Source organism: Paenibacillus sp. sptzw28 (assembly GCF_019550795.1).
Taxonomy (GTDB): Bacteria; Bacillota; Bacilli; order Paenibacillales; family Paenibacillaceae; genus Paenibacillus_Z.
Genome location: NZ_CP080545.1, coordinates 610247 through 817500, shown reverse-complemented (window position 1 = coordinate 817500; position 207254 = coordinate 610247). Strand labels below are relative to the sequence as shown.

Here is a 207254-nt window from a genome sequence, read left to right as displayed (position 1 = left end):
GATGAGAAATGCGTGATTCGGCCTATCGTCTGCGGCCTGCAGCCAAGCTTGTTCGTGCAGAACAGGTGCGCGCCTTTCAGCTCGAGCAGTGTACCGCAGGCAGGGCAAACAGTCGGAAAAACGATTTCCTGTCCCGTCTCCTCGTCGGCTTTGCCGAGGATCTCCGGTATGACATCATTGGAACGGCGGATAAAGACACGAGTTCCCAGCGCATTCTTCAGGTTTTTTCGTTCAATGTCGCCCATATTATTAAGTGTGCAGTTCTGCACGGTGACTCCGGCAAGGTCAACAGGCTCAACCCGAGCTACCGGCGTTATTTTGCCCGTTCGGCCGACTTCCCATGAGACTGATTCCAATACAGTAGTCGTTTCTTCGGCTTCGAATTTAAAAGCAACCGACCAGCGCGGGAACTTGTCCGTATAGCCAAGCGCCTCGCGAGTGCGCATGTCGGTCAGCTTGACCACCGCGCCGTCGATCAGGTAATCGAGCTCGCCTCGGATTGCGGCTATCCGATGCAGCTCCTCCTGTACATCTTCAATTGAATTCCAGTACGTGGCGTACGGATTCACTTTAAACCTGTTTGCACGGAGAAATTCAAGCATCTCCATATGATTGTCGAAAGAGACGCCCTCCGCGTAACCGATATTATAGAAATACGCGGTCAGCTTCCGTTCCGCCGTAATACGGGGATTTTGGTTGCGAAGCGCGCCGGCTGCTGCGTTACGGGCATTTTTCAGAGGTTCGGCAGCTGTCCGGTTATAAGCCTCAAGAACCGACAGGTTCATGAGCCCTTCGCCCTGCACCTCGATAATGCCTCCGGTAAAAGGTATGGTGAGCGGGATTGATTTGATTGTCTTTACCTGCGCCAAAATACCTTCGCCGACCACACCGTTGCCTCGGGTCGACGCCTGAACAAGCCGGCCCAAATCATACGTCAGATTAAGTGTAAGTCCATCGAATTTCAGTTCCACTACGTAGGTCGGATCCGGAAGAGGGTCGGTGCCCGGATTTTTTGCATTAAAGTCGGCAATAACCCTTCGAACGCGCGTATTCCAAGCGAGCAGATCCTCCTGATTCTGCGCTTTGTCCAAACTCCACAGCCGCGCCCGGTGGCGGTGCGGATCGAAGCCTTTCAAGATGTCGCCGCCTACCCGAAGTGTCGGGGATTCAGGCAGCACATAACCGGTCTGCTGTTCGAGCCGGACGAGCTCGTCATACAGCTCATCGTATTCTTTATCGCTGATCGTCGGCTGATCCAATGTGTAATAATGGTGATTATAGTGCTCGATCTGTTCAGAGAGCTCGCGCATACGCGCCAGCTTCTGCTGCTCTGCGCTGCTTCCCGGTTCCATTGCGGTTGTCATCGGGCGATCCTTCCTCTCTCGCTGCTGCCGGCAGACGCAGGAATCTGCGGTGCGGCTGCAGCTGTTAATTATATTTTCGTAATCGGCGCGAAGCTCGCAAGCAGTTTTTTTACCCCTACCGGGGCTGGAAACGCTATTTGCAGTTCTTTGTCGTTGCCGCTGCCGCGTACGGCGACTACCGTACCGACGCCCCATTTACCGTGGGATACTTTATCGCCGGCCGCAAAATCGCCTGGCACTTCGCCGCCGGAGGCGGCACCTGCGGCGCGGGCAGCGTCGAGCGGCGTACTGACCCTCACGCCGCCGCGGCTGCTTTCCGCCGCGCCGCCGATTCCCGGGCGGCCTGCGCTCCCGCCGCGGAACCCGAACCCGGCCCCGCCGGCTCCCGCGGCTCCGCCATAGCGGCCGCCGGCTTGCCGCATTGCCTCCCGGCCGAAGGAGGAAGCTTCCTCCTTCACTTCGCCGGGCACTTCCCCCAGAAAGCGCGAAGGCATATTCGCGCTTGTCCGCCCGAACAGCGTACGCATCCGCGCGCAGGTCAAGTAGAGACGCTCTTCTGCGCGTGTGATGCCGACATACGCCAATCGGCGCTCTTCTTCCAGCTCCTCGTTGTCCATGAGCGTGCGGCTGTGGGGGAATACGCCTTCCTCCATCCCGATAATAAACACTACCGGGAATTCGAGGCCTTTTGCGCTATGCATTGTCATAAGAACGATGGCATCCTTGACGCCGCCCTCCGGCTCGGCCTTATCCATCGAATCAATATCCGCGATAAGCGCCAGATCCGTAAGGAACGAGACGAGCGACTTGTCCTCGTTACGCTTCTCAAAGTCCTGCGTCACCGACAGGAACTCTTCGATATTCTCGAGTCGAGCCTTCGACTCGAGCGTATTCTCACGCACCAGTTCCTCGCGATAGCCGCTCATCTCCAGCACCTTTTCCGTTAATTCGGTGACCGATAAATACTCGACCATCCGGGTCACATTATCGATCATGTCCCTGAATTCCCGGAGGGCAGTACGCGCCCGGCCTGTCACTTCGAGCCAATCCAGCTGCTCCAGCAGCGCGAAGATCGAGATGCCCCGCTGACCCGCTTCCTCCGCCAGACGGGCGACCGTTGTGTCGCCGATGCCTCGCTTGGGAACATTGACGATCCTTGCAAAGCTGATGTCGTCGTCGGGATTGGAGATAAGTCGCAGATAAGCAAGCAGATCCTTGATCTCTTTACGGTCATAGAATCGGATACCGCCTACAATTTGATACGGAATATCGGATTTGATCAGCGTTTCCTCTATTACCCGGGATTGTGCATTCGCCCGGTACAAAATTGCATGATCGGAGAATTTGCGGCCGTTCGAGACATTTTTGCGGATTTCCGAGGTAATGAAGTATCCTTCCTCATGCTCCGAATCTGCTTGATAAACGGTAATCGAGTCGCCTTCGCCGCGGTCGGTCCAGAGCTTCTTGGACTTGCGCCCGGTGTTCTGCTTTATCACTGCATTAGCCGCATTCAGAATATTGGCCGTAGACCGGTAATTCTGCTCCAGCAGAATGGTTCTCGCCTCAGGGTAGTCTCCCTCAAAATTCAAAATATTTGTGATGTCCGCACCGCGCCAGCGGTAAATCGACTGGTCGCTGTCGCCGACGACGCAAATGTTATGGTGTTTATCGGCAAGCATCCGGCAAAGCATATACTGTGCCTTATTCGTGTCCTGATATTCGTCGACATGAATGTAGCGGAATTTATTCTGGTAGAAATTCAATACGTCCGGCTCATCCGTAAACAGCTTGATAGCCATCATAATCAGGTCGTCGAAATCAAGCGAATTGTTGCTCTTCAGCCGCTTCTGATAGGATTTGTACACTTTGGCGACGATTTGGTCGAAGTAATCCCCGATTTTGTTCTCGAACCGCTCGGGGGTGAGGAGTTCGTTCTTCGCGCCGCCGATCGCCGCTTGAACGCTCTTGGGTTCAAATTTCTTTGTATCAATATTAAGATCCTTCATACAATTGCGGATAACGGAAAGCTGATCGGCCGAGTCCAATATGGAAAAGCTGGATGTAAACCCGATCCGGCTGATGTCTTTGCGTAAAATACGGACACACATCGAGTGAAACGTGGATACCCAAATGTCCTGGCCCGAAGGTCCGACGAGCGACGCAACCCTCTGCTGCATTTCGCGTGCCGCTTTATTTGTAAATGTAATAGCGAGAATGCTCCAAGGCGCCACTCGCCGCTTCTCAATAAGGTAAGCGATGCGGTGGGTGAGCACGCGGGTCTTGCCGCTGCCGGCCCCCGCCATAATGAGTAAAGGCCCTTCCGTCGCCTGGACTGCCTCGCGCTGCGGAGGATTCAATTTCTGTACCGCCTGGTCGATGCTCAATTCGTTCGACATAAAAATAACAAGCTCCTTTCAGCTTGCCCCGGAAACCCGAAAACAGAATAATTTTAGGTTGAATCAAGGCTGATGTTCGCATTTGTTCGCCTATCCTCAGGATAGACAACCGTGCGGGCCGTGTCAATCGTTATCGCACAGCCTTTATAAAAGAAAAGCGGCTCTCCGAAAGAACCGTGATGCAGCCGATTCATTTTGGAAAACCACATTCAATTTAATTGGACAGCTTGTACCGCTTGCACCGTTAATAATGCGGCTTCCAAGCAGTCGTATACCGCATTTCCTACAATGACTGTATCCGCCGCCCCAGCCGCTTCCCGGGCTTTCTCAGCGCTGTCGATGCCCCCTCCGTAAAACAGCCTGGCCCCTGTAAGAAGAGACCGAGCCCGCTTCACCAAGCCCATATCGCCAAACGTCCCGCTGTATTCGAGGTAAACAACCGGAAGCCGCATGAGCCGGTCGGCCATAAAAACGTGCGCCGCAATGCTTTCTGCATCATGCTGTGTTCGCGCGTCGGTTACCCTCGCCGCTTCCGATTCCGGATTCAATATCAAATACCCTTCCGCAGACGTGTCCTCCCACGGGATAAAAGAACCGAATTTACGAAGCGCCTGGATCTGCCGGCCGGCCATCCATTCCGCACTCCGGGTGTTCAGCACAAGGGGGATGAAATAGTGATCAAAACCGGGTACCGCTGCGTCCTCGGACGATACTTCAAGGGCACAGGGCACCTCGTAACGCCGGATACGCGACAACAGATCGACCGTATTGTCATACGTAATCCCGCTTGATCCTCCCACGATAACCGCATCCGTCCCCGACATGCATATCGCCTCCAGCGCATCGTCACTGAGTTCTTTATCGGGATCCAGCTTAAAAGCGTGTCTCCAACGGTGAAAAATTACCGGCTGCATAGGCTAAAAAACCTCCGAATATTTACAATTCTAATGATTCAATTCGTTGAAGTACGGCAAATTCATTCGGGTAGAGCATGAGATATTCGGTTAACCCCACCATTCGAAACAGCTTCTCATAATGGGGGGTTACTCCCCATGCAAACGTATGGACGCCCGCTTTGCGTCCCATCCGGGCCAGCCGAATCAGAACCGCCATTCCCCCGCTGTTGATATAAGCTACCTGCGTTAAATCCAGCGCCATAAAGCGGATGCTTGTCCCAAGCCCGCTCTCGCCTTCAAATCCCGCTATCAAATCGTCTTCTGCGGATTTCGTGAGCTCACCGCTCAGCTTCAGCACCATGCCGCTCGGAATTTGCCGCCTTTCCAGCACAAATGGTTGTTTCATCGCCAGGACCTCACTTTCATTGTTCATAGGCCGGTTTGGTTTTACGCAGAAAATACAGCTCCGTATAAAAGCCCCGTTCATCCCGCCCTGTCGCCCAATAATCGGCAAGCGAATCGATAATGAGGAGCCCCCAGCCCCGGGGATCGTCCGATTCGCGCCTCTTCGCCATCTCTTCTTCTTCCTTCGATGCGTTCGGAAAATAACCGCCGCCTTCGTCATAAACCTTGCAAACTGCAAGCCGACTTCCAATTTGTGCCAAAATGGCTACATACGTTGATTGCCTTAATTCATTCCCATGTTCAACGGCGTTAATGATTGCCTCAGCCATCGCGCTTTGGACATCCTCCCGGATATTGGTTTCCGGCCAGCTTTCCTCAATCCATGCGCCAATCTCCTCCGCGATTGCCCGCTCACCCCCAAGCATGCTCGGGATCGACCATTCCCGGGACATGAACTGGTTCTGCAGAAGCTGGGCCGCTTCGGATCTGTCCTTCTCCGGGACATCCAGCTGTGAAAGAGCGCTGCGGTATTTCCCGGCGAGATCGAGTATAACTACCGTCCGATCATCACTGCCCGGGCCTCTTTGCCTGTCCATCCTCTCCAGCCACTCATCGACCAGCGCTGACAAGTCTATATCGGGTCGCCATGTCTTGAGCTCCGCTTCCAGCCCCTCAAAGCTGTACATATTGCCGCTCTGGTCGACCGCCTCTATTAATCCGTCGGTATAGAGCACAAACCGGTCGCACGGCTCAAGCTGCAAATTCACCTCTTCATAAGCCGCTTCAGGATCGAATCCTATCGGCAGCGAGCTGCAGTCGACGACGCGGAAACTGCCGTCTGCCGATACGATATATGGCGAAAGGTGTCCTGCGCTGGCATATTGAATCGTGTCCGTTGTCATGTCGATGACTCCAACGCCAATCGAAACTGAGCCTTCTTCCCCCATCGCCTCGCATAACTGCCGGTTCATTCTGGCCATCACTTCAGAGGGACTGGCGTTTCGTCTGATCTCAGCCCGGAACAGCAGAAGCAGCGCCGACATCAGAAGCGCGGCTGGCATACCTTTGCCCGAAACATCTCCTATCATAACGGCGAATCGGCCCGGGTTAAGTGAAACAACATCGTAAAAATCGCCCCCAACCTCCCGGTACGGCTGACAGCGGGCGGTGATACGATAGGAGCCGATCTTTAAATCGCCCTGGGGCAAAAGCTTCTGCTGTACGTTATAAGCAAGCTTCAATTCGCGTTCCAGTGATTCATACTCACGGTCGACACGGAATTGCAGCTCGTTAAAGGCAACCGCCAGTTCGCCCGCTTCATCGTGAGAAACTACCGGCATTTTACCGCTAAGCTGTTTACGGCCCCCTACCAACCCGCGAATATTACGGATTAACACATGCAGCTCGCCTCTGAACTGGATGGTAATATAACAGAAAAGGATGAATCCCATTATAAAATAAAACAATGCGGTTCCGCCGAACTTGTACGGATCAATCGGCTCGCCCGCCCCTGCAGCAACAAGCGCCATCTGAAATAAATTCAATATCGCCACAAGAAACGTTCCGCCGTAGGTAACGAGAAGCGGATGTACGATCGATGTACGCCCCGCAAAACTTCCCGGCCATGGCTGAAGCTGAGAAATAACAGGCCGCAGCAGCCAGCGCAGGGAGATGAAAATAAAGATCGAAATCGTAATGGAAAGACTTATTTCGCTTGTCATATTGGCTAAAACATTAGCCCACATTGCCGAGGTATGAGTACCCGCTGCATACCGGTCCCCAGGAATAACAAACCCGTTATAAACGATTGAAAAGAGAAAACCGAGAACAATGATGCCGCCCGATATCTCGTATGGTAAATAAAAGAGACGGCTGAGCGCACGGCGAGTGTCACTGTCCGCCGCACTGCTTCCCAGTATGAGAAAGGCCGGTTTCAGTCTCCAAATCGAAATCCATGTCAAAAGTATAGCGATAGCGGCGGATCCGATCATAGTTGCCGGGAGTGTAACCGGCAGAAATTCCTGGAACGTTCCGTTCAATATTAAATGATTCTCCGTATGAAGCAAGAGTATGCCGGCGAGCAGTGAGAACATATAAACGATGAACAATTTCTTGAGCATAGTCCCTCCAATAGAAGGTCCCTGCTTTGGCGGCAGCTGCATCATGTCCATAGAAGCCGCTTAATCTGCTCGTTGGGCTCAGTTCCCAGTTGCTTGACGCACATGCGCTCAAGCCGCCGGTACCACCCAATCGCCTCCGATCTGCGTCCGCGCTCCAGGCAGTGACGGATAATCGTTTCGTAGGCTTCCTCCTGATCGGGGCGGAGCGATATCCACTCACCCAGCCGCTGCTCCGCGCGAGAGTCGTCTTGAATCTCCGCATAGTACATCGCCAGTCTTTTGAGCATAATGGTCTGGCGGTCAAGCATTTGATCGCGAAGCCGGTCCAGCCATTCCGCGTGAGGCAGCTCGGTTCCCAGCTGACCGTAAAGAGGCAGTGCTTCATCATATAAACGGCAGGCTGCTTCCCGGTCGTCCTTCCACAGCTGATCTCCTACACGCGAGAGCGTAATGTAAGTCTCCGCGTCAACATGGCCGACTATATGCTCATCAACCGCGATCACTCCGCGTTTTGCGTATACCGGATCTTCGGACAGTCCCGTCTCTTTCAGCGATTGCCGCAAATCATGGAGCGTTACATAAAGCTGGTTGGACATCTTCGCCGGGTCGCCTTCTCCGAATATACGCTCGATAACCTGCTCGCGATTTGCTTTGTAACCAGGCTGAAGAAGGAGGTAAACAAGCAATTCCCCGGCTTTTCTTCGTTTCCACCGGGGCTCTGCTGCTCTCCCATCCGGTGAGTGGAAGCGGATACCGTCAAACAATTTAATACGCCAATGTGAAGGAACGATAGGCGGGTCCCCTTCTGCAGCCTGGTATGACGCTGGATCTACCGGTATGGGAGCAGTCGGAAGGCCTGAAGTAACTGCAGTCTGGCCGTTCCCGGATATATCCTTGGAAACGTTTTCCTTCCCCTTAACATCGGCAGCTGTATGATCTAACGCCGCTTGCAGCTTAGCCGTCAAGCGCAGCGTTGCAGGCGTCGATACAAGCTTTTGCAATTTCTTCATCGTTTCAAGGGATACAGCGGCTTGCCGGAGATCTTCATCTGCCAGAAACCGTTTAACTTGTGCAGCCGCCTCAAAAATTTGAATTTCGATATCCCCCGCAAGCGGCGGTGCAGGTTTCTCATCTACCTCGCCAAGAAAGACTGCCCTGCATAAATACGAATATCTCGTGGGCAATAAAGAGCATTGCTCGCTGGTTGCCAGCTTGTTATTGAGTATATGGTAAAGTGTTTCTCCATAGGGTTCATCCACTACATTCCTTTTTAACCAGTGAAGCCACAACTGCCACTCCGACTCGGCAATCGAATTCGGATCGAAAAGGAGTCGGTCCAGCAAAACAAATCCTGACCATAGCGGTTTGCTTTCCTGCCTGAACCGTTCCGCAGCCGCAAGAAACAGCGTGTCCGGAGAGGCGTGAGGTTTATAATCCGAAGGTATGCTTCCGTTTGCTGCCGCCCGTGCGATGGCCCATGGCACAAAGCCTCCGCAGCTTTCCGGTGATCGGCTCCACTCTTGATAAAGCAGCGCCATGAAAGTTTGTGATTCCTGGCGGTCACCGACCTGTTCGTACAGAAGACCCAGCATTCCCATCATCGTTAACATCGAAGCTTCGTCTGCTTGTGCGGCGAACCCTTTCAGTGCAGCTTCCAGCAGCTGCTGTGTCTGAGCGAGCCGCCCGTTAAGCATTCCATCCTCACACTCTGCGCGGAGCAGCAGCGGCGATTTCATCCGCACTCTCTCCGGGATCGCAAGAAGCCGATCCATTGAAGGCATTTTACCGTCGAGAATTGACTGCTCCAGATTTAATACTTCTTTTAGCGATGAATCGTTTTGGGTCGTTAGCTTATTTAATCTATCTTCATTATGCATACTCACCACGTTCACCTTTTAACTGCCAAGCGATTCCATGTAAATAAATTGAGCGCTTGCAGTATTAGAGTTAATTAATGCTACTATTCGCCTCAATTCGTCAAATACCTGCCCGGAATTGCCGAGGTTTAGAGAAAGTTGATAAGAGGTTTGCAAAAAGGAGAGTACACCGGAAGCGGGCCTCTCCTTCTATTATTATTTGACCAGCTGGCCCCTTGTAACGCCAAGCTGGTTAATCGCTTTAAGACTGCGCCACACTTGCGTTCCGCTTATGCGACCGGCGATCGCATCTCTGTACAGTGCGATTACTTCATCTACTTTATCGGCCGTCTCCTCAAGAAACTCCACTCGGAAGGACGCGACGCCCAGATCGGCGAACTGCCGTAAATATTCGGCCCCCGACTGCTCGACCGCATTGTATACGGTGTTGCGGCAGCCTTCGTCTACACGTACCGGATGGGACATGCCAATCCGGTCCTGCAGCGAGACCCTGCGTTCCTCGCAAGGACGGCCGCAGTTCGTATAATCGGTGCCTTCGCTTAGAAATGTGCAGTATACGCAGTGCTCCGTGTGGAACATCGGCAGATGCTGGTGGATGACAATCTCCAGCTTCGACGTGTCTGATCTGCGCAGCAGGTCGAGCATCTGCTGAACGTTTAAATCGTATGAAGGCGTAATCAAGCCGCAGCCCGCTTCAGTGAACAGATCCGCCGTCTTATGGTTGGCGACATTAAGCGAGAAATCGCCGATTAATTGCGGGAAAGACTGGTCCCGCCGCTCCGCCCGCGCCCGCAGGTAATAGTAAAGTGCTCCTGTATTGCGCACAAGCACCGCATCAGGCTGTAATTTCAAGATGTTTGCGTGGTAGCCGTTCTCGCCCGGCATATGAATCCGCGGCGTCGCAAGCGCTATAGGCTTCCCGGCACTCCGCGCCAGATCGATGGCGGCGGGAAACTGCTTGATAAACTCGAAATCCGCGTATACCATGTCGACTTCCGAGCGCACTGCCGCCTCCACCTGCGGAAGACTGCGGCAGAGTGCTGTAAGCCTTGCCGGCGCAGCGCCGCCGGCTGCCACACCGCGATCGTTCGCAGTGCCTGCCGGGCCGGTACCCTTGCGCTCCTGAGCAGTGACTTCACCGGCTTGCGCCCTTTCGATGGCGTCCGCGTATACATCGACCGCCCTCTTCACATAAACAGGCGGTTTGGGCCGCTCGCCCGCCAGCTGCTCCACTGCTTCGCGCCGCATACGGTTCAGCTCTCGAATCGGCAAGATCAAATCCCCCTGCAGCTCGGCATCCAGCGCTTCAAGCTGGTACACAGTTCCGCCCAGCCGGCCCAGCTGCTCTTCGAGCAGCGAATGATCCATCGGCCGCTTCTCGGCCTGCTCCAACGTAAGCTCGGATACGACTTCTACCGTAGTCCCCTTCTGCACGTCTGTCCACCACGAGCGCAAAGGCTGGCCGAGAAAGCCGCGCACCTTGATCCGCAGCGGAAAAACGCGGTATGGCTTTTCTGTTTCAAATGTCGCACGCAGCCGTTTGTCGAGCGCCGGATCGCTCGTCTTCCATACGCGATCGCCGACATGAACACGGCGCAAATCGACGTCGCTCCGACCCGGTACAAGCTCCAGAACCGTGCCTTCCTGCGCCTCCCCTTCAAGCTTCATGCCCTGACGGCGCAAGTCGTAGACGCGGCCGCCTTCTTCTTTCTTGGTCGGGTCGCCGGCATCGAAGACAATGCCGTCACCGCGCTTAAGCGGCGCTTCAAGCCGGCACACGACCGCATCCCGCATAACCCGTTCCACTCGTCCTAGGTAGACGCCCCGGCTTTTCGGGAACGTGCCCTCTACCAGCTGTTTATTGTTCGTTCCGCTTAGGAAGCCGTGCGTAAACCCGCGCGAGAAGCTTTGCTGCAGCTCGCGGAGTTCCTCCTTCGAAGGGGCGCGCCGGTCACCGTCGAAGTACCGGTCAATTGCCTTGCGATATTTGCTTACAACATTGGCCACATACTCCGGGCTCTTCAGCCGTCCTTCAATCTTGAAGGAAGTAACTCCCGCCTCGATTAAATCGGGTACAAGCTCGATCGCAGCCAAATCTTTTGGCGAGAGAAGATAGGCAACATCCCCCATCGGTTTCTGCTCTCCATCCACCATGAGGTCGTAGGGCAGTCGGCAAGCCTGCGCGCATTCGCCTCGATTGGCGGAACGGCCGCCCCACATTTCCGATGTAAGGCATTGCCCGGAATACGACACGCAGAGCGCCCCATGCACAAACACTTCCATCGGCAGCTTCGCCTGCTCGCCGATGGTCTTGATTTGCTTCAAGTTATTTTCCCGCCCGAGCACGACACGTTCGATGTCAAAGGGCTTCGTGAATTCAACCGCCTCCGGCGACGTAATTGTCATCTGTGTTGAACCGTGTATCGGAAAATCCGGCGACAGCTCCCTGATCAGCTTCACCAAGCCGAGGTCCTGCACGATAACGGCATCGACTCCGGCATCAATGCATGCTTCTATCAGACGCTTGGCGTCATTCAGTTCATCCTCGAACACCAGTATGTTGAAGGTGAGAAAACCTTTCACCCCATAGCTGTGCAGAAAGGCCATGATCTCCGGGAGCTCGTCCGTCTGAAAATTGTTGGCGCGAGCGCGAGCGTTGAATTTCTCAACGCCAAAAAATACCGCATCCGCTCCGTTCGCCACTGCCGCACGCATGCAATCCCAATCTCCGGCAGGCGCCAGCAGCTCGACATCTTGCCTTTTTAACGTTTCCATTCCTTATTCCGCCATCCTTATCATGTCGTTCATCTATTTGCTCTAAGTGTACCAGAGCGGGGGCTGTGATTCCACCGGCACATAATGTTTAAAAAAAGCCGTCCCTTCGGCACAGGACCGGAGAACCGGCGCAGCTTTACTCATTTAGTTCGAGAATTATAGGATTGAATCGTTTTCCCTATTCGGGCACCTCGTCTTGTCTTTATATGCGAACGCTTTCTTTTTTTGTTGTATTTATATGTCATCTTGTCATTGGCATGGAAGGGTCTTATACTTCATGAACCGCCCATGATATAATACTCTCATCTAGCAGCTTTCAATTTGAGTGGGAGGTATGGGTAAACTATGAAACTCGGTGTATTTTCCGTACTGTTTGCGCAAAAATCGTTCGAGGAGTCACTCGACTACATTGCTTCCAAAGGTCTGGAAGCCATTGAAATCGGCACCGGCGGATACCCGGGGAACGCACATTGCGATCCGGATACGCTGCTTGGCGACGAAAGCAAGCTGAAAGCATTCAAGCAGGCGGTTGACGCGCGGGGTCTTACGATAAGTGCTTTAAGCTGCCATGCAAACCCGCTCCACCCGCAAAAAGCGATCTCCAGCGAGCATGACGCGATCATCCGTAAAACGATCGAGCTAGCCGCCAGACTCGGCGTTCCGGTAGTAAACACGTTCTCCGGCTGCCCCGGCGACCATGAAGACGCCAAATATCCGAATTGGCCGGTCGCTCCCTGGCCGAACGATTATCAGGATATTCTGAAATGGCAGTGGGAAGAGAAGGTCATTCCTTACTGGACTGAAATCGGTAAACTCGCAACTGAACGCAACGTGAAAATCGGCCTTGAGCTGCACGGCGGCTTCTCAGTTCACACACCTGCAACGCTGCTCCGCCTCCGTCAGGCTGCGGGCGACGCCATCGGTGCAAACCTCGATCCGAGTCATATGTGGTGGCAGGGGATCGACCCGGTTCAAGCGATACATATTCTCGGCCGTGCCGGCGCTATCCATCATTTCCACGCGAAGGATACATCCATTGATCCGATAAATGTAAGCAAGCATGGCGTCACCGATATGCAGTCCTACGCTTTAATGCTTGACCGGGCCTGGCAGTTCCGCACCGTAGGCTACGGACACGATATGAAGACGTGGGCGGATATCATTAGCGCGCTCCGTCTTGTCGGTTATGACTACGTTGTGAGCATCGAGCACGAAGACGGTCTGATGTCCGTTGAAGAAGGATTCACAAAGGCCGTGCAAAACCTTCAACAGGTGCTTATCCGCGAGCCGCTTGGCGAGATGTGGTGGGTATAATACATGCAAAACCTCCGGCTTCCGCATAATCATGCGGTACCGGAGGTTTTTTTTATCATTTGGCTCTATTCGGTTACAAATTTCTCAAAGACATGCTCTAGAATGATAAAAGTCTGTTCATGGGTAAGCAGACCGCGCGGTTCGAATTTATTATTCCCAACCCCATTAAGAAGCTGCAAATCTACGGCTCGGTAAACGTACTCTTTGGCCCATGGTGCGATCCGGGCGTCATCGGCAAACGCCGCGCCTCCCGCCGCTAATGAGTTTCCGGCAGCCGCATTATCCCCCATAAGCCGGAGAAGCCTGTCATGCAGCCGGATGAGCATTACTGCCGCCTCTTGTCTCGTTATCGTATTCCATGGAGAAAATTCCGTCTTTGAAGTGCCTTGAATGAGGCCGTTTTTTACGGCTTTAGAAATAGTGGTATCATTAATATCCTTGAACGGAGTCGTCGTCGTCTCAAGCGGTTTGCCCAGGATGTTTTCACACAACTGTACGGCCATCACGGCAAATCCGTATCTGTTCATCGGACTCTGGTAATCTTCATCGAAGAAGCTCCGAATAATCCCGTTGCTTTTGGCCTTATTGTACCCGTCAAGCGCCCACGCGCTCACTTGTCCGCTTGAACCCGGCTTAACCACATTTATATGTACAATCTGCTCATTTTGGAAATAAGATCTGACCACAAGGCGTGTTCGCCCCTCAGCCCGCGCCGTTACGCTGCCGCTCTCATCAACTGCCGCGATCGCCGGGTCATCGGATTCGAAGCTGACCTCAGTATTCGGCTTGCCGGTTGTCGCCAGCCTGAGCTTTTCTCCCGGTTCGAGCTTGAGTTCCTTCGCTCTGACAGTTACTGCGGGAAGCATTGTAAAGAATGTGGTGTCATATGAGATAGCCGCGGAATTTCCGCTCTTGTCGTAAACGCCGCTGATTTGTACCCGAAACGTATCATCCTCTTTGAAGGCATCCAGATTATCAGGCCGGAAAATAATACAAAACGGTATGCCAAAACCGCCGGTTTCCACATTCATAAAACGTCCTTCTTTGTTGACATCCGCTTGATTGATACTCCAAGTTTTATTGTCACTGATCCTTGTCAGCGATACTTGAATCTTATCCGTTCGAGCATTGTCGTATTTATCCGGATTTAGCGAGACCGACCATGCATCCTTCGGCACAAATATTTCGCTGGGAAAATATCCGGCTGAGGGCCATGCAATATAATCATAGTCGACGGCCCCCTCAGCGCGATCCCTGTTGAAGGCATACATGGATGCATACGGGTAAGGATAATCACCTTTTGTTTGAACGAAGCCGAACATGGTTTTCTTCATGGCGGGGTTCAATATCCACCGTCTATGTCCGACTCTGTCAATATTGCTTGTGTCGCTGTCGGACATATATCCGAGCACATTGCTGAACAATGTGGGATCCCCCGCGAACAAATTGCTGGAGCTTGTCCCTTTGTAGCCGAGGGCGAACAGCTCTTCATCCATATCCTTTGGTTTGGCTGGAAAATGAGTCAGTTCATCGTTAACGGCATTAACGAGCGCCGCCGCCTGCTCCTGCTGCCCGAGGCTCCAGTCCGGCTGTATATCGTCAGGCAAGCCTGCCAAATACCGTACAAAGTTAACGGCATTAATACCGTCTGAGATATAATCCACCTTCAGTTTTCCCGGTGAGTAAGGCGGGCTCAGGACCGGGGGCATTTCATATATGTCGCTCTTAGCCATGTAATCGAACCCTATCGCCATTGGCTTGTACTTATTCCAGTTTAGAATAATGTCCTGTTTCGTTCGTGCTGCCGTTGTGGACTGCACCCCGCTCGCAAACGCAGGAGCTGTACCGATAAGGCTTATTACGGCAACGAGCAATATTTTATAGAACAGTTTATAATTGCGAGTCATTTGGACACCCCCTATGTACGTATCGTTTCTCACAAAATGAAACGCCCGCACGAACCAATAGTGCGGGTGCTCTTCGCGTATCGTTCTGACGTCCCCGGCAGGCGGAATTAGTTTCTTTACTCAGAAAGATAAGAAAATTCTAGCAATATCTTATACTTTATTATGCTTTGAAAAAAACCGCCGAAATCTTGAATGAACAAGACCACGACGGCTTATTATGTTTTGCGCTGATGCACGCCGATAAGCTAACCCAGCCACACTTTGCCAATCATAATACTATCCGCAAAGACGAACACAGCAAGAGCCACCGTCGTAAAACCGATCGCAAATACATTTTTTTTCGGACGAGCCATCAAAAGACGAACCCAGCCGATAAAAATAACGATCGTGAACAGCAGCATCATAATATCGAATGGATCAAACTTAGCTAATGTGTTAGCAGCTTCTGCAGCAAGAAACATTGGGGACCTCCTTATTTTCGCACGTAGCCTATTTTATTTAATGTTAGCCTCATCAGGCTCCGGTTGCAAGCGCAAATTGCGAATCGTAACAAGTTTGTCACCAATTGTTCGGCACCCAATTTCATTATAAACATACCGAATGCCTCATATAACAAACTCTTATAGCAGTTGCGCTGCGAGTCATTGTCGGTCACGGTAAAATGTGATACCATTCAGATAGCATATTCATACCTGATTCGTCGGATTTCCAGGATGAACCGATACGAAGCTGTTGCTTCTTCAGTGGGTCCCTCGCATAGGGCCATAAAGGAAGAATCGGATATATAACTTTGAGGAGGAACAAAACAATGGCGTATGAAGCCGTTTGGATGAAAGACCCGTCCAAATTGAATAAATTCGAATTCGTGAAGATTGAGAAGGACGGACTCGATGTTATTCGAACCATAATCGACCAGTATGCAAACGAAGGTTACGACGCGATTACTGAAGACGATATGAACCGTTTCAAATGGGCCGGCGTTTACGAGCAGAAACCTCGCGACGGTCATTTCATGATGCGTGTCCGCATTAACACCGGTATTCTTACGACCGCGCAAGCGCGTGCTCTGGCTTCAATCGCTCGCGACTACGGCCGTGATCTGATCGACGTTACAACACGCCAAGCCGTGCAGTATCACTGGCTGAAGGTAGAGAATCTTCCGGACATATTCTCCCGTTTGGAAGCAGTTGGCCTCTACTCGTATGAAGCTTGCGGCGACTGCCCCCGCACGATCGTCGGCAATCCGCTTGCCGGCATTGATAAGGACGAGCTTATGGATACGCGTGAAATCGTCGAGCAGGTGAATGATTTCTTCCTGATGAACCGGGATTTCTCCAACCTGCCCCGCAAATATAAAATGTCCATCTCTGCCAACATTTATAACAACGCTCATGCAGAGATTAATGACCTTGCATTCACTCCTGCCACAAAGGTAATCGACGGTGAAGAGGTAATCGGCTTTCATGTATACGTGGGCGGCGGCTTGTCGGCGAAGCCTCATCTGGCGAAGGAGCTTGACCTTTTCGTTCGTCCCGAGGACGTGCTGAAAGTAGCGATCGGTGTGACCACGATCTTCCGCGATTTCGGTTACCGCGAGAAGCGTCACCAAGCCCGCTTGAAATTTCTCGTCGCCGATTGGGGGCCGGAGAAGTTCCTCGAGAAGCTGACCGAAATTATCGGTGAAATGCCTTCCAGGGGCGAAAGTAAAATCGTCGGCTGGAACGCGGTATATTATGATGGCGTGTACCCGCAAAAAGAAGAAGGCCTCAACTTCATTGGTCTTAACGTTCCGGTCGGACGGACAAACTCCGATGAGTTCGAACAACTTGCCGACATAGCAGATCAATTCGGCGACGGCACGATCCGTACGACAATGTCGCAAAACCTTATACTTGCCGGCATCCCGGCCGATAAAGTGGAAGAAGCGCTTCAAGCGCCCGTGCTTGAGCGTCTCTCACCGAATGCGAAGCCTTTTATGAGCCGCACCGTATCCTGCACAGGCAACGAGTTCTGTAACCTTGCGGTTGTAGAAACGAAGGAGCGTGCTCGACGTGTCGCTGAATATTTGGATGAGAACGTACAGCTGGACGAAAAAATCCGTATTCACTTCATCGGCTGCCCGAACGCCTGCGGCCAGAAGCATATCGCAGATATCGGCCTTCAAGGCGCTCTTGTAAAAACGCCTGAAGGTATGGTTGATGCATTCGACATCGCTGTCGGCGGTATTCTCGGACCGGAAGCTAAATTCAATACAACGCTCAAAGGCCGTGTGAAAGGCGATGACGTTGGCGGGGTATTGGCAAAGCTGATTTTGTTCTATAAAGAAGGCCGTCAAGCCGGCGAATCTTTCCATCACTACGTGAACCGTGTTGGCGCACCTGCATTCCAGGAAAAATTAAACGAAATACTGGCTGTTTAATAAATCGGCCTTATCCGTCTTATCCTCCGCATGAGGAGTACTCCTCATCGCGGAGGATTTTTTAATGCCATCTCTATATAAATTATAGTGAATGGCTGAATAATTCGCCTACCCTATTCCGTAATATGGAGAGTGGTGCAAATACCTATAGAGGAGGGAAATACGTTGGGGTTTTTCGACAGCTTAATGGGCAATGCGTCCGAATATAATCCAAGTGAAATGCAAAACGAGCTGCAGCCGATTCTGACGGGTAATGAAAGGGTAGAGAAAGCATACAAAATTTTTCGGGATGGCTTCGTCTTCACGAACAAGCGGCTTATTCTCATCGACAAACAGGGGATGACCGGTTCCAAGACGGAAATGATATCTATTCCGTACAAAAGCATAACCCGCTTCTCGCGTGAAAGCGCAGGCACCTTCGATCTCGATGCCGAGCTGAAAATATGGTTGACGGGAACTCATGAGCCTATTGTGAAAAGGTTCAACAAGCAGGTTAACATTAATGAGATTTACGTAGTATTAAGCCATTATATATTAGGATAACGATAAGACGTACAAGGTCGAAAGAATGAATGGATGAAAGAACCCCTCTAACGAACGCTTATCAGGCGTTATAATCAGAGGGGTTCTTCTATTTATATATGTGAGCGCTGATGCGGTTAATCTGCGATGCCAGCGGCGACGGTGTCCTTTGCGTCCTGCTGCGCTATCGTCCGGTCGCGGTCACGCGCGAGGATTGGCTTTAAATAGTGACCGGTATAAGAGCCTTTAACCTTCACGACTTCTTCCGGCGAACCGGTCGCCACAATGGCGCCTCCACCGCTTCCACCTTCAGGGCCGAGGTCGATCAAATAATCTGCAGTCTTGATGACATCAAGATTGTGCTCAATGACAAGGACCGACTCACCGGAGTCAACAAGCCGATGCAGGACAACCAGCAGCCGGTCGATATCGTCGACATGAAGGCCGGTCGTAGGTTCATCTAGAATATATAGTGTTTTGCCGGTGCTCCGGCGATACAGTTCTGCAGCAAGCTTCACACGCTGCGCCTCTCCACCCGAGAGCGTTGTTGCCGGCTGCCCCAGGTCCATATATCCGAGTCCGACGTCGAGCAGAGTCTGCAGCTTGCGATGGATACGGGGATTGTTTTTGAAAAAATCGCAGGCGTCTTCAATTGTCAATTTAAGAACGTCCGCAATGCTTTTTCCCTTATACTTAACGTCAAGCGTCTCCCGGTTATAACGCTTACCCTTGCAAATCTCACAGGGAACATAGACATCCGGCAGGAAGTGCATCTCAATCTTGATGATGCCATCTCCGCGGCAGGCTTCACATCGACCGCCCTTGACATTGAAGCTGAAGCGGCCTTTCTTGTAGCCCCGTACCTTCGATTCATTCGTTGTAGCATAGAGATCCCGAATGTCGTCAAACACGCCGGTGTACGTGGCAGGGTTGGACCGAGGCGTACGCCCTATCGGTGATTGATCGATATCGATTACCTTCTCAATATGCTCTAAACCACGAATTTCCTTATGCGCTCCCGGACGCGTTTTTGCTTTGTTCAAATCTCGGGCAAGCGTTTTATACAAAATTTCATTGACGAGCGTCGACTTACCCGAGCCGGAGACGCCAGTGACCGCTGTAAAGACGCCAAGCGGAATTTTCACGTTTACGCCTCTCAGATTGTTCTCCTTCGCGCCCCGAACTTCCAGCCATTTACCGTTCGGCTCGCGCCTGGCCAGAGGAACCGGAATGAACTTACGGCCGCTTAGGTATGCCCCGGTTAACGATTGCTCGTCTGCCATCACTTCCTGCGGCGTACCTTTAGAAACGACTTGACCGCCATGGATGCCCGCGCCGGGACCGATATCGATAATATAATCGGATGCCAGCATCGTATCTTCATCATGTTCAACGACTATTAACGTATTCCCGAGATTACGCATATGCTCAAGCGTCCTGATGAGTTTATCGTTATCTCTCTGGTGGAGTCCGATACTCGGTTCATCGAGAATGTATAATACGCCCATTAGGCTGGACCCGATTTGTGTAGCCAATCGGATACGCTGCGCTTCGCCGCCCGACAACGTACCGGCTGCTCGGCTGAGCGTCAGATACTCCAGGCCGACGTTAACAAGGAAACCCAGGCGGCTGTTAATCTCCTTGAGGATAAGGTGGGCAATCGTCTTATCCTTCTCGTTCAGCTCCAACGAGTCGAAGAAGCGCTGCGCCTCTCCGATCGACAGAGACGTCACGTGCGCGATGTTCTGACGTCCGATTGTAACGGCAAGGCTCTCTTTGCGCAGCCGGTTTCCCTTACAACTCCCGCATGGTTTCGCGCTCATATACTGTTCGATATGCTCACGGATGCCGTCGGATCCCGTTTCCCTGTATCGGCGTTCCAGATTGCTTACAATACCCTCGAAAGGAACATACGCTTCTTTGGCGTGGCCGAAGTCGTTCTCGTAGCGAAACCGGACACGCTCGCCGCCTGTCCCGTACAACAGCTTCTTCATATGGTCCGCAGAAAATTCGCTTACCGGTACATCCTTCGGGATTCCATAGTGCGCACAAACCGCATCCAAAAATTGCGGATAGTAATTCGATGTGCTTCCTGCCCATGCCTCGAATGCACCTTCTTGGATGGATTTTCCTGTATTTGGTACCAGCAGATCGGCATCGACGATCATTTTCGCGCCGAGACCGTCGCACTCCGGACAAGCCCCATAAGGGCTGTTGAATGAAAACATCCGCGGCGCGAGCTCATCGATGCTGAAACCGCAGACCGGACAGGCGAGATTGGAGCTGAACAGCAGCTCTTCCTTATCCATTACGTCGACGAGTACTTGGCCGTCGGAAAGCTTGAGCGCCGTCTCCAGGGAGTCGGCAAGGCGGCTATGGATATCCTCTTTGACGACAATACGGTCAATAACGACCTCTATGCTGTGTTTTTTGTTTTTCTCAAGTTCAATCTTCTCGCTTAATTCACGTAATTCGCCGTTCACGCGAACACGGACGAAGCCCTGCCTCTGAATATCCGCAAGCAGCTTGTGGTGCTCGCCTTTACGGCCGGAGATGATTGGCGCCAATATTTGCAGCTTGGTCCGCTCCGGGTACTCCATAATCCGGTCAACCATTTGTTCAACGGTCTGGGATGTAATTTCGATCCCGTGCTCGGGACAATGCGGCTTGCCGATGCGAGCGAACAGCAGCCGTAAATAGTCGTAAATTTCTGTTACCGTGCCGACGGTGGAGCGAGGGTTGCGGCTTGTGGTCTTCTGGTCGATGGAAATAGCCGGTGACAGACCTTCGATCGAATCCACATCAGGCTTCTCCATTTGGCCAAGGAACTGCCGCGCATAAGCCGATAGCGATTCCACGTAACGGCGCTGACCCTCGGCATAAATCGTATCAAACGCCAGCGATGACTTCCCCGAACCGCTAAGACCAGTGAGCACGACAAATTTGTCGCGCGGTATGGTGACGTCGATATTTTTTAAGTTGTGGGCTCTAGCCCCTTTTATTACGATTGAATCGCTGGCCACTTTAATTTCTCCTCCTAAAAGTTTTGCAAATGCAAAACTTACTTCGTAAGCATAATCTTAGTTTTGCGAATAAATGCAAGGACGATATGCTTCATATATATCCGGACTGCTTACCATTTGGATTTGGCAAAACAGAAAGGTGCCGATTAGTGCTGGCTCGTCACCCGACTTCCGCCTTCAATTCTAACAGCGCATCACGAAGCTCGGCGGCGCGTTCGAATTGAAGAGTCTTCGCAGCGTCCTTCATCTCCGCTTCCAGGCGCTGGATTAGCGATTGGCGGTCCTTCTTCGACATCTTATCCGCTCCGATGCCGGTTAAATAATCGCTCTTCTGCTCAGCTACCTTCGTCGCTTCGATAATGGCGTGAATTTTTTTGCGAATGGTCTGAGGTGTTACGCCATGCTTCTCGTTGTAAGCTATTTGTATCGTTCGGCGGCGCTCGGTTTCACGAATAGCGAGAGCCATCGAGTCCGTTATTTTATCGCCGTACATGATGACTCGACCATCAGCGTTTCTTGCCGCACGGCCAATCGTCTGAATAAGAGAACGTTCCGAGCGGAGAAATCCTTCCTTATCCGCATCCAATATCGTGACGAGCGATACTTCCGGCAGGTCCAATCCTTCCCGGAGAAGGTTGATTCCTACGAGCACGTGGAACGTTCCAAGCCGAAGATCCCGCAAGATAGCCATTCGCTCCAATGTCTTGATATCGGAATGGAGATAGCGAACCTTGATGCCGACCTCTTTCATATAATCGGTCAGATCCTCGGACATCTTCTTGGTCAGCGTCGTCACTAGGACACGTTCATCCTTAGCTATACGATCGCGGATTTCGCTGAGCAGATCATCAATTTGTCCCTTCGTCGGACGCACTTCGATAATAGGGTCAAGCAGCCCCGTCGGCCGGATAATCTGCTGTACCATATCCGAACAGCGCTCTTGCTCATAAGGACCGGGAGTTGCCGATACAAAGATGATTTGCTTGTTCTTTTCCTCGAACTCCTCGAACTTGAGCGGCCGGTTGTCCATAGCTGATGGCAGCCTGAATCCATGGTCGACCAGCACTTCTTTACGCGCCCGGTCGCCGTTGTACATGGCCCGGATTTGGGGCAGCGTCTGATGGGATTCGTCAATGACAATAAGCATGTCATCCGGAAAGTAATCGAACAGCGTATAAGGCGTTGCGCCCCGTTCGCGGAACGTCAGCGGCCCCGAATAGTTCTCGATGCCTGAGCAAAAGCCCATCTCCTGCATCATCTCCAAATCATAGCGGGTCCTCTGCTCCAGCCGCTGCGCTTCCAGCAGCTTGCCCTGCTCGCGAAGCTCGGCGAGTCGTTCCTCCAGCTCTGCCTCAATATCTTTGAGTGCAACCTTCATTGTGTCTTCATGGGTAACGAAGTGAGATGCCGGAAAAATCGCCACATGGTCGCGTTCGCCGACGATTTCGCCGGTGAGCACATCAATCTCCGTTATCCGTTCGATTTCATCGCCGAACAGTTCCACCCGCATTGCCCGCTCATTATTGGCGACCGGGAAAATTTCCACGATATCGCCTCGGACGCGAAATGTGCCGCGCACAAAGTTAATATCATTGCGCTGGTATTGAATGTCGACAAGCTTATGCAGAATCTGATCTCGCGAACGTTCCATCCCTTTGCGCAAGCTGAGAACCAAGCTCCCGTACTCTTTAGGGGAACCGAGACCGTAAATGCACGATACGCTCGCCACGATGATTACATCACGCCGCTCGAACAGCGAGCTTGTCGCCGAGTGCCGCAGCTTATCGATTTCGTCGTTAATGCTGGAATCCTTCTCGATGTAAGTATCCGACGACGGAATATAGGCTTCCGGCTGATAGTAGTCGTAATAACTGACAAAATAAGAAACGGCATTATTGGGGAAGAACTCCTGAAACTCACTGCAGAGCTGGGCGGCAAGCGTCTTGTTATGCGCTATTACAAGCGTCGGCCGGTTCAGCTTTGCGATTGTATTGGCAATCGTATAGGTCTTTCCGGTACCGGTTGCGCCAAGAAGCGTCTGATGCTTCGCTCCCGCCTTCACGCCTTCCACCAGCTTGCGAATCGCCTCGGGTTGATCGCCCTGCGGCGTATAAGCCGATTGCAGGTCGAATGTTTTCTGCAGCACTTCATTTCGGATCATCTACATTACACCCCAATCCTATTTGATCTATGAAAAGTCCTATTAAAATGTATGCCCAATTTGGCGCATAAAATAGACAATACTTCGTATATATTGAAGTGATCTTAGTTTGGAATCCCATGTGATACAGCCAAACATGCAGCATGGAAAAGCATAAGAATATGTGTTCCCATTTATTATACCGATTTCCATTGTCCGATGCAATCGGAGGTTCTTGACAACGCAAAAAAAAAGCGAATGCCCCGGAATTCGCCGCAAAGCGTTTGTTCCGGGGCTCTTTTTGTTTTGTTGCGTCTTCTCAGTCAGCCTCTGCCTCGAGAATTGGCAGCCTGGCTGTCTAATGCGCATGCCGTTAATTGGAAGTTCTCTGCAAAAAGGCCTATTATTGGAATTCCTGCTTGCTGCCTCCAGTTGGCAGAACAGCTTTTATTAACCTACAGCGTCCTGGACGACGTCTCGCGCTGCCGCGCCGTGCGGGTCCGCATGATAAGGTCTAATAATGAAGCGGCGCCCGATTCCGCATAATAGCCCGCTTTCTCGTCCGGAGCCAATACAACGCCCAGTTGATGGTGTTCACCCGCGTAACGGGCGCGCTGGATAAATTTGACCTGCCCCTCATGATTCAACACCTCAAGCTTGCAAAAAGCCGAGTTGACGTGAAGCGCAGCATAGAGCTCGTCCTTCGTGCGGACGCTCACTCCGTTCACTTTATGCAGTATTTCACCGGCCGATATGCCCATCGCCTCAGCTGGCGAGCCGGGTATAACGGCCAGTACCCGCAGGCCGCTTTCATCGTGCACATAAAACGGACTGTTGGCCGCCTCCCGAAAGAAGCTGACAATAATCAAGGCTTCATGCAGCAGCAGCGCGCAAAGCGCTGCAACAAGCGTAAGCGGCGGCCAAAATACGGCGCCTGCCGCGGCAGCCGCCACAACAAGCCCGTACACAAGCAGACCTTGCGAAGTGCTGCGCACCTTCGCTTTTGGAAGCAGCGTACGTGTCAGCTCCGAAAAACCGATTACCATCGGAAAACCGATCATCGTCCAGCCGCCGCTCCACAGCGAGGCGTCGCCGATAAGCGTCTTCCATGGCAGAGAGGCCTCGGCTGCCCCGCCTGAGACGGCAGGAACAAGCATAAGCATCGGCACCGGCCAGTATCCCTGCAGAGAATATCCGCCAACGAGCTTACCTCGTTTGCCCGCAAGAAACAGCGGACTGGCCAGCCTATCACCCTGCCAGCGCACGAGCAGCGCTTCCGCCAGATGCATTAGTGCAACCAAAAGCAGCAATCCCGGTATATCCAGCCGGTCCAGCGAAGACGCGGCCGTTCCGATCCAACCGGGGCTGCCCGGCAGCGTAGTCCACCCGACTGCCCACTGCAGCACGCCGAGCAGTCCGACGCTATATGCAAAACATAACAAACGGACGCGCACGACGGCCAGCAGCGCCGCCGTCCCCCACATCCAGAGCACCGCTTCGCCCGTTACGGTGACACCGAGAAACAATCCGGCACAGCTCATCAGTACACCGACCAGCAGACCGGCAAGCACCGTTCTTCCAAGCTCCTTCGGCCAAGAGTGGAGACGTACATGAAAGAGTTTGCGCTCAAGCCTGGTCTGCCGCATATATTGAAGCATAATGAGCAGCAGCGAAAGATAATAAAAAGGTGATATTATCAGCTGAACGACAGCTGAACCGGCTTGACTGAGCATTTCCAACGCCGTGTCCAAAGCTTCAACTCCCTTTGTGGTGGATGGTGCCAAGATGTTGTGACCGCCAGCATCATTACAATTGGATAAAAAAATGCGTATCAGGCCCGCATTTTGTTAAGAAAAGCTCCCGGAAGGCGATACAGCATCAACGGGAAGTAACAGTAAAAAAAGAAGGCTGCGCCGCGACAACCTCCGCAGCATCAACCTTCTACATATTCGACACGTCTTCTATAAAATCCTGCCTGAACTCAATGGGCGATACGCAGCTTCTCTTTCACAGCGCTGACCGCATCCGCCAGTTGAGTGTCGTTCTTATCATCCTGGATTTTCTGCACAATTTTCTCTTCAAGCTTTTCCGCCGTTGTTTTATCTACTTTCCCCGTTACCGGCAAAGCGGCCTGCTTTTGAAACGCTTTAACGCTCTTCTCCGTTACTTCGCTGAAATAACCGTCCTTGCGGTCCGTCTCAAACCCGAGAGCTGCGAGCATAATCTGAAGACTTCGAATATCCTCATCGATCATATCGCGAACAAGCGTCTTGGACTTAGATAGGCGGGCAACCGTGTAATAATCGGGAGGCAGTACCTTGATGTCTGGCTCCAAGCCTTTCTCGTTCACCCAATTACCAAGCGGCGTGAGCCACTTTGCTATCGTCATTTTGACCAAGCTGCCGTCGCCCATTACCTTATCGTAGCTTACCTGGACAGTGCCTTTACCGAATGATTGCTCTCCAACGAGCACAGCATGGGCTTCTTCCTTCAATGCTCCGGCCAATACCTCCGATGCGCTTGCGCTGCCTTTGTTGATCAGCACGGCTATCGGATAAGGCTTGCCACCGCCTTTGGATAAGGTTTTCTCGCGGTTGCCGCCGCGGTCCTCCACCTGGACGATCGGCTGGCCCTTGGGTATGAATGTCTGGGCAATCGATACGACAACCGGAAGCACCCCTCCCGGATTGCCCCTTACATCAATAACGAGACCTTTCATTCCCTGCTTCTCCAGCTGCGCCAGCTCTTCCGTAAACCGGTCAGCCGTATTAAGCGAGAATTGGCGAATTTCAATAACCCCGATACCGTCACTGCGCAAATTGGCGTATACCGTCTCGTAATCCACATCGTCACGGATAATAGTCAAATGGATTGGCTTCGAAACCCCTGCCCGCTGGATCTCCAATTTCACTTTCGTTCCTTTGGGCCCGCGGATTTTGGCTACGGCATCATTGAGCTTTAGTCCCTCCAGCTTCTCTTCGTTAGCGGTCAGCAGCACGTCGTTCGGGAGTACCCCCGCCCGCTCCGCCGGCGACCCTTTAATGGCGGACTCGACGGTCACTTTACCGTCTCTCAGCATTACACTGGCTCCGATACCGGTAAAGGATCCTTCGATCGACTCGGAAAATTGCTTGGCCGTGTCTTTTTCCATATATACCGAATATGGATCTCCGAGAGATTCCAACATGCCGTGGATGGCACCGTCGACTACTTTCGCCCTGTCGACATCGCGAAAGTATTTGCTCCCGATCAGCTCCATCACCGTGTTAAGCTTGCCCAGCTCCTTCTTGCTCAGATCCTGCTGAGCGGCCGATTCCGAAGAAGACGCCAGCGAGGCCATTCCGCCGCTCTCGAGTGCAATCCAGCGGTCGGCCACCGTCAACGTAATGAGGACGGACGCCACCATCGTCAGCACAATAAACGCCGCCACTGTACGTCCTTTGAACTGCATGTGATCACCTCTTCTCAGGCTTCCTGTATCCAGATTGCAACCGTCCTAGTATATGACAAGCCGCACCCAATTATTTGCACAATTGGGTACGGCGTCATAAAAGCGGATCATCATCCGCTTAGTATACGGTTATTTTAAAAACGGCAAGGGGTTGACCGGCTTTTCATTCTTTCGCACTTCGAAATGCAGATGGTTCCCGGTCGAGTTGCCGGTACTGCCCACTTCTGCAATCTTCTGTCCACGTTTCACCGTTTGGCCCTTCTCAACATCGATTCCGCCGTCGCGGATATGTCCGTAGACGGTCCATAGCCCGTTACCATGATCGATAATAACACAATTTCCATATCCGTTCCACCACTGGGCAACGATGACGACACCGGACTCAGCCGCATAGATCGAAGTCCCTTTCGGCGCAGCCATGTCGATTCCGGCATGCAGCGTCCGCCTGCCCGTAATCGGATGTATCCGGTAACCGAACGGCGATGAGAGCCTGTATGCCGAGTGAAGCGGCACTGCGAGCTTGCCGCCGGTATAGTAATTTTTACTCGTCTTCTTCTGCTTCTCAAGATCGGATATCTTCTTAGCCAGCTTGATCAGAAGCGCTTCCTGTTCTTCGCTGATTTCTTCGGACTCCTGCGCCTTGTCGTTATACTGGAGAATCATGACTTCCTTCTGGCTTTCTTTATTCTTCAAAAGATCATGGTAATCGTCCAGCTTCGCATACATCGTCTTCACATCGGCAAGCGATTTCTCGATTTCCTTCTTCTTCTGAGCGATCAGCGCCTTATCTTTCTTGTGGCTCTCGAGAATCTCCTGATCCTGGCCAAGAATGGATTTAAGCGAGTCGTACCGGTCGAGAAAATCGCTGAAGCTCGTCGAGCTCATCAGAACATCCAAATACGAAACCACACCGTTCGTATACATCAGCCGAATGCGCGATTGGAGCAGCTTATCACGGCTTTTTATCCTTTTCTCCGCCGCGTCCAGATCCTGCCCGGCTTGCATAAGCTTCTCTTCCGTATCGTCGATTTGCGACTGCACGCTGTTCATTTGAGTGCCTACTTCATTTATCTGCGAAATAATCTCGTTTACCGTTTTGGCCGTCTTTTCCTTCATGGCGAGCGCGTATTCCTTATCCTTGGCCGCCTGGTTACGGTTGTGGGAGGCTGCGCTCATCTGCTGGCGTACCTTCTCAAGCTCTTTGTTGATCTTATCGATCTGCGATGCGGCTTCCCCGCTGAACGGTTGAAAAATGTATACTGCGAATACGGCTGCAGCTAGGATGGCTAGTCCTTTTTTCACGTCTACCTTCACCTACACTTTCAAATATCTTCTTACCGACAAGGTACTGCCCCAAATTCCGATAAGCGTGCCAAGACCGATCAGCAATACCGACACAAGGAGGCCCGCTTCTTGCAAGGTAATGAGCTTTATCATCATCAAACCGAGCTCGAATTGCGATCCTTGTACAAGTTTCGAATAACCCGACAACAGCAGCGCTACGGTTATGACCGAGCCTGATATTCCAATGAGTGCCCCTTCAATAAAAAACGGCCAACGGATAAAGTTATTGGTGGCTCCGACAAGCTTCATGATCCCGATTTCGCGCCGCCTTGCAAGTATCGTCATCTTGATGGTGTTGGAGATGAGGAACATGGCGGTAATCGCAAGACCCGCGACAATAACCAGCCCGATATTGCGCACAGCATTCGTGATTTTGAACAATGATTCTACCGTGCCTTTGCCATATTTGACACTCGTAATGGGACTTGAATTGTCCGTTTTACCGATTGCTTCGATTTTCTTCGCGGCAAAAGCGATTGTCTGCGGCTTGAATACCTCCACCGTAAACGAATCCGGCAGCGGATTGTTTTCCTTGTCGTACCCGTCCAGCAAATCCGCTCCGTCTTGTCCGAGGTTTTTGCGCAGCAGCTCAAGTCCTTGTTCCTTCGAGACATATTCGACCTTGCTTACTTCCGGAATGTTGCCGATCTCGGTTTTGAGCTGATCGATCTGCGCTTTCTCCGTGCCCAGCTGCAAAAAGACGCGGATCTGCACCTGGCTTTCAATTTGGTCGGCCAAATTGTTGACGTTCAGCGCCAGCAGGAGAAATACGCCCAGGATGAACAGCGAAATCACGATGGAGCTGATCGAGGCGAATGTCATCCATCCGTTACGCACCACATTCTTCACACCTTCGCGAAAGTGGCGGAGAATGGTACTAAATTTCATAGCCGTACTCCCCTCTCGCTTCATCGCGCGCAATGATGCCGTTCTCGATGGCGATGACGCGTTTGCGGAGCGTGTTGACGATTTCCCTGTTATGGGTAGCCATAACGATCGTCGTTCCCCGGAAATTAATCTCTTCAAGCAGATTCATAATGCCCCATGATGTCTCGGGATCGAGGTTGCCGGTAGGTTCATCCGCCACGATAACCGCTGGATTGTTGACGATGGCGCGGGCGATAGCCACACGCTGCTGCTCGCCGCCGGACAGCTGCTGGGGGAGACTGTTCTGCTTGTTTTTGAGGCCGATCAGCTCCAGTACCTCCATCGTCCGTTTCCTGATGACCCGGCGCGGCGCCTCGATGACTTCCATCGCGAAAGCGATATTCTCATAGGCCGTGAGCTTCGGAAGAAGCCGGTAATCCTGAAAAATAACGCCGATATTCCGTCTGACAAACGGGATTTTGCGCGGTTTCAGTTTGCCGATATTAAAGCCGTTGACGGAGATTTGCCCCTTCGTGGGAATTTCTTCGCGGTAGATCAGCTTCATGAATGTCGATTTTCCTGCGCCGGACGGACCGACCAAATAAACAAATTCATTGCGGTCTATACAAACGGAAACGCCGCGAAGCGCATGAGTGCCGTCCACGTACGTTTTCCAGACGTCTTGCAATTCGATCACATTATCACATCCTGTTGATAGTCAGCTTTTATTCATTCGACATAAATGCATCAAATCCTCTACCAAAGCCCCGATTTCTGCATTTTTCATAATTTTCATGATGTGTCAAAGCGTCACTTTCGTCCCGGATTTGCATTATTTTCGACAAACGTTCGTGTTTTACGGAAAATGGCCGCTTCGAGGCTGTTCCGTTATTTTTTCGAACTTAAGCGGCTCGTTTGAAAATCCGCAGGAAAAAAGCCGTTTCTATCGCATATACATGTAGGAATCGCAGATCAGAGGTGATTATGGACATGAAACGTTTTCATATCGCATTGATTCTTATCTCAGCAATTATGCTGGCAGGCTCCATCGGTTGGGGTTATGTCTGGATTTACGCAGCGCGCGACACGGTTCCGAAGGGTGTGGCGCTCGTAGTTGGCCCCGATGCAGGGGGAACCGGGACCAGAGGAGAAGTCGTGCTTAGAAACAACGCGGCGATTGACGTCGGCGGCAACAAGATCGATGCTGCATTGAAGGAGCTTGAACAAAAAACCGCAAAGCTCACGAAGCTGCCGCTTACGATTGAGGCAAATTTAGCGGACAGGCAGAAGAAGACATGGACGCTGGGCGAGCTCGGTTTAACTGTGGATACGACAGGTGCGGCTTACGCCCTAAGCGGGCTTCGGGAAGGCAGTGTCTGGGAGAGAGCGAAGTACCGCTGGGAGTTTCCTCAGAAACTCGTTATCCAAGTACGCTGGAACAAAGAGGTTTTTGCAGCGAAAGTACGGGGGCAGTGGGGGTGGATTGACGCCGACAATCCGACTAATGCAGTGCGCTCGATTACTGCGGATGATAAAGTGGTGTATCAGCCTCATGTCGATGCGTTCAGGCTTGATCTCGACAAGCTGTTTGCCAAGGCGCAGCAAATGGTAGAGGCTTCTATCCCTGAAGAATGGGGAGGAGCGGTTGGGGCTCCGGATTCATCCACTGGTGGAGCGGGTAACGGAATAACACTGCCTCTCGCGCTTCGCGTCGTCCATCCCGATGTCACGCTGGAGCAATTGAAGAATGAAGGCATCGAGCGAAAAATAACTTCGTTCACGACGGATTTCAGTACAAGCGGGGCCGGCCGCGCTTATAACGTGAGTATGACCGCAAGAACGTTGAACGACTGGGATCTTGCACCCGGCGAGGTATTCGACTACCGCAAGGTCATTTCGCTGACACGGCAGAAGTACGGCTACCGACAGGCGCCGGTCATTCTTAACGGCGAGCTGGTGCCGGGCATCGGAGGTGGCATCTGCCAAGTTTCCAGCACGCTCTACAATGCGGCGCTGCTCGCGGGTCTTAATATCGTGGAGCGGCGTAACCATTCGCTGCCTGTCTCTTATATGCCGAAAGGCCAGGATGCGACTTTCGCCGAAGGCGCGATCAATTTCCGTTTCAAAAATACGACCGGCAAGCACCTGATTATTCGAACCGTAACCAGCGGCGGCAAGCTCACGATAAAGCTGTTTGGCACGATGCCGCGTGATGTGAGCTACAGGATTGAGTCGAAGACCGTTAAGGTCATCGATCCGCCGGTTAAGGAAGTGCCTTCCTCAGCGGTTCCGGCCGGTGGCCGCTTGCTGCTGACCACAGGCAAGCCGGGTTACATTGTCGAGACTTATCGCACAATGACGAAGGGCGGTAAGACGATTTCGCGCGAGCGGCTTTCGCGCGATACGTATAAGGCGCAGCCGTCCGTTTACGGCGTCGGGCCGGGCCGTCCAGACGGGGATAACCTCAAGGACGATTCTAAAGGCAGCGAGCTGCTCGAGGATGGCGTATCGGAGTAATAGCTTGGAGCCGCCGGATATAGCATTGCAATTCCGGCCGGCAGTAATAAGACAGGAAAAGGCTGCACCTTGGTCTGCTGCCGTTACCGGCAGGACATTTAAGGTGCAGCCTTTTTTGCTGGAACATTCGGGACGTAATCAAGTATATAAGCGCGGCTTCGTCCCTGAGTGCAGCTTATTAGCGGCTGCGCTCGCTGTATTCAGCCGTCCAAACGGAAGTCTGCTCAAGCTCCCGTTCAGCCCGTGCGATCGCTTCCGCCACCTGGACGCGGGCGGTGCCCCCATACACGTTGCGGGCATTCACAACCTGCTCCGGTTGGAGCACATCATAAATACGCTCATCGAACAAATCCGAGAATTGTTTGAACTCATCCAGCGTCAGATCGAGCAAATATTTGTTTTGCTGGATGCAGTACAGAACCGTCTTGCCAATCACTTCGTGCGCTTGACGGAACGGCAGCCCTTTGCCGACAAGGAAATCGGCGATATCCGTGGCGTTGGAGAAATCCTGATTGACCGCTTGGCGCATCCGGTCCTTGTTCACCTTCATCGTGGCTATCATCGGCGCGAACAGTTGAAGGGCTCCCTGCAGCGTCCGAACGGTATCGAACATGCCTTCCTTGTCCTCCTGCATGTCCTTGTTGTACGCCAGCGGCAGCGATTTCAGCACCGTCAGCAGGCCGATCAGGTTGCCGTATACCCGCCCGGTTTTGCCGCGCACAAGCTCGGGGACGTCCGGGTTTTTCTTCTGCGGCATAATGCTGCTGCCCGTGCAGAAGGCATCGTCAAGCTCGACGAAATGGAATTCGGTGCTTGACCACATGATCAGCTCCTCGCTAAGGCGCGACAGGTGCATCATGATTATCGATGCATGAGACAGAAACTCAAGAATAAAATCGCGGTCGCTCACCGCATCGAGGCTGTTCTCATAGACACGGTCAAACTTCAGCTGGCTCGCCACAAAATGGCGGTCGATCGGGAACGTGGTCCCCGCAAGCGCGCCGGCGCCGAGCGGCAGCATGTTGATCCGCTTGTAGCTGTCCTGCAGGCGCTCGGCATCACGCGCAAACATGGACACATACGCCATCATATGATGAGCGAACAAGATTGGCTGCGCCCGCTGCAAATGCGTATACCCCGGCAGAATCGTATCCAGATTCGCTTTCGCCTGCTCCACCAGCGCCGACTGAAGCTTATGCAGCAAATCGACGAATTCCACGACCCGCTTGCGAAGATACAAATGCATATCCGTCGCGACCTGGTCATTTCGGCTGCGCCCGGTATGAAGCTTACCTCCGACCGGCCCTATGTCGTCGATTAGCGTTTTTTCAATGTTCATATGGATATCTTCATCCGAAATCGAAAATTCGATGTCGCCGCGGTGAATGCGCTGCATGACGCGGTATAGGCCGTCCTTGATCTTCTCGACGTCATCGGCAGGCAGTATCCCCTGCTTGCCCAGCATCGTGACATGGGCCAAGCTTCCCTGGATATCCTCCTCGGCAAGCTCCTTGTCAAACATGATCGACGCCGTATATTCCTCTACCAGCTGGTCGGTTTTTTTGGTAAACCGGCCTCCCCATAATTTGCTCACTGACGGTACACTCCTTTTTGCTTATCGCGCTGTTTCGAATGAACGCACGCAGGCCGGGCTATTTTTTAGGCAAATAGCCCGACCCGTGCGCGGCCGTTCCCAGTTGATTATGATTATTGTTTTCGGCTCTGCTCCACACCCGACGATACTTTCAGACGCAGGGCGTTGAGGCGGATAAAGCCCGTAGCGTCGCCTTGATCATACGCCTTGGACGGATCGGCTTCCATCGTCGCGATGTCAGGGTTGTACAAGCTGACAGGGCTTTTCACGCCGGCGCCGATGATATTGCCTTTGTACAGCTTCAGCCGGACAACGCCGCTGACGTTCTTCTGGCTCTCGGTGACGAGCGCCTGCATGGCAAGCCGCTCCGGAGCGAACCAAAAGCCGTTGTACACGAGCGATGCGTACTTCGCGATCAGTGAGTCCCGCAGATGCATCACTTCACGGTCCATCGTGAGCGATTCCATCTTGCGATGCGCGGTGAACAGGATCGAGCCGCCCGGCGTCTCGTATACGCCGCGGCTCTTCATGCCGACAAAGCGGTTCTCCACCATGTCGACTCGGCCGATGCCATGCTTGCCGCCAAGTTCGTTGAGCTTCTCCATAACCGCGAGCGGGCTCAGCGTCTCGCCGTTCACAGCTGTGCAGTTGCCCGCTTCAAACGTCAGCTCGATGTATTCCGGCTTGTCCGGAGCATCCTCCGGGGATACGCTCAGTACGAACATATCCTTGTTCGATTCCGCACTCGGATCGAACCAAGGATCCTCGAGCATGCCGCTTTCAAAGCTGATATGCAGCAGGTTGCGGTCCATCGAATACGGCTTTGCCGCTGATGCCTGGACCGGAATGTTATGCTTCTCGGCGTAAGCGATCATTTCCGCGCGGCCCGGGAACTGTTCGCGGAATTCTTCGCTGCGCCATGGAGCAATCACTTGAATATCCGGAGCGAGGGCCGCCGCCGTCAATTCGAAACGCACCTGATCGTTGCCTTTCCCTGTTGCGCCGTGAGCAATCGCAGTCGCGCCTTCGGCGCGCGCAATGTCCACCATACGCTTCGCGATAAGCGGACGGGCTATCGATGTGCCGAGCAGGTATTGTCCTTCATACAACGCGCCGGCCTGGAACATCGGATAGATAAAGTCCTGCGCGAACTCGTCGCGCAGGTCGTCGATATATACTTTCGATGCGCCGGTCGCCAGCGCCTTGGCCTCCAAGCCGTCGAGTTCGTCCTTCTGGCCGATGTCCGCGGTGAATGCGATGATTTCCGCATCATACGTTTCCTTCAGCCATTTTAAAATAACGGACGTGTCAAGACCGCCCGAGTATGCCAGTACGATTTTTTCCTTCGCCATCGATTCTCTTGCTCCTTGTAAGAAAGATGTCGGCTCAATGCCGCTGAATATATTAGCATAAACGCTGCCATGAAGGCGCGATCGTTACATTATCGCTGCCATTATCGCTTTCTGTGCGTGCAGGCGGTTTTCCGCCTGATCGAAAATGATCGAGTGGTTACCGTCGATGATCCCCTCGCTCACTTCTTCGCCGCGATGCGCAGGCAGGCAGTGCATGAACAGGAAGTCGCTCTTCGCATATTTGACCAGCTCTTCGTTAACCTGATAGTCCGCAAAGGCGATCTCGCGTTCCTTCTGCTCCGCTTCAAAGCCCATGCTCGCCCAGACATCCGTGTAGATGATATCTGCATCGGCAACCGCTTCTTTCGGGTCGCGGCAAATATGGATGCGCGAGCCGGTGACGGACGCGTTATCCTTCGTCAGGCGCACGATTTCCTCATCCGGATCGTAACCTTCAGGCGTCGCTACGGACATGTGCATGCCCAGCTTCGCCGCGCCCATCAGCAGGGAGTGGACCATGTTGTTCCCGTCTCCGATGTAGGCGATTTTCAGCCCCTCGAGGCGGCCTTTATGCTCAAGCACCGTCTGATAATCGGCGAGCGCCTGGCACGGGTGGGATGCATCGGTCAGTCCGTTAATCACCGGTATAGTCGCTCCGCGCGCCAGCTCGATCACGGTACGGTGAGCGAATGTGCGGATCATAATGCCGTCAAGGTAACGGGAAAGCGTCTGCGCCGTATCCGATACCGTTTCGCCGCGGCCGATTTGCAAATCGTTGCGGCTTAAGAACAGAGCATGGCCGCCCAGCTGGTACATGCCCACTTCGAACGACACCCGGGTGCGGGTGGATGATTTTTCAAAAATCATGCCGAGCGTTTTGCCCTGCAGCGGATGGTAGATTTCACCCGCCTTTTGCTTCTTTTTAAGTTCGATGGCAAGGTCGACCAGGTAACGCACTTCCGCCGGCTCATAGTCGGCAAGAGCGATAAAGTCGCGCCCTTTGAGATTCACGGCCAGCTCTTGATTTATTGCTTGCTGCATGGATTGTTCTCCCCTCTCTTACTGGAATTATGCCGTCTCACCGATTACTCCTTAATAATGGAGGCAAGGGTCGCAACCGCTTGGTCGATTTCCTCGCGCGTGACAAGCAGGTTCGGTAACAGACGAATGACGTTCGGCCCCGCACTTACAACCAACAGGCCGCGATTCTGTCCTTCTGCGATTATATTAGCGACGGGCTGAGCACATACGATACCGACCATCAGTCCCTTGCCCCGAATTTCCTGGACCAGGGGATTTCCGGCCAGCTTTTCGCGAAGCTGCCCCATTAAGTATTCGCCGTTCTCTGCTGCGCGTTCCGGCAGCTTCCCGCCAACGATCGTCTCGACGGTCGCCTTCACCACTGCGGCAGCGATCGGTGTGCCGCCGAATGTCGAGCCGTGACTTCCCGGGCTGAACGCCTCTATCAGATGTTCTTTTGCAAGCATTGCGCCTACGGGGAAGCCGCTTCCGAGCGCTTTGGCGAGTGTGAAAATATCGGGCTCGATACCGTAGTGTTCAAATGCGAACAGCTTGCCCGTACGCCCCATTCCCGTCTGAATTTCATCAATAATCAGAAGCAGACCCTGTTCTTTGCAAAGCTTGGCGATGTGGCGGACAAAACCGGGATCGACCGGAATCACGCCTCCTTCGGCCTGAACCATCTCCAGCATGATCGCCGCCGTCTTATCCGAGACAGCCGATTCAAGCGCTTCTATGTCATGCAGCGGAATATAAGTGAAGCCTTCCGGCAGCGGGCCGAAACCTTCCTTGACCTTCTCCTGTCCGGTTGCCGTGAGCGTGGCTAGTGTCCGGCCGTGGAAAGATTGCGCGAATGTAATGATTTCGCAGCGTCCGTTACCCTTTACCTTCTGATGATAACGGCGGGCCAGCTTGATCGCCGCTTCGTTTGCTTCCGCGCCTGAATTGCAGAAGAATACCGCATCCGCACAGCTGTTATCGGTTAACAGCCTCGCCGCTTCCTCCTGGTTCGGAATGTGGAACAGATTCGATACGTGCCAAAGCTCGTCAAGCTGCTTCACCAGTGCTTCCTTCACACCTTGAGGCGCATGGCCCAGATTGGTTACGGCGAGCCCGCACATAAAGTCCAAATATTTATTGCCTTTATCGTCCCAAAGCCAGCTGCCCTCGCCTTTAGCAAGCGCAATCGGATACCTGGCATACGTGGGGAAAAGCGAGCTGCCGCCGCTCACTGCCGTTCCGCTTGACACTGGAGTTCCGTCCGCCACTGCTGCTGCCGCCGTTTTGTTCAAATCGCTCATTACCCGGTTCACCTCTTTTATGGATTGTTTCTATAAGTGCCTGGCTTGCACGATTCGGGTGCCGATGCCGCTCTCAAGAACAGCTTTGCTGAGCACGCCCGGTTCGTCGCCGTTAACAATAATAACCTCGCGTACGCGCCCTTGAATACATTGAATCGCGGCCCGAACCTTAGGGATCATTCCACCGTAAATTTCGCCGCTTGCAATCATTGCTTCAATCTCTTCAATGGTTACCGTAGGCAGCACCCGTTTCTCGCCGCCGACGGTCCCAAGAATGCCCGGGACATCGGTGACCACGATCATCCGCTCGACGCCGAGATGCGATGCGACGGCACCTGCCGCCGTGTCCGCATTAATATTGTATCGTTGACCCGCTTCGTCGATACCGATCGGGGCGATAACCGGTATGTACCCCATACCCATAACACCTTCAATCACCTCGGCATTGACGTCCGTGACATCGCCGACAAAACCGATTTCAGCTGCGTTCGCCACAGGCTTTGCCTTGATGAGCTGTCCGTCGACACCGGAGAGGCCCAGAGATTTTGCGCCGCTCTGCTGGATTTTGCGGACGATCTCCTTATTGATGCGCCCGGCAAGCACCATCTCGACAACATCCAATACTTCATCGCTAGTCTTGCGGAGGCCGTTTACAAACTCGCTCTCGATGCCGAGCTTAGCCAGCGTCTCCGAGATCGCCGGTCCACCGCCATGCACGATGACGGGCTTGACGCCCCGCTCCTGCAGCCCGCGCAGATCGTCAAAAAATGAATCCGGCAGCGCTGCAAGCGTGCTGCCGCCGCACTTCATCACAAACCGCTGTTCCACCATGTTCCCGTCCGTCCCCTTCGTAATAACAATCATCTATAGTCTGCCTAACCGATGCCGCGAGTGTTATACACGTTAAATACCCGCTGCGGGCAGAGTTCGATCAGCTATCAGGTTCGATATGCCGCATTAATACGGACATAATCGTAAGTAAGATCGCAGCCCCAGGCGGTTGCCGCGCCTTCGGCCATATGAAGGTCGACATGAATGACGACCGTGTCGCCTTTCAAATATTCAAGCGCCGCTTCCTCATCAAATGCGACAGGCCGCGATGCCTCAAGCGTTACAATGCCGCCCAGCCGGATATCGACAGTCTCAGGATCAACCGGCTGACCGGCGCGTCCGACTGCCGCGATAATCCGGCCCCAGTTGGCGTCCGCGCCGAATACTGCCGACTTGACGAGCGAGGAGCCGATAACAGTCTTCGCGATAGCCTGGGCCGCTTCATCCGATACCGCCCCGCGAACCTGTACTTCAATTAGCTTGGTCGCGCCTTCGCCGTCGCGGGCGATTGCTTTGGCAAGCACCTCGCATACATATGTGAGGGCATCAGCGAAAGCCGCCCAATCCGGATGGCGTTCATCCAGCTCGCGGTTGCCCGCAAGCCCGCTCGCCATGGCTACAAGCATGTCATTGGTGCTCGTGTCGCCGTCAACCGTAATCATATTAAAAGTGAGGTCCGTCGCCCGGCGCAGCAGCTTCTGCAATGCTTCGCTGCCGATTGCCGCGTCCGTAGTGACGAAGCCCAGCATAGTGGCCATATTGGGATGAATCATGCCCGAGCCTTTGGATGCGCCTGCCACATGAACAAGCCGGCCGTCAACTTCAACGGAAACGCACACTTCTTTCTTGACCAGATCCGTCGTCAGAATCGCCTGGCAGAAATCATCGCCCGCTTCATAAGTTGCCGCAAGCCTCGCCGGAAGCTCGGCAATACCGCTCCGCACGCAGTCCATCTTAAGCAGCTCTCCGATAACGCCTGTGGAGGCTACTGCGACGTGCTCCGCCGGAACGCCGATCGCCTCAGCGAATTTGCCGCGCATTTCATAGGCGTCGGCCTCGCCCTGTTTTCCCGTGCAGGCATTGGCGTTGCCGCTGTTCACGATAACCGCGCGCAGTACTCCGCCTGCGCCGATGCTCTCGCGCGTCACCTGGATCGGCGCTGCCTGGAAGACGTTCGTCGTGTAGACGCCTGCCGCTGCCGCCGGCACGTCACATACAATTGCGCCGAGATCGTGACGCGTTGTTTTTTTCAATCCGCAGTGCAAGCCGCCGGCCTTAAATCCCTTTGGGGTTGTGACCGAGCCGTCCGGCACGACCGTGAAAGCCGCTTCTGATTTCCCCTGTCCCATTGTTCGATCGAGTCTCCTTCAACTGAATTGCAAACTGATTTTACGGATAAACGGGTACGAACCGGAGTCCGAGCGTCTCATCCCAGCCCATCATGAGATTCAAATTCTGCACGGCCTGCCCTGCCGCGCCCTTGACCAGATTGTCGATAACCGACACGATTGTCACGCGTCCGGTCCGTTCGTCGACGGCAAAGCCGATATCACAATAATTCGACCCCCACACTTCCTTCGTAGCAGGCCAGGTGTCCTGCTTGCGAATACGTACGAAAGGGCGTCCTTCATAATAATTGCGGTATAAGGAAATAAAGTCCTCTGCGCTTCGACCGTCTTTGATAGTCGCGTACATCGTGCTCATGATACCCCTGGTCATTGGAACCAAATGCGTTGTAAAAGTGGTTACGACAGGATGGCCGGCTGCGCTTGACAGCACCTGCTCGATTTCCGGTATATGCTGGTGTTTATTGAGCTTATAAGCCTTGAAATTTTCGTTGATTTCGGGATAGTGATAACCAAGGCTTGCACCGCGGCCTGCACCGGATACGCCCGATTTGGCATCGATGATGATCGTAGACGGGTCAATGTATCCCGCTTCGACCGCCGGAACGAGTCCCAGCAGCGTCGCCGTCGGGTAACAGCCCGGGTTCGAAACAAAATCGGCGCCCAATACCGCATCCCCGTAAACCTCGGCAAGTCCGTATACCGCTCGGTCAAGATATTGCTGGTGCGCCGGTTCCTTCTTGTACCAGGTTTCGTACTGCTCGCGCGACCTGAGCCGGTGATCGCCGGATATATCGATGACCTTCAACCCCGCTTCAAGCAGCGAGGGCGAAAGTTTGGCCGCAATGCCGGCCGGTGTCGCTATAAAAACAACATCCGCTTTGCTCTTGATAAGCGCCGGATCGACGTCATCGAGCAAATCGGTGCGAATTTCAGTTAAATGCGGATATCCTTCAGCAATCGGCGCTCCTGCGCTGGACGATGAAATAACCGACGTCACTTCAGCCTGCGGGTGACTTGCGAGCAGCCGGATCAGCTCTACGCCTCCGTATCCGGTCGATCCGATAATCGCTGCTTTCAATTTAGTACTCATGCTATTTCGCTCCCATCCGTCTTACTTCCTAACTATCCATTTTACACGAACCGGCGGACAGAGGAAATAGCCTATGTTTTGTATTATTATACATAGTAATTTATTTAAATACAACGAAAAAATGAAGTTCCGGTTATATCCTTACGGCAGGTTAAACCCTTCGCCAAGCACCTCCGCCGTATCGCTTATGATGACAAAAGCACCCGCGTCCGCCGCACGCACCAGCTGTTTCAGCTTCGACACTTCTCCTCTCCCGACCACTACCATCAGCACAGCTCGCTCTTCTCCCGTAAAACCGCCGCGGCCGTCGAGTCTGGTCAGCCCCCGGTCCAAATCGTGCAGCACCACCTGTGCAATCGCATCCGGACGGTCTGTAATAATAAAGGCCACTTTGGAAATCGATAAGCCCGATTGGACAAAATCGATAGTCTTCGTCGTTACGAATAACCCTACGAGCGCATAAAGCGCATTCTCCGGCGCAATCAGCAAGCCGGCCGCCGCGATAACGAGGCCGTCGAAGCAGGCGACGGCAAGGCCCAGACGGATGCCGGTAAAACGGTGAAGCAGCTGCGCGGCAAGGTCGAGTCCTCCCGTAGAGCCCTGGCCCCGGAACACAAGGCCAAGCCCGGCTCCGACGCCGATCCCCCCATAGATGGCGGCGAGCATCGCGTTGTTCGTCGGCGGGGGCCACTGTGACGTGAGCAAAACAAATAGAGGCAGCACGAATGAGCCAAGCGCCGTCTTGAGTGCGAAACGCTTGCCAAGCAGCCATAGCCCGAGAACAAATAAAGGCACATTGAGCCCCCACTGAGTGAATGCAGGCGGAATGCCGGTAAGCCTGTTCACCAGAATGGATATTCCGGACACGCCGCCGGAGGCGATTCCAAGCGGTACGAGGAAGAGATTGAAGCTCAAAGCGATCAGCAGCGAACCTGACAACAGCAGAAGTACATTAATAGCCGCCCGAGACCGGGGGCCGAGCGGACTTCCGCCTGCCCGTCTGCGGCGCCTGGTGCGTTCCAAGATTGCCGCTTCTCGGGCAGCCTCGCTGTGTTCACTCACCATGTCGTTCTCTCCTTTCCATCCTTCCGCGCTCATAAGATTTCTCCTCGGCTGACGGACCCATACTGAATATAAATATAAAAAAAAGCTCCTACATCTTATCAGTGTAGGAACTCTTTGCCCTGCCTATGCATGCGCTTATCATCTTAGCTATTCATGGCGAATTTGACTGCGCAAATATCCGTCGATGAAGGCATCAAGGTCGCCGTCCATAACCGCTCCGACGTTGCCGGTTTCAACCGCTGTGCGATGATCCTTGACCATGCTGTACGGATGGAATACATACGAGCGGATTTGACTGCCCCATGCGATGTCGGACTGCTCGCCGCGGATTTCCGCCAGATGCTTCTGCTGCTCTTCGATCTTGCGCTCATAAAGCTTGGAACGAAGCATTTGCATTGCACGCTCGCGGTTCTGGATCTGCGAGCGCTGTGTCTGACATGCGACCACGATGCCCGACGGGATATGCGTGATCCGGATGGCCGATTCCGTCTTGTTGACGTGCTGTCCGCCCGCACCGCTAGAGCGGTACGTATCCACCTTGAGGTCCTCGGACCGAATATCGATCTCGATATCGTCGGATATCTCCGGCATAACGTCACAGGAAGCGAATGAAGTGTGCCGGCGCCCGGAGGCATCGAACGGCGAAATTCGAACGAGGCGATGAACGCCTTTCTCAGCCTTCAGATAGCCGTAGGCGTTGTACCCTTTTATCGAAATCGTAACGCTCTTGATGCCCGCTTCATCGCCAGGCAAATAATCAAGCACCTCGACCTTGAAGCCCCGCTTCTCAGCCCAGCGCGTGTACATCCGGTAGAGCATCTGGCCCCAATCCTGAGACTCCGTGCCGCCCGCCCCCGGGTGCAGCTCGAGAATGGCGTTAAGCTTATCGTAAGGCTCGCTGAGCAGCAGCTGCAGCTCGAACTCGTTTACCTTACCAACAAGCTGCGCTACGCTTTTGGCGATTTCGGCCTCAAGCGATTCGTCGTCGCCTTCTTCCTCCGCCAGCTCAAGCATCGTCTCGAGGTCTTCCTTCTCGCCGTTCATTCGCTCATACTGCTCAACGACGGACTTGACTGCATTCAGCTCTGCGATCGTGCTCTGCGCCCTGTCGTTATCGTCCCAGAAATCGGGCGCCGTCATCTTCTCTTCGTAGTTGGCAATCAGCTCTTGCTTGATGTCGAGGTCAAAGAGACCCCCTAAGTTCTTGGAGCCGCTTCGCCACTTCACGCAGGTCTTGCTTGACCGTTATATCTATCATGACTGTCGCTTCACCTCAAAATATAGTTCTGCCCTACCCTATGCGCAGGGCGGCATTATTGACCGTGGCACTGCTTGTATTTCTTGCCGCTTCCGCAAGGGCACGGATCATTACGCCCGACGCGCTCTTCCTTCTTCATCGGACGTTTGACCTGGGGCTCGCTGCTTCCGCCGGTTTCCGTCTGTCCTTTGGCGACTTCCTGACGCTCGAGATTGCTCTCGACATGTGCCTTCATAATATACTTGGTGACTTCCTCCTGAATATGTTCGACCATTTCCTTGAACATTTCGAAGCCTTCAAATTGATATTCGCGCAGTGGATCGGTGCCGCCGTATGCGCGCAAATGAATCCCTTGACGAAGCTGATCCATTGCATCGATATGATCCATCCACTTGCTGTCCACAGCCCGCAGCACAACGACTTTCTCGAATTCGCGCATCGTTTCCATGCCGATCTCTTCCTCGCGCCGGTTATAAAGCTTAAGGACCTGTTCATTCAGGAATTCAATAATTTCCTCTTTCTCTTTGCCCCACAGATCGTCCTTCGTAATCATTCCCTCGTACAGGAATGTGCCCTGGGCATAATCGACGATTTCCTGAAGCTCCCAGTTCTCGGGCACATCGTCGCTTGGACAGTGCGCTTCGACGATCCGATCAATAACCGGATTGATCATCTCAAGCACAATATCGCGAATGTTCTCCGAATAGAGTACTTCCCGGCGCTGCTTGTAGATGATTTCACGCTGCTGGTTCATGACATCGTCATACTGGAGGACAACTTTACGCAGGTCGAAGTTGTTGCCTTCCACGCGTTTCTGAGCCGATTCGATCGCACGCGTGATGAGGCGGCTCTCGATTGGTTGATCCTCCTCAAAACCGAGGCGTTCCATCATACCCATAATGTTTTCCGAACCGAAACGGCGCATCAGCTCATCTTCCAGAGACAAATAAAACTGGGATGAACCAGGGTCGCCTTGACGTCCGGCACGACCGCGCAGCTGATTATCGATCCGGCGGCTCTCATGCCGCTCCGTACCGATAATATGAAGCCCGCCAACGGCCGGAACCTCGCTGCCAAGTATAATGTCAGTACCGCGGCCCGCCATGTTAGTGGCAATCGTGACGGAGCCGGCCTGGCCGGCGCGCGAAATAATTTCCGCTTCCTCGGCATGATATTTGGCGTTAAGCACCTTATGCGTGATGCCGCGTTTCTTCAGCATCTCCGAAAGCCGCTCGGAATTCTCAATAGAGACGGTACCAACCAGAACCGGCTGGTTCTTGCTGTGGCGATCGACAATTTCTTCAACAACCGCTTTAAACTTGCCGGTCTGGGTTTTATAGACTACATCCGCAATATCGTTACGGATCATCTGGCGGTTCGTCGGGACCTGGATTACGTCCAAACCATAGATTTTCTTGAACTCCTCTTCCTCCGTCTTCGCCGTACCGGTCATGCCGGCCAGCTTACGGTACATCCGGAAGTAGTTCTGGAACGTGATCGTTGCGAGCGTCATGCTTTCGTTCTGCACTTTAATCTGCTCTTTGGCTTCGATCGCTTGATGCAGTCCGTCGCTGTAACGTCGGCCGGCCATGAGACGTCCGGTAAACTCATCGACGATGATTACCTCGTCATCCTGAACGACATAATCGACGTCGCGTTTCATAATGGCATGCGCTTTAAGCGCCTGCTGAATGTGATGATTCAGCAGCACGTTCGCATGGTCGAATAAGTTCTCGATACCGAAGGCGCGCTCGGATTTCTCCACGCCTGCATCGGTCAATGTAACAGAGCGCAGCTTCACATCGACCGTGTAATCTTCCTCTTCTTTAAGACGGCTGACAAATCGGTCTGCGGCGAAGTAGAGCTCAGTCGACTTGGCGGCTTGTCCCGATATAATCAGAGGAGTCCGCGCTTCATCGATCAAGATCGAGTCCACTTCATCGATAATGGCAAAATAAAGCGGACGCTGCACCATCTGTTCCTTGTACAGCACCATATTGTCACGCAGGTAGTCGAAGCCGAACTCATTATTGGTGCCGTATGTGATGTCGCATGCGTAAGCCTCCTGCTTCTCCGCATGAGTAAGGCCATGCAGGTTGCAGCCGACTGTCAATCCTAGAAAATTATATAGCTGCCCGAGCTGCTCGCTGTCGCGCATGGCCAAGTAATCATTGACCGTGACGACGTGAACACCCTTGCCGAGCAGCGCATTTAAATAAACCGGCAGCGTGGCTACGAGCGTTTTGCCTTCCCCGGTTTTCATTTCAGATATTTTGCCGTCATGAAGTACCATGCCGCCGATGAGTTGAACGTCATAATGACGTTTATCGAGTACCCGCTTAGAGGCTTCCCGTACAACGGCGAACGCCTCGATGAGCAGATCTTCGAGTTCCTCGCCTTCTTCGATGCGGGCTTTAAACTCGTCCGTCTTACCTCGAAGCGCTTCATCCGACAGCTGTGAAATTTGCGACTCTAAATCATTAATTTGCTCTACGGTGCGCATGAGACGCTTAATTTCCCGTTCGTTGGCATCTCCGAATATTTTTTTTACAAGTCCGAGCATGGTCTTCCCCTTTCGTTGTTACGCCTCTTTGGATAAATTGTAACAGTTTGCGGCACTTCCCGCAATGCGAGTATAGAGTCAACCTCAATATCCATGCCCTTCATCCTTTCATTGGAAAAGGGCAGCGCTCCCGATGGAAGCCTGCCCTTATATAATCTTTTAAGTAAGTAAGATTTCAAGTTTGTTCTATGAGACCGTATTTGCCATCGCTTCGTTTATATACGACATTCACTTCACTGGTTGCCGAGTTTGCAAACATAAAGAACGAATGACCGACCATATTCATTTGGAGGATTGCTTCTTCGACGTCCATCGGTTTAAGCGTAAACCGCTTGGTCCGCACGACTTCCAAGTCATCTTCTTCATCAAGCACCCTCACAGGCGCGCTGTCGTCCTTGAACAAGGTTCTGATACCGCTTTCATTGCGGAACTTTCGGTTCACTTTAGTTTTATGTTTACGGATCTGCCGCTCCAGTTTATCCACGACAAGGTCGATGGAAGCGTACATGTCATCCTTCTTCTCTTCCGCCCTGAGCATAACACCCGGAAGCGGAATGGTTACTTCCACTGCATGCTTGCCTTTGGTGACGGAAAGGGTAACGGTTGTTTCGGAGGTGTTAATCGGTGCTTCAAAATACCTTTCCAGGCGGCTTAATTTCTTCTCGACATAATCGCGCAGGGCGTCTGTCACTTGAATGTGTTGACCTCGAACGTTGTATTTCATGGGGCACTCCTCCTTTACATACTCTTAGTATATCACACCCTCCGCCCCAATCTCAAAAGCATTTTCTGTTTTTTTTGAATTATTTGAAAATTAAATTGTCGATAGAAGGCGGTACCCGGAGAACAATAAAAAGCCCTGGTTTCCCAGGGCTGCTGTGTGCGTGTCTTGGTTAAGCGCGAACCATCTATGGTGTGGCCGCTTAACAGCCAGATGATTACAATTTGATTACGTTGGCAGCTTGTGGACCGCGTGCGCCTTCCACGATGTCGAATTCAACCGATTGGCCTTCCTCGAGCGTTTTGAAACCTTCGGATTGGATTGCGGAGAAATGAACAAATACGTCGCCGCCTTGCTCAGTCTCGATGAATCCATAACCCTTTTCAGCGTTAAACCATTTCACTTTACCTTGCATTCAGAACATTCCCTTCATCTTCAAATAGCTGCGAGATCACAAAGCGTGGCCCACAAAAGGAATATACCACCGTTGTAACACAATTGTCAACGTTAAATTGTAAGCGAATACATTTGCGTCATTACGCCGAACTGTTATTATCAGCCCTAAATGAAGAAGTACAATGCACAACCCTCCTTTTGACAAATCAGTTCATATCTTGCTGCCGCTCGAATGTGATCAAATATTCTGAAAGGCCGCAGGCTGGAGCCTTAATTTGCTGTAGACTGTGATCTTAATTTGTTCGTAAATGGCTATACAAAATGAAGAGACATGACGATATATAAATAATGGCCAACTGTCGGCGTTGACGAAAAATAATTACAAGGGGATGCTACTTAGATGAGTACAACCAAAATGACCACTCTCATACCCCAATACATGAATTCATTTTCATGCATCGGATCCGCATGTGAAGACACCTGCTGCGCAGGTTGGCAGGTTACGATCGATAAATCCACATATAAGAAATATGGCCGAGTGCGCGATAAGGAATTGTCCCCCCTATTAAATAAGAAGGTCAAGAAAAAGAACGTCGACGTAAGCCCCGAAAATTATGCAAGCATGGAACTGGACTCCAAAATGCAGTGCTCTTTTCTCTCCGAACAGAATTTGTGCCGGATACAACAAAAATTAGGTGAGAGTTTCCTCTCACATGTTTGCGCCACCTATCCCAGAACTTCGAATCTGGTAAATAACATACTCGAGACATCCGCAACGATGTCATGCCCGGAAATTGCCCGTCTTGCATTGTTAAACCCCAATAAAATGGAATTTGACATGAAGGAAGAATCGATTCATATACGCAACATGGTCATTAATCGGCTACAAACCGATACCGAAATTAATGATATTAACAAATATTTCTGGGAATTACGCTCTTTTTCTATCGACGTTCTACAAAATCGTACTTATTATTTGTGGGAAAGATTAATTATTTTGGGAGTGTTCTATCAGAAATTGGAGCAATACTTGCAAGACGGAATGCTCGATGAGATTCCACACTTAATTTCAATGTATATGTCGAATTTAGGAGAGGGAAGATTAAAAGAAGGGCTAGACAAATTACCGACCCAATATACATTCCAGTTAAAAGTAATAAAAGAAATTATTGATAAGCATTTTCTTCATACCATTAACAATCAGCGATACTTGGAATGCTTTAACGAAACCCTGCAAGGGCTGCAGTATTCGGATGATTGCGAGTTCGATGAAATTTCGGTTCATTATGATGAAGCCTATAACGATTATTACTTGCCTTTTATTAAAGATCATGAATATATCCTGGAAAATTATTTGGTTAATTACGTTTATAAAAACCTGTTTCCCGTTGCCCGCGGCAACAATTTATTCGAGGAATATGTGATGCTTATTGTACATTATTCTATGATCAAAATGCATCTTATCGGGATGGCCGGTTTTCGAAAAAACGAATTCAAACTGGAGCATGTAATAAAAATGATTCAATCCTATTCCAAGACCATTGAACACAACCCATCCTACTTACAGGCGGTTATTCAATTATTGAATCACAATGGTATAAATACAATGACTCATATGGCTGTATTGATTAAAAATTAGGCTGTTCATATCTCTTGGTCCAGAATGGAGTTCGTCGGAGCTGGAATGAGGTTGTTATATAACTAAAGAAATCGCCTGGTTATGACGATAATAATAGTAATATATCCGCATTCATAATAAGGAGGTTATTGCTTTATGGTCATGAGATTGGCAGGATTAGGCTCAGGACTCGATGTTGACAGTATGGTAGCTAAGCTTATGCAGGCCGAGCGGGCCCCACTGGACAAGCTGAGCCAAAAAAATCAGCAGCTAACGTGGAAGTCACAAGCCTATCGGGATATAAATGTCAAACTGGCGGCTTTTCGCGATTCCTTATCCGCCCTCCGTTTTGGAAGCACTTGGGCAAACACTACTTCAACTTCTTCGGATTCAACGAAGGTAGAAGTTTCGTCCGTCGGGACTGCAGCAGCGGGAACTCACAAAATTATTGTAACAAAATTAGCGCAGGGAGCTTCTACGTCAAGCGGGAACGTGACCAGTTCCGCCTCGCTGAATGGTTCGACGGCACTTACTTCAGGGGCGTCGATCAGTGCAGCCGGCAAGAACAACGTTTTTAGCGTATCCCTCAATGGAACGACCAAGACAGTGACAATAGCAGATGGCAATTATGACAAGGCCGGGCTGGTAAGTGCTATTCAATCGGCTGTGGATCAAAGCTTTGGCGCAAACCAAATTCAAGTCGGTACAAATGGTGACGATACCTTAAATTTTACCCCATTGGGAGATCCCAATTATCTGCCGCAGTTAAAAATCAACACCGTAACCGGATATACGACAGTATCGGATTTAGGTTTTACTGATAATCAATCATTTAAATTCGACAATAGTGCGGTTCTTAGCACACAAGCTTCTAAATTATCCGGCGCATTAACCGCAACCTCCTTTGTCATTAACGGACAGACGATCAATATTACTAATACAGACTCCTTAGACTCCATAATGTCCAAAGTTAATAATTCCGCTGCGGGAGTCAACATGTATTATGATTCCATAACGGACAAGATCAGCGTTACAAGTAAAACTACCGGAGACACTGCAAAAATCATTTATGGTGCAGACGCTTCAACTACCAATTTCCTGAATACATTCCAGTTAAATACCGCTATCACCCAGGGGAGCAACGCACAGGTAAACATTGACGGTGTGGATGGTACTTATGCTTCAAATCAGATTACTTCGAACGGGGTCACTTATACGCTGCGGAACGTGACGGATCCAGTTAATGGCGTGACCGTGAATGTCAATCAGGACACGGATGCGATCTATAATTCAATCTCAGACTTTGTAACGAAATACAATGACCTGCTCGGGAGTATAAATACGAAGTTACGAGAGAGCGTATTTAGAGACTATCAACCTTTAACTGATGAGCAGAAAAAAGCGATGTCCGAAACGGATATAACGAATTGGGAGAATAAAGCGAAAAGCGGATTACTTCATAATGATCAAACACTGGCTCAGCTCCGTAACAGCTTGCGGGGAAGCGCTTATTCAACAATTACTACCCTTCCCAGCAACTTAAACTCGTTATACGATGTTGGAATAACTACTAAGCCTTATATTCTCAATGATTCCGAAAATGCGGGTAAACTTGAAATTGACAGCGCCAGACTCAAAGATGCCATATCCAAGGACCCGCAGGGAGTAATCAAGATTTTCACAAACCAAATGTCCTCGGGCGGCGCCCAATCCGACAAGGGCGTGCTGCAGCAATTCTATGAAAGTGCAAACAATACAATCAGCAGCATCATAAACACAGCCGGCACTGCAAATGATTCGTTTTCCAATGTAACGAATACTCTGGGTAAGCAGGTTTACGACATTAATTATAAAATTGTTGACCTGCAGGACAAGCTCGATCAAAAGGAAAATTATTATTACAGCATGTTTTCTAAAATGGACACCGCAATTGCCAATAGCAATGCGCAGATTTCGTGGCTGCAGGGTCAACTGCAATAATCGGATAAACATAAAACGACCCGTAAACCATACCAGGTAACGGGTCGTTTTATTGGTGTTTGTCTAAAAAATATCCTTCAGCTTGAATATACGTATTTTGATATTTCCCTCTGATAAAACCCGCTCTTTTTAACTCCTTCAAACTATCATTCATTTCTACCTGGAAAGATTCCAGCTTAACTTTAATCTGCTCCTCTAATTCCAGGCAGCCGCTGACAGTTCGCTTTAAATGCCCCGGTAAGGCACTTGTCCATACGCTTGCGATATGATCTCTAAGAACTTGCTGCTGGAGCTGCAGCAGCTCTAACTTCTCAACAGCTCCTTCTTCCTGAAGGTTAAGGAGTAATATTTCTTCCGCGGTCTCTTTTAGTTGATTTAAGCAAGTTTCCAATTGCAGAGTCATAATGTGTTTACCTGCAAGCCTGATTTGACCTGTTTTAAAGCCTGCACCCACGTATCCCTTAATTCTATCAATAAATTGATGCACTCTTGAATATGGTCCTTATTCATACCTATATTTGCTTCCATTAAAGTCTCCTTAATAAAAGCGTAAAGACTGAACAAATTCGCTGACAGCTCGTATTCCATATTCAGCGTGATTTGAAGTTCTTCGACGATATCGATAGCACGTTGTATGTTGGTGTTCTTTGCCTCGAATTCCCGTCTTTCGATATTTATCATGCTTTGTTTCATAAATTTAAGACAACCATTGTAAAGCATTAAGGTGAGTTCCCCGGGATGAGCCGTTGTAGCTTGAGTCTTCATGTATACATTCTGTGCCTGTGTGCTCATTCTTTATTACCTCTTTTCATCAATTATAGCCCCATTGATTTCCTGCAGCTTGTCGAGGAGATCCAACACTTTCTCAGAAGGGAATTCTCTAATAACTTCTTTAGTCTCGGAATTCACTATTTTAATGACTATATCCCCATAAGGCTTATGAACGCTGAATTCGGCATGCTTAGGTGTACCGGAAATCATCTTATTAGCTCGTTCAACCGCTCTCATAACCGCCTTCTCCGATACTGATAGCTCAAAATTTTCTTTATCCGAGATATCAGCAGAGGATTTAATCTGCTTGTCGTTATTGGTCGGTGTTGTTAAAGTGTTTAATTCCGTCGGCTTAACGGAACTGCTATAAAAAACTGGTGGATTTGTAGCACTGATATCCATACACGACTGCCTCCCAATTTAAACTTATAACTATTATATCGTGAGAATTCGGTAATTTTTGAAGAGCAAGGTGATAGTTTTATCAATTTTTCAAATATCTTATTTAAAAAGCCGTTTTCCCTACGAATGTAGAAAAAACGGCTTTTTTTAGTTGTTTTTTAAAACCCCAACTATGCCTGTCTATTATCTTAACGAAGCAATTGCAGAACGCCTTGAGGAGCTTGGTTAGCTTGTGCCAGCATAGCCGTTGCTGCTTGTTGGAGAATGTTAAACTTGGTGTAGGTCATCATTTCTTTCGCCATATCAGTATCGCGGATACGGGATTCGGCAGCTTGCAGGTTCTCTGTTGTTGCTCCCAGGTTGTTGATTGTGTGCTCTAAGGAGTTTTGTTGAGCACCATAAGTTGCGCGCTGCAAGTTCACTTCATCGATTGCTGTTTCGATGTTAGCTGTAGTAGATGCACTTGTTAATGCTTTAGTGTTAGTCAGTACAGCGGCAGCTACAGTTAACTTAGTGCCTTTGTCATCTGTAACGATGTCGGCTGTTGCAGTACCGTCAAGAATTGTTTTGCCGTTGAAGCTTGTGTTGGAGATCGTGTTCGTAATGTTCGTAGCAAGGTTCGTCAATTCAAGGTCGATATTAGCAGTGTCAGCTGCACCGTACGTGCCGTTAGCCTTCTGAACAGTCAGCTCTTTCATGCGAACGAGCATGTCGGAAACTTCGTTCAACGCGCCTTCAGCCGTTTGAATCAAGGAAACGCCGTCTTGGGCATTACGTTGAGCTTGGCCCAAACCGCGAATTTGTCCTCTCATTTTCTCGGAGATTGAAAGACCTGCTGCATCGTCAGCCGCACGGTTGATCCGGAAACCGGAAGACAATTTCTCACTCGATTTACCTTGTTGGGTATTGTTGAAAGTGAGGTTGCGGTGTGCATTCATTGCGTTAAGATTGTGGTTGATAATCATTGATAATTTCCTCCCTGAAAATAAATTTTCCACTTCCCTGTGGAAGAGCTCTCGCTCTTATTAATATTATCGGTTGGAAAGTACCATTATTTAATAGCAGCGTAGACCAAATTAAGTATAATTGTTACTTTTTTTCTGGAATATTTTTTATTTGATTCAGACTTAATTTGGATGCGACCGCTTCTTGATTGGTTTGCTGAACTTCTTCATATACTTCTTTGCGAAAGATGGAAATTTCCTCCGGTGCGCGGATTCCGATTTTTATTTGATCCCCGTCAACGGCTGAAATAAGAATTTCAATGTTATTATTGATGATTATAGATTGTCCTTTTTTACGAGTTAAGATCAGCATTTACTTCCCCCGCTTTCCGCCTTCTCTTCATGAAATAGCGGTTCTTTTGTTCTGTGCTTATATTCCGGAGGGAGTATAATTTGGCGTCCGTCTCCAGTCGTCATATTAATGATGAGCGGTGCCATTAGATTTATGGTTGACTTAATGAATGGCTCCCGCACCGTCATAATAGCAAGAACGGTGACTTCCTCGGACGACTGCAGCTTTAGTTGATGCTTCGTTTTCTCTTCAATTTCGAATTTATATTCAGAATAAAAATAAAACGGATTTGCCACCAAAAAACCTACATTCTCATTTTCCACACTTTGAAGAAAGCCGAACTGACTATTCTCTTCTGCTATTGTAAAAAGGAACTCATTGAAATCTTCAAATCCAAGTACGCTTCCGTTAAACTGAAATACTTTATTATGGAGAAAACCGAGCAAGCTTCCCACCTCCGATTATGTTGACAAAATACATAATGCTATAGCAAGCGCTATAGCATTCGTTCATTTATAATAATCGTAATTACTGACTTGAATGTCGATGGAGTTCATTTGCTTGATATATATGTCGACAACACCCGGGTTGTATTGGATCTCCGGTTTATGCGGAGTGTACTCAATCCGGGCTTGTTGCGGTTCAATGCGTATTTCAGGTTCATGCGGCTCGTAACTGACTTTAACATTATCATAAGCCGGCTGTCCTGTATATTGTAACGTACTATGGTTGTTCATAAAGCGTTCCTTTGCTATCTCTGAAATTGCATTATCCGGATTCGTGATTTGCGCCATCCGGCTGCCCTCCTGGGCCGTTCTCGCAATAGCTTGAAGAACAATACTCTTTGTCTGACTGTATATCATGTTCATCCATTCCAGGTGGTTGCCGTGTCCTAAAGCAGCCCAAGCGGCTGATGAATCAATACGAAGCTCTCCTTGCGGTGACTGAATTTCCATCTTGGCTGAAGGCTGCATGATCGACAGCTCGCCTTTCGGAGAATGAATGTCCTGACTGGCGGAACGGCTTTGAATCCCAAGCTGAGCATATGTCTGATGTATAGAAAGCCGTAATAATTCCATCTGTAATGCCCCGCTTTCGATTCATTACCTTAAGTAGTCCAATAAACTGGGCTGGATCACTTTCGCGCCGACAGATAGCGACGCTTGATAAACGCTTTGCTCTGTTTGCAGCTTCGTAATGGTTTCCGCTATATCGGCATCCTCGGTCTTCGAATCTAACTCCGTCAAATTTATATCCAAGTCTTTAATACGGGAATCTATCAAATCGATGCGGTTGGATCTGGCGCCTACATCGGCCCGTACACCCAAGAAGGTGTCAAATCGGGTCTGCAGCTTTGACATCAAGCCTTGGGCGGTAGTTTGATCGCCGTTATCAAACGATTGCTGAAGCCCTTTGATTACTGCGAATAAGTTGTCAGTGTCGGAAGGCGCTCCGAACACATCATTACCGTTGACATTGACCGGGACTTTAACCCCTGCAGCGAACTGATACACAATTTGCTGATCATCGGTAGATTGCGTGGGTGCCCCAGCTGAAGTATAAGGCTGTTTATCGGTAAATTGCCCGTTGAAAATATATTTGCCGTTCAATTGATCGTTGCCAAGGCTTACTGCTTGCTCATATATTTGGCCGAGCTCCTGGGCGATCGTCTTCATATCTGTTGTTGAGAGCGTGCCGTTCACACCCTGTGTCGTTAACTCATTCGTGCGCTGAAACAGTTCATTAACTTGATTCAGAACCGTATCTGTATGGTCTACGTATGATTTGGCGGCATCGACGTTGCGCTGATACTGATCATTCATCGAAAGCTCGCTCCGGTAACGCAGCGCATAAGTGACGCCGACCGGATCGTCGGAAGGTTTATTGATTTTCTTTCCCGTAGAAAGCTCATTCTGTTGATCCGACATCCTGTTCAAGTTGCGGTTGATGTTCCTCAGTATTTGGGAATGCATCATACTTTGCGTAACCCTAAAAGACATTGAAGCAGCCTCCCCATTAATTAACGGCCGACAGTGCCGGTACCGTTGATCAGTTTATCCAGCATTTCATCGACTGTTGTCATAAATCTTGCAGCGGCACTGTATGCATGTTGGAATTTCACCAGATCAGACATCTCTTCATCCAAAGAGACACCGCTTACGGATTGTCTCTGCCCGTCCACCTGCGCAACCATGTTCTGCTGGTTGTCGAGCTTACGGCTGACGTCGCTCGCCTGTACGCCCATCTGACCCACGATAGATTGAAAATAGTCATCGATCGTGCCATCGGATAAACCGCTCGAACTGGAACCCGCATAAGTGAAAGTCCCACCCTTCAACTGCGACATAAGAATCGCAAGCGTATTATTACCTTTAACCGCAGACTCCGAGCTCCCCGAGCCGGTCGTCCTGAGCGATGTGGCGATCAATCCCGCATCTGATTGGATGGCAGGGTTGAGCCGGATATTCGCTGCTGTTATGGCCGTTCCCGAAGAAACGGTAAAAAACTCGGATCCTGATTTCAGCGGAGTATCGAAGGTATAGCCTAATTGATGAAGCCCGTTGATGCCTTTAACAGTTGTGGTTAAATCCGATGTAAGCGTTCTTGATGGGCCTGTGTAGGTCACACCATTCAGAACCGTTCCTTCCGGCAGCACGGAACCGGCCGGAATGGTAACGGTCACGTCTCCGGTAGCAATTGTATTCGCTACCGTGTCCAGCTGCTTCTGATAATCGCTTACATAAGTTTCTCTGGAGTAAAGCATGCCGTATGCTTCGCCATTATTCAGATCTCCCGATTGAAACGCAGCAGTTAACGCAGCCGCAGATGTAGCGGTAAAGCTCCCACCGGTGACAAGATTGGTTCCGCCCATCGAAATATTGTAGCCTTCCGGCGTATTCGCAACAGTGATATTGACGATTTTGGACAGATTATCGGTTAATAAGTCGCGTTGGTCACGCAGATCGTTTGCATTGTCCCCAAGACTTTCCACACGTTGGATTTCGGCATTCAGACCGGAAATATTCGTCAATATGGAGTTGATTTCATTGGACTTGGTACCGACGTTGGATGTAAGATCAGAGCTCAAATCACTCAGTTGTTTACTCATCTGGTTCAGCGCATCGGTGAGCGCCAGAGCACTCTCCCTTACTACCTTCCGTCCCGTTACGTTCTCCGGGTCTTTACTTAAATCGGACCAGGATTTCCAAAAATTATCCATTACCGTACGCAAACCGCTATCTGACGGTTCGTTCACAATCGCCTGGAGCTTGTCCAGCGTATCGGATTGAACCGTATAACTTCCGAGTGATTTGCTCTCATTCCGGAATTGATCATCTAGAAAGGCCGTCCGAATGCGGGTAATGGATTTTATTTCAACTCCCGTTCCAATTTGGCCGGCTGCCGTCGATTTAGTCAAACCGAGCGGTTCCATTGGTTTGGCAGCGGTCATGCCGACCCTTTGTCGGGAATACCCCTCTGTGTTTGCATTCGAAATGTTATGACCTGCCGTATTCAAAGCGGTCTGTTGCGTGAACAGACTTCGTTTGGCTGTTTCGATCCCGAAAAAAGTGGATGACATTCCTTGACCTCCTGTTAAACTCGAGTATTAAACAGCCCGCTAGGACGCAATCCGTTACCCTTGTTTACTGGATGTTGATAAACAAGATCGTCATAAGGGGTTTCCATTAGAAGATCGATCGAATATTCAATGAACCGCAGCGATTGAGCGATGAGCTGCTGATTCAAGTCATTGACCTTCTTCAGTTCCTCCAGCTTGGCCGATAGCTGCTGCTGAAGTTCCATCAGCTTCAGTTTCTCGTGAGGCTGTGTTGTCGTCCGAATCATATCGCTAAGCTTACCGTTCCTGGTACGGTAACCTAATTTGGAAAAATGGATGTTCGCTTGCGTCGTACGCTGAACTTCCAGCTCTTCCGCACGGTTAAGGAGCTTTCTTTCCTTTAATGTTAGTCCGTTCAACTGCTCCACATCGTTGCAAACGAGCACGGGAGTTTTCTGCTTGGCCGTCTCCAATAACAGTTCATACAGCTCCAGCTGCTGCTGGAGCGTTTCCACAATGGACTCGTTCAACATTACGCTTCACCTGTTCCCATCTCACTTTACTTTAAAAACGGCCAAAGCTTCTCAGCGATTTTGCCGGCGTCGACGTGGTAGGTTCCGGACGCCACTTCCTTCTTCAAATCATTGACGCGGTCCGCTCGTTCTTCTTTCTTCGTTTGGCTGCTGGACAGCATTTCTTGTGCTTCGGCGGAAATATGGACCTGATCGGTCCTTCGTTTGCTGTTTGCAGATGAAGAGCGGGATTCAGTCTGCTTCTGATACGGATTGACGGCACCTATACGCTGCGGTTCATTGATTTTCATACTTTCACCTCTTTTTCGCCCGGTAAGAATACAAGCAAAATTTATCAACGGATTAGTATCACTTATATTCAATAAAAAAAACCGATAACCTTTACAAGTATTATCGGTTTCCTTTTAATAAAATTTTATAGACAGATCATGTCAATGTTGAAAAGGTTCAAGGTTTATCAGTCTTTTTGCCGTTCCTTGATTTGAAACGAACCCGGGGAGGGCCGGCGCTTGTCCGCCTGTTCGCTCGAATTGTTCTTCAGTTGGCCGGTTTCCTTGATCAACCTCGAGCGGCAGCTTTCGCACATCGTGCCTTCGCGTATCGGAATTCCGCATACCTCGCAAGGATAACCTAGATTGGGCGCGCCGACTAGAGAAATCCGGCCTTCACGGATAAATTTTGTAATTAACTTAACGGCAACGCCCGTTTCATCTGATAGCTCCTGCATGGTGGCGCCTTTATTTTTGCGTAAATATTCCGCGCAGCGTGAATATTCCAGATCGATTTCCTTTATACAAGCCGGACAGACGTCCCGAAAATTTTTGGCGTACAATTTTCCGCAGCGTGGACAATTATCGATATTCATGCCCTTTGCCCCTTTCAAGAAACATTTGGATATGCATAATTCTACTTGATTTATCGACAATATTCACCTTTTTTTTCGAAACATAGGTCATGAGCTTCACTCAAGAACGCGCCAAAGTAAGCACATACACCTCCGGAACCAGACCTGTACGAATGCGGTCCACTGAATCTATGATAGCCGATGCACACGCGTTAACGGTGCTTCCCGTCGTGTAAATGTCGTCTACCAGCAGCAGGCGCAGCCTGGGGAGTGAATGCAGGCTCTCAGGCAATGACACTCGGCGGGCATGAACAAATAAGGGTGAGGCAAGCCGGTCGTCCGCCGAAAACAGGTCCCTGGTGTCGCGCAGCCTTGCACCGCGTGTTTTGAAACTTTGTTTATCGCTGTGCCGGGTACGCCTTAATATATCAACGAGAGGCAGTCCGTTCCGATCCGCAATGTATGATGCCATCCGTTCCGCTTGATTGAAACCGCGCTCCTGCAGACGTTCAAGGCTGAGCGGAACAGGTACTACAGCATCGAAAATAAAAGAAGCATCACGCCGGGAAAGCTCGTCCCGCAAATGGCCGAAGGCGTCATCAAGTATAGCTCCAAGCAGCGGGGCCAACGCTTCATGCCCCCGGTATTTGTACAGAGCGAGCCACTCGCGGATAACTGCGTTATAGCGCACGGCGCTTCTATTGCAAATGAAGGCGGTATTATGCCGGCGCGGGCAGTCTGAGCAGGGGTCGGGCCTTCCGCATACGGGACAAGCGATGCGCGTAATCCACGGTATGCTCCCGCAGCAGTCAAGACACAACCCTTCCGGCAAGGGTTTATTGTACGCAAGTGATTGCTGCGGAATCTTACGAAATGCCCGCGCGCAAATAAGGCATGTAATAGGGGCGGGAGAGAGAAGTGCGGCGGCGCTGTGAAGCAAAGAGGGATAGAATCTCTTGACTATTTGTAAAAGTCTCATGGTCACACCCTTCTATTATTGCCGACTAAATAGCCGCATCGTCCGGCGCGCTTGTTCATACCCCGTATTTGCCGAATTGCCGATTGCTGGGCACGGTTGCGGACCGCAGCGCAGAAATACACGTTTCCGGCCGGATCGTCACTGGATCGTCCTGCCCGTCCGGACATCTGTACGAGTGAGGCGTCATCGAACAATTTACTATCGGCATCGAAAATAAATACATCGCTCTTCGGGACGGTTACGCCGCGCTCAAGAATGGTCGTGGTGACCAGCAAACGGATTGTGCAGTCACGGAATTTCAGCACTTTGTCGCCTCGTTCATCATCCTTGGAGGATGTTCCGTCAATGGCAGCGTCAGTAAATATTTCTCTAAGACGCTGCACGAGCGGACCAATCTGACTGATTTTTGGCACGAAAACAAATACCTGCGCTCCTCGGCCTAGGGATGTGCGAATTGCCATAGTCAGACGGCGCGGTAAGTGTTTCTGTTCGAGAAGCCGCTTGACCGGTGGAACCGGCAGTAGAACCGGGACCGGAAGCGGGTGTCGGTGAAATCGGACCGGTACGCGTGCATGCGGAAGCCTCCCCCGTTCCGCCTCCCGCCGCAGTTCTGCAGGGGGCGTGGCCGAGAGCAGTACGTTCACACCACCAGGTGTGCATACATTACCGGCTGCATAGTGCAGTAAAGGGTCGTCGTGATAGGGAAATGCATCTACCTCGTCAATTACAACGAGATCGAAAGCTCTATAAAAACGAAACAGCTGATGCGTCGTTGCCAGCGTGATCTCGCCCTTCTCCCACCGCTGGGGACTGCCGCCGTACAATGTGACCACGGACCGCTGAGGAAACGCCTTGCGAATCCTTGGATTGAGCTCGAGTACAACGTCCCGCCGGGGCGTCGCGATCAATGCCCGCCCTCCCCGATTCAGACATGCTTCAATTAGCGGGAATATCATCTCGGTCTTACCTGCGCCTGTCACTGCCCATAAAAGAAACCGCCGGCAGGAATCAGCGTCTTCTTCGTTGTGGATAGTCTGCCGCTGATGACCTGCGGCTGAATGATTCGGATGAGTGCGGTTTGGAGCGAACCGGTCCGGAAGATGCCGCCTCCACCAGCCGGTTTGTTTCTGCAGGCCATCCGATTCGAGAAATCGGAGCGCACTTGCAGCTGCTGAAGCTTGTGCCGGACTAAGGTTCCACTGAGCCAGCCGGTTTTCGATGATTGCCGAAACGGACTCGGAGTTATCGCCCGATCGCATCGGAGTTTGATTAGACGACGAAGACGGTGCTGCGAGTTGCGGCCGGGTTAGGTCCGACGTGCCGAGGATGAGCAGCCCGCATTCGCGGCTGCGGCCCATAGCGAGGCACGCCTCGCAGTAGGCGCACATGCGCCCGCATGCAGCGCATGGCGTTCGGCGCATGCGCGCCGGGCCGCTGCCGCAGCGCTGGCAGCGGAGAAGCGGGCGCGGCCCGGCGCCGCCGCGAAGCGCACCCCGCCACCGCAGCAGCCTGGGCTGCGGCTGCGGGGCGAGCGCGCCGCCCAGGCGCAGCCGGCCGAGGAGCGCGGCCAGCTGCAGCGCGGGAGCTGCCGCGCTCCAGGGCGGCGGCGCTGCGCCTGCCGCCGCATCCGCGGCGGCGAGCAGGGCGAGCGCTTCGCTGCCGAGCAGCGCCCGGCCCTGCAGGAGCGCGGCGGCGCGGCACGCCTGCACCGCCAGCGCCTGAGCGCCCGCGCGGCCTGCGGCTCCCCCGCACGCGCCTGGCACATGCCCTGCATGTGCCAAAGGCAGCGGCTCCCTTAGCGCGCTTGCCCGCTCCTCTGCCCCATGTACAAGCGCTACCAGGCGCGCTAACTTCTCGCGCGCCTCCTCGCGATCCATTGGCCTCCCGGCAGCAGGCCATCGCTCTGCAACCATTACCGCAAGCCCCAAGGCAATCGGCTGCTCCCGGAATACCAGCTGGGTCACCCGTTCCGTCAGGCCGGGACCAGGCTTGTCCGTGTGGATGCCTGCTCCTGCATCGTACCGGGCAGCCTCGCTATACACGACCTCCCGATAGCCGGCGTCAAGCCAGAAGGCCGAATCAACCTCAGGTGCGATGGACCACGCCGCCCTTGAGCCTCTTTCGGTCAAAATGACATACAGCGTTACTTTCACTTGAAGCTTCCCCCTGTTCGAAAAAACTTAAAATTCCTGAACAAACGCAAAGCACACCCGCAAGCTGTCTCTGGCAGCCATACGGGTGTGCTTCACTCGTCCGATATTAATATGGAGTTTATTATACCTCGACCTCCTTTAAGTTAGCAATGGCCCGGCTCTGACAAGTACCTTGGCTGCAGCCCTTAAAGCGGCAGCTTCGACAAATCCGCCGGTTCTCTCAAATCCACCAAGACCGCGTGCTCGGGTTCGGTTACGATGCCTTCCGCCTGAAGCATCCACATCAAATGCGAAGGCTCCATGATGAATCGGCGGTCCCGTTCCACATCCGTGCTGTCTTCGTCCTCACCTGGCTTTATTCTGCGGCCGCGTCTTCCCCAGCTCGTCAGAAAGCGTTGCCATCTCGCCCAGGCTGAGCTCCTCCGCTCGGGCCGGAACCCGCTTTCACAGTGCGCAGCATTGTTTTCATCCGCTTGAGCGACTACCGGCCGATCGAAGCTCGAATAAGCTTCAGCTCTCCTATGCTCGTCGCTGCTTTTATTTCCAGGCATTAACCCCTCGCCTTCAAACCAGCTCCGCCCGGACATGAACAAGGGTTCGGCTGCGATATTCACGTTCATTCCATATCGGGAGAAATACCTGGCAATACCGATCGTCTCGTCTTCCGATCCGCGGTCGATAACCGTAACCTTCACTTCAGTCCCGGTAAAATGTGAAAAACGGCGGAGCGAACGCATATACCATTCCATCTGCAGCTGCTGGTTGCCCGCTATGAGCACATAATGCTTCACGTCATTCCCGCGTCTCCAGCTGAGTGCGGAAGCGGCATGGACTGCAGCTGCCGCCAAGGCGTAACAACCAACAATCCACAGCAAAACCGGAATCATGGCGGCCACCTCCTTTTTGTGACATCATATGCTGCTGGCAGCCCATGAGTGCCGGAAACGAACGGACGAGTAACGCAAAAAGGGCGCATTTGATGCGCCCATCCCATACGTTTCATTCCATCCTGTTTAACCTCCTCATGGCCGGAAAACGAGAAGCCGCCGGAGAGCATCTCCGGCGGCGGCATTTCATAATTCGTCTATTTCGTTTGATCAAGGATAATTACGCTTGAAGTCTCTGCGTCCCAGACGACCTTTGATTTGAGACTCTCACCGAGGAAACGCATAGGCACGATCACACGGTTATTTTTCATTTGGCCCGCGACATCAAGGGCTACTTGCTTGCCGCCGATGTAGGCGACCTTGCTGCCGAGTACAAGCTTCACTTCCACACCGTCACGTTTAACGATGACTGTCTTGGTCGAAGCTTCCCATACGACTTCCGCTTTTAATGATTCCGCAATCGCGCGGAACGGTACCAGCGTACGCCCTTCTTTCACCACCGGAGGCACGTCGAATTTGGCCGCAACGCCATTAACATAAGTTTTGATGCCTTTTTGCCCCAGCTTTGCTTTCAGCTTACTCAGCTTTTTATACTGTTCGATATTTGTAACATCGCTCTGTACCACCGCCGCTTGAATAACAGCAGCCGCTTCAACCTTGCCTTGCTTCGCGAGGGAATCGGCCAAAGCTTTAAGGTCCGTATCGGCATTCACTTCGATGTTGTATTTCGTTTTGAGCAGCAGGGCGATACGCTCGCCAGCAGGCTTGTCCTTCACATTTTCATAGGCATTGATCAGGCCGTGGGCCCCGTTATGCCCGTATACGGAACCGGTAACCGATTTATCATCATAAACGGATCCTGTAACTGTAGTATCATCTTTCCAATAGACCGATTCCGAAACCGTCCGGCCCGGCTTTTCCTTGTGTTCTTTATTTCCGCCTTGCGCTGCGAATGCCGTGCCGGTCATCATGCTGACGGCGACAACCGCTGTTAGTACTGCAATTTTGCTTTTCATTGTCTGTTACCTCCCAGTAGTTTTAAAGATTGTATTTCGGATATATGCATATAGTTCTAAACAAGCTTCAATTTTGGGTGGGTCGGCGGCTTACGAAACAAAATATATTTATTTCCCCTACTGGGATACTTGGAAAAAACTCGGGCTGCCCGCCCCGCACGCCAACATCTTGGCACTACTGATGCGCAGGAAAAGACCTCCGCCTATAAGCGGAAGCCTTGTCTTTGTTTATGTAATTCAGCAGCGCTAGAGCGTCACCCAGCCGAATTTGATGGAGTTGATAACAGCCTGCGTCCGGTCGTCGACTTCCATTTTCTGAAGAATGCTGCTCACATGGTTTTTCACCGTTTTTTCGCTGATAAACAAATATTCGCCTATCATCTTGTTGCTCTTGCCTTCCGCCATCAAACGGAGCACTTCCGCCTCGCGGCGCGTAAGAGGATTATTCTCGCTGGGTACGAATTTCACTCCTGCTTCACGGCCCGCGGCAGCCCCGGATGTAGACCCGATCTCATCGAGATATGTCATACGGCGCAGCTGATTAATGAGTTTGCCCGTCACCTTCGGATGAATATAGGCATAACCGCTAACCACGGAACGGATTGCATTTGCGAGCGCTTCCGCCTCCATATCCTTAAGTAAATAGCCGGATGCGCCCTTGCGGAGCGTTTCGAAGACATAGCTTTCATCGTCGTGAATGGATAAAATAATGACTTTCACATCGGGGAAAATATCGCGCAGACGTTCGGTTGCGACGACCCCGTTCTCTATCGGCATGTTAATGTCCATAAGAACAACTTCAGGCTTGTTCTCGTTGCAAAACTCGAGTACCTGAATCCCGTCGTTACATTCGCCGATGACCTCCAGATCGTCTTCCATATTGAGTATTCGCTTGAGTCCCTCTCGGAATAATTGGTGATCGTCAGCAATCAGCACCTTGATTTTACGTTTGCCGGTCGTTGCTCTTTGATCCATCGTCAGTTTACTCCTTTCTCTGCTCTACGTTGATGGGGATATGAATCGTTACTTTCGTCCCCTCGTTAATCGCCGATTCGATCTCCATCCTCCCTTCCAATAACTCGACTCGTTCACGCATTCCAATCAGTCCGAAATGTGCACTGTCTTTAGCCCGGGATTCAATCAGATCGACATGGAAACCGACGCCATTATCCTTAACGACAATCTTCACCATCTGTGCTTGATAGGTAAGGTCCAATGCGACGTAAGAAGGATTCGCATGCTTTAAGGCATTGCTGAAAGCTTCCTGGACCATCCGGTATATGCCGGCTTCCATTGCAGAGGGCAGCCGCATTTCCTTTCCGATTGTGTCGAATATCGTCCGAATCTTGGTCTTCTCCTCAAAATCCTGGACATATTTCCTTAGAGTAGGCACCAGTCCCAGGTCATCCAATGCCATTGGGCGCAAATTGAAAATGATTTTGCGGATTTCCTGGAGACCGGAGCGAACCTGACCCTTCAAGTCTATTAATTCTTCCTGTACTAATTGAAATTCCTTCTTTACGAGCATTCTTTCTGCAATTTCCGTCCTAAGAACTATATTGGCGAGAGATTGAGCAGGACCATCATGAATTTCCCTTGCGATCCTTTTGCGTTCTTCTTCCTGCGCCAAAATAATTTTCAGTCCGATTTGCTGCCTGTTTTGGGCCGATTCAAGAATGCGCGTCACCTGATTCAAGTCGCCGGATAAGTAATCGAGAACGACGTTGATCTGGGATCCTATCATCTCGGCCCGTTCAATCGACTGATCGACATTGCGAACCCGCTTCTGCAGCTCATCGCGACGCGCCCTCAGATATCCTTCCTTCTCCCGGAAAACCATCAGATCCAGCTGCAGCTGGGTCGCCTTCTCATAGGCGGCTTTGATATCCTCTTCCTTATATCGGACAAAATCGCGGCTTACTTCAGTCAGTCGTATCCGCGCCCGCCGATAGTCCAGCTCCAGTCTGTCGACCTTGTCGATAATCTCGGCCGCCTCACTGAGCACCTGATTCAATTCCTGGCCGAGCGAAAACAATTCTTTACGTGCGGACTCGCAAATTTCAAAAATCTGATATTTGCTTTCCTCCATCACCAGAACGGCGTTTTTAATGACGCGATCGATATCGTCAATACGATAATCCACGTTTTGCTCGTCCCACTTTCTTCAAATCTTCTATGCCTATCATATCACAGAATAGCCCGGCAGCGTCCACATCATTCGACGGAAATCGTGCCCAATTTTCCATCCCAATTTACGGTTAGGCCTAATTGCTCGGATACAAGCCTGATCGGGACCAGCGTTCGTCCTCCTCTGGTGATAGGGGCAATTTCGGATTTCATCCGTATTCCGTTCACAATAAACTCTTGCCGGCCAAGCCACATTTCGAGCAGCTTGCTGCCTCTCAGCACCGTGACTCGCTTGGCCGTCTGCTCCCAGTCGACTTCTGCGCCCATTGCTTCGGTAACAAAGCGAAGCGGCAGATAAGTCGTACCACCGAGCAGCAGCGGCGCTACATCCATCTTCGTCGCTTGTCCGCCCACCTTCGCCCACTTGGAGCCGATCTTCAGCTGGATCGCCGTGCGCGCAGGCTCCGCAACGGCAGCAGGGTATTGAAAGCTGATATTATCAAACGCGACTGAACCGCTAATTGCCCGCTCGTCCTGACCGTCCGCGATCGATGCAACATAGATACGCTTCAGCTTGAGCGGATAAGTCATTTTATCGCTCGGCAGGTTGACCTTTAACTGCTTCCATCCGGTCCAATCGATTTGATCGGCCAGTGTTACGAGATGCGATTTGCCTGCCTTATCGATAAATTCAGCGCGCAGCCAGTTGAGGCTGTTATCGCCCAGGACATCCATAGTGATGGCTGAGGGGCTCCCTTCCACATTCCGGCCGGAGCCGTCCAGAGCCGCATAAGCCGCTTTCGTGCCGCTGCCTCCCGTGAAATCATAGGAAAGCTGAAGCGCATTTGACGCCGCGTCATCCGAAAGTCCTGAAACAAGGCCCACAGTCCCACTTACACCATTCGTACCCGAGAATGTAATTGGGTAGGTCACTTTATCGAAATTTTCAAATTTCTTGTCCGTACCGGTCGCCAGCACGGCTACAGTCGAGAATCCATCATAGCGGGCAATAAGATACCCGGCAGCCGCTCCGGGAGTCACGGAACCGATCGTTAGCGAGTCCCCCTGCATCGTCCCTGTAAAGCCATGCATCTCCCACTTCAGCGAGGAAGCCGGAATCGTCATCTTGCGGCCGTCTTCCAATACCACACTTACCGGAACCGATAATGTTTTGCCCTGCTCCAGAACCGGCGAATCCGCTTCGATGGTCATTTGTGCGATTTGTGCTCCTCCAATGACCTCAATCGGAAGTTCGTCGCTTACGCTGCCGGATTTAACAGTCAGCGTTGTCGTGCCCGCCTTGGCGGCCGTAAACGTGTTACCGGAAATCGTGCCCAGTGCATCGGCAATCTTCCAGGTCGGCGTAAGACTTCCCGGATCGACAGGGTTGTAATAGGTATCGTATGCTTTCATTTCATAGGCAGCCTGCTGCCCGATGAACAGCGCGCCGCTTCCGCTTGCTTTTATCCCCTTGAGCTCCCCTTGCGGGGCAGTCGTGTAAACGCCCAGCCCGCTTGGAACAAGGCGCTGTACGGTGCCATATTCAGTCGGAGCGGTAAGCTCGGCGTCAAACTCGCCAAGCGGCCGGGTCACCATTGTCGTCGATCCGCCGCCATCCAGATTAACGGCGCGCCATACGCCTAATTGCACCAATAGCTGCTGAAGCTCAGCAAGGTTCACCCCCTTGCTGTTATCACTGTCTTCAACCGTGACGATCATAACCTTCGTTCCGTCCTGATTGTATCCTACTGCTGTACGCGCCCTGTCGCCCGACGGGCTGATACCGCTGACGTCTCTTGAGAATGCAGCCGCTTTTCCCTGGTCGACGAGAATCGTATGGCCCCCCACGAGCATCTGGAGCTGATCTTGCTGGAACGTCTGGCCCGTCGTTTGTGAAACGAGGGCGTAGCTCGACGATATCTGCTGGCCGACCTGCAGATGCGCGCGCACAAAATCGGCGGCTTTGCCGTGCGTACGCAGAATATAGCCGTCTGCCGGCGGAGTGCCCGGTATCATGGAGTTGTCCGCAATTTGCATGACAATTCCATTCTGCACAAGCACTTCAGTCGGCGTAGTGGAACTGTCTTTCGCATCGGGGCGCGGGGCGGTCCATGCGCTGGTGTATATGTACATTGCATTCGCATGACTGTATCCGTTATCAGGTTCAGTCATATAAGCAGCTTTATTGATCCCTGCAAGCGGGAACGTTGCACCGTCTGCCGCCGTTATCGTACCGTTGAAGCTGAATAAATCGATCAGCGGTTTCCGGTCTTTCGTAACCGCGAACGCGTACATTCCCTTCAGCAGCGAAGGACTGGCCACAAGTGTACCGCCCTGTACCTCGGCCCCCATCGGAACACCTTTACCTGCTGTATTGAAATAGTCAGCGTTTACACCAGCGACGGCGCCGCTATTTTTCACCATACTGCCTGTCGAGCCATATCCGGTAATGGCGCCCGTCTTCCCGTTCATAACATCCAGCTTCACATTCGGATTGGTCAAATCGACTTCGATGACGTGCACATTGCTTAGTTGGGCTCCTTCACCTATTTTATTCTTCCACTGATAATCGACACGTTTCGCCCCTGCCGTTATCATTTCTTCATAGACCGCTACAAGCTGCTGCTGCACGCTTTGCGCCGCTGCCGACGACTGCACGTCGCTTTCTGCAGATACCGCCGCAGGAACAGCTATAGTGAGCGGCTGTGCCAGCAGTGACGCCCCCAATGTCAATATGAGCAATCGTTTTTGAGCTGCATTCCGCTTATTGAACGTCCTCGTCTGTTTCTTCTTCACCCGTTTACTCATGTTTCAGACAACTCTCCCATCTTAAAGTCTATTAGCTATAGACTATCAAAAGGTGGAAAAAGTTACGTTCAAGTTGTGTCTGATAGAAGAGTCCTATCAACATCCTTCGACCGAAAAGAAAAAACTATCCGATCCTTTCGACCGAATAGTTTATAAACCGCTATTGTTCTACGATTGTCTATGCGTCCAGAAAGTTGATATAGGACAGCAGCCGTCTTACCATCACCGCTGCCTGCGCACGGGTTGCATTTGACTTGCCGCTGAAAGTCGATGCCGACATTCCGTTAATAATTCCCGCCTGCACAGCCTTGGCAGTATCGTTCTGCGCCCACGTGCCGATTTTGCCCCGGTCGTTAAATCTCTTTAATATGGCCGATGCGTCTTGGGTGAGTGTGATTTGTACGCCTGCCGCACTAGCGGCGCGAATCATCATGGAGGCCATTTGTTCTCGCGTCACTAGGCTGGCGGCTTTAAACGAACCATCCGTCATGCCCTGTACAATTCCTGCGTTCGCTGCAGCGCCGATATAGGCTGCGACAGCTGCCGAGGTATCGACATCGTTGAATCTGGAAGCCGCTTGCTTATCGCCGGATAGCCCTAACCCTTTTGCGATGAACATTGCAAACTCTCCGCGGGTGATCGCCTTTTCCGGCGCGAAGGTTGTCAGCGTGCTGCCTTCGGCAATATATTTATTCGCAAGCAGCAAAATATCGTTCCTCGCCCAATGCTTGCCCACATCCGTAAAGTTCACGGAACCCTTGACTACAGTATAAACACTGTTTCCCTTCCGCTGAAAGGTTATGACCGATTGCCCGTTTGACGATTCAATGTGAGTCGGCACATAAGCCGGTTTCCCGGTTTGCGGATCCAGCCAGACGACCGCGGTTTGGCGCGGATCCAAAATCCCCGATGTTTTGATCGTGCGGGTTACATACCCTTTCAAATTATCTATCGCTTTCGTTTGAGAGCCGTTCGTTACCGCAAGCTCATAGCTCACCGGGCTTACCATCATCTGAGCCTTTGCGGCATTCAATGCGGATGTAAGTGAGGAAGCAAGTGCGTTCGCATTCGTGTCAATGGATACAACCAGCTGTCCGACTGCACTCACCGCATTCATCACCTGCCCGAGCTGGGTGTAATCCAGTGTGCTGAGCGGGATCTCGTAGGTTGTATCTTTATAGGCGACGGCGAAAGATGCATCCGGCGTTACCTTCTTAACATCCTCAAGAGCGCCTAGTGAAATCGCAACAATTCCGGCGTTTTCCGTTTCCGGAATGGTGAACTGTACTCTCGGCACCATTCCGCCGACAGTACGGACCGTCTTGAAGGCGGATGTTATCTTTTCCGATGTAAGTATATATTGATTAGCTGACCTGCCTGCCGGTGAAACTCCGGCTGTTGTCGTGGCTGCAGACTTCCTGATCGCCAATCCGCCGTCCGGCGCCGCTTCAAAATCGCCTGAAGCATTGTCCGACCATGTCGTTTGATTTGCCGCGTTGACGTCGGTGAACGAAGCCGCCTGCACCCCGGCTGATGAACGCAGCGTTAATCCGGATGCGGTATACCCGACCGTCACCGTATCCCCGACAGCTATAGGAGTAAAGAGATTAAGCGTTACGGCCGAACCGTTTATCGTGACGGATGAAACCGGTCGGGAAACGTTATTCACCTTTACGGTAAATTGGGTTGATGACGGGATATAAGAATTACTGAGCATAGTCGAGAAGGTTAACGTAACGACTCCCGCTTTAGCTACTGCGCCATTGAACGAAATGGCTGAAGCTCCTGTGCCGCCGTTTGCCGACATACTGCTGAACGGCGCAGCGGCATTTCCGCTGAAATCGGATAGCGAAGGCGAGCTTCCGTTATAGGAGACGAACACGCTGTCGCTTGCAGCAGTCGGAGAAGCCAATGTGAGCAGTACTTGGGGTCCAGAAATGCTGATCGAAGTAACAGCCCTCACAGTGCCATTAACAAGGACGGTGAAAGCGCTCACTAGCGGCTTCATCGCTGGATTCAGCGATTCGTCATAAACAAGCGTTATCGTGCCGGCCGAAGCCGATATGGTTTGCAATACAGGGACTTTGGTATCATCCCCATTGCGGATATTGAAGCTGCTGAAGGATGGTACGGCATTGCCGGCCGGGTCTTTCAAAGAGTAGGATGAAGCATAGTAGGACAATGACACAGACTGCGCTGCTGCCACCGCAGTACCGTTAAATGTGATAAATACTACGCTGCCGCTCCCCGATGCTTGGACTACGCTTCGTGCCGAGCCGTCGATGTAGACGGTAAACTGGCTGTAGGCGCTAGGGCTGATCTGGCCCAGTTCTTCATTAAACAGAAGTATAATCGTATTTCCGTTCACAGTCCCGCTAAGCTGTCTGGGCACCGTGCTGTCCGGAGAGTTCGAAACATCGCGATTCGAGAAGCTTGCAGCAGCATTACCCGCCAGAGATTTGATCGGCTTCTCTCCCGCGGAGTAGGACACTTTTATAAGCTGGCCGGCGGCGATAGTGCCCTGCATCGTCAAAGTGACAGTCTGCCCGCTTATCTGAATATCGGTTACCGGACGAACCGCAGCATTAATAGTGACGTAAAAATTGGCAGGCACCGGTACAGAGCCCGTATCGAGCGTACTATTAAAAGTCAACACGATTCTATTGGTGCCCAGCACTTCCGCATTTGAAACGACAGGCGCGCCGGAAGACGAACTGACCGTTTTGAATGTCCACTGGTATTGATTCAGAATGCCGTCATACTTATTTCCGGCGAGATCCGATATCGTGCCGTTTGTCATTTCCACATAGTAATTGGTGTTGGGAGCCATAGGGCTCTCGGGAGTTATCAACAATTTACGGTTATTGTGCGGGTCAATTGATAATTTGGTCGTCACAGGAGAATTGCTGCTGTCTGACACGCGTTTAATCTTTATCAGGGGTGTCTCCCCGAGCTGCACCGGCTCATTGAACAAGGCTTCCAGATTCACGCCGGATAGGGCAACGGTTGACGCATTGTTTGCCGGAGTCAGCGAAATGACAGTGGGCTTCTGCACATCTTGGGTAACGATGAACTGCCAGCCGCCCGAGCCCGATATTCCTGCAAAATTGTTTCCCTTCATATCGTGAAACGCTTGCCCGCCGATTTCCACATAGTAAGACGTATTATTCACGAAAACCAGACCCGAATCCTTGATCGTGATTTTGGCTGTACCGCCGCCGCTCACCTTGCTGGAGGTCACCGGAATAGTGGCGAATACTGTACCGCCCGGCAAGCTTCTGACAACGATATTGCCCGAGCCTTGATATACCGGTTCGCTGAAATTCATCTCCATATCCAAAGTCGGCGTCGTTTGGACATTCAGCGGCCTTCGGTCCCCAGCAAGCGTTGGGGCGGTATTATCGTCGCCCGGGTCGGTCGTAAAGTTCCAGTAGGACGCATCCGAAATCCCCTGGTATAGAATCGTATCGTTTCCCGCGTCCTTAAATGCACCGGTGTCGACCAGAATATAATACCCGGTACTGCCTGCCAAATCGGCGGGCGGGTCGACCGTTACAACCGTACCGTTGACAGTCACTTCAGGTGAGTTCACGCTAATCGTTTGAAAAGTACTGTTGTCGGAAATCCTGTTGATTCTAATGTTCCCTGTGTTTACGGCGACATTGACAGGGAAAGTCAGTACAAGATTACTTCCTATACCGACAGAATAGCCATTATCGGCGGGCTGGAGCGTCGGCGTCCCCAGCGGAGGTGCCGAGGTTGTAAAACGCCACTCATTTGCACTGACGCCGGCAAAGCTATTACCGGAAGCATCCTGGAAAGCGCCGCTTGGTACGGTCACTTCATATTGGCTGCTTGGCTGTAAAGTGCTTCCGAGCTGCACGGTTATCAAATTCGATGAACTCCCCGTTACGCTGCCTGATACTACCGCAACCGACCGCGTATCCCCGGGTTGATTGATATTACTGATGGAAATACTGCCATTAGCTGCATAAACAGGCTCGTTGAAACTCAACGAAAGCGTTGTGCCAATCACGGCAGTACCTCCATTAACAGGCGCTACAGAAGTAAGAGACGGCGGTGTCGTGTCCGCGGTCTGCATAGTCGTGAAATACCATGCCGCCGTACTTGTCATGCCTGCATAATTAGCGTTATTGCTCTCATTAACGAACGCGCCGGCATCAATATACACATAATAGCTTGTATTAACGGCAAAGGGCTTGCTTGGCGTAATTGTGACGACATTTCTTGCGGTCGTTCCGATCTGGACATGGCTATCCGAAGCCGCGATATAGGATTCAAACAGTTCATTGTCGCTTATTCTGCGGATAGAAATCGCAGCCGCCCCTGATCCCTTCACCACATTCTCATCAAAGGTCAGAACGAGCTTAGCATTTGTAAGCACATTCGAGGCTCCAGCTGAGGGTGAGGTGCTTAATACTGCCGGCCCACTGGAAGCGGCCGACACCCGTTGAGGCTTGTACGAAATACCGCCTATGCTGAATTGCACCATTAATAGAGCTGCTAATAGAAACGAAATAGTCCTTTTCTTACGAAACAACGTTAACCACTCCCCAATAGTCACACTCGTATAATAATTTTCGGTCAAGAGCCGTCTGAAATGAAGGGTTTGGATATAAATAACAAAAAAAACCGCTCCGGCGAAGGAGCGGTTTCCTTAGAAGTTAATTATGCTGAAGCATCTGCTTTCAATTGCTCCGCTTTGTCTACGCGCTCCCAAGGAGCATCAATATCAGTCCGTCCGAAATGTCCGTATGCAGCCGTTTTCGCGTAAATCGGGCGGCGCAGGTCAAGCATCTTGATAATGCCTGCCGGACGAAGGTCGAAATTCTTCTTGATTACCTCAACCAGCTTCTCATCGCTCACTGTGCCTGTTCCGTACGTATCGACACTAATCGATACAGGATTGGCAACGCCAATCGCATACGCAAGCTGGATCTCGCATTTATCGGCCAGTCCTGCCGCTACGAGGTTCTTCGCCACATAACGCGCTGCATAAGCCGCGGAACGGTCAACCTTTGTCGGATCCTTCCCGGAGAAGGCGCCTCCGCCATGGCGTGCATAGCCGCCATACGTATCGACAATAATTTTGCGCCCGGTCAAGCCCGCATCGCCTTGAGGACCGCCAATAACGAAGCGGCCGGTCGGATTAATGAAGTATTTCGTTTCACCATCAAGCCATTCCGCCGGAACTACCGGTTTAATTACTTGCTCAAGAATGTCCGCTTGAATTTGCTCAAGCGATATCTCTTCCGCATGCTGAGTAGAAACGACAATGGTGTCCACGCGCTGCGGTTTTCCGTCGACATATTCTATCGTAACCTGCGTTTTTCCGTCCGGACGAAGATAGTCGAGCGTACCGTCCTTACGAACCTCCGCCAAACGACGGGCGATACGATGCGATAATGCAATTGGAAGCGGCATAAGCTCAGGTGTTTCGTTCGCAGCGAAGCCAAACATCAAGCCTTGGTCGCCGGCACCGATATCCTCGTTCTCCTGCAGCATGTCTTTGCCATCGCGCGATTCAAGCGCAGCGTTAACGCCCTGCGCTATATCGGCCGATTGCTCGTTAAGCGAGGTTAGCACGGCACATGTGCTGGAATCGAAGCCGTATTTCGCACGGGTATAGCCGATATCCTTAATCGTGCGGCGCACGATAGCCGGAATATCAACGTAATCCGCGCGGCTGCTTATTTCTCCGATAACAAGAACCAGACCGGTTGCAACCGATACTTCGCATGCTACACGGGCATAAGGATCCGCTTCGAGGAATGCGTCGAGCACGGCGTCCGAAATTTGGTCGCAAATTTTGTCGGGATGTCCTTCCGTTACTGACTCTGATGTAAACAAGTGACGTCCTTTAAGTGACATCTGATTTCAACCTCCTACAGCTTTAATAATCTAAGTATGATGGATAAAATACCTGGAAACCGGGACTATAAAGACATCAACGTCCCTCAGGATCTAACGTTGAACGTTTCGATTCCAAAAAATGAACCTTTTCCGAGGTGGAAAAGGTCTCATGACAACTCTCTAAAACAGTATGATACCGAAACTGTCGCTTTGTGTCAATGCCATCTGCTCGGTTTTACAGCTGGTTCAATGCTTGTTCAGCCTGTTGGACCAACTTTCGCGTAATATACCCGCCTACGGAACCCGCGTCCCTTGTCGCAAGCTGCGCCCATGGAACGGTGCCCGCCTCACCCGAGGATGAACCAAGAGAGCCTAATTCGGAAGCAAACTCCGTATGGCCCAATCGGTCCGGCGTTATAGCGCCAACCATTAAACCGAGCTCTGCAGCAATTTCATACTTCATCTGGCGGAGCGCTTCACGGGATTCGGGAACAACCACTTGATTGGAAGATCGTCTTGCCATCGTCATGCACCTCCAGTGAGTTAGAAAAGGATGTGGCTTTATTGTGCCTCCATCCTCGTCTTTGAAGCGCATAACTTTTTGTCAGCAAGGGTAAAATGTAACTCGTTATACAGTAGAGGTTTGTATGTACCCGTTCTTCCGTTCTTCCGTTCTTCGGTTCACTGGTCTTATGCAGTTCGCCTGTTCTTGTACTATTTCGACAGCTCTTCGGGCACCTTAACCTCATATGCGCCCATGACCATTACCGTCAGGCCGTTCTTTTGTCCGGCTTCCGGCATTAAGCCCCGGCCACCCCTGGGGAAGAGAATGAGATGGTTATTCGGAACGCGACTGCCGTTCTGAATATCTGTACCGTCGGTCACGTCAGCAATGCCGTTCGAATCGGCACTATAAGCGACCGCTCTGCCTGCCCTTACAACAGCTTGTGCGCCATCCTTGGCAATCAAGGTTTGTCCTGGCGGCACATCTACAATATTGATTGCTGTTTTACCTGTATTATTATTATCAGTACTGCCGGTGTTATCCGGATTGCCGTTTAAAGCGGCTATTTTCTGGTCTACGTAACTCTTCGTAACAACCGGATCGTCAACACTTCCCGGAGTAGCGGTGCTAACCTCCCCCTCCGCCAACGAATGCCACTGAAAGCTTGCCCACAGCCCGGCTCCGATTACCACGACCGCCGCCGACAACTTCCACATTTTATACCGCAAAACACGTTGCCCCTCTCTTCTAGCATTTTTTCTAGCATACTAGATTTTGAGATTTCCATCCACTTAAATAAGTGCTGCGCCTCGCATGTCCAAGGTCTCTATTACCTGGTGACGACTAAAAAAGGACGCCCCGCTCTTTGTCGTATCTCACCAGGCGGGGCCTTCCCTTTACTGCGAAATTGTGAACCAGCGCAGATCCTTGCTTGCCACCAGAAGTTTTGTATTTTGGAATACGTCGTAAATATTTAGAGTGTAGTCATCGTACTTCTGAATTTTCGACTGAATATCAGGGTCACTGAATGTTACCGTTAACGGGAGGTCTTTCGCTTCCGGGAGCAGCTCTTCGTTTGCACCTGCGGTAGCCAAAGCATACTGCTTCGAATAAGTCACTTTCGATGTATCTTTGTTAACGAATTCGATTAGCAGCTTGTGATCGCCGGCAATATAATCATATTGGTCATCCTTAACCAGGCTGTAATCCATGGTCAGCTTTAACCCCTGCACGCTAAATTCACCAGTCACATTCAAGAAGGCATTTATATGACGCAGGTTCAATGTATACCCCGCAAAGTTAATATCCGTCAGCTGCGTCTTAGTTGATGGACCGTTGGAGCCGCTCAGCGAATATGAGATTGGTTTGACAATGACAACGCTTTGATCTGTTGTACCGGTACCCGAGCCGCTGCCGTCGGTGGTTGAGCCGTTACTCCCTGTTCCCGTAGATCCTCCTGTTCCTCCGCCACTCGTTATCGCTTGACCAAGAATGAGCTGGTAAGCGGCAGTATCGAAGCTCTTTGGTATGGCCGCCCAAGCCGATATAAGTGCCTTACCGTTTGGTGACAATTTATCTTTCACTTCTGCAAACTGAACAGGAGCTACGATACCATTCTTGTCTTGGATATAACCGCCAAGCTTCGCAATCAACGCTGCGCGTGTTTCATTATTGACAGCTTCAAATTCAGCATAGAAGTTATTTTTCACATCTCCTATAAAGACTGCGGAACGGAGCACTTTAACTGACGCACGTTTTCCAATATTGGTAATATCGTATGAGATATCTGTATTCCGCACTGGAATATCGCTGAGCTTCTGGCCGGAGAACTGGTAAAGCTGTTTTCCCGCTTTATCCTGAACAGGCTCGGTGCTCACAAAAGTTATTTTATCGATTGCGGTGGTATATGGAATCTCAGAGTACACTACCAGTTCATAGGATGCTTCAGGCGCAATTGTAATGGAATCATCAAGAGCGACGGCTTTTTGTTCCGTACCTACCTTCACTCCGTTAACCATGAAATAGCCGCCGAGCGTCGGGACCTGCTTCGTTATTTGACTCTTGTTTGTAACCGTTAGATTAGCTACTAAAATGTCGTTGTCTTCCATCGGTGACCGCTCAATAGAGTTCAGCTTAACATCATAATCGTTGTAAGCAAAAGCACTGCCCAGTCCGCCCTGTTGGGACGTTGACTGGATGTTATAGGTCCCTACAATATAAGATTTCAATTTGTCGGTTGCCGTGGTTTTCACGATCAACTGCGCTGTTTCAGGTTTTACAGTTGATGGGATTTCCCCGGATAATGAAACTGTTTTATCAATATTGGGCAGCAGAACAGCGTTTTCTTCTTTCGTATAAGTTAAAGGATAGCTGGTGCCGGATGGAGTCACAAGAAAATAATCAAGACTCGGGTTAGCGATGGAGGCTGTTCCAATATTTGTTAGTTTAAAATCAAGAGAAACCTGGTTGTCATCGGAGCCTTGCGTCAGAAAAGCCTGCCCTGAGCTTGTATTAACGGGTGTACCGTCCATATATACCATCCGCGTTTGCCCCACTGCCGTAGCTGCTGCCGCCTTGGAAGCTGGAAGCGAGAAAACGCCCGCCGGGAGCTGTACTTTGGAAGCATCATCGTTCTGAGAAACGATAAAAGATAGCGGTTTGCCCGCAACAGTGAGCGGAATAGTGGCGTGCAGCGTTACAATCTTGCGTTCCTTCGGTTGGATCGATGCCTGTTCAAGCCCGGCCGCGCTAACATTATAGACCGAAAGACTTTCCGTTTGGACAAAGAAGTTCATCTTGGATAAGTCAGCGGACTGAAGTCCGACATTTTCCATCAGAAAATTAATCGTCAAATATGCGCTGTTCGCATCCTTGGTTATGTAAGCCTGCTTAATAGCTCCTCTTATTTTGCCGTTATTGTAAAGCATAACGGTATCCTTGAAAGCGGCCACTTTATCCGTTACATTGGCCGGATATTGTATGACACCAAGACGGCGCTCATAGTTAGCCACCGAAAAGTCCCACTTCACGACCTCGAAAGCCAGATCATTAATCTTCGTTTGATTATCTACGACAGCAAAATAAGTTATGTAAACCGTTGATTTGGGAGCAACTGTTGTTTTTGTCTTATCTGCTTCCGTAATAGTGGATTTGAACGACTTACCCGACTTTGTTTTCACTCGAAGCCAGTAGTCCATCAAATCCAGCTGTGCACTGCCGTTGTTGGTTATAGCCACGGAGAAGGCAAGCACTTTGCCTTTATCCTGCATTAAAAAATGCGCATCGCGAATGCTTAAATAACTGGTGGCGTTTAATTTGACTATTTTGCTTGATATCGAAGCTTGAGCTGCCGCTGCGGAAACCGGTGCCAATGGCAGAACCCCGTTTTGCAAAAGCAAGGAAGATGCCGCTAATGTTACGACCCCATACTTGATCCATTTTCGATTCACGTTCATTCCTCCTGATTCTGTATACATTAATAGACGCTTCACACTTAAACTTTGTTTCGTTATTTACAAAGTTTTAACCAGCTCCAGTATACTTCATGAAAGTGATAAGAGTATGAACAACTGACCAGGCAAAGTCAAAATAAAAAACAGGCGAGGATAACCTCGCCTGTTTCATGTTTAGAGAGATATTACGGGTTAACTACGATCGTAGCTGTGTCAGTCGTTCCGTTGGACGAAACGTAAGTCAGCGTAGTGCTTCCTACTTTCACGCCAGTGATCGTGAAACCAGTAGCCGTAGCTACCGAAGTATCAGCGGAAGAAAGTTGGTTAGCAGGAGTAATGACAACGCCGTATTGGTCTTTCACAGTTACGGCAACAGTAACCTGTTGTCCTACTTTAACCGAGTACTCGTCAGCTGAGAATGCAGCAGTTTTTGCAACTGGAGCATCTTCGGAAACCGTTACTTCTTGCTCAGCAAGCTTAGTACCGCTAGCATTGTAAGCAGCCAGAGTCGATTTACCAGCTTTCAGTCCGTAGACAGTCGCTGTTTTGCTGTTGCTTACTGCAAGAACAGTTTCATCCGAGCTTGTTACGAAAGGTGCAACATTGTTGACAAGAGCAACCGAAGTGCCGCTTGCCGTTTTACCAATGAGCGTAACTTGTTTAGCGTATGCGCTGCTGTCAGTCAGTGTGGATTTACCATACAGAGTTCCAACAGTATCGATAGCATACGTTTTGATGTCGCTCGAAGCTACAACGTTAACGGTGAATTTGTAAGCCGTAATGTTAGCGTTAGCGCTGCTGTTTACAGTGATCGTTGTGGAACCTGCCTTATTAGCAACCAGTTTGCCGCCAGCATAAGAAACGATGCTTGGGTCGTCACTGACTACGGTATAAGTGCTTGCAGTTACGTTCGATACGCGGCCGTAGTTGTCAACAACAGTGATGTTGTCTGCATCGAAAGCATTGGATGCACCAACTTCGTACGTAGTAGCAACGTCTTTAATGCCGTTTACTGCAGTGAAGTAAGCTGGATCCATTACGTTTACTTGAACTGTGCTTGGTTGTTGAATATTATTCACCAACGTGTAGATAGTATATGCACCTGTTTGAGCGAAGTTAAATACCAATTCGCCTTTTGCATTTACTTTGTAAGTAAGGCCTGAAGGTCCATAGAATGTCACTTTGCTCAGATCAAGGTCTTTACCTGCAACTGCTGCACCATAAGTGTCAACAGCAGTGAATGGGAACACGATGTCTTCGCCTTGTACGATTGTTTTGCCAGGGTGGCTAAGTTGGAAATCTTTCACTTGTGCCAAGCCGTTAACAACTACAGAGGTGGTAGCATATGCACCAGTAGCTCCGTTTGTAATTGTGATGTAAGCTGTGCCTGCTTTAGCTTCTGTATTAAAGGTAATAACGCCGTTAGAATCCACTGCGATATCGTTGACGATCGCAGGATCGCTTACGTAGAAGATCAGACCAGCAAGGTCAAAGCTGTTTTGATTTGTCGCCAAAGTTTTTGTTGCAAATGTAGGAAGCTTGATTGTTTGACCGTTTGCATCAACGAGCGTCACAGGAAGAACAAAACCTGTTTGACCTACAGAGATGCGATCCTTACCTGTGAGCGGTTTTACTGGATCGATTTTGATCGAAGTAGCCGCGCTGCCGTTGATTACTTTAAGCGTTTTATTTACAGACAGACCAGCGGAAGGATAAACCGCCGTTACATTGATGCTGTCGCCGATCGATGCATCGGTAAGCAGGTTAACTTTACCGCCGCTTACGCCGATCGATTTGCTTTTCGTAACGTTGTATACGGAGATTGTCGGGCTAGCCGTCATCTCTTCGCTGAATTGGTTGTAAGTTTTTACACCCAGATCTACGTTATTCGCATAAGTCAGGGCAGGAACCGTTACATCGATTTTCGTTGCTTTTTCTGCTTCAACTTTCAAGCTGATTGCATCGCTACCTTTAACAGTCAGCGTGTAATCGCCAGTTGGCAGGTAAGCAGCCGTGAGAACAGCGGATTTACCGTCTGTAGCATATTCAGCCGTTACAGGATATGGCGTAAGGCCGTATTTCAGTTCATAAGTAAGAGCCGTTTTGTCGGAAGCAAGAACCGGTTGGTTGAAGTTAACTGTGATTTTCTTAGCGCCTGTTTGTTTAGCGTCAGTTGCTTTAAGAACATCAAGTTTCACATCAACTTGGTAAGTTTTGCCTTTGTAATCAACGGAAACTTTTGTCGTTTGACCTGCAACAAGCGCCGTGTCAAGCGTCTTCTTAACAACTTCGTTGTCAGAGAAAGTTACTTCGATGTTTTTCTCATCGACTACTTTCACGGATTTAACGGTAACCACTTGGTCGCCGCCTTGTGCCAAGTCGTAAGCAACGTTAACAAGCATTTCGCGAGTTGCGTTAACTTGGTAGGAAGGCATTTCAGCGATAAGACCAGCTTCGATAGCTGCGGCTACATAGCCTTTAGCCCAAGCGGATACTTTACCGGAAACTGCTGCATCGGATTTCTCGATTCCAGCAACTTCGTCTGCGACTTTAGCGATTTGTTCGATCGTTACTTTACCGGAAGGACCGAATTTGCCGCCGCCGAGACCATTCATGATGCCGTCTTCGGTTACTGCGCCGATGAAACCTCTTGCCCAGTGAGTAGCCGATACGTCGCTGTATGCTTTTGCTGCATCGCCATTCTCAGTAAGACCTTCGAGTTTCGTAAGTACTTTTGCAAATTCTGCGCGAGTCATTTCGTTCTCGAGACCTGCGCCGCCTCCTGGATAGCCGCTGAAAATTCCAGCTTCTTTCAGTGCGTTGAATTTGTCAAGTGCTGACATTTCCTTTGCGTCAGCAGCAAACGCTGCGGATGCGAACATGGAGAACGCCATTGCACCGGCTACTATTACAGCTAAACTTTTTTTCATAACCTTTTTTTCTCCTCCTCTAAAATGCTTCGGTTGTTGAGAGTTTTGTTTGAAATATTGTTCGCTCGTTTCCCTCATCTGCCGATTCACCCCCTTTCCAGAGTAGAGCACATTTCGTATGAATTATGTCTGCAATCATGATGCGTTCCTTGTAGGAACATGTCGCAGAAACTTGTAAACTGATGAACATAAGAAAAATTTGGTAGAGTCTCTCTGCCACTTTAACATTATACAATGGGCTAATTCTACCGTAAAGAGGAATTTGAGAATAAGTTCCAACTATCCTCAAATGCTAGACCCGTCTGTCATTCAATGTTCATGTAATTAAACGCAGCAGGTTTGAAAAAGTTGCGAAGTCGATGCAAAAACTTTGAAAAATTATTTTCGACATGTCCTTATACGCGAAACCTCTATGTAAGCCGTGTGCAGAAGGAAGCTTGTCTACCACGATGTTAAGTATAGCTCGTCTACCCCGATCTCGTCGATCTGAAACATTTCCCATATTAAGAGAACACTTGAAAGTCGTTACAAAGTTGCGAACAAGTTGAAGACTGTCCGGGAATTCCCGGACAGTTCCGAATTTCATGCATTAGTTCAACTTCGGAAAACGTTTGAGATCGGCGAGCACTTTGCCCATTAAGATTGCTGCATCAGAGCGTAGCAGATTTGACGTCGGTTCGAATATAAAACCCTTTTTCGCGTCAGATGCATCTAGAGGGGAGCCTTGAATGTATCCTTTCTTCGCAATCGCCAAAACGGATGCCTTTGCATAATAATCGATATCGCTGTAATCCTTGAAAAGCTTCTGCAGGCCGGCATCTATTTTCTTAGAATCCGTCTCAAGTTTTAAGTTAAGAGCTCTAGCCAGAAATACTGACGCATCTTGGCGACTTAAATTCAGACTTGGAGAAAAGGTTCGTGGTCCCGTCCCTCTTACAATTCCCTCGTTCGCTGCTGTCTCGATATAACTGTAATCCCATAGACCGTCCGGGTTTATCACTGGTTGTACATCGTCGAAATGCCCATTCATTAGGTTGTATTTTAATGGAATATCTAGCGATTTGACAATCATGCGTGTAAATTCCCCACGCGATGTGTACATATCTGCTCCGAAATCATCAAAGTTGGCTGCGTTCATAACTCCTTTTGAAAAAGCAGCTTCCATGTAATTGCGTGCATATGGATGTCCCGTGACATCCGAGAATGAATAAACTAGTTTTCCGACAACATAATAACCGAATTTGTCAAAAGGCACTGAAATGGTGTTTTTCTTGGTGTCAACGACTCCACCTAGATTGACCCATGTTTTATTTGTCTGATCGTAACGGAATACAGTGATTATTGTCCCTGCGCTACTGCGTACGTTAGGATCGAATGCCATCGCCAGAGTTCCTCGTTTGGAAGCCACCAGTTCGCGTTCAGAAGGACGGTCATCATAAGTTGGAATTTTGGTTCCATTTTCTCCAGTCGCTCCGGGATATTGGTAAGGGTCGACCCCTGTCGACAGCGGATCATAGCCGGGTGTACTTAAATCATCAGCCAAGCCCGCATCAATCCAAAAAACCGGGCTAGCTTTCGTGAAACGCGTTGGATAGGAAGCTCTGAAACGCGCCCCGAAGCTTTGCATAACCAAATCGAAATTTGCCGGAATAATCTCATATTCCCTGCGATCTACAATACCGTCATTCGGATTGGCAATCGCAAAGAGAAGCTTGTTCCCAGTGTAAACCTGATCTTTAAGGTTAGAGGCATTATTATAATCGGTTCTAATGAGTGATGTCCCTTTTGGGAACGTTAAGTTTAGTGCTCCTTCAAAGATTTTATGGGAGTTCTTCATCGTCTCCATAAATTCGGCACCTGGTATGTTGGTTGGAACATACACGATATTAAAAGAATTACTCACTTTGTCATTATCGTTCTCGATTGTGAACGAAATTTTGTTCGAACCTGCTTTCAATCCACTAATTGTAGTTCGAAAAGCGCTTGGATAATCGATGCCATCCGTAATAACACCGTCATTGTTGTAATCGTAAGAGAACTTCTCAGCTGCCTGTTTATTGATAGTGACCTTCTTCGCACCTTTTGCATTAATAATGACTTCTACGAAGTTCTTGTTCACCGTCCCTTCCGCAGGCAGATAAGGACGCAGAATTTTATATGGAAGCGCCGTCGGATCGACTTCAAGCCGATAAGTGGCTTTAGGTCCAAATTCTCCGCTGTTGTACACACTAAAGACATAAACGCTGGAACTTCCGTCCGCATTCAATTCCTGTCTTTTAAGCAGGAAGGAAAACGTTTCTGAGTCCACATCGTAGCGGACGACGAGATTGCCGCTTGGGGTACCTACGTTCTTAATAAAGGTACTTCCTTTATAAATTTGCAGCGGTTGGGATAAATTCCAACTGATATCGGTACTCAAAGTAGTGGCACTGATTTTCAGAATGTAATCTTCATCTTTCGAGCTATTGGAAAGAGCCGTCAATTTGGTCTCAACCGTGTTCGGATCTGTCCCCAGATCGATAAAATCAAATGTACCATAGATGTTCATAAACGACTGGGTTGTGGTATATAGCGATCCATTTTTCGTAAAATTCGGGTCGTTAGCGATTGGTTTCGGATCGCTGTCTTGTTCATTATACGTGAACGGATAAACTCCCGAGGCATCCCTCGGAATGACCGGCAGGTTAGTCGGAATCAATGTGATAATGATTTTTTTCTCATAGTAGGTTTTTGCAGTCTGGAACACGATTTTGATTTCATTTTTACCACTGAACATAGCGCCTAGGGCGGCTTCTATTTGTGTTGTTGAGCCGGCACTAGTATCCAGAATGAAATTTGGGTCATTCGGATTCGATGAATTTTGAGGCACTATAGGAATTGGAACATTGTTGATGTAGAAAAAAACTGTTCTCTCCAAGCTGTTATCCGCCTTATAGCGGATGTCGGCGGAGTTGCTGACGTTGAAAAATTCACCCGCGAACAGCCCGAGTTTCCCTGTTGATGAGCTTGTACCGATAATAGACTGGGCTCTTACGTTTGGATCTAATGTGGTATCGTCATTTATCGACATACCATCGAACGCTTTATCAAAATTAACGAATACCCCATATACAACCGTGAAAGTTGCGCTCGCATCTTTCGATGAATTGACCTTTAGATTTATCGTTTGCTTCCCTTCAAAAGGCAGTTTGGGAAACTCAAGTACAACCCGGTAAAACGTCTGCGCCGTTCCATTAACAGTCCTTGTAACCGTTGAATTTAATAATTTCTTTTCGGTGTAGTAAGTGCTGGCAGGCGTAACGGTTTTTCCGAATGGGTCACTAATACTCGTTACGGTTATGTTATTGCTCGCAGCAGGATTCCCGACAAGCACCTCGATGCCGATCGGCAATCCGTACAAAGTGGCGCCGTTAAGATCGGTACCTGTAATCCCCTCGTAAGAGGTGGACTTATATCCAGGCAAATAGTTGATAGCCGCTACATACGGGAGGCTCGCATCACGCAAGGAGAAGTATAGACCATTCGTGCCTTCTTCAACCGGAGTTAAACCTAGATGGTCATTCACTTCATTTTTGCCCGTCAACTGCAGATTATATAACGTATCAGCGCAAAGTTGGCTGTCTGAAGTCGTACAGCCTGTTCCTGACATGCCAGCTATGGACGGCATCGCAACTGTAAACGAATAAACAAAGTATGAATCCGTTGGAGTATACGATCCATCAGCGGTACTTGCGCTTGTAATAGAAAGATTGTATGTCATACTGCCCGAAGCTTCTTTAAGCACGGCCTTCAGCGTAGTGAGCGCCTGAGCAGGATCCGGATGCGGCTTGTTAGACCCACCATCCATATAATAACTATTCGGGACGATGACTTTACCGGTCACGTTGACGGTATTGTTCGTCGGATCTACCGAGAAATTGGGACTATACTCGAGCGCCGCGGACTCAACCGTATTATTTAAACCGGCTTTTTCATTGGCATTCACGTCGTAGAAGGTAACACTACCATTGTAAAATGCAATGTCACGCGACGTTTCGATGACTTGGGTACCGTTGGATACTTTGATGATTACTAAATTTTTGCCTTTTTTAATGTTAATCGGCGATGCTATAAATGAATTATTGTCTGCGCTGTTCACCGAATACGTTTTACTGTTTCCGTTAACAACTATCGTAACGCTCGACGCGTTAGGCGCTTTACCGAGAATGCTGATATCCGCGGTAGAACGTCCATTAGAAGCACTTGACTGTACGACCGTCGTTCCGGTCTCGACGATCGGAAAGCTGTTACCGTTAAGATTCGCTGTCAAATCGTAAAGCATTGGACCATTGCGGTATTCGATATAGATAGAATTCGAAACTTGTCCCCCGCTCTTGGTCCCTTGAAAGGTGATTTTATTAAGACCTGGGAATAACTGTATATTAAATACCTCAATAGAAGAGCCGGTTATAGTAATATTGCTAGTTAAATTCTCCCGCTGACTCCCGGTCTCATCGTCAGCTGTCGTTGTGGTGTCGCCTACATCAACGATTTGGTAAGTGCTATAAGAGATCGAAGACGGGTCGACGTTGTTAATCGTCCCTGTAAGTGTTACCCGTTCATCTGTTGTAATACGAGGCGCTCCTTGGTCATCGCTTTCCGATGGGAATGTAAAATTGCCTGTTGCCGCATTAACCGTTTTGATGCCGCTTGTAGGCAGTAGTTGGATGACTAAGGCCAGTAAGATGAACCACATACCTAATTTCTTAATCACGGTAAGCCTCCTCCGTTTGAGTACCATTATCATTATAGTTGTACTCATGTTATCGGCCGCGAACCGGGAAAAGTTTAGGCTTGGAGGAGAAAAAGATAGCCGCTTCAGCACAAAAACTCCGCTTCACACTGGAAGCGGAGTTTTATTTTTCCATATAGATAACTCGTGATAAGAGATCAATTGTTATTGGAGCGGGATTGCTCGGTACGCAGGAGCAGCCTTTGAATGAAATTGATTACAGGACGTCTCGATTTGTCTACGATCCCAATCAGCTCGGCACCGATTTGAAGGACAAATACGAGGATCAGGATTACGACGAAGGTGATCCAGTTCCCCGCGTCCGATTGGACGATCGTGGATTGAAGAATCGCACACATGCCGAAGAATGCTGCGATTCCATAGATGATAAGCACCGTGCGGCGATGGCTGAAGCCGAGCTCGCGCAAACAATGATGCAAATGGCCTTTGTCCGGTGCGAAAATCGGTTTCTTGTTCACCCAGCGGCGTACGATCGCGAAGAATGTATCGGACAGCGGCACACCGATAATAAGCAGCGGCGTCACAAACGAGACGATCGCAACCTGCTTGAAGCCAAGCATGGACAGCGTCGCAAGAGCGAAGCCGAGGAAAAGCGAACCCGTGTCGCCCATGAAGATCTTGGCAGGGTGAAAGTTGTATACGAGAAACCCGATTACCCCGCCCAGCAGAAGCGTGCAAAGCAGGATTACAGATGCGAAGCCCATGACCGCCGACATAACCAGTATTGTACCGATTGCAATGCCGGAGACGCCAGCCGCCAGCCCGTCCAGGCCGTCGATCAGGTTGATCGCATTCGTTACGCCGACAATCCAGAGAATGGTGAGTGGAATGCTTACCCAAGATTCAATCGGCTGCATCGATTGGCCGAACGGAATGTTGATCAGATCGATTCTGACGCCAAAACCGAGCACGACAACGCACGCTGCGGCAATTTGGCCCAGCAGCTTTACTTTGGCGGACAGTTCAAACCGGTCGTCTAGCGCGCCTATAATAACTATAATCGAGCCGCCGGCAAGCAGCGCGTTAATTAAATTCGTATCGTATTGACGAAGAAGTCCATCAGGGATAAATGGTTTGAGAGCAAAATACGCGCCTACAAACGCTCCATAAATACCTAATCCGCCAAGGCGCGGCATTATTCTTGTATGAACTTTGCGATGGTTAGGCTTGTCGATCGCCCCGATCTTGTACGCCAATTTAATGACGAATGGTGTAAGGACAAGCGCCAAACAAAGTGAAATTATAAATCCGATACCGTATAGAATGCCTTGAGCCATCTTCATCTCCCTTTCATAGAAAATACAAGCAAGCCTGCGTTCCCGCATAAACATTGCTTATATTTTGAGGGAAGAAACATGCCCTGCCGTAAGCTTCAACAGCGCACTCATTCGCGGGATTCCCTCAAATGAACGCTTCGTGCGTCACGCAGCCGTTTCTTCTACTATCACCGGAATGAATTATACGCCGATTGAAAAAGAAACTCCACTCTCATTTTCAAGCATTTTTCACGAAATTCACGAAGTTTTCAGGCAGTTGGGCGCTGTTTCCCTAGCTTTTCTTTATCGCGCATCACTTTCAGCACGAATTTCGGCAGCGCAAGCATTCTGCGATACCTTGAAGGCTGCTGCAAAAGCCGGTAAAGCCATTCCAAACGCAGCCGCTGAAACAGTCTAGGCGCCCGTTTCAAGACTCCTGCGATAATGTCGAAGCTTCCTCCGACTCCCATCATAACCGGTACGCCGAGCTCTGATTTGTATTTGCCGATCCAAGGCTCCTGTGTGTCCACGGCCCTTGCGACAAACAATAAATCGGGTGCGCTTTCCCGAATTTCCCGGATCACCTCCGCGTCGTCATCCGGACCAAAAAACCCGTTGCGATAGCCGGCAATGGTGATACCCGGATACCGCTCCTTAAGACGATCGGCGGTTGTACGGATTACTTCCTGCGTCGAACCGAGCAGAAAGACGCGCCAACCGCGGGACTGGCCCAAATCCAGCAGCTTGTGCATAAGATCGAAGCCGGGTACGCGCTCTGAGACGGGCTCTCCTATGTATGAAGCCGCCCAGACGACACCGGTCCCGTCGGGGACCACAAGATCCGCTCCGGTCATAACCCGGTGAAAACCCGTATCCTCAAGAGCCGCCATCACCATAATCGGATTGCCGGTTATAACCTGCGTCGGCTTCCGTTGCTGGATGCGATCCGTCAACAAACCAATCGTATCCTCCATATTAAGTTTGGAAAAATGAATGCCGTATAAGGAGACCGTCGGCACGCTTCCAACTGCGGACTGGCTCATTCTTGATGCCACCTCTACTAGGATTGACGCAGAAGCACAGCGATTTGTTTCGCCGGTCTGCGAGATTCTTGCTTTAATTGTGCGATAGCGTCCCTATGCTCGTCCCGCCAGCCTTCAGGGTTATCAAGCAGTACGGACGCGGCTGCGGCAAAAGCCTCCGGGTTCAGCGTTTCGGTTGTTCCTACCGGCGTCAGTCCAAGACGCTTCAAGAATTGGTCGATCTTCGGATCGTAGGACAATCCGAGCATCGGTACCGATTGGCTCGCCGCGTAGATGAGCGCATGCAGCCGCATGCCGAAGAGAGCGTCGCACCGGCTGACCTCCAGCAGCATTTGCTGGGGGTCGTCGCCGGGCTCGGCGATCTCGGCTGTGCTCCGGCCGCCGAGATCGCCGAGCCGTTCCATCACCCATCTTGACGCTTCAGCGTCTGATGGGGTGTGGAACGGCAGGAACCGCAGCCGCACCGCCCGGCTGCGGGCCAGCGCGCCAAGCGCGGCGGCCGCGCGCGCCAGGTCAGCGCCGTCCTTGCGCCATGCGCGCAAGGACACGCCGAGCAGCGGCAGGCGCTCCGCCGCAGCGGGCTCGGCCGCCAGGCCCGGGGCCGCCGGCGCAGCCGCGGCCCCTTGGCCGGTCGCTGCTTCGCCGGCGCGCGCAAGCGGCTGCGCCTGCGGCAGCGGCAGCCCCATAACCGGATCAGGCACAACGTTGATCCGGTCCTGGGGCACGCCCATCCGCCCAAGCAATGCGGCGGATTCTGCGTCTCGCACGCTGACATACGCACTGCGGTTCATGACGCCGCGAATAAGCGGGTCCATCCACCGTCGATTCACCGGCCCAATGCCCTGCGCGTACACGAACACCGGTTTGCGCAGCAGCTGAGCGAGCCACATTACGCCGGTATAATAAGGGATCGACTTCGCCCCCGTTGCATCCTGCAGGAGGCTGCCGCCGCCGCTTATAAGCCCATCACTGCCGCGGATTGCTCGAATTACATCGCCGGGACGCATACGGTGTACCGCCTGAACACCGTACATTTCCGTTGTCCAGGCAGGATCCCCCGACAGGACCACCGGTTCAATCAGCACCCCCTGCCTGGCGCCTTCTTCTTCAAGAGCAAACAAGATCGATTTGAGCACCGCTTCATCACCGCTGTTATGGTAGCCGTAATAGCCGGAAATAACTACGCGCCGGACTTGTAGCTTTGTTTCCCCTTCGCGAAGCGCGGTACCCATCGTCTCCATACTCCTTCCGCAGCCTGCCACACCGCTATTATAATCAAACCGATTATCGCCCCCAGCCCAAGGCCCAGCAGCACACGAATGATCGAAATGTGCAGAGGCGTATGAATATGCGCAAACGTATCCACCATTGAAAGCTGCCCTATCGCTCCTACTATAAACAATACCCACGCTGCGCGGTAACGAAGCGAAAGGAATAGTCCGAAGAGGAACAGCGGGTGCGCAAGCAGAAACTCTTTCGTCCGCGGACGCACGCCGAATGTATTCTGAAGCGTATTGCGGAACAGCAGTTCGATCGAGGATGCTTGTCCCTGATTCCCCGTTCGCGATAAGTAATATAATCCGACCGCGCCTATAATAGCCGCGACAATGATCCATAAAACAGTAATTTGCATGTTCAGCAGCTTACGCAAATTCCCGATCACCGAATCCCCGGTATACAGAAACACATAAACAGCCGCAAGTCCAATCGGTGCGAGATGCAGTAAGCTCACTCCGCGGAATTGTTCCAGCACCAGAGAGTAGGTAATGTTATTCAGCAGCCCGAACGCATAAGGTATACCGGCGAACGAAATAACCGCCGTGGAGGCAAACAGCGCGATGGCCATTGATAATCGGCGGCCTGCACTGATACCCGGAAAGAACCACCCAGGATCCGCACCCGGGCCGGTTGTATCGCCCATGGGCTTTCGATCGCCTATCGGCCTTCGGTCGCCTACCGTATGGGCTCTCACCCGGCCAATTGCCCATATAATAGCGAGTGTAGGTGCGCTGATTGCGGCTCCAAGCGCCAGTCCTTGCTCGAATACAGACTTAGAGAGCACATACAGCCCCGCACTTCCGACCAGACCCAACAGAAACACCGGTATAATGACTCCCGGTACAAATGCGCCGATCAGAAGCGTAATAAACGCTACAGCGCCAAGTGCGACCACCGCTTTGAGCGGCTTATGCCATGACGGAGATTCGTAATGAAACGCCTCGGCGGTCCCGGATGGGAACCCGAGCGCATCGAGCTGCGAAACAACACCTTTCCCATCCTTGTCGCCATGCATTGCGTCATATAAATTTTGCAGCGGATCGGTTATGGCGGACTTATCCGGACTGCTCATCGGAGCACCGTTCAAATAAAACATACGGATGCTGCGGTCAGTCGCAGCAAGCTGCAAACGGTCAACGATCTCTGCCGGCTTCATTGTCGCCGCATCTGAATCCGAAAGCGAATAGAGTCTTGTTACATTATAATGAACCAAATAAGCGAGCGTATTCATCCCCTTTTGCGGCTTTGAATTCTCGATTACGGTAATCCCTATTCCGTTCTTGTTCAGAATATCGGCGAATTTATGCAAGCTTCCCTTCGCCTCTTGGTCATTGAAGCCTTTAACCGCGTCTCCATCAAACAAAATCCGGCTAACGCCTAATTGTTTATAAGAGGCAATCTGCGCATCAACCGCCTGCTCATTGAACGGGGTGCGGTCAGACAGACGGGGCAAGATCTTTAATCCCGCATCATGAATCGATTGCACCGCAATCGGATCGAGACTAAGCTGCTTTAGCGTCGCATTCTCAAGGGGCGTCCTGATTTCCAGTCCCGTACGACCCTTGAAGCTCCATGGCGACACCGCAATATTCCATTCCTTGAAAGTGCTCTCGATCATTGAACGCAGCGCCGCATCCTCGGCACTTCCGGCAAACAGAACATAGGTATAATTCTCATCACCGGGAACCGGCTTTCCTTCAAGCTCACTGACCTTCGCCGAGTTGTACAACGTTAGACGATCTGCCCAGCTAAGGTCCGTCAGTGTGCTTTCATATACGGCCATAGTGGTAATTCCCGCTTCTTTCATTTTAGCCAATTGCTCTTTAAGAAACGTTTGAGGCTGTGCTTGATAAGAAGCAATTTGCACTAAATCGCGGTAATCGAAAATATATTCAACCTGTTTCGAGGTTTTTTCCATCTGCCAGCGTGAAACGCCAAGCGGTAAAGCGGCTATAATACCAATTATCACCAGTACCCACAATAAGGTATGTGCTCTGCGGTTCCATTGCTGCCACGTTTGTTGCACGCGTTCCACTCCTTAGGCCTTGTTGTCAACTCTCTCCATGACTGCTTGTGTTAAACGTTGAACAGCTGCCGCCGCTTCACTTTGGGACTCCCCGCGAACCGCGAAATAAACTTTGATCTTAGGCTCCGTTCCAGAAGGACGAAGACAGAACCACGAACCGTCATCAAGCATAAATTTCAGAACATTCTCCGGCGGCAAACCTTCGAGCCCCCCCGAATAGTCAAGCATTCTGCCTACCTTGACGCCAGCTACCTCCGCTGGCGGGTTGCTGCGCCAATCCTGCATGATCGCAGCGATTTGCTGAACACCGTCAAGCCCTTTAAGCGTGCGGGATTCCAGATGCTCCTGATACGTGCCAAACTGCCGGTACAATTCAAGCAGGACATCGTATAACGTCTTTCCTTTACTCTTATAATAGGCAGCAGCTTCGCAGATTAGCAAAGAAGCGATCACCGCATCTTTATCACGCGCATAGGTGCCGGCCAAATAACCGTAGCTCTCTTCATATCCGAACAAGAATGTATGCTCGCCTGTTTGCTCGTACTGTGTCATTTTCTCGCCAATGTATTTGAAACCGGTCAAGGTGTTCACTACTCCCGCGCCGTACGAACGGGCGATATCTGCGCCCATCTCGCTTGTAACGATCGTTTTGATTACTACGCCGTTTGCGGGAAGCTGTCCTCGTTCCTTGAGCATACTGAGCAAGTAATTGACCATGATGGCTCCGGACTGGTTTCCGGACAATACGACATATTCACCTTCATTGTTGCGAACGACTGCACCCATACGGTCGCAATCCGGATCGGTACCGATAATGATGTCCGCTCCCACCTTCTGTCCAAGCTCAATGGCCAGCGTAAAAGCTTCACGCTCTTCCGGGTTCGGCGATTTAACCGTGCTGAAATAGCCGTCCGGCTGTTCCTGCTCCGGAACGATATGAACGCTGCTGAAACCGGCTTGTGCCAGCACATTCCTAACCGGCATATTCCCGGCCCCATGCAGCGGCGTATAGACGACGTTAAACGATTCGCCGAGTCCGCCCTTGAGCAGATCGCTGTTCAAGCTGTGAGAAACAACTGTACCGACATAATCTTGGTCTTCCGCCTCGCCAAGCCAGCGCACAAGCCCTTTCGCTTCCGCTTCCTCACGACTCATGCGGCGAATCCGGTCAAAGCCGGTTACCTGCTGGATCGCTTGAATTACCTGTTCCGCATCCCCTGGAATGAGCTGACAGCCGTCAGAGCCATACACCTTGTAACCGTTATATTCGGGTGGATTGTGGCTGGCCGTTACCACAATACCGCTGGTCGCTCCAAGCGCGCGGACTGCAAAGGATAACTGCGGCGTCGGCCGAAGGCCCGGAAACAGATAAGCCGTCACTCCGTTAGCTGCCAGCACAAGCGCCGCATCAAGTGCGAATTCCGGAGAATTGTTGCGGGAATCATGAGCGATAACAACAGAAGGCTTCCCGCTTTTGCCGATAACCCAATCCGCCAAACCCTGTGTCGCTTTCCCAACGGTGTAAGCATTCATCCGGTTAGTGCCGGCTCCCATAACGCCGCGCAGACCGCCCGTTCCAAACTCAAGCTCGCGATAGAAGCGGTCCTCGATTTCTTTGGCGTTGCCTGCAATACCGGCAAGCTCATCTTTTGTTGCCGCATCGATAATCGGGTCGCTGAGCCAAGCTTCATACCGTTTCATAGCCATGTTTTCCATTGAAATCTGTCCCTTCTCTCCACAAATTTGTTTCTTCTATATATAGTCTAACAGGATGTACTCATTCAGGATCTCGAAGAGCAAACATGATTTCGCCTTCTGCAACGACTTTATCGCCAACCTTGGCAGTTGCTTGTCCTTTACCGATCATGCCTTTAAGCCGGGTAATTTCAACCTCAAGGGTAAGAGTATCTCCCGGGGTTACTTGTCCGCGGAACCTGAAGTTGTCTATTCCCGCGAAGAAGCCGATTTTCCCCCGGTTGGCTTCGACCATCAGAATGGCGACCGTACCGACCTGTGCCAGCGCTTCGACAATAAGAACCCCCGGCATTACCGGGAATTGCGGAAAGTGGCCTGTGAAATACGGTTCATTCATCGTGACGTTTTTTATACCCACTGCCCGTTTTCCTTCCTCGACCTCGATGATGCGGTCAATAAGCAGAAACGGTGGACGATGGGGAATGATTTCTTGAATTTGCCTGATATCCAGCATTTTTCAAACTCCTTTTGCGAATTGGGTTATAATTTCCGTTGAATTGTGCACAATAATGTCATCCTTCATGAAACTGCAGTCGTGGAGGTTAAGATAAGGGGGTTTGGCCGAATGACAGAAGAGTCATGAGGCCAAACTCCTTTTGTTTAATTCTCTCATACACCCTTCAAACCCTTCCTGAACTTTCCTCAAGAGCTCTCGACGCCCGGCTTACTATCTTCACTACCGCCGTCGCCTTCGTCTTTATTTAGAGCGACAAACAGGAAAATGTAGATGATCGACGTCACGAACGAAAAGGCGATAACGGCCCACAAATACGTTCTTGCAAAAGGGAGTTCGAAAAAAATAAACATAATGGCCGCGTAATACAGCACTGTAGTGAGCTTGCCCATCCAAATGGCCGGAACTGTTTTCTTCCCCCGAAAATGAAAAAACGCGGAACCGATTATCATGCCTAAATCCCGTATAAAAATAGCCGCGCCCGCGCTCCAGGGAATATGTCCCGTAATAAGCAGCGATAAGATTACCGTAATCATCATCGTCTTATCGGCCAGCGGATCGAGCATCGCTCCAATGGTCGTAACCTGACCGTGCTTTCTGGCCAGATAGCCATCCAGAATGTCCGTCAAACCGGCTGCTACGATGATGAAGAACGCCCCGATCATTTGTCCCGATGCGAATATGAAGACGTAAACGGGAATCAATGCAAACCGCAGCATCGTCAACAAATTAGGCAGATTCAACGTTCACGCCCCCTTACCTTTTCTGTTGATTCAGATTTATATGTATGTTCTTCTCTCTTGTACTCTGAATCATCGCCGGTAACCGCTTGTTACCCACTCGCTCTTCAAAGTTCCTCAATCATTATACCTCTCCACCACGAAAAATAAAACTCCGGACAAGGCGCCGGTCCGGTTGTTACCGCAGCCATTCATCAATCTTACACGAATTTAATTGGAAATAGCTGCTATTAAAAACTACTGTTCAAAAAAAGAAGCAGCATGCCGCGGATCCCTCAAACGGTTCCACGACAGCTGCTTCTTCCAATTTGTCACAGTCCATAAACTGAAAAACCCGCTCGTAAGAGCAGGCGCCTGCAATCAGCCATTTATGGTTTACGAATCCGCAAACACCAGGTCATACATATGCTTCCATGTCGCCCAGTGAAACACATCCGCGGCCGGCCGTTTGCCGATAATCGAATAGCCGATATACATACCGCCAAGTACGGCGACAATGCACAGAAGAGGAACAACACTCTTGCGCAGCATCCATAATAAAACACGCAGCGCCCGAGTTTTGGCAGGGCGAGCTTCATCCTTGTCCCTCTGTTCGCCGTTCGCGCTCTGCTCTTTACGTTTACCAGGTTCACTCTCCGGCGGCTTGCCGCTCGCGGACGAGGCTCGTAATAGGCCCGAGCGTTCTGCCTGGGTAACGCCCTCTAATCCGACAATGGTTTCTTTTTTCGTTTCCATATCGATATCACTCATTTCCTACCCGCGCAGATTGTTGGCGAGTCCGAGCATCGTATCGCTCGACGACAACGCTCTTGCGCTTAATTGATAGGCGCGCTGCACGTTGATCAGTTCGGTCATTTCTTCTGTCAGGTTCACATTGGATTGTTCCAGGTAACCTTGCTGAATCGAGATATCGCTGCCCGGGACAGCCGTTACGCTGCGAGTGGCATCTGCCGCATTTACGCCGTCCGCAAGGGCGAACAAATTATCCGCCACCGGCGACAGCAGGGCGGGCTTCACGGCTTGAACAAGCTTCAGCCGGCCTAATCCGACCGTACCGCCGGAAGCGAGAACGCCGAGTACGCTGCCGTCCTTTTCGATTCGAAGGGCGTGCGCTTCCGGAGGAACAACAATTCGCTTATCATCCACACCGGAAACGGGATAACCTTCCTTGGTCGTTAGAATAGCCGCTCCGCTCCGGTCAAACGTCAGCTGGAACGCTCCGTTTCGGGTATAAGCCCGGCTCCCGTTTCCGTCAGGCATTACCTCGAATAACGCACTGCCCTGTATAGCCACATCAAAAGGCTGATCCGTTTTCTGCAGCGGTCCTTGGGACAAGTCCGGCTGCACCATAGTAAGCCGGCTCCCCCAGCCCTGGTTGAAGCCAAGCGGTGTGAGGCGACCCGGTTGGGAGAAGGCTTGAGGCTGCTGCTTCAATGTCGTAAGCAGGTCCTCGAAAGATCCCTGCTTCCGTTTGTAGCCGACGGTATTTACATTTGCGATATTATCGGCAATTATATCCAGCTTCTGCTGTAACCCGTTCATGGATACCATAGCATTGATCATTGAGCCGTTCATGCTGCTGCCTCCTTCGATAATCCGATCAAACAATAGAGCGACTAAACGCGGCCTACGTCGTTCACCGCTTTATCTAAGCTCCGATCATAGAATTGAATGACCTTCTGATTAGCTTCATATGCGCGCATGGCCGACATTAGATCTACCATGGATTGAGCGGAGTCCACATTCGAACGCTCGATGTATCCTTGACGAACTTCAACTCGATCTCCGGGATTTAGAGGGCGTATGTCGCTCCCATTGCCGATATAACGGAATTTACCGTCGCCTTCGCGTACAAGCTCATTTGGATTATCGACCCGAGTAATAAGAAACTGTCCGACGACTGTGCCCGTAGCCGGATTTACAAGCCGATGTTCCGGAGTAATGGTCAGCTGGTCCATCGAGATTCCCGGCGGCAGTTTAATCGGGGCTCCATTCGTGCCCATCACCCGTGCTCCGTCCGCCATCGTGAGGTAACTCTGCTCGTCCAATGTGAATTTGCCGTCACGCGTATAACGTTGTTCGCCATTCGCATCCTGCACGGTAAAAAAGGCTTGCGGCTGAAAAGTCAAAGCTCCGTCAGGAGATACATATTTACCCGACTGGTCAAATTGAATTCCAGGCACTTGGATGTCGGACATGATGGCAAAGTCGGACGATTGATTCGTTTGCATCAAATCGCCCTGCTGTTGAATTTGCAAGCTCTCTTCGGCGAAAACGCCGGTATTGATTCGCCCCACCAAACGGTCTTGACCGCTGCCGGCTCCCGTAAGCTGAAGCAGCATTTCTGGGAATGAACGGGTCACCGCGTTATTTTGCTTATAGCCCGGCGTATTAATATTGGAAATATTATTTGTAATCGTATCATGGCGGTGCTGCTGAGCAATCATACCGGCAGCTGCCGTATAAAGACCTCTTAACATGGAGAAAACCTCCCGAAACAATCATCTATACATTTTTTATCGGTGTACCGGATCCGGTCATGAATAGAACATCCATGCGACTTTAGACTCATTTGCGCCTCTCGGCACGCCCCCCGAAGCGTCCTACCCAGGCGCCTAAGCAGCAGCCTTTATATCATGATGTCCGAAACCTGAAGCGGAATTATTTTCTTCTCGGTACACGGTCAAGATGATCGAGCAGGAGGCCTGTCCCTTTGACCACGCAATGCATGGGGTCTTCCGCTATGAGTACGGGAACCTTGAGTTCTTCCGCCAGCAATGCGTCCAGACCTCCGAGCAGTGCACCGCCGCCGGTCAAAATAACACCGCGGTCGATAATATCCGCCGACAGCTCCGGCGGGGTACGTTCCAGCACCGACTTGGCCGCCGCCACGATGGACGATACGGGCTCCCAAAGCGCTTCACGCACTTCTTCCGACCGAATCGTCACAGTCAGCGGCAAGCCGGAAACCATATCTCGCCCGCGAATATCAATTTCGTCCCTGTGGCCGTTATCATAGACCGTACCGATCTTCATCTTGATGTCTTCGCTTGTATGTTCCCCGATAAGAAGTTTATATTTGTTCTTTATGTACTTCATGATAGCGGCGTCGAACTTGTCCCCTGCGACTTTAATGGAAGAGGCGGTTACGACGTCGCCCATTGAAAGCACGGCTACATCCGTCGTTCCACCGCCGATATCGACAACCATATTTCCACTCGGTTGATAAATATCCATCCCGGCGCCGATCGCTGCCGCTTTCGGTTCCTCTTCCAAGAATACGTCCCTCGCGCCACTCCGCTCCGCCGCCTCGCGAATCGCCTTCTGCTCCACCGAAGTGATATTGGTCGGTGCGCAAATGAGAATGCGCGGGCGGCTGTACCACGAGCGGCCGCCTACACGATCGATAAACGACTTCAGCATGATTTCCGTAATTTCAAAGTCGGCGATAACGCCGTCGCGGAGCGGCCGAATAGCAATGATGTTGCCGGGTGTCCGCCCGACCATGCGATGCGCCTCTTCGCCGACGGCCAGCACACGCTTCGTCTCGCTTTCGATCGCTACGACCGAAGGCTCATCCAGTACGACGCCCCTCCCTTTTACATGAATGGACACATTAGCTGTACCAAGATCGATTCCGATGTCCTTGCTAAACATAAGTCTGGAGTCCCCCAAAGCGAATAATAGTTCGATCGATATTCATATCGTACAGTATTCGCTGAAATGAGCGAAATTCCTCTATTTTTGTAGAAAAAATCGCTTACGATTTTGCAGCTGCGAGCACTTCGCGTTTCCGCCCGCTCGTTTTCTTGTATTTTATTTTCGTCGCTTCTCCTCCCCTCAGGTGCCGGATCGATTTGTGATATTCCAGTATGTGCTTGACCTGGTCCGCCAAATCGGGATTTATTTCCGGCAAGCGCTCGGTCAAATCCTTGTGCACCGTGCTTTTGGAGACGCCAAATTCTTTGGCGATCGTACGTACCGTATGCTTCGTCTCGACGATACAACGGCCGATTTTTATGGTACGTTCTTTAATATAATCGTGCACGCTCCCGCCTCCCTACTCGAGATAGTTTGGTACATTATATGAGGGGTACGGGTATATATTCTTTGTGGCCAAGCGTGACAAGCCTAAGTTATGCAAATATTTTCAATAAGGAGGGGCAGCGTCCTTGGATGAATAACGTTAAAATGCGCAAAAAGACAGGGTTTCCCCTGCCTTTTCGAGCTGTTGCCGAGATTCCAATCTGTTTGGAAATGTTACGGCTGTTATTCGTTCATTAATTGGCTGCGTCCGCCGATTCGGTCGCAAGCAGTAAACTCGGATTGACCGGTTTACCGTCTTTGCGTACTTCGAAGTGAAGGTGGATCCCAAGATCCTTCTCCAGCTCGCTTCTGCCTGCTTTGCCGATAACTGTACCTTGTTTCACTTCATCGCCGACTTTTACCTGCAGGTCGCCAAGACTTTGGTACACTGTCACAATACCGTCGGCGTGCTTGATTTCGACGACATTGCCGTTTAACGGATGCTGCTCGGCTACCATAACTTTACCGCTCAGAGCCGCCGAAACGTCGAAAGTCTTATTATCCGCTTCAGCAAGATCGATACCTGTGTTTGCAGTAAAGGTGTTGCCTGTCTGAATCATTGCCGCCTGACGCTCTTCGCTTGTAGCCTTCTCATCATAGAATGGTGCTACTACTTCAAGCTTTGTGTGGTCGGCCGGCCATTGCATCGTTTCATTCGTGGATGCGACCTCTGAGCTGTCATCCGTTTGCGTCTGGTCCACCGGCTGTTCCGTCGTACCTTGGCTGACCTCGAGGCCGGTGTTGGTCGTAGTTGTCGCGGTCTTCTCCGCCCCCTGGTAGAGCCACATTAAGGTTACGATGATTGCTGCCGCGGCCATAAACGCTGCTGGTGCTGCCCACTTTTTCGACAACAGCTTTCTCCAGGCAGAAGGCTTGACGGCAGTTTCTCCCATTACATTTTTGGGAGATTCTTCTTTGAGCTTCGGTTTGTTTTGATCATTCATTGTTCGATCACCTCACTAGCCATTGTTGCCACAACCTAGCAGTTTATACGTGAGGTTTTAACATTTTTTGAGATTACGAGGTAGAGGCTGCTAATTTAATGCCGATTCGGAAGCTTCGAAGCTTGCTCCACCTGCGTTCCGGAATAATAGTAGGTTACAATCTGTCTTGCCGTGTGGCCGCTGCGGGCCATTCCGTTGGCTCCCCACTGGCTCATGCCCACGCCATGTCCATAGCCGAATGTGGTAATGATAATTTGCTTGTTATTGTTAATCTTCCAAGTGAACTGCGAGGAAGCGAGACCTAGCTTCTCTCTAACCTCTCGTCCGGAGAAAGTATTGCCGCCGACTGCCACGGTTTTAATACGCTTGCCTTCAGTTAATTCCAAAACACGCATCGCACTGACTTCGCTTTCCTTTACACCAAGCTTTTCTGCAAACTCGCGCAGCCCCAGCGTCACCGTTTCTTTAAACCGGGGTGAAATTGCCTTATCCCAGGGGCTTGCAACACTATGCAAATAGGGAAGATCGACATTCCAATAGTCTGAGGCGTTCTCCGTATAACCATTGCTTGTTGAGAAGAAAGCGGCCTGGATCGGTTCTCCACGGTAAGTAATTATCTGTCCCTTGGTTTCTTCGACAGCGCGGTTCAGTTTCTCCAGATTGGCCTCCTTGGTTTGACCGTCCCAGAGATTGAGCAGTTTATTAACAGAAAAGTATACCTGGTTCTGCACCGTATCAGTCACATTTGCACTTCCGGAGTCCGAGGGCATGTCGCTCCGATCTCCCGACAATAGCCTTCTATATATGTAGGTCCGGGCCGCAATTGCCTGCGCCTTCAGTGCCTCCAGCTCGAAATCGACCGGCATCTCCCCGGCAATCACGCCGCGCACATACAGCTCGATCGGGAGCGTTTCTACGCGCTTTTCCTCCGTTAAATATACACGAACCCGAATGCGCTCATAATCGCTGACGTAATACGTCTCCAGGCCGGCGGCCGGATTGCGAACCGTCCGGCTTTTAGTATCCGGAAGACCCCTGTCTTCAGACGCTGTTTTACCAGGAATTTGTACGGCTTGTCCCGCCGGAGCCCCGGCATTCTCCTGGATCGGCTCGGATTCTATCGCTTCCGTGCCGGTGAAAGAACCGGCCGACTCATCGGCTGTCCATTGAATAAGGAGCGCTTTTACCAGAATAACCATCGCCCACCCGAAAGCAAAACCGGTCCACCATCTTCCCGTGCCAGCCCGCCAGCGGCGGGATCTCGCGGCTTTCCACCTTGTGTATGACATTGTCCGCTCCTTTCCCCGGATCCTTTCTTTCAAGTCTCTCTTAAGATTTGCGATTTCTACAGTCTATGAATGCAAATGGTAGGTTATACCCCGGTTAGGGGAAGCCGGTTATACAATAGCAATCAATTATCGCTATTTTCGTAGAAAATATTGGCGCCCCGGCGAAAATAAAATAACAAAAAACCCTGCACCGCTTGGTGAAGTGCACCCCTTAGAATAGACATTGGAAAAACCCCTGGGTTGACCGATGATATTTCTAGGGGGTGTATTTTTTATGGCGCTAAAGGGACAAAAATTTAAGCATTATCCTGAGTCACTTAAGATGGAGGCAATTCGTCTTCACACGGTGGAGGGCTGGAGCCAGAGGTCCATTGCTATTCATTTGGGAGTTCAGGATAAAGATCGAATTAAGATATGGGTGAGGAAGTATCGGGAAGTTGGAGACACCGCATTTAAGGATGGTCGGGGAGATCCGAAACGAACGGAGACCGAACAAGAACGCGAACTCCGTCGGTTGCAATTGGAGGTAGACGTACTAAAAAAGTGGTTACAAATCTTGAATCAGGAGGTGCACACTGTAAGCACATCGTTGTCGACCAAATGAAGAACAGACAAAGCATAAAAGGATTATGCCAATACCTTGGTATCAGTCGTAGTGGATACTACAGCTATCTGAAAAGAAGCAACCATGATCCTAGCGAAGATCTGAAACGTCAAATTACAGCTATATTTGAACGCCGTAACAAGACTGTGGGCTACCGGCGCGTACAGGATGAGTTGTATCGCCAGCATGGCCTCGTGGTTAATCACAAGAAGGTACTTCGTTTAATGCAGGAGCTGGGCATTCAGCTGTTATCCGTCGCAAATATGTTCACCGAACAAGTCAGCAAGCAGCGGTAGAGGATGGCCGGATCGCAGAAAATCTACTGCAACGAAATTTTAAGGCAGACGCTCCCAATCTAAAATGGGTAACCGACGTAACTCAGTATCGGGTATTGGATGAAAGAATCTATCTGTCAGCCATTAAGGATCTCTGGAATAACGAAATCATTGCCTACCACATAAGTAGGAACAACGACAACCCACTTGTTTTAGAGACTTTTAAGAAGGCGTTCAACAAACATAAAGACGTGACTGGATTGATCATTCACAGTGACCAAGGAAGCCAGTACACGTCTCATGCTTACCACGACATGCTGCCACAGGTTGGAGCCCAAATCAGCATGTCACGCCGAGGCAATTGTTATGACAACGCCTCGATAGAAAGCTTCTTCTCTCATCTTAAAGTCGAAGCACTCTATCCCTATGATATACGATCTATCGATGAGGCACAAAGGCGAATGGAGGAATTCATCCAATTTTACAATGAAGATCGCGCTCAACGAAAACTAAACAAGCTGACACCGGTTGAATACCGGCGCCAGCTTGTTGCATAGGGCTTTTTCCAATGTCCACTATACGGGGTCTTGACCAGGCAAGCGGTACAGGGTTTTTTTAAGCAAATTATGTTATGCCCATGTCGGCTGTGCTTTAATTCGGGAAACTTCTTTCTCCCGTTTGTAATCGAATTCCGTTTCGTTCAGCTTTTCGGCTGCAGCTTCGCTTGAAATAACTGCGATAACCGCTTGCACCTCAGCTGCGGCGTTAACGGCAGCTTCCATCTTTCCGGCAATCACAGGCTCAAACGTTTCCGGTTGAACGGAAACCGTTACGAAAGGCTCCGCTACGTCAACCCTCTTAATGTTTGCACCCAATGACGCGAGCTTGCCGGCAATATCGACATAACCGCGATCCACATGGTGTATGCCGGTAATTTCCGTCTCCCCTTCCGCACTAAGTGCGGCGCAAACGAGTGCGGCACCCGCACGCAAGTCGGTGGCGCATACTCTGGCTCCCTTAAGACTGCGGCTTCCGCTCACAATGGCCAGACGGCCTTCCACTTTAATTTGCGCGTTCATCTTTTGAAATTCCTCAACATGCATAAAGCGGTTCTCGAAGACAGTCTCGGTTACGACGCTGGTACCTTCCGACATCATAAGAAGAGCCATCATTTGAGATTGCATATCGGTCGGGAATCCCGGATAAGGAAGCGTCTTGACATCCACCGCTTTCAGCTTGCGAGGAGCAGATACATGAATGCCATTATCCGTTTCGTTAATGTCAACGCCCATTTCCTGCAATTTAGAGATCACTGGCGCCAGATGATCTGCGATCGCGCCGTCAATGTGGACGTCACCGCCGGTGATGGCCGCCGCGATCATATAAGTACCCGCTTCAACGCGGTCGGGAATAACTGTATGTGACACGCCGCATAGCTGCTCGACGCCTTCAATGCGGATGAGGCCCGTTCCCGCACCTCGAACCTTCGCGCCCATTGCGTTCAAATAATTGGCGAGATCCACGATCTCCGGTTCTTTAGCCGCATTCTCGATTACTGTCGTCCCCTCGGCAAGAGCGGCCGCCATCATAATATTCTCGGTGGCGCCGACGCTTGCTACATCGAGATAAATCTTGGCACCCTTCAAGCGGCCGCTCGTACGGGCCTCGATATATCCTTGCCCCAGTACGATTTCCGCCCCCATCGCTTCAAAGCCCTTCAAATGCTGGTCAATGGGACGAGTTCCGATCGCGCAGCCGCCCGGCAGTGAAATTCTTGCGCGGCCCAGACGGGCAAGCAGCGGACCCATGACCAGGAATGAAGCCCGCATCTTGCGGACTTGTTCGTAAGGCGCCTCAAAGGATGTAAGCTGCTGCGCGGAGATGCGCATCGTTTCATTATTGTAGGATAATTTTCCGCCTACGGCGGAAAGCACATGTTGTATAGTTATGACATCGTCAAGAAAGGGAACGTCATTGATAATACTTTCGCCTTCTTTTGCAAGTAACGTGGCCGCGAGAATTGGCAGAACGGCGTTCTTTGCACCGCTTACTCGAACGTTTCCGGATAGTCGCTGGCCGCCGCGGACGATTATTTTGCTCATCTTAGGTTTCCCTCCGCGCGCAGTAGATTCTTTTGCATAATCGTGTAATATATGGTACCCTTCCAAGCACCTGAAATTCATCTTAACATTCATCTACATAAATCGACAAGGTTTATTTTCATCACGTTTAATCCGTGCATTTTATACTATTCGTAAAGCCATTCATTTTTCATACCCGTATCTATTACCCATTGTTAACATCTTTCCTCTTTGTTATTCGACAAGCCCTCTAAGCAGATTGGACCATTGCCAGTAATCAATGAGAAAACCGGCAAATAAATGCCCGAGTATGACGGCAAGCATAACCTGTAAAATACGTCCCCTCACATTGCGCGGCCTGCTCATTATGAAGTCCAGCTTAACGCCTTGCAGCGCATACCAGGCAAGCGTAATGGAGCACAACTCGATTATTATCGACACCAGGGCGTGAAGCCCGGCGCTTGTAAGTACCGGATCCATGTCGTTCATATCGGATTCTCCTCAGGGTTTTGCGGAGCAAAACCATCATCGTAAGCGTAAGCAGGGTTTTGCGGAGCAAAACCATCATCGTAAGCGTAAGCAGGGTTTTGCGGAGCAAAACCATCATCGTAAGCATAAGCAGGGTTTTGCGGAGCAAAACCATCATCGTAAGCATAAGCAGGGTTTTGCGGAGCAAAACCATCATCGTAAGCATAAGCAGGGTTTTGCGGAGCAAAACCATCATCGTAAGCGTAAGCAGGGTTTTGCGGAGCAAAACCATCATCGTAAGCGTAAGTCCCATTACCCTAATGCACGTCTAAGGATTGCAGCGAATTCCGCCCGGCTGGCTGTTTGCTCGGGCCTATACCGCAAATCGTCATAGCCGCCGATTAAACGCTTCTGCTTAAACGCGGCAAGCGAAGGTGCGGACCAGCGCGCGGCCTCCACATCACGGAAAGGTGCGGAGAGCGGTCTTGCTGTCGGAACCTTCAGCGCTCTTGCTATCATTACCGCCATTTCTTCTCGCGTTATGACGCCGTCCGGCGCGAATGTGCCGTCCGGGTAACCGCCGGCCCAACCTGCATTCACGGCAATTGCGATCGATTTGTATGCCCAATGATCGGCCTGAACATCTTTAAAGCCGGTCTGCAGCGAACCTCCCGGATTGAACGCCTTTACGAGCATTGATACGGCTTCTGCGCGCGTGATGCCTTCATTCGGATAAAAACGGCCGTTTCCGCGCCCTTTCACGATGCCTTGTTTATTAAGCGCTGCGACGTCCGACTCGGCCCAATGGCCTGAAATATCACGAAAGCCGGCCACTATCGGCTGCGCATCAACGCGGAGGCCGTAATATTGTTTGTCGAACGCCGTGCTCCCGGTAACTTTAATATAATATAATCCGGGTTCAAGCTGCTTCTCGCCCGTCATTTCGCTCCGGTGCCAATCCGATTGGATGGAGAAGACCTGCTTCTGACGCTTATCCACCGCTTGGGCCTTCATTTGTATACCTTCCGGAATTTCCTTAATCGTAACTCTCACGTAGCTCTGTTTGGTAAGACGAAGCTGGTACCAGTCAACGTCGCTGGACGTGCCGATCACACCGACGTAATCGGAGCCCGGCCTTATACCGGTCGCTTCATAGGCTTTATTATTCGGTTCGTTCGGGTCCGTATATTTTGTTTTGAAATCGAGCTTCAGCTGGTATTGCCCGGTTGTCGGGCTTGCTTGCGCTGACATCGCGTTATAGACCCGAATGTAATAAGTACCGGGCGTGATATTGACGAGTTTTGACGTCTCGTCTTCGCCTTCACCGTTCTCATCGATTTGTTGAAGAACTTCATCCGTCCGTTGAATAGACATTGACGGATCGATTCGTACCGAATCGGTTGACAACATGAGTTTCAGCGTACCGCCCGTCTCAAAATGAATGGCATACCAGTCCCGGTCACCCGTCTGATGAAAGTTCCCTATAATCGTTTGCGAGCGCGGTTTGAGGGAAGAGGCCTGGTACTGTTTGTCGTTCTTCTCGTAAGCGTCGGGTCCGCTTTCAAATGCTGATGTCAGCAGATAAGGCAGCGGCGATGTGATCTGTTTATCAAATAATTGCAGCTCAAAATAATTGCGCCCCTTCTTCACATGCCATTCTACTGTTTGGTTTCCCAGCTTTGTTTCTTTGGTTCCTGTTGCCGAGTACCCTTGATAATGGGTCATTTGGACCGTCGGCTTTGATTGGCCGGCCGATGTAATCCCTTGAAATTGAATGGAAATGATACCGTCAAAGGGGGCATCGACTGTGTACCAGTCTTTGTCCGTACCGCCCGCGAGCTGCGCCGATATTTTGGTCCCGAGAGGAAAACGTTTTGCTGTATCCCGGCGGTTATTCGGCTCGTAGGCATCGTCTTTGAGGACGGATGTAACCGCGCGGTTAATTTGCAGCAAGCCGTAGCCGCTGGCATTATCAACCCCGGCAGGACCGATATCTTTTGCGCTCTGCCGCAGTGCGGCGCGGACTTGATAAGGCTTGTAATCCGGATGCATCGCCCATACCAGTGCCGCCGCTGCCGCTGCTTGCGGCGCCGACATCGATGTTCCTTCCTGACGCGCGTATCCCCCGCCTACTGCGGTCGTATACACGTTCCAAGGAGCTGCAATATCGATCTCCGATCCCGAGTTGGAGCGCGGCTCCGGCTTGTTTGCGGCCGTGGCTCCCGCTACTGCAAGCACGCTCGGATAGGCTGCGGGATATTTCACTTCCGCCTTGGAGCCCAAAGCAAGGCCGTCGTTTCCGCTGGCGGCAACCAGCAGGACGCCCTTGGACTCCGCGTATAACACAATATCTTTCATGTAGGACGAATATCGGTAGAGGCCCACCGAGAGCACGACGATTCGAGCACCGTTCTTCACCGCATAAAGAATTGCTGCTCCGAGCCGTTCCTCATCGCCGTAGCCATCCTTATCCAGCGCTTTAATCGGCATTATCTTGGCTTTCCAGAGTATACCGGCAATCCCTTCGCCGTTGCCCCCTTTGCCGGCCAATACACCCGCGACTGCCGTTCCATGGCCGTTATCGTCTTCCGGGGGCTGTCCCGTGTCCACAAGGTTCGTTCCTTCGACGAGATTGTCTTTCAAATCAGGATGGTCAAGGTCGACGCCGGTATCTACAAGGCCAATCGTCAAACCGGTTTGATCACGGACCGTTGCCCATGCTTGTTTTGCCCCGATTTGATCCAGATAATGCTGCTTCGGCAGATGCGGATCGTTAGAGGATACTGCGGCAAGCAGCGCTACCCGGCTGTTCGGCTGGACATACTCGACGCCCGGCGTTTCGCGAAGCAGCCGGAGCCACTGGTCCGTATCCGCTGCCGGATCGGCCGGACGGATTAACTCCACCGCCGCCGGCACCGATTGGCGGCGCAGCACACTCGTACCCGGCAGCGGCTTCGCCTGCGCAGGGTCGCGCCATTTGAGGAGCCAGCTGCGCGGCTCCTCCCGGGCGCCGCTTGCGGCGCTCACGGCGGCCTGCTTCGCACGGCCGCCGTCCGCCGCCGAAGGCGGCGCGGCCGCGGGCGCGGCATCTGCTGCGGCGGATACCGCCGCAGCAGAGACGCCCCAGAGCAGCAGCGCTGCGAGCGTAGCGTGCAGCGCTGTTCGGGCGGCAAAGCTCCGCGCCGGCTTGCGGCAGCCGGAACGCCGCGAACGGCTGTTTCGCAGGCCGGGCGTCCCTGGCCTGCCCGGAGCGAGACGATCATCTTCAGTTGAACGCCTCGTATTAACTTCACCCGATCTGTCCGATCTGTCCGATCTGTCCGATCTGTCCGATCTGTCCGATCTGTCCGATCTTTCCGATCTTTCCGTTCCGTCCGTTCTGTTCGCCCTCTCCAATCCGTCCGCGCTCTCCAAACCGTCCGCGCTCTCCAAACCGTCCGTCCTCTCCAATCCGTCCGCTTTCTCCGGTCTGTCCGTCAGGCCGCTAACCGCTGCTCTCTTGCCTTCCTCTGTCTGCCGCACATACACTTCTCCCGATCTTCCCGCATACCTGCTTATTTCGTTTCTTTTAGAAGCTGACGTACGACGTTCACTCGTTTCGCCCCGTTCCTTTATGACAATCAACGCACGCACTGCATCCAGCGGCATGAACAAACAGGCCTTCACATTTAGATTCAGCTTTTTTCTCATGCCGTCGAAGGCTTTTTCCGTTCGTTTTAAATTGTTTTTGGAGTGCGTATCCCAGTGAATTTCGTTCATCATATTCTGCCTTTAACCTGCAAATTGGTATATGAAACTTTTTCGCTTTTGAGGCGTCGATCTCCTTTTGGTAAATTATTTAAATCTTTATAAAGAGTAGATAGTCCTAGCTCTCTATCAGCTCTCACAACGATAATATGCGCCGCCATTACTGCTTAATATTAAATTTATAGAAAAGAGCGGGGATAAGCCTTGCCACCAATCTTTGCAGTATCCGGCAAACGGTCTAATCACAAATACTCCTTGCACTGCATGTACGCCATATTTTCTTTCCTTTTCACAAAAAAAATCCATACCTATACCAAATAGGCATGGATCCCCGATACAAGCACGCCGGACCTTTCAGCGTCTTCCTCTTGCCGCATTTAACGGATAAACAAGTCCCCTAGTATGGAAAAGTGTCCGTTCACCCAGTCCATGACAGGGCCGGGTACGATGCCGAGCGCAACCGTCAAAATCGCACACAGCCAGATCGCAATTCCTGTTGTAGCAGGTACTTGCACATCCTTTTCCTCGCCGGTGGAGCGCATGAACATTTGACGGATCACCCTGAAGTAGAAATAGTACGAAATTACACTGCTTGCTACCATCACGGCAACAATCCAATAGGCCTTCGACTGCGCTGCCCCGAGAAGAATGAACAATTTACCGAAGAATCCCCCGGTAACCGGCAGCCCGGCAAGAGACAATACGAACACGATCATAGCGCACGCCGTCCACGGTGCCCGGAAGTATAATCCCGCGAAGCTGCTGACCTCTTCGTGTCCAGCCGCTTTGCTGACAACCGAGAAGACTGCAAACGCCCCGACGTTCATCAGTAAATACGCCGCAAGGTAGAATGCGAATTCACCGAAGTTGGACGCGTGCATTCCTTTCAGGGAGACTCCTACTGGGACTAGCAGATAACCCGCATTGGCTATTCCCGAGAGGGCCATAAGCCGCTTTACATTATACTGCTTCAAGGCTGCCGTCGAACCGATGATCATAGCCGCTGCCGCCATTATGAGAAGGGTAAGGAAGATATCATCAGCAATCGGTTTATCGGGCGTAGATGCATAGAATGCAACATTGAAAACGATACGAAAAATCACTGCAAACGCAGCGCCTTTGGAGACGACCGCGAGAAAAGCCGTAATGGGCGTCGGCGCTCCTTGATAAACGTCCGGTGCCCATGCGTGAAAAGGCGCGGCCGCGATTTTTATTCCAAGCCCTGCCAGAATGAAGAAGAACGCGACATATAGTAGCGCCGCAAAATCAGCAGCATGCTGCTGCACGCCCTGGGCGACGGCGCCGAGGTTCGTCGCCCCTGTAATCCCGTACAGATAAGACATGCCGAACAGAATCAGCGCCGTGGAAATGCCCCCCGTCACGACATATTTGAACGCCGCCTCCGACGACTTTACGGCATGCTTGCGCATTCCGACGAGCACGTAAGTCGTGATGCTGAGCAGCTCCAATCCGACGAATAACGTAATCAAATCTCCGGATGATGCCATGATCATCGCCCCTACGACCGCCGGCAGGAGCAGGTAATAAAACTCACCTTTATTCGGTATTTCATCGCGTTTCACCGTACCCAGACTCATGAGTACGATAAGGGCTGTAGCGACCAAAAACACGATTTTTAAAATGCTGCCGAAATCATCTATCCTGTAGCTGTCGGCAAGCAATCGGATTGCACCGCTCACCGGCTGTCCGTTCGCATCCAGCGCCGGCACTTTGCTGTTCATATCGATCAGCCGCCAAACGACGAAACCAAGCGACGTCAACAGCCCCCCGAGCGTCAGCCATCCGATTACCGTCCGGCTCACGCTTCGCGGCATTGCCAGGTCAATGACTGCGAGTGCAATGGTAAAGGCGATCAATATCCATTCAGGGGCAAGATAGGCGGCATCACTCCATGTGAAAGGCGCAAGCGGTGCGAGCTGCTGTTGAGTTACATCCATCGTCTATCCCCCCGCCTTCCCGTTAAGTTGCTGCAGCAGCGCATCGAAGCCATGCTTCATTGGTTCAGTCAGCACTGCCGGATAAACTCCGATCAGCACGATAAATGCCAGCAGGGCAATCATCGGCACCGCCTCAATGAGCCTCGCATCGCGAAGCGCGCCGTAACGCTCGGGCATTGGTCCGAACGTAATGCCGAGGACGCTGCGGAGCACATATACAGCCGTCAGAATCACGCCAAGCACTGCAACCGCCGTGAGGACTCGCATCGAGCCGAATAAACCGAGCAGCGACAGGAATTCTCCGATAAAGCCGGATAAGCCCGGCAGTCCCAGTGATGCCATACCCGCCGTAAGCAGAATGCCGCTTATGAACGGCAAGCTGCGGGCAAGTCCGCCCAGTTCGTCAAGTTCCGTCGAACCGGTCCGCTCATACAAGCTGCCGACAATCAGGAACAGCAGTGCAGAGATCAGACCGTGGGAAACAAGCTGAATCATGGCGCCCTGCAAACCGATTTCATTAAACGAGGCGATGCCCAGCAGTACAATACCCATATGGCTGATCGACGAGTACGCGAGTACCATCTTGAATTCTTTCTGGACGAGCGCCAGAATCGCGCCGTAAAGAATATTAACAACACCAAGCACTGCAATCACCGTTGCCCAGTGGCTCGCCTCGGCGGGGAATAGAAATACACCGAACCGCAATAAACCGTAAGCGCCCATCTTGAGCAAAACCCCTGAGTGGATCATAACGACCGACGGAGGCGCCTCCGCATGGACCCTCAGCATCCACGTATGGAATGGGAAGATCGGCAGCTTGATGCCGAAGGCGATGAGCAGCAAAATAAAGACCGTCCAGCGCATCGCATCCGACATATAGAACGGGTTCGCCGCCCCTTGCGTCTGGTCCGGAGGCATGTTGACATACGATTCCGGGTTAGTCAGGTTATCCTTTATCACTTGGTAGTCGCCGCTGTAATACAGATGCGCCTCCTGCTTACCGGCCGGCTGGTCTACTTTAAAGCCGGCCGTAGAGACCAGGAGGATAAAGGCAAAAAGCATTATCGCCGAGCCGAGCCCATTATAAATCAAGAATTTGTTCGCCGCTCTCTCGCGGTTCATGTAACCCCAAATGCCGATCAGGAAGAACATCGGGATAAGCGTAAGCTCGAAGAATACGAAGAACAGGAAAAGGTCCCTGGCAAGAAATACGCCCAGCATGCCGATTTCCAGCAGTAAAAACCAGATGTAAAACGATTTCCACCGTTTCTTGATATAAACAGATGCAAGCGCAGCCATGGTCGTTACGATCGTCGTGAGCAGAAGAAGCGGCAGCGACAGCCCGTCAACGCCCATATGATATTCGAACTTGTACGAATACGAAGTCACGTCGCCAACCGCTTCCTTGTTAAGCGAAGCGTCGACCCAGGTCGCTTTCTCTTCATAGGGCTTTCCGCCCTTAGCCCCGTCGAAATCGGCATAGAGCCATAGAGACAGCAAGAGCGGAATTAATGTTGCGGCAATGGCTGTTACTTTCAACCAGCGGCTGCTTTGTTTCGGCAGCAGCAGCAGAACGATAATCCCAAGCAGAGGAGAGAAGGTAATGAGCGATAAAATCGGGAGATTGGACAGCATTACCAGAACCTCCTTCCGACAACTGCGGCGATAAGAATGACAAGCCCAAGCACGGTAATCAAGCCGTACGTTTGGACCTGACCGTTCTGCATGCGTGTTCCGCCGCGTCCCAGAAGAACCGCAGTCCCTCCGGCGACCCGTACAAGGCCGTCGACAATGTAATCGTCAACCGCATTCAGCAGACGGCCCATGCCGCGCAGCGATTGTACGAATATTACATGATACAATTCATCGATGTAGTACTTGCGTTCAAGCAATCGGACAAGCCAAGGCGCACGGGAAGATACCGCATCTCTGGAAATCGTTCCTTTCGCGAAGACCAGCCAGCCAAGATAAATTCCGAGCGCGCCGACCGCAATCGAGAGGACCATTACCAGGCCGCCGCCGGAGTGCTCCGTTTCCGCACCATCGGTCAGCCATGAAGCAAGCGTGTTGTTCCACGGCGTCTGCACGAAACCGGCTACAGTCGCAAGAACGGCCAGTACGATAAGCGGCAGCGTCATGGAAATCGGCGACTCGTGCGCCTGCTGATTTCCTTTCGGTTTACCGGTGAACACAAGGAAGAATAAACGGGACATGTAGAATGCCGTGAAGAATGCGGCTATTACACCGATCACGAAGAGTGCCGGCTTCTCATGCAGCGCAGTCGTCAGTATGTCGTCCTTCGACCAGAACCCTGAAAACGGCGGGATGCCCGACAGTGCCAGTGAACCGATCCCGAACGTCCAGGCGGTAATACGCATTTTGGAGCCCAATCCGCCCATCTCATTGATATTCTGAGTATGTACGGAATGAATGACACTGCCGGCTCCGAGGAACAGCAAAGCCTTGAAGAATGCATGGGTAAGCAGGTGGAAAATACCCCCGGACAATGAACCGAGTCCAAGAGCCATCATCATATAGCCCAGCTGGCTGACGGTTGAATAGGCGAGAATCCGTTTGATATCGTTCTGTGCGACACCGATCGTCGCTGCGAATATCGCCGTGAATGCCCCTACATAAGCAACGGTATTCATCGCCGCCTGAGAGGCTTCAAAGATATCGAAGGTTCTTGCAACCAGATACACGCCGGCGGCAACCATCGTTGCTGCATGAATGAGCGCACTGATCGGCGTCGGTCCTTCCATTGCGTCCGGCAGCCACACATGAAGCGGGAACTGACCGGATTTACCGACTGCACCGACAAAAATAAGAATGGCGATCAATGTGGTGACGCCCGCTGCGATTGTGCCTGTTTGGCCGTCAAAGACGTTCTGAATGTGTACGAAATCCAGTGCATGGTCAGGCATGTACCAGTAAAGCAGCAGGATCGCGATAAGCAGGCCCGCGTCGCCGATCCGGGTCACGATAAACGCCTTTTTGGCGGCGGCCTTCGCTTCAGGCTTCGCATACCAGAACCCGACAAGCAGGAACGAGCATACGCCGACAAGCTCCCAGAAAATATAAAGAGTCAGCATATTGTCCGCCAGTACAAGCCCAAGCATCGAGAACGAAAACAGTGCGACATAGCTGTAGAACACAGAAATCCGTTCGTCGTCTTTCATGTAGCCTGCCGAGTAAACATTGACCAGGAAGCTGACGGTCGTCACGATGACAAGCATGAGCGCCGTGAGATTCGTCACTTCATAGCCGGCATTGATCTGAATGCTCCCGAGATCAAGCCATTTAAATCCGTATTGGTAATATTTCGTCCCATCCGCCATGTGCTCGATCAGCACCAGAATTGAAACCACAAGCGCCGCGAGTGAGCCGGCCGTGCCAAGCGTAACCCCAAGAATCCGCTGATTTCGGCCGAAGGCGAGCATCAGCAGGAACGCGACAAACGGAAATAACGGAATGAGCCAGGCAATCTGCGAGAACGTCGTATCCACTTGTCGTTTACCTCCTCATCTCGTCGAACTCATCGACATTAACGCTGCCGCGCGCACGGAACAGCGCGATCAGCACGGCAATACCCACTGCCGCTTCAGCTGCGGCCACAGCAATAATAAAGAGCGTGAACATTTGGCCGGTAAGCGACGGCACGACACCATACTTCGAGAATGCGACAAGGTTAAGGTTGACCGCATTGAGCATCAGCTCAATGGACAGCAGCACCACAACCGCGTTGCGCTTCACAAGCGCCCCGTACAGACCGATGCAGAACAAAATCGCCGCCATCGTTAAATAGGAAGATAACAAGCTATTCCGCCTCCTTCTTGGCGAGCACGATCGCCCCTATAAAGGCGACCGTCAGCAGCACTGAGATAAGCTCGAACGGTACGATATAATCGGTAAACAGCCTCTTGCCGATTTCCATCGTATTGTCCGCGCCAGCCTGAAGGGACTGCTGCGGCTGCTGAAAGTCGGATTGCCGGATCGCGTAGAACAGGATGCCGAACAGCGCTAATGCGCCGATCGCCGTAAGCGTCTCCTGGAGAGGCCGCGGCTTCTCCGCTTCGCTATCCTCGTGCCTTGTCATCATAATGCCGAATATCATCAGAATCGATATGGCGCCCGCATAGATCAGCACCTGGACAAAGGCGAGAAATTCCGCTTCAAGCAGGACGAACATGCCGGCGATGCCGATAAAGACGGCCGCAAGCGAGACGACCATATAGACGACCTTGGTGAAGCTGACCATAAGCACGGCGCCGGTAATAATAATAACCGAGAAGACGAAGAACGCGACGAACTCACCGGTCAAGTTAATATTGAACATCCTTATTTGGCGCCCCCCTTCGCGGCTTGGGGAGCGCCGATGTTGTTGTTGTCCTGACGCACTTGCTTGTTATTATTGTCCAGCCACTCCCGGTCCTTGAACAAGTCGTCGCGGCTGTAAGTGGCGAGCTCGAAGTTGTTCGTCATGACAATCGCTTCCGTTGGACATACTTCCGTGCACAAGTCGCAAAGGATGCAAATCTCGAAATTGATGTCGTAAGTGTCGATGACTTTCCCTTTTTTGTCCGGATCGGGATTCGCTTTACCCGTCAGCGTGATGCATTCCGTAGGGCAGATGCGTGCGCATTGATTGCAGACGATGCATTTATCGGGCTCAAAATGCTGGATGCCCCGGAACCGGTCCGGCATGATAAACGGCACGTCGGGATAGGAAGTGGTGACTTTTTTTGCAGTCATCGATTTGAGCGTGACGCCAAGCCCTTTCAAGAGACCTTTCATTCCTTCTCCCTCCTAACTTTTACCCTTTAATGAACAGCTCGAGATAGACGGCTGTTATGAACACATTGAGTATGGCCAGCGGCAGCAGCACCTTCCAGCCCAGTCCCATCAGCTGATCGACCCGGATACGAGGCATCGTCGCCCGCAGCCAGAAGAGGAAGAACACGATGAAGGAGAACTTGAGCAGGAACCATATGATGCCAGGCACAAAATCGAGAAACGGGGCAGGGGCGTGCCACCCGCCAAGGAACAGTACCGTCGTCAAAGCGGCGATCGCATACACGTAAACATACTCGGTAAGCATGAAAAATGCGAACCGGAATCCGCTGTATTCGACATGGTAACCGGCAACAAGCTCCGATTCCGCCTCAGGCAGGTCGAACGGCGTCCGGTTAAGCTCCGAGACCGCAGCGATAACGAACACGACAAAACCGATAATTTGCGGCAGAAAATTCCACTGCCAGAACCAGTCGCCCTGCTGCTCGGCGATGGTGCGAAGGTTGAGGCTCCCCGAAACCATGACAACGCCTACTACGGAGATAACAAGCGGGACTTCGTAGCTGATCATCTGAGCGGCCGACCGCATACCGCCGAGCAGTGCGTATTTGTTGTTCGACGACCAGCCGCCGAGCACGATCGCAATTGTGGATATGCCCGAGAGCGCTACATAGTACAGGAGACCGACGTTTATATCTGCAAAATATAGCTTTTGAGTGTAAGGTATTACCGCCAGTACGGCAAAAGCCGGTACATATGCAAGCGCCGGAGCCAGAATAAACAAAACCCGGTCCGCTTTACGCGGAATCGTATCTTCTTTCAACAGCAGCTTCAGAATATCAGCTACCGTCTGGAGCAGTCCGAACGGGCCGACCCTGTTCGGACCGATCCGCAGCTGCATCCAGCCGATAACCTTACGCTCGAAATAAATCGCGTAGGTAACAAATCCAAGTACGATACCAAGCAGCACGACGCCCCACAGGAAGAAAATAAGAGCGTTGCCCCACGTTAGCGTTTCGTCCAGCCAAGCACCCATTAAGCGTCTACCTCCCCGACGACAATATCGATGCCGCCCAGAATCGTAATCAGATTCGTCATCGTCTCGCCGACAAGCAGCTTCGGCAGTATTTGTAGGTTGACGAAAGACGGACGTCGGAATTTAAGGCGGTATGGCTCCGCCTTTCCTTTGGAGACGATGTGGCAGCCGATTTCGCCGCGCGGCGACTCGATGCTTACATAGACCTCCCCGGCAGGCGGGCGGATGACGCGTGGAACCTTGCCCATGACTTCGCCTTGGGACGGGAACTGCTCCACCGCTTGTCTCAAGATACGCAGGCTCTGACGGATTTCCTCCAGACGGAGCAGGTAGCGGTCGTAGCAGTCGCCGGTTTTGCCGAGCGGAACGTCGAATTCAAATCGGTTATACAGGCTGTAAGGCTTCGCTTTGCGCAAATCCCAGTCGATCCCGGTACAGCGCAGATTTGCCCCCGAGAGACCGTAATCAATGGCAGTCTGTGCATCGTATGTGCCGATGCCCTTAATTCGGGCAAGGAATATTTCGTTGCCGCTTACGAGATTGTTGTATTCGTCAAGCTTCTTCTCCATATATGGAATGAAATCGCGGACCTTCTCGATCCAGCCGTCAGGCGCATCCCATTTCACTCCGCCTACGCGCATATAGTTATAGGTAAGCCGCGCCCCGCACAGTTCATTGAACAGATCGATGATAATCTCGCGGTCGCGGAATGCATACAGGAACGGACTCATCGCTCCGATATCAAGCAGGTAGGTGCCCCACCAGACCAGGTGGCTTGCGACGCGCTGCAGCTCCATAACGATAAGGCGCATAAACTCTGCCCGCTCCGGTATTTCAAGCCCCATCATGGTCTCGACGGCATGACAGAGAACATAGTTATTTGTCATGGCGGACACATAGTCCATACGGTCGGTATAAGGAATGATCTGGGTATAGTTCAAGTTTTCCGCAAGCTTCTCGGTTCCCCGGTGCAAATATCCCATAACAGGGATCGCCTCGGTTATAACCTCGCCGTCAAGCTTGACGATGATGCGGAAAACGCCATGTGTGCTTGGGTGCTGCGGCCCGACGTTAAGCAGCAGTTCTTCTGTACGAATCACAGCCTGTTACACCTCCGGGTCCAGCGGTTCATAGTCTTTGCGAAGCGGGTGGCCGACCCAGTCATCCGGCATCATGATGCGGCGCAAATCGGGATGTCCGGTAAAATCAATGCCGAGCAGGTCGAATATTTCCCGCTCGTTCCAGTTTGCCGTTGCCCAGATGGGTGCGGCGGAAGCTACTTGCGGCTTTTCCCGGTCAGTTTTCACCTTAAGCGCGTATTCTCGCTTGGTACTCAGTGACACCAGGTGATACACCACTTCCAGATGCGTCTCATAGTCAACGCCCGAAACATTGCGCAAATAACCGCAATCGAGTGAATTGTGGGATTTGAAAAGCCTGGCGACGTCCATAAAACGGTCGCCCTTAACGATTATCGTCGGCATATGGTCGTTCAGCTCATTGATATAAGCCTCTTCGATTGCATCTCCGGCAACCAGCGTTTGAATAAGCCCCACCGCTTCATCCAGCTGGGGCTGCTTCGGCGACGGTGCTTTCGGCTCGGCCGCAGCTTCCTCGCTTTCGGCTTTGGCAGCGGCTCGCGCGGCCCGTGCTTCTTCCGCGGCCTTCAGCTTCGCTTCCCGCTCCGGGTCGACCGCAGAAGTTTTGACTGACTGCGCGTCCTCGGACGGCGCAGCTTCCGGTGCGGCTTCGCCGGCAACGGCGCTGATCTTCGCGGCGGCTCTCGCAGCACGGGCATCCGCAGCAGCTTTGAGCTTGGCTTCGCGCTCCGGGTCAGCCTTTGGAGCAGCTGAGGCTTCAGCGGCCGATGCCTCCGGTTTTACCGGTTCGGATTCAGACTCGGCCGCAGCAGCCGGGGGCTTCGCTTCGGGAGCAGCCGCTTTTTCCGGTACAACCTGGTCCGCTTGTGCCTGAGCCGCTGCTGTATCCGACGGCTCATTATCGTTATTCCCGGCCTGTCCGACGTCATCCTTCGGCCGTTCATCGGCCTTAGGGGTTCTCTCTTCCTGTTCCGGTTCTTTTTTATTGTCGTCGCTCACCGGCTTGTCACCCGCTTCCCGGTCTTGGCTTCGTAGCGGATCTTCTCCTGGAGCTTGTTGATTCCATAGATTAGTGCCGCCGGATTCGGCGGACATCCTGGAATATAGACGTCAACGGGGACAATCTGGTCGACGCCTTTCATAACCGCGTATGATTTCACATAAGGACCACCAGCCGTAGCGCAGGAGCCCATCGCGATAACCCACTTCGGTTCCGGCATTTGGTCGTAGAGGCGGCGAAGCAGCGGACCCATCTTTTTCGTGACGGTTCCCGCTACAATCATCACGTCCGATTGTCTGGGCGACGTACGGAACATGACTCCAAATCGGTCAAGGTCATAGTGCGATGCGCCTGTGCCCATCATTTCAATGGCACAGCAGGCCAGACCGAACGTTAACGGCCAAAGCGAGTTGCTTCGCGCCCACGCCTTCAACTGCTCAAGCGTGCCCATAAATACATTGCGCTCCAGTTCCTGCCGCTCTTCGGGAGTGATCGATCCTAGATTGAATTCCATTTGAGCACCTTCTTTTTCCAGGCGTATAGAAGACCGATTAGCAAGAGCCCTACGAAAATTGCCATTTCAACCAGCACAAACAGGCCAAGCTGCTTGTATGCAACGGCCCAAGGATATAGAAAAACGGTTTCAACATCAAAAATTACAAACATCAACGCAAACAGGTAATAGCGGATGTTAAAGCGGACTTGACCTTCCCCAACAGGTTCATTGCCGCTCTCATACGTCGTCTTCTTCTCGTCCGTCGGCTTATTCGGCCGAAGCAAACGGCCGGCGGTCAACGCCACCACCGGGAGCAGGATGCCTAGCAAAATGAAGATCGTTACAATCACATAGTTGTTGATGTACTTCTCCACACAATCGCCTCCGTGCACAGTCGTATACAGGCGGGAAGGGGCCTCGCCACAGGTCAAATTACCCTCACAATTATAACAAAAGCATCCACCTGCGTCTATGACGTAGTTGAATGCGCTTCCGGGAGGTCCGGCGGAGAATGAACGTTCGCTTGCTCCCGCCCCTGATCGATGAAAAAAAAGGTTCCCGGACCGCTTGGATAGCGACCCGGAAACCTCATTAATTTAAACTTTGCTCCCCGAAGCAAGAGCGGGTTCGCTCTCGGGAATTCTGACGGAAGGCTCCTGATGGAGCGCTGTTGTGGTATTTTGTGCCGGAGCGCCATTCTCAGCGGAACTTGCAAGAGCCGGTGACGATTTGTCCTCCATCGAAGCGACTTTCTTCTGCCTAGCAAGCAGAATGAACACGAACACGAAATACAGCCAGTACCCGGCAAACTCCTCTACGGAAGGCGCCTCGGAATACCCGAGGAAGGCTTTGAAGAAAATGCCCACCTGTCCGTTAATGAGCGGATGATGTCCTGTGTCCCGAATGTAATTGGCCTCGTCTATCGGATGCTCGGGCATGAGCCATGTGATATCGTATACTTCACCGACGTCGCCGCCGGGAGTGTGATAGACGGTCCCAATCAGCTTCAGATCCTGCATAACACCGATTGCCTGTACGAAAAGTCCCGCGGCAATAAGGATGAGAAAAACGCTCGTCGCTTTGAAGAAGGTACCGATCTGAACTTTCTTGCTCCCTTTGAATACGACAAGCCCCAAAACCGCTGCACATAGAAGACCAAGCAGTGCGCCCCAGCTTTGCAGCGCTTGCGAAATGTCGCCTTGCGAGATAGCGGCAAAGAAAAATACCGTTTCGACGCCTTCGCGAAGCGTGACCAGAAAAGAATGAACGACCATATTAATCGCTCCGCCGGTTGTCAGAATGAGCTCCACTTTATTTTGCAGCTTATTTCGCATTTCGCGGTTTTGCTTGCTCATGAATAGAATCATATGCGTGAGCAAAGCGGAGGACACTAAGAGGATGCCGATACGCAAATAATCTTTGCTGCCCATCGTCGCATAGCCGTCCAGCACGGTTTGAAACACGAAAGCAACGCCAAAGCTGGCAATAACAGCCAATGTTACGCCGAGCCAGACCCACTTGCTCCATCTTGATTGACCGATCCGTTTTAGATACGACACAATGATTCCGACGATCAGGATCGCTTCGAAACCTTCGCGAAATGTGATGAGAAAAGCTTGCAAATTCATGGTGTAATCCACTCCTTAAAAAATGAGGCTTGAGCATTGGACAGCTGTGGTTCGCGGGTTATTCTCAGAAAAAGCCTCTTCGGCGGGCCCACCAGACGGCGCCGGCGCCTATGACGATAACTCCTCCGATGACGCCGATTGTAACGGAGGTGTTGGTTTTTTCAGCTCGCTCCATCGGAGCGTGTTTTTGCGTACCGTCAATCTCGCCGCCGTTGTTCGCGGTGGTATCGCCCGGCGCTGCGGTATTGCTGCTATCTGTATTAGCCTTACCGTCCTGGTAAGGGAACAATGGCTTAACCTCATCATAAATTCTGTTAACAGCAGTTTTAAGCCCTTCGGGATCGGCCTCTTTCTTGCCTACTCCGAACAACCCGGGATTGCCGATGTCGTCAAGCGCCTTATTAAAATCGTTATTAATGCCGGCGATTTGCTCTTTGGTCAGCTTGGCTTCCGCATATGGCTCGAGCGTCTCGAATGTCGCTTTCGCTTTGGCGAGCAGAAGCTTAGCCTGCGTGTAGTCTTTTATGGATTCGATCGCATTGTTAAAGCGCCTGTCAAGGTTCATGACAAGCAGTGCCTTGTAATTGGCGATCACAATATCCGCTTTACGGGATTCTATGTTCTTATCCAGTGTAGCGGCAACCGCTGCACCGAAGTGGGATGCGATTTCCGCACGCCGGGCTTTATGCGCTTCAGCTGCGGCATTCCAGTCGGCAGGGGATTGGTTAAGCGAAGAAACAATCAGCTTGAAGGTTTCAGCAACGTCTTCCTTGTTAGCATCCCCGTAAGAATAAGCCCAGACGCCTGTAGGGGCGAGTGCCAGGAAAAACGCAACGGCCAGCATCGCGGTTTTCAAAATTGAACGCATCGTTTCACCTTCTGTAGTAGTATGTCTTGTTATCCTGATCACGTAGACAATGATAATCATTTTCAATGAGAGTGTCAATATCTATTTGAGAGTAGTTTTCAACAATCCGTTGACGTTTGCCGTACTTCTGCCGGACAGGCAAATAGGAGCTCGCGCCTTGCGGCGAGCGTAGGACTCCCTTGTTAACGTATCCATTCGTATAATGTTATATCGTGATAGACCGGGTCGAATAAGGCCTCGCTCCTGAAAGAGGCAACTGCCTTGACCTTGCTTCGCAACGAGCCCACTTGAGCTTCGAAGCCGTTCAGAACATGATCCGTGAGCAAAATGGTCGCAGCGGGATTCGCCTTCACATCGGCAATAAAGTAGGAATAAGTCAGGATCTGGCGGTTTGCTACCGGCGTATGCAAATATTCGAGCACTCGCGTTTCCTCCCATGTATACACGACCGCCCGGTTAGTATCATCGGCGCCATATTCCTTGCTCAGCATAGCAGCAAGCTGATAGACGGCCGGCGGCTCGTCCGCCTGGCGTATCGCAAGTGCGCCGCCCTGCGCGCTTTGGAAGGCAATGACGCAGGCAGCGAGCACCAAGCCCGCCGCCTGCAGCGCCCGGCGAACCCTTACTCCGCGGACAACAGCCCGGGAGGATGCTGATCCAGGAGGCGACCCCGGAGCCGAATCAGGCTGAGGGATCGCGCGGAACACGGTAAGCAGCAGCAGCCAGATGACACCGATCAACGGTGTAATGTGGCGCGGCTTATCGATGTTTTGGGCAAGCAGCGCCCAAACGCCATAGGCGCCTGCCAGCACGGCGAGTGCTCCGGGCAGCGCCGGTCGGCGGAGCCATGCAGACGCTCGGCCCCGTAGGGGCAAGGGGTTGCTCTTGCTGCTGCTCAGGGACGCACTGCTCCCTGCGCGAAGCACCGCGGCAAGCAGCAGAGCCGCCGCAGCTGCAAGCAGCGGCATGGACCGGGCAAACATGCCGCTCCACAGCAGATTGTCTCCGGTGAAGCGGAATACCCGCTCGGCGAACGACATATGGTCGGCCGCGCTTACCCCGCCGCCCCAATCGCTGAAGTGCCCTTCCGTAAATGCGACAGCAAGCTTCGCAAACCCGATGACTCCGCCCTCGCTCAGCGCGAGCCTGGCAAGCCAGAGAAGCTGAAACGCCGCAGCAGCTGCGCCGAACCCGATTATTCGCGGCAGCATACGTTTGCCTTCGCGGCGCCAGGCGGCGCACCGGACAAAGAGCAGCCAAACAATCGCTAACCCCCACGCCGCGAACGACAAACGTACGCCCATCAACAGACCGAACATACATAACGCTAAGGCGGTTCGTCCCCAAGAGCCGCACTCCATGGCGCGCCACCAGCTCCACAGGAACCACCACAGCAGGGCGATGCCTGCCGCTTCCGACATCGGCCGCAGCGCTTGAAGCCATAAATAGGGTGAAGTCATAACGGTCAGCACGACAACGACCGACCATACCGGGGGCATAATTCTTCGTGCAATCAGCCAAACAGGCGCTGCGGATGATGCTGTGAGGAGTACGTTTACTACCCCGAACGCGTATACCGGATCGGGTACAAATTGGTGCACAGCCATCGCAGCCAATACAAAATAAGGATACCCCGGAAAATGAGGCTGCATGGCCAGTAAATCAAACCGGTCAAGCGCCAGCACAAAATCAACCTCGTCCCACGTCGCCGCGTACGGGCTCAAATGCATCAAACTGTACGCGGTCCAGAGCAGCACGAAGATACACACCGCAGCCGGGGCCGCTGTTGTTTTTAACCTGAAATTCCTCTCCCCGGCACACACCGCTCGCCACTCTCCCCGCATTGCCGCCGGACGTATGCCGGCCAGTCACATGTTCCGCTAACAGCGCATCCTTACTCCGCCACGTTCGTGCCGCCCTTGACAACAACCCGTTTGCCTCGCTCCGACTGAAGATCGCCGGTTGAAGCAGGACGGCGCATTTCTTTCCATATAGCCGGAAGTACAGCCCCGAGATACTTGCGGAATTTGATAAAAGATTGTCCATGCACACGTACCCGATAGCGAATGGGCACTTCCTCCATTCGGAATCCCTGCCTGATCAGGTTAAGCGTAAGCACCTGCGCATAATTGTAGTCGTGAATGATATCGGCGCGTTCCATCGCTTCGCGGGAGAATCCCCGCATCCCCGACTGACCGTCCCAAATGATTCGCCGCAGAAGCACCGCCTGGAGAAGAGTGAAGCAGATATTCCCGATCCGCCGATGAAGCTTCATACCCCTTATTTCGCCTTTAAAGCGGGAGCCCATCGTGTAGTCGGCCCGTCCCTCCCAGATCGGCGCGATAACCTCAGGTATTTGCTCCGCCGGATATTCATTATCCGCGTCTATCATAAGTCCGATGTCCGCGCCAAGACGTACGCAAGCCGCCAACCCTTCGCGCACTGCCGCTCCGAGACCCCGGTTATTCCCGAACTGCACGATATGGTCGGCCCCCGCTGCACGGGCGATTTCTACCGTCGCGTCCGTAGACCCGTCGTCGATAACGACGACTTCAACCTGCCAGCCTGTCCTTACCGCGCGAGGAATGCGCGCGATCACCTTGGCTATATTCAACTCTTCGTTATAAGCAGGCAAAAAAACGACCAATTTCCGCTGTTCCACGCTGTCCATCTTCTTTCTTGTCGAAGTTCTGGCTGCCCGGACAATCCGTTTAGCCGATTTTGGTCTTTCTCGTTTGCTTGCCTGCCGTCCCGAATGCGTCAACGAGCACCGGTCCCCGGCTGCTGCCTGGATAAGGCGCACCTAACAAGTAGCTCAAAGTCGGCGCGACAGACACTAGCGAATGCTTCTCTTCCACTTTTACACCAGCCCTTATTGCCGGCCCATACATAAAGAACGGCACATACCGTTCGCCTTCGTCCAGATGCCCATGGCCGCCAATTCCGTCGGCTTGTCCATGGTCGGCGCATACAATAAACGTTGCATTGTCCGCATAACCGCGACTTTCCAGCCAAGCGGCAAACTCTGCGATCAGCCGGTCCGCTTCTTCAATTTTCAACCGGTATTCGTCATACAGTGCTCCCATGCTGTGCCCGGTCTGATCTGTTGCTATGAACTGCACGACCAGCAAATCGGGGTTCTGCTCCGTCATAATAAGCTTCGCCCGCTCCATGATGTTACGGTCCGCTTTGTCGTTATGCATGACTGCCGTTACACTCTCTACATCGTCGCCCATGGAATCTATCAAATGCGCTATACCTAGAAGCCTGCCCCGCTTCCCTATCTTCCTCAGGCTATCGAAAATCGATTCCACCTTAATTCCGAGCTTCCATACCATATTCGATGTAATTCCATGCTCGCGCGGGTAAGTGCCGGTAAACATCGAAGAGAAGCATACGACGGTTCTCGCAGGATATACCGTCTCCATCTGGGTGTATTCCGTTCCCCCAGCCCGCCACTTCTTCAGGAACGGCGCATCCGCCTCCTCGAACCGGTCCTTCCGCATTCCGTCGATCACAAGCACGAATACCTTTTCGCTCAGCGCCTGCTCCGGTACATCAGCATTGTTGGTATATGTCTGAATTTCTTTAGGCTTCCAGTCAAACAAATTCCGATGCAGGATCCAAGCGTATAGAGCCAGTCCAATTACAAAAAACGTATACGTTCCCCAGGAGAAACTCCCCTCCGGCCCGGCACCCCCGGACAGCCACCGTCTCCCCGCCACATCCACGATAAACAGCAGGAGAAGAAACTTGGGCATCTGTTCCTGAGCATTGCCGCTCGTCGAGTCGCTGTTCTTCAGCACCAGTTTCCAGAACCGTTTGAAGTTCCACCATGATGTCCCTATACGGAGGTGATAATAGAACGTCCCCCAGAAGTAGATCGTGAAGAATAAGAATAACGCCAGCGCCGACCCGTACAGGCCAAGATCAAGCGGAGCTTCCCGCCACACCACAAGCGCTGCAACCACCGGCAGCCACAAATAATTTCTTAAAAAAAGCGGAAAATCAAAAATAAAATAAAGCGCGAAAACCGGAAGCGCTGCAAGAAGACCAATTCCAATCGATGCCCAAAACAATGGGTCGGACCATTCCCGCATATGATAAAGCGCATACGCACCCACAACAAAGATCGGCGTAAACGGCCGTCCCTCGTTTAATAAATTCCAGCAGCGCGCCGCGACAATTTCAAAAGCTGACGCCTTCTTCATAAAAGATTAACCGTCCCTTCACCTGATGCCATACAATATTGAGAACCATTATCACTCAGTACAGTATAGACCGCATGGGGGAGCGCGTCAAATTTTTCACCGTTATGAACAGGACTGCCCCATTCCCTGCGTTTTTTTCTCGAATAAATGAATAATTTGTTCTTTTTTAGAAGACAATGGAAAGGTGTTGATGCAAAACTAACTTAATCGGAGGACTGTAAAAGGACATGAATACACTTGGAGCACATGAGGTATTAGAGCTGCACGAAGTTTTAAGCGATGCAATTCATGGATTGAACACAATGAAGCTTTATCGTCCTTATGCCAGAGACCAACAATTACAGGCGATGATGGACAGGCACATCAATGCATTGACGATGGAATATAACAACATGGTCCAGATTGCCAATCAACAGGGCGCTGCTCAGGCTATACCCGCTCGGCGAACGAATGTGGGTGTTACTATGAACAGGTCGTTCCAACCTGAGTACGGATTGCGTAATCCGCAAACTCAAGCACCGGCAATGAGCAGTGAAGAAATCGACGATGTTGATGTCACCATTTGTGTAGTGAACTGCCATAAGCAGACGGCTTCTTTAAAGATGAAGGCCGCACTTGAAATGGCTAATCCAACCCTTCGCGGTATGATGCAAGCAGCAGCTAACTCTTCTGCCGATATGGCTTACGAAGGATTCCAATACGCTAACCATAAAGGATATTATCAGGTACCGACACTTAAAGATACGACGACAAACACCTTTATGAATTCATATGGAACTGCGCCAATGACACAAATGAATCAACCTGGTATGCAGTAAGAGACCCCGTGTCGACATATAATTAGATCAAATCTAAGCCTAATCAAATAACGCCGCCATACGAAATCGTATGGCGGCGTTATTACTTGACATTCAGTCTATCCGTTGAATCGTTCTTTAACTTCCAAGCGATTCATTGCGCGCTGCAAAGCAAGTTCAGCACGGCGGAAATCATACTCATCGCGTTTTCCGCTCATACGCTGCTCAGCCCGCTGCTTTGCCGATAGTGCCCGATCGGGATCAATGTCACCCGGCAATTCGGCGCTTTCGGCCAAGATTACGACTTTGTCCTTGCGGACTTCGATAAAGCCGCCATGCACGGCGACAGCTTCCTCGGAGCGGTCTTTCTTTATGATAACCGGAGCAATCTTTAGCGGCGTAACAAGCGGAATGTGATTCGGTAATATTCCCAATTCGCCTTCCTGCCCCTTGACGATCACCATATTGACTTCCTCAGCGTACACTTTGCGCTCAGGCGTGACGATTTCTAATAAAAAGGTGCTCATCCGGATACCTCCATAAGCGGCGATTTAGAGCCCTTGTGCGAGCTTCTTCGCCTTCTCGACAGCTTCTTCAATCGATCCGACGTTGTGGAAAGCCGGTTCTGGAAGATCGTCGTGCTTACCTTCAAGAATCTCTTTGAAGCTGCGTACGGTGTCTTTAACCGGTACATAAACGCCCGGGATACCGTTGAACGCTTCGGCGACGTGCAGCGGCTGCGACAGGAAAAGCTGGATCCGGCGCGCGCGCAGAACGATCAATTTATCTTCCTCGGACAACTCGTCCATACCGAGGATCGCGATAATATCCAGAAGCTCTTTGTAACGTTGAAGCAGCTTTTTAACGCCTTGCGCAACCTGGTAGTGCTCTTCGCCCAGAATTTCAGGCGCGAGAATCCGGGAGGAAGAAGCGAGCGGATCAACCGCCGGGAATATACCCATCGCTGCGATGTTACGTTCCAGGTTAGTCGTTGCATCCAAGTGGGCGAAAGCAGTTGCCGGAGCCGGGTCGGTATAGTCATCGGCAGGAACGTAAATCGCCTGAATAGATGTTACGGAACCCTTTTTGGTCGATGTAATCCGCTCCTGCAGTTGGCCCATTTCAGTTGCCAGTGTAGGTTGGTAACCAACCGCTGAAGGCATACGGCCGAGCAATGCGGACACCTCGGAGCCCGCTTGCGTGAAGCGGAAAATATTATCGACGAACAGAAGCACGTCCCGGCCTTCTTCGTCACGGAAATATTCAGCCATCGTCAGACCCGTCAACGCAACGCGAAGACGCGCGCCAGGCGGTTCGTTCATTTGGCCGAATACCATCGCTGTTTTGGCAATAACGCCGGAATCGCTCATCTCGTGGTACAGGTCGTTCCCTTCACGGGTACGTTCGCCAACGCCGGCGAAAACCGAAATACCGCCGTGTTCCTGCGCAATGTTGTGAATCAATTCCTGCATGGTAACGGTTTTACCAACGCCGGCGCCTCCGAAGAGACCGATTTTACCGCCTTTGGCGTATGGCGCCATCAGGTCGATAACCTTGATTCCCGTCTCCAAAATTTCCTGCTGTGTCGACAGGTCTTCAAACAGTGGAGCCGCACGGTGAATCGGATGTGCAATCGAACGATCCACATCGCCGTTATTATCGATCGGTTCGCCGAGTACGTTAAACACACGGCCAAGTGTAGCCGGACCTACCGGTACGGAGATCGGAACGCCGAGGTCAACGGCTTCCGTCCCTCTGACGAGACCGTCCGTTGAAGACATGGCAACGCAGCGCACCATGTTGTCGCCAAGGTGAGTGGCAACTTCGACGGTCAAATTAATGTCGCGTCCATTCGCATCTTGAGCTTTCTTTTCAATCTTTATCGCATTAAGGATGTCAGGCAATTGACCATTCTCAAAAGCAATATCGACAACCGGTCCTGTTACCTGGACAACATGCCCCTTGCTCATTTATGTCCCTCCTTAAAGTTTTGTGAAGCGCTACTTACATACTAGGCATCACAACAAAACTCACTTCGAAAGCATAAGCTTAGTTTTGTGAAGCGCTACTTACATACTAGGCATCACAACAAAACTCACTTCGAAAGCATAAGCTTAGTTTTGTGAAGCACTACTTACACACTAGGCATCACAACAAAACTCACTTCGAAAGTATAAGCTTAGTTTTGTGAAGCGCTACTTACATACTAGGCATCACAACAAAACTCATTATTACTGCTGAGCGTTCGCTCCGCCGACAATTTCCGCAATTTCCTGTGTGATGGCAGCTTGCCGCGCGCGGTTGTAGGTAAGCGTCAAGTTCGCGATCATCTTCGTCGCGTTCTTCGTCGCGTTCCCCATAGCTGTCATCCGTGCTCCGAACTCGCTTGCTTTACCCTCCAGAATGGCGCTGTAAATAACCGTTTCCGCATATTTCGGGAGTAAAACATCCAAGACCTTTTCCGGTGAAGGCTCATACTCGTAATTAGCTTTTCCTCCGGTTAATTGTTCCTGATCGAGCGGGAGCAGACGTTTCATGACGGGAATCTGGGTGATGGCATTGAGAAACTGGTTATACACAATGTAAAGCTCATCGTAAGCGCCGGTTTCGAAGCCCTTCACCGCTGATGCCGCAATTGATTTAATGTCGCCAAATTTCGGAGAGTCCGATAGCCCGGTCGTTTCTTCCGAAATGGAAATATTGCGTCGTTTGAAATAATCACGGCCTTTTCGTCCGATGACGAATATATCGTATTCACTGGCTGACTTATGATTCTCCTGCAGCGCAGTCGCTACTTTACGAAGCACGTTAACATTATATCCGCCGGCAAGTCCCCGGTCTGAAGTAATGACCAGATATGCCGTCCGCTTGATTTCGCGGCTTCTCAGCATCGGATGTTTAACCTCGCCGCCTGAACCGGACGCAATGCTCGCCACCACTTCTTTAATCTTATCGGTATATGGTCTCGCTGCTACTGCGGCATCCTGCGACCGTCTGAGCTTTGCTGCCGCGACCATTTCCATCGCTTTCGTAATCTGCTTCATGTTCTGCTTGCTTTTGATCTGGCGTTTGATTTCGCGCATTCCCTTAGCCAATTGTTGTCACCACCTTATTGCCGGGATTGACCCTTCGGACCAAACCCGGCTATTCCGCACAGGACGATATTTTAAGCCGATACAGCAAAGCCTTTTTTGAATGTGTTGATTGCTTCAACAAGTACTTTCTCGTTGTCGGAAGTCAAATCTTTAGTATCCCGGATGGAAGTGAAAACTTCCGGCTTGTTCGCATCTACGTAAGCAAGGAATTCCGCTTCGAAACGACGGATATCCTGTACAGGAATATCGTCAACATGGCCTTTTGTCACGGTGTATAAAGAAACGACCTGGCGCTCTACCGGCAGCGGCTGGTTAACGCCCTGCTTCAGAATCTCAAGCGTTCTCTCACCGCGGTTCAAACGGGATTGAGTCACTTTATCAAGGTCAGAGCCGAATTGGGCGAACGCCGCCAGCTCGCGGTATTGGGCCAAATCAAGCTTCAGCGTTCCCGCAACCTTTTTCATAGCTTTGATTTGAGCCGAGCTGCCGACACGGGAAACGGAGTTACCGACGTTAACCGCCGGACGTTGACCAGAGTAGAACAAATCGGACTCAAGGAAAATCTGACCGTCCGTAATGGAAATTACGTTGGTCGGAATATATGCGGAAATATCTCCAGCCTGAGTCTCGATGAACGGCAGTGCAGTAAGCGATCCGCCGCCGAGCTCGTCATTCAGCTTGGCTGCACGCTCAAGCAGACGGGAGTGCAGGTAGAATACGTCGCCCGGGTAAGCTTCCCGGCCCGGAGGACGACGGAGCAGCAATGACAGCTCGCGGTAAGCCGCGGCCTGTTTCGAGAGATCGTCGTAAATGACAAGCACGTGTTTGCCGTTGTACATGAAGTACTCGCCCATTGAACAGCCCGTATATGGCGCAATGTACAGCAATGGGGACGGCTCGGACGCGCTCGCGGTCACGATGATGGTATAATCAAGGGCACCTTGTTTGCGAAGCGATTCAACAACGCCGCGAACGGTCGACTGCTTCTGACCGATTGCAACATAAATGCAAATTACTCCGTTGCCCTTCTGGTTAACGATCGTATCGATAGCGATTTGTGTCTTACCCGTTTGACGGTCACCGATGATAAGTTCCCGCTGGCCGCGGCCGATCGGTATCATGGCGTCAATCGCTTTAATTCCCGTTTGCATAGGCTCGAATACCGATTTACGGGCCATAACGCCCGGCGCCGGAGATTCGATTGGACGTGCTTTTGTCGTGTTGATCGGGCCGTTGCCGTCGACCGGCTGCCCGATCGCGTTAACGACGCGGCCAAGCAGTTCTTCGCCGACCGGTACTTCCATGATGCGGCCGGTTCTTTTCACTTGGTCGCCTTCACGAATATCCGTGTATGGTCCCATAATAACTACACCGACATTGCTTTCCTCAAGGTTGAGGGCCATGCCTATGACGCCGTTTGAAAATTCGAGCAGTTCGCCCGCCATTGCATTTTCGAGCCCATGAACGCGAGCAATACCGTCACCGACTTGGATGACCGTACCGACATCAACGACTTGAATCTCGGATTTAAATTGTTCGATCTGTTGTTTAATCAGCGTGCTGATTTCATCAGGTCTGATACTCAATTCCGCTCACCCCTACCCTAGAATGCTTGAGTTTTCAATGATTTTTCCAGACGTGAAAGCTTACCCTGCAGGCTTCCGTCATACAGACGGTCGCCAATGCGCACCTGCACACCGCCGAGCAGAGCCGGTTCCACGATTTGTTCCGCAACGATTTTCTTTCCTGCGATAGCACCGAACTGCGCTTCAACCTTTGTCAGCTCTTCAGCTGTCAATAATTTGGCGGTATACACGGTTGCACGTGCTTGACCAAGCGCTTCTCCCGCTACCTTTGTGTAAGCTTCGTATACGTCGCCGATCACGCCATGACGGCCGCGCGAGATAAGAAGCTCCAACGTGCCCAGAACCATAACCGACACTTTATCGGATAATGCGCCTTTAATGAGAGCAACTTTCTGCGATGTCTCAATGTTCGGAAAGCTTAAGAACTTAATGATCCCCGCATCTTTCGTAAGCGCCTCTACGACGATTCTCAGCTCCTGCTCGACATCGGAAATTGCATTATTCTGTTTCGCAATTTCGAACAATGCCTTGGCGTAGCGCTTCGCTACAACGCTGCCGCGGCTCATTTGCTTCCAACCTCTTTCAAGTATTGGTCAACGAGCTGCTCTTGCGATTTCTCATCGATTTGCTTCTCGATGATCTTGGAAGCGATCATGACGGACATGCCGCCAACCTGGCTGCGCAGTGCAGCAATCGCTTTATTCTTCTCGCTCTCGATATCTTTGACCGCTTCGTCTTTCAAACGGTTAGCTTCGGATTTAGCAGTTTGCATAATATCATCCGCTTGCTTGGAGCTGGTCAGTTTCGCTTGCTCTATGATGTCATATGCTTCTTTACGAGCTTGCTGCAGTGCCTGCTTCTGCTCTTCAAGGTGCTCAGCGGCTTGTTTACGGCTGTCTTCGGCCGACTTTATTTGATCTTGAATCATCTGTTTGCGCTGCTCCATAATACCAAGCAGCGGTCCGAATGCATATTTGCTAAGCAGCCAGTACAACAAAGCGAATGCAACAATTGTAAATACAGTCGATTCCCATACAAAACCCATAGTCGACACTCCTTTCCACAAACTGACTTACTTCATTGTTGCGCCAATCAAAACGAAGGCGTGGATGGCTTTAGGCCAACCCCGCCAAACCGTTATATGGAAATTAAGCTCCAGCTCCGAAATAGATAAGGAAACCGATAACAACGCCGATAATCGGAACAACCTCGACGATACCGACACCGATAAACATCGTTGTTTGAAGCGTACCGCGAAGCTCAGGTTGACGGGAGATACCCTCTACTGTTTTACTTACGATAAGACCGTTACCGATACCTGCGCCTAAAGCACCTAAACCAATTGCCAAAGCTGCTGCCAAAAATTCCATTTTGAAATCCTCCTATATTTTAGGTTTATTTTTGTTGTACATGTATATGTTGACTCCCGCCGAAGGCATTTGAACATTCGGAAGCTCCGGGAGCTTATACCTGATTTAGTGGTCCTCTTCATGCACGGTGGCTTGAGAGATATACACCATAGTCAATATTGTAAACAAGAACGCCTGTATCGCGCCGACAAACAAACTGAATCCCTGCCAGACGACAAGCAATGGAATGCCTACTACATGAAGCATCAAAATTGTTGAAATCAGTACCTCGCCCGCAAAGATGTTCGCGTATAAACGCAGCGCAAGCGTGAGCGGTTTCGATAACTCCTTCAGCACGTTAAGCGGGAAGAAGAACCAGAACGGTTCAAAATAATGTTTGAGATAATGCTTTCTGTTCAGCATTAGACCAAGCGTATGAATCATCAGAAAAACGATTAACGCAAGTCCCGCCGTAACAGACAGATCAGCAGTCGGTGACTTCCACCAAGCGATGTGCGCATGGCCTCCGTCCTTAACCAACTCCTGTTCGGAAACGATTACACTCCCTGCAATCTCAAACTTCTCATGATGCTCTGTTATCACACCGAATGGAAGTCCCAAAAGATTTGATACAAAAATGAACATGATGAGGGTTAATCCCAAGTTAATGTAATGCTTCGCTTTGCTTAGCGGCATCGTACTGGAGATTGTGTTGTGAACGAATTCTACGACCCATTCCATAAAATTTTGCAGCTTAGAGGGGTTGTGTACCGATAAATTACTTACTGCCGCTCTCGCCAAAATAAAGACGACCAAGCATGAAACGATGATAGCGATCCAAGCGGAGATATCGATGTGAAATCCTCCGACATCTACTATCGGAAATATATGCATACTTTGTTTTCACCCCTTTCCGCGGTACCGCTTTGAATAGGTTACTGCCGTAATCAGAAAAGCCGCTATCTGTACATAAAAAGCTGAAGATAATGTAGCTGCTACATCCAGATGCCCGGGAAACTTGTGTGCAATCATGACGACTAACAGTACGGTAGAGAGTCTTCCTGCCAATCCGAGGCCCATCTTTCTTACCCCGGTACCAGCCACCGCTTGACCAATAAATTCAACTCGCCGAAGCAGTAACATTCCATTGAAGAGACTGGCAGCACAGCCTAGCACAATTCCGGCCGCAATCGTCTTTAAGGAAGGAAAGAATACCCATGCCACCACACAGAGTGACATCATATAAAAAGCCGATCGCATTGCTTTCTTAAAGATCTCATTCATCGGTGTCCTCCAATACGACCTTAACCAACAAGACGCAGGACAGAATACCTGCGGCCAAGCCAACGAGCACTCCGCCGATTATCCAGCCTTGCGATTCGCCGATTAAATTGCCGACAAAATAGCCCAAGAAAATGCAAATTGCGAAGTTGAGACCCATTGCGCCTACCAGCCCTGCGGCCCGCCACGGGTTGTCTCCCATACCTTTTTTATTCATGGCTTTTACCTCTGCCAATCCTTATACATTTTATCGAAGCGACATCGTGTTTGTCAATTGATATAAAATCAAACAGTTTGTGAACACGAATCCCAAAACCCTTGTGATTCAAGGGTTTTGGCGACTTACAAACCGTACAGTGGCACTGTATGCTGTAGTGTTTGGTTTATATGGCCGCCATCTTAAACTATGAACGTTGTGTGAACGCCTCGGGACGCTCGTCCCGTCTGCCAAAATGATGCAGAATCGCCTGCACGATTCGAACCGATGCTTGTCCGTCGCCGTAAGGATTCGCCGCTTGACTCATCCGTTCATACAGGGCGGTGTCGGTCAGCAGAGCCCGCGCCCGGTCATACACTACCGCTTCATCGGTTCCAACGAGCTCAAGCGTCCCCGCTTCTATGCCTTCGGGCCGCTCTGTCGTATCGCGGAGCACCAATGTCGGAACACCGAAGGAGGGGGCCTCTTCCTGGAGCCCTCCGGAGTCCGTCATGATCATATGCGCATGCGGATAAAAATTATGAAATTCGAACACATCAAGCGGTTCAATCAGCTTGATTCGCGGATGTCCGCCCAGAATTTCGTCAGCCGGTTCGCGGACGGCTGGATTCATGTGAACTGCATAGACGACCGCTACATCCTCGAATTCGTCGGCAATGCGCTTTACGGCACGGAAGATGTTGCGGTGAGGCTCGCCAAGCGCTTCGCGGCGGTGCGCCGTCATAAGTATCATCCGTTTTCCCTTCGCCCACTCTATCACCGGATGCGAGAACGATTTATCCACCGTGTATTGGAACACATCCGTAGCTGTATTACCCGTGATATAAACAGATGTATCAAGTTTATTCTCCTTGCGCAGGTTGTTTGCCGACCAAGCCGTCGGGGCGAAATGCACATCGGAGAGGACGCCGGCAAGCTGCCGGTTCATTTCCTCAGGGTAAGGCGACATCTTGTTCCAGGTGCGAAGGCCTGCTTCGACATGCCCTACCTGTATCTGCTGTAAGAACGACGCATAGCTGGCAAGGAAGGTCGTTTGCGTGTCGCCGTGAACGAGCACGATATCGGGCTTTGATTCGCGGAGGATAGGCTCAAGCCCTTCAAGCACGCGAACCGTAGTCTCAGTTAACGTTTGACGCTCCTTCATGACGTTAAGGTCGTAAGCCGGTTCAATTTTAAAGAAGTCGAGTACCTGGTCAAGCATCTGCCGATGCTGAGCCGTAACGCAAACCACGGATTCAATTTCTTCCGGATGCTTTTGCAGCTCCAGTACGAGCGGCGCCATCTTGACGGCTTCCGGCCGTGTGCCGAAAATGGTCATTACCTTCAGTTTAGCCAATGAATGTCACTCCTATTATAAATTGGGGCGAATCCGGTCGATTCGCTACTTGGTTCCGTACATGCGGTCGCCCGCGTCGCCGAGTCCCGGTACAATATAGCCATGGTCATTAAGCCGCTCATCAAGCGCCGCCAGATAAATGTCCACATCGGGATGCTCCTTGTTAATTGCCTCGACGCCTTCAGGCGCGGCGATCAGGCACATCAGCTTGATCTGGGTGCACCCGCGCTTCTTCAACGTCTCGATGGCCGCACAGGCGGAACCCCCGGTTGCGAGCATCGGGTCGATGACGATCAGCATCCTCTCAGTGGCGTCGGAAGGGAGGTTGACATAATATTCAATCGGTTCGAGCGTTTCCGGATCCCGGTAAAGGCCGATATGCCCGACCTTGGCAGACGGAATCAGCTTAAGCATACCGTCAACCATCCCAAGCCCCGCACGCAGTACGGGAATAAGGCCGAGCATCCGTCCCGAAATCACTTTTCCGACTGCTTCGGTGACAGGGGTTGAAACCGTCACCAATTCAAGGGGAATATCCCTTGTTATTTCATAGGCCATCAACGTTGCCACTTCATCTACCAGCTCGCGAAAATCCTTCGTGTTGGTTTCTTTGTCTCGAATATGTGTCAGCTTATGCTGAATTAGCGGATGGTCGCAAATCGTCAATTTGCCCATATGTATCACCCTCCTGTGAACGCTTTGTGGCCGGCGGGACTCCCCGTTTTTTTTACAATTGAATCACAATCCTGTCTATTATAGCATCGGATGCGGCATTCTGCACATGCCGCATATTCCGCTTATTTCGCAGACGCCAGGCAGCTTGTATGACCCTGCAATAATGAATGAACCGGCAGCTCCATATGGCGGAACTGCCGGATGATTAGTTTTTATTCTCGTATCAAGTTTCAGTCAGCCGAGCTGAATACCGGATCCCGGCCGATTAAACTACGAATTGAAGTTGATGCTTATTCCCCGCCTCCCCCGCAGCTTCCGCCTCCGCCTCCGCCGCATGAAGAACCGCCTCCTCCATCGCCTGTATTACCGCCGCAGGAGGACCCTCCCCCGTCGTTGCCACTGCCATTATTATCGCTGCTGCATACAAAGGAGGAGCCGCAGCTGCTGTTCGACTCGTGCCTCTCTTTTGTTTGTGCATCATCCATTTGATTATGGAATTGATCGGTCGGCAGCATCGATGAATAGAATAGCGCGCCGGATAGAGCTCCGGTCATAAATGCAGGATCGTTCCATTGCGAGCGATAACCGGAACCCAATGCTTCGTCGTGTTTGCCGCTGCGGGCGCCCAAAGCAAGCATTTTACCACGGTTAATCAAATAATCTATTGTATCGTTTAAATCAGTGAAGGCTTCGGCCGCTTTCCCGTTAAAATACAGCCGGCGCAGCTCTTCGCGTTCCATCCGCTCCAGCTCTTCCATTCTTAGGCCCGGCATCGGAGTCCTGTAAAACGCCCCCCACGTCCGATCGCTGTCCGGTGTCCGGGCAAACAGCTCTCCATATACCCAATCAAACCATGCCCGCTCGCCCGAATCCGGCTTCACGCCCGCCGCATGCGGCGCATGATGGATGAACCCGCCGCAAAGCTGCCTGCAAAACTCCTCATATTCCCTTGTAAACATGAGCATTTCATGCCAGACATCATCAACCTTCTCACTGTACATCGGAACGCCGCGCAATACCGCGCACATCAGGAAATAGCGCTTGAGCTCAAACCACGTCCACTGCCACTGGTCTTCGCGTAAGCCCGGCTTATTCTTGAAGACGCGGTCCTTGATACGCGCTTCGAAGTCGGCGGTCAGCGCCGCTTCAACGCGCTCCGCCGCAGACCGGGCAGGGTGTCCCAGAGGTACGCCAAGCGCTTCCGGCGGCTTTCTTGCCAGCATTTTTTGATAAGATGTACGCGAACGTGTAGAGCTGCTGCCGAATGACCGCCTGCCCGCTTGCATAATAATGAGCATAAAACCGATGATTATTGCCATGCCAATTAAGAAACCAAACACCGCTCCACTCATCTTCTCGCCACCCGCTATATTTGTTTTGCTTCATCATACCATGACCCTCGGTAGGCTTACAGCCGTTTAATGTAAAATTAAGGGTCTACAGGATATCAGCGGTCATTTCCTTTTATGGAACGAAAGTATCATGACTATTAATATGTTGCAAAACGAAATCATCAGCGTCAAAGCTTGGGATACATCCATGGCGAGACCTCCCTTCCGGGAGACTAGCAGACCGCCCCTTCGATCTCGAAACGATATCTGTTCCATTTAAAAAAGACTGCTTCGCTTAAAGTCCGTGACGGACAGCGAGGCAGTCTTCCTTTGTGCTGCAAAGTTTAGTAGGTCAGTTCAGGATAAAGCGGGTACTGCGAGGTCAGGTCGCTGACCATGCCGCGGGCTTTGGCCAGCACCGCTTCGTCTTTCGGGTTCTTGAGCGTCATTGCAATAACTTCGCCAATGGTCTTCATTGCATCCGCACCCATACCGCGCGATGTCGCCGCAGGCGTTCCGATCCGGATTCCGCTTGTGATGAACGGACTTGTCGGATCGAATGGGATCGCGTTTTTGTTCACGGTAATTTGGACGGAATCGAGCACATGCTCAGCATCTTTACCGGTTATGTTCAGGTTGCGCAGGTCAATCAGCATCAAATGATTGTCCGTTCCGCCGGAAACGAGATTGATTCCTTGCGCCGTCAGTGAATCGGAGAGCGCTTTGGCATTGTCGATCACGTTCTGCGCATAGGTCTTGAACGATGGTTCCAGCGCTTCGCCGAAAGCGACCGCTTTGGCCGCGATGATGTGCATGAGCGGTCCGCCCTGGGAGCCTGGGAACACCGCTTTATCAATAGCTTGCGCCCATGGCTGACGGCAGAGGATCAAGCCGCCGCGCGGTCCGCGAAGCGTTTTGTGCGTCGTCGTCGTCACGAAGTGAGCATGCGGCACCGGATTCGGATGGAGCCCGGCGGCAACAAGGCCGGCGATATGTGCCATATCGACCATGAACAGCGCGCCGATATCATTAGCGATTTGTCCGAGCTTCTCGAAATCGATCGTGCGGGGATACGCGGATGCGCCTGCCACGATCATGCGTGGACGATGCTTGAAGGCCGCTTTACGCACTTCTTCGTAATCGATGGTGAAGGTGTTCTCGTTAACGCCGTAAGCAACGAAGTTGTACAGAATACCCGAAGCGTTAACCGGACTTCCGTGCGTCAAGTGGCCGCCGTGAGCCAGATTCATTCCGAGTACGGTATCACCCGGCTTCAGTGCAGCCAGGTAAACGGCCATATTGGCCTGAGCGCCGGAGTGCGGCTGCACGTTGGCATGCTCCGCGCCGAACAATTCCTTCGCACGGTTGCGCGCGATATCCTCGGCGATATCGACATGCTCGCAGCCGCCGTAGTAGCGCTTGCCCGGATATCCTTCGGCATATTTGTTCGTCAGCACCGTACCCATTGCTTCAAGCACAGCCTCGGAAACAATGTTCTCCGATGCGATAAGCTCGATGTTGTCGCGCTGACGCTGCAGCTCAAGTCCAAGCGCCTTTACCAGTTCGGGATCTTGCTTGCGTAAATGTTCCATCGTTTTATTGTCCTCCTTAGATTTAACGCCGCAATCGATGCATACCAATTGAGAGCGAAGGTTTATAAATGTTTCATTTTGCCGCAGTGCCGTAATTCTATTCGCATGTGCCGCCCGGGGCCTCCGGAGTGCCCGGCTTAATGCCCGCTGTACCGTCAGCGGCGTAAATACCCGCCTCCTCCGGCGTATAAACGGCCCGGATGCCGCCGATGAGCTTGGGTCTGGTATAAGCCATGGTCAGATGTGCTGCGCCGATTGAACGAATCGACGGCCGCACCGGAACCGCTACGCGCCGCAAATGCATGCCGATGAATGTGTCGCCGATATCGATGCCGGCATGCGCCTGAACCGTCTCGGTCAAGCATGCGTCAGTAAGGTGCCTGTATGCGTATGCGGCCATTGAACCGCCCGCCCTGGGCATCGGAATGGCGGATACAAGCTCAAGCCCATACCGCTCGGCTGCCTCCCGTTCCATGACGAGCGCCCGGTTGAGATGTTCGCAGCATTGAAAGACCGGGTAAAACCCGATTTCCCGCCTCACGGCATCGATACCGGCATAAATCGCTTCTGCCGACTCAAGCGTACCGGACGTTCCGATTCTTTCTCCCAGAACCTCGCTCGTGCTCACGCCGACGACAAGCAGCTGCTTCGCCTGAAGTCCGGCTGCGGCAGCCAGCTCGCGGACAACCTTCTCGACATCGCTTGCCAGACCGTCCAATCTCAGCATTACGCTCATCGCCTTCCTTTATTAAGGATGAATGGCATATTTGGCTTCCAGCTGCATTACTTTGCCGACGCGTCCGACATGACGTTCAGCATGCGAGAACGGCGTCTCGAGCCAGATGCGCACAATCTCCTGCGCAACGCCCGGACCGACAACCCGTTCCCCCATGGCCAGAACGTTCGTATCGTTATGCTCGCGCGTCGCTTTAGCCGAGAACATATCGTGGACCAGCGCACAGCGGATGCCGGGAACCTTGTTGGCGGCAATCGACATGCCGATGCCCGTCCCGCAAATAAGAATGCCGCGGTCGGCCTGCCCCCCTGCAACTCTTTCGCAAACCGGAATCGCATAATCCGGGTAATCTACCGACTGCTCGCAGCTGCAGCCGAAATCCTCGATTTCGTGACCGAGCGAACGGATGACCGCAACGAGCTCTTCTTTCAAGCGGTAGCCGCCGTGATCGGCGCCGATGGCGATTTTCATACGAATGAACCTCCCGGGTGTGACCGCCTTGTTGGCGGAATTTGTCGTTCTTATTATACCTGATTCCGCCGTAAAAGACGAAAAAAGAGCATGACGCGCTTACGCACGCTGCTCTTTGCCCAGGCGACCGGCCGTATGATCCGATGCTCCACCGTGGTTTGATCCACTTTCGTCGCCAGTCACATCGGAAACCGTCTTTTGTTGCTTTCATCATACCGGATTGGCGTCTGGAAATCAATCGGTTCGATGACCGGAAGAGGAGAAAATTTATGACCGTTCCAGCTTGTCCAGCAGCTTCAGCAGTGCATCCTCGATTTCAGCGGCACTGTGCTCGTACATGTCGATTGAACCGCCGAACGGATCGGCGATGTCAAAGCTGGGAATACGCTGCTCGAGTTCAATCAGACGGCTCCGCTCTTCGCTTGAAAGCTGCTGTCCGAGCGCCTGCTTCATCTGCCACTCGCTGTAGAGTGCCTCCAGTTCGGAAATATCGTCAATAACGGTTTTGTCGCTGCCTACGAATTCCTTAAGTGTGTAGGTTTTATCCACAGCCTGGGGGAAACGCTGGAGCAGGTCCCTTTTATGAGTGGTCGTCATGGTCAAGATCAAGTCAGCCCAGATCACTGAGCCGCCATCGAGCGCAGTCGAATAGCCTGAGACAGGAACGTTCCGGTGCTTCAGCACCCTCACCGCGTGCAAGGAAACAGGCAGTCCGTCGACGGTCGAAACACCGGCCGAACGCACCTCAATCTCCCGGCCCCGTTCTCTGGCCAGCTTCCGCAGCATCGCTTCAGCCATTGGCGAACGGCACGTATTGCCGGTGCAGACGAATAAAATCCGTTTCAAAACGCTCGCACTCCTTCTTATTGTAATCAGATCAGAACAGGAATAACAATCCAAAAGTTAGCAAAATAACACCGCCGCAAGCCTCCCCGAACTCTCCGAGACTTCTGTTGACCCGTCTTCCGATCAGCAAGCCGAGAATGGATAGAAGCCCGCCTGTGAAGCCGAACAGCAGCACCGTTAATAGCACATCGGCCGCGAACATTCCGAGGGAAATGCCGACGGAGAACGAATCGATGCTTACGCTAAGCGCGAACAACAGCATGCCCCATGAAGTTCTGTGGTCGATTGGACTGGCGGCTCCGCCGCCCCGAAATGAACTGTAAATCATATGCGCACCAAGTAGAAGCAGCAGCCCGCCTGCGGCATTGGTCGCCAAGCCACCGAGCAAGGTGCTGACGTATTTGCCCGTAACCATGCCCATCAAGGGCATGAATATATGAAAAAGTGCGATTAAAGTGCTCAGTTTTAAGACGTCGCGAAGCCGGATTCCCCTCAATCCAATGCCGATGCCGAGTGAAAAAGCGTCCATCCCGAGCGCCAGCGCGATGATGAGAAGCGTTAGCAGCTGGCCCGTCTGCATGCCCGCATCAATCATCCGTGTCCCCCCCTGTCCGCATTCTTCTCCAAGCATATGCGGACAAGAAGGCAAACATGACCCCTGGTCACAGAGGAGGTAATCCGGAACGCTCTCGTTAAACGCGAACGATAAGGTGAGCAGCGGCTTTGGCGACCCGGTTCATAAAAGCGTGCCCGATGCCCTGCTCCGGACAGGACTCCGCCCAAATACGCTGCACGCCGTTGTCGTCAAAGGACCGCAGCGCGGCGTATAAGCCCTGCGCAGCCGTTTCCAGATGTGCGAGACTGCCGACTACCGCAATATGGTCGGCGTCATATAGGTGAGCATGCTCCGTGAACACGAGTACGCCTGTGCGCTCACCGCGAGCACGAGCGGTTCGGACTTCCCCTTGAATATATGCGGAGGCGGCTGCAGGCTCACCCTGCACAAGCTCCATGATCCCCCTTGGGGCGTAATGGGCATACTTCATGCCTGGCGAGCGGGGCGCCGAATGCGCAAGCCTGCCGCCCGGAAGCAAAATGGCCGGCCCAATATCGGCGATCCTTCCTGCGTCAGGTGCAGCAGCCGCAGCCGGAGCGGCTTCACGCGCCGTGCTTGCGCTTTGACCGGGGGCCGCGACCTCGTCGTATTCGATCCGCGGCACCACCTCCCGCAGATCTTCCGCCGTAACGCCTCCCGGCCGCAAAATACGGAGAGCACTCCCGCCATCGATAATCTCGACGACGGTTGACTCCAACCCGACACCCGCTGCGCCTCCATCTATTACTGCATCGATTCGTCCATCTAGGTCATCCAGCACATGGGACACCTCTGTCGGACTGGGCCGACCGGAGCTATTGGCACTCGGAGCAGCAACCGGACAGCCGGCAGCCGCAATTACAGCAAGCGCCACTGGATGCGCAGGCAGCCGCACGGCCACAGTATCGAGTCCCGCTGTAACATGCGGTGACACTACACCGGGCCGGACCGGAAGAACAAGCGTCAGCGGCCCCGGCCAGAACCGGTCCATAAGCCGCCTCGCTATCCCGCTGTACGGTAGAACTAGCGGGTCAAGCTGCGCTCTGTCCGCGATATGAACTATAAGCGGATTGTCCGTGGGACGCCCTTTCGCTTCGAAGATCCGCTGAACCGCAGCATGGTCGCAGGCGTTGGCACCTAACCCGTAGACGGTTTCCGTCGGAAACGCGACAGTGCCGCCTTCACGCAGCAGCCGCCCCGCTTGAGCGACAGATTCACTATCCGGATTTGCGGGGTCTATGCGCAGCGTTATTGTTTTGCTTATCATGTGGAAATCCAACCTTAACGTCAAGTAATGGTAACATCTTCGTTTATTATAACATACCCTTACCTCGGTTATCTGCTTCAGTCCGGGACAATACTATTCGGATTTCGTTAAAGAACGGTGCGAATCGCTGCCGCCAGGCTTAAAAGTTAAAGGGGCGCCCGAAAGTAGATAAGTCTACCAAGGACGCCCATATTCTGTGACCAATCCGCCTTTATGTCTCAAAAGTAGCCGAAACAGGTTTGCTGTGCCCGCTCGGCTGATGAATATAAGAGCTATCTCTTCGCAGTACGTGCAGTTCCCTATGTGCATTGCCCTCATCAACTGAACAAATTCTTGAAGAAATGAACGACGGACTGGATGATCTCCCATAAGAAAAATTTCACTTCCGGCGCTTGCCCCTCTTGCGCTGAGCCATTCGCTGCCTTTTGCTGCTCAGCCGATTTGTCTGTGACTGACTGCTGTGCCTTATCGTCCTTGGACAGCTTTGCGTCGGCGCTTGCCGTAACGGCTGTCGTTGCCTGCGCCGATGCTTCCCCGCTAACCGCATCCACGAAGCAGAGCGGCGGGAACAGCACGCACCACCAGTTTTGCCCCTGCGCGCTTCCCAGCGAAATTCGGAGCGCTTCATAATTTCCGGCGGGATATACCTCGCTGCCGTATATTTTGGTCGGGAACGGTACAGTGCCGAGCTCCGCTTTGAAGCTGTATGTGAAGCCGCGCTTACGAAGCTCATCCCCGATAACACGCTCGATATCGGCCATATGTGCGCGAATTGTCGCTCTCGCTTCCACGATCGTTTGGGGTCCGGCGACCCAACTGTCGATTTCGGATACTACCGCATCCCGGACATGACGTTTTAGCGCTTGGTCGGCTGCACTGTCTGAATTGGCCAGGATACGCAGACGAATTGATTCCCTTGGAATGCTGCTGCCTGCGACTGCAGCGTCAACCCGCTGGCTTTCCCAGCTCATAAGCAGAATGGCAATGGCAAGAACGAGATAACCGTACGACTTGCGGTAAGGAAAACGGGAATAAGTGCGAATCATAACGACAAGCTCCTTTTCGGCACCCGTCGGTGCGCTCGGCTTGCGTTCCGGAACGATCATATTCCAAGTATGTCCGCACTATGAATCTTTAAACCTCTTATTCTATGTAAATTTAAGAGAGCCGGGCAGGAGCATCAGGTTAGCAAGCCGGAGAAGAATTTGCACGAAGACACTGGGATTTTGGGCTTGCGCACCCGATTTCCGGTGGGAGTTGCATGAAGCTGAAATTCGCGTTTGTCACTTGACTCTAACATTAATGTCAGGGTTTATAATTGGAATATCACCGAAAGGAGGAAGTGAATGCTTGAAAATCGGAGAACTTGCTTCACGCACCGGAATCAGCATCCGCTCGCTGCGTTATTATGAGCAGCAAGGATTGCTTTCGCCGGTCCGTCATGAGAACGGCTACCGCGACTATTCGCCCCTCGCGGAAGAGCAAGTGCGCACGATTCAGCTGTACCTGGGCCTCGGGCTCTCCACGGAGCAGATTGCCGGCTTTCTCAATTGCGTCTTGATGAACAAAGAAGCGTTCTGCAAAGAAGTGCTTCCGATTTACCGGCAGAAGCTGGAGGAGATCGACAGCCAGATCAAATTGCTGAACAATATAAAGTCCAACCTGGAGGACCGCATCCAATCGATCCTGGAGGAACAACCAATCGGCGAAAAGGAGAAATAACAATGGGCATGAACCACATTAGCGATAAGACTTTTGATGGGAGCATACGGGAGGAAGGAGTAACCCTCGTTGACTTCGGAGCGCCCTGGTGTCCTCCGTGTAAAGCACTTGTCCCGATCCTGGATCAATTAGACCGCGACAACGGGGAACGGATTTCCATTCTGGAAGTGAACTGCGACGAATCGCCGGCGCTCGCCGGTAAATATGGCGTCATGTCCCTGCCGACAATAATCCTCTTTCACAATGGAGTGCCTGTTGAAAAGATAGTCGGACTCAGGCCGTTAAACGTCTATCAATCGTTGGTCGCGCGATATGTGCAGTAAAGAGACGGGATGCGCAACTATATGCGAATAGTGTGACAACAATATACGACAGCCATAACGAAAAGCAACCAAAAAAAAGGCACTGCATAAACGAATGGTCGAATCCGTTAATGCAGTGCCTTGCCTTGCCTATATTCGATTATTTACTGCTATAACATGCCGCTCGATTCCGGCGTAATCGTTGATGATCATAATCTCGTCCCACGCTCCGAGCGCCTCGAGCATGCCCGCCACATCGCGGGCCTGGCCCATCCCCAGCTCAAAAGCGACTATCCGAGGCATGACCGCGAGGAGCGGGAGCTGCCCAAGTATACGGCGGTACGGATCGAGCCCATCCTCGCCGCCGTCCAGAGCAAGCCGGGGCTCATGGTCGCGAACCTCGGGCTGCAGCCCTGCAATGTCTCCCGCCGGGATATACGGCGGGTTCGAGACGAGCACATCGATCCGCAGCCCGGCCGGGCCGCCGCCGCCGGGAGCGCCCGGGTCAGCCTCGCGCCACAGCTGGAACGGCGCGAGCAGGTCGCCCTGCACGAACGCCATGCGCGCTGCCGCGCCATGGCGTTCCGCGTTCGCGCGGGCGACAGCCAGCGCGTCCGGCGACAGATCGGACGCGCATACGCGCCATAGCGGACGCTGCGCCGCAAGCGTCACGCCGATGGCGCCGCTGCCGGTGCCGACGTCAAGCACTGTCGGCACTTCGCAATCACGCGCTCCGCTTCCGGTGATGCCATCGCCGGCAGCCCACACCGGCCCATCGCTTTCACTCACGCCGATTCGCGCCAGCCCGCTTCCGCTTGGGCCCATATGGACCGCTCCGCTCGGCCCGCTTCCTGCGGCTCCGCATTCATCCGGACCCTCGCGCGCCGCCCCGCTCGGCCCGCTTCCAGCCGCGCCGCTTTTACCTGCGGCGATTCGCGCCGATCCGCCCGGTCCGCTTTCGGGCCCGCCAGCGGCGGCACCCGCGGCGGCCTTCGGCCACAGCTTGTCGGCGGCGGCCAGTACGGCCTCGACGAGCAGCTCGGTCTCCGGCCGCGGGATAAGGACGGCAGGCGTCACCGCAAACGGCAAGCCGCAGAACCACTGCTCACCGGTCAAATACTGCACAGGCTCACCGGCGGCCTTGCGCGACACGAGCCGCTCCCATTCCTCCGTCCGGTCCGGCGGAAACGGGTCACGCCAATCGCGCAGCAGTGCAGCCCGCTCCAGCCCGAGCAGATGCATGAGCAGCCGCTCGGCATTGGCTCTCGGCTCGCCGACGCCTCGCTGCTCCAAAAATAAAGAAGCCTGCACGCAGGCTTCCCCAATCGTCAATTGCTGTCCGGTTAATCCGGCACGAATGCTGAAGGAACCGGAGCCTTCCTTGCTGCGCTCCATTATCAGCGCCCCTCTCTCTGTTTCAAACGAACCTCTTTGAAGCCCGCACTAGCCATCAGCGATTACTGCTGATTATCCCGCTCCATCAACTCTGCCTGCGCGGTCAGCGTTAAAGCATTGATGATTTCTTCCATGTCTCCGTTCATAACGGAATCCAGCTTATGCAGCGTCAGGCCGATACGGTGGTCCGTAACCCGGCTTTGCGGGAAATTGTACGTCCGAATCCGCTCGCTGCGGTCGCCCGTACCGACCTTGCTTTTACGCTCGCCGGCGTATTTTGCTTCTTCCTCCTGCCGGCGCATATCGGAAATACGCGCGCGCAGCACCTGGAGCGCCTTCGCCTTGTTCTCGTTTTGCGACTTGCCGTCCTGACATTGCGCCATAATGCCGGTCGGAACGTGCAGCACGCGCACGGCCGATTTGGTGGTGTTGACGGATTGTCCGCCTGCGCCGCTTGAACAGAAGGTATCGACACGTATATCCTTATCGAGAATCTCGACCTCGACCTCTTCAACCTCCGGCATAACCGCCACCGTCGACGTGGAGGTATGAATCCGCCCGCCCGATTCAGTAACCGGAATACGCTGAACGCGGTGAGCGCCGCTCTCGTATTTCATTTTGCTGTAAGCGCCCTTGCCGTTGATCATAAAGATGACCTCTTTGAAGCCGCCGAGGTCGCTTTCACTGGCTTCCATCAGCTCTACCCGCCAGCCTTGGGAGTCTGCATACTTCATGTACATCCTATACAGGTCTGATGCGAACAGTGCCGCTTCATCGCCTCCGGCCGCGCCGCGGATTTCCACGATGACGTTCTTGTCGTCGTTGGGATCCTTCGGCAGCAGAAGCAGATGAATACGCTCCTCCAGCTCGGTCTTGCGTGCGGTCAGCTCTTCGAGCTCCATCTTGACCATTTCGCGCATCTCATCGTCCAGCTTCTCGGCCTGCATCGCCTTCGCATCTTCGAACTGGCCCGAAACTTCCTTGTATTCCGTATATGCTGCGTAAGCTTCCTGCAAATCAGACTGTTCTTTCGATAAGTCGCGCAGCCGCTTCGGATCGCTTGCCACATCCGGATCGCATAACAGCTCGCTTAATTTATCATACCGATCAGCAAGCGCCTGTAAACGGTCCAACACTGCCATTCACCCCTATAGTTAATATATGATCTCGCCAAAAATGTCGTCTTACTATTATAACATAACGCGAAGCATTCCATAAACGTGACTTTTTTGGATGGTTAACATTAACCATTGGGTGAACCGGCGCGCTGGCAAGGCAGCGAAGGAAACGGCTGTGAACGTCTGTTTATCTTGGCTCACAGAGCGCTCACCTCATGAATCTCATGAGTTTGGCCATGAGAGATTCAATAGCTTTCCAACCTCTTGAGCCGTCTCTGAGTTCAACTTGTAAAGATAGGTTTTACCCTCCTGGATCGGCGCAATCTTCATTTCCCGATTCTCATCATCAACCCAGACGAAATACGATTCTATTGCTTCATGTTCCACTGCCGGGTCATAGTGCACCTGGAGAAAATAGTCCTCATCCGGAGTCCGGTTCGGTGTAATCGGGTACAGGACTTCAGTAAGCCTGTCCGCTTTTTCTATCGCGTTTATGAATACGGATATTTGATCCGGTTGTTCAAAAGCCTTGCTATACCCATCTTTCTTGGTTAGCGAAACGAATTGTATATGGTCATGTCCCGCTGACAGAGAAAGCTCATTATCTTCATTGCATCCTGACAACAAAGCCGTTATTAATATTACAGCCAGCAATATTGCAGCAAGCTTGTTCACTATCGCTCCTCCTGTGTCTCTTTTGCCATGATGCCGTTCATTTTAACAAAAAGAGCCAACCGGCAGCACCTCCCGGTTGACCCTTATCATTATACCGCTGTCAAGGCGCTGTTCGGTGTGAAGCTATGCAACCTTCCCGTCCCCGTGACGAATGGGTGCCCCTCAACCGCCGGACACCGCCTGCAGTACCATCAGCTTATCTCCTGTCTGCACCGGTATCCGATAATGCTCCAGCCATTCGATATTGCTGTCGTTGTAATAAATAAGAACATGCTGCCGGAGCTTCCCTGCCTCCGTGTAGAGATGCTTCCTCAGAAGCGGGTAAGCCTCGAACAGCCGCTTCATCGCTTCCTCCAGCGTCCCGGCTTCCAGCATGAAATAATTTCTCCCGCCAGTGCAATCCGTGAGCAGCGAGGGAACGCTCACCTCAATTTGCATCTTCGCCTTCCACCACCCATGCCTTGACCGACAAGATCCGGGAAAGCTGGCCCGGAAGCCGCTGCCAGTTCACGCCCCGGTCCAGCGAACAGAACACCTCGCCGGACGTGGTGCCGAAGTATAAGCCATACGGCTCCAGCTTGTCGGCGTCCATCGCATCCCGCAGCACGTTGACATGCCGCTGCTCCTCCGGTACGACATCGCCGACCGGCCGCCATTCGGATTCGTCCCGATGCCGCCGGTATACAAGCATTTTGCCGTCCTTCATCGTCCGCTGCTCGGAGCTTTCAAGCGGAATCAAGAACAAGTCTCCGTTCTTCGACACGCAGATCGGAAAGCCGAAGGGGCTGTCCCCTTCCTTCATGGTCAGTCCTTCTTCGATCGGGTACCAGGAGTCTCCGCCGTTCTCGGATTTAAACACGCCGCAATGCTCCTGCATATACAGGATATCCGCATTGGCGGGGTCGAACGCCATTTTATGAATGCAGTAGCCGACTTCCGGATACGGTTGACCGGTAGGCACGCGTGCAAGTCCTTCGTTGCGCGTCTTCCATGTTTCTCCGCCGTCATCGGACCGGAAGACGCCGACTGCCGACATTGCGACCCAAATGCGCTGCGGATTATTCGGGTCTACGAGAACCGTGTGAAGGCACATGCCGCCTGCGCCTGGAAACCAGCCCGGTCTTGACGGATGCTTCGTCAGTCCGTCCAATTCTTTCCAGGTGAGTCCCCTGTCACGGCTGACAAACAGCCCGGCTTCCTCCACCCCCGCATACAATGTATCAGGCTCGGACGGAGCGCCCGGAGCGATTTGCCAAATCCGGTTCAAGCTGAAGCCGCTTTCCTGCGAATAGCCCGGTCCTTCTTCAATCTGAGTCCAGGTTTCCCCGTTATCGTCGCTATAGCGGATCGTAGCGCCATAGGCGGCGTGAGAGGTGCCTGCGAACATGCGCACGCCCCCTCGGTCTCCATAGACGCTGTACGCTTCCCAGCCGTGCAGGAAAGGACCTCTAAGCGACCATTGCTTTCTCTCCTCATTCGATGCGAAGACGAAGACTCCTTTATCCGTACCGACAAGAACATTCACTCGTTTCCCCAAAATAATCCTCCTTTGTATTCGTGCCAACTCACGAAACCCAGCGATTACCAGTCATTCAAAATGTATCAAAGAAAACGTTTACAGTCAATGATGAGACGGTTTCTTGCACCTGTTTTAAACAGACGGACCGGGTTGATTATTCCGCCAATGGACCCCCTCTCGTGAAGAATGCTTCATTTATTAATCCAACTTGGTAATAGTTTCATAATAGCACACATGTTCGTGTTTTTGCGATAAAAATATTCCCTTCTGCTTGAGCTAATATCTCAGCCGACAAATGGTGTTGGATACGCATGTCCCGGTTCTGTGGGGAACGGGTCTATTGATGCTTACATCAGTTAAGTCTAAAAGAGCGAATAATTTTATCGATTGTAGCCTCAGGTACGTCTACCGTGCTGAAGTAAAATCCGAATGATCGTTCAAGGTCTTTAATAGCGATGAAAACCTTGGTCTCGTCATATTTCCAATTCGGTTCCATATCGGCAGCCGGCTTCGTCCATAGAAGTCTGATTTGATATACTTGAATATCGGTGCCTTTTATCGGAATGACTTTTTCAAGTTCTTTAAATCCGGTCTGTTCAACATGATTGCCGATATAGTGTTCCATCGCTTCACGGTTGAGATATTGGAGGACCTCGGTGTTTCCGACGATTAACCGGTCCTGTACAAACTCCAACTCTCCGGCGATGATCCGATAGTTCCATGCTTTCGGAATATAAACCGAATAACACGGTCTATCAATTTTTTGATAATCGGAGTAATCGGTAACGAGTACCGGATCCTGAGTAACCGGTACCTCAGGACATTTTGGAACCGCTTCTTCGGCCGGTTGTTCCGCCTTTGCAGTTCGTTCTTTTATTGCGTTTAATTCTTTTTCAAGTTTTATTATGATTCGGTCCTTCTCCGCCAGCGCGTCCCGACTAACATTTTCGTCCGTAACGGCACCCTTTCCAAGGGTATCATTAGTCGTCGTGCAGCCTGTCGCAACCAGCATAGCAAGTAAAAGTAAATATAGAATACGTTTCATAAGAAGCCGCCTCCAAGATCTATGTTAGTTCATGAAAAATAGCAAACAGGGAATATCCCCTGAGAGAGTTATCCCCTGTTTGCAACCCGCTTTACCGCGTCATGGTCGCTTGGCAGAACAGGGTTATCCTGAATTTCTAAAGTAAGTTCTCAAATAAATGAAAAGGCGCCCTTATCCTTGGTAGAATGATGTTTGGCGAGAATACCATCAACTAAGGAAGGGCACCTATAAGGGGGGTTTTTAACAAAATCTAATCATATGAGTTACGCACTTCATACTAACTGATGGAAACTATAGTATTATCGGATTATTTTTGATTAGACTTAATTTAGAAAAACCTCGACTAACGGGCCGATGCCGGCACCAGCTCACCCCGCTTCTTCTCTTGAATCATGAAGGAGCAGGCCAGCGATACCGCGCTGACGGCAAACCCGTAAACGAAAATGTGGGAGTACCCAGCCATAAGATTGGTCGTATGCGCCAGAAAAGCTCCCATGATTGTCACGCCAACCGCTGTACCGATATTCCGCGAGAACATTTGCAGCGAGGTGGAAATCCCCTTTTGATGCGCATCTACCAGCTGCTGCGAGCCGATGGTCGAGACGCTTGAGAGCAGTCCATACGCCAAACCGAGCATTACAGCACCGGCAAAAACGAACCAGAAGCCCGAAGCAGGGGACAAAAACAGGAACCAGCCGCCCGTGCCTACCAGAATGACGTTGGCGGAAATCATCAGACGCCGATATCCGTAGCGAAGAATCCATTTGCCGGACGGAACAGCGACCGCCATCCAGCCGAATGACATGCCAAGCATGGCCACCCCGCTCATAAAGATCGAGTAACCCTGCTCCTGCAGAAACATCGGCAGATAGCTGGCGGCACCGAACAGCGATGCCATGGCAAAAAAGGCATTGACGTTCATCCATGTAACCGGCTTGTTACGAAGCAGTTCCAGCGGTACAAGGGGAGCCGACTGCCTTTTCTCATAAAGATAGAACAAAACAATCAGAGCCAGCCCGGTCCCGCCCGATAGCAAGGCCAGATAAGGGGCGCCCACGACGGTCATGAGCAGAATCAGACTGATGCCGCTCGAAAAAATCACACCTCCCAGATAATCAACCTTCGAACGTTTGGGTTGATAAACCTCCCGGTAAGGGACCAGCAGCAGAAGCGAGAGCAGGCAGATCGGGATGTTGACGTAAAATACCCACCTCCAGGTCGTATAGGTGACAAACAAGGAACCGAGCATAGGAGCAAGTATTGCCGATAAGCCCCACATCGCGGTGAACAGCGCCTGGATCCGGCCCCGCTTCTCGACCGAGAACAGATCCCCGGCGATAATCGCGGGAAACGGATTCATAACGCCTGCCCCGATCCCTTGGACGGCCCGGAAAATAACGAGCTGCACCATCGTCTGCGCGCTCCCGCACAATATGGATCCCAGCAGAAAGAGAACAAGACCGGCGGCAAACACTCTTTTGCGTCCGAACAGGTCGGAAATCCGGCCGGCGATCGGGGATACAACCGTAGAGAAGATCATATATCCGGCAAAAACCCACGCATACAGCTCAAAATTGCCGAGCTCCTTCGCTATGACCGGCATCGTCGTGTTGGTTATCGTGGTATCCATGGACGATACCAGCATACCCATGACAATACTTGCCAGAACGGGCAGACGATTGTTCACAGAAAGCGCCTCCTTATAGCCAGGATATAAAAAGGACCCGTCAATCCGGGTCCTTCACCAAGCGCATTACACCGTCAAGCTATACTATACATTGAACCGGAAATGCATCACGTCGCCGTCCTGCACGATATACTCCTTGCCTTCAAGGCGAAGCTGGCCTTTCTCCTTGGCGGCATTCATCGATCCTGCCGCGACCAGATCGTCGTAGGATACGACCTCGGCGCGGATAAAGCCGCGTTCGAAATCGGTGTGGATAACGCCTGCCGCCTGCGGCGCTTTCATGCCTCTGCGGATTGTCCAGGCGCGTACTTCCTGCACGCCCGCAGTAAAGTAGGTATATAACCCAAGCAGCTTGTAAGCCGCGCGGATCAAGCGGTTAAGACCAGACTCCTGCAGCCCGAGCTCCTCCAGGAACATCTCCTTGTCCTCGCCCTCGAGCTCGGCGATTTCCGCTTCCACCTTCGCACTGATCGGAACGACTTCGGCACCCTCGGCAGCAGCAAATTCGCGGACCAATTTGACATAAGGGTTGCCGTCGGCATTGGCCGCCTCTCCCTCGCTTACATTGGCCGCATACAGGACCGGCTTCATGGTGAGCAAATGCAGATCGCGGATGAGCTGCTTATCATCCTCGCTAAGTTCGACGCTGCGCGCCGGCTGGTCTGCGTAGAGCGCTTCCTTGATGCGCTCAAGCGTCTCGACCTCCTGCGTATATTTCTTGTCGCCGCCCTTCATGTTCTTGCGGCTGCGGTCGATCCGGCGGTCCACCGAATCGATGTCGGCGAGGATGAGCTCCAGATTGATCGTCTGAATATCACCGATCGGATCCACTTTGCCCGAGACGTGCGTAATATTCTCATCCTGGAAGCAGCGTACGACATGAACGATCGCGTCAACTTCGCGGATGTGGGCCAGGAATTTATTGCCGAGTCCCTCACCCTTGCTTGCGCCCTTGACAATCCCGGCGATATCGATAAATTCGAACGCGGTAGGCACGGTCTTGTGCGGAACCACCAGCTCGGTCAGTTTATCAAGCCGCTCGTCCGGCACCTCCACCACACCGACATTCGGATCAATGGTACAGAACGGATAGTTCGCGGACTCTGCGCCCGCTTGTGTAATCGCATTAAACAAAGTCGATTTGCCGACGTTCGGCAGTCCGACGATACCTGCTTTCAAAGCCATTTCAAGACACCCCTGTTCCGGAATAAACAATCTCAGCACATTATACCCGATGCGGCCCAAATAAAAAAGCGCAAGATCGGGCGTCTTTCAGGGGTCCGGCATATTATTTGCAAGCTTACGGCAGGTTTCGCTGGCCTTATTAGGTGTTGCATGACATTTTGCAATCGGCACATACTATCACAGCAATATAAGTTAGGAGGCGGCGTAAATGGAAAATAAAACCCACGCAGGAAACTACAAAGGAACGACTCATATGAAGGCGGAAAATCAGGACATGGAGTTCGTCAACGATACGGTCGAGGATGCGAAGTCGGTTACCAACTATTCGGATGACACAAAGAAAAATCCGGACAAGAAATAACGTGAAGCGCAAAAACTCCCGTTCTTGTTTCACGGCCGACCGCATCGGCGAAGCAAGACGGGAGTTTTTTGAGTAGCTATGTCAGCCATGCATCCTTCGAATAGCCCCGCTCTTCCCAGTAGCCGGTATAATCGCCGGCAATGAGCTCAATGCGGTTAAGCCATTTTACCGATTTGTACGCGTACATCTTCGGCACGACAAGACGGACCGGCCCTCCGAGCTCGTTGGGAATCGGCTTCCCGTCATGAAGTACGGCGACCATCACGTCGTCCATATCGGCCTGCGCAAGCGTCAGCGAATCGGTATAGACACCGTCGCCCGAATACAGCTTGACGGTCTTGGCCTGCGATTTGACGCCGGCTTGCTTCAGCAGCTCCTTAAGCGGTATACCCTCCCAGGTGTTACTGTAGACCGACCAGCCCGTCACACAGTGAAAATCGCTCACCTGCACCTTGCGCCCCAGCTGAACGAACTGCTCCCAGTTCCAGTACAGCTTGCGGTCAACCAGACCATCGACGGTAAACGACCAGTTGCTGTTGTTGAACGACGGGATAGGCGTGACGGTATAGACACGGAACGTCCCGCGGCTGCCTCCACCCTCCGGGGGCAATGATGCCGGAAGCGGCTTAGGCGCGGGAGTGAGCCTGTTCGCGTCCGCGCTGACCAGTTCTTCTTCGCTGGCGCCGGTGCTCAGCGTATTGCCGAGGAAACGCAGAAACGAGGGGCCGAGCGTAATGAGAAGCCCGGCCCCCACCGCCGTGCGGATAAAAGCGCGCCGGGTATAGACCGCTTGGGGCTTGGCAGCCGGATGGACGCCTTCACCCGGTTCACCCGTTTTGACGGTGCGCCGGTGCGGTTCCTTCAGCCATTTGGTCCGTGTAATGGAATGGTAAATGATATAAGGCAGTCCGATCCATGTGAGCAGATCGTGGACAAGCAGCGAAGCGTTCGACCATGCGGGCCCTACTGCTCTAAACTGCCACAGCAGCAGCCCCGACAGAAGCCAACCGGCAAGCAGCCCCAGCACGATCAGAACGTTCGCGCGCTGCATCGTCTTGCCCTTCAGCTGCTTCCAGTGCTTCCCTGCCAGCAGTAAATAATAGACGACCGGCAGCAGTGACGCGATGCCGACCACGATATGAATCCATCGGATCCACACGCGGCCTTCGCCAAGCACCCCCCGCCAATATCCGCCGAACAACAGCAGCCCGGTAAGCGTCAGAATGACGACAATCCAGCCGTTCCATGCATGGAGCGAAGCAAGTTTTTTACCATGGCCTTTACGCAAGTACGAGAGCCAATTCTGCATGTGCGTTCGCCTCCCTGATTATCACTGAATGACCTGATGGATAGACTCGAAGTCCCATATTTCAAATCCTTAATGGATTCGCCGCTCCTGGTGCCGGTCCGTCTCAGCAGCAGGAAGCGTGAACCAGAACGAGCTGCCCTTCTCATTCCCGCAGGTAACGCCAATTGTGCCGCCGGCCTGCTCGACCAGCGACTTGGCGATGGAGAGTCCGAGTCCCGCTCCCCCGCTGCCGCGCCCACGTGATCGGTCCACCCGGTAAAACCTCTCGAAAATTCGCTCCCGCTCCTTCAAGGGAACGCCTTCGCCCTCATCCGTGATTGAAATGCGTATAACGCCTTCCGGCTGAGCATGACCTTCCACCCTGATGATACCGCCCTGCGGAGAGTAACGAACCGCATTCTCCAGCAGGTTTTGCAGGATGCGCTGGAGTGACTGCGACGCGACCCTGCAGAGAAGAGGCCGTTCCGGAAGCTTCACATCCAGGGCGATCGAAGCCGCTTCCATCGAAGGGCCGAAGCGGGGGACAAGCTCAAGCAGGGAATCCTCCAGCAAGCACACCTCCGGCCCATTGCGCGGCTCCATGCCGGAAGCTTGGGGCGCATCGAGCGTCGAAAGCTCGAAGAGCTGCTGCATCAGTCTGCCGAGCCTGATCGTTTCCGTTCGGATCGTGCCCATATAACGACGGACGGTCAAGTCATCCTGAACGACTCCGTCTTCGAGCGCTTCGGCGTAAGCCTGCAGCGAAGCAAGCGGTGTCCGCAGATCATGCGCCATGTTGGCGACGAGCTCCCGGCGGGCGGTTTCGGCGGCCTGCAGCTGCCGGAAGCTCGCTTCAAGCTTGCCGCCCATGTCGTTAAACTGGGCGGCCAGTGTCCTCAGTTCCGAAGGCCCGACAAGCGGAACTCGCGCGTGGAAATCCCCGTCCGCGATACGGGCGGAGCCTTCCCCTATACGCTTCACCGCCGCTTCCACGGGCCTCACTAGAATAAAATGGAGGGCGCCCGACACGAGACCGGCAGCAAGCGAGGCGATGGTAAGCCAAATGAACTGCTGCTCGGTGAGCAGCATGTACCTATAGAACAGAACGAGCAGCGCGACAATAACGAGAATGCTCGCTGCGTTGGCGAGAAGCAAATAGAGGCGCAGCTTCATGGCTGCCCCTTCGCATCGAATTTATAGCCGATGCCCCACACCGTTTTGATCCAGCGCGGCTCCGACGGGGTCTGCTCCATCTTCTCCCGGAGCCTGCGGATATGAACAGTGACCGTTGTTGTGTCGCCGTCAAACTCCGTATCCCATATTCTGCTCAGAAGCTGGCTTCTCGAGAATACACGGCCCGGGTATTCTGCCAGCGTCAGCAGAAGATCGAATTCCTTCACCGTCAGCTCCGTTTCAGCACCGCCTGCAACAACGCGCCTCTCGTCGGGATAGATTGCCAACCCGTCATAATGAATAGCCGCAGCTGCCGGCGGAACCGGAGCGCCGTTTCCGTTCTTACCTGCGCCGGACGACGATGCGCCCGCCGCGTGTACGGCAGGCGCCGCGACCCCGGCCCGCCTTAATATATTCTTCACCCGCAGCACGAGCTCGCGCGGGCTGAAGGGCTTCGTCATATAGTCGTCTGCGCCCATCGTAAGCCCGAGCAGCCGGTCCGGTTCCTCGCCGCGTGCCGTAAGCATGATCACGGGCACGTCGCTCGTCTGCCGCACCGTCTCGCATACCTGCCAGCCGTCCAAGCGCGGCATCATCAAATCGAGCACGAGCAAATCCGCCCCGCACTCCTCCCATAAGCGCAGCGCTTCAGCTCCATCGTGCGCAATGCGCACGACATAGCCTTCCCGCTCCAAATAACGGCGGCAGACATCCGTAATGTTGCTTTCGTCATCAGCGATAACAATCGTGCCGGCCACGGTGATTCCCCCAATCCGCTGTTTCCTGTTATCTGTATTATACTCCGCTTGGTCCGTGGGCGGAAATCATTTGCGTTTCTACCAGCATACTTGATAACGCTAACTGAACAAGAACGAATTTATTATGTAAATGTAACGAATGTATTACAAAAGTATAAACCCGCTCATAACGAGAAGAACCCCCGCACCGGATTGGTGCGAGGGCTCGCTTAAGCACGCTTGGAAGCTTAAATCTGTCCTTGAATTTTCGTTTTGAGCGCATCTTTGGACTGCAGACCGACCATTTTGTCGACCGGTTGACCGTCTTTGAACAGGATGAGCGTCGGGATGCTCATGACGCCGAATTTGGAAGCCAGCTCCGGCTCCTCGTCAACATTGATTTTGCCGATTACCGCTTGGCCCTCCAGCTCGGTGGAAAGCTCCTCTACGATCGGAAGCTGCATTTTGCAAGGTCCGCACCAAGGCGCCCAGAAGTCTACAAGGGATACGCCGCTTTCAATGCTTTGGGTAAAGTTGTCTTTCGTCAATGCTACTGCCATACTTGATCATCCTCTCTAAAAATAAGTTCTCATTGTATGAGAAGGGAAATCCCGTCACACCTTGACCTTGCGCCGCATGCGTTCAACAGTCCTCGCACTCGTGTATTTGCCCGAGCACGTCGGATATGGTGATGCCGCCGAAATACTGCTCAAGCTGTTTCTCGGCTTTACAGAAGATGCCGTCCATGACTTCCCGCATATTGGACCCGACCACGCAATCCATCTCCGGGTTGCCTGAGCACCAGCCGGGGATAACGGATCCCTGCGCCATGAGCCTGTATACATCGGCCAAAGTGACAACCGCCGGGTCCAGCGTCAGCCGGTATCCGCCGCCTGCACCTTCCCGGGTATCGACATAGCCGCCGCGCCGCAAGCAGCTCATCACCTTGCGTATCCTTGCCGGATTAGTCGCGACATTGTCAGCGATCGCTTCGCTCGAAGCCATTCGTTCCGGCTTGTATGCCAAGTACACCAGACTGTGAACGGCAATCGTAAATTCACTGTTCATGCGTAACGGCCACCCCGCTTTGTACTGTAATCATAACAGTTACAGTTCTGGTTGTCAACAGTGGCACCGGTCCTATTTTGCGGAAAATCGGAGTTCGTTATTCACTTGGAGCAGTGAAGCCGGTTCAAGCATTGACGCATCGCTTTGTGCCCGGCCTCCTCTTATGTACATTACCACGTATCCGGCAAGTCAAACAAATCCAGCTGCTGCGCCGGCTCTTCGCTTCCGGACTTGCTCCCGAACGAGCCGCGCGGCGGCGTCTGTCCGAGCATGGCCATCAGGTGCAGCGCATTATCCGCTGCGTCGCCGCCGGAGTTGTTGTTGAACAGAGTGCAGACCGTTTCGGAAAGCCGCTCGAGCCTGCGCAGCCGGTCCGCCCAGTCCTTAAGCTCAAGCTCGTTGTAGCGGTACAGATAGCGCACATCGCGCCAGTTCGGCTGGCCGGCAGATCTCCAGCCGTCCGTATTGCGGCCATGCAGACGCACCAGTGTTACCCGTTCATCACAAGCCGCCTCGACAATCGGGACGGAGCCTTCTCCGGCCTGCGGTTCGTCGCAGACGGTATGAATCCAGCCCTCTCGCCTGATAAAGTCCAGCGTCTTCTCCCGCATACCCGGGACAAACCAGCTCTGATGGCGAAACTCGAGCGCGCAGGGCACTTCGCCCATAGCGGCCTTGGCAGCTTGCAGCAGTTCCACGTTCGGGCGTGTGCAGTTAAACCAGGGAGGGTATTGAAACAACACCGCGAGCAGCTTGCCGGCGGCACGAAGAGGAGCGATTGATTCCAGAAAAGCCTGAACCATTGCCGCCTCATCCGGAAACGGCTTATAACCGCCGCCCCGTGAATGCCCGGTCATTCCTTGATACGCTTTGACGACAAACCGGAATTCGGCCGGTGTGTCGTCCGCCCACTTCTGCATAAGCGCGGGTGCCTGCACCGCATAGAAGGAGCTGTCGACCTCCACAACACTGAACCACTCGGCGTAAGCGGAGAGCTTGTTTTTCGCTGCAGCCTCCTTATATATTCGCGGATGGTCACCCCAACCGCACAGTCCCACCGCAATCACATCATTCACCCTCCCTGTGTGATAGGCTTATACTCACAGGGTAAGGGCTTTGAGAGGATTTTGCAACCGCCGGCAGGATCCTTTTAATGCAGCTGTATCGACTACTTTCGAAGCTCGATCGGAACATGAACCGGAACGTTAAACAGCCAAATCCACATAATGGCGAGTCCGATGGAGATGCTGTAAGCGACAAGCTCTTTTTGATAAAACAGCCTCAGCATGGGAAACATCGTAATATCGAACAATAGCGACCACAAAAACATCCACCCATTGTCATAATTGATCCGGTCGGATATATAAAGCAGCCACTCGGCTGCCGCAAACAATACGATCCATTGCAGAATATGAAATAGCTGCTTTTTGAAAGCTCTCGGATACCTTGAGAGAAATATCAACGCTACCGCCGGGAACGTGACGAACGTATAAATTATTTCGGTGATGGTGTGGCCTGAGAGGACATCCGGCTTGAACCTCCACAAATAATGATTCGCGCAAAGAAAATGGTACATAAGGTTTCCCATTGCAAAATACATCATCGCGGGATGGTATCGCTTCCAGTTTCTCCAATCGCCCCATTTCCAGGCTGCGAGGAGTGAAATAATCGCCAACGCAACGTGCATATCCAATATACCTCTTCCATGCTGGACTCTGAACAATTGTAATGTATTGTTACCATATAATTACATATTATTCGGAACTTAGATGGTTGGGGAGATAGGCTTATAACGCGGTCTGACTATCAGCAGAGAAAAGAGGCTGAACCGGGTATAGCAACCCAATTCAGCCCTTTTTCATTGTAATCTATCCTTGCTTATGCCCCTATGCAGATCACGGTTTCTCTCATACGACGATATGACGGTCCAGCCATACACGAATCTTTGAAAGCAGATGCGCGCTGTTGACAGGCTTCGTAATATAGTCGGACGCCCCAGCCTCGAGACATAATTCACGGTCTCCCTTCATCGCTTTGGCGGTCAGGGCGATGATCGGCAGGTCTTTGAATTTATCCTTCCGGCGAATCGCCCGCGTCGTTTCATAGCCGTCCATCACAGGCATCATAATATCCATCAGGACTATATCGATGTCCGGAATCCGTTCAAGCTGGGCGATGGCGTCCCGGCCGTCCTCGGCGGGAATAACCTTCATCTTGTGACGTTCCAGTATGGTCGTTAATGCGAAGATATTGCGAATATCGTCATCGACGACAAGCACCTTCCTGTACTGGATCATCTCGTCCGATTGATGGAGCTTAATGAGCTTCTCTCTTGCTTCCTCTGACAGATTCCCGGTTTTACGGTGCAGGAAGAGGGCTGTTTCGTCAAGTATTTGAACAGGTGTGCCCGCTTCTTTCAGAACGACTGCTTTCATCACCTCGTGAAGCTCGCTTGCTTCCTCGGGCACCGGCTTCCTGCTCTGGTTCATTACGACCGGAATATATTTATTACTCACGGCTTTCTGAATTTCGCGGATAAATCTGCCCGGGTTCATATCAGGCAAATCGTTGCCCACGAGCACGCAGTCAAACGAATTGCTCTTGAGCTGGTTAACGGCTTTCCTGCCCGTATCAACAGTGGTGATGAGGACATCCTTGCCTCCCAGCGTTTGCACCCATTCCTCCTGCAGCTCCTGATCATTGACCGCAATCAGCAGGCGATGAACGTTCTTGGCGGCAAATTGCTCCAATGAGTCAAGCGCGCCTTCCAGCTTTTCTTTCGTCACAGGCTTGCCGATGTAATCGAAGACGCCTTTGCGCCTCAATTGAATTTCATCTTCTTCAATTGTAATAACGCAAACCGGAATATGGCGGACCTCCATATTATTCTTCAAATGCTCGATGACAATCCAGCCATCCATGTCGGCGAGGTGCAGATCCAGAGTAATCGCCGAAGGCTGATATTTGAGCGCAAGCTCCAGCGCGTTTGAGCCTTTCGTCGTAATGACAGCTTTAATTCCCCGCTTCCGCAGCGAATCAAGCAGAATTTCATTGAACTTCATATCGTCTTCAACAATGAGGAACACGCGGTCCCCCGGCTCGATAGAATACCGGTCGTCGAATATTTCAAGCTCTTCATCCGGGGCATAGCTGCGCGTACGTTTGGGCGGCGCCACATCAATGACTTCCGGCACGAACTTGGCCTTCGGTTCCGGCTCCCGCGGCTCTGAAGTCAGCGGAAGATACAAGTTAAAGGTACTTCCAATACCTACAACGCTGTACAGTGTCAGTTCTCCCCCCAGCATAGAGGCAATCTCGCGTGAAATCGCAAGACCCAGACCCGTTCCGCCGTACTCCCGGTTCGTGCTGCCGTCCGCCTGCTGGAACGCTTCGAATATAATTTGCTGCTTCTCCTCCGGGATACCGATCCCTGTGTCACTAACGGAGAAGCAAAGCACCGACTTTGCGCGGTTTAACGTTTCATTATCGTCCTTCCAGCCTTCATTCGCTTTGCGGATGACAAGCATAACCTGTCCCTTCTCCGTAAATTTGAAAGCATTGGAAAGCAGATTTTTCAATATTTGCTGAAGCCGCTTGGAGTCCGTCACAATCGTATCCGGCACGTTCGATTCCGTCATAATCCGGAATTCGAGAGATTTGCTCTTCACAATATGACGGAATGTTCGGTCGAGCCCCCCGGTCAAATCGTCGATGGAAACTTCGCTGAAATCCGGGGTAACCGTACCTGATTCGATTTTCGAAAGATCGAGTATATCGTTGATCAAATTAAGCAGATCCTCGCCCGACTCCTGAATCGTTTGGGCGAACTTGACCTGCTGGCCGGATAAATTCCGGTCCGCATTCTCGGCAAGCTGTTCCGCGAGCAGCAGCAAGGAATTGAGCGGGGTCCGCAGTTCATGGGACATGTTGGCCAGAAACTCCGATTTATATCTGGATGTTAGCGCGAGCTGTTCGGCTTTCTCCTCAAGGAAACGCTTAGCTAGCTCGACCTCGTTGTTCTTGCTCTCGACCTCGGCTTTCTGGATGACGAGCAGCTTCGCTTTGTCCTCAAGCTCTTCATTTGTCTTCTGCAGTTCGTTCTGCTGCTTCTGCAGCTCTTCGGTAAGCGACTGGGACTGCATCAGAAGCTGCTCTGTCCGCTGGTTGGCCTGCATCGTATTGATGACGATACCAATTGATTCGGTCAGCTGATCCAGGAATGCGATATCAATCCCGCTGAACATGCGGAAGGAAGCTAATTCAAGAACTGCCAGCACCTGATCTTCGAAAATAATCGGCATAAGAACGATATTAAGCGGCGCCGCCTCTCCGAGACCGGATGAAATCAGGACATAATCATCAGGGACATTCGTCAGCAGAATACGCTGCTTCTCGATCAGGCATTGTCCGACAAGTCCCTCTCCGGCGCGGAACTGATTGGACAGATTCCTGCGATGCTGGTAGGCGTAGCTTGCAAAGAGCGCGAGCGTCTGCTCTCCGTTGACAGGCTCATTAATATAGAATACTCCGTGCTGCATCGATACAAGCGGCGCCAATTCGGAGAGAATCATGCGGCATACTGCATTCAGGTCTCTCTGTCCCTGCAGCAAGCGGGAGAATTTGGCCAAATTGGTCTTCAGCCAATCCTGTTCCGTATTGATACGGGTCGTTTCCTTCAAATTGCGGATCATCTCATTGATATTGTCTTTAAGCGTGGCGACTTCTCCAGCTGCGGCGACATCGATCGATCTGGACAAATCGCCTTTGGTTACCGCGGTCGCGACGTTGGTTATGGCCCGCACCTGTGTAGTCAGCGTACTGGCCATGTAATTCACGTTGTCTGTGAGGTCGCGCCAGGTTCCGGCTGCACCCGGTACGCTGGCCTGACCTCCCAGCTTGCCTTCGGCGCCGACCTCCCGCGCCACTGTTGTAACCTGATCGGCGAATGTCGCCAGCGTATCGATCATGTTGTTGATTGTATCCGTAAGCTCGGCGATCTCGCCTTTGGCATCGACCGTAAGCTTCTGCTTCATATTCCCGTTCGCGACGGCGGTCACGACCTTGGCGATTCCACGCACCTGATCCGTCAGGTTGGTGGCCATGATATTTACGTTATCGGTCAGATCCTTCCAGATACCGCCAACCCCGCGTACCTGCGCCTGGCCGCCCAGCTTCCCGTCGGTCCCGACCTCCCGCGCCACCCTCGTAACCTCCGAGGCAAATGAGTTGAGCTGGTCCACCATTGTATTGATAGTATTCTTCAGCTCGAACAATTCGCCCTTCACATCGACGGTAATCTTCTTGGAGAGGTCGCCGTTGGCTACAGCCGTCGTAACACCCGCGATGTTACGCATCTGGATCGTCAAATTGCTCGCCATATAGTTTACGGTATCGGTCAAGTCTTTCCACGTTCCGGAAACGTCCTTCACGTCCGCTTGTACTCCGAGCTTGCCTTCCGTACCTACCTCCCGCGCTACGCGGGTGACCTCAGAGGCAAAATTGCTGAGCTGATCAACCATTGTATTCATCGTAATCTTCAGCTCGAGAATTTCGCCCTTCACGTCCACGGTAATTTTTTTGGACAGGTCGCCTTTGGCTACGGCTGTAGTGACGTCTGCAATATTGCGCACCTGATCGGTCAGATTACGCGCCATGCTGTTAACGCCTTCGGTCAAATCCTTCCACGTGCCGCCGACGCCTTTAACCTGCGCCTGACCGCCGAGCTTCCCTTCCGTCCCGACCTCGCGCGCCACCCTCGTTACCTCGGAGGCGAAGGTGGACAGCTGATCGACCATCGTGTTGATCGTGTTCTTCAGCTCCAGTATTTCGCCCTGCACATCAGCTGTGATTTTCTTCGACAGATCGCCGTTGGCGACTGCGGTCGTCACAACCGCGATGTTCCGTACCTGGTTCGTGAGGTTGGAGGCCATATAGTTAACGCTTTCCGTCAGATCATACCAGGTGCCGGCGACGCCTCTTACCTGGGCTTGTCCGCCCAGTATTCCGAGTGTACCAACCTCACGCGCCACCCGCGTGACCTCGGAGGAGAATGTCGACAGCTGGTCCACCATCGTGTTGATCGTATTTTTGAGCTCCATAATTTCGCCTTTGGCGTTTACGGTTATCTGCTTGGAGAGATCGCCTTTGGCGACGGCTGTCGTAACCTCCGCGATGTTCCGCACCTGATCGGTCAGCGTGCTCGCCATAAAGTTGACGCTGTCGGTCAAATCTTTCCATGTACCGGATACATCCTTCACATCGGCTTGGCCGCCCAAGATCCCTTCATTGGATACCTCGCGGGCGACGCGCGTTACCTCGGATGCGAAATTACTCAGCTGGTCAACCATCGTATTAATCGTGCTCTTCAGCTCCAGAATCTCGCCCTTGGCGTCGACGGTAATCGTCTTCGACAGATCCCCTTTGGCAACCGCTGTCGTCACTTCCGCAATATTCCTCACCTGATTGGTCAGGTTGCTGGCCATGTAGTTCACGCTTTCCGTCAAATCGCGCCATGTTCCCGCAACTCCGCTAACCTCTGCCTGGCCGCCAAGTATGCCCTCCGTGCCGACCTCGCGCGCCATCCGGGTAACCTCGGAGGCAAAGGTGGAGAGCTGGTCAACCATTGTGTTTATCGTGTTCTTCAGCTCGAGAATTTCGCCCTGTACGTCCGCCGTAATTTTCTTCGACAGATCGCCGTTGGCGACCGCCGTCGTTACCACAGCGATGTTGCGCACCTGGTTCGTGAGATTCGAGGCCATATAATTAACGCTCTCCGTCAAATCCCTCCATGTGCCGGAGACGCCTTTAACATCGGCCTGACCCCCGAGCTTTCCTTCCGTGCCGACCTCGCGGGCAACCCGCGTAACCTCGGAGGAGAAGGTTGAAAGCTGATCGACCATCGTATTGATCGTATTCTTAAGCTCAAGTATTTCACCCTTGGCGTTGACGGTTATCTGCTTGGACAGATCGCCATTGGCGACTGCGGTCGTGACGGCCGCGATATTGCGGACCTGGTCGGTCAAATTGCTGGCCATGTTATTAACGCTGTCGGTCAAATCCTTCCACGTGCCGGAAACATCCCGGACATTTGCCTGCCCTCCCAGCTTGCCGTCGGTGCCTACCTCTCTGGCTACCCGAGTTACCTCCGAGGCAAAAATGCTGAGCTGATTCACCATCATATTGATGTTGGCGGCCGTCCGTTGAAACTCGCCGGTCAGCGCTCTGCCTTCGAACTCCAGCTCCACCTTCTGAGAGAGATCGCCTTGGGCGACAGCGTTAATAACTCGCACCATCTCACTTGTAGGTTGAATCAAGTCAATAACGAGGCCATTGAGAGAGTCCACGATCGTCTCCCAGGAGCCGCCCGCATTCTTATGCACGAACCGGCGGGAGAGCTTCCCTTCCTTGCCGACGACCTTGGCTACCGTCTCGACTTCTTCGACCAGACTTTCCTGCATATCCATTATTTCATTAAAGGTATCCACCACTTTGCCGGCTTTCCCCGAATAGTCATAAGGCAATCGGTACGAGAAATTCCCTTTCTTCAAAGCCATTAATGCGTTCAATAGTAAACCGGTGTCTATCTGTTCATTATCCGCTTCTTGTTTAAGTTCCTGATTAGCCATTGATATCCTCTCCATATACCCGATTAGGAAGACTATGTTCCGATCGCTGCTTCGTTTGAATAATTCGTTCCATTCCGTTAATCGTTCTTCTCGCGGAATACGTTTTTACTTTAACCGTAAAAATAAACGTAGCTCCGGGCTCCTCGGTCGGTTGTGCCCGAATGGTTCCGCCCATAAGCTCAACCAGTGATTTGCAAATGGAAAGTCCTAGACCTGTCCCGCCGAAATTCCGGTTCGTGGATGCGTCCAGTTGGGAGAAGGGTTCAAACAACTGCATCATTTTATCGCGGGGAATGCCGATCCCCGTATCTTTAATGACGAATTCGATCTCCATCGTATCGGCATGCGCGCCAAGCTTGTTCACTGTGATGGAGACGCCGCCTACATGCGTGAATTTCACGGCATTGCCGACCAAATTGTTCAGCACCTGACGGAGACAGGTTATATCGCCGATGATGACCGGGGGGATGGATGGGTCCATATGCACTGTCATTTCGAGATTACTTTCTCTTGACTTTGCCATAAATAAATCAAACGTTTCATCGAGACACAGCTTAAGCGAGAATGGCTCCTCCTCCAATTGCTGCTTTCCCGACTCGATCTTGGAAAAGTCCAATATATGGTTTATCACTGTCAGCAGCGCATTGCCGCTGGAGTGGATGATCTCGACCATTTGGCTATGCTCTTCCGGAAGCTTGAGGGTCATAAGCAAATCCGACATGCCGATAATTCCGTTCAAAGGAGTGCGGATCTCATGGCTCATCATCGCCAAAAACTCCGATTTCACACGTGAAGCGATCTCAGCGGCCTCTTTCGCCTTCGTCAATTCCCGATTGGCTTTCTCAAGCTGCCTCGTCTTCTCCTGCAGGAGCTCGCTCTGCAATTGAAGAGCCTTATTCGCATCATATATACTGACATAGCCTTCTATTTTGGTTTTAAGTACTTGGGGGATAAACGGCCTTCTCATATAGTCAACGGCTCCAAGAGAATACCCGCTGAAAAGGTCTTCATCGTGGTCAGCCCCGGATAAGAAAATAATCGGCACGTTCTTCGACTTTTCACGGGTCTTTATCATGCGGGCCGTTTCAAATCCATCCATTTCCGTCATCTGTACATCCATGACGATCACGGCGTATTCTTCTTCCAGCAAACACCTCAGCGCTTCTTTGCCGGAATAGGCGCGAACCAAGCGGTACGGGTTTCCCGCGAGCACCGCCTCTATTGCGGTGAGATTCTCCGGGTGATCATCGACAAGCAGAATATTTACGGGATAATCCACCTGCGCCCTCCTTCTTATCATGATCAGGGTCTTAGCGAAGTGACTCCTATCCCCTAATTAACCCGTTTCATAAACCGGTAATCATGATAGAATTAGACCACCAATTCAATGCAGAGAGGAACAAACATTGATGCATATCGACCTTTATTCCGATGTTGTATGCCCTTGGTGCCGCATCGGCAAACAAAACCTGTCCCGCGCACTTGAACTGTGGGCAGAGAAAGGCGGCGAAGCGGTGACGGTCGCTTATCACGCTTATCTTCTGGATCCTGGCCTGCCTGAGGAAGGGCGTCCGTTTACGGATGTGATGGTTCGCAAATTGGGGGGAGAAAATGCGCTTAAGGAGGCGCTTGATCATGTGACCCGGGCGGGAGCCGCCGTCAGTCTCAACTTCCGGTTTGATAGGGTCAAGCGGATGCCGTCCACCCGGCTGGCGCACCGCTTTGTCGCGGTTGTGCCGGAGGAGCTGAAGGCTGCGGCTGTAGACGCGTTGTTCCGCGCTTACTTCGAAGAGGGCGTGGATATCGCGCAGATCAGTGCAATCGGGGCAATAGCGGCAGAGATTGGAGTAAACGAGAGGGATCTGCTTGCCCGCCTGCACAGCGGTGAAGGCCGCGAAGCATTGGAAGCCGATTTGGCGCAGGCGCGGCGAATGGGCATAACTGGCGTCCCGTTCTTTGTTGTTAATAACCGTTACGCGCTATCAGGCGCTTATCCTCCCGAGAAAATGCTTCAACTGATGGAGCGAGTGAGCAAAGGCGAATAAAGAAGCGGCCTGATTTCATGAGTGCGCGGAGCGGAATAACCGGTACCCTTTACGCACGCCGTTCAAAACCCACTCCGGGACGGGAACCGGATTATTTGACATAAGCGGCGAATAGAGATAGGAATAAGCTTTTTTCAAATCGTCCCACATACTGCATGGCTCGTATTTGAGGAAATCCGATACGTCGACGACAAGCCCCCTGCCTTCCGATACCATGACGTTCTTGCCGTGAACGTCATGCGGATAAAGACCTCTGGAGCGGGCGTAGTCAAGCGCGGCATCGATGTCGTCGATGACCTGCTGCGGAATCGTCAAGCCTTGGACAAGACATTGGTAGAACGTCTTGCCGCGAAGCTTCTTAAGAATCAGATAGCGAAGGTCTCCCCGCTGCCCTGCATGGCGGCAGCTTGAATAAGCGGGGTGCTCTCCGAGTTTTCTGTATACCTCCAGTTCATTTTCCCACCCGGGGCGGCCTGGCGCATACACCTTCACAACCTCGTCATGCAAATTGGGATGTGTAAATACGCCGGCATAATTGCCTGCACCCAGTTTGGTCCAATTCCCCGGCAGCTCTTTCACCAGCACCGGTTCTTCGGGCTGAACGCTCTCAAGCTCCAGTCCGGGTAGCAGCGTACGCTCCACCAAATCCGCAAGCTCGATACTGCTCGGTTCCATCGTCAAGCGCTGCAGCCCCTTCCATGTTATTGATACCTCATTGTAAAACGCGCGCCGGCAAAAATAAAGAAGGTATAAGCCTTCATCTATATCGTGCCAAATGTTCATTCATACTAAACCGCTCCTCATTTCATGCCTTTTCCTGATTTTACCGAAAGAGGCTTTACTTATCCATAGTTCATGGTATTATTTAATTACGTAATTACGTAATTTTAATGATATGAGGTGATGTTCTTGGAAGACGCCAGAGATTTAACCGCTGAGCTTGACCTGTTGAAACATCAAATGAACGACATGCAGAAACAGTTGAACCGGCTGCTCGTCCGCAAGAGCGCAAGGTATGAACAATCCGTCGTTACAGAAGCCGAAGCAGGCGAGACCGCCGCAGGCGCTATTTACTATTCGGGACATTTCAGGAATGACAGCAGCCGTTACAGGTGGGAGCCGCAGGAGCGGAATGTCCGCCAGCTAATCGATACGGACGGAGAGAAAGCGGCGAAGATATTAGCGGCACTCGGACACAAGCAGCGGGTTGATATTTTGCGCGCATTGCTGGGGAAGCCGCAGACAGGCGCCGAGCTGGTAGAGCTGCTCAATATGGGAACGACAGGTCAGCTGTATCACCATATTAAAGCGCTGGTCGGCGCCGACCTGCTGCAGCAGGAGGAACGCGGCGGCAAATATTCAATCGCTCAGCACCGCTCGCTTCCGATGCTTGTTCTGCTGGCCGCCGTATCCGATCTGCTCGATACAAGCGATTATATCGATATGACGGAAGTGCGGGGAAATGCCGGAGCCTACTTGGGGACCGCGCAGGGGAAATACGACTCCCACCTTCTGCTGTGGGCCGTGCTTGACAATTCGGTCCTTGAGCACAAGGCAGGCTACTGCAATGATGTACATGTATATATACACGATAACGCAGCCGTCACCGTTGCGGATAACGGCCGGGGCATTCCGACCAAACTGCTTGCCGGAACAGGCAAATCGGTCGTACAGACCGTCATGACGGATCTGGAACAGCTTACGACAAGAGGGGCATCCTTCACCGCTCCTGGCGGAGAGAAAGGAATAAGCATCGCCGTTGTAAACGCGCTGTCCCTTCAGCTTCATGTGGAGGTTCGAAGAGAGGGAACGATCCATCTGCAGAGCTATAAGCATGGTATTCCCCAAACGGAACTCCTGCCGGTCGGCGTTACGAATGAAACCGGAACAAGTGTGACCATCCGACCGGATCCTGAGCTGTTCACCGCGGAATTCGACTCTGCAGTCGTCAGCAGTCACATCGAGGAGCTTGCCGAGGCGTATCCGGATCTTTCGATCAGCCTGCACACCTGACCCTGCAGAGCCTCACAACTAATAGAGCGTCAGTCCGGAATGTGGTAAATAACATTCCGGACTGACGCTTGTTTACCAGATACTATTACCAATCCATCTCACGCGGGCATTAATTCGCGGGAAGGAGAAAAGCTTCAATCGGCAGGTGCAGGTCGCGCACACCATCGCTCACGAGCCTTGCAATTTGCTCCGCGCCGTATTCCTGGAAATGCGTATTGTCCTGAACGCCGTTCGGCCAGTTCGGATACACCCCTGGTTCAAGCCAGAAGAACAGCGACTTGGATTCCTCAATGCCTACCGTATTGTAATACGCGATGCTTCTCGCGTTTAAATCGAGCAGCGGCACGCCCTTCTCCGCCGCTACCTGCTTCATAGCGTCATAATAATCCGGGAAATCGTTCTTGAAAAGGCCTGCGCTGTCCCAGCTTCTACGTCCTACAGGAGTAATAAGGACCGGCTGGGCATGACGCTGCCTTGCCCCGTCAACGTACATCGCGAGGTACTGCTTATAAGTGGTATAAGGATCCGTATGCCGCTCCGGCACGCTGGATGCGTCATTATGCCCGAACTGAATGAACAAGTAATCATTCGGTCGAATTTCCGTCAGAATATTATCCAAACGCCCGTCCCTCACGAAGCTCTTGGAGCTTCTGCCCCCGATGGCTCTATTGGTAAAGGTGACGTCTTTGGTAAAATAATTTGCGATCTTTTGTCCCCAGCCGGCTTGAGGGTAGAAACGGGATGGATAGGTCATTACGGTTGAATCGCCTGCCAAATAAACATTCGGTACTTGACCCTGAACGCGATTCGGCAGCTTTGTCAGCACCAATGCGTTAATACGCGCATTCGCGCCTGCCAGTGTAAGGTTCAATTGACCGTCAATGATGGCGATCTTAAAGGAAACGGACGCGAACTGTCCTGCGGCTGAGGATACCGCCCGAGCTTTCGTTATCCCTTCCGCCGTCACATCCATAAGATTCGCTTCCGTTTGATCCCCCGCGATCAATGTAACCTGATAATCCCCGATGGGTAAATCGACATCAAAGGAAGTTCCGCCGGGCATCACAAAATCTCTGCGCAGGTTGTCAGGCGCCCCCCGGTCCTCAGAGGCAGCCTTGGTCGTGTCGGCAAAGCCGAATCGGCTGCCAATCGAATATTGCGTGTTATCCAAAACTTTCGTGTAACCGGGCTCGACCTGTCCCGGGCCAAAATCAAACTGATACACCTTTGAAATCTCGATGGCATTTACCGCCGGGTGCGAACCGCTAAAATGCAGATTCAGCTGGCCGTCTTCAATACGAACCTGAAAGCTCTCCTGATCGAACTGCCCAGCATCAGCCGAGAAATCCGCAGCGTGAACGGATTCGGCCGTTACACTCATCGACGACTGAGCCTCCGAATCGCCGGATATGATCGTAACTTGATATGAGTCATCAGGAAGATTGACCAGTAATGAGGTATCGGCCGGCAGACATAAATCGCCGCGAAGCATGTCCGGGCTGTCCCTGTTATAAGCACTCACCCTGGATATGTCAGTAAATCCGTAGCCAGCCGTCTCGTTGAAAGAAGCATTCGGGGGAAGCTGCGTATAACCGCCGGCCGCCCCTCCCGTCCCGCAATCAAATAATAACAGTGATTTCTTGAAGGGAGCGCCCTCCGCAGTCTGAACGAAGGATTCGAAGCTTCCAGTACCAACGACAAGTAACAGCAATCCGATTGTCGCGATCCTTTTTATTAATTTATTCATCCCATTATTCCCCTCCCCGTGTAATATTGGCCTTACTCTCAAGTGAAGAAAAAATGTCGCCCCCTTCTCCTCATCCTTGAATACCAGTTTAGGCAAAGCCGGATTTTCCATCAATAAGAACTTCTTGCAGCTGCTAATTCAAAGACTGATCTTCTCCGGCCCCCAGCCAGCCCCCCGCAGCCCGGTGCTTGTATTTTTTTGTCCGTTTAACACTTTGTTGGCTGCAAAAAAATTCAAACCGGTAAAATATCTCCTATTTACGAAAAGGCTTCCATAATTTACGTTAGTTTTGCCGCACATAGATTGTGGCATTACGTACCCCTAAGGAGGATAAGTGATGAAGAAGAAAGGTCATAAGACGCCGTGGCGGCGGAGGGCCGTCGTAACCGGAGTCTGCCTGCTCGCATCGCTGCAGCTCATTCTGGTCAGCGCTCCTATGAAAGCGATTGCAGAATCAAGCTCTATCACACTGGACACGACTGAGGGTAAAAGGCAGATGGAGTTTTTGGACCGCGGATTGACAGCGGTAAAAACGGACAACGGCGTATTTGTAAGCTGGCGGCTGCTTGGCACGGATCCCAAGCAAATTTCCTTCAACTTATACCGGGACGGAGTGAAGCTGAATACGGCGGCTATTACCGCCTCGACAAACTTCCTCGATGCGGAAGGGACGACCTCATCCAGCTATACCGTCGGACCCGTATGGGGCGGCAGGGAGCACAAACAATCGGAACCGGCTTCCGTATGGGGGCAAGCCTATCGCGACGTTCCTCTCCAGAAGCCTTCGGACGGCGTAACTCCCGACGGTTTAACTTACACATACAGGGCGAACGACGCAAGCGTCGGAGATCTGGACGGAGATGGAAAATACGAATTGGTCGTCAAGTGGGATCCGTCCAATGCCAAGGATAATGCCCACGACGGGTTTACCGGGCCGGTCTATATCGACGCTTATAAAATGGACGGATCGTTCCTGTGGAGAATCGACCTGGGACGGAATATTCGCGCCGGAGCACATTATACGCAATTCATGGTCTATGATTTGGACGGAGACGGCAAAGCGGAGGTTGCCTTCAAGACGGCCGACGGCACCATTGATGGCACCGGGAAAGTGATCGGAGATGCGAATGCCGATTACCGGAATTCAGCCGGCCGGGTTCTGTCAGGGCCTGAGTTCTTGACCCTGTTCGAAGGCATGACCGGAAAGGAACTGGTTTCCATTCCTTATAATCCTCCGCGCGGCAAGGTCACCGATTGGGGAGACGGCTACGGAAACCGCGTTGACCGGTTTCTGGCAGGCATCGCTTATTTGGACGGAAAGCACCCAAGCCTGATTATGGCCCGCGGGTACTACACTCGGACGGTTGTCGCCGCGTATAATTGGCGCGAGGGTCAGCTCTCCGAAGTATGGACATTCGACTCCAATACACCCGGATTCTCCGGATACGCCGGTCAAGGGAACCATAACCTGAGTGTGGCTGACGTGGACGGAGACGGCAAGGACGAGATCATATACGGCGCCTGTGCGATTGACAACAACGGCCAGGGCTTGTATACAACAGGACTGGGACACGGCGATGCCATGCATCTGGGGGATCTCGATCCGAACAGACCCGGGATGGAGGTCTTCCAGGTCCATGAATCAAGATCAGCTGCATATGGCCTCGAATTCCGCGACGCAGACAGCGGAGAAACCATTTGGGGCCTGTTCACCGGTAGAGATACGGGACGCGGCATGTCTGCCGATATCGATCCCCGCTTTCCGGGCGAAGAAGTATGGGCTTCCGGCGGACATGGGCTATTCAGCGCGACCGGTGTCAAGATTAGCGGTGTCCAGCCGAATTCCATCAATTTCGGAATCTGGTGGGACGGTGATCTTCAGCGCGAGCTGCTCGACCATACTTGGGACCCGGCAGCCGTCACCGGCGTAGGCAAAATCGAAAAGTGGGATTATATGAACAACCAGGCTGTGCCTTTATTGATTGCGGACGGGACGCTCTCGAACAATCACACGAAGGGCACCCCGAACCTTCAGGCCGATTTGCTCGGAGACTGGCGGGAGGAAGCGGTATGGCGGACCGCGGACAGTACGGCGCTGCGAATATATACAACGACGGACATAACGCAATACCGTCTGCCTACTCTGATGCACGATCCGGTATACCGCCTCGGTATAGCTTGGCAGAACGTAGCCTACAATCAGCCGCCGCATACGAGTTATTACCTGGGTGAGGGAATGACGTTTCCTCCGGTTCCGGCAATCGCGAATTAATTACCTTATCGATACTTTACGGCTGCCGGGATCCGGCGGCCTTTTGTATTTCTTGGCTTCGCCTGAGCAAACAGTATCTTTTGATAGACTCGTCGCGATTTATTAAGATAAATAAAACGAAAGTAAAACAGGAGAGATCAATCAAGATGAAACAAAATAAATATGATGATGTGAATTTCTTTTCAGCCTATGAACAAATGTCCAGGTCAGTCAAAGGACTTGAAGGAGCGGGAGAATGGCATGCATTGAAAGCGCTAATACCGGATCTGCGAAATAAAAGTGTACTTGATTTAGGCTGCGGTTTCGGCTGGCACTGCCGATATGCCCGAGAGCAGCAAGCAAGTTCTGTGACAGGTGTCGATATTTCCGAAAAAATGCTTCAAAAGGCTCGTGAAATGACGGATGACCCCTTGATTTCTTATTTAAAAATGGCAATTGAAGACATCAACTTTGCAGACTCTCAATTTGATGTGGTTATCAGTTCCTTGGCTTTTCATTATATGGAGTCGTTTGAATCCATTTGCACAAAAGTCTATCGTTTGCTGGCGGCAGAGGGCTCCATAACAGCAGTGAAGGAACCTATCCCATCTGATGAAATGCTGAAAAATATTCCGGAAATGAAAGATGAAATCCGAAGACCTATGTTCTTAATAATCTCAGCGGAAAAGAAGTAGCTCGCTTCTTCTGTTTCGGAAGATGGTCCAAATCAACCTCCGGAAGATCGAAATTATAACCGGAATATAACGGCGGCTATCTGTTCATTTCCAGCGGGCGATGGTACAATGAGACTACATATAAAAGGCCATGTTACCTGAAGGTACAACCTCGAGATACTCACGGGGTTGTGCCTTTTTTACTTACCGGCTTCCTGGTCTTAAATTAACCAAGGAGTGATGAGCTTGCTGCTTGAAGCCATTTACCACCGTCCGAAACAAAACTGGTCGTATGCTTACGACAGTGAGACCGTCCACCTGCGGGTGCGCACGAAGAAAGGCGATGTCGACTCGGTCAAAGCCGTCGCCGGCGACAAATACGCCTGGGATGACACGGTGAACAAAGTGCCGATGCGTTTATTTGCCTCGGACTCGCTGTTCGATTATTGGGAAGCGGCCGTCAAGCCGCCTTACCGCAGACTGCGTTACGCGTTTCAACTGGAGAAAGGCCGGCACAAGCTGTGGATGACCGAGCGCGGCTTCGTCTCCAAGCAGCCGGATAATCCGCTGCAATTTTTCGATTTTCCATTCATCAATCCCATCGATGTGTTCGAGCCTCCGGCTTGGGTAAAGGATGCCGTTTTCTATCAAATTTTCCCGGAGCGGTTTGCAAACGGCGACCTGTCGAACGACCTGGAAGGCACCGAACCGTGGGGCGGCTCGCCGACTCGAGACAATTTCTTCGGAGGCGACCTGCAGGGGGTACTGAATAAGCTCGACTACTTGTCGGAGCTCGGCATTAACGCCATTTATTTCTGCCCGATCTTCGAAGCCACGACCAACCATAAATACGACACCGCCGATTATATGAAGGTTGATCCGCATTTCGGCACGAACGGGAAACTCAAGGAACTCGTCGACGCCTGTCACCGGCTAGGTATCCGCGTGCTGCTCGATGCCGTGTTCAACCATGCCGGCAAAACGTTTCCCCCTTTCGTTGACGTCCTCGAGAAAGGGGCCGAGTCGGAATATGCAGACTGGTTCCACGTGCGCGACTGGCCGCTGCGCGTAGAGAACGGTATCCCGACATACGAGACGTTCGCATTCGAGCCGATCATGCCTAAGCTGAACACCGAGCATCCGGACGTGAAGGACTATTTGCTAAGCGCGGCGCGCTATTGGACCCAGGAAATCGGCATTGACGGCTGGCGGCTTGACGTTGCCAACGAAGTCGACCATCAGTTCTGGCGCGAATTCCGCCAAACAATCAAGGACGTAAACCCTGACGCCTACATTCTCGGAGAAATATGGAACGATTCGATCATGTGGCTGCAGGGGGATCAGTTCGATGCCGTAATGAACTATCCCTTCACCGATGCAGTGCTGGATTACGCCGCGTACGGCAAACTGGACGGAGCCGGTCTTGCCGATGCAATCGGCGCGCAGCTCGGCGGCTATCCCCGTCAGGTGGGCGAAGCCGCCTTCAACCTGCTGGGCAGCCATGATACTCCTCGGCTGCTTACGATTTGCGGCGGGGACGAGCGCCGGATGAAGCTGGCCGCGCTCTTCCAGCTTACCTACCCCGGCGTCCCCTGCATTTACTACGGAGACGAGATCGGCCTGGACGGCGGACAGGACCCGGACTGCCGTAAATGTATGGTCTGGGACGAGCGGGAGCAGAACGGCGAGCTGCTACACTTCTACCGTACGCTCATATCGCTGCGCAACCAAAATCCTTCACTTCGGTCGATGGACATTCGTTTTCTCCATGCCAAAGAAAAGGATAAGGCCGTTGTGTACGAGCGCATCTGCGGCGAGAGCGGCGAGCGGTTCATCATTGCGATGAACGCCGGCAAAAGCGGCCGTAAGCTGGAGGTTCCGGCGGCGAAAGGCACGTGGCAGAATGTTTTCACCGGTGAAACGGTGAAAACGAAAGCAGGCGAGCTCGCCATGAAGCTTGAGGGGTACGGATTTGCCGTATTTAAGCGATTGGACGCCCCAGCGGCGAAAATATAACGGATCACACCTATACGTACAACTGCCGAATTTGGTTGTATCACAGGACCGGCTGACCGGTTACAAAAAAGCGCTCTCAGAAGCCAAGCTGCCAGCCCGCGAGGAATGGATCGTCGAGGGCGAGCAGCTGCAGGAGCGCGGATTTTTCGTTATGTCCAATCTTATGAGTCTGCCTGAACGGCCGACCGCGCTGGTCGTATACGTCGACCTTCTCGCTTTCAGCGTTCTGCGCGGGCTTACAGAGCTTGGATACAGCGTTCCGGGCGATATCAGCATCGTAAGCTTCAACAATATACCGTTGTCCGAGCTTGCCTCAACGCCGATCAGCTCGATTGACACCGGTTCCTACAAACCGTATCTAATCGACGCCATCGCCGGCAATTGCGGACATTTATAGCCGTTACACTCGAAAAAGAACAACCACCGGGCTTCATCTCCAAACCCGGTGGTTGTTCTTGGCAGGGCATCACATTTATTGCGTATACGTTCGCTCGGGGAGGAAACGCTATCCGGCGTGCCATCAAAGCTTCTTATTCAAGTTTAATCTGGATTTTTAATAGGTCTGCTTTTCTCATCGCCTGAAAAACAATAACGACGAGCGGGCCCAAAAACAGACCGATCACACCGATCAGTTGAAATCCGATATACAAACTCACAAGTGCAGAAATGGAACCGATTCCTACGGAGTGGCCAAGTACCTTCGGTTCCACGATGCGGCGAATAATCGTAATAACGATAAACAGGATTAGCAGTCCAACGCCCATATAGGGATCGTCTGTCATGAAATTATATACAGCCCACGGCACCAACACCGAACCGACACCAAGTATGGGGAGTACATCTACGATAACGACGAGCAATGAAATAGCAAGCGGATACTCCATCTGCATAATCACCAGACCAGCCAATGTGATAGTATACGTAATGAAGCTCAGTATCATTTGCGCTTTGATGAATCCGAGCACCGAACGATGCAGGCTTTTAAGAACATGCTCCATTTTGTGCCTGGATGCTTTTTCGAAAAGCGCAAGGAAAGTGCTCTTCAGGCGAGGGAGATGATAGCTGAATAAATACAGAGCAACAATAAACACCAAAAAAAAGATAAACATATTCGGGACCATTTTAATTACTCCTAGAAAAATGCCCGAAACGGATGAAATACCCGTTTTGGCAGCTTCCACAAAGCTCGACGCCAAATTACTTAAACCGGTCTGAAGCTGTTCCGCCGTTCCTGGATCAAGAGTTTGATAAAACAGCTCCGTTCGAGTGATTGCGTTATTTATATATACATTCAGCTCATTGATAAAACCGGGAATGTTTCCCCAAAAATCACGCAGCTGGGCGAACACCTTCACACCAAGAAAAACAAACCCTCCCAACAACCCCAGGAAAAAAATCGTACAGGTAACAGTTGAAGCGGCTAAACGATTCATTCGGGCATATTTCATGATCAAACTGTTGACAGGTTCTAATAGTATAGCCGCTAGAAAAGCAAGTAAAAATGGCGATCCTATAGTGAATATAGCGAAAAGCAGGATCAAGCAAACGGCAAAAAATATTAATGACTTAGCAGCCATGACATCCCTCTTTCGCATAAACTTGGCCACAGGATTCGGGTTAAGCACAACCAGTTGTCCCGAGTAAGCATGTCTTCACTTTATGAATTAATAATCGGTTTAATACATTTAATGTTTGATATCATCATCCCGCTTTATGATTTCGATTTTTCGGATGCGGTGATTTTCTTTATTCTTCACAATAAAAGTCAAATTCTTGTATCGCCACTCGCTTCCATTCTTTAACTCTGCATTTTGACCGTACAGCCATCCTCCAATCGTGCCCGAGGTATTGCTGTCTATATCGGAATTTAACAGGTCGTTGACGTGCGTAATCGAAACTTTTCCGTCGACGATGAGGTGGTTGTCACTGACTTTTTCGATCGGCTGATTCTCTTCGGTATCGAATTCATCGCGAATTTCCCCAACAATCTCTTCCAATATATCTTCGATTGTAATGATCCCGGACGTACCGCCGTACTCGTCCGCCAGGACAGCCATTTGGACTCGCTCCTGCTGCATTTTGCGCAGAAGTGTCTTTACCGGCATTGACTCCGATACTGTCATTACCGGATGGAGCAAGTCGGAAATTTTGAGATTCGGGTTGTCGTCGTGATGCAGAAAAAATTGTTTCGTATTCATCATTCCAACGATATGGTCCTTGTTATCCTTTACCACCGGAAAACGGGTGTATTGCTCGTCTTTAATAATTTGAAGGTTTTCTTTCATTGAATGATCCAGGTACAAACAGACCATGTCGGTCCGGGGAACCATAATTTCCCGGGCCAGCAAATCGTCGAAAGCAAAAATCCGCTTCACATAGCCGTATTCGGATTTATTGATTTTTCCGCTTTCGTAACTCTCCGACAAAATAATTCGCAGCTCTTCCTCCGAGTGGGCCTCCTCATGCTCTTTAGCCGGCTTCATCCCGAATAAACGGATCAGGTAATTGGCGGATCCATTCAATAACCAAATGAACGGGTACATGATTTTATAGAAAAATATAATGGGTCGAGCGGTCATTAGAGCGACCTGTTCAGCTTTTTGGATCGCAACGGTTTTCGGCGCAAGTTCGCCGAGTACGACGTGCAGATACGTAATTAACAGGAAGGCAATGATAAAAGACAGGAAAGATACAGCCTCTCCCGGGAGATGCAATGGCTCGAGAACGGGATGCAGCAGCTTTTCGACAGTCGGCTCCCCAAGCCAACCGAGTCCAAGCGCAGTGATCGTTATGCCGAGCTGGCACGCCGACAAATAACCGTCCAAATTGCTGATGACCTTTTTAACAGCGATAGCATTTTTGCGATTTTCAAGCACCAGTTGATCGATACGGCTGGATCGAATCTTTACGATAGCGAATTCGGTCGCTACGAAAAATGCGGTGGCAATAATCAACAGAGCCACTAGAATTAAATTAGTAGCAATCATTCTTTTCTCCTATTCGAATGAATAATTTAATGAACATTCCTGAGTAAAGTTCATATGAACCTATAATATTATTTATTGAATTTATATGCAAAGCTTATATTCATCCTTAAAAGCCGAAAAACCGAGAATTATCGCCGTACGAGCCGCCCAGGAAGGATATTCTTCTTTTCTTTACACTCTTTGACATTCTTATAATAAAGTCTTACGATTAGTTCAAATGAGCTTATATTTGGATTGGGAGGTTCGCCTATGGATACATTTTATTTAACAAGAAATCAAATGGGCGCCCTGCTTTTATCATTAAGAGGTGTAACGGAAAAAACACCACTCGCGACGTTACAGGAAGCATGGGTGAAATCGCATAAAACGGATGTCGAACACGGCAAGTCGCTTGGAGCTTTTATCTCCACCTCGCTGCCGCCCGTTTTTGAGAAAATCATCAAATTGAAACAAACCAATGACGGGTTTTCACTTGCGGATATTGTTGCTCTGGGAAATCAAATTGAATACACTCATTTTTCCATCACATCCGTACAAAATTGGGTAAAGAGGGACTTCAAAGACCTGATCAGCCCGCCCAGAATAGGCAAGAAGTATTCCATCGATCAAACGGCCATTTTGTTCATCATTGACGATTTGAAGGCTACCCTCGACTTCGAGTCGATCCGGAAGCTGTTGACGCTCGTTTTCAACGACCCGCAACATGAGACCGGCGATTTGATCAGCCCGCTTTACTTGTATAAAGCGTATTCTTCGATATTTGAGGAACTTGACCAAAACAACGACCAAGTACTCGACCTGTCCGGTCACGAAAGCGGAAAACGGAATCATGATCATATGTTGGAGAATTTGATCAAGCGAAGGGTGGACGAGTTTGCTGGCACACTGGAAGAATTAAATGTCGAGCAGAGGAAGGTGGTCAGCAACACCATTTTCATTGCGATGGTATCGGTGCAGACATCGTATTTTCAGTCTTTGGCGAAACGATTTTTGAATGCTACGTTATTTTTGCAAAGGTTAAATTAAGGTTTAGGGAAAACGCTGGGACACGATTGTCGACTGGTTCAAATATTGTTTGAAAATGAACCGGGTTATGGCTTGCCAGTCGCATCCGCTAACATTGGTTGGACAAGACAAAACGCGCCCTTTTTCACACCTGCCAGGTTTGAAGAAGGGCGCGTTTTGGTGTGGTTCATATCGTCCAATAGCTCCAGTCCTCGCGGCGTTTGCGGGTGGCATCCACCCACAGGAGCGTAGCTTCAAAGAGTTGTTCTCTGGAATCCTTCGAGGAAAAGGTATGGTCGCCCTGCAAAATCACTTCTTTATCGCAGCCGCCTTCCTTGCGCAGCCAAAACATTTTCTGATACAGGAAGCAGTAATCAACGGGAATGACGGTGTCCGCCGTCCCATGCACGACAAGCACATCCCCTCTGTAGCCCTGAAGCTCGGTAAGCGGCTGGAACTTGGCCAGTGAATCGGTAAACCGCTTCGTGAATTCGTAATGCATATATTCGCTCTTGCCCTTGGTCTCGATTTCCTCGATCGCCTTCGTACCGATAATATTGCGGATGTCCATGAAAGGATGCGCAACCGGCGCCCAGAGGACCAGCGACTTCACGCGTGAATCGCGCGCCGCGGTTAGAACCGCTACCGCCCCACCCAAGCTGTGGCCGACCAGTATGATCCGTTCCGGATCGACCAAATCCAGATTGTACGCGTAGTCAATGACCGTTCTTGTCTGCTCGATCAACTCATCCAGCCCGCCGCTGCCGTAGTCGCCGGTGCTCTCTCCGCATCCGCCGTAATCGAAACGCAGCACAAGATATCCTTTGGAGATTAACCGGTCGGCCGCCTCTACAAAAAGTCTGTCGGTCCCGATCCGGTTCCCGATAAAGCCGTGGCATATAATGATAAGCGGATATTTAACCGCCCTGCTTTCTTCATGATCCAATACCGGGTACTGCAGCACTCCGGATAAGAGCAGCTGCCCGCTCTTGATGGTAATGGGATGATTCATATACCGGCACCACCTTATTCCCTATAATTCCTACCTACTTTGTTGGAATTAAGAATACCATGGTTTAAAGCGGCCGTCAAACGTGATTTTTGACAATACGGTCCATCATGCTGCAGAATTATGGCGAAAGCGTTCACCTGGCTTCAGGCTTCAGAACCGATTCGTTTGAGCGCTTCCCTTACGCTTAGTGGCGACAATTCAGTCTCCCGGACGAACTGTCTGACAGCCTCGGCGTCTGTCTTACCGTATTCACGCAGCGCCCACCCGATCGCTTTACGGATGAAGAAATCTTTCTCTCCTGCACAGCGTCTTATAAAAGAGAATAGCAGCTCCCTATCGGTCCTTCCTTTGTACCCGAGCTGAAACAATAACGCACTCCGGCGCAGCCACAGGTTGTCCGACTCGATCCAGCGATGGGCATGAGCCGGGACCAGTTCAGGGTATCGGGTGAACAAAGAACCGACCAGATGCCCTGCAATCAAATCGACCGTATCCCACCATGGTTTTGTCGTAATCAGAATTTCGAGCAGCTTGGCTTGTGACGGCGCCGCTTCCTCCAGCCGCTTCTCCAGCAGCTGCATGGCCGTGTATTGAAACTCACGCTCCGGCAGAGCCCACAGCTTCAGCGCGACTTCCTCCAACTCTTCGCCTGAGGGTACGCCGTTCCCCTTGATAAATTGCTTCGTCAGCGCCGCCCGCTCAGGGTTCTTAATGCCCAGAAACGGAAACTGATTACGCATATAAGCTGACATCGGCTCTGCCGCAGCGGCATTCTCATGGGTACGAAGCCATTCCTCCAGCCTTCCGGCATACGTAGTATTCATCCCTACCCCTCCCCGACAGCAGTATGAACTAATATTAACAACCCTTCGCAATGATGGAAAGAAACAAAAAAACCGCCTGCGTTCAGACCGAACCGGCAGGCGGACTCAAAAGTTTGGGATTGTTCAGGATGATGCGATGATGCGATGAAAAACATACAATTTGGAGATCTGTGTCACTTTACGAAAAATCGCATAAAGATCCATTATGCAATAACAGCCTCGACCTTGCGCCATTCAAGCTTGTCTCGCATTGTGACGACCGGGCCGATGACGATGGCGACCGGGCTTGAGAGCCGGGAAGTATCGGGATTGTCGATTATATCGGCCAGAGTGCCGATTACAGTTTGCTGCTCGTCGCGAGTCCCGCTTTGAATGAGCGCAATCGGCGTTTCGGCGGCTTTTCCGTTGTCAAGCAGCTGCTGCGTAATGTAAGGGAGCTGCTGCAAGCCCATGAGCACAACAAGCGTTTCCGCACCGGCCGCCCATGCCCAATCGACACATGCGCTGTCTTTATCGACACACTCATGGCCAGTTATGACCGCGAATGACGCGGCCAGCTTGCGGTGCGTGACCGGAATACCTGCGTAGGCCGGCGCTGCGATGCAAGAGGAAATACCCGGAACGATTTCAAACTCAATGCCCCGCTCGGCCAGGTGAGCGGCTTCTTCGCCGCCGCGGCCGAAAACAAACGGGTCGCCGCCTTTGAGACGTGTAACGGTTAAACCGCGCATGGCACGGTCAGCGATCAGCGCATTAATGTCATCCTGCTTCATCGTGTGATGACCCGAAGCTTTGCCGACATAGAGAAGCTCTGTGTCCGGCTGCGCCTCTTTAACCAGTTCTTCGGATACCAGCCTGTCATATATGATAACATCAGCAAGCCGTATCGTTTCAAGCCCCCGGACCGTTATGAGCTTCGGATCTCCCGGGCCCGCGCCGGTCAAGTAAACTTTACCGTTCATGCGCCTCACACTCCTCTAAAGCTCGTCGGTTTCCGAACCGTCACCGCCGCCGTCAAAATATTTGCTCATGGCGACAACCATGCTGCCCATTCGTTCTTCTTCGGGGAACAAGACCCTTTCAATACCTTCCTCCTGGAGCGCTTCCGCGGTCACCTTACCGACAGCTACGGCAAGCACGCTGCCCGCAAACGCATCCCGCACCGCTTCCAGCTTGCCCATACGAGCAGCGCAGCCCATCACATATCGGACCTGCACTGTGCTGGTGAGAGTCACGGCATCGACCTCTCCGCTCACAATCTCGTCGATTAGCTTCTCCACTACATCGCCTTCCGGCGGAATATGCCTGTAGGGCAGCAGCTCCTCGCAGTGTGCGCCGCGGTTTACCAGTGCGCCTGTAAGTCGCGGAGCCGGATCGCCATACAGCTGAAGCGCGACACGGCTGCCTTTCAGATCATACGGCTCAAGCGCCCGCAGCAGACCGGCTGTGGTACCGTCGTCGTCACGAACCTCCGGCGTCAAGCCGATTTTGCGCAGCGCGTTGACCGTCTTGTAGCCCCGCGCGGCAAGACGCATTCGGCCAAGCGCGTCCAGAAACCGATCCGACAGTCCCAGATTTGCCGCTGTTTGCAGCAGCGCCTCTGTACCGACTCCCGTTGTGAGCACGAGCCAGTCGGCGGGAAAATCGATAAGCTCTTTAAGCTGCGCTTCGATTTGCGTATCATCGAGAAAGACTGTTCCTTGTGCAGGCCGCGTTACGGCCGTGCCTCCGAACTTGGCAATCATTCGACTGAGCTCATCCGCTTTGCGCGGTCCGGTTACGGCTATGATTTTGCCTTCCAAACGAGCCATGACCGGCCGCCTCCTTGGTGTCATTGGTGTCAATCGTTCATTCGTGCGTCAATAACGCTTCAGCCTTCCTGCTTACGACACTTTCGTCTCGGCCGGGGCGCCAATGGTCAGTACCACATTGCCGCTTGCGTCAACCGTGATCGGAAATGTCCTCACGCAGCCCTCATCGGGAGCCTGCACCAGTCCGTCATGAAGATCGATCTTCCAATCATGAAGCGGACAGTATACATGATGATCGCAGACCATCCCTTCCGACAGTTTACCATTTTTGTGCGGGCAAAGGTTCTCTACCGCTTTAACTTCGCCGTCCGACAGCTTGAACAGCGCAAGCTCCAATTCTCCTAATCGAAATACGCGTCCGCGCCGTTCCGGGAATTCCGAAATATGACCGACAATGACTTCATTCATGTCTTCCTTCTCCTCTCGCCGCTCGGCAGCATGATATCGTTATTACAGACCCGTCGTTTCGCCGGTTGCTGCCGCTTCCGGACTGGTCGGTGCCGTCAGCGCATCAAATGCTTTGCGAAGATCGTCGCTTTCCACGATTTGCTGCCACGGATCCTTCATGAGTCCAAGTGTCTTGTCGATACGGCTGTTCAGGGCATCCCGATCCTCTTTGCTCTCCAGCGCCTTCTTCACGGTATCGAGACCGATACGCAGCGACCATTCGCTCGTCCGTTCATTCCAGTTGGCCGTTTCACGGTAGTATTGCAAATAGGCTCCTGTCCATTCCAGCACTTCTTCTTCCGTCTTCACCTTCGTAAGCAGGTCGGCTGCGCGTACCCGCGTACCGCCATTACCGGCTACGTAAATTTCCCATCCGCCGTCGATAGCGACAACGCCGAGATCCTTGATCGTCGCTTCCGCACAGTTACGCGGGCAGCCGGATACGGCAAGCTTCACTTTATGCGGCGTATTCAGGCGCTCGAACTTCTTCTCCATATCGATGCCCATCTTGATTGAATCCTGCGTTCCGAAGCGGCAGAAAGTGGAGCCGACACATGTCTTGACCGTACGAAGCGCCTTGCCGTAAGCATAGCCCGACGGCATATCGAGGTCTTTCCACATGCCTGGCAGGTCTTCTTTCTTGACGCCGAGCAGGTCAATCCGTTGGCCTCCGGTAATCTTGACGAGAGGCACTTTATATTTTTCGGCAACCGTGGCGATTTTCTTGAGATCCTCAGGCGTCGTAACACCGCCGTAGATCCGCGGCACTACCGAGAACGTGCCGTCCTTCTGAATATTCGCATGATTGCGCTCGTTAACGAATCTGGATTCAAGCTCATCCTCGTGCTCTTCCGGGAAGGCCATGCCGAGATAGTAATTCAGCGCCGGACGGCATTTGGAGCAGCCCTCGGGATTGTTCCACTCCAGTACATGCATCACTTCTTTTGTCGTCGTCAAACGCATGCGCTGAATGGCTTCGACCACTTCGTCGCGGGAATGCGCAGTACATCCGCAGATGCCTTCCTTGACCGCGGCGACGTTATCGACGCCGAGCGTGGTAGTCAGAATGGCTTCAACAAGCGGTTTACATCCGCCGCATCCTCCCGAGGCTTTCGTGCAGGCTTTGATCTCGCCGACGCTGACGCAGCCTTTTTCCGTGATTGCTTCGATTATCGTGTCTTTGGTTACGCCATTACAGCCGCAGACGATTTCATCTCCGCTCATGTTCGAAACCAGGTCCGCCGTGCTTACGGTTTGACCGCCGCCTGAAGGTCCGAACAGCACTTCCTTCTCACGGCCGGAGAAATCCTCACCGCTGCGGATGACCGAGAAGAGACGGGAGCTGTCGCTCGTATCGCCGAACAGTACAGCGCCTACTACCTTGCCGTTCTCGAATACTACTTTTTTATAAACACCCTCGAGGTCGTCCTGCACGCGTAGCGCTTTGGTGCCCGGCTCATCCGTAAACCGGCCCGCCGAGAACACGTTTACGCCCGATACCTTAAGCTTGGTCGAGACGACTGAGCCTTGGTAGCCATCGCTCTCAACGCCGGCCAGCTTCTTCGCCAGGATCGCGCCCTGCTCATACAGCGGGGCAACCAGGCCGTAGGCGATTCCGCGGTGCTCTGCGCATTCGCCGACCGCATGTATATTTGGAATGCTTGTTTGCAAATAATCGTTAACAACGATACCGCGGTTCACTTCAATTCCGCAGTCTTTCGCCAGCTGAACGTTCGGCTTGATACCGACGGCCATAACGATCAGATCGGCATCCACATGCGTACCATCCTTGAATTTAAGGCCGGCGACGCGTTTCTTGCCGATAATGGAATCCGATTGCTTCTCAAGCAGGAAATTCATTCCCTGGCTCTCAAGCTCCTTTTGCAGCAGCTTGGATGCCGTCGGGTCCAATTGACGCTCCATCAGGAAGTTGAAAATATGGACGACGCTCACTTCCATGTTCAAATTAACAAGGCCGCGCGCCGCTTCCAGTCCAAGCAGGCCGCCCCCGATAACAACGGCTTTACGATAGTTTTTCGATGCCTCGATCATCGTCTCGCAGTCTTTAATGTCGCGGAACGCGATGACGCCTTCTTTGTCCGCGCCCGGAAGCGGAAGCATAAACGGCAAGGATCCGGAGGCAATTACGAGCTCATCGTACTCGACCGTAATGCCTTTGTCGGTCTTGACAAGCTGTTTGGCGGTATCGATGCTTTCCGCCGTTTGACCGGCGTGCAGCAAAATATTGTTGTCGCGGTACCAGTCCCAATCGTTAAGGACGATATCCTGCATATTCGCATCGCCCGCAAGTACGGACGAGAGCATGATGCGGTTATAGTTAGGGTGAGGTTCAGCGCCTATAATAGTAATATCATAGCGGTGAGGGTTAAGCTTCAACAGCTGCTCTACGAATGAAACGCCTGCCATGCCGTTCCCGATCATGACTAATTTCTTCTTCATTAAAATCGCTCCTTTTACAACTTAAACGCTCATTTAAAAACATAAAAGCCCACCCCACCGCCATATGACGTGTAGGATAGGCTCCATTGCCGAAAAAGACCGCGGCACGCCGTTGTGCCGTCAAGTTGTACTTCCTGTATACAGTATAAAGGTGATCGCTATTCATGTCAATATAGTTTACACACTTAGAATACCCCTGTCTTTACATGTCCCAGCACGTGTCAAGTACCATTTTTTCCGTCGACATTGCTACTAAAGGTGTGTTATATTTTATTACACATTTGTATGCCGGGTCCTGAATTCGCTCAGGCTGACCGGCTCGCAAAACGAGGTGAACGGAAAAGATGTTAAAAGCGCTGCTTTATATAGAAGACGGAACGCACGCGATATCGATGCACAGCCTGCAGCAGAACTGCCGTACGCTGCACCATGCGAAAACGGTGGAGGAAGCGGAAAGCTGCATTAGTGTCGTCGATGCCGCCGTGCTTCACATACCGCTTGATAGGATGGCCGACTGGCAATCCACGTTGGCCGCAAAGCGCAAGCTTCCGATATTCTGGCTGTGCACGGAAAAGACGGTGCCCAAGGAAATCGAGTGGGGCTTTACACTGGACGGCGTCCTGTTCGGCTCCATGAATTCAATAGAAATGCAGTATGCTCTCAAGTGGGGAATACGCGTTTATCAGCAGCGTAAAAGATGGACCGAGGAGCGCGAGCAGCTGCTTCAGCGTCTGGAAGAACGCAAATGGATCGACCAGGCCAAAGCGGTCCTATGTGAGATTAAGGGCATATCCGAATCGGAAGCGTACGATTTCCTGCGGAAGCAGGCGATGAATGAGCGCAAACGGATCGGTGATATTGCCGCTTCTATTGTGAAAGTATACCAACTGATACACGGATAAACCGGGCAAAAGAAAAGTTAAATTTGTTTATGTTAGATATATTGACATACAGTTCACAACTCGCATATAATTCAATTAAGATCACAATGACGTGAATCGAAATAGTTATCAGCTTGCACACCGATGTGCCGCTGATTGGCAAAGAGGCCGAATTGCAGTTGACCACAACTGCAGTGCGGCCTTTTATTGTGTGAGGTGAGGTAACCTTACATCAGTAAGCAAAACAGCAGGATGCAGTACCAAAAACGGAGAGAAACCAGAGAGAAACAAAGAAACCAACGGGCAAGAGAGAAAGAAAGCATCACTCAAGAGAGAAAACAGAGACCTTACTACTGGAGAGGAGTTTTTAAAACATGATGGATCGGAAAAGCTTTTTGAAAAGCGGTCATACCCCCTCGTTGTTCAGCTCGTTTTTGTATTTTGATGTAAGCTTTATGGTATGGGTGCTTCTCGGACCACTCGTCGTTATTATTATGAATGACTACCCGATGGATGCGGCGCAAAAAGCGAACCTGGTCGCACTGCCGATTCTCGGCGGGTCTATCCTGCGGCTTGTCCTCGGATATTTGACTGATGTTATCGGACCAAAGCGGACCGGACAGCTCGGCCTGATCGTTACGATGGTCCCGCTTGTATGGGGCTGGCAGTTCGTCAACTCGCTTAATGAGCTTTACATCGTGGCCGTACTGCTGGGAATGGCCGGAGCATCGTTCGCCGCCGCGCTCCCGCTTGCAAGCAGATGGTACCCGCCGCAATACCAAGGCCTTGCCATGGGTATCGCGGGAGCTGGTAACAGCGGCACGATCTTCGCGACGCTGTTCGCGAACCGGCTGGCCAAACATTATGGCGACTGGCACACTGTATTTGGTCTCGCCCTAATTCCTGTCGCCATCACCTTCATCCTGTTCACCCTGCTTGCCAAGGACAGCCCGACACAGCCGGCGCCGCGCAAGCTTTCCGACTACGGCGCGGTACTTAAGCAGCGCGATACATGGATGTTCTGTATTCTGTACAGCGTCACGTTCGGCGGATTCGTCGGCATGGCCAACTACTTAACGATTTTCTTCAACACGCAATATGGACTGGATCCGGTTCGTGCGGCGGACTTTACGACTCTCTGCGTTATCGCAGGCAGCTTCTTCCGTCCGGTGGGCGGCTGGCTCGCGGATAAGGTCGGCGGTATCCGGATGCTTATGATTCTGTACGGAATTGTTGCGATCATGATGGCCAGCATTTCCACGCTTCCGCCGCTTTCGGTCATTACCGTTCTCCTGTTCGTTGGAATGATGGGACTCGGAATGGGCAACGGTTCAGTGTTCCAGCTTGTCCCGCAGCGATTCCAGAAGGAAATCGGCATCATTACGGGAATTGTCGGAGCAGCCGGCGGATTGGGCGGTTACTTCCTGCCGAAAATTCTCGGCAATCTGAAGCAATCCACCGGTTCGTACACGCCTGGCTTCCTTATTATCAGCGGTATAGCGCTCGTTTGCGTTGTCCTTATCTTTATCCTGCAGGGCTCCTGGAAGAAAACCTGGATCGGCAGCGGCGGTAAAGCCCGCTCCGACCAGGCGGCCATCCAAGCCACCTCTTAGGCGGACCAACTATATGGACGCCTTCGATTCCTTCGACGTTTTTGATTTGCTTGACGTCATGGATTGGTGGGGGACGGGAGATTCCCTTAGTCCAAACAATACTCGGTACAGCCCGGAGGAACTCGCCGTGAGCGCGAATGCCGAGGCTGCCGAGGCGAAACACATCGAGTGAATGCCGCACCCTGTTAAGGAAATCTGTGCGACTGAGCCGTTTGAGGCTCTGCTTTACAAACCGCCCCCGGGCAGCGGTCTTTCATCGAAACGCGGACGAAACATAGATGTTTCGTCCGCACGCCTGTCTTCATATACGACTTTGTTCATCTGAACACCAAACGGAGGGATTCTCATGGCTGCACCACCCATTGCCGCTGAACCGAATACCGGCCGCCTCCATTCCCATTGCTGCTATTGCAGTATGCAGTGCGGGGTCGATCTTATTCCATCCGGGAACGAGATCGGCTGGGAGGTTAAGCCGAGCCAGGACTTTCCGGTCGCGACCGGACGATTGTGCCAGAAAGGACTAAATTCCCTGGGACACGTCGTCCATCCGGAACGGCTCGTCGCGCCTATGCGCCGGGTTTCTTCCGCACTGCCGGGAGCACATTGGCATCAATCGGGCTGGGACGATGCACTTGACGATATCGCCTCACGTATCAAGTCGATTCAACAGAGTTACGGCAACGATGCGGTTTCGGTGTTCGGAGGCGGCTCACTGACGAACGAAGTGAGTTATTTGCTCGGAAAATTCACCCGGGTTGCGCTGCGCTCCAAATATATCGATTACAACGGCCGCTACTGCATGTCTTCCGCCGCCGCGGCCCAGATGAGGGCTTTCGGTGTCGACCGCGGAATGAACGTGCCGCTCGACGATATTCCGATGGCCAAATATATTATTTTGGCCGGAACGAATATCGCGGAATGCCAGCCGACTATGACGCCGTATCTTCTCGCCGCAAAGAAACAAAAGGCGGTAATCGTAACAATCGATCCGCGGCAAACGATGACTTCCAAGCTGGCTGACATTCACGTTAATTTGCAGCCTGGCTTCGATTCGGTATTCGTAAACAGCCTGCTGCACGTAATCGTGAACGAAGGACTGTATAATAAAGCGTACGTAGAGAATCACACGACAGGTCTTGAGGAAATTCGCGCGGCTGTTGAACACTTCTCGCCTGATACGGTATCCATGTATACCGGTATTCCCAAGGAAGTGATTCGGACGATCGCGCGCGGCTTTGCAAGAGCGGAGACCGGCATCGTGCTGACCGCGCGCGGACTCGAGCAGCAGGTGAACGGCGTCGAGCATACGCTGAACTATATTAATTTGTGTCTGCTCACAGGCAAAATGGGCAGGCCCGGATGCGGCTTCGGCGCCGTTACCGGTCAGGCTAACGGGCAAGGCGGCCGCGAGCACGGTCAGAAGGCCGATCAATTGCCGGGCTATCGCATGATTGACGATCCGGAAGCGCGCAAGCATGTGGCCGGTGTCTGGGGAATCGATCCGGACGAACTGCCGGGCAAAGGCGTCTCCGCTTATGAGCTGTTCGGTAAAATTCATGACGGCGAAATCAAAGCGATGATCGTCCTCGGCTCCAACCCGCTCGTCTCGAGCCCGAACAACGCCCGAGTGGCGGAAGCGCTGAAAAAGCTGGAGCTGCTGGTTGTCGTCGACATGTTCGAGACTGAAACTGCCGAATATGCGCATTGGCTGCTGCCGGGCTCTTCTTTCCTGGAGGCGGAAGGTACGCTTACTAACCTCGAAGGCAGGGTGTTCCACCGCGCCCGCGCGTTTGAAACGCCGGGAGAAGCGCTCGAGGATTATAAGCTAATCGGCAAATTGGCCGATCGACTCGGCCGGGGACAATATTTCCAATATGACTCGCCGGAGGCGATATTCGAAGAGCTTTGCCGTGCAACTGCCGGCGGTAAAGCCGATTACAGCGGTATGTCGTATGAGAGGATCAAAGAGCAGAAAGGGTTGTTCTGGCCTTGTCCGTCGGAAGACCACCCGGGAACGCCCCGTATGTTCGAGAGCGGTGTCTTCTACCATCCGGACGGCCGCGCCAAGCTTCACGGCATCACACCGAAGAAGCCGGCAGAGACGACGGATCGCGATTTCCCGTATATTCTCACGACCGGACGCGTGGGGAGCCACTATTTGAGCGGTACGCAAACACGTCGTACCGAAGCGCTCATGAAGAAGGCGCCTGTGCCAGTTGCGGAAATTCACCCGTCGGTCGCCGAGAAGATCCGGCTGCGTTTCGATGACCGCATCCGGCTGACCACCCGCCGCGGTTCGCTCGTGTTCGATGTGAAAATATCGAAAGAGATCCACCCTACGACGGTTTTTGTACCGTTCCACTGGGGAGGCGAGCATTCGATCAATTTGCTGACCAACGATGCGCTCCATCCGATCAGCCGGATGCCGGAGTTCAAAGTTTGTGCCACACGGATTGAGCGGGTGGCCCCCGAAACCGAAGACGTGACGGCCACTGCCGATACGGCTTCATCGGGCGCGCGCCGGTAACGATGCCTATCGTGATTGAGCTCTGAGAAATAAGCGGAAGGGTTGCGGCTAACCTACCCTTACTGCGATCGATGTTTTGCTGAAATTCAGGAAATATGAATATTGCGGGCGCGTTGCGCGCGGCAAGACGAGGACGGCGTCCGACCACTCCGCCGCTCTCCAATTGCGCCGCCCGTGCCCGCAAACAACAAAACCGGCTCGCCGTTGTGCGGGCCGGTTTTGTTGTTTGCGGAAGTCTTCCAGGTGGGCGTACTTGCCATACCCCATCAACAATCGCTTGCCCGCCCCGTCATGACGGCAAAATTGTAATGCTGATAAATACAATCGACATCCGTAAACCCGGCGCCCGATAACCACTCCAGCTGCTGCCGGACCGTTGCATATTTGTCCAGCTTCATTCTCTCAAGAGCCAACTCAAGGTCGTCCCGGGACAAACCGCTTTGCTGCACGCTTTCGATCCACTTTCTCTGATAATAATTTTGAACAGGCGGGGTAGCGCCGAGCACTTGATCGGCGTTAATGAACATCCCGCCATCGTTCAGCAGTTTGAACGCCTTCTCGTAAATCGCCTTCTTCTCCAAATCCTCAAGATGATGAATCGAGAGTGAGGAAATGATAAGATCGTACTTCTCGCGATAGACGTAATTCGAATAATCGGCGACAATAAAGCTCACATTCGAATACTGATTGAATCTCGCTCTGGCGATATCCATCATATTGGAGGAGAGATCGATAAGGGTAAGCTCGGCGTCCGGATATTTGCTCAGCATAAACGATGAGAAGAGTCCCGTCCCGGCGCCCAGATCCAATATTTTCGGGGCGCTCCCCTTGACCTGCGCATAGTCGGTCGGGGTATTATATAAATCGTCAAAGCGCGGTATCAGCATTCTCCTCTGCCGGTCATATACACCGGCAATTTCATCGAATTTGCTTTTGACTTCACGATTGCCGTCTTCTTTCATTACATATCCCTCGCTCTCCATGTTCTGATTTCATGATAAGCCGCGGCGAAGTTATTGTACAAATATATGATGTCTATTTTGTATATAGTTGTTACCTATAAGATATCAGGCTCGGCCGGGGGAATGTTTTCAGAGTCAATCAAACTCATTCCGTTGTTCAGAACTTCCCGAGACAAACTTTTCATACATCTCAGGCGTATTCAAATTTATAAAAGCCGCCTCTTCTTCGGCGGAAAGCTCCAATATTATAGTCTCAAGCTCACTCAGCATGGCCATGACACGCAGATCGTTCCACTTGAGCCGCTCCAGGAGCATCCTCGCAGTGCGTGTATGATATAGGGCGTGAAACGGCTGACCGCCGGTACGAATAACGTCCGGCTTGTTGTTTACCTCCTTCAAAGCCGCACGCTCAAGCATGCGGCGCAGCAGCGGCTCCGATAACACAGGCATATCGCAAGCCATGACGAAGGCATAGCCCGCCGGCAGCCCGGATAAGCCCGCATGCAGGCCCGCGAGCGGCCCGCAGCCCGGGTATTCATCCTGCACGAATCGGATCTGCGCTGCAAGACTCTCTCCCAGAGCAGCCCGGTACTTCTTCTCTTGCTCGTTGCCGCTCACCGAGACGGTTACGCTGTTCAGTCCGAGCGAGAGCATCCGCTCGGCAAGACGCCGCAGCAGCGGTTTGCCGCCGATATCCAGCAGCGCCTTATCCGTCCCCATCCGAGTGCTTTGCCCGCCTGCCAGTATAATTCCATACACCGGCAGCTCCCTGTATTTTTCCTCCGATAAATTACGGTCCATTCGTCACTCGCCCCCAGCCTGTTATGGATGATTGTACAAATGATTCCATTCCGGAGCAAGTAGATGATTATTGCTTTACAGATAAATCCAGCTGCCCTTATACTAGTCTGAACAATTAGAGGAGGTGCTGGCTGTGCCGATCATTTATCCGAAGCCGCTTCGAATAGGGGACACAATCGCCGTAACCGCTCCCTCAAGCGGTGTCGAACCCCATCTTCACCACCTGCTGCACCGCTCAAGAGAAGTTGTTGAACGCCTTGGTTATAACGTGACTGAGGGCGGAACAATATGGACCAACGACAAATGCGTCAGCGCTCCAGCCGCAGTAAGAGCGGAGGAGCTCCAGCAGTTTATGCTGGAGTCCGGTGTAAGAGCAGTTATCCCTCCATGGGGCGGTGAGTTTCTCATGGATATTCTGCCGCTTCTCGATTGGGAAGAGCTGGTGCGCCACCAACCGAAATGGCTGCTTGGCTTTTCCGATCTCAGCACCCTTATGTTTGCTTATACGCTCATAACCGGGCATGCCACGGCTCACGGTCCGAACTATATCGATATCGGCAGCAGTCAGGATGCGCTGACGACACGTTGGCTTGATGTCCTCGGGACCGCTGCCGGTGGAGAGATTGAGCAGCTCTCCTCCCTCAAGTATCAGTCTGAATGGGACTTTCCGAAGCCTGGGTTTCGGCTGGATACGGAAACCGAATGGAAAGTGCTAGGTCATGAACACGACCGGGAACGGCAAACAGCATTCTCCGGCCGGCTTCTCGGGGGATGTATGGATACGATCTCCATTCTGATCGGAACCCCTTACGCTCCGGTTGAACGCTTCGCGGCGGAATATGGCACCGAGACGGGGCTCGTCTGGTATCTGGAAAGCTGCGAGATGAATGCCGCGGATATTTACCGGCACCTGTGGCAGATGAAGCTGTGCGGTTGGTTCGAGAGCTGCAGCGGCCTTATCCTCGGCCGGCCCGCCGGCTACTCGCCGCATAAAAATTTCGAATTACAGGACGGGCTAAATGCCGTCTTCGGTTCGTTCAGCTTTCCGGTTATTTATGATGCGGACATCGGGCATGTTCCGCCCCAGCTGACCTTGGTGAATGGCGCTGTGGGGGATATCTCCTGCCGGAACGGAATAGGCGCGGTGAAGATGAGCTTCGTGTAAGAGCGGCGGCTCGAAGCGGCAGAGAAATATTAGAAAAAGAACCTGAAAAAATCTAGATTATTATGAAAAAAGCATCCTAGACCACCTAGGCGGTTCAGGATGCTTCTTTTCATACACTTACCCTATATTACTCGCTCGCTGTGCGGATCCAGACGATCATCTCGCCCTGCTCCCTGTTGCCCCATAAGTAATAGGGAACGGCTTTCAATTGAACCGGTTTCGATTTACCTGCCGAAGCCAGCGGACGATATAGGTCTTCGGATCCCGACCAGACAGCGCTATCCTCAGCGCGACCTTCTCCTTCGATGACAACGGCTCCGCCGAGCAGCCCGTCATCGAACTTCGCATCAAGCTTCGTATCCCGCAGGATCGATACAACTGTAAGCGGGCTGCCATTGTCTACGGCTTCCAAACAGTACACAAGCGGACCGCGTACGATTGCCGTTTTCCCTGCATTGGCGCGGACTTCGGGTCGTGCGGTAATTAGCTGCGTCTGCAGCTCCGGCTTCCACTCGATAACGTCACCTTTGGCCCACTGCCTCTCGATCAGAGCATAGCCGTCTTTAACCGAATAGTCGAATGGCAGACCGTTCAGCTTCATCTCGGCTTTACCCTCGCACCAGGCCGGGATCCGCAGTGCCAGTGTGAAGATTCCGTCCGTCTCGGGGTTAACCTCGAACTTCACATGATTATTCCACGGGAGTGAGGATTGCTGCTTCAATGCTATTTTACCGCCCTGAAGCTCGAGCTGCGCTTCGCTGCCGATGAACAGATGCGTATACACCGTATTGCGGTCAGCCGAAACGGTATAGATATAATCGTTCAGGGAGCTGAGCAGCCGCGCCACATTCGGCGGGCAGCAGGAGCAGCCGAACCATTTTTGCCGGACCGCTTTCACATGACGTCTGCTCGGATTGCGCTCGCTTGCTTCAGGCCAAACCTCGAGCGGATTCACATAGAAATATTGCTTGCCGTCAAGCGACATGCTGCCGATTACATTGTTGTAAAGTGCTCTCTCCAGCACATCGGCATACTCGCTCTTCGCTTCGAGCTGCAGCATGCGGTTGGCGAAGAATATGAGCCCGATCGAAGCGCAGGTCTCCGCGTAAATGGTATCGTTAGGCAGATCGTAGTCGAAGGAGAAAGCCTCCCCGTGATGCGTCGATCCGATGCCGCCGGTAATGTACATCTGCTTCTTGGTCGTGTTGTCCCACAACCGCCGGCACGCTTCCAGAAGTCCTTGATCACCCGAGAGCCTCGCGAGATCAGCCATTGCGGTATACATGTAAACCGCACGTACGGAGTGACCGACAGCAACCGACTGCTCGCGTACCGGCAGGTGACTCTGATTGTACTGCAGATCCGGCGACGGAGACGGCCCTTTCGCCCAGTGGCTCGTTCTTCCCCGTTTCTCCCATTCCTCTACCAAAAAGTGCGGTTTCGCACCCCGTTCATCAATAAAATATTGGCTCAGCTTCAAATAACGCTCTTCGCCCGTTGCCCGGTAGAGCTTGACAAGCGCCAGCTCGATCTCCTGATGGCCGTCATACCCCTTCAGCTTGCCGGGTTCAGGGCCGAACACGGAATCGATATGATCCGCGAATTTGCACATCACGTCAAGGAGCTTCCGCTTGCCCGTCGATTCGTAATAAGCGACTGCGGCCTCCATCATGTGACCGGCGCAGTACAGCTCGTGGGCGTCATTCAAGTTCGTCCACTCTTTGCCCGGTTCTTTTATCGTAAAATAAGTATTAAGGTAACCGTTTTCATGTTGAGCCTTGGCAATAAGATCGATTACTTCGTCCGCAGTCTGCTCCAGCTCGGAATCCGGGTGGTTCGCTAGTGAGTAACCGACTGCTTCAAGCCACTTGGCCACGTCGCTGTCTTGAAAAATAAACCCCCAGAACTCGCCTTCCTCCAGCCCTGCGGCTATCCGGAAATTCTTAATGGCGCGGCTCGGCTCAGCGTCCGGGATCCGGTCGTTCAGCGCATCCCATTGGTAAGGAATGACGGTGCTGCGGACAAGCTCCATATACTTATTCCAGAAACCGTCCTGAATGCGTACCTGACGGCTGTTCTGATGCTCACGTGTCGAAAGAGTCATCTTTTCCCCTCCAAAACATCAATATTTGATTGTTCCTTGATTTCAGTTTATCCTTATAAATAGAATCAAGATATAAATAATCTGAACCCGTTTTTATACTTTTTAACACTGGAGGCGATCCGCAAGCTATGAGCAGCACAAGCAGTCTGATTCGCATGGAAATACCGCCGGTTCCTTATTTCATTGCGGTCGGAATGACTGCCTTTGGGCCGGGAGGGCAGCACCCTAACCGCAGAAATTTGGGCATCTTCGATCTCATATGGATGGTAAAGGGGGTTCTTTATATCGCGGAAGAGGACAGGCAGTGGGAGTTGTCGGAGGGCCAGACGCTGCTTCTCCTGCCCGACCGGTTTCACTATGCGACGAAGCCTTGCGACGCGGAAACGGTGTTTTATTGGATTCACTTCGATTTCACCGGCGATTGGAGCGTCACTGAGGAATCCGCGGCTCCCGTTCCTCCAATCGGCCAGCCTTGGGCAAACCGTTATACCATTCAAATTCCGCAGTATACGGCTCAGCCATCTTCCGCAATGGCTCAGCATCAATTGCAAAGGTTCATGGATCTGTCGTCTGAAAACCGGTCAAACGCGTTCTGGAATCAGCAGCAGCTCTTCATGGATCTTCTACGGAAGCTGGAGGAGGGAGGAAGGAAGGGGAGCGCTTCTCCTGCCATGAAGCTGGCGGAGAAGACGGAAGCTTATATCAAACAGCATTATCAGGCCGATCTGACGAACGAGACGCTTGCTGAGGCGCTGCATTTTCACCCCAATTATATCGTCAGATGCATGAAAGAGGCTTACCACTGCACACCTATGGATTATTTGCACGAATACAGACTTGAGCAAGCGAAGCTGATGCTGATCAAGACCGAATGGCCGGTCGCGCAAATAGCCGAAACCGTGGGGTTCCGGCATACGCCTTATTTCTCAAGCTGCTTCAAGAAGTACGCCGGCATCTCTCCGCTGCGCTTCCGCAAGCAGTATTCGTCCTGACCCCGGTCAAATCCGACCGGATTTCTTCGCCACCGGATGTCTTTGGCCTACACAGCTTAAATTACCTCGAAGGCCTCGCTTTGTCCCGCCCCAGGGAGCGGTTACGAGGATGCTCCGAAAGCATGGACGAAAGCAGATTCTTCACTGCCGGATGCGTCGAGGCTGCAAGCCGGTCTTTGTCTCCCCGTTCGACCACTTCTCCGTTATCCATAACCGCCAAATCATCGGATATGGAGCAGGCTGCTTTAATATCGTGAGTGATGAACAAGAAAGAGAGGCCGAGCGTGGACTTTAATTCACCGAGCAGCGCCAGGATGCGCGTTTGATTCACCATGTCGAGGCTGCTTACCGCTTCATCCAGTACGATAAGCTTCGGCTTTAACGCAATTGCCCTGGCTATATTGATTCTTTGCAGCTGTCCGCCGCTGAACTCATGGGGGAGCTTGCGCATATCGTCGGAATGCAGTCCGACCCGCTCCAGCAGCTCTCCTACGGTCCGTCTCTGCTCATGCTGAGACAACCGCTCATAGTTGTCCAGCGGCTCCCCGATAATTTGTTCGGCTGTCATCCGCGGATTAACCGAAGAATAGCAGTCCTGAAACACCGCTTGCAGATCGCGGCGAAGCCGTCTGCCCGTCGGCCGGTCGGTATGAAATAAGTCGTGACCCTGAAAAAGTATGCGGCCGCTTCGCGGCTGTTCCAGCCCAAGGATCACTTTGCCCAGCGTACTCTTCCCCGCACCGCTCGCTCCCAGAAGCCCCAGACACAATCCCTGTTCGATGGATAGGGATACGTTTGAAAGCACTGAGCCCCGCCCGGCTTTCCGAAACGGATTTAATGCGCCGTAGGAATGTGAAACATCCCTCACCTGCAGAAGACTCATCCCCTCACCTCCCGATTCCTGGAAAACAGCAGGATCATCAACAGCGCCGATGCCCCGATGGCGATACATCCGGAAAACATCGTTTCATACGAATAAGCATTGGCGACGAGACTTAAGCCCCAGGTGCCGGCGGATGTTCCCAAATCGGCGGCAGCAATGAACCAGCCGATCCCCTTGCCTCTCGACTGCTCGGGAACGACGAAGGAAACGTAAGTCAGCAGCGCCGGATACAGCATGGATAAAGCTATTCCGCTGCAGACGGCTGCAAACACAAAGCCCGCAGGCGAATCGGCGTGACGAATCAAGGCCGAAGCGATCGTTATGAGCGATACAAGAACGGCTGCCATGTAAGCAGGGAAACGGCCATCTGTCCTTATGAATTTCCGGCCGAAGAAACGAAGCGTGATGAGTACGAGCGTCTCTGTAAGGAAATACAATCCGGCATAAGGTAGGTCTCGATTCGCAAGATAAAGCGGTAGAAAGGCCGCGACCGTGCCGATAACCGCAGAAGCCAGAAGCATGGTCACGGAAGGAAGAAGAAGCTCCCGGTCTCTCCAGCCCCGATAAGGAGCGCTGCGTTGAGCAGCCGCCGCTTGTTGGGCGCCCTGCTTCTCGTGCTGCGGCATCCTGATGTTCAATCCGATGAAGAGCGTCATGAGGCCAATGGGGATGAGTGCCGTGAAGATATAAGCCATAGGCACTCTATCTGCAAAGAAAAGCGTAAGGAACGGCCCGTACGTGTACGGGAGCATGGAAGAAAGCGAGAACAGGGACAGCCCCTGCCCGCGGGCTTTCTCCGGTAAAGCTTCGATGATCATGAGATGCAGTACCATGGAAACAAAGGACAGTATGACACCCTGCACGACCCTGAGCACGGCGAAAACCCACAGCTGTGCGATAAGATACATGGATAAGACGGCCACGTTCATTATGAGCGCCGCGACGAATATCCGCTTCGTGCCGAATTTATCGACAATATTGCCTGCAATAGGCCGTAGAAACATCGACGTAAACATATACGCGCCCATAATCAGACCGATCTGAGCCGGGCTTGCTCCAAGCGCATGCGAATTCAGCGGCAGCAGAATCAGCAGGGTGTGGCTGGTCGTGTAAAATAAAATGGATACAAGGTAGATCTGGATGGCCTTAAGACCAAACGGACGGGTCTGCGAAGCCATCACCCGCTGCTGCATGACATTCATACGGATACCGGCTCCTTGGACGATTCATACAAGTCAAGAACAGGTCTGGCATTAAGCAGCTGCTTCGTATATTCATGCCTCGGATGATCGAACAGCCGGTATACGTCCGCTTTCTCAACAATTCGTCCATGCTGCATAACGGCCACCTCGTCGGCCATTTCTGCAATAACGCCCAAATCGTGAGAAATAAGCAGTATCGACGTGCCGTATTCCGAACGAAGGCGGTCGAGCTGACGGAGCACCTGCAGCTGGTTGACCGCATCCAGCGCGGTCGTCGGCTCATCGGCAATAATAACGGATGGCCGCAGGCACATCGAGACGGCTATCATAACCCGCTGCAGCATCCCCCCGCTGAGCTGAAACGGGTACCTCCGCATCAGCTCGAGAGGCTTCGGCAGATTAACATCGTGCAAAGCGCCGGCAGCAAGCTCGGCCGCTTGTTTTTTGGTAAGAGCGGTGTGACTGCGGATCGTTTCGATGAATTGATCGCCTATCGTAAATACCGGGCTGAAGGCGTTCATCGGATTTTGCATGATCAGGGCGATCTCTTTTCCGCGAATGTCCCGCATTTCCTTAGGTTTAAGCCCGTTCAGCTCACGTCCGTTCAGCCGGACGCTGCCCTCGACGGTAGAGTTTTTGTGATCCAGCAGCTGCAGAATAGACAGACATGTAATCGTTTTGCCGCTGCCGCTCTCCCCGACAAGACCAAGAATACGGCCCGGTCTAAGCTCAAGATCAATGTTACGGACAAGGGGAAGCGTTCCCTTCTCCGTCTTCACCTTTACATGCAGGCCGCTGACCTGCAAAGGATTATGGGGTTGTTCCATCAAGAGCCTCAGTCCTTTATTTAAAATCCCGCTTGACGCCAAAGCGGTCCGATAAAGCTTCGCCCAGTACATTGAACGAGACAACGACGATCAGAATCAAAATTCCCGGATACAGCATCAGTTCCGGATTGCTTCGTATAAAGGCTTTTCCTTCGTGAATCATGGCTCCCCATTCCGGAGCGGGCGGCTGAATGCCAAGACCCAGGAACGAAAGGGCGGAGATGTCCATAATTGCCCATCCCATCTCCAGGGTTCCCATCACGGCGATCGGAGGAAGCACATTGGGGATTATATGCCGCCGGATGATTTTCCATTGCGAGGAACCGCTGATTCTGGCTGCTGTAACGAAATTCCGTTCCTTCAAGCTGAGGACCATGCCCCGGAACATCCTGGCGTAATATACCCACTGAACAAGCATCATCGCAAATATCACCTGAGTAAGTCCCGGGCCGAATATCCCGACAAGCCCCAGGATGAGCACAAGATTCGGAAACGCCATTACCCCTTCGCAAAATCGCATGAGCACAACATCGATTACACCGCCCTTATAGCCGGCGAATGTTCCGACAAGCAGCCCGATCCCGAGTGACGATATGAAGATCAGAGAAGCAAATCCTAACGATACGCGGGCGCCGTGCAGAAGACGTGACAGGATGCAGCGTCCCAAGTGGTCTGTCCCGAGCGGATACTCCCAGGACGGCGGCTGCAGCTTGAGCGCCAGATTCACTTGTATCGGATCATGCGGCGCGAGCCATGGAGCCAAGACGGTAATAATGAAAAGAATAATCAGGATGACCGAGCTTGCCAGAGCGGCCTTCGGACTCCTGAGGACGGTACGCATACTGGCAATCAATGGCCGGTTCTTCCTTTCAAGGAGATTCGCGGGTCAATCATCATTTGCAGTACATCCACGATCAGGTTGCACACGATGAACAGACATGCGGAAAGAAACACGTAGCACTGGATGACCGGTATATCCCGATTAAAGATCGCTTCGATGAAGAAACGGCCGAAGCCCGGCCAGGAAAAAACTTCCTCCACAATAATGGTGCCCGCGAGCAATTTGCCCATATTCATTCCCAGACCGGTGATCATCGGCGAAACGGCTATTTTCAGCACATGCTTGCCCATGATGACCTTCTCCCTGATGCCTCTCGTTCTGGCGTATAACACATACGGCTCCTGCATTTGCTCAAGAACGCCGGAGCGCAGCAGACGGGTGTAGATCGCAATAAGTCCCATCGCAAGCGTCAGCGACGGAAGGACGAGATGCACAATAGTGCCTCTTCCCTGCACGGGAAACAAATCCAGCTTCACCGACAAGAAATAGATCAGTAAATACCCGAGCCAGAACTGCGGCATCGAGGCGCCGAAAAAGGCGAGAAGCCGGCTCAAATGGTCGATAACGCTGTTTTTATAAAGCGCCGAGAAAAATCCGATCGGTATGCTTATAAGTACAGCCATGCAGATGCTGCTGAAGGCCAGTTGGAGGGTCGCCGGCATTCGGCGCTGAACCTCCTGCCAAACCGGTTCATTAGAAAGATAAGACGTGCCGAAATCAAGCCGGCACATCTTAATAAGGAACTGGGCATATTGAACTGGCAGCGGCCGGTCCAAACCGAATTCATGTCTCTTCTGAGCGATAAGCTCGTCGGTCGGATGGATGTGGGCCGCCACCAGATACGCTTCCGCCGGGTCGACCGGCGAGAGGCGGATCAGTATAAAAGAAAGAAGCGTGGCGAAGAAAAATATAGGTATGACGGCGAGGAGCCGTTTTAGGGTAAAGCTGAACATGCAGTGCCTCCCTGCGTCTTACGGTTGTATGTCGAGACTGGAGAACGCATTGCCGTCCCGATTCGCAGGGAACTCTACGCCGCTCACATTTTTATGGTAGACGACCATTTTCTTCACATACGAGATCGGCACTATCGCCGCCTGCTCGTGTAGCGTCGTCAGAATCGAGCCGTACAGCTGTTGGCGCTTGGTTTCGTCCGTCGACAGAAGGGCGTCGTGAACCTGCTGGTCAAGCTCTTGTTTCCCCGGAATATTGGCAAGTGCATCGGCAATGCCGAACCCTTTCTTGGCAACGATCTGAATGAACGAGTGCGGATCATATGGCGCGCCGTAGTTGCTAAAGAAGTTCAAATCAAAGTCGTTCGCACGGAAACGTTTGATCTGCTCGGTAAGCTCAAGGCCGGTAATGTTCAGCTTGACGCCGATCGCCGCCCATTCGGCTTGCAGCGTCTCCGCCATCGGCTTCTGAATTTGCTCCGCCTTTTCATAGATCAGCTCAAGCTCCAGAGGCTTTCCGTCCTTCTCGCGGACCGTTTTTCCCGCAGGAAGGATCCAGCCGGCCTCATCCAAATAAGCTTTTGCCTGTTCCACATCGTATCCGACCGGCTTGATGCTGATATCGGTGTAAGGGAAGTTCGTCGATAACAGGTTATCGGCCTTCTCTTCAAATCCGGAGGTAACCCCGTCGACCATCGCCTGCTTGTTAAACCCGTGCTGAAGGGCCAGACGCACCTTCAAGTCGGACAGAGCCTCGTTGGTTGTATTGAGCACCAGTTGTCTTGTGGCAACCGGCTCGGAGAGGCGCGTTTCATAATCGCCGGAAGCTTCCAGCTGTTTGTAGGCATCCAGGCTGATAACGCCTTCCCCGTAAATGAGATCCAGATCTCCTTTCTCAAAGGCGAGAACTCGGGTATCTCCGTCCGGTATGATCTTGATGACGAGCTTGTCGGCTTTCGGCTGATCTCCCCAATATTTCGGGTTGCGGGTAAATTCCGCATATTCGTCCGTTTTGTAATCGGACAGCATCCACGGTCCTGTGCCGACCGGCTGCTTCACGCCCTTCGCTGTGTCGCCGTCATCCGGGAAGCCGGCTTCGCCGAGAAAGCGCACCGGGCGTACGACGGAAAGCTCCTGCAGCGTCGGGTAATACGGCTGTTTTAATGTCATTTTGAACGTAGACTCGTCCACTGCCGCTGTCTTATCCAGAACGCCGATAAATCCGAGCCAGCTGTGATTATCGGCATGCATCATGATCGAATCGAAGTTCTTTTTGACGATAGCCGCGTTAAACGGCGTCCCGTCTGAGAACGTAACATTTTGACGGAGCTTGAACGTATATTCTTTGCCGTCCGGCGATATCGTCCACGATTCCGCCAAGTGAGGCTCAAGCTTGCCGCCTTCTGTGTAGTTCACCAATGGTTCGTATATCATCGACTGTGCGATCAGCTGCGAAGGATTGTAAACGTGCGGGTTCATTGGTCCAATGTCCCTCGGCCACGAGATTGTAATTGTTTTTTTGGCTTCACCGGCCTGCTCATCTGATGCCGGGGCCCCCTCCTGTGAAGTACAACCCAGAAGTGCGGTCGAAATAAATAGAATAATAGCTGTCATGCTGAAAATGTTTTTTCTTTTTACTGTAAACATCGGCTTGCTGTTTCCCCTCTCACTTGCGTACATTATGTTGATAATGATTATCATTGTCTAGGTTGATATTAAAGGACTCAGTGAGGGGTGTCAACATAAATCTACTGTTTTGCAGCATTTTACAGTGAGACTGTCGTTCACAGCATAATGACAGCGCTGCCACATAACGGGACACTATATTTGGAAGACTATGAAGAGCGCATCGTCGCCATTAACTTTTTCAACCGGTTGAAGGAGGACTTTCACAGGGTGGAAAATACATTTGAAGACGCTATACTCCCGGTCACGACGATTACAAGCGGGAATGGGCGGGAGGTTAGACCCGATATTTACTGCTTGCCCATTCAAATCGTCAATCTTTGTTATATCGGCGATCCGGGAAGCGACTGGATATTAATCGATGCGGGCATGCCCGGGTCCGCGGAGAAAATCATTGAGACAGCGAATGAACGCTTCGGCTCCCGGCCGCCGCGGGCGATTATTCTGACACATGGGCATTTCGACCATGTCGGCGCCATTGTGGACCTTATCAAGCACTGGGGCGTTCCTGTCTTCGCGCATGAGCGGGAGCTCCCGTATTTGACCGGCCAGTCGGACTACCCTCCCGCCGATCCCACTGTAGACGGCGGTCTCGTGACTGAAATGTCACCTTTGTTTCCGCATCAGGGGATCGACTTAGGCGAGCATGTTCAGCCACTGATTCCGGACGGAGTTGTACCGGGGATGGCCGATTGGCGCTGGATTCATACGGCTGGACATACGCCCGGCCATATCTCCTTGTTCAGGGACAAGGACAGGTCCCTTGTCGCCGGGGACGCATTCGTTACGGTAAAGCAAGAATCGCTTTACAAAGTGATTTTGCAGCAGCGGGAAATTAGCGGCCCGCCGAAATATTTCACGACCGATTGGCAGACGGCGTGGGATTCGGTAAAGAAGCTGGCGGCCTTAAAGCCGTCCGCAGCCGTCACCGGCCATGGATTACCGATGGAGGGCGAGGAACTGGCGTCCTCGCTCAAGATGTTAGCCGAGCAATTCGACCGGATTGCCATACCGGCCGAAGGCCGTTACGTGCAGTGAGAAAGCAGCGAGGCCGACGGCGGCGGATCATGGATTATTGCGAAGCATGCCGGACGACTGAACGAGCGCATGAGGGTCCGGCCGCCTTTATTCTACTGATGAGGTCCAGCCGCTGATGGTAGGCATCTTCGGTAAAACGGATTTTTCCGCTTACAGAGATAATCTAAACTTCCAGGCATACTTTAAACTGGAAAATCCCGCTTACAGGCTACCTAAGCCTTTGCCGGTTATCTAACGAGTAAGTATTCCTCGCGATAGTCAACAGCATTGTGGCTGTCATTTTCATTCATTAATAAAAGAAAGGGCCGCCCCTGAAGGGACAGCCGCTTTCCGGAAAAACTATCGATTTTATGCGCTTTATTGGTGCTCTTGGTGTGCCTTTTATCAGTCCTCATGACTAATGCTCTCTAAATGAGCTTTTAGCATGACTGCGTTGCGACGGCGCATGACCGCGTAATGCTCTCTATGAGCTTTTACTGCGACAAATGCTCCGTGCGGCGCTGCTGAGGGCATATTGCCTCTCATGTCTTATGTCGCTCCTGATGCTTTTATCCGCTTTTTATCCGCTTTTTATACGCTATTATAACAGGTTGACTGTTATGCCTTGGCGTCGAACGAGCTCTTGAGGGAAACGATCCGGTTGAACACAAGGCGCTCAGCGTTTGTATGCTTCGGGTCTACGTTGAAATAGCCGTGGCGGAAGAACTGAAATTTATCTTGTCCGCTGGCATCCTTCATATTCGGTTCGACGAACCCTTGCAGAATCTCAAGCGAGTTCGGATTGATGCATTCAAGGAACGGCTTGCCCGAATCTGCTGCTTCGTCTGTGAGCAGCGGCTCGAACAGCCGGAACTCCGCAGGCAAAGCTTGGGAGGCTTCGATCCAGTGAATCGTACCCTTCACCTTCCGTCCGGTAAAGCCGGACCCGCTCTTCGTCTCAGGGTCATAGGTGCAGCGAAGCTCGACGACATTGCCGCCCTCGTCCTTAACGACTTCCTGACAGGTGATAAAATAGGCATGCTTGAGGCGGACCTCATTACCCGGGAACAAGCGGAAGTATTTGCTTGGCGGGTTCTCCATGAAATCGTCCTGCTCAATATAAATCTCGCGCGAGAATGGAATTTGGCGGCTGCCCATTTCTTCGTTCTCGGCATTGTTCTCGGCCTCCAGCATCTCCGTCTGCCCTTCGGGGTAGTTGGTGATGACGACCTTGAGCGGCTGCAGCACCGCCATTGTGCGCAGTGCCTTCAGCTTGAGGTCCTCGCGGATGAAATGCTCCAGCATCCGCTCATCCACGACGCTGTACGCCCGGGCTACGCCGATTTCGCGGCAGAAGGCGCGAATCGCATTCGATGTGAAGCCTTTGCGGCGCAGACCGCTGATCGTCGGCATGCGCGGATCGTCCCAGCTCTCGACGACTCCTTCGTCGACAAGCATTTTCAAATACCGCTTGCTCATGATCGTGTTCGTGACGTTCAGCCTAGCGAACTCGTATTGATGCGGCTGGGCTTCCATCTCGCACTCTGCGATGGTCCAGTCATAGAGCGGACGATGATCCTCGAACTCGAGGGTACAGACCGAATGCGATACGCCTTCAATGGCATCGCCCAGCGGATGCGCATAATCGTACATCGGGTAAATGCACCATTCATCGCCGGTCCGGTGGTGATGGACATGCGCAATACGGTACAGCACAGGGTCGCGCAGGTTGATGTTCGGCGATCCCATGTCGATTTTGGCCCGCAGTACGCGTTCTCCGTCCTTGAATTCTCCTGCGCGCATGCGTGCGAACAGATCGAGATTCTCCTCCACGCTGCGGTCGCGATGCGGGCTGTTCTTGCCCGGCTCGGTCAACGTGCCGCGGGACTCGCGAATTTGCTCGGCTGATAAATCGCACACGTAGGCTTTGCCTTTCTTGATCAGCAGCACTGCGCGGCTGTACATTTCTTCGAAATAATCCGATGCGAACCGAAGGCTGTCCCATTCGAAGCCGAGCCAGCGCACATCGTCTTGTATGGCATTGACGAATTCTGTATCTTCCTTAAGCGGATTCGTGTCGTCGAACCGCAGGTTCGTCCGTCCGTTAAATTCGTCGGCAAGGTCAAAGTTGAGGCAAATCGACTTGGCGTGGCCGATGTGCAGATAGCCGTTCGGCTCCGGCGGAAAACGCGTAATGATTTCGCTCACTTTACCCGCCTTCAAGTCTTCGGCGATGATGTTTTTAATAAAGTTCGAGGATGATGTCTTGTTCTCCACAGCGACCAACCTTTCCACGTAAAATTCTTATCCTACTATAATACACAATTTACCGCCTGATTATAAATAGCAAACTTCGAGAATGCCTCTTCCGGCGACCATTAATGCCTATTACCAATCATGTAGATTTACAGATTATTGAAAAACAGTTGACGCTCGTTTCCGTCATAAATATAATTAGGTTAGCTAAGTAAATTATTAGGCAGACGAAGGAGAGATGCGCCAAAAATGTCCGACGAACGCAATACCACTCATGAACTGCTGCGCGCTTTTAGACAGCTCAGGCATATTAACTGGAGCGGCATGCGGCCGATTGAAGGCTGCACGCCAAGCGAGACAATGATGCTTTTTTTTATCCGCAGATATACGGCAGATGCGCCCGAAGGTATGAAAGCATCGGACCTCAGCCAATTTCTGCGAGTCACCTCGCCGACCGTCACTCAGCAGGTCAATGTGCTGGAGGCCCGCGGGCTGCTCGAGCGCGCCGCTGACCCGGCGGACCGTAGAGTGGTCCGGATCAAGCTTACCGAGCAGGGAATGGGGCTGACGAAAATTGCGGAGCAGACGATGCACGAAGGCGCGCAAACTCTGATCGATTATATGAGCGAAGAACGCGCCCTTCTGCTGATCGAGCTGCTCGATGAAGTGTACCGGTTCTACAGCGACAAAGAATCTTTGCTCGATATGGTATGCCGTAAGCCGGATATCAAACCAAACGAATGAAGGTGAACACGAATCCATGATGAAGCTTGTCCGATTCTTAAAGCCCTACCGGTTAGCCGTTATTGCCGGGCTGCTTCTCGTCTTTCTGCAATCGCTCTCCGACCTGTATTTGCCGACGCTCATGGCGGACATCGTCGACAAAGGGGTTGTTAACGGCGATACAGCCTATATTTGGCGCATCGGCGGCTTTATGCTGCTCATTGCGCTTGGCGGCGGAATCTGTTCCGTCGGTGCCAGCTTCTTGTCCGCGAAGGCGGCGGGCGGCTTCGGTAAGGATCTGCGCAGCCGGGTGTTCTCGCACGTATCGAAATTTTCACTGAGCGAATTCGATAAAATCGGTACCGCATCGCTGATCACGCGCACGACAAACGACATTACGCAAGTACAGCAGGTACTGACGATGATGATGCGCGTTATGGTCATGGCCCCGATGATGTGCTTCGGCGGCATCATAATGGCCATGTACAAGGACGCCACCTTATCACTTGTTATCATCGCCGTTGTGCCGCTTCTGGGCGTGATCATTTACTTTATCGTCGGCAGAGGCGTTCCGCTGTTCCGCGTGATGCAGATCAAGATCGACAAACTGAACCTCGTGCTGCGTGAAAATCTTACCGGCATCCGCGTCATCCGTTCGTTCAACCGGGTCAGCCATGAGCAGAAGCGCTTCAACGAGGCTAACCGCGACCTAACGGACACGGCCGTCAAGGTAAACCGTATTATGGCGTCTCTTATGCCGATCATGATGCTGATTCTTAACCTGGCGACAATTGCAATCGTCTGGTTCGGCGGCCTTCGCATCAACAGCGGCCACATGCAGGTAGGGGACCTGATCGCATTTATTCAATATGCATGGCAAATCATGTTCGCGCTTATTTTCGCATCGATGATGTTCGTAAT

Annotated in this window: 176 protein-coding genes and 1 riboswitch (2 of these 177 running past the window's edge); of the genes, 30 read left to right on the top strand and 146 right to left on the bottom strand. The window is 52.0% G+C overall.

All coding sequences use genetic code 11. The features are described 5' to 3' along the window. The 7 genes from ligA to KZ483_RS03715 form a co-directional block, all read right to left on the bottom strand. A protein-coding gene (ligA, locus tag KZ483_RS03745; RefSeq protein WP_258881525.1) for an NAD-dependent DNA ligase LigA crosses the window boundary here: on the bottom strand, window positions 1-1364 show its 5' portion. The gene continues 679 nt to the left of window position 1, outside the view; only the first 1364 of its 2043 coding nucleotides appear in the window; its start codon is at window positions 1362-1364; its stop codon lies off the left edge, out of view. A gap of 68 nt (window positions 1365-1432) precedes the next feature. Further along, entirely contained in the window at window positions 1433-3760 is a 2328-nt protein-coding gene (gene pcrA, locus KZ483_RS03740; protein ID WP_220351428.1) for a DNA helicase PcrA, read from the bottom strand. 209 nt (window positions 3761-3969) lie between these two features. After that, the gene (locus tag KZ483_RS03735) at window positions 3970-4674 is read right to left on the bottom strand and encodes a heptaprenylglyceryl phosphate synthase (RefSeq protein ID WP_220351427.1); all 705 of its coding nucleotides are present in this window, start codon (window positions 4672-4674) and stop codon (window positions 3970-3972) included. Window positions 4675-4696: 22 nt separating this feature from the next. Next, the gene (locus tag KZ483_RS03730; RefSeq protein WP_220351426.1) at window positions 4697-5062 is read right to left on the bottom strand and encodes an STAS domain-containing protein; all 366 of its coding nucleotides are present in this window, start codon (window positions 5060-5062) and stop codon (window positions 4697-4699) included. A 16-nt stretch (window positions 5063-5078) separates the two neighbouring features. Continuing rightward, on the bottom strand, window positions 5079-7232 hold the full coding sequence (locus KZ483_RS03725) for an ATP-binding SpoIIE family protein phosphatase (protein ID WP_220351425.1): 2154 nt from the start codon (window positions 7230-7232) through the stop codon (window positions 5079-5081). Next, window positions 7223-9058, bottom strand: a complete 1836-nt coding sequence (locus KZ483_RS03720; RefSeq protein ID WP_220351424.1) for an AfsR/SARP family transcriptional regulator — start codon at window positions 9056-9058, stop codon at window positions 7223-7225. The genes KZ483_RS03725 and KZ483_RS03720 overlap by 10 nt, the downstream gene beginning before the upstream one ends. A gap of 195 nt (window positions 9059-9253) precedes the next feature. Next, on the bottom strand, window positions 9254-11833 hold the full coding sequence (locus KZ483_RS03715; protein WP_220351423.1) for a U32 family peptidase: 2580 nt from the start codon (window positions 11831-11833) through the stop codon (window positions 9254-9256). 345 nt (window positions 11834-12178) lie between these two features. On the opposite strand from KZ483_RS03715, the gene KZ483_RS03710 reads away from it, so the two are divergent. After that, window positions 12179-13147 carry a sugar phosphate isomerase/epimerase family protein gene (locus tag KZ483_RS03710; RefSeq protein ID WP_220351422.1) on the top strand — a complete coding sequence of 323 codons (969 nt, stop codon included), beginning with the start codon at window positions 12179-12181 and terminating at the stop codon, window positions 13145-13147. 65 nt (window positions 13148-13212) lie between these two features. On the opposite strand, the gene KZ483_RS03705 is transcribed toward KZ483_RS03710, so the two are convergent. Beyond that, complete coding sequence (locus tag KZ483_RS03705) at window positions 13213-15054, bottom strand: S-layer homology domain-containing protein (RefSeq protein WP_220351421.1); 1842 nt, start codon at window positions 15052-15054, stop codon at window positions 13213-13215. A gap of 245 nt (window positions 15055-15299) precedes the next feature. Then, complete coding sequence (locus KZ483_RS03700) at window positions 15300-15515, bottom strand: hypothetical protein (RefSeq protein WP_220351420.1); 216 nt, start codon at window positions 15513-15515, stop codon at window positions 15300-15302. Window positions 15516-15862: 347 nt separating this feature from the next. Here KZ483_RS03700 and KZ483_RS03695 point away from each other — a divergent pair, with 347 nt between their 5' ends. Both KZ483_RS03695 and KZ483_RS03690 read left to right on the top strand, forming a co-directional pair. Beyond that, entirely contained in the window at window positions 15863-17473 is a 1611-nt protein-coding gene (locus KZ483_RS03695) for a nitrite/sulfite reductase (RefSeq protein ID WP_220351419.1), read from the top strand. Between the two features lie 165 nt (window positions 17474-17638). Next, window positions 17639-18016, top strand: a complete 378-nt coding sequence (locus tag KZ483_RS03690) for a PH domain-containing protein (RefSeq protein ID WP_220351418.1) — start codon at window positions 17639-17641, stop codon at window positions 18014-18016. Between the two features lie 116 nt (window positions 18017-18132). On the opposite strand, the gene uvrA is transcribed toward KZ483_RS03690, so the two are convergent. The 7 genes from uvrA to ftsE form a co-directional block, all read right to left on the bottom strand. Beyond that, window positions 18133-21018, bottom strand: coding sequence for an excinuclease ABC subunit UvrA (gene uvrA, locus KZ483_RS03685; protein WP_220351417.1), 2886 nt, complete (start codon window positions 21016-21018; stop codon window positions 18133-18135). Between the two features lie 160 nt (window positions 21019-21178). Further along, on the bottom strand, window positions 21179-23179 hold the full coding sequence (gene uvrB, locus KZ483_RS03680; protein WP_309568639.1) for an excinuclease ABC subunit UvrB: 2001 nt from the start codon (window positions 23177-23179) through the stop codon (window positions 21179-21181). A gap of 434 nt (window positions 23180-23613) precedes the next feature. Next, the gene (locus tag KZ483_RS03675) at window positions 23614-24909 is read right to left on the bottom strand and encodes a PDZ domain-containing protein (RefSeq protein WP_220351416.1); all 1296 of its coding nucleotides are present in this window, start codon (window positions 24907-24909) and stop codon (window positions 23614-23616) included. Between the two features lie 230 nt (window positions 24910-25139). After that, window positions 25140-26609: a S41 family peptidase gene (locus tag KZ483_RS03670; protein WP_220351415.1), complete on the bottom strand. Its 1470-nt coding sequence runs from the start codon at window positions 26607-26609 to the stop codon at window positions 25140-25142. 129 nt (window positions 26610-26738) lie between these two features. Continuing rightward, complete coding sequence (locus KZ483_RS03665; protein WP_220351414.1) at window positions 26739-27911, bottom strand: murein hydrolase activator EnvC family protein; 1173 nt, start codon at window positions 27909-27911, stop codon at window positions 26739-26741. Window positions 27912-27923: 12 nt separating this feature from the next. After that, window positions 27924-28841, bottom strand: coding sequence for a permease-like cell division protein FtsX (gene ftsX / locus KZ483_RS03660; protein WP_220351413.1), 918 nt, complete (start codon window positions 28839-28841; stop codon window positions 27924-27926). Continuing rightward, window positions 28831-29517: a cell division ATP-binding protein FtsE gene (gene ftsE / locus KZ483_RS03655; RefSeq protein WP_220351412.1), complete on the bottom strand. Its 687-nt coding sequence runs from the start codon at window positions 29515-29517 to the stop codon at window positions 28831-28833. The genes ftsX and ftsE overlap by 11 nt, the downstream gene beginning before the upstream one ends. A 293-nt stretch (window positions 29518-29810) precedes the next feature. Here ftsE and KZ483_RS03650 point away from each other — a divergent pair, with 293 nt between their 5' ends. Further along, the gene (locus KZ483_RS03650; RefSeq protein ID WP_220351411.1) at window positions 29811-31337 is read left to right on the top strand and encodes a VanW family protein; all 1527 of its coding nucleotides are present in this window, start codon (window positions 29811-29813) and stop codon (window positions 31335-31337) included. 178 nt (window positions 31338-31515) lie between these two features. Here KZ483_RS03650 and argH read toward each other — a convergent pair whose 3' ends face one another. The 12 genes from argH to KZ483_RS03590 all read right to left on the bottom strand — a co-directional run bounded on the left by argH (window position 31516) and on the right by KZ483_RS03590 (window position 45896). Next, the gene (argH, locus tag KZ483_RS03645) at window positions 31516-32931 is read right to left on the bottom strand and encodes an argininosuccinate lyase (RefSeq protein ID WP_220351410.1); all 1416 of its coding nucleotides are present in this window, start codon (window positions 32929-32931) and stop codon (window positions 31516-31518) included. Between the two features lie 113 nt (window positions 32932-33044). After that, window positions 33045-34283, bottom strand: coding sequence for an argininosuccinate synthase (locus tag KZ483_RS03640; protein ID WP_220351409.1), 1239 nt, complete (start codon window positions 34281-34283; stop codon window positions 33045-33047). An 84-nt stretch (window positions 34284-34367) separates the two neighbouring features. Continuing rightward, window positions 34368-35324, bottom strand: coding sequence for an ornithine carbamoyltransferase (gene argF / locus KZ483_RS03635; protein ID WP_220351408.1), 957 nt, complete (start codon window positions 35322-35324; stop codon window positions 34368-34370). A 44-nt stretch (window positions 35325-35368) separates the two neighbouring features. Then, entirely contained in the window at window positions 35369-36604 is a 1236-nt protein-coding gene (locus KZ483_RS03630; RefSeq protein ID WP_220351407.1) for an acetylornithine transaminase, read from the bottom strand. A 30-nt stretch (window positions 36605-36634) separates the two neighbouring features. Beyond that, window positions 36635-37432, bottom strand: a complete 798-nt coding sequence (gene argB, locus KZ483_RS03625) for an acetylglutamate kinase (protein ID WP_220353245.1) — start codon at window positions 37430-37432, stop codon at window positions 36635-36637. A 110-nt stretch (window positions 37433-37542) separates the two neighbouring features. Further along, window positions 37543-38784 (bottom strand): bifunctional ornithine acetyltransferase/N-acetylglutamate synthase, encoded by a 1242-nt coding sequence (gene argJ, locus KZ483_RS03620; protein ID WP_220351406.1) that lies wholly within the window; start codon window positions 38782-38784, stop codon window positions 37543-37545. 40 nt (window positions 38785-38824) lie between these two features. Next, window positions 38825-39874, bottom strand: a complete 1050-nt coding sequence (gene argC / locus KZ483_RS03615; RefSeq protein WP_220351405.1) for an N-acetyl-gamma-glutamyl-phosphate reductase — start codon at window positions 39872-39874, stop codon at window positions 38825-38827. Between the two features lie 141 nt (window positions 39875-40015). After that, the gene (locus KZ483_RS03610) at window positions 40016-40939 is read right to left on the bottom strand and encodes a YitT family protein (RefSeq protein WP_220353244.1); all 924 of its coding nucleotides are present in this window, start codon (window positions 40937-40939) and stop codon (window positions 40016-40018) included. 147 nt (window positions 40940-41086) lie between these two features. Continuing rightward, window positions 41087-42197 (bottom strand): peptide chain release factor 2 gene (prfB, locus tag KZ483_RS03605; RefSeq protein WP_220351404.1). Its coding sequence is split into 2 segments (ribosomal slippage): window positions 41087-42124 and window positions 42126-42197, totalling 1110 coding nucleotides; the frame shifts between segments, so codons are not numbered across the junction. Window positions 42198-42252: 55 nt separating this feature from the next. After that, complete coding sequence (secA, locus tag KZ483_RS03600) at window positions 42253-44760, bottom strand: preprotein translocase subunit SecA (RefSeq protein WP_220351403.1); 2508 nt, start codon at window positions 44758-44760, stop codon at window positions 42253-42255. A 175-nt stretch (window positions 44761-44935) separates the two neighbouring features. After that, window positions 44936-45484, bottom strand: a complete 549-nt coding sequence (gene hpf / locus KZ483_RS03595) for a ribosome hibernation-promoting factor, HPF/YfiA family (RefSeq protein WP_220351402.1) — start codon at window positions 45482-45484, stop codon at window positions 44936-44938. Window positions 45485-45698: 214 nt separating this feature from the next. Further along, window positions 45699-45896: a cold-shock protein gene (locus KZ483_RS03590; protein WP_042170033.1), complete on the bottom strand. Its 198-nt coding sequence runs from the start codon at window positions 45894-45896 to the stop codon at window positions 45699-45701. Between the two features lie 381 nt (window positions 45897-46277). Between KZ483_RS03590 and fliB the strand changes: the two genes are divergently transcribed. Beyond that, window positions 46278-47516, top strand: coding sequence for a flagellin lysine-N-methylase (gene fliB / locus KZ483_RS03585; RefSeq protein WP_258881523.1), 1239 nt, complete (start codon window positions 46278-46280; stop codon window positions 47514-47516). A 135-nt stretch (window positions 47517-47651) separates the two neighbouring features. Beyond that, window positions 47652-49475: a flagellar filament capping protein FliD gene (gene fliD / locus KZ483_RS03580; protein WP_220351401.1), complete on the top strand. Its 1824-nt coding sequence runs from the start codon at window positions 47652-47654 to the stop codon at window positions 49473-49475. Window positions 49476-49524: 49 nt separating this feature from the next. Here the strand turns inward: fliD and KZ483_RS03575 are convergent, their stop codons facing one another. The 13 genes from KZ483_RS03575 to KZ483_RS03515 form a co-directional block, all read right to left on the bottom strand. Further along, window positions 49525-49878, bottom strand: coding sequence for a hypothetical protein (locus tag KZ483_RS03575; protein ID WP_220351400.1), 354 nt, complete (start codon window positions 49876-49878; stop codon window positions 49525-49527). Then, a complete protein-coding gene (gene fliS / locus KZ483_RS03570; protein WP_220351399.1) occupies window positions 49875-50267 on the bottom strand; it encodes a flagellar export chaperone FliS in 393 nt (130 codons plus the stop codon). Before fliS ends, KZ483_RS03575 begins: the two co-directional genes overlap by 4 nt. Before the next feature lie 6 nt (window positions 50268-50273). Next, a complete protein-coding gene (locus KZ483_RS03565; protein ID WP_220351398.1) occupies window positions 50274-50648 on the bottom strand; it encodes a flagellar protein FlaG in 375 nt (124 codons plus the stop codon). Window positions 50649-50836: 188 nt separating this feature from the next. Beyond that, the gene (locus KZ483_RS03560) at window positions 50837-51613 is read right to left on the bottom strand and encodes a flagellin N-terminal helical domain-containing protein (RefSeq protein ID WP_220351397.1); all 777 of its coding nucleotides are present in this window, start codon (window positions 51611-51613) and stop codon (window positions 50837-50839) included. A 124-nt stretch (window positions 51614-51737) separates the two neighbouring features. Beyond that, the gene (gene csrA, locus KZ483_RS03555; RefSeq protein ID WP_220351396.1) at window positions 51738-51965 is read right to left on the bottom strand and encodes a carbon storage regulator CsrA; all 228 of its coding nucleotides are present in this window, start codon (window positions 51963-51965) and stop codon (window positions 51738-51740) included. Continuing rightward, entirely contained in the window at window positions 51959-52390 is a 432-nt protein-coding gene (fliW, locus tag KZ483_RS03550) for a flagellar assembly protein FliW (protein WP_220351395.1), read from the bottom strand. The genes csrA and fliW overlap by 7 nt, the downstream gene beginning before the upstream one ends. Before the next feature lie 63 nt (window positions 52391-52453). Further along, entirely contained in the window at window positions 52454-53023 is a 570-nt protein-coding gene (locus tag KZ483_RS03545) for a DUF6470 family protein (RefSeq protein ID WP_220351394.1), read from the bottom strand. Window positions 53024-53047: 24 nt separating this feature from the next. Beyond that, on the bottom strand, window positions 53048-53944 hold the full coding sequence (flgL, locus tag KZ483_RS03540) for a flagellar hook-associated protein FlgL (RefSeq protein ID WP_220351393.1): 897 nt from the start codon (window positions 53942-53944) through the stop codon (window positions 53048-53050). Window positions 53945-53964: 20 nt separating this feature from the next. Beyond that, a complete protein-coding gene (flgK, locus tag KZ483_RS03535) occupies window positions 53965-55524 on the bottom strand; it encodes a flagellar hook-associated protein FlgK (RefSeq protein WP_220351392.1) in 1560 nt (519 codons plus the stop codon). 14 nt (window positions 55525-55538) lie between these two features. Further along, window positions 55539-56036, bottom strand: coding sequence for a flagellar protein FlgN (locus KZ483_RS03530; protein WP_220351391.1), 498 nt, complete (start codon window positions 56034-56036; stop codon window positions 55539-55541). 26 nt (window positions 56037-56062) lie between these two features. Continuing rightward, window positions 56063-56326, bottom strand: coding sequence for a flagellar biosynthesis anti-sigma factor FlgM (gene flgM / locus KZ483_RS03525; RefSeq protein WP_220351390.1), 264 nt, complete (start codon window positions 56324-56326; stop codon window positions 56063-56065). Window positions 56327-56493: 167 nt separating this feature from the next. Next, window positions 56494-56901: a TIGR03826 family flagellar region protein gene (locus tag KZ483_RS03520; RefSeq protein WP_220351389.1), complete on the bottom strand. Its 408-nt coding sequence runs from the start codon at window positions 56899-56901 to the stop codon at window positions 56494-56496. A gap of 100 nt (window positions 56902-57001) precedes the next feature. Next, on the bottom strand, window positions 57002-57571 hold the full coding sequence (locus KZ483_RS03515) for a ComF family protein (protein WP_220351388.1): 570 nt from the start codon (window positions 57569-57571) through the stop codon (window positions 57002-57004). A gap of 16 nt (window positions 57572-57587) precedes the next feature. Between KZ483_RS03515 and KZ483_RS03510 the strand changes: the two genes are divergently transcribed. Continuing rightward, window positions 57588-57815 carry a hypothetical protein gene (locus tag KZ483_RS03510; RefSeq protein ID WP_220351387.1) on the top strand — a complete coding sequence of 76 codons (228 nt, stop codon included), beginning with the start codon at window positions 57588-57590 and terminating at the stop codon, window positions 57813-57815. 46 nt (window positions 57816-57861) lie between these two features. Here the strand turns inward: KZ483_RS03510 and KZ483_RS03505 are convergent, their stop codons facing one another. The 27 genes from KZ483_RS03505 to spoIID form a co-directional block, all read right to left on the bottom strand. Beyond that, window positions 57862-60012, bottom strand: a complete 2151-nt coding sequence (locus KZ483_RS03505; RefSeq protein ID WP_258881522.1) for a helicase-related protein — start codon at window positions 60010-60012, stop codon at window positions 57862-57864. A gap of 185 nt (window positions 60013-60197) precedes the next feature. Next, window positions 60198-60899, bottom strand: a complete 702-nt coding sequence (locus tag KZ483_RS03500; protein ID WP_220351386.1) for a hypothetical protein — start codon at window positions 60897-60899, stop codon at window positions 60198-60200. Between the two features lie 197 nt (window positions 60900-61096). Next, a complete protein-coding gene (locus KZ483_RS03495) occupies window positions 61097-61915 on the bottom strand; it encodes a copper amine oxidase N-terminal domain-containing protein (protein ID WP_220351385.1) in 819 nt (272 codons plus the stop codon). A gap of 246 nt (window positions 61916-62161) precedes the next feature. Continuing rightward, a complete protein-coding gene (locus tag KZ483_RS03490; RefSeq protein WP_220351384.1) occupies window positions 62162-62890 on the bottom strand; it encodes a response regulator in 729 nt (242 codons plus the stop codon). 7 nt (window positions 62891-62897) lie between these two features. After that, window positions 62898-64058 (bottom strand): sensor histidine kinase, encoded by a 1161-nt coding sequence (locus KZ483_RS03485; RefSeq protein ID WP_220351383.1) that lies wholly within the window; start codon window positions 64056-64058, stop codon window positions 62898-62900. 71 nt (window positions 64059-64129) lie between these two features. Further along, window positions 64130-66850: a stalk domain-containing protein gene (locus tag KZ483_RS03480; RefSeq protein ID WP_220351382.1), complete on the bottom strand. Its 2721-nt coding sequence runs from the start codon at window positions 66848-66850 to the stop codon at window positions 64130-64132. 178 nt (window positions 66851-67028) lie between these two features. After that, entirely contained in the window at window positions 67029-71411 is a 4383-nt protein-coding gene (locus KZ483_RS03475; RefSeq protein ID WP_220351381.1) for an Ig-like domain-containing protein, read from the bottom strand. 128 nt (window positions 71412-71539) lie between these two features. Further along, window positions 71540-72742, bottom strand: coding sequence for a methionine adenosyltransferase (gene metK, locus KZ483_RS03470; protein WP_220351380.1), 1203 nt, complete (start codon window positions 72740-72742; stop codon window positions 71540-71542). 217 nt (window positions 72743-72959) lie between these two features. Further along, the gene (locus tag KZ483_RS03465; RefSeq protein WP_220351379.1) at window positions 72960-73247 is read right to left on the bottom strand and encodes an alpha/beta-type small acid-soluble spore protein; all 288 of its coding nucleotides are present in this window, start codon (window positions 73245-73247) and stop codon (window positions 72960-72962) included. A gap of 191 nt (window positions 73248-73438) precedes the next feature. Beyond that, window positions 73439-73945 carry a hypothetical protein gene (locus KZ483_RS03460; protein WP_220351378.1) on the bottom strand — a complete coding sequence of 169 codons (507 nt, stop codon included), beginning with the start codon at window positions 73943-73945 and terminating at the stop codon, window positions 73439-73441. 180 nt (window positions 73946-74125) lie between these two features. After that, window positions 74126-76678: a hypothetical protein gene (locus KZ483_RS03455; RefSeq protein WP_220351377.1), complete on the bottom strand. Its 2553-nt coding sequence runs from the start codon at window positions 76676-76678 to the stop codon at window positions 74126-74128. A gap of 188 nt (window positions 76679-76866) precedes the next feature. Continuing rightward, entirely contained in the window at window positions 76867-79689 is a 2823-nt protein-coding gene (locus KZ483_RS03450) for an S-layer homology domain-containing protein (protein WP_220351376.1), read from the bottom strand. Window positions 79690-80200: 511 nt separating this feature from the next. Then, the gene (locus KZ483_RS03445) at window positions 80201-84364 is read right to left on the bottom strand and encodes an S-layer homology domain-containing protein (RefSeq protein WP_220351375.1); all 4164 of its coding nucleotides are present in this window, start codon (window positions 84362-84364) and stop codon (window positions 80201-80203) included. Between the two features lie 176 nt (window positions 84365-84540). Beyond that, window positions 84541-85680 carry a glycosyltransferase family 4 protein gene (locus tag KZ483_RS03440; protein WP_220353241.1) on the bottom strand — a complete coding sequence of 380 codons (1140 nt, stop codon included), beginning with the start codon at window positions 85678-85680 and terminating at the stop codon, window positions 84541-84543. Window positions 85681-85928: 248 nt separating this feature from the next. Continuing rightward, a complete protein-coding gene (locus tag KZ483_RS03435; RefSeq protein WP_220351374.1) occupies window positions 85929-86702 on the bottom strand; it encodes a WecB/TagA/CpsF family glycosyltransferase in 774 nt (257 codons plus the stop codon). Between the two features lie 17 nt (window positions 86703-86719). Then, the gene (csaB, locus tag KZ483_RS03430; RefSeq protein ID WP_397376147.1) at window positions 86720-87943 is read right to left on the bottom strand and encodes a polysaccharide pyruvyl transferase CsaB; all 1224 of its coding nucleotides are present in this window, start codon (window positions 87941-87943) and stop codon (window positions 86720-86722) included. Next, on the bottom strand, window positions 87883-90006 hold the full coding sequence (locus tag KZ483_RS03425) for a DUF5693 family protein (RefSeq protein ID WP_220351373.1): 2124 nt from the start codon (window positions 90004-90006) through the stop codon (window positions 87883-87885). The genes csaB and KZ483_RS03425 overlap by 61 nt, the downstream gene beginning before the upstream one ends. A 12-nt stretch (window positions 90007-90018) precedes the next feature. Beyond that, window positions 90019-91722: a phospho-sugar mutase gene (locus KZ483_RS03420; RefSeq protein WP_309568638.1), complete on the bottom strand. Its 1704-nt coding sequence runs from the start codon at window positions 91720-91722 to the stop codon at window positions 90019-90021. Window positions 91723-91783: 61 nt separating this feature from the next. After that, entirely contained in the window at window positions 91784-92215 is a 432-nt protein-coding gene (gene fabZ, locus KZ483_RS03415; RefSeq protein WP_220351372.1) for a 3-hydroxyacyl-ACP dehydratase FabZ, read from the bottom strand. Window positions 92216-92403: 188 nt separating this feature from the next. After that, entirely contained in the window at window positions 92404-92958 is a 555-nt protein-coding gene (locus tag KZ483_RS03410) for a CDP-alcohol phosphatidyltransferase family protein (protein ID WP_220351371.1), read from the bottom strand. A gap of 372 nt (window positions 92959-93330) precedes the next feature. Further along, on the bottom strand, window positions 93331-93690 hold the full coding sequence (locus KZ483_RS03405) for a DNA-directed RNA polymerase subunit beta (protein ID WP_220351370.1): 360 nt from the start codon (window positions 93688-93690) through the stop codon (window positions 93331-93333). A gap of 18 nt (window positions 93691-93708) precedes the next feature. Continuing rightward, window positions 93709-94530, bottom strand: a complete 822-nt coding sequence (locus KZ483_RS03400) for a flagellar hook-basal body protein (RefSeq protein ID WP_220351369.1) — start codon at window positions 94528-94530, stop codon at window positions 93709-93711. 41 nt (window positions 94531-94571) lie between these two features. Continuing rightward, window positions 94572-95435: a flagellar hook-basal body protein gene (locus KZ483_RS03395; protein WP_220351368.1), complete on the bottom strand. Its 864-nt coding sequence runs from the start codon at window positions 95433-95435 to the stop codon at window positions 94572-94574. Window positions 95436-95616: 181 nt separating this feature from the next. After that, a complete protein-coding gene (mreB, locus tag KZ483_RS03390) occupies window positions 95617-96612 on the bottom strand; it encodes a rod shape-determining protein MreB (protein WP_220351367.1) in 996 nt (331 codons plus the stop codon). A 103-nt stretch (window positions 96613-96715) separates the two neighbouring features. Beyond that, window positions 96716-97003 carry a sporulation transcriptional regulator SpoIIID gene (gene spoIIID, locus KZ483_RS03385; protein WP_188997743.1) on the bottom strand — a complete coding sequence of 96 codons (288 nt, stop codon included), beginning with the start codon at window positions 97001-97003 and terminating at the stop codon, window positions 96716-96718. Between the two features lie 232 nt (window positions 97004-97235). Continuing rightward, a complete protein-coding gene (locus KZ483_RS03380) occupies window positions 97236-97985 on the bottom strand; it encodes a M23 family metallopeptidase (RefSeq protein WP_220351366.1) in 750 nt (249 codons plus the stop codon). A gap of 95 nt (window positions 97986-98080) precedes the next feature. Beyond that, window positions 98081-99274 carry a stage II sporulation protein D gene (gene spoIID, locus KZ483_RS03375; protein ID WP_258881521.1) on the bottom strand — a complete coding sequence of 398 codons (1194 nt, stop codon included), beginning with the start codon at window positions 99272-99274 and terminating at the stop codon, window positions 98081-98083. 247 nt (window positions 99275-99521) lie between these two features. On the opposite strand from spoIID, the gene KZ483_RS03370 reads away from it, so the two are divergent. From KZ483_RS03370 to KZ483_RS03360, 3 genes are read left to right on the top strand one after another with little or no spacing between them, the layout of a single operon-like run. After that, a complete protein-coding gene (locus KZ483_RS03370; RefSeq protein ID WP_309568571.1) occupies window positions 99522-99878 on the top strand; it encodes a helix-turn-helix domain-containing protein in 357 nt (118 codons plus the stop codon). Beyond that, the gene (locus tag KZ483_RS03365) at window positions 99875-100174 is read left to right on the top strand and encodes an IS3 family transposase (RefSeq protein WP_220351365.1); all 300 of its coding nucleotides are present in this window, start codon (window positions 99875-99877) and stop codon (window positions 100172-100174) included. The genes KZ483_RS03370 and KZ483_RS03365 overlap by 4 nt, the downstream gene beginning before the upstream one ends. Then, window positions 100129-100710 carry an IS3 family transposase gene (locus KZ483_RS03360; RefSeq protein ID WP_220353237.1) on the top strand — a complete coding sequence of 194 codons (582 nt, stop codon included), beginning with the start codon at window positions 100129-100131 and terminating at the stop codon, window positions 100708-100710. The genes KZ483_RS03365 and KZ483_RS03360 overlap by 46 nt, the downstream gene beginning before the upstream one ends. 72 nt (window positions 100711-100782) lie before the next feature. Here the strand turns inward: KZ483_RS03360 and murA are convergent, their stop codons facing one another. From murA to KZ483_RS03260, 20 genes are all read right to left on the bottom strand, one after another. Then, window positions 100783-102255, bottom strand: a complete 1473-nt coding sequence (gene murA, locus KZ483_RS03355) for a UDP-N-acetylglucosamine 1-carboxyvinyltransferase (RefSeq protein WP_220351364.1) — start codon at window positions 102253-102255, stop codon at window positions 100783-100785. 213 nt (window positions 102256-102468) lie between these two features. Further along, a complete protein-coding gene (locus KZ483_RS03350) occupies window positions 102469-102723 on the bottom strand; it encodes a DUF1146 domain-containing protein (protein ID WP_220351363.1) in 255 nt (84 codons plus the stop codon). Between the two features lie 291 nt (window positions 102724-103014). After that, window positions 103015-106464, bottom strand: coding sequence for a S8 family serine peptidase (locus KZ483_RS03345; protein ID WP_258881520.1), 3450 nt, complete (start codon window positions 106462-106464; stop codon window positions 103015-103017). A 362-nt stretch (window positions 106465-106826) separates the two neighbouring features. Further along, a complete protein-coding gene (locus KZ483_RS03340) occupies window positions 106827-108407 on the bottom strand; it encodes an NADH-quinone oxidoreductase subunit N (RefSeq protein ID WP_220351362.1) in 1581 nt (526 codons plus the stop codon). 3 nt (window positions 108408-108410) lie between these two features. After that, window positions 108411-110042 (bottom strand): complex I subunit 4 family protein, encoded by a 1632-nt coding sequence (locus KZ483_RS03335; RefSeq protein WP_220351361.1) that lies wholly within the window; start codon window positions 110040-110042, stop codon window positions 108411-108413. Further along, window positions 110042-111913, bottom strand: a complete 1872-nt coding sequence (nuoL, locus tag KZ483_RS03330; RefSeq protein WP_220351360.1) for an NADH-quinone oxidoreductase subunit L — start codon at window positions 111911-111913, stop codon at window positions 110042-110044. Before nuoL ends, KZ483_RS03335 begins: the two co-directional genes overlap by 1 nt. Before the next feature lie 7 nt (window positions 111914-111920). Continuing rightward, on the bottom strand, window positions 111921-112223 hold the full coding sequence (gene nuoK / locus KZ483_RS03325) for an NADH-quinone oxidoreductase subunit NuoK (RefSeq protein WP_220351359.1): 303 nt from the start codon (window positions 112221-112223) through the stop codon (window positions 111921-111923). A 1-nt stretch (window position 112224) separates the two neighbouring features. Continuing rightward, window positions 112225-112743, bottom strand: coding sequence for an NADH-quinone oxidoreductase subunit J (locus KZ483_RS03320; protein WP_220351358.1), 519 nt, complete (start codon window positions 112741-112743; stop codon window positions 112225-112227). A gap of 2 nt (window positions 112744-112745) precedes the next feature. Beyond that, window positions 112746-113201: an NADH-quinone oxidoreductase subunit NuoI gene (gene nuoI / locus KZ483_RS03315; protein ID WP_220351357.1), complete on the bottom strand. Its 456-nt coding sequence runs from the start codon at window positions 113199-113201 to the stop codon at window positions 112746-112748. Between the two features lie 19 nt (window positions 113202-113220). Next, window positions 113221-114234 carry an NADH-quinone oxidoreductase subunit NuoH gene (gene nuoH, locus KZ483_RS03310; protein WP_220351356.1) on the bottom strand — a complete coding sequence of 338 codons (1014 nt, stop codon included), beginning with the start codon at window positions 114232-114234 and terminating at the stop codon, window positions 113221-113223. Next, window positions 114234-115334 (bottom strand): NADH-quinone oxidoreductase subunit D, encoded by a 1101-nt coding sequence (locus tag KZ483_RS03305; RefSeq protein WP_220351355.1) that lies wholly within the window; start codon window positions 115332-115334, stop codon window positions 114234-114236. Before KZ483_RS03305 ends, nuoH begins: the two co-directional genes overlap by 1 nt. Window positions 115335-115340: 6 nt before the next feature. Further along, window positions 115341-116333: an NADH-quinone oxidoreductase subunit C gene (locus KZ483_RS03300; RefSeq protein WP_258881519.1), complete on the bottom strand. Its 993-nt coding sequence runs from the start codon at window positions 116331-116333 to the stop codon at window positions 115341-115343. After that, window positions 116330-116848: a NuoB/complex I 20 kDa subunit family protein gene (locus KZ483_RS03295; protein ID WP_220351353.1), complete on the bottom strand. Its 519-nt coding sequence runs from the start codon at window positions 116846-116848 to the stop codon at window positions 116330-116332. Before KZ483_RS03295 ends, KZ483_RS03300 begins: the two co-directional genes overlap by 4 nt. Continuing rightward, window positions 116833-117204 (bottom strand): NADH-quinone oxidoreductase subunit A, encoded by a 372-nt coding sequence (locus KZ483_RS03290; RefSeq protein WP_220351352.1) that lies wholly within the window; start codon window positions 117202-117204, stop codon window positions 116833-116835. The genes KZ483_RS03295 and KZ483_RS03290 overlap by 16 nt, the downstream gene beginning before the upstream one ends. 222 nt (window positions 117205-117426) lie before the next feature. Next, window positions 117427-118458: an FTR1 family iron permease gene (locus KZ483_RS03285; protein ID WP_220351351.1), complete on the bottom strand. Its 1032-nt coding sequence runs from the start codon at window positions 118456-118458 to the stop codon at window positions 117427-117429. 64 nt (window positions 118459-118522) lie between these two features. Then, entirely contained in the window at window positions 118523-119326 is an 804-nt protein-coding gene (locus KZ483_RS03280; RefSeq protein ID WP_220351350.1) for a hypothetical protein, read from the bottom strand. A gap of 182 nt (window positions 119327-119508) precedes the next feature. Continuing rightward, entirely contained in the window at window positions 119509-121059 is a 1551-nt protein-coding gene (locus tag KZ483_RS03275; RefSeq protein ID WP_220351349.1) for a nucleoporin-interacting protein, read from the bottom strand. Continuing rightward, window positions 121016-121198 carry a hypothetical protein gene (locus KZ483_RS03270; protein WP_220351348.1) on the bottom strand — a complete coding sequence of 61 codons (183 nt, stop codon included), beginning with the start codon at window positions 121196-121198 and terminating at the stop codon, window positions 121016-121018. The genes KZ483_RS03275 and KZ483_RS03270 overlap by 44 nt, the downstream gene beginning before the upstream one ends. A gap of 22 nt (window positions 121199-121220) precedes the next feature. Next, the gene (locus KZ483_RS03265) at window positions 121221-121988 is read right to left on the bottom strand and encodes a glycosyltransferase family 2 protein (RefSeq protein WP_220351347.1); all 768 of its coding nucleotides are present in this window, start codon (window positions 121986-121988) and stop codon (window positions 121221-121223) included. Between the two features lie 49 nt (window positions 121989-122037). After that, window positions 122038-123537 (bottom strand): alkaline phosphatase family protein, encoded by a 1500-nt coding sequence (locus tag KZ483_RS03260; RefSeq protein ID WP_220351346.1) that lies wholly within the window; start codon window positions 123535-123537, stop codon window positions 122038-122040. Between the two features lie 227 nt (window positions 123538-123764). On the opposite strand from KZ483_RS03260, the gene KZ483_RS03255 reads away from it, so the two are divergent. After that, complete coding sequence (locus tag KZ483_RS03255; protein ID WP_220351345.1) at window positions 123765-124355, top strand: spore coat protein; 591 nt, start codon at window positions 123765-123767, stop codon at window positions 124353-124355. Window positions 124356-124453: 98 nt separating this feature from the next. Here KZ483_RS03255 and KZ483_RS03250 read toward each other — a convergent pair whose 3' ends face one another. The 20 genes from KZ483_RS03250 to spoIIR all read right to left on the bottom strand — a co-directional run bounded on the left by KZ483_RS03250 (window position 124454) and on the right by spoIIR (window position 141817). Then, entirely contained in the window at window positions 124454-124861 is a 408-nt protein-coding gene (locus KZ483_RS03250) for a F0F1 ATP synthase subunit epsilon (protein ID WP_220351344.1), read from the bottom strand. 24 nt (window positions 124862-124885) lie between these two features. After that, window positions 124886-126304 carry a F0F1 ATP synthase subunit beta gene (atpD, locus tag KZ483_RS03245; protein WP_220351343.1) on the bottom strand — a complete coding sequence of 473 codons (1419 nt, stop codon included), beginning with the start codon at window positions 126302-126304 and terminating at the stop codon, window positions 124886-124888. Between the two features lie 261 nt (window positions 126305-126565). After that, complete coding sequence (gene atpG / locus KZ483_RS03240) at window positions 126566-127429, bottom strand: ATP synthase F1 subunit gamma (RefSeq protein WP_309568637.1); 864 nt, start codon at window positions 127427-127429, stop codon at window positions 126566-126568. Window positions 127430-127500: 71 nt separating this feature from the next. Beyond that, complete coding sequence (gene atpA, locus KZ483_RS03235; protein ID WP_220351342.1) at window positions 127501-129015, bottom strand: F0F1 ATP synthase subunit alpha; 1515 nt, start codon at window positions 129013-129015, stop codon at window positions 127501-127503. A 17-nt stretch (window positions 129016-129032) separates the two neighbouring features. Beyond that, window positions 129033-129581 (bottom strand): F0F1 ATP synthase subunit delta, encoded by a 549-nt coding sequence (locus KZ483_RS03230; RefSeq protein WP_220351341.1) that lies wholly within the window; start codon window positions 129579-129581, stop codon window positions 129033-129035. After that, entirely contained in the window at window positions 129578-130060 is a 483-nt protein-coding gene (atpF, locus tag KZ483_RS03225) for a F0F1 ATP synthase subunit B (RefSeq protein ID WP_220351340.1), read from the bottom strand. The genes KZ483_RS03230 and atpF overlap by 4 nt, the downstream gene beginning before the upstream one ends. A gap of 103 nt (window positions 130061-130163) precedes the next feature. After that, window positions 130164-130385, bottom strand: coding sequence for a F0F1 ATP synthase subunit C (gene atpE, locus KZ483_RS03220; protein WP_220351339.1), 222 nt, complete (start codon window positions 130383-130385; stop codon window positions 130164-130166). A gap of 105 nt (window positions 130386-130490) precedes the next feature. Further along, complete coding sequence (gene atpB / locus KZ483_RS03215; RefSeq protein WP_220351338.1) at window positions 130491-131258, bottom strand: F0F1 ATP synthase subunit A; 768 nt, start codon at window positions 131256-131258, stop codon at window positions 130491-130493. 9 nt (window positions 131259-131267) lie between these two features. Continuing rightward, a complete protein-coding gene (locus tag KZ483_RS03210) occupies window positions 131268-131648 on the bottom strand; it encodes an ATP synthase subunit I (RefSeq protein ID WP_220351337.1) in 381 nt (126 codons plus the stop codon). After that, on the bottom strand, window positions 131641-131862 hold the full coding sequence (locus KZ483_RS03205) for an AtpZ/AtpI family protein (protein ID WP_220351336.1): 222 nt from the start codon (window positions 131860-131862) through the stop codon (window positions 131641-131643). The genes KZ483_RS03210 and KZ483_RS03205 overlap by 8 nt, the downstream gene beginning before the upstream one ends. A 187-nt stretch (window positions 131863-132049) precedes the next feature. After that, a complete protein-coding gene (wecB, locus tag KZ483_RS03200; protein ID WP_309568636.1) occupies window positions 132050-133198 on the bottom strand; it encodes a non-hydrolyzing UDP-N-acetylglucosamine 2-epimerase in 1149 nt (382 codons plus the stop codon). 45 nt (window positions 133199-133243) lie between these two features. Then, window positions 133244-133873 (bottom strand): uracil phosphoribosyltransferase, encoded by a 630-nt coding sequence (gene upp / locus KZ483_RS03195; protein WP_220351335.1) that lies wholly within the window; start codon window positions 133871-133873, stop codon window positions 133244-133246. A gap of 290 nt (window positions 133874-134163) precedes the next feature. Next, entirely contained in the window at window positions 134164-135192 is a 1029-nt protein-coding gene (locus KZ483_RS03190) for a glycine-rich domain-containing protein (RefSeq protein ID WP_220351334.1), read from the bottom strand. Window positions 135193-135548: 356 nt separating this feature from the next. After that, window positions 135549-136796: a serine hydroxymethyltransferase gene (gene glyA / locus KZ483_RS03185; RefSeq protein ID WP_220351333.1), complete on the bottom strand. Its 1248-nt coding sequence runs from the start codon at window positions 136794-136796 to the stop codon at window positions 135549-135551. Window positions 136797-136893: 97 nt separating this feature from the next. Beyond that, window positions 136894-137532, bottom strand: coding sequence for a TIGR01440 family protein (locus KZ483_RS03180; protein ID WP_220351332.1), 639 nt, complete (start codon window positions 137530-137532; stop codon window positions 136894-136896). 12 nt (window positions 137533-137544) lie between these two features. After that, window positions 137545-138003, bottom strand: coding sequence for a ribose 5-phosphate isomerase B (gene rpiB, locus KZ483_RS03175; protein WP_220351331.1), 459 nt, complete (start codon window positions 138001-138003; stop codon window positions 137545-137547). Between the two features lie 110 nt (window positions 138004-138113). Continuing rightward, window positions 138114-138196: riboswitch (ZMP/ZTP riboswitch) on the bottom strand. A 74-nt stretch (window positions 138197-138270) separates the two neighbouring features. Next, on the bottom strand, window positions 138271-138849 hold the full coding sequence (locus KZ483_RS03170) for a low molecular weight protein arginine phosphatase (RefSeq protein ID WP_220351330.1): 579 nt from the start codon (window positions 138847-138849) through the stop codon (window positions 138271-138273). Between the two features lie 31 nt (window positions 138850-138880). Beyond that, window positions 138881-139444, bottom strand: coding sequence for a manganese efflux pump MntP (locus KZ483_RS03165; protein ID WP_220351329.1), 564 nt, complete (start codon window positions 139442-139444; stop codon window positions 138881-138883). Window positions 139445-139541: 97 nt separating this feature from the next. Next, the gene (locus KZ483_RS03160) at window positions 139542-140711 is read right to left on the bottom strand and encodes an L-threonylcarbamoyladenylate synthase (protein WP_220351328.1); all 1170 of its coding nucleotides are present in this window, start codon (window positions 140709-140711) and stop codon (window positions 139542-139544) included. Window positions 140712-141028: 317 nt separating this feature from the next. Next, window positions 141029-141817 (bottom strand): stage II sporulation protein R, encoded by a 789-nt coding sequence (spoIIR, locus tag KZ483_RS03155; protein ID WP_309568635.1) that lies wholly within the window; start codon window positions 141815-141817, stop codon window positions 141029-141031. 244 nt (window positions 141818-142061) lie between these two features. Between spoIIR and KZ483_RS03150 the strand changes: the two genes are divergently transcribed. Together KZ483_RS03150 and KZ483_RS03145 are read left to right on the top strand one after the other, a co-directional pair. Continuing rightward, complete coding sequence (locus KZ483_RS03150; RefSeq protein ID WP_220351327.1) at window positions 142062-142433, top strand: MerR family transcriptional regulator; 372 nt, start codon at window positions 142062-142064, stop codon at window positions 142431-142433. A gap of 2 nt (window positions 142434-142435) precedes the next feature. Then, a complete protein-coding gene (locus KZ483_RS03145) occupies window positions 142436-142756 on the top strand; it encodes a thioredoxin family protein (protein ID WP_220351326.1) in 321 nt (106 codons plus the stop codon). A 129-nt stretch (window positions 142757-142885) separates the two neighbouring features. On the opposite strand, the gene KZ483_RS03140 is transcribed toward KZ483_RS03145, so the two are convergent. The 8 genes from KZ483_RS03140 to ychF all read right to left on the bottom strand — a co-directional run bounded on the left by KZ483_RS03140 (window position 142886) and on the right by ychF (window position 151359). Next, window positions 142886-144130 carry a N5-glutamine methyltransferase family protein gene (locus KZ483_RS03140; RefSeq protein WP_220351325.1) on the bottom strand — a complete coding sequence of 415 codons (1245 nt, stop codon included), beginning with the start codon at window positions 144128-144130 and terminating at the stop codon, window positions 142886-142888. Window positions 144131-144192: 62 nt separating this feature from the next. Then, the gene (prfA, locus tag KZ483_RS03135) at window positions 144193-145266 is read right to left on the bottom strand and encodes a peptide chain release factor 1 (protein ID WP_220351324.1); all 1074 of its coding nucleotides are present in this window, start codon (window positions 145264-145266) and stop codon (window positions 144193-144195) included. Between the two features lie 204 nt (window positions 145267-145470). Continuing rightward, the gene (locus KZ483_RS03130; RefSeq protein ID WP_220351323.1) at window positions 145471-145923 is read right to left on the bottom strand and encodes a hypothetical protein; all 453 of its coding nucleotides are present in this window, start codon (window positions 145921-145923) and stop codon (window positions 145471-145473) included. 162 nt (window positions 145924-146085) lie between these two features. Then, window positions 146086-146361 (bottom strand): MoaD/ThiS family protein, encoded by a 276-nt coding sequence (locus tag KZ483_RS03125; protein ID WP_220351322.1) that lies wholly within the window; start codon window positions 146359-146361, stop codon window positions 146086-146088. After that, window positions 146351-147460: a WD40/YVTN/BNR-like repeat-containing protein gene (locus KZ483_RS03120; RefSeq protein WP_220351321.1), complete on the bottom strand. Its 1110-nt coding sequence runs from the start codon at window positions 147458-147460 to the stop codon at window positions 146351-146353. Before KZ483_RS03120 ends, KZ483_RS03125 begins: the two co-directional genes overlap by 11 nt. A 334-nt stretch (window positions 147461-147794) precedes the next feature. Next, window positions 147795-148487 (bottom strand): hypothetical protein, encoded by a 693-nt coding sequence (locus tag KZ483_RS03115; RefSeq protein ID WP_220351320.1) that lies wholly within the window; start codon window positions 148485-148487, stop codon window positions 147795-147797. A gap of 343 nt (window positions 148488-148830) precedes the next feature. Continuing rightward, window positions 148831-150174: an MFS transporter gene (locus tag KZ483_RS03110; RefSeq protein WP_220351319.1), complete on the bottom strand. Its 1344-nt coding sequence runs from the start codon at window positions 150172-150174 to the stop codon at window positions 148831-148833. Window positions 150175-150258: 84 nt separating this feature from the next. After that, window positions 150259-151359 carry a redox-regulated ATPase YchF gene (ychF, locus tag KZ483_RS03105; RefSeq protein ID WP_220351318.1) on the bottom strand — a complete coding sequence of 367 codons (1101 nt, stop codon included), beginning with the start codon at window positions 151357-151359 and terminating at the stop codon, window positions 150259-150261. Between the two features lie 208 nt (window positions 151360-151567). On the opposite strand from ychF, the gene KZ483_RS03100 reads away from it, so the two are divergent. Next, window positions 151568-151720, top strand: coding sequence for a hypothetical protein (locus KZ483_RS03100; protein ID WP_220351317.1), 153 nt, complete (start codon window positions 151568-151570; stop codon window positions 151718-151720). Window positions 151721-151796: 76 nt separating this feature from the next. Here KZ483_RS03100 and KZ483_RS03095 read toward each other — a convergent pair whose 3' ends face one another. From KZ483_RS03095 to KZ483_RS03055, 9 genes are all read right to left on the bottom strand, one after another. Beyond that, window positions 151797-153029: a molybdopterin-dependent oxidoreductase gene (locus KZ483_RS03095; protein ID WP_220351316.1), complete on the bottom strand. Its 1233-nt coding sequence runs from the start codon at window positions 153027-153029 to the stop codon at window positions 151797-151799. Between the two features lie 69 nt (window positions 153030-153098). Next, on the bottom strand, window positions 153099-154181 hold the full coding sequence (locus KZ483_RS03090) for a sensor histidine kinase (RefSeq protein WP_220351315.1): 1083 nt from the start codon (window positions 154179-154181) through the stop codon (window positions 153099-153101). Next, window positions 154178-154939 (bottom strand): response regulator transcription factor, encoded by a 762-nt coding sequence (locus tag KZ483_RS03085; protein WP_220351314.1) that lies wholly within the window; start codon window positions 154937-154939, stop codon window positions 154178-154180. The genes KZ483_RS03090 and KZ483_RS03085 overlap by 4 nt, the downstream gene beginning before the upstream one ends. A gap of 227 nt (window positions 154940-155166) precedes the next feature. Further along, window positions 155167-155478 (bottom strand): thioredoxin, encoded by a 312-nt coding sequence (gene trxA / locus KZ483_RS03080; protein ID WP_220351313.1) that lies wholly within the window; start codon window positions 155476-155478, stop codon window positions 155167-155169. 82 nt (window positions 155479-155560) lie between these two features. Beyond that, window positions 155561-155986: an RrF2 family transcriptional regulator gene (locus KZ483_RS03075; protein ID WP_220351312.1), complete on the bottom strand. Its 426-nt coding sequence runs from the start codon at window positions 155984-155986 to the stop codon at window positions 155561-155563. Between the two features lie 170 nt (window positions 155987-156156). Then, window positions 156157-157053: a DUF72 domain-containing protein gene (locus KZ483_RS03070; protein ID WP_220351311.1), complete on the bottom strand. Its 897-nt coding sequence runs from the start codon at window positions 157051-157053 to the stop codon at window positions 156157-156159. A gap of 101 nt (window positions 157054-157154) precedes the next feature. Then, window positions 157155-157673 (bottom strand): CBO0543 family protein, encoded by a 519-nt coding sequence (locus tag KZ483_RS03065; RefSeq protein WP_220351310.1) that lies wholly within the window; start codon window positions 157671-157673, stop codon window positions 157155-157157. A 220-nt stretch (window positions 157674-157893) separates the two neighbouring features. Continuing rightward, window positions 157894-163611, bottom strand: a complete 5718-nt coding sequence (locus tag KZ483_RS03060; protein WP_220351309.1) for a HAMP domain-containing protein — start codon at window positions 163609-163611, stop codon at window positions 157894-157896. Beyond that, on the bottom strand, window positions 163604-164890 hold the full coding sequence (locus KZ483_RS03055) for an ATP-binding protein (RefSeq protein ID WP_220351308.1): 1287 nt from the start codon (window positions 164888-164890) through the stop codon (window positions 163604-163606). The genes KZ483_RS03060 and KZ483_RS03055 overlap by 8 nt, the downstream gene beginning before the upstream one ends. 130 nt (window positions 164891-165020) lie before the next feature. Between KZ483_RS03055 and KZ483_RS03050 the strand changes: the two genes are divergently transcribed. Next, a complete protein-coding gene (locus KZ483_RS03050) occupies window positions 165021-165656 on the top strand; it encodes a DsbA family oxidoreductase (protein ID WP_220353232.1) in 636 nt (211 codons plus the stop codon). 15 nt (window positions 165657-165671) lie between these two features. Here the strand turns inward: KZ483_RS03050 and KZ483_RS03045 are convergent, their stop codons facing one another. Further along, complete coding sequence (locus KZ483_RS03045; RefSeq protein ID WP_397376146.1) at window positions 165672-166439, bottom strand: serine/threonine-protein kinase; 768 nt, start codon at window positions 166437-166439, stop codon at window positions 165672-165674. A gap of 126 nt (window positions 166440-166565) precedes the next feature. On the opposite strand from KZ483_RS03045, the gene KZ483_RS03040 reads away from it, so the two are divergent. Continuing rightward, window positions 166566-167669 carry an ATP-binding protein gene (locus KZ483_RS03040; RefSeq protein WP_258881517.1) on the top strand — a complete coding sequence of 368 codons (1104 nt, stop codon included), beginning with the start codon at window positions 166566-166568 and terminating at the stop codon, window positions 167667-167669. 109 nt (window positions 167670-167778) lie between these two features. Here the strand turns inward: KZ483_RS03040 and KZ483_RS03035 are convergent, their stop codons facing one another. Further along, window positions 167779-169416, bottom strand: a complete 1638-nt coding sequence (locus tag KZ483_RS03035) for a rhamnogalacturonan acetylesterase (protein WP_220351307.1) — start codon at window positions 169414-169416, stop codon at window positions 167779-167781. 337 nt (window positions 169417-169753) lie between these two features. Here KZ483_RS03035 and KZ483_RS03030 point away from each other — a divergent pair, with 337 nt between their 5' ends. The 4 genes from KZ483_RS03030 to KZ483_RS03015 all read left to right on the top strand — a co-directional run bounded on the left by KZ483_RS03030 (window position 169754) and on the right by KZ483_RS03015 (window position 174754). Continuing rightward, on the top strand, window positions 169754-171688 hold the full coding sequence (locus KZ483_RS03030; RefSeq protein WP_220351306.1) for a rhamnogalacturonan lyase: 1935 nt from the start codon (window positions 169754-169756) through the stop codon (window positions 171686-171688). A gap of 146 nt (window positions 171689-171834) precedes the next feature. Further along, window positions 171835-172362: a class I SAM-dependent methyltransferase gene (locus KZ483_RS03025; protein WP_220351305.1), complete on the top strand. Its 528-nt coding sequence runs from the start codon at window positions 171835-171837 to the stop codon at window positions 172360-172362. 225 nt (window positions 172363-172587) lie between these two features. Then, window positions 172588-174357 (top strand): glycoside hydrolase family 13 protein, encoded by a 1770-nt coding sequence (locus KZ483_RS03020; RefSeq protein ID WP_220351304.1) that lies wholly within the window; start codon window positions 172588-172590, stop codon window positions 174355-174357. 31 nt (window positions 174358-174388) lie between these two features. Next, on the top strand, window positions 174389-174754 hold the full coding sequence (locus KZ483_RS03015; protein ID WP_309568634.1) for a substrate-binding domain-containing protein: 366 nt from the start codon (window positions 174389-174391) through the stop codon (window positions 174752-174754). 133 nt (window positions 174755-174887) lie between these two features. On the opposite strand, the gene ytvI is transcribed toward KZ483_RS03015, so the two are convergent. Together ytvI and KZ483_RS03005 are read right to left on the bottom strand one after the other, a co-directional pair. Continuing rightward, window positions 174888-175934 (bottom strand): sporulation integral membrane protein YtvI, encoded by a 1047-nt coding sequence (gene ytvI, locus KZ483_RS03010; protein ID WP_220351302.1) that lies wholly within the window; start codon window positions 175932-175934, stop codon window positions 174888-174890. A gap of 108 nt (window positions 175935-176042) precedes the next feature. After that, on the bottom strand, window positions 176043-177344 hold the full coding sequence (locus tag KZ483_RS03005; RefSeq protein ID WP_220351301.1) for a hemolysin family protein: 1302 nt from the start codon (window positions 177342-177344) through the stop codon (window positions 176043-176045). A gap of 249 nt (window positions 177345-177593) precedes the next feature. On the opposite strand from KZ483_RS03005, the gene KZ483_RS03000 reads away from it, so the two are divergent. After that, window positions 177594-178370 (top strand): DUF1836 domain-containing protein, encoded by a 777-nt coding sequence (locus tag KZ483_RS03000; protein ID WP_220351300.1) that lies wholly within the window; start codon window positions 177594-177596, stop codon window positions 178368-178370. 166 nt (window positions 178371-178536) lie between these two features. Here KZ483_RS03000 and KZ483_RS02995 read toward each other — a convergent pair whose 3' ends face one another. The 6 genes from KZ483_RS02995 to nirB form a co-directional block, all read right to left on the bottom strand. Continuing rightward, the gene (locus tag KZ483_RS02995) at window positions 178537-179361 is read right to left on the bottom strand and encodes an alpha/beta hydrolase family protein (protein WP_220351299.1); all 825 of its coding nucleotides are present in this window, start codon (window positions 179359-179361) and stop codon (window positions 178537-178539) included. 143 nt (window positions 179362-179504) lie between these two features. After that, window positions 179505-180185, bottom strand: a complete 681-nt coding sequence (locus KZ483_RS02990; RefSeq protein WP_220351298.1) for a DNA alkylation repair protein — start codon at window positions 180183-180185, stop codon at window positions 179505-179507. Window positions 180186-180388: 203 nt separating this feature from the next. Beyond that, on the bottom strand, window positions 180389-181147 hold the full coding sequence (gene cobA, locus KZ483_RS02985) for a uroporphyrinogen-III C-methyltransferase (protein ID WP_220351297.1): 759 nt from the start codon (window positions 181145-181147) through the stop codon (window positions 180389-180391). Between the two features lie 15 nt (window positions 181148-181162). Further along, window positions 181163-181996 carry a uroporphyrinogen-III synthase gene (locus tag KZ483_RS02980; RefSeq protein WP_220351296.1) on the bottom strand — a complete coding sequence of 278 codons (834 nt, stop codon included), beginning with the start codon at window positions 181994-181996 and terminating at the stop codon, window positions 181163-181165. 72 nt (window positions 181997-182068) lie between these two features. Further along, window positions 182069-182404: a nitrite reductase small subunit NirD gene (gene nirD, locus KZ483_RS02975; RefSeq protein WP_220351295.1), complete on the bottom strand. Its 336-nt coding sequence runs from the start codon at window positions 182402-182404 to the stop codon at window positions 182069-182071. A 42-nt stretch (window positions 182405-182446) separates the two neighbouring features. After that, window positions 182447-184903 (bottom strand): nitrite reductase large subunit NirB, encoded by a 2457-nt coding sequence (gene nirB, locus KZ483_RS02970; protein ID WP_220351294.1) that lies wholly within the window; start codon window positions 184901-184903, stop codon window positions 182447-182449. Window positions 184904-185247: 344 nt separating this feature from the next. Here nirB and KZ483_RS02965 point away from each other — a divergent pair, with 344 nt between their 5' ends. The 3 genes from KZ483_RS02965 (at window position 185248) to KZ483_RS02955 (ending at window position 187569) form a co-directional block, all read left to right on the top strand. Further along, a complete protein-coding gene (locus tag KZ483_RS02965; protein WP_220351293.1) occupies window positions 185248-185805 on the top strand; it encodes an ANTAR domain-containing response regulator in 558 nt (185 codons plus the stop codon). 356 nt (window positions 185806-186161) lie between these two features. After that, complete coding sequence (locus KZ483_RS02960) at window positions 186162-187397, top strand: nitrate/nitrite transporter (protein WP_220353229.1); 1236 nt, start codon at window positions 186162-186164, stop codon at window positions 187395-187397. 13 nt (window positions 187398-187410) lie between these two features. Beyond that, window positions 187411-187569, top strand: a complete 159-nt coding sequence (locus KZ483_RS02955) for a hypothetical protein (protein WP_220351292.1) — start codon at window positions 187411-187413, stop codon at window positions 187567-187569. A 53-nt stretch (window positions 187570-187622) separates the two neighbouring features. Here KZ483_RS02955 and KZ483_RS28270 read toward each other — a convergent pair whose 3' ends face one another. After that, window positions 187623-187745, bottom strand: coding sequence for a hypothetical protein (locus KZ483_RS28270; RefSeq protein ID WP_258881516.1), 123 nt, complete (start codon window positions 187743-187745; stop codon window positions 187623-187625). Here KZ483_RS28270 and KZ483_RS02950 point away from each other — a divergent pair. Continuing rightward, complete coding sequence (locus tag KZ483_RS02950) at window positions 187744-189924, top strand: molybdopterin oxidoreductase family protein (RefSeq protein ID WP_220351291.1); 2181 nt, start codon at window positions 187744-187746, stop codon at window positions 189922-189924. The two genes, KZ483_RS28270 and KZ483_RS02950, sit on opposite strands and share 2 nt — an antisense overlap. A 266-nt stretch (window positions 189925-190190) precedes the next feature. Here the strand turns inward: KZ483_RS02950 and KZ483_RS02945 are convergent, their stop codons facing one another. Continuing rightward, window positions 190191-190907 (bottom strand): class I SAM-dependent methyltransferase, encoded by a 717-nt coding sequence (locus KZ483_RS02945; protein ID WP_258881515.1) that lies wholly within the window; start codon window positions 190905-190907, stop codon window positions 190191-190193. Window positions 190908-191021: 114 nt separating this feature from the next. After that, window positions 191022-191687: a molybdenum cofactor guanylyltransferase gene (locus tag KZ483_RS02940; protein WP_220351290.1), complete on the bottom strand. Its 666-nt coding sequence runs from the start codon at window positions 191685-191687 to the stop codon at window positions 191022-191024. 133 nt (window positions 191688-191820) lie between these two features. On the opposite strand from KZ483_RS02940, the gene KZ483_RS02935 reads away from it, so the two are divergent. Beyond that, window positions 191821-192852: a S66 family peptidase gene (locus tag KZ483_RS02935; protein WP_309568633.1), complete on the top strand. Its 1032-nt coding sequence runs from the start codon at window positions 191821-191823 to the stop codon at window positions 192850-192852. A gap of 127 nt (window positions 192853-192979) precedes the next feature. Here KZ483_RS02935 and KZ483_RS02930 read toward each other — a convergent pair whose 3' ends face one another. Further along, window positions 192980-194956, bottom strand: coding sequence for a glycoside hydrolase family 127 protein (locus tag KZ483_RS02930; RefSeq protein WP_220351289.1), 1977 nt, complete (start codon window positions 194954-194956; stop codon window positions 192980-192982). Window positions 194957-195084: 128 nt separating this feature from the next. Here KZ483_RS02930 and KZ483_RS02925 point away from each other — a divergent pair, with 128 nt between their 5' ends. Continuing rightward, complete coding sequence (locus KZ483_RS02925; protein WP_220351288.1) at window positions 195085-195948, top strand: AraC family transcriptional regulator; 864 nt, start codon at window positions 195085-195087, stop codon at window positions 195946-195948. 61 nt (window positions 195949-196009) lie between these two features. Here KZ483_RS02925 and nikE read toward each other — a convergent pair whose 3' ends face one another. From nikE to nikA, 6 genes are read right to left on the bottom strand one after another with little or no spacing between them, the layout of a single operon-like run. Then, window positions 196010-196831, bottom strand: coding sequence for a nickel import ATP-binding protein NikE (gene nikE / locus KZ483_RS02920; protein ID WP_220351287.1), 822 nt, complete (start codon window positions 196829-196831; stop codon window positions 196010-196012). Beyond that, window positions 196828-198033, bottom strand: a complete 1206-nt coding sequence (gene cntE / locus KZ483_RS02915; protein ID WP_220351286.1) for a staphylopine family metallophore export MFS transporter CntE — start codon at window positions 198031-198033, stop codon at window positions 196828-196830. Before cntE ends, nikE begins: the two co-directional genes overlap by 4 nt. Beyond that, window positions 198030-198860, bottom strand: coding sequence for a nickel import ATP-binding protein NikD (gene nikD / locus KZ483_RS02910; protein ID WP_220351285.1), 831 nt, complete (start codon window positions 198858-198860; stop codon window positions 198030-198032). Before nikD ends, cntE begins: the two co-directional genes overlap by 4 nt. Before the next feature lie 16 nt (window positions 198861-198876). After that, on the bottom strand, window positions 198877-199701 hold the full coding sequence (nikC, locus tag KZ483_RS02905; protein WP_220353226.1) for a nickel ABC transporter permease subunit NikC: 825 nt from the start codon (window positions 199699-199701) through the stop codon (window positions 198877-198879). A gap of 8 nt (window positions 199702-199709) precedes the next feature. Next, on the bottom strand, window positions 199710-200654 hold the full coding sequence (gene nikB, locus KZ483_RS02900; protein WP_220351284.1) for a nickel ABC transporter permease subunit NikB: 945 nt from the start codon (window positions 200652-200654) through the stop codon (window positions 199710-199712). Between the two features lie 18 nt (window positions 200655-200672). Beyond that, on the bottom strand, window positions 200673-202265 hold the full coding sequence (gene nikA, locus KZ483_RS02895; RefSeq protein WP_397376178.1) for a nickel ABC transporter substrate-binding protein: 1593 nt from the start codon (window positions 202263-202265) through the stop codon (window positions 200673-200675). A gap of 180 nt (window positions 202266-202445) precedes the next feature. Between nikA and KZ483_RS02890 the strand changes: the two genes are divergently transcribed. Beyond that, the gene (locus tag KZ483_RS02890) at window positions 202446-203375 is read left to right on the top strand and encodes an MBL fold metallo-hydrolase (protein ID WP_220351282.1); all 930 of its coding nucleotides are present in this window, start codon (window positions 202446-202448) and stop codon (window positions 203373-203375) included. Between the two features lie 597 nt (window positions 203376-203972). Here the strand turns inward: KZ483_RS02890 and KZ483_RS02885 are convergent. Continuing rightward, entirely contained in the window at window positions 203973-205631 is a 1659-nt protein-coding gene (locus KZ483_RS02885; RefSeq protein WP_220353225.1) for a glutamine--tRNA ligase/YqeY domain fusion protein, read from the bottom strand. 228 nt (window positions 205632-205859) lie between these two features. Between KZ483_RS02885 and KZ483_RS02880 the strand changes: the two genes are divergently transcribed. Further along, window positions 205860-206354: a MarR family winged helix-turn-helix transcriptional regulator gene (locus KZ483_RS02880; RefSeq protein ID WP_220351281.1), complete on the top strand. Its 495-nt coding sequence runs from the start codon at window positions 205860-205862 to the stop codon at window positions 206352-206354. Window positions 206355-206370: 16 nt separating this feature from the next. After that, on the top strand, window positions 206371-207254 hold the 5' portion of the coding sequence (locus KZ483_RS02875) for an ABC transporter ATP-binding protein (RefSeq protein WP_220351280.1). The gene runs 841 nt beyond the window's last position; 884 of the gene's 1725 nt are visible here — the first part of the coding sequence; its start codon is at window positions 206371-206373; its stop codon lies beyond the right edge, outside the window.

Excerpts from the sequence above, each read along its gene's own strand:
- pcrA (WP_220351428.1), bottom strand. The coding sequence starts at position 3,760 with ATGTCGAACGAATTGAGCATCGACCAGGCGGTACAGAAATTGAATCCT.
- KZ483_RS03735 (WP_220351427.1), bottom strand. The coding sequence starts at position 4,674 with ATGCAGCCGGTAATTTTTCACCGTTGGAGACACGCTTTTAAGCTGGAT.
- KZ483_RS03730 (WP_220351426.1), bottom strand. The coding sequence starts at position 5,062 with ATGAAACAACCATTTGTGCTGGAAAGGCGGCAAATTCCGAGCGGCATG.
- KZ483_RS03725 (WP_220351425.1), bottom strand. The coding sequence starts at position 7,232 with ATGGACATGATGCAGCTGCCGCCAAAGCAGGGACCTTCTATTGGAGGG.
- KZ483_RS03720 (WP_220351424.1), bottom strand. The coding sequence starts at position 9,058 with ATGCATAATGAAGATAGATTAAATAAGCTAACGACCCAAAACGATTCA.
- KZ483_RS03715 (WP_220351423.1), bottom strand. The coding sequence starts at position 11,833 with ATGGAAACGTTAAAAAGGCAAGATGTCGAGCTGCTGGCGCCTGCCGGA.
- KZ483_RS03710 (WP_220351422.1), top strand. The coding sequence starts at position 12,179 with ATGAAACTCGGTGTATTTTCCGTACTGTTTGCGCAAAAATCGTTCGAG.
- KZ483_RS03705 (WP_220351421.1), bottom strand. The coding sequence starts at position 15,054 with ATGACTCGCAATTATAAACTGTTCTATAAAATATTGCTCGTTGCCGTA.
- KZ483_RS03700 (WP_220351420.1), bottom strand. The coding sequence starts at position 15,515 with ATGTTTCTTGCTGCAGAAGCTGCTAACACATTAGCTAAGTTTGATCCA.
- KZ483_RS03695 (WP_220351419.1), top strand. The coding sequence starts at position 15,863 with ATGGCGTATGAAGCCGTTTGGATGAAAGACCCGTCCAAATTGAATAAA.
- uvrB (WP_309568639.1), bottom strand. The coding sequence starts at position 23,179 with ATGATCCGAAATGAAGTGCTGCAGAAAACATTCGACCTGCAATCGGCT.
- KZ483_RS03670 (WP_220351415.1), bottom strand. The coding sequence starts at position 26,609 with ATGCAGTTCAAAGGACGTACAGTGGCGGCGTTTATTGTGCTGACGATG.
- ftsX (WP_220351413.1), bottom strand. The coding sequence starts at position 28,841 with ATGAAATTTAGTACCATTCTCCGCCACTTTCGCGAAGGTGTGAAGAAT.
- KZ483_RS03650 (WP_220351411.1), top strand. The coding sequence starts at position 29,811 with ATGAAACGTTTTCATATCGCATTGATTCTTATCTCAGCAATTATGCTG.
- KZ483_RS03640 (WP_220351409.1), bottom strand. The coding sequence starts at position 34,283 with ATGGCGAAGGAAAAAATCGTACTGGCATACTCGGGCGGTCTTGACACG.
- argF (WP_220351408.1), bottom strand. The coding sequence starts at position 35,324 with ATGCAGCAAGCAATAAATCAAGAGCTGGCCGTGAATCTCAAAGGGCGC.
- KZ483_RS03630 (WP_220351407.1), bottom strand. The coding sequence starts at position 36,604 with ATGAGCGATTTGAACAAAACGGCGGCAGCAGCAGTGGCGGACGGAACT.
- argJ (WP_220351406.1), bottom strand. The coding sequence starts at position 38,784 with ATGGGACAGGGGAAATCAGAAGCGGCTTTCACGGTCGTGCCGGACGGC.
- argC (WP_220351405.1), bottom strand. The coding sequence starts at position 39,874 with ATGAGTACTAAATTGAAAGCAGCGATTATCGGATCGACCGGATACGGA.
- KZ483_RS03610 (WP_220353244.1), bottom strand. The coding sequence starts at position 40,939 with ATGGTGAGTGAACACAGCGAGGCTGCCCGAGAAGCGGCAATCTTGGAA.
- secA (WP_220351403.1), bottom strand. The coding sequence starts at position 44,760 with ATGCTCGGACTTGTAAAAAAAATATTCGGAGATGCCAACGAACGGGAA.
- hpf (WP_220351402.1), bottom strand. The coding sequence starts at position 45,484 with ATGAAATACAACGTTCGAGGTCAACACATTCAAGTGACAGACGCCCTG.
- KZ483_RS03590 (WP_042170033.1), bottom strand. The coding sequence starts at position 45,896 with ATGCAAGGTAAAGTGAAATGGTTTAACGCTGAAAAGGGTTATGGATTC.
- fliB (WP_258881523.1), top strand. The coding sequence starts at position 46,278 with ATGAGTACAACCAAAATGACCACTCTCATACCCCAATACATGAATTCA.
- fliD (WP_220351401.1), top strand. The coding sequence starts at position 47,652 with ATGGTCATGAGATTGGCAGGATTAGGCTCAGGACTCGATGTTGACAGT.
- KZ483_RS03575 (WP_220351400.1), bottom strand. The coding sequence starts at position 49,878 with ATGACTCTGCAATTGGAAACTTGCTTAAATCAACTAAAAGAGACCGCG.
- fliS (WP_220351399.1), bottom strand. The coding sequence starts at position 50,267 with ATGAGCACACAGGCACAGAATGTATACATGAAGACTCAAGCTACAACG.
- KZ483_RS03565 (WP_220351398.1), bottom strand. The coding sequence starts at position 50,648 with ATGGATATCAGTGCTACAAATCCACCAGTTTTTTATAGCAGTTCCGTT.
- KZ483_RS03560 (WP_220351397.1), bottom strand. The coding sequence starts at position 51,613 with ATGATTATCAACCACAATCTTAACGCAATGAATGCACACCGCAACCTC.
- csrA (WP_220351396.1), bottom strand. The coding sequence starts at position 51,965 with ATGCTGATCTTAACTCGTAAAAAAGGACAATCTATAATCATCAATAAT.
- KZ483_RS03545 (WP_220351394.1), bottom strand. The coding sequence starts at position 53,023 with ATGGAATTATTACGGCTTTCTATACATCAGACATATGCTCAGCTTGGG.
- flgL (WP_220351393.1), bottom strand. The coding sequence starts at position 53,944 with ATGTCTTTTAGGGTTACGCAAAGTATGATGCATTCCCAAATACTGAGG.
- flgK (WP_220351392.1), bottom strand. The coding sequence starts at position 55,524 with ATGTCATCCACTTTTTTCGGGATCGAAACAGCCAAACGAAGTCTGTTC.
- KZ483_RS03530 (WP_220351391.1), bottom strand. The coding sequence starts at position 56,036 with ATGTTGAACGAGTCCATTGTGGAAACGCTCCAGCAGCAGCTGGAGCTG.
- flgM (WP_220351390.1), bottom strand. The coding sequence starts at position 56,326 with ATGAAAATCAATGAACCGCAGCGTATAGGTGCCGTCAATCCGTATCAG.
- KZ483_RS03520 (WP_220351389.1), bottom strand. The coding sequence starts at position 56,901 with ATGAATATCGATAATTGTCCACGCTGCGGAAAATTGTACGCCAAAAAT.
- KZ483_RS03510 (WP_220351387.1), top strand. The coding sequence starts at position 57,588 with ATGAAGGCGGTATTATGCCGGCGCGGGCAGTCTGAGCAGGGGTCGGGC.
- KZ483_RS03500 (WP_220351386.1), bottom strand. The coding sequence starts at position 60,899 with ATGATTCCGGTTTTGCTGTGGATTGTTGGTTGTTACGCCTTGGCGGCA.
- KZ483_RS03495 (WP_220351385.1), bottom strand. The coding sequence starts at position 61,915 with ATGAAAAGCAAAATTGCAGTACTAACAGCGGTTGTCGCCGTCAGCATG.
- KZ483_RS03490 (WP_220351384.1), bottom strand. The coding sequence starts at position 62,890 with ATGGATCAAAGAGCAACGACCGGCAAACGTAAAATCAAGGTGCTGATT.
- KZ483_RS03480 (WP_220351382.1), bottom strand. The coding sequence starts at position 66,850 with ATGAGTAAACGGGTGAAGAAGAAACAGACGAGGACGTTCAATAAGCGG.
- metK (WP_220351380.1), bottom strand. The coding sequence starts at position 72,742 with ATGTCACTTAAAGGACGTCACTTGTTTACATCAGAGTCAGTAACGGAA.
- KZ483_RS03465 (WP_220351379.1), bottom strand. The coding sequence starts at position 73,247 with ATGGCAAGACGATCTTCCAATCAAGTGGTTGTTCCCGAATCCCGTGAA.
- KZ483_RS03460 (WP_220351378.1), bottom strand. The coding sequence starts at position 73,945 with ATGTGGAAGTTGTCGGCGGCGGTCGTGGTAATCGGAGCCGGGCTGTGG.
- KZ483_RS03450 (WP_220351376.1), bottom strand. The coding sequence starts at position 79,689 with ATGAGGGAAACGAGCGAACAATATTTCAAACAAAACTCTCAACAACCG.
- KZ483_RS03440 (WP_220353241.1), bottom strand. The coding sequence starts at position 85,680 with ATGGCTCAAGGCATTCTATACGGTATCGGATTTATAATTTCACTTTGT.
- KZ483_RS03435 (WP_220351374.1), bottom strand. The coding sequence starts at position 86,702 with ATGAGCCAGTCCGCAGTTGGAAGCGTGCCGACGGTCTCCTTATACGGC.
- csaB (WP_397376147.1), bottom strand. The coding sequence starts at position 87,943 with ATGGAGACGATGGGTACCGCGCTTCGCGAAGGGGAAACAAAGCTACAA.
- KZ483_RS03420 (WP_309568638.1), bottom strand. The coding sequence starts at position 91,722 with ATGGAAAACATGGCTATGAAACGGTATGAAGCTTGGCTCAGCGACCCG.
- fabZ (WP_220351372.1), bottom strand. The coding sequence starts at position 92,215 with ATGCTGGATATCAGGCAAATTCAAGAAATCATTCCCCATCGTCCACCG.
- KZ483_RS03405 (WP_220351370.1), bottom strand. The coding sequence starts at position 93,690 with ATGGAAACGAAAAAAGAAACCATTGTCGGATTAGAGGGCGTTACCCAG.
- KZ483_RS03400 (WP_220351369.1), bottom strand. The coding sequence starts at position 94,530 with ATGAACGGCTCAATGATCAATGCTATGGTATCCATGAACGGGTTACAG.
- KZ483_RS03395 (WP_220351368.1), bottom strand. The coding sequence starts at position 95,435 with ATGTTAAGAGGTCTTTATACGGCAGCTGCCGGTATGATTGCTCAGCAG.
- mreB (WP_220351367.1), bottom strand. The coding sequence starts at position 96,612 with ATGTTTAGCAAGGACATCGGAATCGATCTTGGTACAGCTAATGTGTCC.
- KZ483_RS03380 (WP_220351366.1), bottom strand. The coding sequence starts at position 97,985 with ATGAATGATCAAAACAAACCGAAGCTCAAAGAAGAATCTCCCAAAAAT.
- spoIID (WP_258881521.1), bottom strand. The coding sequence starts at position 99,274 with ATGTCATACACAAGGTGGAAAGCCGCGAGATCCCGCCGCTGGCGGGCT.
- KZ483_RS03370 (WP_309568571.1), top strand. The coding sequence starts at position 99,522 with ATGATATTTCTAGGGGGTGTATTTTTTATGGCGCTAAAGGGACAAAAA.
- KZ483_RS03365 (WP_220351365.1), top strand. The coding sequence starts at position 99,875 with ATGAAGAACAGACAAAGCATAAAAGGATTATGCCAATACCTTGGTATC.
- murA (WP_220351364.1), bottom strand. The coding sequence starts at position 102,255 with ATGAGCAAAATAATCGTCCGCGGCGGCCAGCGACTATCCGGAAACGTT.
- KZ483_RS03350 (WP_220351363.1), bottom strand. The coding sequence starts at position 102,723 with ATGAACGACATGGATCCGGTACTTACAAGCGCCGGGCTTCACGCCCTG.
- KZ483_RS03345 (WP_258881520.1), bottom strand. The coding sequence starts at position 106,464 with ATGATGAACGAAATTCACTGGGATACGCACTCCAAAAACAATTTAAAA.
- KZ483_RS03340 (WP_220351362.1), bottom strand. The coding sequence starts at position 108,407 with ATGGATGTAACTCAACAGCAGCTCGCACCGCTTGCGCCTTTCACATGG.
- KZ483_RS03335 (WP_220351361.1), bottom strand. The coding sequence starts at position 110,042 with ATGCTGTCCAATCTCCCGATTTTATCGCTCATTACCTTCTCTCCTCTG.
- KZ483_RS03320 (WP_220351358.1), bottom strand. The coding sequence starts at position 112,743 with ATGTTCAATATTAACTTGACCGGTGAGTTCGTCGCGTTCTTCGTCTTC.
- nuoI (WP_220351357.1), bottom strand. The coding sequence starts at position 113,201 with ATGAAAGGTCTCTTGAAAGGGCTTGGCGTCACGCTCAAATCGATGACT.
- nuoH (WP_220351356.1), bottom strand. The coding sequence starts at position 114,234 with ATGGGTGCTTGGCTGGACGAAACGCTAACGTGGGGCAACGCTCTTATT.
- KZ483_RS03295 (WP_220351353.1), bottom strand. The coding sequence starts at position 116,848 with ATGGAATTCAATCTAGGATCGATCACTCCCGAAGAGCGGCAGGAACTG.
- KZ483_RS03285 (WP_220351351.1), bottom strand. The coding sequence starts at position 118,458 with ATGAATTTGCAAGCTTTTCTCATCACATTTCGCGAAGGTTTCGAAGCG.
- KZ483_RS03280 (WP_220351350.1), bottom strand. The coding sequence starts at position 119,326 with ATGCGTTCAATTTTGAAAACCGCGATGCTGGCCGTTGCGTTTTTCCTG.
- KZ483_RS03260 (WP_220351346.1), bottom strand. The coding sequence starts at position 123,537 with ATGAAGAAGGCGTCAGCTTTTGAAATTGTCGCGGCGCGCTGCTGGAAT.
- KZ483_RS03255 (WP_220351345.1), top strand. The coding sequence starts at position 123,765 with ATGAATACACTTGGAGCACATGAGGTATTAGAGCTGCACGAAGTTTTA.
- KZ483_RS03250 (WP_220351344.1), bottom strand. The coding sequence starts at position 124,861 with ATGAGCACCTTTTTATTAGAAATCGTCACGCCTGAGCGCAAAGTGTAC.
- atpD (WP_220351343.1), bottom strand. The coding sequence starts at position 126,304 with ATGAGCAAGGGGCATGTTGTCCAGGTAACAGGACCGGTTGTCGATATT.
- KZ483_RS03230 (WP_220351341.1), bottom strand. The coding sequence starts at position 129,581 with ATGAGCCGCGGCAGCGTTGTAGCGAAGCGCTACGCCAAGGCATTGTTC.
- atpF (WP_220351340.1), bottom strand. The coding sequence starts at position 130,060 with ATGGGTTTTGTATGGGAATCGACTGTATTTACAATTGTTGCATTCGCT.
- atpE (WP_220351339.1), bottom strand. The coding sequence starts at position 130,385 with ATGGAATTTTTGGCAGCAGCTTTGGCAATTGGTTTAGGTGCTTTAGGC.
- atpB (WP_220351338.1), bottom strand. The coding sequence starts at position 131,258 with ATGCATATATTTCCGATAGTAGATGTCGGAGGATTTCACATCGATATC.
- KZ483_RS03210 (WP_220351337.1), bottom strand. The coding sequence starts at position 131,648 with ATGAATGAGATCTTTAAGAAAGCAATGCGATCGGCTTTTTATATGATG.
- KZ483_RS03205 (WP_220351336.1), bottom strand. The coding sequence starts at position 131,862 with ATGAATAAAAAAGGTATGGGAGACAACCCGTGGCGGGCCGCAGGGCTG.
- upp (WP_220351335.1), bottom strand. The coding sequence starts at position 133,873 with ATGGGCAAATTGACGATTTGCGACCATCCGCTAATTCAGCATAAGCTG.
- KZ483_RS03190 (WP_220351334.1), bottom strand. The coding sequence starts at position 135,192 with ATGGCAATAATCATCGGTTTTATGCTCATTATTATGCAAGCGGGCAGG.
- glyA (WP_220351333.1), bottom strand. The coding sequence starts at position 136,796 with ATGGAACATTTACGCAAGCAAGATCCCGAACTGGTAAAGGCGCTTGGA.
- KZ483_RS03180 (WP_220351332.1), bottom strand. The coding sequence starts at position 137,532 with ATGAGCGTAATGCTGAGATTGGACGGTCTGGCAAGCGATGTCGAGAAG.
- rpiB (WP_220351331.1), bottom strand. The coding sequence starts at position 138,003 with ATGAAAATCGCCATCGGCGCCGATCACGGCGGCTACCGCTTGAAAGAA.
- KZ483_RS03165 (WP_220351329.1), bottom strand. The coding sequence starts at position 139,444 with ATGATTGATGCGGGCATGCAGACGGGCCAGCTGCTAACGCTTCTCATC.
- KZ483_RS03160 (WP_220351328.1), bottom strand. The coding sequence starts at position 140,711 with ATGATAAGCAAAACAATAACGCTGCGCATAGACCCCGCAAATCCGGAT.
- spoIIR (WP_309568635.1), bottom strand. The coding sequence starts at position 141,817 with ATGATCGTTCCGGAACGCAAGCCGAGCGCACCGACGGGTGCCGAAAAG.
- KZ483_RS03145 (WP_220351326.1), top strand. The coding sequence starts at position 142,436 with ATGGGCATGAACCACATTAGCGATAAGACTTTTGATGGGAGCATACGG.
- KZ483_RS03140 (WP_220351325.1), bottom strand. The coding sequence starts at position 144,130 with ATGGAGCGCAGCAAGGAAGGCTCCGGTTCCTTCAGCATTCGTGCCGGA.
- KZ483_RS03125 (WP_220351322.1), bottom strand. The coding sequence starts at position 146,361 with ATGCAAATTGAGGTGAGCGTTCCCTCGCTGCTCACGGATTGCACTGGC.
- KZ483_RS03115 (WP_220351320.1), bottom strand. The coding sequence starts at position 148,487 with ATGAAACGTATTCTATATTTACTTTTACTTGCTATGCTGGTTGCGACA.
- ychF (WP_220351318.1), bottom strand. The coding sequence starts at position 151,359 with ATGGCTTTGAAAGCAGGTATCGTCGGACTGCCGAACGTCGGCAAATCG.
- KZ483_RS03100 (WP_220351317.1), top strand. The coding sequence starts at position 151,568 with ATGGAAAATAAAACCCACGCAGGAAACTACAAAGGAACGACTCATATG.
- KZ483_RS03095 (WP_220351316.1), bottom strand. The coding sequence starts at position 153,029 with ATGCAGAATTGGCTCTCGTACTTGCGTAAAGGCCATGGTAAAAAACTT.
- KZ483_RS03090 (WP_220351315.1), bottom strand. The coding sequence starts at position 154,181 with ATGAAGCTGCGCCTCTATTTGCTTCTCGCCAACGCAGCGAGCATTCTC.
- trxA (WP_220351313.1), bottom strand. The coding sequence starts at position 155,478 with ATGGCAGTAGCATTGACGAAAGACAACTTTACCCAAAGCATTGAAAGC.
- KZ483_RS03075 (WP_220351312.1), bottom strand. The coding sequence starts at position 155,986 with ATGAACAGTGAATTTACGATTGCCGTTCACAGTCTGGTGTACTTGGCA.
- KZ483_RS03065 (WP_220351310.1), bottom strand. The coding sequence starts at position 157,673 with ATGCACGTTGCGTTGGCGATTATTTCACTCCTCGCAGCCTGGAAATGG.
- KZ483_RS03060 (WP_220351309.1), bottom strand. The coding sequence starts at position 163,611 with ATGGCTAATCAGGAACTTAAACAAGAAGCGGATAATGAACAGATAGAC.
- KZ483_RS03050 (WP_220353232.1), top strand. The coding sequence starts at position 165,021 with ATGCATATCGACCTTTATTCCGATGTTGTATGCCCTTGGTGCCGCATC.
- KZ483_RS03045 (WP_397376146.1), bottom strand. The coding sequence starts at position 166,439 with ATGAACATTTGGCACGATATAGATGAAGGCTTATACCTTCTTTATTTT.
- KZ483_RS03035 (WP_220351307.1), bottom strand. The coding sequence starts at position 169,416 with ATGAATAAATTAATAAAAAGGATCGCGACAATCGGATTGCTGTTACTT.
- KZ483_RS03030 (WP_220351306.1), top strand. The coding sequence starts at position 169,754 with ATGAAGAAGAAAGGTCATAAGACGCCGTGGCGGCGGAGGGCCGTCGTA.
- KZ483_RS03025 (WP_220351305.1), top strand. The coding sequence starts at position 171,835 with ATGAAACAAAATAAATATGATGATGTGAATTTCTTTTCAGCCTATGAA.
- ytvI (WP_220351302.1), bottom strand. The coding sequence starts at position 175,934 with ATGGCTGCTAAGTCATTAATATTTTTTGCCGTTTGCTTGATCCTGCTT.
- KZ483_RS03005 (WP_220351301.1), bottom strand. The coding sequence starts at position 177,344 with ATGATTGCTACTAATTTAATTCTAGTGGCTCTGTTGATTATTGCCACC.
- KZ483_RS03000 (WP_220351300.1), top strand. The coding sequence starts at position 177,594 with ATGGATACATTTTATTTAACAAGAAATCAAATGGGCGCCCTGCTTTTA.
- KZ483_RS02995 (WP_220351299.1), bottom strand. The coding sequence starts at position 179,361 with ATGAATCATCCCATTACCATCAAGAGCGGGCAGCTGCTCTTATCCGGA.
- KZ483_RS02990 (WP_220351298.1), bottom strand. The coding sequence starts at position 180,185 with ATGAATACTACGTATGCCGGAAGGCTGGAGGAATGGCTTCGTACCCAT.
- cobA (WP_220351297.1), bottom strand. The coding sequence starts at position 181,147 with ATGAACGGTAAAGTTTACTTGACCGGCGCGGGCCCGGGAGATCCGAAG.
- KZ483_RS02980 (WP_220351296.1), bottom strand. The coding sequence starts at position 181,996 with ATGGCTCGTTTGGAAGGCAAAATCATAGCCGTAACCGGACCGCGCAAA.
- nirD (WP_220351295.1), bottom strand. The coding sequence starts at position 182,404 with ATGAATGAAGTCATTGTCGGTCATATTTCGGAATTCCCGGAACGGCGC.
- nirB (WP_220351294.1), bottom strand. The coding sequence starts at position 184,903 with ATGAAGAAGAAATTAGTCATGATCGGGAACGGCATGGCAGGCGTTTCA.
- KZ483_RS02965 (WP_220351293.1), top strand. The coding sequence starts at position 185,248 with ATGTTAAAAGCGCTGCTTTATATAGAAGACGGAACGCACGCGATATCG.
- KZ483_RS02960 (WP_220353229.1), top strand. The coding sequence starts at position 186,162 with ATGGATCGGAAAAGCTTTTTGAAAAGCGGTCATACCCCCTCGTTGTTC.
- KZ483_RS02955 (WP_220351292.1), top strand. The coding sequence starts at position 187,411 with ATGGACGCCTTCGATTCCTTCGACGTTTTTGATTTGCTTGACGTCATG.
- KZ483_RS02950 (WP_220351291.1), top strand. The coding sequence starts at position 187,744 with ATGGCTGCACCACCCATTGCCGCTGAACCGAATACCGGCCGCCTCCAT.
- KZ483_RS28270 (WP_258881516.1), bottom strand. The coding sequence starts at position 187,745 with ATGAGAATCCCTCCGTTTGGTGTTCAGATGAACAAAGTCGTATATGAA.
- KZ483_RS02945 (WP_258881515.1), bottom strand. The coding sequence starts at position 190,907 with ATGGAGAGCGAGGGATATGTAATGAAAGAAGACGGCAATCGTGAAGTC.
- KZ483_RS02940 (WP_220351290.1), bottom strand. The coding sequence starts at position 191,687 with ATGGACCGTAATTTATCGGAGGAAAAATACAGGGAGCTGCCGGTGTAT.
- KZ483_RS02930 (WP_220351289.1), bottom strand. The coding sequence starts at position 194,956 with ATGACTCTTTCGACACGTGAGCATCAGAACAGCCGTCAGGTACGCATT.
- KZ483_RS02925 (WP_220351288.1), top strand. The coding sequence starts at position 195,085 with ATGAGCAGCACAAGCAGTCTGATTCGCATGGAAATACCGCCGGTTCCT.
- nikE (WP_220351287.1), bottom strand. The coding sequence starts at position 196,831 with ATGAGTCTTCTGCAGGTGAGGGATGTTTCACATTCCTACGGCGCATTA.
- cntE (WP_220351286.1), bottom strand. The coding sequence starts at position 198,033 with ATGAATGTCATGCAGCAGCGGGTGATGGCTTCGCAGACCCGTCCGTTT.
- nikD (WP_220351285.1), bottom strand. The coding sequence starts at position 198,860 with ATGGAACAACCCCATAATCCTTTGCAGGTCAGCGGCCTGCATGTAAAG.
- nikC (WP_220353226.1), bottom strand. The coding sequence starts at position 199,701 with ATGCGTACCGTCCTCAGGAGTCCGAAGGCCGCTCTGGCAAGCTCGGTC.
- nikB (WP_220351284.1), bottom strand. The coding sequence starts at position 200,654 with ATGTTCAGCTTTACCCTAAAACGGCTCCTCGCCGTCATACCTATATTT.
- nikA (WP_397376178.1), bottom strand. The coding sequence starts at position 202,265 with ATGACAGCTATTATTCTATTTATTTCGACCGCACTTCTGGGTTGTACT.
- KZ483_RS02890 (WP_220351282.1), top strand. The coding sequence starts at position 202,446 with ATGACAGCGCTGCCACATAACGGGACACTATATTTGGAAGACTATGAA.
- KZ483_RS02880 (WP_220351281.1), top strand. The coding sequence starts at position 205,860 with ATGTCCGACGAACGCAATACCACTCATGAACTGCTGCGCGCTTTTAGA.